The following is a 228306-nucleotide window of genomic DNA, read 5'->3' on the forward strand; positions in this document are numbered from 1 at the left end:
GAGCGCCAGCGGCCCCACCCCGTCCGGGCGGCCCCAGCGCTTGGTGAGCACGGTGCCGGTGGACATCGACGCGGCGGAGGCGAGGGCCGCGAGGACGCCGACCGGGTCGAGGGCTCCGGCCGCCTTCAGCACGACGAGACTGACGCCGAACGCGGCCACCACCCCGGTGAGCACACTGCGGGTCGTGGGCCGCTGCCCCAGCAGCACCGCCGACAGACCCACCACGAACAGCGGCCCGACCGACCCGACGACCGCCGCCATCCCGCCCGGCAGCCGGTACGCCGACAGGAACAGCAGCGGGAAGAAGGCACCGATGTTCAGCGCGCCGAGCACCGCGGCCTTCCCCCACCAGAGGCCGCGCGGCAGCACCCGGGCGAGGGCCAGCAGGACCAGACCGGCGGGCAGGGCCCGCATCAGGCCGGTGAACAGGGGGCGGTCGGCCGGGAGGAACTCGGTGGTGACGGCGTAGGTGGTGCCCCAGGAGACGGGCGCCAGGGCGGTGAGCAGGACGGTCGCGGTGCGGTTCACGACTCCCCCTAGTGGCGGTGACTTCGACGAATATAACTTGATGGAAAGTAGCTTAGCGCTAAGCAACTTTTAGTCAAGCCACTTTCTTGCGGGTGACCCTGTGCGCCGCCGATACTCGACCCATGAGTGCCCAGCGCAAGGACCCCGTCGACGCGATCGTCGACCAGTGGGCGGCCGTACGACCCGACCTCGACACCAAGGCGATGGAGGTCTTCGGGCGGATCTTCCGCCTCTCCCGCGCCATGGGCGACCGCATGGAGAAGGCGTACGCCCCCTACGGCATCGCGCGCGGCGAGTTCGACGTCCTGGCCACCCTGCGCCGCTCCGGCGAGCCCTACACCCTCTCCCCCCGACAGCTCTCGGGGACGCTGATGCTCACCACCGGCGGCATGACCGGCCGCCTCGACAAGCTGGAACGCGCGGGCCTGATCCGCCGCTCCCCCGATCCCCACGACCGCCGCGGCCTCCAAGTGACGCTGACCGACAAGGGGCTGACCGTCGTCGACGCGGCGGTCGGCGCCGGGCTGGACGCCGAGACCGAGGCACTGTCCGCCCTGAACGCCGAACAGGCCGGCCAACTGGCCGACCTGCTGCGGGAGTTGCTCGCCGGGACGCCCGAGTCCCGTTAGTTCAGCCGACGCCGGCGGCGAGCGCCGCCTCGATCTGCGCGGTGTCCGCCGCGTCCGCGGCCCAGGCCACGTATCCGTCGGGCCGCACCAGCACGGTCGTACGACGGTCGCTCGCCCAGCGTTCCACGGTCAGCCGGTCCTTGCGGGCGCCCTGGTCGTCGTAGGCCCCCGGGGTGATCAGTACGAACCGGCCGCCGCGCAGGGCCTCGTGGAGGCGACCGCCCGTCAGGGCCACGTCGGGGACGCGGGTGCCGGTGAGGCGGTGCGCGCCGCGGGGGGCGGGGTAGCGGTAGCCGATGCCGGTGAGCTGCCCGACCATGCGGCGGCGGGCCGGGGCGACATGGGCGAGGACCGTGGTGAGCGTCGCGCGCAGGGCCAGCTCCCAGGGGCGCTTGGCCATGGCGAGACGGACCAGGCCGCCGCTGCTGCGCAGGACCGCCTTGCCGACGGGGTGCCGTTCGGCCTGGTAGGTGTCGAGGAGTTCGGCGGTGGCGTGGCCGTGGATCACCTGGGCCAGCTTCCAGCTCAGGTTGGCGGCGTCCTGAAGGCCGGTGTTCATGCCCTGCCCGCCGGCCGGGGTGTGGACGTGGGCCGCGTCCCCGGCGAGGAAGACCCGGCCGACGCGGTAGGCGGGGGCCTGGCGTTCGTCGCTGTGGAAGCGGGACATCCAGCGGGCGTCGTACATCCCGAAGTCCCGGCCGAGCGCCGCCCGGGCGACCTCCTTGACCTCGGCCAGGTCGAGGGGTTCGCTGTCGGGGACGTTCCGGGCGCGGTTCCAGCCGATCACCCGGTAGTAGCCGTCGCCGAAGGGCGCGAGGAAGGCGAAGGCGTCACCGACGGTGTTGACGGTGAGCAGTGTCTCGGGCTCCTCGGCAAGCCGTACGTCGGCGAGGACGACGGAACGGATGACGGACTTACCGGGGAACGGCAGCCCGATCGCGTCCCGCACGGCACTGCGCATCCCGTCGGCGCCGACGACGTACGCGGCCCGGAGAGTCTCGGCGCCCTGGGGCCCACGCACCTCGACCGTCACGCCGTCGGCGTCCTGGGAGAGGCCGGTCACCTCGGTCTCGTGGCGGAACTCGACACCCGCCGCCACGGCCCGCCGCTCCAGAACCTTCTCGACCTCGTACTGCGGGAGGACGAGGAGGCGGCGGAAGCGGGAGGGGAGGGCGCCCAGGTCGACGGTGAGGTCACCGAAGAGGCGGAGGCGGTCGAGCGGCTGACCGACCGCCTCCAGGTCGTCGGCGAGTCCGCGGGCGTCGAGCTGCTCCAGGGTGCGGGCGTGCAGGACGAAGGCGCGGGAGAGGTTGCTGATCTTGTGCGGGCGCTTCTCGACGAGGGTGACGGGGACACCGGCGGTGGCGAGGTCACCGGCGAGGAGGAGGCCGGTGGGTCCGGAGCCGACGACGATCACGGGGTGGATGGTGCCGTTCATGGAGGGCCTCCTGTTGCCAACGCTTGTATGCCAACATCCGTTTGCCAACGCTCGTTGATGAGAGTAGAGCGCCGCCCGGCGTCGAGTCAACGGTTGTTGGCAAACGGATGTTGGCCTACGCTTGTAGGCATGAACGGCACTCCCCCCGCCCCCGGACCCACCACCCCCTCGCCCAGCGCCCGCGCGCGCCGCTCCGAGGCGACGCGCGACGCGATCCTCGTCGCGGCCCGGGAGCGGTTCGCCGCCGACGGGTACGAGCGGGCCACCATCCGCGCCATCGCCAAGGACGCGAACATCGACCCGTCGATGGTGATGCGCTACTACGGCAACAAGGAGGGCCTGTTCGCGGCGGCCGTCACCGTCGACCTGCGGCTGCCGGACGCCGGCGGGCTGTCGCCGCGGGACGTGGGCGCGGTCCTGGTGCGGCACTTCCTCGACATGTGGGAGGACGACGAGGTCCTCACCGCCCTGCTCCGGGTCGGCGCGACCAATCAGGCCGGGGCCGAGCGCATGCAGGGCATCTTCCGGGACCAGTTGCTTCCGGTGGCCCGGCGGGTGTGCCCCGATCCCGCGCAGATCCCGGCGCGGGCCGCGCTCACGGCGTCGCAACTGCTCGGCCTCGCGCTGACCCGTTATGTGCTGCGGATTCCGCCGGCGGTGGCGCTGCACCCCGAGGAGATCGTGGCGTGGCTGGGGCCGACGGTGCAGCGGTACCTCACGGCGCCGAGCCCCTGAACACACGTCGAGGGCGCCGGCCTCGCCCCCTTGGGGACGGGGCCGGCGCCCTCGTGAACGTGCGGTGACCGGTGGAGCCGTGTCTCAGCCCCTCGGTCGGTCAGGCGTCAGGCGCCGGCCTTGGCCTTCGCCTTGCTCTTGGGCACGCTGACCCGGTGGTCCGCGTGCGACTTGTCCAGGACCAGCACCAGGCCCGCGATGACCGCGAAGATCGCGAGCGGGGCCAGGACGTAGAGACCCAGCGTCTCGATGACGCTCAGGCCAGGGCCGGGGTCGTCACCGTCGTCGCGGGTGAGCGCGAGCGCGGGAGACGTCATGAGCAGCATCATCAGCGTCGTACCGGCTGCCAGAGCACCGGCGCGCAGGGCGTTCTTCTTGTCCACGGTGCCAAAGTATCCAACGCGGCTCCGGAGCGCGCGCCCGGGGGTGCGTAAGAGCCGCGCGGCCTCCGCCGGCAGGCGCGACGCCCCACCGCAACCCCCACGCACCCGCACCCGACCCACCGCAACCCCCACGCACCCGCACCCGACCCACCGCGCCTCACCCCGCCCCGCTCACCCCAGCCCCCGCAACACCTCCACCAGCGCGTACAACCGCGGCTCCGCCGCCAGTTCCTCCAGCGTCACCGCCCTCCCCTCCGCGTCCGCGATCGGGAGTCGCCAGTTCGGGTACTGGTCCCACGTGCCGGGCAGATTCTGGGGTCGCCGGTCGCCGACCGCGTCCGGCAGCCACACCCCCACCAGCCGTGCCGGTGTCCGCAGCAGGAACCGGTGGACGGCCTGGACCTCGGCCTCCTCCGTCGACGTGCCGTGCCCTCCACCCGTGCCGTGCAGCAGCCCCAGCCGGGCCAGCACCTCCAGCCACTCCCCGGTGTCGGCGGCGGCCTCGGCGCGTTCCTCGGCCAGGCCACGCGTCAACAGCCCGAGCCGGTGCCGGAGTTCGACATGGTCGCCGCTGAGCCGGGCGGCGGTCGACGGCAGGTCGTGGGTGGTGGCGGTGGCGAGACAGTCGGCGCGCCAGCGTTCGGGCGGCAGCGGGCGGCCGTCGCCTTCCCAGTCCCGTTCGAACCACAGCACCGAGGTACCGAGCACCCCGCGCTCGCGCAGCGTCTCGCGCACCCCGGGCTCGACGGTACCGAGGTCCTCGCCGATGACCATCGCCCCGGCCCGGGAGGCCTCCAGGACCAGGATCGCGAGCATGGCCTCGGCGTCGTAGCGGACGTACGTGCCCTCGGTGGGCGGCAGCCCTTGCGGCACCCACCACAGCCGGAACAGGCCCATGACATGGTCGATGCGCAGCGCGCCGGCATAGCGGAACAACGCCCGCAGGAGCCGCCGGTACGGCGCGTAGCCGGACTCGGCGAGCCGGTCGGGGCGCCAGGGCGGCAGCCCCCAGTCCTGGCCGCGCGCGTTGAAGGCGTCCGGCGGGGCGCCCACCGACATCCCGGCGGCGAAGTACTCCTGCTGCGCCCAGGCGTCGGCGCCCAGGGGGTGCACTCCGACCGCGAGGTCGTGGACGACACCGACGGACATCCCGGCGTCGCGGGCCGCTCGCTGGGTGGCGGCGAGCTGGGCGTCGGTGAGCCAGGCGAGCCGCGACCAGAAGTCGACGCGGTCCATCAACTCGGCGCGGGCGCGGGCGGTTTCGCCGGAGCGGGGGTCGCGCAGCGCGGCCGGCCAGCCGCTCCAGTCCGAGCCGTGCACCTCCGCCAGCGCACACCAGGTGGCGTGGTCCTCCAGCGCCTCGCCCTCCTCGGCGAGGAAGTCGGCGTAGGCAGCGCGCCTGCCGGGTCCGAGGGGCACCTCGTGGACGAGTTCCAGCGCCTCGCGCTTGAGTTCCCACACGGCGTCCCGGTCGATCAACGCCCCCTTCCCCAGCACCGCCTCGCGCAGCAGCGCGGCCCGTTCCGTCAGCGCGTGGAGACGGTCGCGGTCGGTGACGTACGGGTACTCGTCGACGTCCTCGACGCGCAGGTGCACGGGGTCGGGGAAGCGGCGGGAGGAGGGGCGGTAGGGCGAGGGGTCGGTGGGGGCGCCGGGTACGGCCGCGTGCAGCGGGTTGACCTGGACGAATCCGGCGCCGAGCGCGCGGCCCGCCCAGGCGGTGAGCTCACCGAGGTCACCGAGGTCGCCCATGCCCCAGGAGCGCCGGGAGAGGAGGGAGTAGAGCTGGACGAGCAGTCCGTACGAGCGTCCGGTGGGGGCGGGGAGCCGGGCGGGGGCGACGACGAGGTGGGCCTCGGCGACCCGGCCGTCCGGCGCCGTGGCGGTCAACCGGTGTACTCCGGGTGGGAGTTGCTCGACGGAGGAGCGTGCCTCGCCCTGCTCGGTCTCGATGCGCAGCCGAGTGCCGTCGGGCAGGGCGTCCAGCGCGGCGCACGCACCGCCGTCGGCCCAGCGCACGACCGTGGGCGGCAGCAGTCGCGCGGCCAACTCGCGTTCCCGTGCGGCGAGCGCCGCGGCGGGGTCGCCGGTGTCGACGCCGAGGGCGGTGAGGGCCCGGATGACGGCGGCGGCGGAGGCGGCGACGGTGCGGTCCGGGGCGGGGCTGTAGGAGGTGGCCACGCCGTGCAGCCCGGCAAGCCGGGAGAGCTCCTCGGACGGAGGCTCGGCAACGGACGAGAGCCCGGAACCGGACGGAGGCTCGGCAGCGGACGGGGGCTCGGCAGCGGTCATCTACAGCTCCGCATCGGCATCTGACTCGCTGGTCAGCGGGGCGGCGTCGGCAAGGGGAGGCTCGCTGGTCAGGGGCTCGGCGTCGGGCAGCGGCGGTTCGCTGGTCAGCGGGGTCTCGGCGCAGGCTCCCTCGGCGCTGAAGACGCAGTAGAGCGCCTCGTCGGGTTTGGACAGGGCGGCCGGGAACAGGGGGCTGGTCGGTGCGGCCACGGGGGCCTCCTCGGGGGTACGGCGGCGTGACGGGTCATCGCAGCCCTACCCAGCGGTCGCGGCGGCAGACGTGCGGAGGGGAAGAACGTGCTGTTCGTCATGTTCCGGCCCGCTTCCTCATCCGTCCACCGATCACGCCTCCGGTCACTCTCGATCCGACTTCCTCCGATCTTCCTCCGATCACTATTCACTCAGTACATGTATCGAGTGCATAATGATCGCCATGAGCACCCGCCACATCCTGCTGGGGCTGCTCGCCTCGGGGCCGAGCCATGGCTACGACCTCAAGCGACGCCACGACGAACGTTTCCCGCAGGCCCGCCCACTGGCCTACGGGCAGGTCTACACGACCCTTCAGCGCCTGGTCCGCGACGGACTCGCCGAGCTCGACGCCACCGAGTCGGACGGCGGACCGGAGCGCACGACGTACCGCTCGACGGCCGAGGGGGAGCGTGAACTCGGCCGCTGGGCCGAGGAGATCGCCCCGCCCGCACCCTTCGTGACGAACGAGATCTTCGCCAAGGTCGTCGTCTCGATCCTGGCCGGCGGCGACCCGGAGGCCTATCTGCGCGCCCAACGGGCCGCCCACATGGGCCGGATGCGGGAGCTGACGCACCTGAAGACCGCCAAGGGCGCCGATCTCGCGACCGTGCTCTCGGCGGACTACGCCCTCAACCACCTTGACGCCGACCTCCGTTGGATGACCACCACGGCGGGCCGGCTGACCACTCTGACCGCGGAGGTCGAGACAGCATGAGCACCACAGTGCCGCTCCTGGCGGCGCGCGATCTCGTGAAGACGCACGGCAGGACCGAGGCCCTGCGCGGCGCCTCCGTCGAACTGCGGGCGGGCGAGATCCTGGCCGTGACCGGTGCCAGCGGCAGCGGGAAGTCGACGCTGCTGCACTGCCTCGCGGGCATCGTCCGCCCGGACGAGGGCTCGGTGAGCTACGCCGGGGACCGTCTCGACACCCTCCCGGAGAAACGGCTGAGCGAACTGCGGCGCACGGAGTTCGGGGTGGTGTTCCAGTTCGGGCAGCTGATCCCGGAGCTGACCGCCCTCGACAACGTGGCCCTGCCCCTGATGCTGGCCGGCATCGCCCGCAAGGAGGCCCAGTCCCGTGCCGGGGAGTGGCTGGAGCGGTTCGGCGTACGGGGGCAGGAGGCGCTGCGCCCCGGTGAGATGAGCGGCGGCCAGGCCCAGCGGACCTCACTGGCCCGCGCCCTGGTCACCGGCCCGCGCATCGTCTTCGCGGACGAGCCGACGGGCGCGCTGGATTCCCTGGCGAGCGAGCAGGTCATGACGGCGCTGACCCACACGGCCCGCGAGCAGGGCACGGCGGTCCTGCTGATCACGCACGACGCCCAGGTGGCGGCGTACGCGGACCGCGAGGTCGGGCTGAGCGACGGGACCCTGGCCGCGCAGGAGGTGGCCGCGTGACGACCTCGTACGCAGCCGATCTCCGGCTCGCCTGGCTGCTCACCCGCGGTTCCGACCGCCGGGAATGGTGGCGGGCGCTGCTCACCGGTGCCGGGGCGGCGCTGGCGACGGGCCTCGGGCTGGCCGTCGCCGTGCTGCTGCCGATGCAGGGGCAGTACTCCGTCGGCAACGGTCTCGACGTGCTCGATCAGCCGGGCACCCGCGCCGGCGTGATCGCCGCGCTGATGCTGCTGCTCCTCCCGGTGCTCGGGTTCCTCGGGCAGTGCGCCCGGGTCGGCGCGGTGCACCGCGACCGGCGGCTGGCCGGCCTGCGGCTGGCCGGAGCGGCACCCGGGCAGGTGCGGCGGATCGCGGCGCTGGAGTCAGGACTGGCCTGTCTGGCCGGTTCCGCGGTGGCGACGCTGTTCTCCCTGCCGGTCCTGCTGCGGCTGTCGAGCCCCGCCCCGCTCGCCTGGGCGGGCATCGCCGTCGTGGCCGTCCTGGTGCCGGTCCTCGGCGCGGTCGTGAGCGCGTTCGCGCTGCGCCGGGTGGTGGCCTCGCCGCTGGGCTGGATACGGCGGGTGCGGCCGGCCCGGGGTCCGGGGCGGCTGTTCCAGCTGGCGACCACGCTGCTCGTCCTGCTGGCCCTGTACATCGCGACGATCCCGTTCTTCGGCAACCCGTTCGACTTCGCGCTCGGCCCGTTCACGATCTTCGCCATGTGCCTGCTCGCCGGTGCCGTGTCGGTGTGGCTGACCGGCGCCTCGGCCCGGCAGCTCGGCGAGGGCCTGGCGGCCCGCGCCAAGAGCCCCGCGGTGCTGATCGCGGCGGAGCGGCTGCGCGACGACCCGTGGGCGGCGGCCCGTACCCATGCCGCGCTGCTGCTGGTCACGGTGATCGGCTCGGGCTTCCTGGGGGTGCGGCAGGTGATGCTGTCGCTCCTGCGCGAGCGGGAGAACCACTACGCGGAGGACATCGGCTACTACGAGAACGGCCTGAACCTCACCGGCCTCGCGGTCCTCGTCGCCCTCGCGCTGGTGCTCACCGCGCTCGCCGTCGGCACCGCCGAGTCCGTCGCCACCCGGCGCCGGGGCCTGGCCACGCAGACCGCGAGCGGAGTGCCGTACTCGGTGCTGGCGAAGGCCACCGTGCTGGAGACGGCGATCCCGCTGGCCCCCGCGACCGTGGTGGCCGGGCTCGGCGGGATGACGATCGCGATCTGGTACACCTCGGCCGCCTCCGAGCACGGGTCGCCGGCGGTGCCGTACCTGGCGCTGCTGGTCCCGGTGGCGGTGTACGCGGCGAGCCTGCTGGCCGCGGCCACCTCGCTGCCGCTGCTGCGGCGCGGGCTGCGCCCGGCGGAGCTGCGGTACGCGTAGTCACTGAGCTGCCCCGGGGGCACGGGGGACCCCCGGGGCACCGCGCGGCACCGCGCGGCACCGGGCCACGACAACACAAAGGCCCGGATCGTGGTCAGGCAGAGATGCCGTCGATCCGGGCCATCGCGTCTTCCGCGCCGTACGGCTGCAAGTACGGCAGCCAGCGCGGGTCCCTGTGGCCGGTCCCGATGATGCGCCAGGCCAGGCCGGTGGGTGGAGCGGGTTTGTGGCGCAGCCGCCAGCCGATCTCGAACAGGTGTCGGTCGGCCTTCACGTGGTTGCAGCGGCGGCACGAGGCCACCACGTTGTCCCACACGTGCTTGCCCCCGCGGCTGCGCGGGATGACGTGGTCGACGCTGGTTGCGACGCCACCGCAGTACATGCACCGGCCCCCGTCGCGGGCGAAGAGCGCGCGCCGGGTAAGAGGAACGGGCCCCCGATAGGGAACCCGGACGAATCGCTTGAGCCGGACCACGCTTGGTGCGGGGACTGTGACGGTTGCGCTGTGCATGAAGGCGCCGGACTCCTCGAGGCAGACGGCCTTGTTTTCGAGCACGAGGACGAGCGCGCGGCGGAGCGGTACGACGCCCAGTGGCTCGTACGACGCGTTGAGGACCAGGACATGCGGCACGGATGCCTCCTTGGGCGTCGGCGGCGCGTGGCTCGCGCCGGGACGATCTGTAGTCAGTCTCCCCTCATGCCTGGTGGAAGCGCCACCATCTCCCGGTAACGGGCTGGGAGTGTTTTCGACCACACCTGCGACCACTGCTTTCAGCATCCCCAGGTGAGCACGGTCTCTCCCTCGAACATGGCGACGATCCACACACGATGCACCGTTAGTGTGGTGGGCCTGCCGCCCGGTGACCTTTCCGTGACCTTGCCCGTACGCCGGGCGGCGGACGCTGCACCTGGAGGTACCTGCCGTGTCCTTGCCCGCCGTCCTACTGGCCGCGACCGCGACCCCGTCGCCCTCTCCCTCGGAGAGCCAGACCGCGACCGTCCCCTCGCTCCAGGACGCCCAGGAGAGCGCGACGAACGCCGCGAGCTGGGTCGAGCAGAACTGGTCGACCTGGCTGGCGATCGGTCTGCGCGTGCTGCTGATCCTGGTGATAGCGGCGGTGCTGAGAGTCGCCGTACGGCGGGCGATCACCAAGCTGATAGATCGCATGAACCGCACGGTCCAGGCGGTCGACGGCACCGCGCTCGGCGGCCTGCTGGTCAATGTCGAGCGGCGGCGTCAGCGGTCCCAGGCGATCGGTTCGGTGCTGCGCTCGGTGGCCAGCTTCATCATCATGGGCACCGCGGCCCTGATGATCCTCGGCACCTTCGAGATCAACCTCGCCCCGCTCCTGGCGTCGGCCGGTGTGGCGGGCGTGGCGATCGGCTTCGGCGCCCGCAACCTGGTCACGGACTTCCTCTCCGGCGTCTTCATGATCCTGGAGGACCAGTACGGCGTGGGCGACACGATCGACGCGGGAGTGGCTTCGGGCGAAGTGATCGAGGTGGGCCTGCGGGTCACGAAGCTGCGCGGCGACAACGGCGAGATCTGGTACGTCCGCAACGGCGAGGTCAAGCGCATCGGCAACCTCTCCCAGGGCTGGGCCACGGCCGGCGTCGACGTGACGGTCCGCTCGGAGGAGGATCTGGACAAGGTGAAGGCGACGATCGACGAGGTCGCCGAGCGCATGAGCAAGGAAGAGCCCTGGAACGAGCTCCTGTGGGGCCCGATCGAGGTCCTGGGCCTCGACAGCGTCCTGCTGGACTCCATGATCGTGCGCGTCTCGGCGAAGACCATGCCGGGCAAGGCGCTCACCGTGGAGCGCGAACTCCGCTGGCGCGTCAAGCGGGCCTTCGACGCGGCTGACATCGACATCGTCGGCGGCCCGGTGGCGGCGCCCGACCCCGCACCCGACCCCACCGCCGCCATCGCGGCCCCCTCGGCCTACTCCAACACCGCCTCCCCCCAGGCCCAGGCAGCAACACCACTCACCCAGAAGTAGCCACCACGAGACAGGCGGCGCCCGGGGTCCCCCTGAGCGCCGCCTTCTGCCATTCCGCTACAGCACATCGGCCGCGGTCATCCCGCCTCGGCGCCGCCTTCTTCTTTCCTTCCCCTACGGCACGTCGGTTGCGGTCATTCCGCAAAAGCGCACCGGCCCCCGCCATCCCGCCACCGGCCGCCCACTGAGAAGCCGCGCCACGACGCCCAACACCAGCACCAGCACCAGCACCAGCACCAGCACCAGCGTCGGCATACCCCGAGCCGCCGAGCCACGCCGGCCCCAGCCAGCCAACCCCAGGGCACCGCCCACACCCCCAACCGGCCACCGACCAACCCCCTCCCGCGACAAGGTCGGCAGCTGAGACAAGCACCACGACACCCGCCATCGGCAGCAGAGCCGACGCCTGCGCCGGGCTGGGTCGGCGAGCCACGGCGGCCCCGTCAGCGCGGCAGCCCGGCCGGCCCGGGACGTCGCCCAGTCCCGTCAGCGGCGGCAGCCCGGCCGGCCCAGGGCGTCGCCCGCCGCCCCTTCGAGCGAGGTCGAGGCGCCGGCGTCGGGTGGCGCGGTCATCGGGGCGGCATCGTCGTGAAGGCCGCCAGGACGGCCAGCGCCCCGGCGTACGCCTCGCCGATCACCCGCCCGCCCCCGTCAGCCCCAGTTCCCCCGCGACCTGGCACACCGCGACGAACGCCGTGCCTCTGCGCAGGCCCGCCACTCCGAGGTGGCCCTCGTCGGCGCGGAGGTCGACGAGGACCGTGCCGGTGGCCGGGTCGAAGGCGAGGGAGCCGTGGGCCGAGGAGGCGGAACGGCCCGCGCGCCACCGGAACCGGACCTCCTCCGGCCGGCCCTTCTCGGCGATCAGGAACGCCCGCTCGGCGGAGTTCAACCGCTCCCGCATCCGCTCCGGCCAGCCGTCCGAGACGTCCGCCGCGCGCAGCAGATGCCGCTGCCGGTCGTCGAGGACCGCCGCGGAGAAGGTGAGCCCGGCCGTCCGCGACCGGCGCCTGAGCCACCACCACACCAGCGCCGCCCAGACGAGGCTGACGGTGCCCCAGACCAGGACCGCGGTCGCCGCCTCCTGGCCCAGGCCTGCCCAGGTGAACCCGTCGTCCACGAGCCCGGCGAGCAGTTGGACCGCCATCAGGGGCGACTGGACGGCCACGGCCGCCCGCCAGCACGCCATGAGCAGCTTCACGAGCCGTCTCCGCAGGCCAGGGTGTAGGCCTCGGCGACCCACTGCTCCTTGTCGCCCTCCTCGGCGGGGTCGAGGCCGCACCTCAGCGCGGCGCCGCTGTCGCCGTACCAGGTGCTGACGCTGCCGTACACCGTCGTACCGTCGCAGTCCGCCGTGAAGCTCGCTTCGACGGCCCGCACGCCCCAGGCGGACACGAAACGGCCCGAGGCGCCCAGGTAGTCGGCGACGTCGGTGTGTTCCACGGTCGCGGACGACCTACCCGGTCGGGCCACCGGGATCGCGCCCCCGAGGCGTTTGTCGAGGGAGGCCAGGACCCGCTCGGTGGACGGCCCGGCGCCGCTCGTCTCGACCCGCGGCTCCAACTCCCGCACACGGAGCGGCACCAGACGCACGTCCCCGGTCTCCTTGCCCACCGGAGACCGCGATGAGGGTCCGTTCCTGGCTTACCCGCCCCCACCGGATCTCTCCTGGACAGGCGGGCACCGAAGCCGCCCTGGCCACCCGCGCCGTCGCCGCCGAGTCGTCGCCCCCCACCCGGCACCCGCCCACGCCGAAACCCACAGCCGCGCACAACAGCACCGCGGGCACCGCACGTCGAGCCGAGTTGTTCACAGGGTTCCCCTCCCCTTCATGTTCCGTAGCCGGATGACAGAGCAGGAACCTGTGAAGCGAACACCCTCCACCTGCGAAAAGGCATGATCGTGATGAACTCGTGACGGCTCCGGAACCAGGCCCCGGACCCCGCGCCGTAATTAATGATGTTCACAGCCCACCCGCATTCCCTCCACACCCCCTCCCGGCTAGGTTCGATCCGTCAGCGGGCCCTTGTTCTGGAGCGCAACGCCCAGGGGCCCGCTTCGAATGTGGGGAAACACATGAGAATGCTCGCCATCGGCGCCGCCGTGACCGGCGCCCTGGCTCTGTCCGCGCTGGCCGTGCCCGCCGCACAGGCCGCCACGCCGGACCTCGTCTTCGCCGACGTGACCGTCAACAACGGCAAGGCGATCACCGTCGGCACCTCGAAGGAGGTGGAGGTCCCGGTGACGTACACCCTGACCCGCCCCTCCGATCTGACGATCGACTACAAGAACAACGCCGCCGGCGTCATGATCTACCGCGGCGGCCTCGCGACCTCCGACAACGTGATCGAGGGTTCGTCCTCGCCGACCTGCACCACCACGGCGACGACCGACACCACGGTCACGGAGTCCTGCTCCGACACCTTCAGCATCGACCCGGAGTACGACCTCTTCGAGGCCGCGGACGCCACCACCTGGACGGTCGGCGGCTTCTACGGCCAGATCAACGCGGACGACGACGACTCGGACGACCACATCAGCCTCGAGTACGGCTACGCGGCCTGGGGCAACAAGGGCAGCGTCCAGCTCAAGCGCGCCGCGAAGGTCACCGTCAACGCCTCGCCGGAGCCGGTGAAGAAGGGCAGGACCATCACGGTCACCGGCAAGCTGAGCCGCGCCAACTGGGAGACGGGCTCCTACTCCGCCTACACCTCACAGAAGGCCACGCTCCAGTTCCGCGCCAAGGGCTCGGACACCTACAGCACCGTCAAGACGGTGACGTCCTCGACCACCGGCGCTCTGAAGACGACCGTGACGGCGTCGAAGGACGGCTACTACCGGTACGTCTTCGCGGGCACGTCCACGACGGCCTCGGCGAAGGCGACCGGCGACTACATAGACGTCCAGTAGTCACAGCCCCCCTCCCACCGCCCCGGCAGGTAACGACTCCGTTTCCCGCCGGGGCGGTTTCTTCTGCCCCTCTTGACTCCCCCTCGGTCCAGACCTATGTTCCTCGCATCCGATAGGAAACCTTCCTAACAGTCACAATCCGTAGAGTCTGCTGCGGAACAGTCCCGGGAGAGGGGTACACATGGCCGGCACCCCGCGCACACTCCGCGCGATGAACGACCGCGCCGCCCTCGACCTCCTGCTGGAGCACGGGCAGCTGTCCCGCACCCGGATCGGCAAGCTCACCGGCCTGTCCAAGCCGACCGCGTCCCAGCTGCTGGCCCGGCTGGAGGCCGCCGGACTGGTCCTGGCCGGCGGCACCACCGAGGGCAGGCCCGGCCCCAACGCCCAGCTGTACGAGGTGAATCCGGCCGCCGCCCACGCGGCCGGCCTCGACGTCACCCCCGAACGCGTCCTCGCCGCCGTCGCCGACATCACCGGCCGCACGGTCGGCTCGTACGAACTGCCCACCCCTGGCAGGCGAACCGGTACCCCGGTCGTCCAGCAGGTCACCGACGCCCTCGACGGCGCCACCAAGGCGGCGGGTCTGACCCGCGCCGACGTGCACCGCCTCGTCATCGGCACCCCCGGCGCCTTCGACCCCAACACCGGCCGACTGCGCTACGCCTCCCACCTCCCCGGCTGGCACACCCCGGCCCTCCTCGACGAGATCGCCGCCGCGCTGCCGATGCCGGTGGAGTACGAGAACGACGTCAACCTCGTCGCCGTCGCCGAACAGCGGCTCGGCGCGGCCCGCGGCCATGAGGACTTCGTCCTCCTCTGGAACGAGGGCGGTCTCGGCGCCGCGCTCGTCCTCGGCGGCCGGCTGCACCGCGGCTGGACCGGCGGCGCGGGCGAGGTCGGCTTCCTGCCGGTGCCGGGCACCCCGCTGGTCCGGCAGGTCACCAAGGCCAACAGCGGCGGCTACCAGGAGCTGGCCGGTTCCCAGGCCATCCCCCGGCTCGCCCGCGAACTCGGCGTCGACGACATTCCGAGCGGCCCGTACGCCGAGGTCGCCGCCGCCCTCGTCGCCCGCGCCGCACACTCCGAAGACCCCGCCCACCAACAGCTGCTGGAGACGTACGCGACCCGCCTCGCCACCGGTCTGGCCTCGCTCGTCTCCGTCCTCGACCCCGAACTCGTCGTCCTGAGCGGCGCTTCCCTCACCGCCGGCGGCGAGCCGCTGCGCTCACTCGTCCAGTCCGAACTGGAGGAGCTGGCCGCGGCCCGCCCCCACCTCGTCGTCGGCGACGTATCCGAACAGCCCGTGCTGCGCGGCGCGCTGGAGAGCGCGCTGGCGGCCACCCGCGACGAGGTCTTCGACACCTCGCGCTGAGCCCCTCCTCCCATCCCCTTTCCCCGCCCCAGGGAGACTTCGCCATGCCCAACCGTGCCCGAACAGCTGCTTTTGCCCTGCTTTCTTCCCTCGCCCTCCTGACCACGGCGGCCTGTACCGGCCAGTCCACCTCCGGCGCAGACGACGACGCCAACGCCGAGACGACGATCAACTTCTGGCACGCGTGGAGCGCACCGAACGAGGTGAAGGCGGTCAAGTCCCTGATCGCCGGCTTCGAGAAGGCGCACCCCAACATCCACGTCAACGTCGTCGGCAACATGACGGACGACAAGATCAACCAGGCGCTGCGCGCGGGCGGTTCCAAGGCGCCCGACGTGATCTCGTCCTTCACCACCAACGCCGTCGGCAAGTTCTGCTCCTCCGGCGCCCTGGTCGACCTCAACCCGTTCTTCGAGAAGGCGGGCGTCGACCCCGCCAAGACCTTCCCGACGGCGATGAACGAGTACACCCAGTTCGAGGGCAACCGCTGCACGGCCCCCCTGCTCGGTGACGCGTACGGCCTCTACTACAACAAGACCGCGTTCCAGAAGGCCGGCATCGCCTCCCCGCCGAAGACCTGGTCGGAGTTCGAGTCCGACGCGAAGAAGTTGACGATCCCTCAGGGGGACAGCTTCAAGCAGCTCGGCTTCATGCCGAACTACCACGGCTGGGAGACCACGACCGAGCACTACATGGGTCAGTTCTCCCCCACGTACTTCGACAAGAGCGGCAAGTCGACGGTGGCGACGGACCCGGCGGTCGCCGCCGCCTTCACCACGCAGAAGAAGCTGGTCGACGAACTCGGCGGCTACACCAAGCTGGAGAAGTACCGCTCCAAGCTGGGCGACGAGTGGGGCCCCAAGCACCCCTTCCACACCGGCCAGGTGGCCATGCAGCTCGACGGCGAATGGCGCCTCGGCATGGCCCTGGAGGCCAAACCCGACTTCGAGATCGGCGTCGCCCCGCTGCCCGTCCCGGACGACCGGGCCGACCAGTACGGCAAGGGCTACATCACGGGCACGATCACCGGCATCGCCGCCACCAGCAAGAAGCAGAACGCGGCCTGGGAACTGGTCAAGTACATCACCACGGACACCGACGCGGTGGTGGACTTCTCCAACGCCATCCACAACGTGCCGTCGACCCTCGCCGCCCTGAAGTCCCCGAAGCTGAAGTACGACCCGCGCTTCAAGACGTTCCTGGACATCGCGGCGAACCCCGACTCCACGACCAGCCCCGCCTCCCTCAACGGCGGCGTGTACCTCACCACGATCCAGAACCTGGGCTACGACTACGAGAGCGGCAGGACCAAGAACCTCAAGGCGGGTCTGGCCGCCGCGGCCCAGCAGATCGACACGGACATCGCGCAGGCGAAGTAGCCATGAGCACCGTCACGTTGGCGTCAAAACGCCGCCGAGCGGCCCTGCGTACGGCCGCCTTCATGTCCCCCTGGCTGATCGGCTTCGCGGTCTTCTTCGCGTACCCGATGATCTCGACGCTCTACTTCTCCTTCATGCACTACGACGGCTTCAGGCCGCCGACATGGAGCGGGACGAAGAACTGGACCTACGTCTTCGAGCACTACCCCTACTTCTGGCCCGCACTGCGCAACACCCTGTGGCTGGTGGTGATCACGGTGACCCTGCGCGTCCTCTTCGGACTGGGCATAGGTCTCCTCATCACGAAGATCAGGACCGGCACGGGCGTCTTCCGCACCCTCTTCTACCTGCCCTACCTGGCCCCGCCGGTCGCGGCGACGATGGCCTTCGCCTTCCTCCTCAACCCCGGTACGGGCCCGGTCAACTCGATCCTGGAGAAGATCGGCATCCCGGCCCCGGGCTGGTTCAACGACCCGAACTGGTCCAAGCCGGCCCTCACCCTCCTGTTCCTGTGGGGCGTGGGCGACCTCATGGTCATCTTCATGGCCGCGCTGCTCGACGTACCGAAGGAGCAGTACGAGGCGGCGGAGCTGGACGGCGCCTCGTCCTGGCAGCGCTTCCGCTACGTCACGATCCCCAACATCTCCCCGATCATCATGTTCGCGGTCGTCACCGGCGTGATCGCGGCGATGCAGTGCTACACCCAACCCCTCGTCGCCGGGAAGGTCGCCTCGGGCGTGATCCAGGGCGCGGGCACCATGTTCGAGCCCGGCTACCCGGAGAAGTCGACCCTCACCCTCCCCCAACTCGTCTACAACCTGGGCTTCCAGCGCTTCGACTACGGCTCGGCCTGTGTGGTCGCGCTCGTCCTCTTCGCCCTCTCCATGGCCTTCACCGCGTTCCTGATGCGGCGCCGAGGCGGCCTGATCCAGGCAGGTGACTGACAGATGACCCAACTACTGGACAGGCCCGTGGAGTTGAAGGAGACGACCTCCCCGGCCGAACGCACGGCCCGCCGCAAGGCCCTCCTGGAATGGATAGCGATCCACTCCCTCGGCATCGCGGCCGCCCTCTTCTTCACGCTCCCCTTCGTGTTCGTCTTCCTGACCTCGCTCATGAGCGACGACCAGGCCCTGAGCCGCGACCTCGTCCCGCACACCTGGGAGTGGTCCAACTACCAGAAGGTCTTCGACACCCCGGGCTTTCTGACCTGGTGGAAGAACACGCTGCTCTACGCCGGCGCCGGCACCGTCCTCGTGGTCGTGTCGTCGATCCCCGTGGCGTACGCGCTGGCCAAGTTCCGCTTCCGGGGCCGCAACCTCTCCCTGATGCTGGTCATCTCGATGATGATGCTGCCGCCCCAGGTGGTGGTCATCCCGATGTACCTGTTCTGGGCGAAGCAGCTGGACCTCTCGGGCACCCTGTGGCCGCTGATCATCCCGCTCGCCTTCGGGGACGCGTTCTCGATCTTCCTCCTCCGCCAGTTCCTGATGACGATCCCGGGCGAGTATCTGGACGCGGCGAAGGTGGACGGCTGCGGCGATCTGCGCACCCTGCTGAAGGTCGTCCTCCCCATGGCGAGGCCGGGCATCGCCGCGGTGGCCCTCTTCCAGTTCTTCAACGCCTGGAACGACTACTTCGGCCCCCAGATCTACACCTCGGAGAACCCCGGTGCCTGGACCCTCAGCTACGGCCTGGAGTCCTTCAAGGGCGCCCACCACACCGACTGGAACCTGACCATGGCCGCGACCGTGCTGGTCATGGCCCCCGTGATCCTCGTGTTCTTCTTCGCGCAGAAGGCGTTCGTGGAGGGTGTCACGCTCACCGGAGTAAAGGGTTGAACACCGAATGAAACTCACCGTGGTCGGCGGAGGCTCGACCTACACCCCCGAACTCATCGACGGCTTCGCCCGTCTGCGGGACACCCTGCCCATCCAGGAACTGGTCCTGACGGACCCGTCCACCGACCGCCTGGACCTCATGGGCCCCCTGGCCCGCCGCATCTTCGCGCGCCAGGGCCACCCGGGCCGCATCACGACCACCGCCGACCTCGACGCCGCCGTGGAGGGCGCCGACGCGGTGCTTCTCCAGCTCCGCGTGGGCGGCCAGGCGGCCCGGCAGCAGGACGAGACCTGGCCCCTGGAGTGCGGCTGCGTGGGCCAGGAGACGACGGGAGCGGGCGGTCTGGCCAAGGCCCTCCGCACGGTCCCCGTGGTCCTGGACATAGCGGAACGGGTCCGCCGCACCAACCCCGACGCCTGGCTGATCGACTTCACCAACCCGGTGGGCATCGTCACCCGGGCCCTCCTCCAGGCAGGCCACAAGGCAGTCGGCCTGTGCAACGTGGCGATCGGCTTCCAACGCAGGTTCGCGGCCCTCCTGGACGTCGCCCCGTCCGAGATCCACCTGGACCACGTGGGCCTGAACCACCTCACCTGGGAGACCGGCGTACGGCTCGGCGGCCCCGACGGCAAGGACGTCCTGCCCGAACTCCTCGCGAAGCACAGCGAGTCGATCGCCACCGACCTCCACCTGCCCCCCACCCTGATCAACCGGCTGGGCGTGGTCCCGTCCTACTACCTGCGCTACTTCTACGCACACGACGAGGTCGTCCGCGAACTGCGCACCAAGCCGTCCAGGGCCGCCGAAGTAGCGGCGATGGAACAGGAACTGCTGCACCTGTACAGCGATCCCACCCTCGACGAGAAGCCGGCCCTGCTGGCCCGACGCGGCGGCGCCTACTACTCGGAGGCGGCCGTCGACCTGGCGGCGGCCCTGCTGAGCGGAGGGGGAAGCCCGTACCAGGTGGTGAACACACTCAACCGGGGCACCCTGCCCTTCCTGCCCGACGACGCCGTGATCGAGATCCAGGCGGCAGTCGACCGCAACGGGCCCCGCCCCCTCCCCGTGGCCCCCGTGGACCCGCTGTTCGCGGGGCTGACGGCACACGTCACCACCTACGAGGGCCTCGCCCTGGAGGCGGCCCTGCACGGCGGCCGGGACCGCGTCTTCAAGGCCCTCCTCGCCCACCCCCTGATCGCCCAGTACGAGTACGCCGAGACCCTCACCGACCGACTGATCGCACACAACCGGGAGCACCTCGCGTGGGCATGACGGCACGTGTCCTCGCGATAGACGCGGGCAACAGCAAGACGGACGTAGCCGTCCTGGCCCCCGACGGCACGGTCCTGTCGACCGCCAGAGGCGGCGGCTTCCGCCCCCACGCGGCAGGCACCGAGCAAGCCCTCGACACCGTGGCCAAAGCCGTGACCACGGCCTTCACCACCGCCGGAGTCAGCACAGCCGACCACCTCTCGGCGTGCCTGGCGAACGCGGACTTCCCCTTCGAGGAAGAACAGCTGACCACCGCTCTGCGCGCCCGCGGCTGGGCCACCACCGTCAAGGTCCGCAACGACACCTTCGCCATCCTCCGCGCCGGCACCACCGAGCCAAGAGGCGTGGCCGTGGTCTGCGGCGCCGGCATCAACTGCGTGGGCATGCGCCCCGACGGCCGCACCGCCCGCTTCCCCGCCCTCGGCCGGATCTCCGGTGACTGGGGCGGCGGTTGGGGCCTGGCGGAAGAGGCACTCTGGCACGCGGCGAGAGCGGAGGACGGCAGAGGCGAGCCCACCACCCTGACCCGCACCCTCCCCGCACACTTCCACCTCCCCTCCATGTACGCCCTGATAGAGGCCCTGCACCGAGAACACATTGAGCCCGCCCGCCGCCACGAACTGACCCCGGTCCTCTTCACCACGGCTGCGGCAGGCGATCCGACAGCCCGCGCCCTGATAGACCGCATGGCCGACGAGGTAGCGACGATGGCCACGGTGGCCCTGACCCGCCTGGACCTGCTGAACGAGGAGACGCCGGTGCTCCTGGGAGGCGGAGTCCTGGCCGCGGCCCACCCCCAACTGGACACCGGCATACGCACCTTGCTGTCAGCCCGCGCACCAAAAGCCGTACCCCAGGTGGTCACGGCGAGCCCGGTACTGGGCGCGGCACTCCTGGGCCTGGACGACGTAGAGGCCCCCACGGCGGCCCAGGCAAGAACAAGACAGCACTACGAACCCTGAACCCCCACCGCCCCGCACCCTCCCCACCGGGAACCGAACAGATTCCCGCCGCGTGTGAATGGGCAGGGGGTGTGCGGGGCGCTACGTTATGCCGGATTTCCGGCACCCACGCTGCGATCCGATCAAGATCCAGTGAAGGCCGGTGCGCATTGTCGGTCCCGGCAGCGATACTTGCGGCGACAGATGACCATGGGGGAGGTCAACAGTGACACACCCGCCGAAAAGCAGCGCGGCACCACCGAACACCGGCATGCCCACCATGCCGGCCGTACCACCGCAACAGACCCCGCAGGCGAACGGCACCCCCACCCCTGCCGCCGCCCCGTCCACCATGCCCACGCCCACCGCCGGGGAACCCCGCCGCACCGCGTTCGCGGAGGGCTTCGACCGCCTGCGCCACGCGGCCACCACCGAACCCGGCCGCCTGCGCATCATCGGCGCGTTCCTCGCCGCCCTCGTCATCGCGTTCGGCGCCGTCACGGCCTGGCAGACCGCGGAGCGTGCCGCCGCGGCCGACGACGTCCTGCACAAGAGCCAGCCGCTCAGCAGCGCCGCGGCCGACATCTACCGCAGCCTCGCCGACGCGAACACCGCCGCCTCCAGCGGCTTCCTCGCCGGTGGCCAGGAGACGCCGACCTCCCGCGAGGTCTACGAGGAGGACATCGACAAGGCGGCCTCCGGTCTCGTCAAGGCCGCGGCGAACTCCGACCCCGACTCCCCGGCCGCGGCGACGGTCGCGAAGCTCAACCGTCTGCTCCCGGAGTACAAGGGCCTGGTGGAACGCGCCCGCACCTACAACCGCCAGGGCTTCCCGGTCGGCGGCGCGTATCTGCGCTACGCCAACGACAAGATGCAGCACGACATGCTCCCGGCGGCGGAAGACCTCTACACCAGCGAGAACCAACGCCTGCGCGCCGACTACGACGACGCGACCCCGTACCCGTGGGCGGCGATAGCGCTGGGCGTCGTGGCGCTCGCCGCCCTCGCCTGGGCCCAGCACCGCAACTACCGCCGCACGAACCGGGTCATGAACCACGGCCTGGTGGCGGCGACAGCCACCGCGACCGTCGTACTCCTGTGGCTGGTTGTCGGCCACAGCATCGCCCGCGCGGGCCTCAACGACTCCTACGACCACGGCGTCCGTTCCCTCAACGTCCTGCACGACGCGCGCATCGCGTCGCTCAAGGCGAGGGGCAACGAGAACCTGACGCTGGTCGCGCGCGGCGCGGAGACCGTGACCGTCAAGAACGCGAAGGGCGAGGACGAGGTCAAGGACGCCTACGACAACACGTTCCAGCAGAACATGAAGACGCTGGGCGCGGGCCTCGCCGAGGCGGCGAAGCTGGCCGACGACAGCTCCGGCGAGAAGCCGGTCACCGCGGCGGAGAGCAACATGGTGGAGTGGCAGAAGCGCCACGCCACGGCCCGCGACGAGGACGACCGCGGCAACTACGAGGCGGCGCTGAACCGGGTCATCGGCCCCGAGAACGCGACGGGCGAGTGCTTCGACAGCGTCGACGACAATCTCGCCAAGGCGATCGCGCACGAGGAGTCCGAGTTCGAGCAGGCGGCCGGCGACGGCCTGGACGCGATGACGGGTCTGTCCGTGGGCGCGGCGGTGCTCGCCGTCCTGGGCGCGGCCAGCGCGGTCCTCGGCATCGGCCGCAGGCTGTCGGAGTACCGGTGAGAGGGGGCGTGACGATGAACGTACGACGTCTGCGGGCCGGCCTGCGGGGCTGGGGCGGTGTGGCCGCGATGGCGGTGGTCTGCGTCCTCGCGCTCGCGTTCGTGCTGCTGCTGCCGCTGACGCAGTCGAAGGGCGCCGACGGCACCGCGACCAAAGGCCCCGGCGTGGCCCACGGCAGCCAGGCGCGGGCCGAGGACGACCCGTGTCAGGACCCGCAGATCAAGAAGGCGCCGGAGAAGCAGACCCTGTCGCCGTCGGGCGCGGACGGCGACACCATCAAGAAGATCAAGGCCCGGGTGGGCGACGAGCGCAAGCTGATCGTCGGCGTGGACCAGAACAGCTACCGCTGGGGCTACCGCAACCCGAACGCGGGCACCAGCGGAACGCTGGAGGGCTTCGACATCGACCTGGTGCACCGGATCGCCGAAGAGATACTCGGTGACCCGAACGCGGTGCTGTTCAAGGCGATCCCCACCAACCAGCGCATCCCGGCGCTCCAGGAGGGCCGGGTCGACATGGTGGTGCGCACGATGACCATCAACTGCACACGGCTCGGCCAGGTCGCGTTCTCCGCCCCGTACTTCAAGACCGGCCAGCAGGTCCTCGCCCCCAAGTCCTCGACGATCACAGGGTATGACGACACCCTCGCCGGCAAGCGGATCTGCACGGCGGAGGGTTCGACGGCCAACACCACGCTGACGGACGACCAGAAGGCGGGCGGGCTCACCGCGAAGGCGGAGATCGTCAAGCCGGTGCCCAACCAGCTGGACTGCCTGGTGCGGCTTCAACTGGGCGAGGTGGACGCGGTGGTGACGGACGGCGCGCTCGCCGCGAGCCAGGCGGCCCAGGACCCGACGGTCCAGCTGAAGGGCGACCCGTTCACGACCGAGTACTACGGCGTGGCGATGAACCTGAAGGCGGACGATCTGGTACGCCGGGTCAACCAGATCCTGGCGGACTACCGCAAGGACACCGCGGACGGCTGGCAGGCGTCGTACGACAAGTGGCTCTCGGCGACACTGGACAAGGACTCCGCGAAGTCGAAGCCGCCGACACCGGCGGAGTACCTCCGCACGAGCTGATACGGACACAGGCAGGCACAGACAGGCACAGACAGGCACCGACAGGCACCTGAACGGCGAGCACGGCGAGCAACCACCCCCAACAACCAGACCAGCAGCGAGAGGTGATCGATGGGCGTCACGGGACCCCCCGCCGGGCCGGTGATGGACCGGGACGAGGTGGACCGTGCGCTGGCGCGGCTGGGCGCGGAGTACGAGGCGATCGAGACCTCGCTCCTCGCCCTGCAGGACCACTCCGGCCGCAGGCTGCTGGAGGGCGCCGCGCTCACGGGCGTCACCAGGGAGCGCTGGACGGCCGCGGAGGCGTCCATCACGCTGCTGTGGGCGTACTTCGACGCGTACACGGACGCGTTGCGTACGGCCCGCACCATCCGCTCCCGCCGCCGCTGGTCCAGCCGTGAGGACCTGGTGGAGCTGACGGAACTGCTGCGCGGCTCGTCGGTGACGGTGGCGGGCAGCGCGACGGCGACGGCCAACGCGCCCACGCTGCACGGAAATTCCGGCAAGCTCAGCGAGCAGTTCAGCCTCGCCGCGCTCGTCGACCGGATGAACGAGCTGTACGCGACCTCGCTCGACATGGTCGTCGCCGCCGACGCCGTCTGGTCGGCGCTGCCCGCGCGGATAGATTTACTGGCAGCGGAGCTCCAGCGCACCCGTAAGCTCGCGCACTCGGTGGGCGTCCGTCCGGGCGAGCACCCGGCGGGCGACGACCTGGAGCGCATCACGCGCACGCTGACGACCCTGCGCGAGCAGGTGGTCTCCGACCCGCTGGCCTACTGGAACCCCACCCCGGGCAGTTCGGCACCGGGCGGCGGGCGACCCGACACCACGGTGTACGACCGGGAGGCGCGTGCCCTGGAGGACGTACGCCGGGAGATCGACGCGGTGCTGACGGTCCGCCAGGACGCGGAGCAGCGGCTGGTCCGGCTGCGTGACGTGCTCTCCCGTGCGGACCGCACGCTCGCCGAGGCCCGCACCGCGCGCGGTGAGGTGCTGGCGAAGATCGCGGCCACGGAGGTGCCGGTGGTCAGCGGTCCGCCGACCGTGCTTCAGGAGCAGCTGGCGACCGCCGCCGAGTACCGCAGACACGCCCAGTGGCACCGTCTGTCCCCGCTCCTGGAGTCCCTGGAGCAGAAGGCGGAGGACGAACTGCTGCGGGCCCGCGAGTCGTTGACCGCGGTCACCCAGCCATTGGCGGTCCGCGCGGAGCTGCGTGGCCGCCTCGACGCGTACAAGGCGAAGGTCGCCCGGCACGGGCTCGCCGAGGATCCGTTCCTGATCGAGCGGTACGACGCGGCGCGCCGCATGCTGTGGAGCGCGCCCTGCGATCTGCGCGTCGCCGAACAGGCCGTGCTGCGCTACCAGCACGCGGCCGCCGAACTGCTCCGCGCCCCGCGGGTGCCGGAGCAGAGCGGTCCTGAGGACCGTAGGGGGGAGGCCCAGTCATGACTCAGGCAGCACAGCAGACCTGTCAGCGGCCAAGCTGCGGCGGGTCGTACGAGGATGTCGGCGGCGGTGAGCTGTACTGCGACACCTGCGGACTCGCGCCGGTGGTGTCGGCGACCGGCATGGTGGGTTCCCCGCCGACCGGGATCACGGGCGGCGGCAAGGGTTCGCGCGGTTCGGGCAGCGCCAGTTCACGCTCCGGCAGCAGCCGCAGCACGTCCCGCAGCACCTCGCAGTCGTCGAAGTCCCGGCGCTCCGTGTCGGGCCGCCTCTCGCGTGCCCTGTCGGGCCGGTCGACGAGCCGGTCGGTGTCGGTGCGCAGCTCGGGTTCCGGCACCGGGGCGAGTACCCGGGGCCGGCTGGGCGCCGGTCTGGTCGAGGTGCCGGGCGTCCCGCGTCCCGATCCGCGCGAGATGGTGCTGGAGAACCCCGAGGTCCCCGAGCGCAAGCGGTTCTGCTCCCGGTCGGACTGCGGGGCGCCGGTGGGCCGGGCACGCGGCGAGCGGCCGGGGCGCACGGAGGGCTTCTGCACCAAGTGCGGCAACCCGTACTCGTTCGTCCCGAAGCTGACGTCCGGCGACATCGTGCACGGCCAGTACGAGGTCGTGGGCTGTCTGGCGCACGGCGGCCTCGGCTGGGTCTACCTGGCCGTCGACCGCGCGGTCTCGGACCGCTGGGTGGTCCTCAAGGGCCTGCTCGACACCGGCGACCAGGACGCGATGGCGGCGGCGATCTCCGAGCGGCGCTTCCTCGCGGAGATCGAGCACGCCAACATCGTGCGGATCTACAACTTCGTGGAGCACCTCGACCAGCGGACGGGTTCGCTGGACGGGTACATCGTCATGGAGTACGTGGGCGGCAAGTCCCTCAAGGAGATCGCCAACGGCCGCCGTACCCCGGCCGGCAAGCGCGACCCGCTCCCGGTGGAACAGGCCTGCGCGTACGGCATCGAGGCCCTGGAGGCGCTCGGCCACCTCCACAGCCGCAACCTCCTCTACTGCGACTTCAAGGTCGACAACGCCATCCAGACCGAGGACCAGCTCAAGCTCATCGACATGGGCGCGGTCCGCAGGATGGACGACGACGAGTCGGCCATCTACGGCACGGTCGGCTACCAGGCGCCCGAGGTAGCCGAGGTCGGCCCGTCGGTGGCGTCCGACCTCTACACGGTCGCCCGCACGCTCGCCGTCCTCACCTTCGACTTCCAGGGCTACACGAACGTCTTCGTGGACTCCCTGCCCGACCCCGACAACATCGAGGTCTTCCGCCAGTACGAGTCCTTCTACCGTTTCCTGGTCCGCGCCACCGACCCCGACCCGGCCCGTCGCTTCGCCTCCGCCCAGGAGATGGCCGAGCAGCTGACCGGTGTGCTGCGCGAGGTCGTCTCGCTCCAGACGGGCCGGGCGCGGCCCGCGCTGTCGACGCTGTTCGGTCCCGAACTGCGGGTGACGGACACGGAGTTGTTCCCGAAGCTGGACGGGGAGGTGTCACGGCTGGGGGCGCGGGTGGTCGTTCCGCGGCGTCGGCCGTCCGGCACCGCCGCGCTCGCGTCCGCCGCCGTGGGCGGTGGCGCCGTCCCGACGCTCGGGAGCATGGTGGCGCTGGTCAAGCCGGTCGGGACGCCGGCCGCGGCGCTGGCGCTTCCCGTTCCGCGGGTCGACCCCGCCGATCCCAACGCCGGTTTCCTCGCCGGGCTCATGGCGACCGCCGCCGCGGAACTGCTGGGGGCGCTCGCCGCCGCGCCGGCCCCGTCGGTCGAGACGCGGTTGCGGCAGATCCGGGCGTGGCTGGAGAACGGCGACGCGCACACCGCGCTGGAGGCGCTGGCGCGGGTGGAGGACGAGCGGCCCGACGACTGGCGGGTGGTCTGGTACCGCGGGGTCGCCGCCCTGGTCACCGGGGACCACGAGGCGGCCGCACTCGCCTTCGACGCGATCTACGACGCCTTCCCCGGCGAGCCCGCGCCGAAGCTGGCGCTCGGCCTGTGCGCGGAGGTGCTGGGCCAGCTGGACAACGCCGCCGAGTACTACCGGCTGGTCTGGGCGACCGACCCCAGCTATGTGAGCGCCGCGTTCGGGCTCGCGCGGGTCCAGCTCGCGGCCGGGGACCGTCGTAGCGCCGTGGGGACACTGGAGTCGGTGCCGGAGAGCTCCATCCACTACACCGCCGCCCGCGTGGCCGCCGTACGGGCCCGGCTGCGTCAACGCACACCCGGCGCCGGTGACGTACCGTTCCTTGACGACCTCACCGCAGCCGCGGGGCAGGTCGAGGCGCTGGACGCGTACGGGCTGGATCCGGCGCGCCGGGAGCAGTTGTCCGCCGAAGTCCTCGGCTGCGCCCTGGACTGGGTACTCTCCGGTGGCCGGGGCGCCGACCCGGCGGCCCGTCGGGTGCTGCTCGGCAGCGAACTGGACGAGCGGGGACTCCGCTTCGGCCTGGAGCGTTCGTACCGCACGCTGGCCCGGCTCGCGCGGGGCGGCGAGGAGAGGATCGACCTGGTGGAACGTGCCAACCGTTACCGCCCCCGGACGTGGGTGTAGTTGATGTCGCAGATGCCCCAGCAGGCCGCCCTGACGAACTGCCCGAGCTGCGAGGAGCCGCTCGAGTCGGGTGACCGCTTCTGCGGTGCGTGCGGATACGACCTGTCCGCCGTACCGGCCCACCCGGACGACCACCCGACGCTCGCCGTGAACGGCTCGGCGCCGGTGGCCGCGCCGTCACCGGCAGCGGACGGGGGCGCCCCCTGGCCGGCCGCGCACGAGCCCGCCGGCGCCGACACCCCGCCGGCGACCCATCTGCCGACGGATCTGACGGGCATCGACTCCGGAGACTCCGGTGGCCACGGCCTGGCCGTGCCGCCCCCGAGCGGCTCCCCCGTCTCCCCGGCCTCCGGGGTGCGCTTCGACCGGCCGTCGGAGCCGGACGAGTACCCGCTTCAGGCGCCGGACCCGCGGGTGACCGCCGAGACACCTACCCCGGCGGAGGGCGTCAAGGTGTGCGTGGCCTGCCGTGCGGGCCGGGTCGACCACGACGGCTACTGCGAGAACTGCGGGCACGCCCAGCCCCGCGAGCGCGACCACATGGAGCAGGAGTGCGGCCCGATGGCGGCCGTCAGCGACCGCGGTCTGCGCCACCACCGCAACGAGGACGCGTTCGCCGTCGGCACCGCCGCCCTGCCCGACGGTTCGCCCGCCTCCGTGGCGATCGTCTGCGACGGCGTCTCCTCAGCGACCCGCCCCGACGACGCCTCCCTCGCCGCGTCCCGGGCGGCGAGCGAGTCCCTGCTGGCCGCCCTCGCGCGCGGCACCCACCCGCAGCAGGCGATGCACGACGCGATCGTCGCCGCCTCCCGCGCGGTCAACGCCCTGGCCGCCGAACCGCAGACGGCCCGTGAGCACGCCCCCCACCAGAACGCCCCGGCCTGCACGATCGTCGGCACCGTGGTGACGTCGGGACTGCTGGTCGTCGGCTGGGTCGGCGACAGCCGCGCCTACTGGGTGCCGGTGGACCGCACCTCGCTGCCGGCCCGGCTCACCGAGGACGACTCGTGGGCCGCGCAGATGGTCGCGGCGGGCCTGATGAACGAGGCGGAGGCGTACGCCGACGAGCGCGCCCACGCGATCACCGGCTGGCTCGGCGCGGACGCCTACGAACTGGAGCCGCACACCGCTTCCTTCAAGCCGGACCGGCCGGGTGTAGTGGTGGTGTGCACCGACGGACTGTGGAACTACGCGGAGGCCGCGCAGGACATGGCCGAGGCCGTACCGCTCGATGCCGCCGTGCGCCCCCTGCACGGCGCGCAGGTCCTGGTCGGTCACGCCCTGGACGGCGGGGGCCACGACAACGTAACAGTGGCCCTCGTGCCGTTCCCCGCCCCTTCGCAGGGGGCAGGATCGGCCTGAGGCCGATTCGTACGGGGAATGCCTCGACGGACCGGAGGGGACCGGTCCGCACACAGTCGTACGCCCTGCAACCGTGGGGTTCTCAAGGGGGATTCGATCAGGCATGGCCAATTTCTCGAAGTCCAACGTGCCGCAGTTCTCGGTCGACGTGTACCAGAACGAGTATTTGCCGGAGGGCGGCCGCGAGGTCAACGCGATCGTCACGGTGAGCGCGACCGGCGGCGGCACCATCGGCAGCGCGGTCGCCGCGCCCCATCTCTACACGCCGGGTCAGGGCCCGGACGCGGCCGTGGCGATCATGGTCGACTGCTCCGGGTCGATGGACTACCCGCCGACCAAGATGCGCAACGCCCGTGACGCCACGGCCGCGGCCGTCGACACCCTGCGCGACGGGGTGCACTTCGCGGTGATCGGCGGCACCCATGTCGCCAAGGAGGTGTATCCGGGCGGCGGGCGGCTCGCGGTCGCCGACGCCACCACCCGCGACCAGGCCAAGCAGGCCCTGCGCAAGCTCAGCGCGGGCGGCGGCACCGCCATCGGCACCTGGCTGCGGCTCGCCGACCGGCTGCTGTCCTCGGCGGACGTCACCATCCGGCACGGCATCCTGCTCACCGACGGCCGCAATGAACACGAGTCACCCGAGGACCTCAAGGCGTCCCTCGACTCCTGCGCCGGACGTTTCACCTGTGACGCCCGGGGCGTGGGCACCGACTGGGAAGTGAAAGAAGTCACAGGTATCGCCTCCGCGCTGCTCGGCACGGCGGACATCGTCGCCGACCCGGCCGGTCTCGCCGCCGACTTCACGCAGATGATGGAGACGGCGATGGGCAAGGAGGTCGCGGACGTCTCCCTGCGGGTGTGGACGCCGGTCGGCACGACGATCAGGTTCGTGAAGCAGGTCGCGCCCACCGTCGAGGAGTTGACCGACCGCCGCACCGAGGCGGGCCCGCGCGCCGGGGACTATCCCACCGGCTCCTGGGGAGACGAGTCCCGTGACTACCACGTCTGTGTGGAGGTGCCGGTCGCCCATCTCGGCCAGGAGATGCTGGCCGCCCGGGTCTCCCTCGTGATCCCCCAACCCGACGGCACCGCACAGAACTTGGGCGCCCAGGGACTGGTGCGGGCGGTGTGGACCGACGACATGGTCGCCTCGACGTCGATCAACCCCCAGGTCGCCCACTACACCGGCCAGGCCGAACTTGCACAAGTCATCCAACAAGGTCTGGATCTGCGCAAAGCGGGCGATATGGATGGAGCAACGTCCAAACTGGGCCGGGCCGTTCAGCTCGCAAGCGCTTCCGGCAACGCCGATACTGCGAAACTGCTTGCGAAGGTGGTGGACGTGGTCGATGCCGCGACAGGTACTGTGCGGTTGAAGGCGAAGGTCGCGGAGGCGGACGAGATGACTCTGGAGACCCGGTCCACAAAGACTGTTCGTGTAAAGAAGTGACGACCAGAAGCAGAAGTTCCCTTACGTGAGAGGGGGAAGCGCCGACATGCCGACCTGCCCGAACGGACACCAGTCGGGTTCCGACGACTGGTGCGAGGTCTGCGGTCACCGCATGGCCGGTGCCGTGCCTCCGCCCCCTCCCCCGCCGCCCCCCGGTGGCGGCTACGGCTTCCCGCCGCCCCCGCCGGGCGCCGGTGGCCAGCAGGGACGCAACCACCTGTCCGCCGTACCGGACCCCGAGCCGGAGCTCTGCCCGCAGTGCCGCACGCCCCGTGAGGGCGGTGCACCGTTCTGCGAGGAGTGCCGGTGGAACTTCCTGACGAACACGGCGACCTCGTACACCCCGGCCGCCCCGCGCCCGCCGGCCCCCGGCCCGGGCGTCCGCTTCCAGGGCCCGCCGCCGGGTCAGTCGTACGGCGGTGGCGGTGACTCGTACGAGTACCAGGGCTCCCGCCCGTCCCAGATGAACCGTCCCGCCGAGCCGATCCCGCCCTTCGGCGGCGACCCCTCGACCCCGCCCCCGCCGCCCGGCCAGGGTGGCCCCGGCGGCGGTCCCGGTGGGCCCGGCGGCTTCGGCGGTCCCGGCGGCCCAGGCCCGTTCGGTGGACCCGGCGGCCCCGGTGCTCCGGGCGGACCCAACGGTCCCGGTGGCTACGGCACCCAGGGCGGCCCCGGCGGACCCGGCGGCTTCGGTACGCAGGGCGGACCCGGTGGACCGAACGGCCCCGGCGCTTTCGGTACCCAGGGCGGCCCTGGTGGCCCCGCGGGTCCCGGTGGTCCCAATGGCCCGGGCGGCTTCGGCGGCCCGGGCGGTCCCGGCGCGCCCGGTGGCTTCGACGGCCAGCGCGGACCCGGTGGACCCGGTGGGCCCAACGGCCCCGGCGGCTTCGACAGCCAGCGCGGCCCTGGTGGACCCGGTGGCTTCGACGGCCAGCGCGGACCCGGTGGACCCAACGGCCCCGGCGGCCCCTCGCCCTTCGGTGGCGACCCCTCCCGTCCGGTGCCGCCCCCGCCCGGCCCCACGCCTCCCGCGGGTCCCGGCGGACCTGGTGGCCCCGGCGCCCCGTCGGCGTTCTCGCCGTCCGGCCCGGCCGCCCCGCCCGCCTTCCCGCAGGAGACGAACCGGCCGCAGCCCGGCGGTCCGTCCTTCGGCGGCGGCGAGGACGACTGGGTGATCTCCCCGCCGTCCTCCAGCGCCCCCGGCGGCCCCGGCGGCGGACCCGGCGGCTACGGCTACCCGCAGCCCGGCTCCACCCAGGCCCCGCCCGGCCCCGGCTACCAGCAGCAGCCCGCCGGACCGGCGACCTGGACCGCGACCATCGGCCCGGACCGCGAGTACTTCATGGCGATGATGCAGCGCTCCGGCCCCGAGGCCGCGGGCCTCAACCTGCCCGCGTACTCACCCGAGCAGCAGCGCACCCTCACCGGCAACCAGATCACCATCGGCCGCCGCCGGCACTCCACCGGCGACACCCCCGACATCGATCTGTCGGTGCCCCCGGAGGACCCGGGCGTCTCGCACCAGCACGCGGTGCTGGTGCAGCAGCCCGACGGCTCGTGGGCGGTCGTCGACCAGAACTCGACGAACGGTACGACGGTCAACGGCGCGGAGGAGCCCATCCAGCCCTTCGTCCCGGTGCCGCTCCAGGACGGCGACCGGGTCCACGTGGGCGCCTGGACGACGATCACGGTCCGGCGCGGATAGACGTCCGGCGCGGACAGACCCCGTCAGGGCGGTCGGAGGGGCCAGGTGTACGGCCCCTCCGGATCGTCCAGCCACGCCCACTCGTCCTCGCCGCTCACCGTGATGCCGTACCGCTGCCGCAGTGGCCTGCCCTCCCGCTCCCAGAGCTGATACGCCTCCCGCGGATCGAGGCTGCCCCGGCTGAGCAGCAGCAGGAACCGGTACAGCTCGTGCTCGCGCGCCGCGCGCGGCACCCCGCCCGGCGAGCCGGGCTCCGGTTCCGACCGCCCTTCGCCGCGCAGCGGCACGAAGTAGGCGGGGGTGTGCAGGAAGCGTCCGTCGGCGTGCCCGGTGTCCCGTACGGTCAGCGCGACCAGGCCGGTGGCCAGCGGGGTCAGGATGCGGGCGCCCGGGCGGCACTGGGCGATCCAGGCCGTCGGGATCGAGGTGAGCGCGCAGGTCGCGATGATCCGGTCGAAGGGGGCGCGCTCGGGCACCCCGCGGGCGCCGTCACCGGTGACGACGACCGGGTGGTGGCCGGCGGCGGCCAGATGCCGCCGGGCGGCCTCGGTGATGTCCGGCTCCAGATCGATGGTGGTGACGAGATCGTCGTCGCCGAGGCGGTGGGCGAGCAGCGCCGCGTTGTATCCCGTACCGGCGCCGATCTCCAGGACCCGGTCGCCGTCCGCCACCTCCAGCGCGGTCAGCATCATCGCCATGAGGGAGGGCTGGCTGCTGGAGGAGAGCAGTTCGCCGTCGCGCAGCCGGGTGGCCAGCGGGGCGTCGGCGTAGGCACCGCGCACCCAGCGTTCCCGCTCGTGCGCGTCGGGGCTCTCGCTCCACCTGCGCTCGTGGCCGCCCATGACGCCGACGTAGTAGTACGGCACGAACAGATGCCTCGGTACGGCCGTGAAGGCCTCCCGCCACACCGGGTCGTCCGCCCAGGCCCCGCTCGCGTCGATCCGGTCCACGAGCTCGGCCCGGGCCTCGGCGGCGAGTTCTTCCAGGTCCTTGTGGAGAGCGTGCGCACCCATACCTCCACTGTCCTGCGGAAGGGTCCTAAGCCCCAAGTCCTGGTTCCCTGCGTCTGAGACGATGGAGCGGTGAAAGAGATTCGGCGCGGCACGCTTCAGACGGAGACCTTCTACGAGCAGGTCGGTGGGGAGGAGACCTTCCGCCGCCTCGTCCACCGTTTCTACGAGGGTGTGGCCGAGGACCCGCTCCTGAAGCCCATGTATCCGGAGGAGGACCTGGGTCCGGCCGAGGAGCGGCTGACGCTGTTCCTCATCCAGTACTGGGGCGGTCCGACGACGTACAGCGACAACCGCGGTCACCCCCGGCTGCGGATGCGGCACGCCCCGTTCCAGGTGGACCGGGCGGCGCACGACGCCTGGCTGAAGCACATGCGGGTCGCCGTCGACGAGCTCGGCCTGTCCGAGGAGCACGAGCACACGCTGTGGAACTACCTGACGTACGCGGCGGCGTCGATGGTGAACACGGAGGGCTGATCCCCTCCGAGCGCCGCTGAGTCCCGAATTCCGGTCGTACGACGTCGATTTCCGATCACGATCCGGTCAAGTCCGGCGCACAAACGCTTACCCGCCCCCGCCCTCCTCTGAAAGCATCCCGGGAGGTCTGGACAACACGACGGGGGTCGGGTGACGGGGTACGGGGGGTTCGCGAAGGCCGGGGGGTTCGCGAGATTCGTCCTTCAGCGGGCGCGGGCACACCGCCCGCTCCTCGCCGCCGCCCTGCTGACGGTCGTGCTGACGACGGCGGTCCTGGCGGCGCTCACCGCGTACTCGGGCGCGATCGGCGACGCGGCCCTGCGCCACTCGCTCGCCGATCCGCGCAACGCCGCCGACACCGCGCTGATCGTCAAGGCCGACGTCCCGGCCGCGTCCCGAGAGGCCGCCGACAGCGCCGTACGCGCGGGCGCCCGGGAGACCTTCGCCGGGCTGCCGGTCACCGTGCGGACACTGCTGAAGTCGGGCCCGTACGCGCTGCCCCGCTCGCTCCAGCCACCCGCCGAGCGCTCCGGCGACCCGGATCTCACACACTTCGCGGCGCTGGACCCGTCCCAGGCCCGGATCACGGACGGCAGGGCCCCGGCCGCCGGCACCACCGAGGTGGCGGTGCCGCAGAGCGCGGCCCGGCTGCTGGAACTCGAGCCGGGCGCCCACCTCACCCTCGTCGACCGCCTCGGCGGCCCGAAGGTGCGGGTGGAGGTGGTGGGCCTCTACCGGCCCGCCCGCGCGGACGCCCCGTACTGGCAGCTCCTGGACGATCTGCACGGCCGCGGCGTCAACAAGCTCGACTTCACGACCTACGGCCCCCTCCTCGCCGCCCCCGACACCCTGACCGGCAACAAGGTCAGCGCCGGACCCTCGGCGTGGCTCGCGACGGCCGACTTCTCGTCGGTGACGACCGGCCGGATCGGCGCCCTGCGCGAAGCGGCCCGGGAGGGCGGCGCCGCGCTGCGCGGCGAGGCCGCGCTCAGCGGCACCACGGCCGCGCACACCGACCTGCCCGCCGTCCTCGACCGCGTCGACCGTTCCCTGCTCGTCTCCCGCTCCACCCTGCTGATCGTCGCGCTCCAGCTCGCGCTCCTCGCGGGCTGTGCGCTGCTGCTGGTGGCCCGGCTGCTGAGCGCCCAACGCACGGGCGAGACCCGGCTGCTCAGGGCCCGCGGCGCCTCCCGGCCGCGGGTCGCGGGGCTGGCCGCGGTGGAGGCGCTGCTGCTGGCGGTGCCCGCGCTGGTCTGCGCGCCGCTGCTGGCGGGACCGCTCACCCGGCTGCTGGCCGGACAGGGCGCGCTGTCCCGGATCGGGCTGCGCCTTGAGGTGCCGGCCGCCGGCTCGTTCGGAGTGTGGCTGGTCGCGGGGGGCGTGGCGCTGGGCTGCGCGCTGGCGGTGACGCTCCCCGCGCTGACCTCGTCCTTCGCGACCGGCCGGGCCCGTGCGCTGCCCGGTGCGGTGCGCTCGGGCGCGGACGTGGGGCTGCTGGTGGTGGCCGCGGTCGCGTACTGGCAGCTGGGCCGGCAGACGACGGGCGCGGTCACCGACGACATCCCCCACTCTCGGCTGCGCTCGAGCGGGGGGACCCCCATCGGCACGCTCGGCGTCGACCCGCTGCTGGTCGCCGCCCCCGCCCTGGCGCTCCTCGCCGGTACGGTCCTCACGCTGCGGCTGCTGCCACCGCTGGCCCGGCTCGCCGAACGCCGGGCCGCCGCCGGGCGGGGCATCGCCGTCGCGCTCGCGGGCTGGCAGATCGGGCGGCGTCCGATGCGGGGCGCGGGTCCGGTGCTGCTGCTGGTGCTCGCCGTGGCGCTGGGCATGCTGGCGATCGGGCACGGCGCCTCCTTCGACCGCTCGCAGGACGACCAGGCCGACTTCCGCGCGGGCGTCCCGGTGCGAGTGCTGGCCAACGGCGAGGACGACCTCGGCCGCACCGACGCGTACGCGGCCGTCCCCCATGTCGGCGAGGCCGCTCCCGCCGTCCGCGCGGAACTGCCCCTCGCCGACGACCGATCCGCGACCGTGCTGGCCCTGGACACCGCGCACACGGCGGACACCGTGCTGCTGCGCCGGGACCTGACGTCCGAGCCGGTACGGCCGCTGCTGGCCGGCCTCGGCCCGAAGGGGGCGTCGGCGGGCGCGGCGGTCCCGGCGGGCAGCTCCCTGGTGAAGCTGACAGCCACGCTGCGCGGTGCCGCGCAGGGCACGAGCGCCGACGTGACGGTCACCCTGGAGGACCGCTACGGCACCCCCTACCGGCTCCCGGCCGGTTCCCTCGCGGCCGACGGCCGCCCGCACACCCTGGAACTGGCGGTGCCGCCGGGGAAGTTGACGCTCACCGACGTACAGCTGGTGCTGCCGGTACCGCGCGGGCGTGCGCAGCAACAGCGTTTCTCGCTGGATGCGTTGACGGCCCTGACGGCCCAAGGTGCCGAGCGGCGGATCGAGTTGCCCGCCGCCTGGATGGCCCACACCGTCAGCGACAACACCTCGGAGTTCCCGGACCGCAGCAACGCCCCCGCCCCGCCCCGCGTGAGCGGGTCGGCCGTGGCGTACGACACCGGATACATCCCGCGCGAGGACACCTGGACGCTGGCCTCGCTGACGGTCCGCCTCCAGGCCAGGCAGCCCGCGGCAGCGCAGATCACCGCCGTCGCCACCGACCGCTTCCTCGACTCCGCGGGCGCCCGCACCGGGCAGCGCGTGGACGTGACCTTCGGCGGCCGGTCGCTGCCGGTGCGGATCGTCGCAGCGGTCCGGGCGCTGCCGACGACGGGGAGCGACAGCGGCGGTGCGCTGCTGGTCGATCTGCGGTCCGTGAACCGGGTGTTGGAGACGAAGTACGGCGAGAGCGTCACGCCGACGGAGTGGTGGCTGGAGACGGACCGGCCGTCCTCGGTCGCCACGGCGCTGCGGGCCCGCCCGGACCTGGACCCCGCGCAGGTCGTCGTACGGGACGAGATCGCCGAGGAACTGCGCGACGACCCGTTCGGGGCAGGCCCGGAAGCGGCGTTCACCGCGGCGGCCGGGGTGGCGGCGGCCCTGGCCGCGCTCGGCTTCGCGGTCAGCGCGACGGGCTCGCTGCGGGAACGGGACTCCGAGTTCGCGGTACTGCGCGCCCTGGGCGCCCCGCGCCGTCGGCTGGCCCGCACGATCGCCGTCGAACAGGGCGTCCTGGTGACGCTGGCGCTGCTCGTGGGGGCGGCGCTGGGGACGGTCCTGGCCCGGGCGGTGATCCCGCTGGTCCTGCTGACCGGCGACGCGACCCGCCCCGTACCGGAGGTGCTGGTGGAACTGCCGGTGGGACAGGTGGCCCTGCTGTTGGCGGCGGTCGCGGTGACCCCGCTGGCCGTCACCGCCGTACTCGCGCTGCGGCGGGCGAATCCGCTGGTGTCCCTGCGGCAACAGGGAGGGGAGTGACATGGCCCCCGCAACCGTCCGCCGGACGTCCGTGGTCGCCCCGTGGATCCGCACCCGGCTGCGCACCGCCCCCGGCGCGGCCCTCGCCCTCGCTCTGCTGGTGGCGCTGACCGCGTGCCTCGCCGCGGCCCTGCCCCGGGCCCTGGACCGGTACGCGGACGCGGGCCTGCACCGGGCCGTGGAGCAGGCCGGCGCCGACCGCACCTCGATCCAGCTGTACGCCCAGCCCGAGTACGGCATCATCTCCGAGCAGGACCTGCGCCCCGCCACCCTGGGCGCGCAGTACGAGAAGATCCTGGCCACGGTCGAGAAGCCGCTCGTCGCCGACCGCCGGCAGTCGACGTACGGTGTGCGCACCTCCACCAACATGGAGGTGCCCGACCCCTGGCTGCCCCGGCCGACCGGTACGCCCGCGCAGGTCGCCCTGGTCGCCCAGCAGGGCCTCGCCGACCACGTCCGCTCGGTCGAGGGCCGGCTGCCGCGCGGGCCCGCCGCACCGGCCGACGCGATGACACCCGAGGTGGAGGCCGCGGTCAGTGCCGCGACCGCCAAGTCCCTGCACATCAAGGTCGGTTCGGTCATCCACGTGCCCGGCGAGTCCCAGGCCCCGCTCGCCGTCCGCGTCACCGGCATCGTCACCCCGCGTGAGCCGTCCGGCGCCTTCTGGTCGGCCCAGCCGCTGCTCCACGAGCCCGCCCTGATCCGGATGCCGGGTCCGAGCTCGGACGCCGACAGGTACTGGGTCGGCGCCCTGCTGCTCGCCCCCGAGTCGGCGCCCGCGATGCTGGGCACCCCGGGAACCCCCTGGCGCTACTGGCAGTTGGCGCCCGCCATGAAACACCTTCACGCCTATGACGTGGACCGCCTGAAAACCGCCGTGGCCTCCCTGGAGTCCGGCCCGGCCCTCCAGCAGGCCCGCGCGATCACCGGTGGCCTCACGGACACGGACACCGACCTGAGCGAGGTCCTGACCGCGTACTCGCGGCTCCGCGAGGGCGTCTCCCCGCTCGTCGCGGTGGCCGCGGTCGGTGCCGGTACGGTCGCCGCGGTCGTCCTCCTGATGTCGGGCGGCCTCGCCGCCGACCGCCGTCGCACCGAACTCGCCCTGCTGCGCGCCCGGGGCGCCTCCCTGCGCGGCCTGGCCGGCCGACTCCTCGCCGAGACGGCCACGGTCGCCGTCCCGGCCGGCGCCCTCGGCCTCACGGCCGCCGTACTGGCGCTCCCCGAGGCCAGAACGACGTACGCCGTCGTCGCCGCCACCACCGTCACGGCCGCGGCCTGCGTCGCGCTCCCGCTGCGCGCGGCGGTGGCGCACCGGGCCGTCCGGCTGCACACCGGCCGCGAGGACGTGGCGACGCTACGACCCACTCGGCGCCGCACGGTGGCGGAGCTGACCCTCCTCGTGCTGGCCCTGGCGGCGGTGGAGACCCTGCGCAGAAGGGGCTCGTCCGGCGACGAACTGGCCTATGTGGCACCGGCGTTGACGGGAGTGATCGCGGCCCTGGTCCTGGTCCGCCTCTACCCGTTCCCGCTGCGCGGCCTGGCCCGCCCGGCCGGCCGGCTGCGCGGCGCGGTCGCCCATCTGTCCCTGGCCCGCGCGGGCCGTACGTCGGCCTCGGCGGTGCTGCCCCTGCTCGCCCTCCTCACCGCCCTGACGACGGCGGCCTTCGGTGGCTCGGTCCTGACGGGCGTCACCGAGGCCCGTGACGAAGCGGCCCTGCTCGCGGTGGGCGCGGACGCCCGCGTCGACGCCGACGGCCCCCTGCCCACGGGCCTGGCGGCTCGACTCCGCCACCGACCGGGGGTGGACGGCCTGACCGAGGTGAGCATCGCGTACCAGGCCAAGCCGACGGACGGCAGGGTGTCGGTGCCGCTGGTGGGCGTGGAGCCGGGCGGATACGCGCAGTTGACGGCGGGGACAGGCCTGGGCGCGTACGCCGGGCATGAGTTGGCGGACACTGGTGGCGTTCTCCCGGCCCTGGCCTCCCCCTCCGTCGCGAAGGCGTACGGCACCCGTCCCTTCCCCGTCCTCCTGGAGGACGGCACGACGACGATCACCGTCCGCATCACGCTCGTCCGGGACCGGACCCCGGCGGTGAACGGCACGGAGTTCCTGGTCGTCGACCGGGCGGGCCTGAGCGGCCCGACGGCCCGCCCGACCTCACTCCTGTTGACAGGCACGGGGATGTCCGGCGCGAACCTGCGCAAGGCGGTGGGCGACGCGGGCCACGTCCAGACGCGGTCCGAGGAACGGTCGCACTATGTGAACTCCCCGCTCCAGTCGGGCGCCGAGGACATCTACACGGCAGCGGTGGCGGCGGGCGCCGGCTACGCCGTCCTCGCCCTCCTCCTCTCCCTGCTCCGCGCCGCCCCCGAACGCATCGCCCTCCTGGCGCGCCTTCGCACCATGGGCCTCACCCGCGCACAGGGCCGCCGCCTCCTGGTCCTGGAGTCCCTGCCCCAGGCGACCCTGGCGGCAGCCGGCGGCATCCTCACGGGCTGGGCGACGGTCCACCTCCTCTCCCCCGGCATCGACCTGACCACCATCGCCCTGGCGACAGCCCCCTCCTCAGGCGGCACCGCGGAGCTCCGCACGTCCCCGCTGTCCTTGGTGATCCCGGCCCTGGCGGTGGTACTGGTGACGGTGGGGGTGGCGGGGGTACAGGCGTGGTGGTCGGGGAGACGGGGGTCGGTGGCGGAGTTGCGGGCGGGGGACACAAGATGACGGCAAACCACCTGCCCGGTCGTCGTAGCTGGGGGCAGTCGTGCCGCCGGGGCGGCACGGGTGGGCGCAGCGGCACCCCGCAAGCGCGGTCGAGCGACAGCAGCCCTCGCCCAGCCCCCACTCAGGCCAGCGACAAACGGAGGCCCCAGTGACCACCAACCCGACCCTCGCCGACCTCACCACCAAGGCCACCGCCGCCCGCAACACCCCCACCTACGGCCACGACGCCCTCATCACCTGCGACCGCCTGGTCCGCATCTTCACCACGGACGGCATCGAGGTCCAGGCCCTCCAGGGCCTCGACCTCCTCGTCCGCGAGGGCGAACTCATGGCCCTCGTCGGCGCGTCCGGCAGCGGCAAGTCCACGCTCATGAACATCCTCGCCGGCCTGGACACCCCGACCGCGGGAGCGGCCCGTGTCGCCGGTCACGACCTGCTCACCATGACCGCCAAGGACCGCCTCGCCTACCGCCGCAAAACCGTCGGCTTCGTCTGGCAGCAGACCTCCCGCAACCTGCTCCCCTACCTCACCGCGGCCCAGAACATCACGCTCCCGATGCAACTGTCCGCCACCCGCACCACCCGCAAGGCGAAAGCCGAACGCGCTCTGGAACTCCTGGAGTTGCTGGACATCGCGGACTGCCGGGACCGCCACCCCCACCAGATGTCAGGCGGCCAGCAACAACGCGTGGCCATAGCGGTCGCCCTCGCCAACGCCCCCGCGGTCCTCCTCGCCGACGAACCCACCGGCGAGCTCGACTCCCAGACCGCGGAACAGATCTTCGCCGCGTTCCGCACGGCGAACGAAAGGCTCGGCACCACGATCGTGATCGTCACCCACGACCAGGCGGTGGCCGGCGAGGTCCGCCGCACGGTCGCCATCCGGGACGGCCGCACCTCCACCGAGGTCCTGCGCCGCAGCGAGGTCGACGCCACGACCGGCCACGAGACGGTCGTGGCCCGCGAGTACGCCATGCTCGACCGCGCCGGCCGCCTCCAGCTCCCCGCCGAGTACACCGAGGCACTCGGCATGCGCGACCGCGTGGCCCTGGAACTGGAGCCCGATCACATCGGCGTGTGGCCGGACGACAGCGACCCCCACTGACCGGGCGCAGAGGCGCGCTCAGCGCACGCTGACGTCCAACGCCCCAAGTCCCGCCCGTCGTACGGCGATCGACCCGTACGGCGTACGCAACCGCAGCCAGGCACCGGACGAGAACAGCGCCAACTCCCCACCGGGGCGCAGAAATCCGAGCGACTGTGCCGCGTGAACGGCCCGCACCGGCAGCTGCGTGTCCCCGACCGTCCGGGACCAGATCTCCCGCCCGATCCGGTCGAGTTCCGCACGCGTACGACTCTCGGGCGCCAACTCCCCGGTACGGGACCGGAATTCGGCGACCCCGGCGCCCACCATGGCCCGCAGGGCGTCGGGCGCGGGCAACCCCGCGACCGGCTGCCAGCCCCCACGCGGCGGCAGCACCCCCGCCCAGGGCGGCCCGGTCACCGCGGCAGGCACCCCGGCCGTGGCGGCGTCCTCGACGACGGACTCCAGCAACTCCCCGGCGGACACCGTCACGTCGAGCGTGACGTCGAGCCCGTTCTCATAGGGCTTGGCGAGCCGGACCGCGCGGATCGCCAGCACCTCGAAGGACGGCGGCCGCCCGAACACGGCGAGCGCGGTCCCGGCGGCCTGGAGCCGCACGGCGGCCCCGCGGTCGTAGTGGAGCAGGCGGGAGAGGAAGGCCGCGAGATCCGCCGCCTCCCCCTCGTCGGCCAGGTGGAGCACCGTCATGCGGCGACGGCCTCCTCCTCGTCGTCGTCCCGGTACTCCTCCAGGAACTCGCGTTCCTCGGAGGTGATCCGGCGCGGCCGCTGGGCCTCGAAGTCGAACGGCACTATGACCGTCGAGGCCCGCACATACACAAGGTCCTCGTCCTTCACCTCGTACGCGATGGTGAAGGACGCCGCCCTGATCTCCGTGACCCACAGCTCGATGTCCACGGGCGTGTGCCGGTGGACGAGCTGCCGCTTGTAGTCGATCTCATGGCGCGCCACCACGGACCCCTGCTTGAAGTCCTTCTCCGGGCGGAACAGGAAATCGATACGGGCTTCCTCCAGATACCGGAGGAAGACCACGTTGTTGACGTGGCCGTACGCGTCCATGTCCGCCCAGCGCAGCGGGCAGTGGTAGATGTGCCGCAAGACCGATCAGCCCCGGGTCAGCTTCTTGTAGGTGGCGCGGTGCGGACGCGCGGCGTCCGGCCCGAGCCGCTCGATCTTGTTCTTTTCATAGGACTCGAAGTTGCCCTCGAACCAGAACCACTTGGACTCACCCTCGTAGGCGAGGATGTGCGTGGCCACCCGGTCCAGGAACCACCGGTCGTGGGAGACGACCACGGCCGCACCGGGGAACTCGAGGAGCGCGTTCTCCAGCGAGCCGAGGGTCTCGACGTCGAGGTCGTTGGTCGGCTCGTCGAGGAGCAGCAGGTTGCCGCCCTGCTTGAGGGTGAGGGCGAGGTTGAGGCGGTTGCGCTCACCACCGGAGAGGACACCGGCGGGCTTCTGCTGGTCGGGACCCTTGAAGCCGAAGGCGGACACATAGGCCCGGCTCGGCATTTCGACCTGACCGACATTGATGTAGTCGAGTTCGTCGGAGACGACCGCCCACAGGGTCTTCTTCGGGTCGATGTTCTCGCGGCTCTGGTCGACGTACGAGATCTTGACGGTCTCGCCGACCTTGATGGAGCCGGAGTCCGGGGTCTCCAGACCCTGGATCATCTTGAAGAGCGTGGTCTTGCCGGCGCCGTTGGGGCCGATGACGCCGACGATGCCGTTGCGCGGCAGCGTGAAGCTCAGGTCATCGATGAGGAGCTTGTCGCCGAAGCCCTTGCTGAGGTTGTTGACCTCGACGACGATGCTGCCCAGACGGGGGCCCGGCGGGATCTGGATCTCCTCGAAGTCCAGCTTCCGCATCTTGTCGGCCTCGGCGGCCATCTCCTCGTAGCGAGCGAGACGCGCCTTGGACTTGGCCTGACGCCCCTTGGCGTTGGACCGCACCCACTCGAGTTCTTCCTTGAGCCGCTTCGCCCGCTTGGCGTCCTTGGCCCCCTCGACCTTGAGACGCGTCTGCTTGGTCTCCAGGTACTTGGAGTAGTTGCCCTCGTAGCCGTGCAGGCGGCCGCGGTCGACCTCGCAGATCCAGCCGGCCACGTTGTCCAGGAAGTACCGGTCGTGGGTCACGGCGACGATGGTGCCGTCGTACTTGGCGAGGTGCTGCTCCAGCCAGTTCACCGACTCGGCGTCGAGGTGGTTGGTGGGCTCGTCGAGCAGCAGCAGGTCGGGGGCCTCCAGCAGCAGCTTGCAGAGCGCGACGCGGCGCCGCTCACCACCGGAGAGGTTGGTGACCGGCCAGTCGCCGGGCGGGCACCCGAGCGCGTCCATGGCCTGCTCCAGCTGAGCGTCGAGGTCCCACGCGTTGGCGTGGTCGAGCTCCTCCTGCAGCTTGCCCATCTCGTCGAGCAGCGCGTCGGAGTAGTCGGTCGCCATGAGCTCGGCGATCTCGTTGAACCGGTCGAGCTTGCCCTTGATCGCGCCGACGCCCTCCTGGACGTTCTCCAGGACGGTCTTGTCCTCGGTGAGCGGCGGCTCCTGCAACAGGATGCCGACGGTGTACCCCGGCGACAGGAACGCGTCACCGTTCGAGGGCTGCTCCAGCCCCGCCATGATCTTCAGAATGGTCGACTTACCGGCACCGTTCGGGCCGACCACACCGATCTTCGCGCCGGGCAGGAAGTTCAGCGATACGTCGTCAAGGATGACCTTGTCGCCGATTGCCTTGCGCGTCTTGCGCATGGTGTAGATGTACTCAGCCAAGAGAAACCGTCCGGCAGCTTGAAATCTGGCAGTGGGCAGATACACCCCATCTTGCCTGACGTCCACCCTCGGGTGGTAACCCGTTTGGTCGGGGGGCTGTGACCTGGGGTTTCCCGGACCTACGGTCGCCGGTATGCGGACGGGTCGACGCCCTCCACGGGCGTCCGGCTGAAACTCACGTAGACGGGGTGTCTCTCGTTGCGTATGCGCCGACGATACGAGCCGAGGTGCCGTACGACTCACGGCACCCTCCGACCCCGCTCAGCCCTGCGGCTTCCGGCGCTGTACCAGTACCAGCGCCGCCCCGCCGATCACCACCAGCGCCACCGCGACGCCCGTGATCACCGGAGTGACGCTCGACGCGCCGGTCTCGGCGAGGTTGGTGCCGGTGGCGGAGGTGCCGCCGACGGTCGCCGGGCTCGGTTCGCTGAGGGTCTGGGTGCTGTCGCCGCCGGTCTCGTTGCCCTGGGTCTGGCAGTCGAGGACGCCGGTGAAGCGCTTCTCCAGGCCGCCGGGACCGGTGATCGTGAAGTCGTACGCCTGGTCCTCCTGGAGCGGAACCGTCACCGTCTGCGACGCCCCCGCGGGGATGCTGTGCTCGACCCCCAGCAGCTCGAAGGTGAACGGCTCGTCGCCCTCGTTGGCCGCGGTGACGTCGATGCCGCCCTCGGCGCAGTTCTTCGCCGCGGAGAGGGCCGGTATCGCACCCTTGTCGGCCCAGGTCGCACTCGCCGCCGCCGACACCGTCGACTCGCTGGAGCCGGCCAGGATCTGCGTCTGGCTCCTGCTCTCGGAGGTGAAGGCGCGGCCCACCGGCACGGTCGTGGAGGCCTGCACGGTCAGCTCCGCCGTGCCCGCCGCCGCGTCCTCGGGGACCTCGAAGAAGATCTGGCTGCCGTTCTTCGCCGAGGTGAGGTCCATCCCGTTCTTGCCGACGATCCGCACCCCGCTGGTGGCGGCGTCCGCCGGTGGCGTCACCGTCACGCTGTCCGCGTCGGTGCGCACCGTCACCGGGCCGAGCAGCCCGCCGGAGCGTCCGGAGACCGCGGCCGGCGAGAGCGTCAGCGAGGCCTGGGGCTCCGCCAGCGACCGGGCGCTGTCGTGGAGATAGTCGGCGAGCTTCTCGGCCTGCGGGTCCGCGGCGTCGACATCGGCGCCGTCCGAGTAGCGCCAGATGGCGACCTGCGTGCCGGTCGCCGCGTCCTGCTCGGTGAGGCCGCCGGCGACGCCCGCCTTCTCGGCGAGCGCCGCGAGGTCGTTCACCTGGGGGTAGGAGTTCTGCAGGATCCAGCGGATCTTGCCGGCGTCCTTGTTGGCGCCCAGCGAGGTGCCGCTCCAGGGCGTCTCGTGGTACTTGGCTTCCCGCTGGGTCGGGTTGTAGAGGTCGACGCAGTAGGTCTGGAGCATGCCGCCACCCTCGACGGCCATCTCGAACAGACCGGCCGAGACCTCCAGGTCCCCGGAGTCGTCGTGTATGACGGCCGTGCCGTAGGTCTTCAGGCCGCCTATCGTGGCGGTCGCCCCGCCCTGGATCTGCGCCGTCCCGTCACCGGCCACGGCCGTGCCGGCACCGGCCAGCACCCCGGCCGCGACCAGCCCGGACACCAGCGTCCCGGCGACGAGCCGGGCCACCCCTCGGCCGCGAGCCGGCCGTCGCGTCCTGGGCGCAGTGAGCGAAGAAAACACAGAATTCCCCTTCAGGCAGGACCCGTTGACGTGGGGGGAACGGTCCCACCAGCAGAATCAGAAGCCCCGAGAGCCACGTTCGGCATCCTAAGGAAGCGCCGCACCACGGTTCCCGGTGATGCCGTCGCACGGCCGATCCGACTCGGAATCGTTATCGCCAAGATCACTCGCGAGCAGGGCTTATCGACAAATCCACCTAGGTCGTTCGGGGCACATTCGCCGATAAGCCGCAGTTCGGTACGGCGGCGCGCTCAGCCGCTGACGTCATGTCACCGCGACCGGCTCCGCCCCCTGTTGAACAGCACCATCACCGACAGGCGTCTCCCAGTCCGGCTCCGCCTGCCCGGCCCCGCCCGGCGCATCCGTCGCCCCCACCACCCCCGACTCCGGTTTCTGCGCCCGTCGGAACATCGCCGTCCCACGCGCCAGGTCGTGCCCGATCGCCACCGCGTCGATGTCGGCCGAGGTCCAGTTCTGCCCCTCGCGCACGTCCGACCGCACCTTCAGCCTGCCCTGGACCACCACCGGGTCGCCCACGTTCAGCGACGCCGCCGCGTTCGTGGCGAGCTGCCGATTGGCCCACACCGTGAAGAAGTTGGTGTGCCCGTCCGTCCAGGTGCTCTTCTCCCGGTCCCAGTAGCGCTGTGTCACCGCCAACCGGAACCGCGCCGACGGCCCGGCCGCCAGCTCCCGGTACACCGGCTGCGTCGCCACGTTCCCCACCACACACACGATCGTCTCGTTCATCGCGAATCCCTCCCTCGCCCGGCCATCCACGCCGGACGGACAGCGGACACGCGCACGGGCCCGTCCCGTACGGCTGCGTCCGTCCTTGCCGCGCCGACCGCGTACGCCGCGATCGCCGCGGAGCCAGACTGCCTCCGCCGAGCAGATCCCGCCGAGCCCTGTGGACCCCCACCCCACCTGTGGAAAACCCCACCACCGATACGAGCGACACACCCGCCCGGGAGCGGGGTCACCGGGCCCCTGCCGGATCCACCACACACCACACCCGCCAAGGCCACCGCACCCCCTGCCGAGCTCACCCCACTCCAGCCGGATCCACCACACACCACACCCCCGCCGGGACCGCCCCACTCCCGCTGGAGCACCCCAACCGCCGGGCCGGTGGGGCCAACCCCACCCGCACGGGGCCGCCGCGCCCCCCGCCGAGGCTCCCCACCCCTACCAGGGCCGCCTCAACCCCACCGATGCCACCACACCCACGCCGAGGCAACCGCACCCCACAGAGGCAACCCCACTCCAGCCAGGGCCACCCAACCCCCACTGAGCTCACCCCACACCTACCGAGGCCGCCCCACCCCCCGTGAGCTCACCCCACACCTACCGAGGCCGCCCCACCCCGACCAAGCTCACCCACCCTCGCCAGGGCCACCCCACCCCCGCCGAGGCCCCCACCCAACTCACCCCACCCCCGCCTCCACCCCCAACACCCTCCCGTACTGCTCCCGAACCTCCCGGTACCGCAGCAACTCCGCCGCCACCGGATCCAGCACCCGGGCCCGCCCGCACCCCGCCGCCGCCTCCCTGAGCCGCCGCTCCGCATCCATGCCGTACCGCCGCGCAGGCCCCCGCGCCGCCATCCGGCAGCTCCACTCCACCAACGGGCCGCCGATGATCCCGGCCACCATCAACAGCACCGGCACGCCGAGGTTCGGCGCCATGAAGCCGACGATCTGCCCGACCAGCCACAGCCCGCCGACGACCTGAAGCAGCGTCATGGACGCCTGCGCGAACACGGCCGCCGGCCACCACCCCGGCCGCGGTGGCCGCCCCGGCGGCAGTCCGGCCCGGGCCGCGAGCTCGTCCAGCGCCTCGGGCAACCCCTGCGAACCCCGTACGGCCGCTTCCCGCACCGCCTGCGCCCATGGCGCCGGCAGCCCCGCCGAGGCCCGGTCGGCGACCGTCCGCACCGCCTGCTCGACGCGCTGCCGGGCGGTGGCCTCCTCCTCGGCCTGGGCCCGCAACGGGAACCGCCCGGTGGTCGGTTCGAGCCGGTCCTGGTACCACCGCCACAGCCGCAGCCATGGGGTCCCGCACGCACGGTTGGCGTTGCGCAGCCACGCCCGTTCGGCCGCCTCGCCGGCCGCCGTGGCGCCGACCGCGTCGGCCAGCCGTACCGCGAACTCGTCCCGCGCCTCCTCGCTCAGCCCGGTCCGCCGCCCGGTCGCGTACACCGGTCGCAGCCCCCACGCGGCGGCGTCGACATCGGCCGAGATCCGCCGCGCCGGTGCCCCGCGTTCGGCCACGAACTGTCCGAGCGCCTCCCGCAGTTCTCCCATGCCGTCGCCGGTGAGCGCGGACAGCGCGAGCACGGTCGCCCCCGGCTCGCCGTACTCGCCCAGCGCGATCCCGTCCTCGTCGAGCAGCCGCCGCAGATCGTCGAGGACCTGCTCGGTGGCCTCGCCGGGCAGCCGGTCGATCTGGTTGAGGACGACGAACATGACCTCCGCGTGCCCTGCCATCGGCCGCAGATAGCGCTCGTGCAGCATCGCGTCCGCGTACTTCTCGGGGTCGACGACCCAGATGACGGCGTCGACGAGCGCGAGAACGCGGTCGACCTGCTCGCGGTGCGCTACGGCCGCGGAGTCGTGGTCGGGCAGGTCGACGAGCACCAGGCCGCGCAACTGTGCCTCCGCCTCGGCGCTCTGCAGGGGCCGCCGCCGCAGCCGGGGCGGGATGCCGAGCCGCTCGATGAGCGAGGCCGACCCGTCGCTCCAACTGCACGCGATGGGCGCGGCGGTGGTGGGCCGCCGTACGCCCGTCTCCGAGATCGTCACTCCGGCCAGCGCGTTGAACAGCTGCGACTTGCCGCTGCCGGTCGCGCCCGCGATGGCGACGACGGTGTGCTGCCCGGACAGCCGGCGCCGCGCGGCCGCCTCGTCGAGCACCCGCCCCGCCTCCGCGAGCGTCCGGCTGTCGAGCCGGGTCCGGGAGAGCCCCACGAGTTCACGCAGCGCGTCGAGACGCGACCGCAGCGACCCGTCGTAGGCCAAGGGAGCGGCAACCGGAGCCCCGGCCCCCCGCGCCTCCACGACGGCGACCGGCTCACCACCACCGGTGGTCTCGTTCACCCGCCGCGCGATCAGCCCGTCGTCCCAGGCACCGGCGGAGTCGGAGCGATCGGCGGAATCCGCACGACCGGCGGAGCCGGCAGCGTCCGTACGGGCCGCCCGATTCACCACCTCCTCAGGCTCCGCTGCTTCCACCACGTCCTCCACCTCTACGGCGTCCAGGGCGTCGCCCTCCACCGGCGCACCGCCCCCGACCTCGTCCTCGTCCCCGTCCCCGTCCACGTCCCCGGAAACGGTCTCCTCCGCGTGATCGCAGTGATCGCAGTGTTCGCCGTGATCGCCGTGATCGCCGTGATCGCTGTGGGCGCCGTGATCGCTGTGGTCAGCGTGATCGGTGTGATCCGTGTGGTCCTGGTCAGTGACGGCGGTCACCGGTCACCTCTCCTTCTGCAGTACGGACAGCGCGGCAATGAGTTCGGCCTGGGGCTCGGGATGGACGTCGAGGGCGTCGAGCGGCGCGAGCCGGCGCTCGCGCTCGGCGTGCACGACCCGGTCCAGGTGCTCGGCGAGCAGTCGCCCGCCCCGGTCACGCAGCCGCAGCGCGCCATGGGCGCCGAGGCGCTCGGCGAGGCCTTCCCCGGCGGACCGCGCGCGTCGGCCGCCGAGCAGGGCGGTGGCGACGAGGGCGGCGATCACCTCGGGGTCGGGCGCGACGCTGCGGTCGAGGTTGCGGACCTCGTCCTCGGCGTACTCCTCGAGCTCGCGCCGCCACCGTCGTACGGCGAGCCCGATCCGGTGCTCGGGGCTCTCCAACGCCGGATCGCGGCCGGTGAGTTCCGGGGCGCCCGCCGCTGGTTCGCGCCGCCAGGCCTCGTCGACGCGCTCGTCGGCGGCGGCGACGGAGCACAGCAGGAGCGCGGCGAGGCTCTCCACGAGTGCGTCGAGGAGTTCCCCGGCGGAGCAGTCCAGCGGGAAGGCGCGCCACCGCTTCAGCGCGTCCCCGGCGAGCACGGCGCCCGCCTGCAACCGGCCCCGCACGCGCGTGTGCTCGCTGTCGTACGCCCCGTCGACGGCGGCGGTGAGCCGCAGCGCTGCGGCGTACTGCGCGGCGGCGGCACCGGCCAGTTCGGGCATGCGGGCCTTGAGGGAGTCGAGGACACCGTGCGCGGTGCGGGCGAGGGCCTGTTGGCGGGCGGCGGGGTCCTGGGTCCGGTGCACGAGCCAGGTCCTGAGGGAGGCCACCGCGGTGGTCGGAAGCAGCCCACCGCCCCAGGCGGACTCGGGCAGTTCGGGCACGGTGAAGCGCGGTACGTCACCGAGGCCCGCCTTGGTGAGCAGGGCCGCGTACTGTCTCGACACCTCGGAGACGACCTGGTGGGGCACCCGGTCGAGGACGGTGACGAGGCTGGCGTCGTACTCCTTGGCGGTGCGCAGCAGATGCCAGGGGACTGCGTCGGCGTACCGTGCGGCGGTGGTCACCATGATCCAGATGTCGGCGGCGCAGATGAGTTCGGCGGCCAGGGTGCGGTTGTCGGCGACGAGGGAGTCCACGTCGGGGGCGTCGAGGAGGGCGAGGCCGGGCGGGAGGGTGTCGGCGGTCTCGACGCGCAGCACGCGCGCGGGGTTCTCGCCGGGCAGCAACAGGTCGTCGCCGCCGTCCTGCTGGGGCACCCACACGCGCGTGAGGTCGGGCAGCACCCGCATGCCGCTGAACCAGTGATGGTCCTCCGGATGGCAGACCAGCACCGGGGTGCGGGTGGTGGGTCGCAGTACGCCCGCCTCGCTGACCCGGCGTCCCACAAGGGAGTTGACGAGGGTCGACTTGCCGGCGCCGGTCGAACCCCCGACCACGGCCAGCAGGGGCGCTTCGGGTTGCCGCAGGCGGGGCACCAAGTAGTCGTCGAGCTGGGCGAGCAGTTCGTCGCGGTTGGCACGCGCGCGTGGAGCCCCTGGGAGGGGCAGCGGGAAGCGTGCGGCGGCGACACGGTCGCGCAGGGCGGAGAGTGCGTCGAGCAGCTGAGGCCGTACGTCCAAGGTCACCACATGCGAAGAATGCCCAATTTTAGGGGATTTCTGAAGCATATGAGCATGTCTGCGCGCCGACAGAACACAAGGGACGGAAGGGGCGACCGGGACAACGGCATAGTCCAGGCATAACGAGTACACAACACCCGTGGCGTGAGACGCCAAAAGCGATGCACGATTCGTACCTGCCTGCGATTATCAGGACCGCTTCACCGAACCTCCACATTGAGCCACGGAGGCGAAGCAACAGGGACAAGGACCCGGGAGCCCTATCCTTGTCCCCGGCAACGTCACGGATCAGCCCACACCCGGGCACCAGACACGAGGCCACCACACCCGGCCCCCGTAGCTCAGTGGATAGAGCAGGCGCCTTCTAAGCGCTTGGCCGCAGGTTCGAGTCCTGCCGGGGGCGCCATTTCCGTGTCACCGAATCGCGGACATTTCCGCAGGTCAAGCCGCGTATTGGGCCCTCCCCGTACTAGGAGGGACATCAGCCCTCCGCCGACGGCCCAGTCCGGCTGGCAACGGCCAAATCCGGGCTTCTACGGGGGTCCGTCCCACATACGTCCCACAAAAGCGGAGCCCCTGAGCCCTCCTCCAAGGCCCGGCTCGCCCGCATACGCGAAAGCGGCCTCGGCCCGCTGTTCGCGGGCCCAAGGCCGCTCGTCATGCCGCCGTTGGCTGGAGGTCTTCGTCCTCTTCGAGGAGCTTGAGGTAGTCGTTCAGTTGGCCGGCGATGCAGCGTGCGTAGATGGCAAGGAGTACCGGCACGCTGTTGCCAGCCCACTCGGCGACCTGGGCTGGTGGGATGCCCTTGTTGAGCCACGTCGTCAGGCAGGTGTGGCGCAGGTCGTACACGCGCTTGCCCATCGGCGTCTTGAATTCACGCTCCGAGAGGACTTCCTTGCGCGCTTTCGCCCATACGCGCCGGAACACAGACCCGGCGAGCATGCCGCCCTTCTCTCCCGGGAAGAGGAGGTCGTCCTCTCCTAGACCGTACTCCCTAATGATCTCGCGAAGGATCCTGACAAGGAGCGGGCGGATGGGCACCAGGCGCGTGTCGCCTTCGCCGCGCCCCTTGAGGTCTCGCTCTTCGTGGACTTCACCAGTGTCGGTCCACTGGCTTCCGACTTCAGGCTGGGCTTCGTGCACGAGGAACTCACCCCACCCAGTCTCTGGCAGCGTGGCGTCCCCCACACGCAGGGCTACTGCCTCCTCGGGGCGAAGTCCCGCATAGTAAAGAGTGGCGAAGAAGGCACGGTAGAGGCGTCCGCGTCGCGGACGCTGGCCTATCCAGTCCAACATCTGCGCGACCAGGTCGCGGTTCAGCAGGCACCGCTTGTCGATGGCCTGCGCCACCTTCGGGGCGGTGCGCTCTTTGCCCTTCGGAAGCGGGTTCTCCTTCAGGTAGCCGTGCCTGATGGCGTAGCCCATGACCAGGTTCATGATCCGGTCGTTGCGCGTGACGGAGCTGGCGGCTGCAGCTGTCCCGTCCAGGAGCGTGCTGAGCGCGGTGACGACCTTGTCCACGTTCTCGGTCTTTTCCCAGGCACTCATCGGAAGGGAGTTGCGCTTAACCCAGTCGAGGATCGTCTGCACCTCGGCTGGCACAGGCTTGTCAGGGTCATTGCGGCGGTTGACGTTGAAGGCATACTCCCGCAGCGCCCTGCGCACCTGCACCGGGTCGAAATGAGGCGGTGGCGGCGTGCGCAACATTGCAATGGTTGTGGGCGTCAGTGCCTTTGCCATGTTCTTACGCGTGTTGCCAGAAGCGCGAGGCCACTTCCAGTCGACGTACTCGACAGCAAAGTCGAACCACTTCACCTCGGCCGCCTTGGATGACCATGAGACCGGCAGGCCGATTGCGATGTCGAATGGCTCGCGCTTCCGGTGCGCGGCCATGAGCTTGGAGCGCTCGTCGTCCGCGACAGCGTACTTCTTGTAGGTCTTGCTGTGCTTCTTTGTCGCTACCTTCCAACGGACGGTGTAAGTGCTGCCCTTGGCCCGCTTATTCGTCTCAATCGGATAGAAACGAACGTCCAACGAGCTGGTGTCCATCAGGAAGGGTCCTCGCAATCAATGAGCCAGTTTTCGAGATCGCTGCGGCGTATTCGCAGAGAACCGTTGGGAAGCCGGATACATCGCGGCCCTCGCCCCTTCTGACGCCAGTCATAGAAGGTGCTGCGAGCTACGTTCAGCTCGTCGCACACCTCATCGACGGTCAGCTTTGCCCCAGGTCGCACCGCCACTGTCACTGCGTCACCCCGCCCTCGACGCGTGCAATGAGGGCGCCAGCGGTGACTGCGGGAGATGACATGGCGGAGCGAAAATGGGTAGGAGGTATCGCGGATCGACACATACGGAAGGGGTTCCTAGCGAAAGGACGCACGGGGCGACAGAGCGAAAACAGCAGCCGTGGTTCCCAGCCGTCTCGGCAGGGCATCGCTGTCTTTCAGCGAGCAGGTGCTGTGTGTCAGGGCAGCAGTAGCCGACAGCCGCGTGCTTCCTCCTCGTGTCTTTGCGGCGCGGTCAACTGCGTCCGCCACGGCTCCACCGCCAAGCGCAGCCGGGTACGAACACCATCAATGCTCTTCACGATCCCCGGTTTCGGTAACCGGGGATCGTGGCCTATATTGCGCGACGCGTTGGGGAGCTACGCCGCCCGTCAATAGGACCTGAGCAAGCGGTGGCCGTCGTCTGCGGCCATGAACCCGTCCTTGGGGAGTCGCCTGAAACTGCGAGCGCCGGCACGCTCGGGAAAGCCAACGGCTCGGGCGATGCCACGGGTCACAGCACCAGGGTGCGCAGCCACGAACGCGGGCCGTGATCTTGGCGCCACCCGCGCTGCAGCGGGTCCTCACCTAACAGACCAGCTCCACAGGGGCAGAGGCTGGGGGCCATGTGGAGCGGTAAGCACCAGGCGGATCGGTCCTGTGACGCGATCGATGTACGGACTTCGACAGATGGGCCTCCTTGGTAAGGACCACGCTTTGAGACTAGGGACAGGCATCCATCTCCCCTAACGTCTCTGACCTGGTGTTTTACGGGAGCTTGTACGTTGACATGGTTCCCGGGATGCTTCCAGTCCTCCGGGAGAGTCTCTCGTCTGCCGTCAGCTGAAGGCCGGTGCCAGCAGGTGCTAGCGAGTGCTGATGAAGTGCCCTTGCCTGAGTGCCCGGATGAGAATCGGGGCAGTGTCTGCCCATGGAGTCGGATCTCACGGCGTATGACGCGGTCGTCATGGACTGGGACGGCACGGTCGTGGACTCGCAGCCCATGAACTTCCGTTGCCTGGCGGAAGCGCTGAAGGCGTATGGGGTGCGGTTGCGGGAGGGTTGGTACCGCGAGCGACTAGGGACCTCGGTAGACGGGCTGTTGACTGAGCTCGGCGTCTCGGTACCTCTCACCGAAGTTCTCGACCGCTGTGGCGAACTGATCGTCCAGGAGTTGCCGTCGTTGAAGACGTTCCCGATCGTGGTCGAGTGGCTGCAGCGCGCTCGTGAGAGTGGGCTCGCCTGTGCGGTGGCGTCCGGCGGTGGGGGCGCCGTAGTCCGTGCCGGTATCGAAGCCACGGGGCTGGCGCACCTGTTCGATGTGGTGGTGACCCGCGAGGACGCAGTCCGGGGCAAGCCGGCGCCTGACCTGTTTCTGGAGGCTGCACGGCAGCTTCGAGTGCTGCCGCAACGATGCCTCGTGGTTGAGGACGCGGAAGAAGGGCTCGCGGCAGCTCTGGCAGCGGGGATGGACGTGGTTGACGTGCGGCCATTCGTGACATCCAGCTGGTGATCTGCTTCCACTCACACGGCGAGGATGACCTTGAGTTCCTCAGTGAACTCCGTGACGGCGGGGGCCTGGGGGTAACGGCGCTGCAGGGTGTGATCGAGTTGCTGGGCGCGGCCTCGGACGGAGTCGACGATGCGGCCGCTGGTGAGGGCTTGGCGGGCGGTGGCAGTGGCGGCGTCCGGCTCGCCGAGCGCTGAGTGCGCCTGGGCCAGGTCGAGTTGGGCGATCGCAAGCCGGGTGGGGGCTTGGAGAGGGCGGGGGAAGCTGCGGTATTGGCCGATAGCTTCTTCAGCAGCTGCGCGTGCTCGGTTGGCGTGGCCGAGCCAGCCGTACGAGGAGGCGTCGTAGGAAGTGATGCGCACGGCGTCAACGCCGAACAGCCCAGTGCCGTGGACCGGCAGCTGCGCCTGGTAGTCACGGGCGCGTACGGCGGCTCGTTCGAACTCGTGGTGGTTGCCGAGTCGTGCGTGGGCGCGGGCGACTTGAGCGGACAGGCGTACCGCGGCGTTGCCGTCCCGGGGAGCGACGGCCAGGCCGCGGGTTGCCGCGAGCAGCGCGTCCAAGGGACGACTGTCGTAGAGAGCGTGCGTGCTGCGGACGTCTTCGGCCCAGGCACCGACCTCGGGGAGGTCGGCCTGTTCCCCCTGCGCCCAGGCGTCGTCGCAATACGCCCGGACGAGATCTCCTTCGCCGAGGTCGTGTGCGACCCACGCAAGGATCACCGAGAGCATGCCAGCGTGGCGAGCGAGTTCCCGGGCCTCGCGCAGGGTGTGCCGGTGCTCGTGCTGGAACGTGAAGACGCGATGCCTCAGGCGTGCGGCCGTCGGCCATAGTTCGTGCGGCGGCTGGGAGGAGTATGTGGTTCCTAAGCCATCGACGGCCGTTTCTAGTTCCGCCATATCGGAAGGGTCGAGTTCCGTGAGCGTCGCGTGCTGGGCGTAGGCGCGCGCAGTGGCGGCGCTGTCGGCGCCAGGGGCCATGAGCGGGGCCAGGGCCGTGCCGCCGATCAGCGCGAGGGCGGTGCGTCGCTTCGTGGGATCACCTGCTTCGTCGGGCGCCGCGGCAGGCGACGCAGGATGGTCAGGGCCACGGCCGGATGCCGCGTTTGGGTCCATACCCAGATCAGCGGGTGTCAGAGCCTGGGAGGGCCCGCATAGGCGAGTGAGGGTGTAGGCGAGGACTACCGGTAAGGGATCCCGGGCAGACGATGCCCTATGCCATCGCAGTCGGCATCGGAATGGACACCGCCTTCACCTGCCTCAAGCCCCGCCAGCTCCTCACTTTCTCCGGCCTCACCATCGGCACCTACGTCGCCTTCGCCGCCTGACAACCGACCCGCCTGGGATCGAATCGGCAGGACGTCCCGGGACGTCCTGCCGATCCCCGCCCGCCCCCGCGCCTTACGTCATAGCCTGCCGAACATGGATCTCACCGTTTGGGCCCGTGACCTGGCCAGGTCCCTCCTTGCCGAGCCTCTTCCGCGGCGCTGGGCACACTCTCAGGGCGTCGCTGCAAAGGCGCAGTCGCTGGCGGGAATCCTGGGCGCCGATGCGGAACTGCTGTGGGCCGCGGCGATGCTGCATGACATCGGTTACGCCCCGTCGCTGGCCACGACGGGGTTCCATCCGCTGGACGGCGCCCGCTACCTGCGCGGCCGTTCGGCCGCGGACGAGCGCCTGGTCCGGCTGGTCGCCAACCACTCGCACGCGCTGTTGGAGGCGGAAGAGCGCGGGCTACGGGAAGAGCTGGAGTCCGAGTTCCCGATCCTCCTCGATGACGCCGAGCTGGTGGACGCCCTGGTGTACTGCGACATGACCACCACCCCAGACGGCACCCCGACCACCGTGGACGCCCGGCTGGCAGAGATCCTCACTCGGTACGACCGCGACAGCCTCGTCGGCCGGTTCATCCGCCGAGCCGATGAGGATCTCCGAGCTGCCGTATACAGGGTCGAAGCCCGCCTGATCCTGGCGGAGCAGTAGGAGCGTCTGAAGCTCAGTCGACGTGGGGGTACGCCCCGTCCAGGTAGTGGGAGATCTGCCGGCGCATGGAGGGATGGATGTCGTAGGACTCCAGGTCGCCCGGCAGGACCCAGCGAACGTCGTCTGCTTCGTTGTTGACGGTCGGTTCGCCGCCGACGGGGCGTCCGATGACGGTCACCTCGTATGCCTGCCGGATCTCGCCGTCGGTGTAGGCGACCACGTGCTCCGGGGGCGAGTAGACGCCGAGGAGACCGGTGGGGACGGCATCGATTCCGGTTTCCTCCTTGCATTCCCGGACCGCGCACTGCGCCGGGGATTCCCCGATGTCCATGGCTCCGCCGGGAAGTGCCCACTGGCCCGTGTCGCGGCGTCGCTGCAGGAGGATCGCTCCGTCCGTCTCCTGGACGACGAGCATGTTGCACGCCGGGATCAGCGTGTTCGGCTTGGGTGCGTTCTCGTCGTACCAGTACTCCGTACGTCCCATCGCGGGCCGCGCTCCTTACATGGATTCGGGTGACCAGGGTTTTGCAGTCTCCCAGACCGCCTCGAAGCTGCCGGCGTAGTGGTCGAACCAGCCGTCGTCCCCCAGGCGTCGCAGTTCGAACAGGGGGTTGGCGCTGGCGGGCTGCCCCCAGACGTGCGGGTTGACGAGGAGCGCGTCGTCGTAGCGGAAGAGGCTGTTGTAGAGGGTCGTGTCGTGGAGGCGTACCTCGCAGCCGGGGGTGCCGATCAGCTTGCGGTAGTAGGTGAGGGACGCCCTGATCTTGGCGGAGAGGGTGCCACCGATCCCTTCTTCCTCGTCTCGGACGGCGACCGCCTTGCCCGATGGATCGCCGAAACAGAGACGGACCCGGACCCCGGCGTCGGCGCGCTCGGCGAGCATCGCCGCCACGCGCGGGTTGGTCTGGGCGAAAAACGTTCCGCTGAACACCAGAACGTCGATGTGCTCCTGAGCGGACTGCAGGAGACGAACCCAGGACTTCTGCGGAAAGCTCGCACGGTTGGAAAACGCCGCGACCAGCTCTGCCTGCTCCGTCGGCTGCCCCTGGGCGTCGTCCTCCTCCGGCGGCCACAGATACGACTCGTCCACACCGAGGCGCTCTACAACAGCCCAGCGATGCTTGCGGAGTGGCTGCCGCCCCAAGCTGATCCATCGCTCGACCGTCTTGACGTCGACTTCGCACGAGGCCGCAAGGTCCTCCGGGGTCACCCTCCGCTGGATCATCACCGTACGCAACCGCTCGTTCACGTTCGCATCTTCGCAGGACGTCCTGGGACGCGGCAAGATCTTGCGGGACGCCAGGACGTCCCAAGAGGGCACTATTAACGGGCAGTTCACGATGTCTACTCTGGGCACGTGCAGCTCATTGTGCTCTGGGACGTGGACCACACCCTCGTAGACAACGCCGGCGTGAGCAAAGAGATCTACGCCAGCGCCTTCAAGGCCCTCGCAGGGAGAGATGCCGAGCTGCCCGCGCCGACGGAAGGGCGCACAGACCGAGCGATCATGCGCGCGATGTTCGTTCAGCACGGTCTGCCGGTTCCTAAATGGGAGTCGGCGCAGCGGGCACTGGAGGATGCCGGGCGTGGCCGTGAGGAGGATCTGCGTCGGCGGGGCCGGGTTCTGCCCGGGGTCCAGGAGGCGTTGAAGGTTCTCGCGGCGGACGTCGAGATCTGTTCCTCTGTCCTCACCGGCAATATCTCCGCGAATGCGCGCGTCAAGCTGGGAGCTTTCGGGCTCGACAGCCTGCTCGACATGTCGGTGGGCGGATATGGCGAGGACAGCGAGGACCGGGCCCGTCTCGTCGACGCTGCACGGGCCAGGATTGACTCTGCCTACGGCGTGGCAATGATGGCGCCGACCGTGCTGATCGGTGACACGCCTCGCGATGTACAGGCGGCGTATGACGCCGAGGCGCGCTGTATTGCTGTCGCCTCGGGCATCCACTCGGTGGAGGAACTCCGTGCCGTCGGCGCCGACTTCGTTGTCCCGGATCTGACGGATACGGAGGCCCTCTTGGCCCACCTGTGGACCGCAGCGACTTGAGTCGGGCCCCTGCCACCGTGGGGACCTGTCGAGATCAGGCATTGGATCGTGGCGGGTCAGGGGTGCAGGGCGTAGCAGCGGATCAGGCGGACTTCGCCGGAGTACTGCCGCTGCTGGGACAGGCGCGGCGGGATGTCCTTAGAGGTCGTTTTCATCTAGTTTGCGTCGCCTCATGTGTCACAGACGGTACTCGCGTCTCTCCCGTATCGGATTCCTGCGCGGAGCGGCGGGAGTAATCGGAGATATCAACTCACCTTGGAGTGAGACGTGCTTCACAGGATGAGATAGGCAATATGGGCTCCCCGCGCGCCTCGTTAACCGCACCAGCCCCTAAAGTCTCCCAAACGCCGCTCCATCACGGGTACTTGTTGGGATGAAACAGGCTCTGTAGATGAAAACGACCTCTTAGAGGTCGTTTTCATCTGCAGTGCGGCACTATCCACGGTTTTGTGCCTGCTGATGATCTGATGCTGGTGAGTCTGCAGTGCGGGACGTGGCTCGCGGGACGGATGGTGTGGCGTCTGGGGAGAGGGCCGACTTACGCCTGTCTCATTCCAGGACGCCCGGGTCTGTCCCGTGCTCCCGCGAGGTAGAACGCACGCCTGGGCGTACGCCCCCGAACGGCGGTATGCCCAGGTCATGACCGACCGTCGTGCGTATCCGAGTGATCTGTCCGATGCCCGCTGGGAGTTGATCGAGCCGGTGCTGTCCGCCTGGCGCTTCGAACGCCGGGGCCGGGCCCTGGACATCGGCCGGCCACCGCGGCACGACCTGCGCGAGATCATGAACGCGATCTTGTACGTGGACCGCACCGGCTGCCAGTGGGCCTACCTCTTAGGACGCGGCGGGCCGGTAGCGGGCAAACAGCGGGCCGTACGCAGTCAGTGCACGGTCGCGCTCCAAGAGCGGATAGTCCAGGAGCTTGTCGACGATGCGGTGTTCGGCGAGGAGGCGCTCGGCGTGCTGGAGCAGCACGGTGTCGCCGAGTTCGGTGAGGTGGACGCCGTCGCTCCACACCCCACCTGCCTGATCGTCGGCGGGCAGGTGACGGGCGACGGCGGTGAACGGGGTCCACACGTCCAGGAAGTGCGCGCCATACGCGGCTGCAGCCTTGCGGGCAGCCTCGTTGTATAGGCCAAGCTCGGTGTTCATGGCGGCGACGGTGCCAGGATCCACGATGGGCCCGAACGGCGTCTCGCTGATGACGACGACCTGCCGGGAGTAGCCGGTCAGCCGCTCCAGCATGGTGGTCATGTGCCGGGTGTACTCCTCGATGTCGACAGCCTCGGACAGCCGGTTCTGGAAGCGGCGCCAGACGTCGTTGATGCCACAGCCGAGGAACACCAGGTCGTAGTCGACGCCTTCGGTCGCCCGGTCGGCTTCCACGAGAGCGGCGACGTCCCGGCTTGTGGCACCGCCCTCGCCGTGGTTGCGGACGTCGAAGCCGACGTGGGCGTGGGCGGCGCGCAGAGACAGTGCGAGGCGGCGTACCCAGCCGCGCTGGTGCCAGCCCTCGACGGTGACCTTGGAGCCGACCTCGGGCAGGTTGGCCTGGGTGGTCATCTGTGTGTTGAACGCTTCGAGGTGCTCCATGATGCTCGTCCCGAAGAACCCGACGGTCAGGGTGCGCCGGTCCTGGCCCGCGACGGGGGCGCCGTCGAAGTGGCGGCGTACGCCTGCGGGGACGCCTGCGGCGATGGTGTCGGGGGCGATGCTGTGGGCGACGACGGCGTTCGCCCCGACCAGTGCGTTCGCACCGATGCGGACACCGCCGGTGACCGTGACCTTGTTCGAGAGGGTTGCGCCCGGCTCGATGATGACCGGCGCGGCCTCGAACCCGGACGCCCACGGCACGAGCTGCCCGGTGGGCACGTTGGTCGTGGTTCGCGCGCGGTGGTTGTGGTCGTGGAGGTCGACCATGTTCGACAGGGCCGCGCCGTCACCGAGGCGGATGCCGGCCATGGCGGAGATGAATGTGTGCTCCCCGATGGCGACGTCGTTGCCGATGATGACGGTGGCGCCGCGGTGGACCTGGATGGTGGACCCGCGCCGGATGGAGACCCGGTCACCGATCGTCAGGTGGGCGCCGGTGTCGAGCTCGATCACGAGGTCGTCGGGCAGGTCGCAGTCCTCGCCGAGGGTGAGTGCCGCGCCGTGCTGGGCGCGCAGCCGGTCGGCTGCTGGCACGTCGGAGGTGGCAGGGGCTGTGCTGGTCATCGCGAATGGTCCTGTTCGCTGGATGTGGATGAGGGCCACGGGGCCGGTTCTCAACCTACCGACCGTGAACGGATGGTGTCGGACAGTCAGTTAGGTCAGCCGCTCCACCTTCGGCTCCAGCCGTCCGAAGTCGTAGCGCAACGCCCCGCCGAAGAGAGCGACCTCAGATTCAGATACGGCCGGCTCCGTCTTCCACACCCGTTTCCACAGCCGCTTCATCGAGCCCCCGGCGCAGCATGACCAGCGGGAACGTGCGGTTCGCCGTCGACCAGAACAGCTGGCACGCTGGTGAGCAGTGCGGCATGGGCCGCTGTGATACGACGGGCGAGGCGGTGCGGCAGCCGCCCAAGCGCCTCGTCGATGGGCAGGAACTCGGCCGCGCCGATCTCCCCATCTACAAAGCGCAACGACGTGCACTGCTCTTCAGCGAGTGGACCCACGTGGAAGACCGTGACCACCATCGCCCGCCCGTACCTCGCGGCTGGCACCTGATCCACGACCAACAGTCGGCCCACCCCTACGCTGGTCAGGTAGAGTTCCTCGGCCAGCTCCCGCTCCAGGCCCTCGATCTGCGTCTCGCCGGCGAGCACCATGCCGCCGGGCAAGTCGAAGCCATCCTTGTAGGTCGGGTCGACTACGAGAATCCGGCCGTCGGCGTCTGTGATCAGCGCCGTGCAGGAGGCCATGGGCGCCTCGACCTGCGCCCAGTACGCGCGCTGCGCATCGGTCACCACGCGGTCCGGGCGGCCGACGGCCCGCTCTGTGGCGTCAGGGTTGCTGGTCATTCAAGTCCTCCTCGAAGGCCAAAGGCAGTGCCGGGTTTCGTGCCGACCGAGCGTCGGCCAGCCCGTGGTGGTGGTCGTGACCGGAACGTCAGAGCAGGCGGGCCGCTATGCCCGTCCGGGGGATCTCGATCGCGGCCTGCGGTTCACTCAGCGCAATGCCCCAGCGGGCTGCCGCCGTACGGGCCGCGTATGCGGCCTGCTCCCGGCCGGCGACTCCCAGACCGAGCAACTCGCTCGCCTGTACCGGGCTGACCAGCAGTCGCCCGTAGGTGATGCCAGTCGCAACATCCCGCGGTGCCGACCCCAGCGAGTCGATGCGGGCGATGAAGCGGGCCCGCGCGTTCTCCCCGACGCCCGGCCCATAGACCGCGCCGTCCGGATCGTGGAGGTAGCCGAGGTAGGCGGCATCCAGCAGGTGCAGGTCCGCTTCTTCGGCAGCTTCCCGAAGGAGCGCCGCCTGCGGCCCGTCGTCTGCCTCTTCCAACGTGCCGCCCGGCAGGACGACATGTCCGTCGCGCGGATCGACGAGGACGACGACCCTGCCAAGCGGGTCGAACGCCCACACCCACGCCTGCTTCACGGGCAGACCGGCGGTCGGCTCAATGCCCGGGTACCAGGTGACGTCCCCGTAGCCGGCCACGATCCGCGGAATGACATTCAAGCGCTCCAGCGCCGACCCGGCCCCGACCGGTTCCCCGTCCTCCAGCACCGCGGGACCCGCATGGTCGATCCGGGCGCGCAGTGCGGCAAGCATCCGCCGCCCCTCGATCGGGAACATCTGGACAGCGGCCTGCGCCGGGGGCAGGAAGCGAAAGGAGGAGATCTCATCCTTGGGGAGACGAATCCGTCCGATGTCGCGCTCCTCCAGCATGCCCCCGTCCCAGACGGAAACGGTCTCGCCGCAGAAGCCGTACACGGTCCCGAACTCCGGATTGCCCTTGCTGACCCAGTCGACCGCCAGGAGCCCGCGGACGCCGACAGACAGCCCTAGTTCCTCGGCCACCTCACGCACCGCCGCGGCCGAGGGCCGCTCGGACTGGTCGACTCCCCCACCGGGCAACAGCAGCTTCCCTGGCCGGTACGCCGGATCCAGAACCAGCACCTTGCCCTCAGCATCCGTGAACAGCACCGCGGCACCGCCCCAGAAAACCGCACGCGAGCGTGCGTAGTCCTCCGGCGCCATCAGCCCCACCGGCTCGCGCTCGCCGTCAGCAGGCATCGGGCCACCCCAGCGTGCTCGCGCTCTGGCCCCGCTCAATACACGTCAGGGCCTGGCGGGTGTAGCGCACCAGCTTCTCCGGCAGCGCCGTGAGCGGCCACCACCGCAGCTCCGCACACTTGTCCGGTTCCGCGACGTATGGCCTCCCGGCGTATTGCGTGGCGGTGAAGAAGAGCTGGAGTCGGCTCTCGCGGGTCTCGGCGTCGTGGTCGTGCGCGATGTGTGCGACCGCCAGGTCCTCCTCGGCGAGGGCGATGCCCAGTTCCTCCCGAGCCTCTCGCACCATGCCGGCGAGAATGGACTCTCCGTCCTCCAGATGACCCGCGGGGACGTGCCACCAGCCGTCGCACCAGGCAGTGCCCGCCCGGAGTCCGAGCAGCACCCGATCCTCCCGGAGCAGGACCAAATGAAGCCCGATCACGGAACGGTAGGCCAACGCCTTCTCCTTCTCGACGCGTCGGCGCGATCGGACCGCGGCCGAGAGCGCCGACAGTCGCGGGAGCCTCCCGGTGCGGGAGGAACAGTTCTGCGTTCGCGGTGGCTGGAGAGCTCGTGAATGCCAGCCTGGCAAGAAAGGCTGGATCAACTCGGGCGCGGTGAAGGTGTCGCCGCACAGTCGACGCCCAGCACGCAACTCCCACGGCATAACAGGGCCTCCCGAGGCACGAGGAAATCAACGCTCCTGCCGCCTGTGACCGCAGCGACCCGGGTGCCCGTTGCCGGACGCTGCCGAGTCTATCTACCTTGAGCCGTACGGTCGTTGGGTACCGGTGTCTTGTCGCCGCATCCAGTCGTTGTGGTGATGCCTGAAGTCCCTGAGCACACCGAACCTGCCACGAGAAGGAGCCCCTCCTCAGATGTTGCTGCCTCTCCCGGAACGCCTCCGCGCGATCGGTGGAACGCTACCGCTCGCCCCGGAGTCGACACGGTCGCCTGACACGTCGACGAGCGCCACCCCCTCTTGCTGCACTAGAACAGGCCGATCGTGACCGGCGTGCAGTGGATGGAGCTGGGCGCGGACTGCGACGCCGAACGCCCCGCCGCCGGCCCGTTCATCCTCTGGCACCATGACCCCGACCGGGATCCGAAGGCGTTGCCGAAGCTGTTCGAGGACTGGGAGTTGGAGACCATGCACAGCCATGGGTGGTCCCGCGTGCCACAGGAAGCGACGCCCTCCAGTCCGCTGATCCCGCCTGGCCTCCCGTCACGCGGGCGCGGCTGAGATCGGGGCGCTACGGCAGACGCCAAGCTGGGCGCCTCACGGGAAGCATGCCGCCCTTGCATCGGCACCAAGATCACTCACCATCAGTCTGTGGCTGGTACCTCTGGACGGAGACGTCCGCCCACAATGTGGCGATCACAAAGTCGGCGTCCCGAAACTCTTCGCGGGTGATCCGCCCGTAGCGCTTACCCATCCCGATATGGGCCTCGCTCTCGGCCCGGATGATGGAGGGCCGGTCGTCCACCGGGTCGGTGACGTGGGCGTCGATGAGGCCGTACTGGTGACTGTTCATGTCGCTGACGTGGTGACGGATGCGCGCCCAGGGTTCGTTGCTGCGGCCGATCTTGATGCGAGGAATGGGCCCGGCTTTCTCCAGAACATAAGGCCGCTACCCCTCGCCCGTGCTGACCAGAGCGTTGTAGACGCGGTCCAGGATCCGTTCCTGATGACGCCGGACGACCAAGCGCAGCGGCAGCTCAGCACCAGCCAGCAGGATCGCCCGGGCCTCCTCTTTGATCTCCTCGAATGAGGGCGAGGCAAGGACAGGCAAAGGCGTGAAGGGGAGGATGGGCAGCGGCGACAGCGATATGGTCACACGCGGATCTTCCCCCATTCACCAAGGGCTTGTGGCGTCGGACCGATTGGCGCTCGGGCAGTCGGGCACGACCCGGCAGCCAGCAGTCCTGCCGCGTCAGCGGTACGCGGACACGGCATGCGTACGCGAGGGCTGCTGTTCGCGTCCGAATTGCGGTGGGCGGGAGGGCTGGTTCTGCTATCGCGTGGCCAGTGGCGCCTTGATGGCGAGCAGGAGCCCGGCGACACTGCGGCCGGGGCGTGCCGCAGCCACGGCTTCCTGCACCGACCGCCACACCATCGTCAAGTCAGAAGCGATGCCGATCAGTTGCGTCGGAGTTCGCCGCGGAGGATGCCGCCGACGAATGCGTCGTATTCGGCATCAGTGAACAGGTGCGGGGCCTTGCCGGTGTTCTTGGAATCGCGCAGGGCCACGATTCCCTGGTCGAGGAAGGCGACCTGGACGCAGGTCTGGCCACCGCTGCTGCTGGTCTGCCACTGGGCGTCGCGCAGCTGGGACTCGACCCAGGACGGGTCGAGCTCGTTCTTGTTCATGCAAGATCCTTGGAGATGGCGGTGAGGAGTGGTACGGACGCCTTCTGGGAAAGGGCGTCGGATTTGAGCATGTCGCTGGTGGTGCGGTACACCTCCACCGTGTCTGGCTCGTTGAGGTGGAGCAGGGCCCGTATGGACTCGATGCACACGAGGTCCCGGCCCGTCGGGAAGGACATGAGCATGAAGTGCCCGTCCATCCCGGCGTGTGCGCCGGCCCGGTAGGGCAGGACCTGGATGGTGATGTTCGGGTCCGTGCGGGCAAGCCCGATCAGGTGCTCGATCTGGGCCCGCATGACGGCCTTGCCCCCGATCTCCTGACGCAGGAGCCCTTCGGGAAGGACCGCCCATATCTTCAGCGCAGGGTCGCGCTCCAGCATGTTCTTCTGGTGCTCCTGGCGCATGGCTACGAAGCGGTCGATTTCCTCTGGGGTCTTCCAGGCCCGGCTGCCTTCGGTGACGGCCCGGGCGTACTCGGGCGTCTGCAGCAGGCCGTGGATGGCGACGGGGTTGAAGACGAACAGGCTGCTGGCGCTCTCGACCAGGGAGAGGTAGTCGCCGAGCGGGTCGTCGACAACGCCCTCGTACCGCTGCCACCAGTCGGCCTCGCCGGCGCGGCGCACAAGGTTGCGCAATTCGTCGCGCAGGGCCGGGTCGTCGATCTGGTAGACCTCGAAGAAGTGCGGCAGTTGCTGGATCTTTAGTCCCTGCACCCCCTTCTCGATCTTGCTGACGGTGGAGAGGGACTGATACCCGAGGCGGCGAGCTGCCTCCTCCTGCGTCCAGCCCAGGGCTTCGCGGATGCGCCGGAGCTCCGCGCCCAGGCGTCGGCGTCGCGGGGTCGGCTCAACCGGCATCCCCACCTCCTCGTGTTGGGCGACAGGCTAGCGTCTGCGCCAGTTCGGGAATATGCCAAATCCCTGAAAGGAAAGACTTTCCTCAAGGGCCTTCTTGCCGCAAGGGTAGTTGGCGGTCCATTATCGAGTCTCGCCTGCTCGGACGGTGGCGTACCGGTTACACGGCGCGACCGCGTTCGAGTGCACGTCCGCGCCGCTTGGAGGGCCAGTGCCTGGGATGGTGATCAGCCCGGTCCGGCAGCACCACATGGTGCTGGCGAGGATCAGCCCCGATGCGATGGAGCCCGTGCGCGAGATCGTTCGGATCCTGCTGCGGATGTGGCGCAAGAGCGACCTGAGCTTTGTGGCCGAGCTCGGCGTCACCGAACTGCTGACGAACGTCTGGAAGCACACTCCGGGCGACTGCGAGCTCCTGATCCGTGAGATGCCCGACGGTGTCCTGGTCGGCGTCACCGACTTCGACGACGCGCTTCCCGCGGTGAAAGAGCCAGTGGACGATGCCGAGTGCGGCCGGGGCCTGTTCATGCTGGCCGCGCTCACCGAGGAGCTGCAGACCCAGCCCCTGCTCACCGGGAAGCAGGTGTGGTTTCGCCTCGGACGCCCCCTCAGCGGTGGCGAGGAAGCGGCGGAGCATGGCTGAGCGATTACGAAAGATCGGCGCGGCAACAACGGCCCCGTCCTGTCAGGAGTGCACGTATGCAGGCTGTTCTCGCCGTCCGGGCCGATCTTCCCGCATGGCTGCGCCTGGCGGGCGAGGTCGAGGATCTGTTCGGCCCCATGGTCGACGATCCGCAGTTCCGGGAGGCCGTGGAACGCAACATCAAGCGCGGGACCGCCCTGTGCGTACGCGATACGCCGGATGTGCCCAGCGGCGCGCTCGCCGGCGGGCTGCTGATGTCGGTCCATCCACCGCTCTACGAGATCAGCTGGCTGGCGGTCGGCTGCGCCTGGCGGGGCCGGGGCATCGGTGGACTGCTGGTTCGCTCCGCTCTGCGCGACCTCGCCGTCGCTTCGGGCACGGTCGAGGTGACGACGTTCGGGCCGGACCACCCTGGCCAGGACGCCCGCGGCTTTTACGAACACCTCGGCTTCGCACCTGTCTTGCCCCTGTCGGCGGACGGCACGCGCCAGACCTACCGGCTCCACCTGCCGGATGGGTGACGTCCGCTCCCGGGCCGTGGTCTGCGGGCTGCCGCCTGCATCAACTCCAAGAGGACAACAGGCCGAGAGGCAGGCACCGACTGAGTTCCGACCGCGCGAGGGGGAAAGTGTCGTGAGGAACACCAGAGCACGCGCCACCATCCCGGTGGTGATCTTGGGTGGGGGACCGTGCGGACTCGCGTGCGCTCACGAATTCCAGCGCCTCGGTCACCGCGACTGGGTACTACTGGAGGCCGCGCAGACGGTCGGGGGCTTAGGATCCTCGGTCGTCGACGAGGCCGGCTTCACCTGGGATCTCGGCGGTCACGTCGTATTCTCCACAGTGAAGAGCTTCGACGCGTTACTGGACGAGCTGTTCGCGCCGCATGACCTGCTGCGCCACGAGCGCTCCTCGTTCGTCCGGCACAGCGGACGGTGGGTCCCCTACCCCTTCCAGCAGCACCTGCACCACCTCCCCGTGGCCCAGGCCCAGAAGTGCCTGGACGATCTGGCCATGGCCCAGGCCCGCGGCCCGGCCTCTTCGGGAACGGACTTCGGCGTGTGGCTGGAGGCCACCTACGGCCCGGCCTTGGTGGAAGAGTTCTTCGCCCCGTACAACCACAAGATATGGGCCACGGCCCTGAGCGAGATGTCCTCCTCCTGGATAGCGGAGCGGGTCGCACCCGCCGACACCAGCGCACTGCGAAGGAGGGTGACGTCGGAATCGACTTCAACGAGCCGGTGGGGCCCCAACGCACAGTTCGCCTTCCCAGCGTCGGGCGGCACGGGCGCGATCTGGAAGCGGCTGGCCTCCCGCCTGAGCGGCGATGTCCGGACGGGGCAGACCGTCCTGCGCATCGATGAGGCGGCGAAAACCCTGCTGACCTCTGACGGCAGCATCCTCTCCTACGGGAGCCTGGTGGCCACCGGCGCGCTCAATCAGCTCGTCGCGATGACGGCCGGGGCACCCGCGTATGTACGCCAGGCCGCCACGGCTCTGAAACACACCACCGTGGCCATGGTGGGCCTCGGCTACAAGTCACCGACCACCGACCGGCGTTCGTGGCTGTACTTTCCCGGCCGTGAGGCGCCGTTCTACCGGGCGACGAACTTTTCCCGGTACGCACCGGCCAATGTCCCTCACTGCGACCCGAGCCGGTACTCGGCCTGGATGACCGAGACGTCGCTGCCCGCCGGGGCCCTCCTCGACGAGGCCGCCCTGGTCGAGGAGTGCGACACGGCTTTGCGGCGCTGCGGTCTGGTTCCCGACGGTGCCCAGCGCGTCAGCGGACACTTGGAACTGATTCCGTACGCCTACCCGGTTCCGACGACCGGCCGGGACACGGCCCTCGGGCGCATCCAGCCCTGGCTGGAGAGCCACGAGATCTACTCGCGGGGACGCTTCGGCACCTGGCGCTACGAGATCGGCAACATGGACCACGCCGTCACCATGGGCCAGGACATCGCCCGGCGGCTCGTCCACGGCACCGCCGAGAGGATCTACACGCCTCCCCGCCCGGCGGCCCGGGAGGCGGTTCATGGGCGCTGAACTCCGCCTCGACGCTCATCCAGTCACGAGCTGGCTCCTGCTTGGAGCCGCGCCCGACAGCACACGCGCCGTGGACGAGCTCCTCGACCGGGGCGTCACGCACGTCCTGGACTGCCGGACCCCGCGCCCGGCGCCACCGCCCGCGGCCATCTGCCCCGGCCTGGTGTGGTGTTCGGCGCCCACCGAGGACGACGGCGCCTCGCGCGGCACCGACTGGTACTCCGCCTGCCTGGCCTTCGCTGAACGGGCGGCACGTGAGGAGAACGCCCGGCTGTACGTCCACTGCGCGGCCGGAGTGAACCGCTCCCCGGCCGCCGCCTACACGATTCTGCGCTCGCGCGGATGGTCAGCCGCCGCCGCGCGGTCCCGCATCCTGGCCTGCCGTGCCCAAGCCCGCCCCCGCTACTTCGAGGACGCCGAACAGTGCCTGGCCGAACTGGGCCTCGTCGAACAGGAGAGAGCGTGATCCGCGCCAGCCGGCTGCTCGCCGCCGCCTACACCGCCAGGGCCCTCTACATGACGGCCTCCCTGGCCCTGTCCTACCGGGACCTACGCACCGAGGCCGACCGTGCCGAGGAGGACCTTCCCGAGGAGACGCCGGGCCTGACGGTGATCATTCCTGCTCTGCGGGAGCAGGCAGTGATGCCCCGCTCGTTGGAGCACTTCGCCGCGCTCGCCGCCCGGTGGCCTAAGTTGCGCGTCCTGGTCGTCACCGCGGCACGCGAGGCTGCCGAGACGCCCAGCGGCCGGCCCACCACCGACGACGTGTGCCGGATGCTGGCTGACCAGCACAACACCAGGCTCGGCCGGGAGGTCTTCGCCGTCGTGTCCTACCCGGGGCAGGGCCGCCGGGCCTCCCAGCTCAACTACGCCGTGGCGGAGTTGGACAAGCTGTCCCCGTCCGTCGGCGACTACGGCGACTACGTTGCGGTATTCGACGCCGACGCGGTCCCCGATGCCCGGCTTGCCTCCCAGTTCGCCCGCGCCGCGAAGGGGCGGCCCGCGATGATCCAGCAGCCGATGCTGCCCGCCTTCCCCGGCAGTAGCAGCGGGCGGCGCTCGGCGGTGATGTCCGGCCAGGATCTTGCCGCGTTCCGCCGCACCCTGGGCATCGAGTACCGCCGTATCAAAGTGGCCCGCTGGTGTGCTCCCGGCCAGCGCCCCCGGCTGCTGGCCGCGCTCGCGCGCCCGATGGTCTACGGGGTGGGTTCCGGGCTCATCGTGCGCCGCGACAAGATCGAGGACATCGGGTTCTTCCAGGAACCGCACGATGACCTCGCCGTCGGTCACCGCCTGAGCATGGCCGGCGAGCCGATGGCGGTGCTGCCCTCGGTCAACATCGTCGAGCCTTACCAGAGCGTGGGGGCGATGGCGCGGGCGTTCAGCAGTGTGGCCTTCGCGAACGCCGCGACCCGCCACGACTACCGCTTCGCCAAGGCGCACCCCACCCGTCTCTCGGCTGCCGGGCAGCGGCTCCTGGCGGCCCGCGCCCTGGCCGATGGTGCGGCCTGGGCGCTGGGACCGGCGGTGATGGGCGCCGCCGCCACCCACCTGGCGGTGAGGCGGCGGTACGGGCCGCTGTTGGCCGCCGCTGTGGCAGCGGGCCTGATCGAGCCGGTCGTGGCCTACCGGCTGCGCGGACGCGTCCTCGACGACTTCCGAGCGGCCGGTCCTGCCGGCGGGACCTGGCGGCAGCCGCCGCCCGCTGCGGCCGTCGCCACCTACATGCTGCAGCCCGCGGTGAGTGGGCTGGGTCCGTGGCTGCTGGGCGTGCGCGCGGGTGCCGCCCGACTGACCGGCCGGGAACTGAGGTTCACCAAGACCGAGCACCTGGGCGAGCTCGCCCCCGAAACCCGAGGAGACACCGTTCATGGGTGATCTGGACATCGGCTGGGCCGTGCCGACCGCGTTCCCCGAAACCGGCTGGAGCCGCGCGTTGATCGACGAGCACCTCGAACAGGCGCGGGGCGAGATACCGGCGTGGGACGACCCCGAGCAGACCCGGCTCGGCTTCGCGATGGCCGCCCCGCATCCGGAGGCGGTACGTGTCCTGTGTGACTGGTCCGCGCTCAACACCAACAACGTCGGCACCCACACCCGCTTCGGGGAGGGCAAGGCGGGCACCCGGCGGCTGGAGAAGGAAGCACTGGCCGTCCTCGCCGGCCTCTATCGCGGCGGCGCCCTCGACGGACACCTCACCGGCGGTGCCAGCGAAGCGACCCTTGCTGCCCTGCGGATCGCCCGCAACCTGCTGCGCGCCGACGGCCACCAGGTCCGCGTGATCACCTCCGACCTGTGCCACGCCTCGGTCGGCAAGGCCGCCGAGGTCCTCGACCTCGACCTGGTACGCCTGCCTGCCGGGCCCACCTGGACCCTGACCCGCGAGCAGGTCCGCCACGCCGCACAGGAGGCGATAGCGGCCGGGATCACCGGCGTCATCGTGGTGGCCACCGCCGGCTACTACAACAGCGGCTTCGCCGACCCCGTCGACGAGATCGCCGCTGACCTGCGCGACCTCGCCTTCCAGCACCCCGGACAGGCGGGATGCTTCCTGCACGTCGATGCCGCCCACGGCGGATTCGTCTTCCCCTTCACCGCCCCCGATCTGCCCTTCGACTTCCGCAGCCCCGGCGTGCACTCCATGGCCGTCGATCCCCATAAGGCCGGTCTCATGCCGTACGCGTGCGGGGCCCTGCTCGTGCGCAAGGGACTGCTCGAACACGTCACCCGCATCGACCCGCACACCCGGATCCCCGACGAGACCGTGCTGGGCTCCCGCCCCGGCGCCACCGCGGCAGCCCTGTGGGCCACGCTGCACACGCTGGGCCGTACCGGCTACACCGCCCTGACGAGCCGCTGCCTCGAACACCGAGATCAGCTCACCGCCGCCGTACGGGCCGCGGACCCCGACGCCCTGCTGGTGCCCGCCCCGCACGCGCCCGTTCTCTCCGCCGCCTTCAGCCACCCCGGCGGACGGCTGCCGCCGGAATTGTGCGACCACTACCGGCTCGTCCCCCTCAGCCTCCCGGACCCGCACGGCGGCGGGACGCGCCTCTTCTACCACTTCTACGCCTCCGCCTCCCTGACCGGCGCCCAGATCACCGCGTTCGCCGGGCACCTGGCCGATGCCACCGCCCAGGCCCGCGCGACGGCTTCCGACGACCGCGGCAGCCGGCGGAGCATCACCTCCGAGGTGGTCGCGGACACCCGCACCCACACCGACTGCTTCCGTCACTTCGTCGTCCACCCCGAAGGACGTCGTGACCCGCAGGTGCCGGGCTACTCCTTCCACACCTTCGCCCACCGGCGCGCCACCGGCGAGCAGATGCAGGACATCCGCTGGGGCGAGGCTCGGGCCGGAGGCGACCTGTGGATCTACGCTCCCGACCTGAAAAATCCCCTCGCCAATGAGCTGATGGGGGTGCGCACCGAGGGCTATTTCCTCGAAGTCCTCGACCTCCACCAGCAGCAGTTGTCCCTGGTCGGCGCGATCCACGCGACGATGCTGCTGCCGGGCTCCCTGCGTGTCCTGCTGAACTTCGAGGCGGACGGCACCTTCCGCTCCGCCGAGTACAAAGCCCTGGGCGAGCACGGAGCCGACGAGCTGCAGATCTTCCCCGACGCCATCACCGCCAAGATCGGCAAGGACGCGGCGGGATTCCTCCGCCCCCACAGCGACGACTACTCCTTCTCCATCGACACCTCGGCCGAGATCAGGGTGCGCCGCACCGACGGCGCCGCCGCCCCCGTCGTCCAGATGGCCCGTCACAACGCCGATGTGCTGCTGCCGCGCCGCCGGCACCTTCGGCGCGAGCAGTTCCGGCGCTTCCCGAACCGGTTCTTCGACACCGAGCTGGACATCGAGGCCGGCCGGACCTGGACCGGCACCGCCTACCTGGCGGAACTTCTCGCCCCCACCAGCATCGGCACCGTACTGGCGGCACGCTCCGCGACCGCGGGACTGTGCACCGTGGACGGCAGGGTCAGCGACAGCGGCCTGCACCTGGCACTCACCGCGCTGTCCGAACCCAGGACCGATGCCGTCGAACTCGCCGCGCCCTTCGACCTCGGCCGCCAGCTGCACGGCGCACTGCCCCGCCTGGACGTGCGCGACCCAGACCAGCTCGGCGTCGAGCAGGTCATCGACTTCGCCGAGAACGTCCACGAGGTGTTCATGCGCGACGGACTGCCCGCCAGCCTCGTCATCGCGGGAGCCAGCCGATGACCACAGCCACGCTCGACCGCACGGCCCTGCGCCGTCTCCTGCCCGGCGCCAAAACCCTCAGCGCCCGGCCCTTGCCTCAGGGCCGCTTCAACACCTGCTGGCACCTTGCCGACTCCGACCGCGCCTATCTCCTCAAGCTCAACGACCGTGAGGGCGAAGCCCATCTGCGTCAGATGGGCGCGGCCATGAGCGCCGCGAGGGCGGGCGGCGTCGCGGTCCCGCAGGTCCTGCGCGTGGGCGCCGACCCTGACCTTGGCCCCTTCCTGCTCCAGGAATGGCTGGATGGCCGCACCTTCGCCGAAGCCCGCCAGGACAACGCCATCACGGGGGACCTGTGGCCGCGGCTCGGACGCCAGATCTCCCTGCTGCACTCCATCCAGCCACCACGTCCCCTCGTGGCGACACCGGCCTCCCGTGCCCGCCAGCTCGCCGACCTCCTGGACGGCCTGCGCCGACACCGGCTGATTCCCACCGCACTCGCCGAGGCAGCCCGCCAGCGCGGTCTGAGTCTGGCCGAAACACTCGGCGACCACGAGTGCGTGAATACCCATCAGGACATCCACCCGGATAACATCCTCATCCGTCCCGGCGGCAAGATCGCCCTGCTCGACTTCGACCACGCCACCACAGCGGAATACGCCAGCGACTTCGTCAAACCCGACCGATGGTGCCTGCCCTCCGCCCACGACCGGCAACAGATGCTGGACGCCTACTGGCAGCAACGCGGGGAAGTGGCCGACCCGTTGTTCGAGCAGCGCCTCGCCTTCCACCGCCTGGTCATCACCCTGTCGTACTTCCTGTACTGGCACGGTCGTGACCCCACCCAGCTCCCCGGGTGCACCGCGGCCCTGCGAACCGAACTGGAGCGAACATGACCGCCAACGACACCGCCACCCCTGCCGTTCCGGCTCCCGCACCGGTCACCGGGCCCGGTGTCCAGGTCGTCGCCGCACTGCTGCGCCGCGACGACCACATCGTCCTCGTCCAGGAACAGCGTGACGGAAAGGAGATGTGGTCCGTCCCCGGCGGCGGCGTCGAGCGCGGCGAACTCCTCACCGAGGCCCTGGTCCGCGAGGTCAAGGAAGAGACCGGCCTGAACCTGAGGGCCGTGGGCCCGCTGGCCTACCTGGTCAACACCACGACCGAGAAGTACCCCTCCACCGTGGTGTTGACCTTTGACTGCACCGAGTGGGACGGCGAGATCGCGGTGCACGACCCGGACGGCAAAGTGACCGGCGCGGTCCTGCTGCCGCTGACCCAGGCCAAGGCCGTCCTGGCCTCCTCTACCGCGACCCGACCCGAGATCGAACCCCTGCTGGACTACCTCGACAGCCTCAGCGCCGGCCGCGTGTGGTCCTACCGGGACGACCTGCCCATCGAATGACCGCGCCCGGGACACCGGGAGCCGGGAGAGGACTTATGACGCTCACCCACGACCTCGACTCGATCACGGCCACGCTCGACCCGCTCGGCGCCGACGCGGTGATGAGGGCCTTGCCCCAGGCCAACATCGCGGCCGACACCAGGTGGCTGCACACCCGAGCCGAGCGCCTCTCCCGGCACGCTGCCTCGATCCGTGACGTCGCCCCCGCCCGGGCCGCGTTACGGGACCTGGGCATGATCACCGCCTCCCTCGCCCGCCACACCTCCCGCCCTATCCCGCCGCCCGCCGTCGAAGCGGCCATGCTCCACCTGGGCGCCACAGCCGACGAGGTCCCCCGGGAGACCGTGTACTCCTACGCGACCCGCAACCCCCGTGGCCCCCGAAGGCGCTCCTTCACCGACACCCCGGGCGAGCACGTCTTCATCGACGAGGTCACCGACGCCAGCCACGCCCTCGACGACGCGATCCGGCACTGCGCGGGCATCCCCGAGGCGGCCAACCAGGAAGCGGCCGACGAGCTCGCCGCGACCGTCCACGAGCGGCTGCGAGCCTTCGCCGCACATCTGCTGACGGTCAAACGCACGCTGGCACCGGAGTACTTCACCGGTCTCCTGCGTCCGTACTACCCGCCCCTGGACATCGACGGGACCACCTACTACGCGCCGGGCGGCGCCCAGATGCCACTGCTCGTCCTCGACGTGATGATCCTCAGCCAGGCCGCCACCGGCAACCTCGCCGCCTGGTACGAGCAGTACCTCACCGACAACGTCCTCTACCTGCCGCCGCACCACCGTGCCACGGTCGACGCAGCCCGCCGGACTCCGGGTCTTGCCCGCCTCGCCCGCCACCACCCGCACCTGCGGCCGGCCGTCGCCCTGCTCATCGACGACCTGCTGCGCTTTCGCCTGCCCCACCGCCAACTCGCACGGGACAACATGGCCGTCCGGGATGACGGAGCCCTCGGCAGCGGCGGCTACACCACCAGCGCCCTCGACCGCCTGCTCGACGTCACCGAAAGCGCCCGCGCCCTTCTCAGCCCCGGGAGTCCCATATGAGCGCCTCCATCGACAGCGACTTTCCGCCCTTCCCGCTCGGCGCCCCACGCTCACCGCTCGCACTCGACCCCAGGCCCAGCAACCCGCCACAGACCGTTGCCGATCACATACGCCTGGACTACCCCAGCCGCATCAACGCCATGGCCCTGGACTCCAGCAAGATCGTTCCCAGTCAGGGCGCCTACCTCGCGGGCGAACTCCTCTTCGCCTGCGACCTCATGCGCCGCGTCGAGGTCGAGATCGTCGGCGACGGACCCGCCGTCCAGACCACCCCCGACTGCGACCACCCGGCCCTCGCCCGGCACGCCGCGCTGCTGATGCGCACGGCACTCGGCACCCGAGAGCGGCTGCGAGTACGGGTGAGCGCCCCAGACCTGCCCGCGCACCTCGGACTCGGCTCGAGCAGCGGGCAGATCGCCGCCGTGGCCGCGGCCGTCAACGAGCTCTACGGACATCCCGTCCCCGCCCGCCGGCTCGTCAAGTTCCTGGCACTCAACCACGGTGAGGAGATCGACCACGACGACGCTCACCTTCTGCCGGTCCAGTGTCTGGGCGGATCCGCGACGGCCGGGCTCATACCCGGCGCGGTCCAGGTGATCGCCGGCGCGCACGTGCCGCTGCTGCAGGCCGCCCTGCCCGAGGACATGCGCATCGTGCTCGGCATGCCCCACGACCCGGTGATCTGGGACGCCCGCGACAGCCTCGCCGCCGAGGCCCGCCACTTCGACGCCTTCACCACCACCGGCCGCACGTACGGCCCCGAGATCGCCTACCGGCTCCTGCACGACGCCTGGCCCGCCCTGCTCGACGGGGACCTCGGTCCGCTCGGCAGCCTGCTGTTCGACTACCGCTTCCGAATGGGGAGCCTCGCCAACTGCGCCTTCTCCCATCCCGAGTTGCTGGCCACCGGCGAGAAGGTTGAGCACATCTTCACCGAGCACCTCGCCGAGGTCCTCACCTTGTCCTCCGTCGGTCCCACCTTCGCCGCCCTCACCCGAAGGCCCGAACGGTGCGAGCAAGCGTTCGCCGACGCGGGACTGCGGACCGTGCGCTGCCGGCCGTGGAATAGCGGCTACACCCTCCACGGCCAGGAGGAACAGTGACCCACCCCAGACCGGCGCCCACCGGCACCTACTGGAACGACCGCGCCACGGTCGCCGCTTTCGCCGAGCTGCCCACGCCGCCCTACCTCGCGGATCTGCTCACCGCCCCGGTGCCCGACACCGCCCTCGCGCTCGACGCGGGCTGCGGTGCCGGCCGGAACGTGCCCGCCCTAGCCGCCGCGGGCTACCAGGTCCTCGCGATCGACCTGCACCCCGGCATGCTGCACCAGGCCCGCCGCCACGCCGGACCCCGGACCGCCTTCGCCGAAGCCGACGTCACCCGCCTCCCTCTGGACGACCGGAGGGCGTCCCTCGTCGTGTGCCACGGCGTCCTGCACAACCTCCACCACCGTGACGCCCTCTCCACGGCGCTGCGCGAGCTGCACCGGGTCCTTCTCTCCGGCGGAACGCTGTCGCTGAACCTCTTCACCGCCCATCACGTCGACCCGTGCCTCACTCCCCTCGGCGACGACCGGTACGCCCTGCCGAACGGCCAGCACATGACGCTCCTTTCCCCCGAGGACCTGCTCTGCTTCATCCATGCCGCAGGACTCGTCCCGAGCGGGGAAGCCGTGCAGTACCTCAGCCCGGGAGACCCGGGGCAGCGCTCGGTATGGCGCGCGATCCTCACTCGGCCGTAGCCCATTCCGAAGGGACCACTCGTGCTTCTCGTCGCGGCCACCACCGATTCGCCGACCGACCCCGGCCTCGCCTACGCCCATCTCAGCAACCCGGTGTCCGGCCCCGCTCTCGTCCTTGACGGGCCGACTCTGCGCCGTCAACGGTGGCACGGGCCCAACGGCGGCCGGCCGAAGGAGGCCGTCCCCGGGGTGTTCCTCGTCCCCTTATGGGCCTGCCATGCCGACGAATCCACCGGTGAGGCCGTCTTCTTCGTCACCGTGGAATGGCGTCCGGACGCCATCGTCCTGGCAGCCTTCCACCGCACCACCGTGTCCGCCGACGCGTCCGCAGATCTCACGGCGTGGGCCTGCCGCATCGCCGATGAGCGTGCTGCGGCGAACTTCCCGCTGCCCCGCCCCGGGCACCGCTCCGGACAGGGCCCGGAAGCCGAGGAAAAGATCACCCTCACCGTCCCTGCCAACCCCGCCGCGGTCGCCCGTCTGCTGCGCGATCACCTGCCCCCCACCGGTGTGCCGGTCAGCGGCCCCACCATCCACCGGCGCATCCTGCGCTCGGACATCTATCTGCCGCCCGGTACCGGACGGCGCGAATACGCCGCCCTCACACCCCGTTCCGACGGAACCTGGTGGGCCAAGGCCAAAGTCCTCAAGGACGGCCAGCTCCACAAAACCATCCGCCCCGCCGCCACCCATGACGAGGCCCTGGCCCAGGTCGCGGAAGTCCTCGGCCACCCACGCCTCATTCATGCCGGCCTGCTCCAGCGCGCCACCTGGGACCTGCCCTCGCCCGCCGACACGGACGGCCACTGGTCCACCGTCACCGTCGACACCACCACCCTCGCTCCGCACCCCGGAACCCTGCAGCAGGTCGAGATCGAGTACGGGGCCTGCTTCACCGCCGCCCCCGTCACCGCGACCGCCTCCCAGATACGGCAGTCCGTGGCCCAGACCGCCGACACCGTCGCCGCCGTCCTGACGGCTCACCACATCCCGCACGCCCGCAACGGCCAGAGCAAGATCGAACACTTCCTCGCAGCCGGAGATGCCGATGCCCGCCGCTGATCAGGTCATACCCATGCTCGACGCCTTCCTCGACGGCAACACCCATGCGGCCTCCCTCGACACGTGGTGCACCGAGAAGATCACCGTCCAGCTCAGCGGTCTCACGATCTCGGTGCTCGCATCTACCAGCACCGCGACGACCTACGTACAGCGCCTATTCACGCCGCCCAGCAACCTGTGGAACGTCGTACGCCCCGACCCCGCAGCTGTCGGCGTCACCGCGACGATGCGCTGTCTCGCCCTGCCCCGTGCTCGCGTCGCGGCCCTTGCCGAGCGTGTCCGTTCACGGGGCACCGGAGCGCCACGCCGTGTATTGATGCACGTCGGTGCCCCGGCAACATGGCACAAGATGCCCGGCGGCCCGGTACTCCTGACCGATCCCGATGCCGGGATCGCGCCGCAGCTCATTGTCCGCCACCCCGACAGCTTCACCGTCATCACCTGCGACGACACCGACGCCACGATGAACGCCGCCCGGCATCTGCGGGAGATCGGCTACCGGCGGGCCGAGGACGACGGCTGGGTGTGCCTGCACGCCTCGGCCGCCACTATGAACGGCCGCGGCATCCTGGTCGTCGGCGACTCCGGCGCCGGCAAGTCCACGCTCGCGCTCGCGCTGGCCGCGACCGCGAAGGGCGCCTTCCTTTCCAACGACCGCACCATGATCACCGCTTTCCCAGGTGCTGCTCCACAGGCTGTCGCCATGCCCGGCCCGATCAGGCTCAACGGCGGCACCCTGCAAGCACTCGGATACGCGAGCGCCGAGCAGTGGGACCTCACGCGCCCCCAGTCCACGATGAACACCGACTGGCAGAACTTCCGCGGCTCCAACAAACTGCACATCCTCCCCTCCGAATGGCATGAGCGCACCGGCACCCCACTGGCCACGACCTCAACCGTGGATCTCGTCGTCTTTCCGCAGGTCATCCAGGGCTCCCACGAGCTACATCTGCAGGCGCTGTACCCCGAACCGGCCCGGGAGCTGTTGGGCGCTCAGTGCATGTCGCCGGGCGACAACATCTACGTCAGCGACTGGCTCAGCATCCGGACGAGCAACCCCGACGCCCTCGCGCGCAACGGCGCCCGTGTTGTCGACGCCCTCGCCGACCGGCCGGCTGTCAGCCTGCGCTTTGGCACCCTCACCCCGTACGCCGCCGTCACCGAGACCGTGCGCGCGGCCTTCAACAGCCCCGCTTCAAGCCGATGAGCGCCACAGTGATTCCCCCGAGCAACCGGCTCCTCCGCCTGCCCGGCGCCGTGGCCAAGGTCTACCGCGAGCCCTGGCGCGCGCACACCGAGAAGGCAGCTCTGCAGAGGCTTTCCGAGGCCGGCATACGAGCCCCGTCCGTACTCGCGGGCGGTTCCGTCCGGGGCCGCCGACTGCTGATCCTGCGACGTCTGCACGGCACGGCGCCGGGCAGTGGTGAGGAGGCGCTGCGGCGGGTCATCCCCTACCTGCATCGTGTCCACCAGATCACCGGCCCGGGCTTCGGTCGTCTCTTCGACCCGGGGGCCGCAAGCTGGGGAGACTACCTGCGCGAGCGGCTCGTCTCGTATCAGGCCGCGCTCGCCCGCCACGGATTCCACGAAGCCGCCGCCACGGCCGAGGCACTGGCGAGTGCGCTCCCGCCCGAGCCGGACGCGCCTCGTCTCCTGCACAACGATCCGGAGCCGGGGAACTTCCTGTTTCGGCCAGCCGGTACTGCGGGCCTCGACTGGGAGCTGGCGATCTACGGGGATCCGAGCCTCGACTACGCGCGGGCCGCTCATGCCTTCGCTGTCCATCCGGTCCATCTGAGCCGACTCCTCGCCGACCACGGTATCCCGTGCTCGGAGGAGACTTTGGCCGCCTACCGCTCCGTTCACCTGCTCGGACGGCTCATGTCGGCAGTCACCGCAACCCCGGCCGATCCCGCGGCTGCCCAGCGCCACGCACGAGACCTCATCACGAAAACCCTCTGACGACGCGACAGCGAGGCCACCATGCCGGCACGTCACCCCCAAATCGGCCCCCCGGCCGCCCAGCACTCGTCCACCTCACCAGCCGAACGCGACCCGCTCGGCGCCGCACCCGCCGACGGCTGCCCGGCACCCGGCACCTGCGATCACGGGAATCCTCCGGACCTGGACCGCTACGACGCGGTGCTCTTCGACTGGGACGGAACGCTCGTCAACAGCCACCCTCTCAACTTCCGCGGCCTCTCCCGAGCCTGCGCCGACTGGGGTCTCACCATGGACGAGTCGTTCTACACATCCAAGATCGGGACCTCCGGGGCAGAGCTGATCAGTGAACTGTCAGCCGCCACGGGGACCCACGTGCCGATCGACGAGGTTGTCGCCCAGTGTCTCGACCTGATCCTCGATGAGATCGCCGAACTGCAGACATACCGACCGGTGGTTCAGCTTGCCGAAACCCTGCACGGCCGCGTGCCCTTGGCCATCGCCTCGGGCGGTGCACGCCGAGCCGTCCACGCCGGCCTCGACGCCACCGGGCTACGCCCGCTATTCGCTGACGTCATCACCGGCGAAGACGTGCCTCGGGGTAAACCGGACCCCGGCCTGTTCCTCCTGGCCTCGGCCCGCCTCGCCGTCGCACCAGCCCGCTGCCTGGTCTACGAAGACTCGACCGAAGGCGTTCAAGCGGCCAAGACCGCCGGCATGGACGTCGTGGACGTTCGTTGTTTCCGTACATAACCGAGCGCGTCATGTCTGGACGTGAGCGACAATCGTTCCTCCGGGCATGGTGCCCGGCCGACACGATGCACGGGGCGGTTGATGGAGGACGTACGGGAGCTGCTGGCCGAGTACGGTCAGTGTCACAGTGACGAGGTGTCGGATGAGGACAGGCACCGGCTCCTGGTCAACGTAGTGGCGGCCCTGATCCGGCGAACTGACGCCGAGGCGATGGTGGACTACCGCTCGCCCGATGAGCCAGCCGTGTTCTTCGAACTCGCCGGACGCGACTACGTGATCACCGTGACGGCCGCGTCAGGCATCGATGTGGCCGACCGGTGAGGGACCTTTACCAGCACGGATTCGAGCTCGCCTGCAAGTGCCTGTGGCCGCTCGTCGCAGCTCAGAGCTCCGTGAAGCGCGGCACCCCTGACGACTTCGGCAACGTTCACCCCGGCCGTGTACCCGAGAAGCAGCGCCCCAGGAACCTCGATAGGTTCGACAAGCTACCCAATGCCTTCAAGATCGCATATGTGGCACAGGTTCCAGGCTGGGAGTCATTCGAGAGCTTGCTCAATAATCGCCGCCGGAACACGATTGGGCACGCGACAGCACATCGGCCTCCAGACAGGCCACATTGTCAGCGATGATGGCCCCTCCGGGATGACGTATCTCGAGTTTCTCAGCGAGGTCCTTGGCGTCTTCGAAGCGCTTTCGACCCTAGCCCAAGCGCTCAGGGCCAGTCGAGTCGCCTCCTCGCCAGAATTCGACTCTAGAATCACGACGCGAACCTGAGGACGCGAACGGTAAGCACATACACAGGAAGCTCATGCGGCACTCCACTGAGCTTGACTGTCCTCGTTCATGAGCGTTGCAATGCGATGATTCAATTGCCTTGCGGCAGCTTCGTCGCCGCGGTCAGCTCTGCGAATGAAGGATCCAAGCGTATGCAGGTCCCGAATTCCGCAAAGGACAGCGAGCCCTGACCAATTCCGAATGTCGTACCCATAACGAAGACTGAAGTCGTCCAGTTCCCTGACGCTCCGCCCGAAACGGGCACCCTGGAATGTGTTGGCCAAGTCGATTTCCCGCGGACCAATCGCGACCTCGTCCCAGTCTCCGAGCCTGACGTTTGGCGCGTCCCACAGCGTGTTTCCCGGGTACGCGTCGGCGTGTATATGGCCATAACCGAGCGGGAAGTCCAAACTCCGGTAAGCCTTCAAAAGTAGCGCCTGCCGAGCCGCCAACCAGTCTCGTTGCAGAACCGTAAGGTACGTGCTGGAACTGAGCGTCAACTTCAGTGAGGAAAGGGGTTGAAATTCCGGCAGCTCGAAGGGCGGGGTCGGCAGATCGTGGAGCGACCTCAGCAGACTTCCTAGGTGGTGGGCTGCTGGCGCGCCCGACCCTGTCTGCGGGTAGTGCCGCCAGAAGGTGACGGTGTAGGGAGCGCAGACCACTGGCTGGCGAACATCCGCAGGCTCCGTGGCTGGGAAGCCGTTCGCGACAAGCCACCGAGTAAGCAACACAGAGGTTTCAAGACGCCCTTGCTGCGCAGCGGGGCTGACGCGTACCACCACATCCCCAGCGTCCACTAGGAACACCGAGGTAGCGTGGTGATGAAGCGGTGTGAGGGACTTGTTTGGCAAGCCCGATGCTCGACAGGCGATACGGGCGGCGGACTCAGGAGAGACCGTCGTTGTCATGAGGCGATGACCTTCGCTCGGGTGTCGATGACCTGATAACCGCGGGCCGCGTCTGCCAGCTCGCGAGCCCGTCGGGTGCGGGCGAATCGTGGATCCTCCAGGAGCCTAGCCACTCCATGCATGGCATCACCAAGTTGGCGGATACGTCGATCTTCGGGCAGTTCGAGGATGGGTTGTAGCTGTTCGCCAGCGCCTTCGACTTCGCCTGCGGCGATTCGTGCTGTCACGATATCGAGGCGTGCCAGCGCCTCATCACCGTAGGACCGCAGCTCCTGCGGCCCGCTTTCATAGAGCCGGATCGCTGCGGTGGCATGTTCTTCTGCCAATCGGTGCTTGCCGAGGAGGGCGTAGGTGCCGCCTATGTAGTACGCCTGCTTGGCCACCGGAAAAGTGAGCAGCCCACCAAAACGAGTCAGACCATTGGGCTCTGTCCGAAGCTCCCGGGCTCGCTTGACCTCATCGAGCGCGGCGATTGCCCTGTCTGAGTCTTTGAGGCGAGCGGCGGTTCTGGCTTCGATCGCGGCGATCCTGGCCCGCGTCTCACCTTCAGACGCAAGCAGCATGGCCTGCTGTGCGTAGTCCAGGGCAGCCTGTTGCCGCGGTGACCACTCCGCGAATAGGGCAGCCGTGCCCTTGACCCACGCCCGCAGATCATCGTGATCGGCGTGCTCCGCCAGAGTCCAGGCCGTCTGGAGCTGGGCGACTGCGGCCCCTTCATCTCCCAGATTCTGGGATGCGTGCGCGATAAGAAGGCAACTCGTGCCAGCGAGGAGGAACAGCTCGCGCGCCTGTCGAGGCGGCTGTCGACCTTTGAGCAGGAAGAAGATGCTGTCCCGCGTCGACACGAGGTCTTCGAATAGGGAGTGCAACGGAGCATGCACGTACTCGGCCGCAAGACGGGTGATTTCTGCTTCCAGCTTCACGAGCTCAACGTCACTCACATTGCTATTCGTGATTTCCTCAACGAACTGCAACGACTGCGCTGCAGCCTGCGCTGCCAGATTACAGGAATCCGATGTCCGCCGACCGCTTCCAGAGTTCTCCTCAATTAAGGAAGGACGCTCTAACACAAGAAGTTTAGGTGCTGCCGGCTGGACGCCGCCGAGTGGCGCCGGGAGAAGCTCGTCAGGCGCACCGATGCCATTGAGGAACTGCGCGACCTTTTCAAGGCTTGTTAAGCGGCGGCTCCCGGCTTCGAGCATTGACACGTACCCCTGGCTCAGCCCAGTCATGAACGCAATATCATCCTGGCGCAGGCCGGCTGCTTTGCGAACGAGTCGGCTTACTCGGCCGAATTCCCAAGCCGCGATGGCGGTCCGGACTTCAGTCTCTCGCCAGACTACGTCCGGGACACGAGGGGCGGAGCAGACAACGAGGCGCTGGCTGCGTGCGCAGGTGGCGCATAGAGGCTCTTGGTTGTACTGGCTGAGACGGCAGCCACAGCCACCACACACACGGCTGTGCTTCTGCATCACGCCCCCCATTCCTCTTCTTGCACCTGACAGCGTATGTTCCACGCGACTGCGCCGATATCACTCCAGTGATATCGAAGTGAAGGCCAGACCAGTCACGCATCATCCGTGGTCAGCATCGCGATGGCGTCCAGAAGTCGAGCAGGGTCTTCAAGGCTGTCGAGGACAACATCAGCTCCGGCGGCTGCCAGTTCGTCAAAACTGGTCTTGCCTGACGCGATACCAATCACAGCCGCTCCGCCCTCAAGTCCCGTACGAACATCCTCAAGGGAGTCTCCGATGATGACCGTATTGGAGCGCGTGAACGACGTGCCGTATCTGCCTTGAGCACGGTGCTGAGCCACAGAGACGAGAGCGGGGCGGTGATCGTCATCAGAGGAGTACCCGCCGATCTCGGTGTCGAGGAACCCTTCGAGTTGGAAGGCTCTCAGCTTCAGAAGCGCGTTGGGCTTGAGGTTCCCCGTGACAACGGTCGGCACGAGGTTCGCCTGCCCATGCACTGCCTGGAGGGCAGATACTGCACCGGGCAGTACGAACCCGAGGCGCCGAAGATCTTGAGCGTGCGCGGCGAGTCGATGCGGTAGGAGGTCCACCATACGCGGCAGCAGCCGGGGAACCTCCGGCTCAGAGACGCCGTTGTCGAGGAGCAGCGATCGGATAGCGAGGGGCATGGTTACCCCTGTGCCCCTGGCGGGAAGCCGGTCCGCCGGCCGCCCGACGATCTCGGAAAAGGTCTCGCGGTAGACCTGCCGATCGATGTCTCCGACGTACAACAGCGTGCGGTCGATGTCCCACAGCACGAGGATGCGACGGGCCATGGTTAACTCCTGCTTCTTTTTCCCTGCATAGCGAGGGCTCGATCCAGGACGCCTTGAGCGTAGGGGCTTTGGCCGGCCGCGCTGAGTTGGTCGAGCATGCTTTGAACGTGCTCTTTGAAGCGGGCGGACTGAAGGTGCTCGGCGAGGTCGAGAGCCTCGTGTGCCACTGCACAGCTGGCTTCGAGATCGCCTTGTGCAGCGTGGGCTGTGGCAGCGCGCGACAGGAAGAGCCCCTTGGTTCGCTGGTCTCCAGGGTTGAGCGCCTTCAATGCTTCAGTGAAGCTCTCGGCAGCACGACGTGGATCACCTAGATCGAGGTAGCAACTGGCAGCCTGGCCGTGAATCTCGCCTTCGTTGATCCAGTACAGCCAGTGCGGATCACGATCTGAGCGCCCTTGAGCACAGAGTTCGGCCGCGCGTCCAATCGCAGCCAGTGCCGATTGACGTTCGCCGAGCTTCGCGTGTCCACGGGCCTGCCGCGTCAGCAGCATGGCTTCGAGCGCCGGAGCGCCGAGCTTCCCAACTGCCTCCCGAGCTCGCTGCGCCGCCGTAACGGCACGGGATGGCGCCCCTGTGGAGTATCCGTAGATGGCGATGTAGGAGAGGGCGCCGGCGCCGAGCCGCACGTCCCCCGACGCCTTGGCCGCGCGCAGAGCCGCATACAGATACCCCAGGGTTCCGTCGCGGTCACCGGAGTCGAAGGCGAACCATCCCGTCTGCGTAGCTGTGTCGGCAATGATGGCTGCGAGCTGCTGGCCTGTCGCCTCGTCGTACGTCGTGTCTTGCGCGAGGTGCTTGAGGAACGACAAATGCTTGTCGCCGAGGGTTTTGAGCGTGCCGCTGCCAGCGGTCGCGTCCATCGTGCGCAGATGGTCTGTGGTGTGCTGGAGACTGCCGAGCAGTACCTGGGAAAGGCGGCTTCCCTCTGCCGCACGACGGAGTGGCTCCGCTTCGGCTGCATCCCACTGATTCACGAAGGCCGTCAGTGCCACGCCTCCAGCGGCGAGGAATCCTCGACGGTGCATCGCGCTGCCCTCCATCGCTATCTCCAGTGCCGCCACCATACGGGCCGTGGTCCAAGGCAGGCTCGGGTCGGCATCGCTGGGGACCGGGACGGAGCCATGCACGGATGACGTAAGCGTGGACCGCGGCAGGGGAAGTGGGACAAGCTCGGCCGGGACGGAGAGACCCGAAAGGAATCGGACAATCCTGTCGATATTTGTGAGTCGGCGACTGCCTGCCTCCAACATGGACAGGAACGCCTGACTCAGGCCCGTGAGTTGGGCCAAGTCGTCCTGCCTGAGGGAACCGCGCAGCCGGATCAAACTGCTGACTCGCCCGAAGTCCCATGCGACGAGTGCACTTCGCACATCTGGATCAAACCAGACGTGCTCCGGGACTGCAGGCGGGTGCGATTCCATAGGCCGAGACCGGGTGCAAGTGAAGCACAGCGGACCGGTGTTGTAGTTGCTCAGTTGGTTGCCGCATCGGCTGCAACTTCGCTGTGACTGCTCCTGCATCTCGCGCCTCCCCCGCGTGAGCGCATCCTCAACTTCTCCAGGCGGAACCGGGATCACACAAGTGATATCACCCCCGGAATGTGCAGGCGGCACCTTTCGCCGTCAGTCTTGGCAGCCCCCCTGGGGGTGAGCCCTCAGTAGGGCGTGAGTGGAGCAACCGACCAAGGCCCACGACAAGGACTGGCGATGCACTTCACAGCGCAGCAGACCAACACCGCTTCCTCCATGCCGGGCAGCCAGTTACACGTGCTGACCGGCCCTGCGGCGAGGCTGGCAGCGGGCACTCGGAGTGCGCTCGGGCTTGACGTCGTGACCGACTGGCCGGCCCGAATCGAAGCTGAAGGATGCTCCCACCTGCCATCTCGAAGTCGTGACCACGAACTCGAAGGGCACAGGGGGGTCGGCATGAGAATCGGCACTGGGGAACAGATCTCCCCCACCGTTCAGGTGGAGTTCCCTGCGTCGGACCGGCATGCCGCTGACGTCCGGTCGCTGGTCAAGGACCACCTCACGGAGTTGGGCTTGATGGACGCGATCAACGACACGGTCCTGGCCGCCAGTGAAGTCTTCGCCAACGCCGTGAAGCACGGCAGCTCTCATGAGACCGACACCGTCTTGGTGGAGGTCGAGTGCGCGACGGACGTGCTTCGGGTCGCCATCACCGACTCGTCGTGCGCACTGCCGGTCGGCCGAACTGCTGCTGGCTGGGACGTCAGCGGACGCGGCCTGGCACTAGTCGAAGCGGTCAGCGACCGATGGGGCGCAGATCTCGCTCAGGACGGCAGCGGCAAACAGGTGTGGTTCACCCTGGCGCACTCTGCCCCCGCTTGATCCACGGCTGGCGCGCCCCCACTCAACTACACGATCGAGATCACAATGCCCCGTCCGATACCTGCTTCCCCGCCATCTTCCCAGACTGCAGATTTCTCTGGCGAGTTCGACTGGGCGAGCCAGCCTGAACAGCACTGTGCTGTTGAAACGTTCGGCTCTCATTCCGATCCGGCTAGCGGGACGTCCCAGGACGTCCTGGCCGGGTCCTACGGGGCGGTACCGGCGTCTCCGCGGTCCCTGAACGATTCCCGTGTATCCCGCGGCGCTGTGTCTCCCGTGAACGAACCGCCCTTGTCGGCGAGTGGCGGCTCGAAATGCCTCGGCGGCTCCTCTTGGGGGCCGTCGAGGCGACGACCCGATCGCCAACTTCGAACCCGTCCAATGGAGTTGCCCCTATGCCTCGCACCATGACCTCAGCCCCCACGGCCAGCGGTGGGCAAGTGGACGGCGCGTCCTGGCCGGAGGGCGGCTCATTCCAGGAACTGGACCGTGACCTGAGGGCCGTTCTGTCGACCCTGGCCCCCGGACCGTCGCCTCTCGCGGCGCAGGAGACCCTTCACCGCGAAGTGACCAGACTGGTCTTCGCCGAGACTGCCTCCGTCAGCGAAGACCCGGACGAGCGACACGTCCAACTGCTGCTCATGCGCGGCCACTTGATGAGACTGCTCGGAGCAGTCCTTCCCGTCGATGCCAACGAGCCTTCCCTGGAAATTGCTCGACTGGTCGTACGCGTGCGTGCCCTGCTCGACGAAGAGATTCCCGGTGACGCCGTGCGTGCGGCGTTCCTGCATCGGCGGATGTCCGAGGTCGGGCGGGAGCTGCTCGCCGTCCTTCCTACTGTCGCCGCCTCTGACGACGTTGTCGGTGGCTGGGGCAGGGCTGTGTGCGCCGGGTTCGATTCGACGCGTATCCGCGAAGCCATTCGTGCGGCGAAGTCCTGGGAGCAGGCGAGGGTGTACCCACACCCGCACACCCTCGCGGCGGTCACAAAAGCGCTCAGCGGCTACGTCACGACGCTCGTCCCCTATGTCTCGATCCACTTGGAATCGCTCTCCGCCGGGAGTCGAGGGTGGTCCGCATGCGGTGAGGCGATCGAACGCTCGCAGGAGGCCCGCGACGTCGCTCCGGGAGAGGGGCTCAAGGCGGCGAGGGAGCACGCATACCGTCTCGCGGTCCACACCGAGACCCTGCTGCGATACGCCGAACAGGGCTGCGAGCGGGACGGTGAGTGACATGACCGGGTCCTATCGCGCGGCGCATCCTCAGCGGATTCACCGTGCTCCGGCCTCACCACCGAATTCGGGCTCACCCCGCAAAGACGAGCCGCCCCCAGGGCGCGTTCCACGTGGCTGGCAACGGGCTCGCGAGCACCAGGGCGCCGTCCTCCTCGCTACCGCCATCAGCCTGCCCACCGTCTACGTCCTCGCCGAACTCGCCCTGCAGCTCTACGGCGGTTCGTAGCTCACGCCCCAACCAGCCGACCAGCAAAGTGGGCCGGCCCCGATAAGACGACGACTGTGCCAGAACACCGAAGGAGTACGACCATGCCGGCCCCGGACGAGACCATCTCGCCGCCCCTTTCCTCTCAGGAGCGGGAGGCTCTGCTGGGCATCTCTCAGGGAAGGACGACCGCAGAGACGGCCTGCGACATGGGAGTGTCCGACAGTACGGTCAAGACGTACATCCTCCGGATCGGCGGAAAGCTGGGAACTCCCGAGTGGGCGGGCATGGTGGACCTCGCCTACCGTCTCGGGCACTTGGACGTCCCCGGGCCTGTGGACTACGTCGTCGAGCTGCCCAAGGAGCAGCGCACCGTCCTGGCAGGGCTCGCCGGCGGAAAGACCGTCGAGGAGATCGCGGCCGACGAGAAGTGTCCGCTGGACGACGTGCGCAAGGACGCTCGACGCCTGTTGCGGGCGCTGGGCGCCTCCTCGGCCGCGCACGCGGTCGCGCGGGGGTGGCAGTTCCGTCTCCTGGGCCCCGCGACCGGCCATGAAAGCTCCCGAGCCGTCGTCGCCGTGGCAGGACAGTCATGAACGCCCGCGTCGAGGCTGACAGCCTGCGACTGGGCAGTGGCCACGTTCACCAGCACGCGGGGGACGTGTTCACCTGCGATCGGCGACAGGACTTCGTGCCCCACGTGATCCGCACGCACCGAGGTGGCCGCTGGCGCAGGGTGGACCGGAACAAGAACGCCGGCGAGTGGGCGAAGTTCGTCCATCGCTCCGAGATGCTCGTGTTCGACGTCGATGACGGTGGGGAGGGCGGCCCTGGCCTCGTCACGGGCGTGATCCCGTCCAAAGAAGACGTTGCGGCACGCCTAGCCGCGCTCGCTCCAGTGCCGGGAACGGCCGTTGCCGAGATCGGCACGGATTGCGGCTGGACTGCAGCCTTGCTGGACCACCGCCTCCAGGGCGGCCAAGTGGTGACGGTCGCGGACACCGAGCGTCTCGCCGAGATCGCCCGGCAGCGCCTGCACCCCTACCCGAGGGTACGAGTGGTCAGCGGGCCGGACGCCGGGATCTTGGGGCCGGCGGGCGCGTTCCACGGGCTTCTGTCCCATCGTGCGGTACGCCGTGTGCCGTGGGAGTGGGTCACCCGAGTTCGTCCGAGTGGCCGGCTGTGCTTGCCCGTCCGTACCGCTCTGGGCGGATCCAGCACGCGGCTCGTCCTGACCGTGGCGCGGGACGGGGCGTCGGCCAGTGGCCGTTTCCATGCCGGACCGGCTCCGCAGACCGTGTGGCTGCGCGGGCACCGCCCTGGTGAGGGCACCGCCGTCGAGTCGCAGGGCAGCCCGAGGTCGTCGGAAGCCTTGGACGCGAGGGGGGCCCACGTACGGCCGGCGGCCCGGTTGTTCGCCGGCCTCCTTCGCCCTGACCTCCGGATGCAGGTCGTGCGCGGCGTTGCTCAACTCGAAGGCGACGTTGCCGACCGCCTGCGTATCCATGACCACCAGTCGTCTCGGGCAGTGGTCTTCCTTCACTCCCCCCGGATCTACGAGTGGGGGCCGCGCGATCTCGGCTCCGATCTGTTCGACGCGCTCGGTCAGTGGCACGCAGCTGGAGAACCAGAGGTGGAGCAGCTGGGCGTGACGATCACGGAGACCGAACACACTCTGTGGCTCGGTGCACCGGACGGTCCGTCGTGGCGTCTGCCCGAACTCCACACGATCACCGGCGAGGTGGAGCGGCATGCGACCTGACCATCCGATGCTCCTCCACCCCTCCGCTGCGATCACCGAGTTGCAGGCACGGCCGTCGAGCGCCCGGATGCAGAACTACCTGCTCGGCGGGCGAGACCACTACATCGTCGACCGTGACGGGGCCCTTCAGGCGGCCGACCGCATGCCGTTCCTGGAGAGCGCCGTCCGCCACGAGCGCATGTACGTGCTCCTGATGGTGCAGGCCCTGGCCATCGCGGGCATCCGACAGCTGGTCGACTTCGGCTGCGGCCTTCCCCACGGCCCAACGCCGGTGGATGTCCTGACCCGCATTCATCCCGACGCCCGCGCCGTGTGCATCGACAACGACGTGCTGGTGCACACCCACGCCGACGCCATGACAACCGGCAAGCCACCCGCTGTCGTCGAGAGCTTGTGCGCTGACGTACGCGCCCCCGAGTCGATCCTCGCTTCCGGCAAAGTCCTGGCGACGATCAACTGGCGAGAACCAGTCATCCTTCTCCTCGGGAGCGTGCTCCACCACATTGAGGACACCGCGGCACAGCCCCTGACCCTCCTCGTCGACCAGTACAAACACGTCGCCGCCACCGGCAGCGCCCTCGTCATCACGCACGCCACCGCCGACCTCTCGGGCAAACCCGTACGCAGATTCGCCAAGACCATGACGGCGGCTGGCTGCCCCGTCCACCTGCGGACGAAGGAACAGATCACCCGGCTGTTCGACGGCTGGCAACTGACCTCCCCGGGCCTGACCGCACCACAGACCCTGGCCCTCGAATACCCGGTCCTGACCCAGGCAGCCTCGTACGTCGGCACAGCTCGGAAGGAGTCCGCGCATGGCCGCGCTGTGTGATCAGCAGACCGGCGTGATCAAGCCGGTGAGCAGCCAACTCCCCGCCGTGCCCCAGCTAGACTCCACGGCGTCCGGAAACGGGCACCCGGGCGTCGCGGTCACTGACGCTGGACGTCACGTCTGCACCCCGGAGATCCGCATGCCCAACACCCGTGGGTTCCCACGCGTTCCTGTAAACCCCTGCTGGGGACCGTGGACCAGCACCACGCCCTGCTACACGGACGCGAGCCAAGATCGGCCTCGCCCCCCGTCTGGCAGGTCTGCGGTGAACGGGCCGAGAGCCTCGCAGCGGCGCGGGGCCGATAAGCGACAGAGCGAGCTCGTATCCGCCGCACTGCTCGCAGGCTTCGGCGCGCGCCACCGCAGCCACGTCGGACTGCTATGGAGGCCGGACGTCGAACCGGTACCAGGCAGCCTGCGCACGTACGAGGGCGGCAGCGACTTCTGGCACGCCCTGGTCATGGCCGACTTCCATACCGGCGTCCCGGCGCCCACCCGCTGGTGCTCGTACCACGCCGCCCCCTTCCGGCCGAAACGACGGCTGCAGGAGGCCCACAACGTGCACTCGCTGTTCCAGGAGCCCGACGCGGTCGGCGGGGTCCCGGCCAACTGGAAATCGATCAGCGGCGACCGCCACCCAGACGGCTCGTATTGCGGCCCCGGCCCCTACCTGGACCGTGATCACCGCAAGCTGCGCCACCAAGGCATCTTCGACCCCAACGACGCCGATGTGCCGACGCTCACGGACTGGCAGGCCGGGGAGTTCCTGCGGTGCGGGCACTGGGGCGACGCCAAGGGCAAGCCCGATGATTTCGGCCGTCGGCGCATCGACACCCTCCGCGTCACGGAGAACGTCGCCGCCACCACTCGCGCACACACCACCCACTACGGTCCTGGCGCCGAGGCCCTGCATGGGCTGGAGGTGGCAGCAGCATGAGGGCGTTCATGAGTGCCGGCCGACGATGGCGTGCCGAAGGTGCTCCCGCCGAGGACAGCGTCCGCCCGCATGTGCTGTGGCTGCCACCGGCCGAGGTGATCGACTACTTCCGGCAGGTACGAGAAGTCCTCGGCCCGTACGAGGACATCGTGGCCCCGGTCGCCGACGGTGACCTGCACTGGACCATCCAGGGCGCCTTGTCGCACGACTACGCAGACGAGCGCGTCGGTCCCCGGCAACTCAAGGACACTGCCGAAGCTCTTCGCGTCGATCTGGCCGAACAGGAGCCGTTCATGATCGACATCGGCCCGGTCGCGCTCAGCCGCAGCGCCGTCCTCGCCCGCGTCTGGCCCCATGACGCCCCCTCGAACCCGCCGCTGCACCTGAATCTGCGAGTCCGAGCCGGCCTGGCAAACGCCGGCCTGGTCCTGCCCGAGGCCACCGAACCGTACTTCCCCCACATGTCGGCCGCCTACGGGAAGGTCGACACCCACTACCTCAGCCAGATGGACCGGGCAGACGCCCTCGCCTCAGCCCTGCTGCGCCACGCCCGCCATCACATGACCGTGCGCATCAAGTCTGTGTGGCTGGTGATGGAAACCCAGCATCCCGACCTCCACACCTACACCTTCGAACGGATTCAGGAGCTGCCCCTGGGGCGCTGAACAACAGCCGGCGTCCGACAGCCGGTATCCATCGCCGAACGACCCTGCAGTTGGCGTCGCCGCCGGAGGCGAAGGCGCACGAAGCCCCCCGTAAGGAACCCCCTATGACCGATGTGACCGAGACTCCCGACGAGGCCACCCTGCTCCGCAACAAGGTCGTCGACCAGCTCAAGGAGGACGGCACAATCGTGTCGCCCGCGGTCGAGGCCGCCATGCGCAAGGTGCCCCGGCACCTTGCCGTGCCTGAGGCCCCGCTCAGCGACGCGTACAGCACGTACAACGCCGTGATCACGCAGGAGGATGAGCACGGTAACCACACCAGCTCGGTATCGGCTCCGCAGATTCAGGCGATGCAGCTGGAGCAGGCCGGCATCAGCCCGGGCGACAACGTGCTGGAGATCGGCACCAACGGGCCGAACGCCGCCTACCTCGCGGAGCTGGTCGGGCCCACCGGTCAGGTCACCACGGTCGACATCGACCCCGCGCCCGCCGATCGCGCCCGGCGCTTCCTCACCGAGACCGGCTACACGAGCGTCAACGTCGTCGTCGCCGACGCCGAGAGCGGCGTCCCCGAGAACGCCCCCTTCGACGCGATCGTGGTGACGGTCGGCTCCTGGGACATCCCGCCTGCCTGGATCGACCAGCTCAAGGACGACGGCCGACTCGTCGTGCCGCTGCGCGTCAACGGCCTGACCCGCACGTACGAGTTCATCCGGCAGGCTGACCACCTCGTCGCCACCAGCGCCCACGTGTGCGGTTTCGTCGCTGTGCAAGGCGCCGGTAGCCACACGCAGCAGGTCATGCAGCTCCCCGGAGAAGAGGGCGTCACGCTGCGCTTCGACGAGGGCCTGCCCGCCAACCCCTCTCTACTGGACGGCGTCCTGAACAGCGCCCGCGCCGAGACGTGGACCGGGGTGACCGTCGCCAGTCAGGAGCCCATCGGCAGCCTCCAGATGTACCTGTCCACGCAGGTCCCCAAGTTCTCCTTCATGTCTACCAAGCCCGATCAGGCCAGCGGCAAGATCGGCCCCACGGGCAACAGCTGGTCCATGGTCGCCATCGACGGGCCGAACTTCGCCTACACCGTCGTGCGCCGCGACACCGAGAGGAAGACCGCAGAGTACGGCGTCCACGCCTTCGGGCCCGACGCGGCCGAATTCGCCGAGCGAATCGCCGACATCTTCCGCACCTGGAGCGAAAAGGTCCGCGGCGCCGACGGCCCTCACGTCGCCGTCTACCCGGCGGGCACACCCGATGACCGGATCACCGGCGACCGGATCATCGACAAACGGCACAGCCGGATTTCGATCTCCTGGCCGACCGTCTGAACTGCGGCACAGGCCAGGGCGTTCTGCACCATCCCACCGGACAAAGAGAGTGATCACATGACCACTGCCGTACTCGACCACCCCACCGCCCCGACCGAGCTTCCGGCCGACGGACTCGCCGACGACGACTTCGAGCTCGACATCAAGGTCGTCATCTCCGAGAGCCCCTTCACCGTCCTCATGTGCCCCACCAGCGACGGCTGCGGCAACACCTGCGTGAACGGGGCCAGCGCCTGCCAGTCCTCCATCGAGGACGCCGCCTGACAACCCCTTCTCCTCCGTCGGGGCGGCAGCCGATCACCGCTGCTGCCCCGGCACCCCGTCCGCGCACCCCCACCAGGAAAGGGGCACCGGTGGCCCACGCCTCACCCATCGCCTATCAGTGGCAGCCTGGCATGCTGCTGCGCGCCTCCACCGCCGCCCAACCGATTGCGGTGCCGGACCTCGACCTGTACGACAGCACCATCCTCACCCAGGGGCGACAGTGGCTGGCCGAGGTATGGCACGACCCACTGCCCGAGGCCCTGTCCGCAGCCAGCCCCATCCTGTGCCAGCGTGTCACCGACATCCTCAACGGCCGCCTCACCGACGCCCGCCGTATCCGGCGAGCGGTACGGTCTGTGGCGGCCTACCTCCTGCGCTGGAACCACCGGCCCACCCCGTTCGGGGTCTTCGCCGGCGTCGCCCCCGCGCAACCGGCCGCGTCCCCCGGCGTTCAGTGGGGAGACGGGTACCGGACGGTTCTTCGGCCCGATGCCGACTGGCTGACGGACGTCATCACCCGCTTGGAAGCCAGCCCCGAACTCCTGGCCCGGCTGACCGTCGTCGCCAACAACACCGGCCGCACACGCGGCAACCGACACGTAGTCGAGGGGATGCCCACCGACGCGCACACCCCTGGGTACGCACCCGTCGAGCTGTCGGTGCGCCGCACCCGGCCATTGGTCGCTGCGCTGGAGGCGGCCCGCACCCCGATCCCCTACGACCTGCTCGTGCAGCGGCTGGCCGAACAGTTCCCCGACGCGCGCCCCGACCAGCTCACCGGCCTGATCGGCAACCTGCTCGGCAAGCACATCCTGATCAGCAGTCTGTGGCCCCCGATGACGTCTCTCGACACCCTCGCCCACCTCTGCGACGAGTTGGAGAAGGCAGACGCCGCCCACATCCCCGGCCTCACCAAGCTGACCGGCCAACTCGCCACGATCCAGAGCACCTTGGCCCACCCGGACACCGCTACCCCCTGGATACCCGGGGGACGGCTGGCGCAGAGCATGCATCGCGTGAGCGCCACCGGCCGCGTCCCTCTGCTGGTCGACGCCGCCTTGGACTGCACCGTCCGCATCCCCGAAGCCCTGCTTGACGAAGCCGCCGAAGCCGCCGGAGTCATGCACCAGCTGTCACACCATCCGTACGGGTATCCGCAATGGCGCGACTATCACCAGCGCTTCCTCAACCGGTACGGCGCCGGGGCCGCCGTGCCCGTCCTGGACCTGGTCGCCGACAGCGGCCTCGGCCTGCCCGCCGGCTTCCTGGGCTCCGAGCGCGCCCGGCCGCAGTATCACGTCACCGACCGGGACGAGAAGATCCTGCGTCTGCTCCAGGAGACGATCCTCGCCGGGAAGAGTGAGCTGGTCCTCACCCGGGCGACGATCACCGACCTGACCGCCGGCCACACCGAACCGCTGCTGCCCCTGCCCCGGGCAGAGATCGCCGTGGAGATCCACGCCCCGTCCCTGGACGCCGTACGGGACGGCGACTACCGGCTGCTCGTCACCGGAGCTCCCCGCCCCGGCAGCAGCATGCTGGGCAGGTTCACGCACCTGCTCCCGCCCTCCGCTCAGACCGCGCTCACCGACTCGTACGCGATCGCGAGTCCCGGGGCACTCGCCGCCCAGCTGTCCTTCACTCCGCGGCGGCGGCGCAACGAGAACGTCTCCCGCACTCTGCAGGTCCTCCCGCAGATCATCCCCCTCGGCCAGCACCACGAGGCGGGGCCGGGCGTCATCACGCTCGACGATCTCGCCGTGACAGCCGATGACCGCCGCTTCTGCCTGGTCCGCCTATCGACCGGGCAGCATGTCGAGCCGCGCGTCCCGCACGCGCTGGAAGCCTCCGTCCACACCCCGCCGCTCGCCCGATTCCTTGCGGAAATCACCACCGCCCGCAGCGCTGCCTACCGGAAGTTCACCTTCGGCGTCGCCGCCACCCTGCCCTACCTGCCCCGGGTGCGCTACAAGCGGACGATCCTCACCCCGGCCCGCTGGCTGCTGTCCGACCAGGACCTGCCCGGCCGCTCCGCCCCGATGTCGGACTGGGACACGGCGCTTGACCGGTGGCGCGAACGGCTCCGTGTCCCCGCACGCCTCGCCCTGGTCGAGGACGGCCAGCAGCTGCCCCTCGACCTCGACCAGCACATTCACCGCGCCCTGCTGCGCGCCGGCGTGGACCGCAACCGCACCGTCGAACTCCGCGAAAGCACCACCCCGCAGGACTGGGCCTGGATCGGCCGCCCCCACGAGCTCCTGATCCCACTGGCGAACTCCACCCCCGACGCCCACACACCGCTCCTGACCCAAGTCCCCTCCGGCCCTCACGCAATGCCCCGTCAGTCCGCCGTCGTGTGCGCCCGGCTGTTCGCGCACCCCCAGCGCTACGACGAGATCCTGACCGGCCATCTGCCCACGCTGCTCGGCCGGTTCGCTACCCCGCCGCCGTGGTGGTTCAGGCGCCACCGCGACCACGGTCGCCCGGATGGAGACCAGTACCTGGAGCTGTACCTGTACGTCGGCGATCCAGCCGATTTCGGCCCCACCGCTCAGCAGGTCACCGCCTGGGCCGAAGACCTCTGCCGACAACACCTGTCCTCTCGCCTGGAGTTGACCACCCACGCACCGCAGACCGGCCTGTACGGGCACGGCCCCGCGCTGGAGGCGGCTCAGCGGGTGTTCGCTATGGACTCTGCCGCAGCCGTGGCGCAGATCCGCGCCGCTGCCGGGGACGCCGCTACTGGGCAGGCCCTGACCGCGGCAAGCATGTTCGACCTGACGGTGCACTTCACCGGCGACACGAATGAAGCGGCCGACTGGCTACCCCACGCCCTGCCTCAGGAACGCGGCCCGATATCCCGGGAGCGCGGCGCCCTGGCCCTGGCGCTGGCCGATCCCGGGCACAACGCCCTGAACGCTCTTCCAGGCGGGCCCGAAATCGTCGCCGCCTGGGAGCAGCGGGCCGCCGCTCTGACCGCCTACCGGCAGCAAATAGCCAATCGGCCCGCCGCCGACAGGGTTCTGCGGGTACTGCTCGACGAGCACTGCCGCCGGGCGCTGCCCGCCGACCCCGAGCACGAACGCGCCACCGGCCGACTCGCCCGGGCCTGCGCCCTGCGACACCGGGAGCGGCAGCCGTGACCACCACAACCAGTCCCGCCCTGCTGGCGGACGGCTTCGCCCGCCACCTGGCCACGCCCGCCCCGCCACCCGAAGACCAGCCCTGGGTGGCGCAGGACCTAGCCGCCGGCGCCGCAGGATCCGCGCTCCTGCACATCGAGCGCGCCCGTACCGGAGACGGCACCTGGCAGCAGGCACACCCGTGGATCAAGAACGCCGTCGCCACCACCGTCAGCGCCGGCGACACAAGCGGCCTCTACCTGGGGGCGCCCGCTGCCGGATTCATGCTCGACTGCGCCGTCACCGCCGAGGCACCCCGGTACAAGGACGCGCTGGCAACTCTGGACCACCACGTGGCTCAACTCGCCCACCGCAGATGCGACGCGGCGCGGACTCGCATGCAAGACGGGCGACCGGCCAACTTCCACGAGTACGACCTCTTCTACGGGTTGACCGGCATCGGCGCGTACCTGCTGCGCCGGTCCCCGTCCGGCACCGCGATGGCACGCGTCCTCGCCTACCTCGTACAGCTCACCCGCCCTATCCACCACGGTGCCCAGGGCGTGCTGCCCGGCTGGTGGGTCGCGCACCAGCCCGACCTCACCCCATCCACCGTCCCCGCCGGCCACGCCAACTTTGGCGCCGCCCACGGCATCACCGGCCCGCTGCTGCTCCTTTCCCGCGCGCTGCGCCACGACGTGAAGGTCGACGGACAAGAAGACGCCATCGACACCATCCTTGACTGGCTCGATACGTGGCGGCAGGACGGCCCCGCCGGATTCTGGTGGCCCGAGCACCTCCGCCTCGGTGAACTCCGCGCCGGCCGTCCCGACCAGCGCGGCCCGGCACGACCCAGCTGGTGCTACGGCACCCCCGGCATCGCCCGCGCCGGACAGCTCGCCGCCCTCACCCGCCGCGACCCGGCTCGCCAGCGCCTGTACGAGGACACCCTGGTCCGTTGTCTGACCGATCCCGACCAGCTGTCCAAGATCACCGACGCCGGCCTGTGCCACGGCTGGGCGGGCGTCTACCAGACCGCCTTCCGCGCCGCCCACGACGCCGCCGCCCCCGCTCTGCGCGCCGCCCTGCCCGACCTAGCCGCCGCACTGACCCGGCACGCCCGTCCGGGCGGCGACCCCAGCCTCCTGCAAGGCGACGCGGGCACCGCCCTCGCCCTGACCACTGCAGCCCACGACGCTGCACCGACCTCGGGATGGGACGCATGCCTACTGATCGACTAAACCGCCCCTCCAACCTGGAAGCGACCCTGCACGCCGTGCTGGACGTGCTGGCCGGCACCGACACGGACACCGCAGCAGCCCGCGCCGGACTCAAGCCCACCGACCTGGACGACGCCGTCGCCCTCTACCAGCAGGCCGGACAACAGGCCCTCGCCCAGCAGGCGGGACCCCAGGCATGGCATCAGCTGTACATCCAGTTCACCGACTGGGCCAGGGCCGAACAGACCGCCGCCGACCACCTCGCCCCCATCCTGAACCTGGCTCAACAGGACGGCCTGATCACCGGGTGGTGGTTCATCCGTAAGCACCCGTGCTGGCGGATGCGACTGCTCCCGGCCTACGGGACGCAGCTCCCCCTCGCCCTGCCGAACATGCTCGACGAACTCACGGCCGCCGGGCCAGTCCACCGCTGGTGGACCGGCATCTACGAGTCCGAGACCGCGGCGTTCGGCGGCGACACCAGCATGAACATCGCCCATGCCCTGTTCCACGCCGACAGCCACGCCATCCTCACCACACCGCATGGCGAGCTGGGCCGCCGGGAGTTGTCGCTGCTGTTGTGCGCCACCCTGATGCGCGGCGCCGGACTGGAGTGGTACGAGCAAGGAGACGTGTGGCACCGCGTCGGCCGGGAACGTCCTCTTCCCTCAGATGTACCGGCCGCCAAAGTCCACGCCATGGCCGACAGCCTCCGACAACTGCTCATCGCAGACACCAGCCCCTCTGGCCCCATGCTCCAGTCGGACCGCACCCTCAAGTCCGCCGCCGACTGGGTGAGCGCGTTTCGGCAGGCCGGAAGAGACCTCGGCGCAGCCGCCCGGGACGGAGCCCTCGACCGCGGCCTGCGCGAGGTCATCTCCTACCACGTGATCTTCCACTGGAACCGGCTCGGCCTGCCCACTCGCACCCAGAGCGTGCTCGCTCACGCGGCACATACCGCGATCCTGCATCCCTCCGACCTCGTGGAAAGGCCCATGTCGTGACCGCGCCGCCGCAGCACCCGCAGGCACGGCTCCGTCGGCTCTCCAGGCGATTCCCGCTGGTCAGCCGATCCCACCTCGTCTACCCCAGCTTCGCCGCCCGGCTCGACGAAGTCCGCTCCTGCGCAAAGAAGTCGGCGCAGGACGGACCGCTCCGCGACCGGATCAACCTCGCATGCGCCACCTGGAACCTGTCCGCACTGATCGCCTCCGACTGCGGGCTGACCGACCTGGCGACAGACCTCTGCCTGCGTCAGCTCCGTCTCTTCCAGGCCGCATGGCCCGTCACCGGGGACACGGCCATCGCCAGCCTCCAGCCCATCGTCAACCTCATACGGCTGACCGCCCGAACGGGCAACCCGCAGGCCGCCTTTCAGCAACTCATGAGCGTGCACCGCGCCGCCCGCGACGGCGGCAGCGTGACCGTCCACGAACAGGCCATCGACCTCACCGGCTTCACCACCGACGCCGCCCTGGACCACATCCAGCCCTGGCTCCACGACCTCCTGCTCGACGACGGCACCCGGCTCCTGGTCGCCGCCGGCCAATGGCATGAGGCGGCCGAACACGCGACCGCCTACGACGAGCATCCCGAGCGACTGTACGGAAGCAGGCAAGCCCGCATCGTGGCGAACCTGCACACGGACGCCCTGGACACGGCCACCTCCCTGATCGACAAGGCCACGATCACGGAGCCGTGGGAGGAAGCCGTCGCACAGGTCCTCCGCCACTACGCCGATCGCCTTGCCGGCCGCGCTACAGCAAAAGGGTTCGCCGCTACGGCACTCGCCGTGCAGGAGGTCCTGGAGTCGACCCCGCCCCACCTGCGTATGTTCCGGGTGCGGCTGGCCCTGGCGGCGATGGACCTGGCGCCGGAAGGCTGTGAAATCCTCGCGCGCCCCATGTGCGACGTGATCGTCAGCGACACCGCACTGGCGCGCGACGCGTACGCAGCACGCGAAATCCTCCGCCACCCCGTTGCACCGGCCAACGAGCGCTCACGCCACGAGCTGGAGGCAATCGTCCACGACGGCGGCCTCGGCCGGGGCGCCCTGCCGGAATCCGTGCTGTCCACGATGATGCGGGCTGTCAGCACGGCTGAGGCGAGCCTCACTCAGTGCCTCACCGAGGAGGGAGGGGTATCGCCACATGCAAGACAGCCAGGCGTCCCCTGAGGCGCAGAGAAGCGGAATTTCCCGATCTGGGCGCCAACGCCCGTGTGCACCATGCATTTTTCACAGAGTTCTGACCTGAGAACATGCATTACTTCCCTGGTCTACCTGTAAAATCAACGAAGGCCGGAAACGGTCACCCGCGGGCGTCACGGACATGACGCGAGACGACAAGTCTGCGCCCCCGGAGGACATCATGCCCGCCCTGTTTCCCGCCTTAGCCGGTATGACGGCCCGCCTCGGCCGCGCCCGCGCCAATGCGGTCGCCAGGCCGCCCTTCAGGCACGCTGACACTTCAAGTCCCGCTACCACTCAGGTCATTGCGGCCGACGCCATTGGCAACGCGAGTCGCCCCGGATGCATTCACCCTGCAGAAACCCAATTCCGTGAGCATTACTGTCTCTCTGGTTATTTTGCTGGCCGTCGTGGTGTGGCTGCTGATCCGCAAAGGCGGTCTCACGGCCGGCCACGCAGTAGCGGCCATACTCCTCGGGTTCTACCTCCACGACAGCTCGTTCGCCCCGTCCATCAGCCGCGCTGTACAGAATGCGGCCGAGATGATCAGCGAGATCCGCCTATAGACCGGCCGTCGGGGCACTCATGCGGGCCCGGACCATATGCCGCTTCCCCCGTCGGCTGTGGCCTGGTGCCCGCGTTCCGGCGGCCATTCCTGCCCAACTCCCCGCGTGCGATCGATGGTTCCCGCGCGCCGCGCCGTGCTGCTCACCCGATCTTTGCCAGCCGTTCCCTCTCTCCTGTCAGGACCAGGTCCCACGAGGTCACCAATGTCTGATCTGTCATGCTCGCGCCCAAATGGCCACCGTCGCAGTCAGCGACGGCGCGCGCGTGGCGTTGCGCCCCTCGCCACGGAGAAGGGGTTGAGGCTTCGTCTGCGGCTGATGGCGCTTGGGCCCCTTCTCTCAGCCGTGGTGGTGTGCTCGGCCTGGACGGCGCACGCTCACGGAGGCGTTCCGGCAGCCTGGTTGGTTCCGGCAGCCGTGCTGGGCTGCGGTGGAGCGATCGTCGTGATCGATCGCTGGGGCATGAGGATGGCGACTGAGCTGGAGCGGCAGCGCAGCACGTACCACGACAGAGTGCACAGTTGGCTTCAGCGGTACATGGCCCTCGCCGAGGAAGGCCACAAGAGCATCACCGTGTTGCTCGAGCAGCTCGATCGTGGCGAGCCGCCCTCCTCCCCCGATCTCGGGCCGGCCAAGGCCGCCCAGGTGCCGGACGATCCGTGGCACGAGCTGGAGGCTGCGCTGATCGGGGCACACGAAGCGGCCTGGGTGGCCTTGGTGGGCCGGAAGCAGGGCGAGCTGGCATCGACGCTTGTCTATCTTGCGGGCGGCTTGCAGAACCTGGTCGTGCGTGCCCTGAGCGTTGTCACGGAACGCACGGAGAAGGTGTCGGATCCCGACGAGCTGCACACCCTGTTCGATCTGGCCAATCTGCTCCGGCGCATCCGCCGGTCCGGGAGCCGTCTGGCGGTACTGGGCGGCGCGCAGTCGCGGACGGTCACCCGCGCGGTTCCGGTGCTCGATGTGTTGCGCGGGGCGGCCGGAGAGATCGAGAGATATGCGCGCGTGCGTATCCCGCTGCCGGGCGTGACGTGGCAGGTTCCTGGCGTCGCCGGTCCCGACGTGATCCACATTCTGTCCGAGCTCACCGAGAACGCGACGGCGTGCTCGGCGCCGGAGACGAAGGTGTTCATGCGGGTGCAGCCGGTGGCCGCGGGGCTGGCCGTGGAGATCGAGGACCGGGGCTGGGGTCTGACCGACGCGGTGTTGCACGAGTCCAACCGCTTGCTGGCCGACCCGCAGGCGTCGGACCTCGCCGAGCGGTTGCGGCAGCGTCGGGTCGGGCTGCTGGTGGTTGCCCGACTCGCCCGCCGGTACAACATCCGAGTCCAGCTCAGCAGGAACATCACCGGTGGTACGACCGCGCTCGTCGTCATACCGCACAACCTGCTGGAGCAGCCGGAAGACAAGAAGCTGCCCCACAGTGCGGGACCTGAGCGTAGGGCTGCCGGCGTCCCGGGGCCGTCCGCCCGCGCCGCTGTCCATCGCAGCCCCGTGCCGCAAGCCGTGAGCGGTCCGCGGCCGAGGGGCGGGGCGACGGGGAGCCCCACTCCGGCGGGGTCAGGGCGGGCCCCGATCCCGGCTGCCCGCAGGCCCGCAGCTGTTCTCGGCACTTCGCCTGACGCGCGGCCCGTTCTTCCGAGACGTCCCACGCAGCAGCCGTCACGTCACGGCGGCGGGGCCGACGAGACAGCCGCGGCACCGCCTGCCCCGCCTCAGGCGGACTTCGTTTCCAACATCACCGGCGCGACCCGACAGGCGGAGGAGGACTGGCAGATCGACGTGCCGTCTCCGCACGCTCCAGGAGCGCCGAACGGGCCGGCGGGCCAGTGACCCGCTGCCTCGATTCCTTACGCACCGCGCCCGGTATTCCGGGGGCACCGACCGTACCCAGTACGGAGATTCGGAGATTTCGATGGCTGATGGGACGCACACGGGTCGGCAAGGCCAGGCCCTGGGCTGGCTGTTCGAGCCCCTGATCACTCTGCCCCATGTGGTCGGGGTCGTCCTGGCATCGCAGGACGGCCTGATGATGGCCTACGCGGGCCTGGACGACGACCAGAAGACTGCAGAGACCAAGGCCGACCGGGTTGCCGCGGTGATCTCCGGGATGCACGGCGTGGCCCACGGTGTGGCCGAACTCGACGGCAGCACAGGGCGGGATCTGGAGCAGGTCCTGTTGAAGCACAGGACCTTCTCCTTGATCGTGATGCGTGCCGGGCGCGGCGTGCCGGCGGAGGTGTCGCTGAGCCCGGACAGCGACCCTTCCCGCGTCGAGGCTGTGCTGGGGGTCTGGATCACGTCGGAGGCGGACGAGGGCTCGGTCGCCTACGAAATGGTGCAGACCATCCGGCGGTTGGGGGAACGCCTGAGTACCCCGGCCCGTGGCAGCGGAGCCTTTGCCGGTGCCGGCCAGTGAGATGACGGATTTCAACGGTCCGGCGTGGACCAGTGAGGACGCTGAGGTTCCCGGTCTGTACGTCCTGACCGGCGGCCAGAGCGTCCCCACTCATCGGCTGGAGGTTCAGACGATGCTGGTGGCCGAGGACGTCGGGTCGGTCATCACGCTCGGGCCGGAGACCCAGCGCGCCATCGAGGTGTGTCGAGGGCAGCCGACCTCGGTGGCCGAGATCGCCGCCCTGATCGAGATCCCTCTTCAGATCACCAAAGTCATCCTGTCTCAGCTCATCGATGCCGGTGCGCTTACACGTGTGGTGTCGGGCTCCAGTGCCCCGGCCGCCACCTCAGTCATGGAGGCCGTCCTTGAGGGACTCCGTAATCTCCCCGTCGAGCCTGCCGCCGCACGCTAGCGCGGCTCCCGCTACGTTGAAGATCGTCGTGGCTGGAGGGTTCGGCGTCGGCAAGACAACGTTCATCGGAGCCATCTCGGAGATCGCACCGTTGCGCACCGAGGCGCTGATGACGACGGCGTCCGAGGGCGTCGACGACGTATCCCTCCTGTCCGGCAAGACGGGCACCACCGTGGCCATGGACTTCGGTCGCCGTACGTTCGTCTCGCCGGCCCACGTGGTCCTGATGCTGTTCGGCACTCCCGGTCAGGACCGCTTCTTCTTCATGTGGGACGAGCTGAGCCGGGGAGCCACCGCCGCGGTCGTTCTCGCCGACACTCGCAGGCTCCAGGACTGCTGGCCTGCGGTCGACTACTTCGAGACACGCGCCACGCCCTTCATGGTCGCGGTCAACGAATTCGACGGGGCCCACCGCTACGCCCCGGAAGAGGTCCGGGACGCCCTCGAACTCCCCGACGAGATTCCGGTGTTGCTCTGCGACGCCCGCCATACCCCTTCCGTGGTCAGCGTGCTGCGCCACGTCATCAAATACGCACTCGCCGGCACGCACGCTCACCGGAACCAACTCCAAGGAGCCCCGCTGTGAACAACGCACCCGGTCTCACGGCCGGTCAGCCCTCATCTCTGCTCGATCAGGGCCACGTTCAGGACTGGCAGGCACAGTTGCCGGACCGTTTCGACCCGGCCTCCCCACCCATGGGCGCCTTCGACGCCTTCGCCAGGATGCTGGCGGATGCGGCGGGTGCCCCGTACGGCATCGTCAACTGGTTCGGTCCACATGAGCAGGTGTTCGTGGGCGTGGCCAACCCGACCGGAAGCGACCTGCCCCTGCTGGGCCGCAGCATGCCCTACACCCACGGCTTCTGCCCGCACGTCGCCACGCTGAGGCAGCCCTTCGTCCTGCACGACACCCTCGCCTACGCCGACTTCGCCTCCAACCCGGTCATCGATGAGTTCGGTGTCCGTTGGTACGCCGGCGCCCCCCTCATCGACCAGCACACCAACCAGGTGCGGGGCACGATCTGCCTCATCGGCCCGGAACCTCATGATCGCTCCACCTCCCGGCAGCACTGGCAACTCATGGGCCAGTACGGGGGCCTCCTCATGGACGACCTCGCCCTGCGGACCTCACCGCACTAGCAGCACCCGCGCGCCCGGCCGCACCACCCGCGACCACCACCCCGAGGGGGAGACAACGATGCCCACGATGTCGTCCACGACTGCAGACCTCACACCCGACTACGACGCTCTGGTCCAGGACTTCGACGAGTTCGCCGCTGAGGAAGTCGCCCCCCGAGTCCAGCACATGGAGTCCTCCCCGCACACCGTTGAACACGAGCTGCCCCGGCTCATGGCGGAACGGGGCTGGTTCGGCGTCACGATCCCCCGCCAGTACGGCGGCATGCACGCCGGCCACCTTGCCAAGACCCTCATGATCCAGAGCACGGCGCGCGCTTCCGGCGCGGCCGGAGCTCTCTTGCAGGCCAGCCAGCTGCCCGTATCGATGATCATCCACTTCGGCAGCGACGAGCAGAAAGCCCTGCTGCTGCCCCAGATCGCCTCCGGAGACACGCTGTTGTCGATCGCGGTAACCGAGGACAAAGCAGGCAGCCATGTCCTCGGCATGGAGACCACCGCCCGCCGCGACGGCAGCGACTGGATCATCGACGGCAGCAAGGTCCACATCGGCAACAGCCACATCGCGGACGTCCACTGCGTCGTGGCCCGCACCGCCCCCGCCGACGAGGCCGGCTCCCGCTCCCTGACCGCCTTCCTCGTCGAAAAGGACCGCAAGGGCCTGACCGTCGAACGCCACCGACCCGCCCTCGGCCTGCACGGCTTCAGCTTCGGCCAGCTCACCTTCGACGGCGTGCGAATACCCGAGGCCAACGTGATCGGCGAAGTAGGCGACGGCAAGGACATCGCCTACAGCAGCAGCATCCTCTACGGCCGCCCCAACCTCGCCGCGGTGGCTCTCGGTATCCACGAAGCGACCCTGGCGTGCACGACGACCTTCCTCAGCGAGCGCGAGCGCTACGGCGGCACCCTGTCAGATCTTCCCGTCCTCCGTGTCCCGGTCGCCGATATGAAGTCCCGGCTGATGGCTGCGCGCGCCCTCGCCCACCAGGCCACCGTCATGCTGGACCAGGGTCAGTCGTGCGATGCCGAACTCATCAACTCCAAGCTCCTGAACGACGAATGGGCGGTCGCATCCGGTCAAGCTGCCATGCGTCTGCACGGCGCCCACGCCCTGCGCGGTGACTATCCGCTGCAGCGGTTGTGGCGGGATCTCCAGCATATGAACGCGCCCGCCGGGACCGGTGAGGTCCAGCGGCAGCGTCTGGCCGAAACCGAATTCGGCCCCCCGCCCGTGCAGTGGTCCGAGCGGCTCGCGGCGAAGACCTCGCTCTTCCGCCCGGCCCAGTAGCGCCGTTCCGTCCGCGCCTGCGCCGCGGGCGGGCCGGCTTCCCTCACCGCACGTGCCTTCTTTCCGTACCGAGAGTGCCCGACAGCGAACCTCATGACTCTAATCTGCGAAAACGTCAACACCCCGTCTGCTGATGCGACCGAAGCCACGACCGAAGCACCGCCCGTCGGCGCCGCGCCGGTTCTCCTGGAAGAGGCGGATCTGACGATCCTGCGTCTGATCGCGGCCGGGCGGCGCCGCGCCGACATCGCTGCGGACACCTTCAGCACTGTGCCGAAGACCGACGCGAGTACGCGACAGCTGCGTCGCGTACTCGATGCGAACAACAGGGTCCATCTCGCCGCCCTCGGCGCTGTGTACGGTCTGGTCACCCGCGACCACCTCCCCAGCCTGCCAGGCAGCCGTCCCCACGTGGACGAGGACGACCAGGACGTCCTCGATCTCGTAGCGGCCGGGGTGAGCGAGTCCCGTATCGCAGCCCGCTTCCACTGCGGCGTCCACTCTGTGCACAAGGCGATCGCGCGGCTCGCCTTCGCGTTCGGCGCCGACAATCGGTGCCAGCTCGCCGCTCACGCCGTGCTGGTGGAGGCAGTGACCTGCCACGCCGTCTCGCCGCGCTTTCCCCGCCAGCCGCTGTCCGAGCTTCCTCCGTTCCACGTCACTTGGACGGGCACAGACGCACTGCTCCATGGAGCACCTCCGCAGCCGTTGACGGACTCCGCGCTCCAGAGCCCCGGCATCGATGCCGAGACCGTCCCGGTATCCGCCCCGGTCGGGTCAGGCCACAGCAGGACACCACATGCCCGAGCACGAGGAGACATGGCCCCGATCCCTGCGGAGTTGGCCACCTGGGTCACCAACCATGTCGGACGTCATCCGACGTGGTCGCTGCCCAACGACGGTTCCGGAGCCCGTTCTTGGCGCATGTCCTCGCCAGAGGGGATCATCGAGCTACGAGTTCCCCGAACTCACGGCGACCTCCAGCGCGAGGTCTCCGCGCACCGGCATGCCGTCGGCCGACTGGGCGCCGGGCGAGCGCCACGCCTCGTCGGCTTCGATGCCAGACTGCGGGCGCTGCTGACACGGGAGCCACGTGGCGAGCGGGTGGACCACGCCCCGGACAGGGGTCTTCACCTGAGGGAATCCGTGCACGAGCAGGCCGGGCAGATGCTGCGCGTCCTGCACGAGAGCACGGTCGGGACCCGCGACCGGCAGACCCAGGCTGCCGAGACCACCCTGCGCTACGTCGACTACATCGACCGTGTACTGGACCGGATCCAGGTCCCCGAAATGGCCGGGCACCGTGAGGGCATCCGGCGCCGGCTGATGCCCCTGCGGGAGGCCCTGCCACAACTGCCCGGAGCCTTCTGCCACGGATCCTTCGGATTCGGCGTCTGGCGGTGGCAGCCTGCGACGCAGTCCCTGGCCCTGACCGGGTTCGCCCGCTCGCAGATGATGGCCGCTGTCGTCGACTTCGCCCGGCCGTCGGTGCTGTGGAGCGCCTGGCCCGCTCTGCAGGACGCCTTCGCCCGAGGATATGGCCGTCCCCTGGACGAGCTGGAGCGCGGGCTGCTGGGCGACTTCGCCATCCTTGCCGCCGTCGAGGACCTGTGGCACGCGACCTCGCGGGCTGAGCCAGCTACGGACGCGGATCTCGTGGATGTCCTACGTGCCCTTTCGGTTCTGCTGCCGGGGCCCAGGGCTGCTCCGGTCGACAGCACGCAGGCTCCGCCGGGATGAAGAACTTGCCCTGTGCCACCGTCCTCGCCGGGTCCTTCCAGTGCGGGAGCGCCGCTGGTGACGTCCACGTCCCGCCCGGAAGCGCGCGCGAGGGCTGCTCACTCTCGCCAGCTCGCTCCGTGCACCAGGCATCTGATCCGTTCCTCCACCTTGTAAAGGACATCGCATGCGCATCGCCCGCCCGTCCTCCCATGCCCCGTCGAAGTCGTCCTACGGCCAACGAATCGTGCGGCTGGTGTTGGCGAACGTGGAGCACGACGGTGGCCCTGACGAGAAGCCGGGAGTGCTTCCTCGCCGGTGGCACCTGAGCTACGAGCAGACACTGGCTCCGCTGGAGGCCGACTGGTTAGGGCTGTCAGAACTGACGTATTCCCAGGCCAGGCCCGATGCCGACGACGAGGTCAAAGAAGCCGCCGACCAGCGGTGGCAAGCCCTGCAGCGGACGCTCGGGATGCGCGGGTTCCGCGCTCACATGGGCCAGGGCCGCAACCCGACCGGGCTCCTGGTGAAGCGGTCCACCTTCCCCGGTGGGGTGCAGCACCATCACCCGAAGGTGTTCAGGACACCGCCCGCCAACGTGCAGCTGGCGCTTCCGGACGTACCGCACGTGCCGATCGTGACGGCCAGCTTCCACAGTTCGTTCTGCTCGCCTGCCGGCCGGGCGGCCGAGGGGTACGAGCTGACGGCGCTGGTGGACAAGGTCAAGGCCCACCACAGCACCGGCGTCGAGCGGCCTCGGGCGGCCTGCTGGCTGTTCGGCGACACGAACGAGTACCCGCTGCCTGTGGGCGAGTCGGTGCCGGAGATCGACTGGAGCACGGTCACCGACCTCGTGCACCGCCGCCACCGCGCGCTGAAACAGCCGGACGGAACGTGGCGGAGCTGCACAATGCTGGACGAGCTGATGCTCGACATCAACATGCACGACCCGGCCCGGTTCGCTGCGCGCCGCCTCGATCAGCATGACGCTCTGGCTTGGACGTCGGGGTTCGCCGCCGTCGGTCAGGGCGGTGTGTCCCGCATCCTCCGGGGCTCCATGGACCCATGGACCGTCCAGGCTGTGGTGGGGGTCACGGTGCTGGACATGACCGATCTGAGCGATCACCACACCGTGGTCGTCGACCTCTCCCACAGCAAACTCGTCGAAGCGCTGCAGCGGGCCTTCGCCCCGCTTGCTGCCTGGGACTTGGCTGCCTGACCCCGATGGCTACCTCACTCCCCATCCCGTGGGCACGACGCCCGACGCACACCGAGCACCCAGCAGGACAAGGAGCCCCGGCTGATCTCCGCTGTCATCCAACGGCTTATCGAACCACAGGGGCTCGCAGGACCGGTCACGGCGCGGTCCAGGCGCGCGAGCCGCGGTCCGGCAGACCGGTCCGCCGCACCACAGCGGCGCGCAGCTGCCCTCCGCAGACCGCCGGCCACCGCGCAGTGGCGGAGGCGCCGATCGCCGTGCTCACCTTCACCAGCAATCCCTCGATCAGGTGATGACGCACTACACCTGGGGTCGAACGCCGGATCACAGCCGCATCACCCAACGACTCCAAGGGCAGCGTCGCCGCGCTCGAACTTTCGTCCGACAAGTCGCCCCCATGCGCCCGTGACGGCTTCTTGATCAGGCACGTTCTTCAGGCACCGATGCCATCCGACCAACCGCAGGAGGTTGTCATGAATCCCGTCCCCGCCACCGCCGCCACCCCTCCTGTGCTCGAACAGCCTGCCCGGCACACGGCATCCCTCAGGGTGTTCGCGATGCACCGTGTTGACGCTGTCGCCACCGAGGCGGATCCGTCACGACGCGCACCGGGGTGGGGGGCATGACCGAGCCGACCACACTTCCGGCGCCCGTCCTGGACTGGGCACGCTCCTCACTGGGCTCCCTCACAGTTGACGACGCCTCCGACACTTGCTCACCCCGTGTTTGGGAGATGATCCGTCACGACGGCGGGGACCGCTTCTTCGTGAAACTCGCCGCCGGCCCCGCGTCGTTCACCCGGGCCACGTTCGCCTACCGCCATGCCGTGCCGCGTCTCGGTGCCGGCCGAGCGCCCCGGCTGGCGGCAACCTCGGCCCAGCACCTTGCGCTGATCGTGACCGCCGTGCCCGGCACCGCACTGTCCCGGCTCCAACTGAGCGACTCCGCGCTGGAGACGGCCTATCGCAAGGCCGGAGCCCTGCTCGCCCTGCTGCACCAGGCCGGAAAGCTGACCCGGTCGACGCACCAACAGGCGTCCACGTCACTGCGGCGGACCGCCGACCGCGCCGAGCAGTACGTCGAGGCCGCCGGGGAACATCTGTCTGCGGAGCAGCGAAAACTCGTGATGGTCCGCGCGGTCGAACTCCGGCTCCTGGACCGGCTCCCGCTCGGCTACATCCACGGCAACGCCCAGGCGGACCAGTGGATGTGGGCCGGCCCACGGCGCCCGATGGCGTTGACCGGCTTCGGGTACGCCCGCTTCGCCGCGGTCGTGGAGGACTTCGCGCTGATGGCCTGTGGAGCCTGGGCCGAGCAGCCGCGGCTAAAGTCGGCGTTCCTCGCCGGCTACGGCCGACGCCTTAGTGACGAGGAAAAGCACGCACTGGTCTGCCTGACGGCCCTGCACGCAACCACGTTCCTGGCCAGGGGCGCGGCACGCGGGCATGCCGCGGTGGCGGAGCATGGGCGCCGCCTCCTGGACCGGCTGGTGCAGGAGGCGCACGCGTGAGTGATCTCATTCAACGTAGCGGCCGCAGGTGCGGCGTCGTCCCGGACCGCAGGAGGTGCCCGTGAGCACCGACGCGACCGACCAGGCACCATCTCTCCGGCCGTCCCGGGTGCCGCCTCCGCCTCCGGCCGAGATCCGCTACGGCGGCAGGTTCGGGAAAAACCCGCTGGCCGATGCCACGTTCGGGGCGATGTGCCGGCGGCTGCCCGGGGTGCTGGCGCAGACCGCGCGGATGGCATGGGCAATCGACCGCCGGGCCGTGCTGCTGCTGGCTGGCTGCCAGCTGGCCATCGGCGCCGCCGCCGTCATCCTGCTCACCTCCACGGCGCGGGCGATGCGCGCGATCCTGGCCGACGGTTCGGTGGCCGACCGGCTGCACGAGGCACTGCCCGCACTGTGGGTCATCGCCGCCGCGGCAGCAGTGGGGCGGATCGCAAGCGCGCTGTCGTCATATGCGGACGGCCGGATCACACCCCGGCTGACGACCGCGGAGGACAGTCGGCTCGTGGCGGCGGTGTGCCGGGTTGAGGCCGCCGCGCGCGCCGAGGACGGCTTCGCCGACCGGCAAGAGGCAGCGGAGATGGGGGTGGTACGCGGCCATGTGATGGTGCAGGACGCCACCCGGTTCACCGCCGCCGTGGTCCGCATGGTCAGCGCGAGCGGAGTGCTGTCCGTGCTGCACTGGACGATGCTGCCGCTGCTCCTGCTCGCCGTCGTCCCGGCCGCCGTGGGCGCCATCCGGCACGCACGGCTGCAGTACGAGACGCACTACGCCAACGTGGCCGACCGCAACGTGCGTCAGAACATGCGGGGATGGCTCGTCAGCACGAAATACACCGACGAGATCCGCGCCAACAGCATGTCCGGCTACCTGGAGTACTGGCACCGGGCGATCTCGGACCGCATCGACCAGCGGATCGTGGACGTCACTCCCCGCATGCTGAGGGTCGCGCTGTCCAGTTCGGCCATCGGCGGCATCTTCCTCCTGGGCACCTGGGCAGCACTGGCGTGGCTGGCCGCCACCGGGCGCATCGCGCCGGCGATTGCCGCCACCGCGGTGGTCGCCGTGCAGACCACGCTCGCCGCCCTGAGCCAGCTGGTCATCTACGGGGCTGCGATGTTCCACACCGCGCTCTACCTCGCCGACCTGGAGGCGTTCCTCGCCTTCGCCGACGAACGAGCGCCCAGGCACGGCGAGTTGGCGCTCTCGGGGCCGGTGGAGGAGATCCGTCTGGACGAGGCCGTCTACTGCTACCCGGGCAAGGAGACTCCGGCGGTGGCCGGGGTGTCGCTGACCGTGCGACGCGGGGAGATCCTCGCCGTGGTCGGCGAGAACGGCTCGGGAAAGTCCACGCTGACCCGGCTGCTTGCCGGGATCTTCCTGGCGGACAAGGGCCAGGTCTCCTGGAACGGCCACAGCCTCGCCGGTCTTGACCCGGACCGGCTGTGGGAGCGGTCCGCGCTGGTGCCGCAGCACTTCGCGCAGTGGCCCCTGAGCGTCCGCGACAACGTCACCCTCGGACAGCCCCGAAGTCACGACGATGCGCTGGTCTGGCAGGCCCTGGAGGCGGTCGGCCTGCGCACGGTCGTCGAGGACCTACCCCACGGACTGGACACCTTGCTGGCCAGGGAGCTGTGGGGTGGCACCGAGCTGTCCGGCGGGCAATGGCAGCGCCTCGCGTGCGCGCGAGCCCTGTACCGCAGCCCCGACCTGCTGATCCTGGACGAACCGACCAGCCAGATGGACCCCCGCGGCGAACACGCTCTCCTTCAGCAGATCAAGACCATCGCCGGCGAACGCATCACCGTCGTGGTCACCCACACCCTGATCAACACCAAGATCGCGAACCGGATCATCGTGATGGAAGGAGGCCGCATCACCGAACAGGGCGGCTACGAGGAACTTGCCGCCGGAGGCGGCGAATTCGCCCGACTACTCGCCTGCTCCCAGGACCGGTAACCCAAGGGTGCCGCCCTGCCAAGGGCGGCACCCGCACTTCGGCATTCCGCTGTAACTCCGTTGCTTCATCCACCCCGAACAGCCAAGGACGACTCCATCCCATGTCAGCTAGAGACATCCCCCTGCGGCTGCGGCAAGAGCAGGTCCTCACCTTCATCAAGGACTCGACCGCACGCCGCGGATTCCCGCCCTCGTACCGCGAGATCGCCGACGCGATCGGGGTGAACAGCACCTCCACCGTCAAGTACCACCTGGAGCGCCTCGCGGCGCTGGGACATCTCACGCTTGATCCAAAGCGTCCCCGCACGTGTCAGATAGCGCTCAACACCGAACCGCCCGAGCCGGCGCACGACCTCCCAACGGCCGCGTGCCACTTCCTCACGCCCACGCCCACCGAGGACGCATCCGGGACGGCGTACGTCCTGCAGATCATGCTCGGACCCCGCCTCGGCCACGCCCTGCTCAACGGCGCCCAGCTGACCGTTGAGCACGACACCCAGCCCGACCCCGACCGGCCGGCGACGAAGCACGCCACCATCGTCGGCCGGGTCACCGCCGTCACGCACCCGCTGTAGCGGCGTCACGCCCGCTACCAGGATGCGCGCCTGCCCGCCCGCGACCCGACCCCGCCCTCGGTTTCCCCAGTGACTGGCCTGCACGAAGGCGTGACCCCTTGCTCGACATACGGATGGAGGATCTTCTGTGACCGCACCGGCTCTCGCCACCACCACGGCGGCACTGCTCGTCAACGATGACGGGTACTTTCTGCTCCACCTGCGGGACGCGAACAAGGCCATCGCCGCCGGCGGACAATGGTCGCTGCCCGGCGGCCATCCCGACCCTGGCGAAAGCCTGGATGAGACGATCGTCCGCGAACTTCACGAAGAGGCCGGCCTCGACATCCCCGGCCTGGTCCCGTTCGCCGTCGTCGAGCACACCGACGCCGATGACAAACCCGTCAGCCGCATCCAGGTGTACGTCGGCCGCTGGAACGGCGACCCCGCGCTGCTGCCGCTCACAGAGGGCATCATGCTGCGCTGGACCGATCCGGCGCAGATCCCGTGTCTGACCATGGACCCGGGGACCACGGCCGTCCTCGACCACCACCGCACCGCACCGCGTGCCCGGCCCCGCGCCGGCGAAGCGCTGCCGGTGCTCCGTGTCCGCAGTCGCGACACGAGGACCGTGCCGGTCGTGATCGGCGTCCACCTGTATCTGGAACGGGGCGGCGAGATCCTCCTCGGGCTGCGCCACCCCGACTCGGCCTATGCGCCGCTGCAGCACCACTTCCTGGCCGGGCACTGCGAGCAGGAGTCCGCCACCGCCTGTCTGGTCCGGGAGGCATGGGAGGAGGCCGGTCTGGTGATCAGCGCCGAGGATGTCGAGCTCGTGCACACCGTGCATCTCGTGGATGCGCCCGGCGGCCAGCCCCGTATCCAGCTGGTCTTCCGCGCCCACCGGTGGCAGGGCGAGCCGGAGGTGAAGGAGAAGGACAAGTGCGTCAGCTGGGGATGGTGGCCGATCAACGCACTGCCGGAGGCGACTGTCACCTACACCCGGGTCGCTGTCGACCGCATCCAACAGGGCGGCCGTTACAGCGAGCTCGGCTGGACCTGACCCCGCCCCCCTGTCCTTCTCACCGTCCTCAAAGGAGACGCTCGCCGTGCCTGAATCCGCCTCACCCGCAACCTCGGCCTCGCCCGCCGTGGACGACAGCGATGCGGCAGCAACAGCCCGCGCTGCCATGGTCGCCCGCCTCCACCAGGCCGGGAACCTGTCCCCGGGCCCGCTCACCGAGGCGCTTCTGGCGCTGCCCCGCCAGATCCTGATGCCGCAGGCGTACGTACGGCACAGCCTCCCGGATGAGACCGTGCCGCGCTGGGAGCTGCTGGACTGGGCGGTGACGGACGACCAGGAGGAGCTGCTGCGCGTGCTGCACAGCGGCGACAGCGTCGCCGTCCAGCACGACGGCGAGGCGCTGCTCGGGCGGGCGCGCGGCTGGCGTTCGGGCGGGGCGATGACCTCCATGTCCAGCGTGCTGGGCATGACCGCCGAACTGCTGCAGGAGCTGGATCTGCGCGGCGGGCAGCGGGTGCTGGATGTGGGGACCGGCGCGGGCGTGACCGCCGCCGTGGCCTGCCACCTGTGCGGCGACGGGGGCGTGACCACCATCGACCGCGATCCTCATCTGACCGCTGCCGCCGAAGTCCGCCTCGCCCGGCTGGGGTTCGAGCCTGCGGTCGTGGCGGGGGACGGCGAGGCGGGCTGGCCCCCGCGGGCGCCCTATGACCGGGTGTTCGTCTCCTTCGCCGTTCCCAGGGTGCCGCCGGCGCTGGTGCAGCAGCTCGCGCCCGGGGGCCGGCTGCTGGCCACCGTCGGCAGCAGCTCGCCGTCCTGGCCCGGGCTGGCCGTGGTCACCAAGAACGCGCAGGGGCATGCCCAGGGCATCTTGCGGGCGGTGGAGTTCGGGCACCGCGCCGGGTGGGGCTGGGAGCGCCCCTTTCTGGACGCGGCCTTCCGAAGCCGGATAACCACGCAGGCGGGCGTCACGGTGTCGGGGCTGAGGCCGCCGCCACCCAATGCGGCACGGGGGTTCTGGCTGGCGCTCGGTCATCTGCGGCCGGGCCTGGTGCGGCACTTCGGCGCCGAGGAAGTGGCCATCGGTGCTCCCCAGGACGACTCCTGGGTGCGCGTGGGGCGGAACGGCGCAACGTGCACGGTCACGGAGTTCGGGCCGCGCGGGATCTGGCAGGAGATCGAGGAGATCGCCGCCCGGTGGCGGGCGGCCGGCGAACCCGGCGAGTACCGGATCGAGTTCGATCCCGACGGCACGCAGTGGGCGGTCGCCGGCTCCGGCCGCACCCGGCTGTCCTGGCCCCTGAACGACGACCGCCCCTTCGAGTGCGAGAACGGAGAACCGCGGTGAACCACCCCGCCCCCTCCCATACCGCCCCGGATCCGGTGGACCCTCCGCCGCTGTCCGGGACGATGGCGCGGGCGTACGCCCGCTTCCGGCCTCGGGTACCGGATGAGGTGGCCTGGCTGCTGGCCGACGCCGTGGCGGGCATGCCGGCGGTGACGCTGCTGGATCTCGGCGCGGGCACCGGGCAGGTCGCCGCCGCGGTGCTGCCCGCGCTGCCCCGCATCCGGCGCGTGGATCTGGTCGACCCCAGCCGGGCGATGCTCCGCGAAGCGGTCCTGGCCCTGCACCCGCTGATGGGCGATCGGTCCCTGGCCTGCCACGAAACACCTGCCGAGCACTACGCCGCACGCGGCCCGGCATGCCGAGCCGATTTGATCACCTGCGCGAGGGCCTTCCACCGGATGGACCGCGCCGCCGTGCTGGCGATGGCGGACCGCATCGCCGCCCCGCACACCGTGCTCGCGCTCCTGGACGACGGCCCCGTGCTCGCCCACCGCTCCGACTGGGCAGGCCCGTTGCGGGAGTTGATCCACTCCTCTCTCGACCCCGACCACAGCCCCGCAAGGCCCTCGCCCCGCTCCGCGCAGCACCTGCACTACGAGAGCGACCTGGCCGGCTCCGCGTTCAGTGACGTCAGCCGGCACCTGTTCCGCTTTCCCCGCACCTGGACACCCCAGCAGGTGATCGGCTGCATGCGCACCACCTCCTGCGCCCGCCCCGAGCGGTTCGGCGGGCAGCACGCCGCGTTCGAGGCCAAGGCCGCACGGCTGCTGGAAACCTACGCATCCGATGGCCTGTTGACCGAGCAGGTGGACTTCACCGTGCTGCTCGCGCGCCGCCCTCGGGGCGCGAGGTGAGCGGGCACAGCGCCGCAGGGCGCTATCGAGTTCCGGCCGATGTGCACCTGATCTTGTTGCGCGAAGGCCCCCAGGGGCAGCAGGTGTTGCTGTCGCGGCGGGCCGGTGGGGTGTATGCGAGCGGGATGTGGCATCTGCCGTCGGGACACCTCGACGGCCCGCACGAGGACGTCATCGACGGCGGTTGGCGCGAACTCCTGGAAGAGACCGGCGTACGCACCGGGCGGGCGGACGTGCAGGCGGGGGTCACCGTCCATCACCGCGCCCCGGCCGGCGCCGCGCGGATCGGCATGTTCCTCGTCATCCGTGTCTGGGAGGGCGAGCCGGAGATCACGGAACCGGAACTGTGCGACGGGATGGACTGGTTCGGGTGGCAGGCACTGCCGGAGCCGATGGTGGCCTACTGCCGAGCCGGTCTGGATGCCTACCGTGCCGGCGCCCGCCTGGCCGTCCACTTTCAGAAGCCCGGTGATCCGATCGCCTACGATCCCGCCGTCGACCGGCTCTACATCGTCCCCGACGCACCGCTCCAAGACGATGCGGAGCGTCCGGAGGATGCGGTGTGCGTCTTCGCCGAGCAGGCGGTGGGCCGGATCACGCACTGGGCGGACAGCTCGTGGCCGCGTGAGGAGAGCCAGGTCTGGCGGGCCACCGGGGCGCGCGGCGGCGCCTGGTACGTCAAGCGGCACCAGAACGAGCGGTTCCACGCCCGGGAGGTGAAGGCGCTGCGGCACTGGGTTCCTGCTCTTGGAGCGCGGGCGCCGCGCCTGGTCGCCACCGACGGTCCGGGCCGCCTCGTGGTGATGACGGAACTGGCCGGACATCCCCTGCACGGCCAGACCCTGCCCGCCGCACTGGAGCAGGAGGTGCACCGGCAGGTCGGTGAACTGGTGGCCCGCTACCACCACGCGGCCCCCGCGAGCGTGGCCCCGCCGCCCGGGCCCGGCAAACTCCACCGGCACCTGGACAGCGCCCGCCCCCTGCTGGCCGCCGGGGACGAGGACCTCGCTCTCGCCCTCGCCGCGCGCCGCGACACCCTGCCGCCCGCGCCGCATGTGCCCACCCATGGTGACCTCCAGCCCCGCAACATCCTCCTGAAGACCGTCGGTGACGGAAACCTGCGGGCCGGGCTGATCGACTTCGAACGCAGTGAACTCGGCCCCGCGGTCCGCGACTTCGTGCGGCTGTCCGATACCTGGCTGGGCCGCCCGGACCTGATGGAGGCGTTCTTCACCGGCTACGGACGCCACCTGACGGGGGAGGAGCTGGAGCGGCTGCGCTGTGAAGCCGCCCTCGACGCCGTCAGCGGCATCGCGTACGGCCGCACCCACCACGACCCCGAACTCCTCGAACGCGGACTGCGCACCCTACGCGCCCTGCGCACCCACACCTTCCTCTGACATCCCTCCCCTTCTGCCCGGCAAGGAGACTTCCCGGTGGCCTACACCACGCCCGATGAGTGGAATACGCACTATGCCGACGGCGGTGCGTTCCGCAAGCTCGGTGACGCCGAGCGCCAGCTGCTCGCCCGGCACGCCCCCGCCCCGGACAACGGTGTTGCCCTGGACATCGGCTGCGGCACCGGGGAACTGGCCCGCCATCTCGCCGACAGCGGCTACACCGTTGACGCCCTCGACTACGCCCCCGCCGCGCTCGCCCGCGCCGAAGCCGACACCGGTCCCGATACGCCGGTCACCTACCTGCTGCTCGACATCGAGGACGACGGCCCCCAGGCCCTGCCTCACCCCGCGTACGACTTGATCGTCTGCCGTCTGGGCTGGGCGTTCATCCGTGACCGCACCCGCGTGATGAACCAGCTGCGCGAACGCCTGCGCCCCGGCGGCGCCCTGTGCGTCATCACGCCCGTCGCCTCCGCCGTGCCGGACGGCAAGCGGGACATCGCCCTGGACGAGGAGGAGATCACTCTGCTGTGCGCGGGCTGGAAGGTTGCCGACCGCCACGACGCCGACGGGCTCGCGGTGATCGTCCTGCGGGAGCCCGTGGCGGTTGCGGTCCGGTGCGCCGGGAAGGGACGGCCGTCCCCGCACGCCCTGACCGGGGCCGGGGTTGTCGTCACCGACCCGCGGGGGCGGATTCTGCTCGGCTGGTCGGCCCGCCGCGGGGTCTGGGAACTCGCGGGCGGGAAAAACGACGTCGACGAGGATTTCGTCACCGCGGCCGTGCGGGAGCTGGAGGAGGAGACCGGGCTGGCCGCTCGCGATGAGGATGCGCGGTTGCTGGCCGTGCTGATGGACTCCGTCCACGGCATCCCCCGGCTGACCGCCGCCGTCCGCGTCACCGCCTACGACGGTGAACCGGCCGTCCGTGAGCCGGACTTGATCAGCCGCTGGGAGTGGATGGAGCCCGCCGACCTGCCCCGCCTGGCCCAGCCGCTGTTCACGCCGAGCGCGCACGTCATCGACACCGTCTGGCCCGGACTGCTGCCCGGGCTGCCGCCCGTCCACCGCTATCGGATCACCCCCGCCGCGATCCCGGAACCCGCCGAACAGGCCGCCAAAGCCGCCGAGTTGCGGCACACGATGGCCGACCGGCTGATCCGCGACGGCTATCTGAAGGAGGGCAGCGCGATCGAGACCGCGTTCCGGCAAGTGCCCCGACACCGCTTCCTGCCCGGCATCGACCTGGACGACGCCTACGACCCGATGACGGCGCCCGTCACCCGACGCGCCCCCGGCGGGCAGGCCACCAGCAGCGTCTCAGCCCCCTGGCTGCAGGCCGTCATGCTCCGCGACGCCCGCCTGGGCCTCGGCGACACCGTGATCGAGATCGGCTCCGGCCCCAACGCGGCCCTCGCCCAGGAACTCGTCGGTCCGCACGGCACCGTGACGAGCATCGACATCGACCCCTTCGTCACCGACCGCACCCAACGCTTCCTCGACGACACCGGCTACCACGACGTCCGCGTCCACCTCGGCGACGGAGAACAGGCCCCCGCCACGCTCGCACCCCCCGGCAGCGTCGACGCCCTGATCGTCACCGTCGAGGCCCGTGACATCCCGCCCGCCTGGACCGACTGCCTCACCGAGGGCGGCCGGCTCGTCGTCCCGCTGCGCATCCACGGCTACACCTGGTCCATCCCCTTCACCAAACGCGACGGCATCCTGGTCGCGGACGAATACACGGTGTGCGGCTTCGTCCCCCTCCAAGGACCCGGCTACCGCCCGGATCACACCGTGCGGCTGCGCGGCGGCGAGGTCACCGTCCGCTTCGCCGACGGCACCCCCACCGACACCAGCCGCCTCGACGCCGCGCTCGCCATGGACCGCACTGAATGCTGGACCGGCGTCACCATCGGCGGAGACGTCCCCTTTGACATGCTGATGCTGTGGCTGGCCACCCACTTCGACGAAGGGTTCGCCCGCCTCACCGTCGATGCGGATCTCGACACCGGCCTCCTCCAGCGCCCGAGAGGCTGGGACGCCGCCACCCTCGTCCGCGACGACTCCCTCGGCTATGTCCTGACCCGCAAACTCCCCGATGACCCGGCCCGCGAACCGCTGTGGGAATTCGGCATCCACGCCTACGGGCCCCACGCCCAGCAGCTCGCCGACACCCTGGCCGGCCTCGTCACCGCCTGGGACCTCCACGCCCGCACCCTGAGCCCCCACCTCACTGTGCATTCCGCCGCTCGCGCCGACGCGGTGCTGCCCCCAGGCCACGTCCTGGACAAACCGCACACCCGGCTCGTCTTCGACTGGAACCACGACACGCCCTGACGCACACCGTCCTGCCGCGCCGGGTACTCCGCCGGCCCCGCACCCGTGTCCCGCGTACGTCCTGACGATTCGGAGGACCTCATGTCTGATCCGCCGCCCAGCTCCGCCACGCCGCCGAGCACCGGATTGACGCCCGCCGCGTATGGGGCCTCCCGGGCCACCGTGTGGACCGGCGCGTCCGTGCTCATCACCGACGCAGCCGACCGCATCCTGCTGGAGCGCGTCACCTACCGCACCACCCGGCTCCTGCCCGGCGGCGCCGTAGACGACAAGGAAGCCCCCACCCGGGCAGCTGCCCGCGAGGTCCTGGAGGAACTGGGCATCCACCTGCCGATCAGCCGGACCCTGGCTGTGGACTGGGTCCCGTCCACCACACCCGGATACGACCCCGCGCACTTCCCCGGCGAGATCATTTATGTCTTCGACGGCGGTACCTGGGACAGCGAACAGATCGCCGCGATCCGCCCGCGTCAAGGCGAGATCGAAGGCGTCGACTTCGTCGACCCCGCCGACCTCCCCGCCCTGATGGCGCCCGGCAACGCCCGCCGCGCCCTGGCCGCCTTCCACGCCCGCACCACCGATGGCGCGGTGGTACTGCAAGACGGCTACCCGATCACTCCGCCGTCCCCTGCTTCTTGACCCGCCTGCCCACGTCAACTCGCCTGCTGTGAAAGGACTTCGTGTTGCTGAAGATAGGCAACTACAACGCCTACAAACTCCGTCTCGACGCCCTGGGAACCGCCGCCTGGAAGGCACGCGTCGCAGCGGTCCGCGAACTCGACCCAGATCTTCTCGGTATCCAGGAAATCGTGGTCGATACGCCGAACACTCCGCGCGAGCAGTGGGATGCCGTAGCCGCCGATACGGTGGCAGCGTTCGCCGACGGCTGCGGACTGACCGCCGAGATCACGCCCACCGACGGGTATCCGCACGGCGTGGCGATGGCCGCCGACGGCCACCCCCACCGAGCCTGGTACACGGCCGTACTGTGGAACCCCCGTACGGTCGGCTACGTCCCGGGCAGCTACCGGCCCCTCGGTGTTCCTGACTTCTGGCACGGACTGACCACGGCGGCCTTCGACATCGGCTCCGCCGAGCCCCTCACGATGGTCGCCTACCACGGAGACCCGTTCCGGCCGAACTGGCGGGCGGAGGAAGCCCTGCGCATCAAGGGCCTCCTGCGCCGCACCGGAGGGGTGAGGCCCGCTCTCGTCGTCGGTGACTTCAACGCCCTGTCCGCCGCCCAAGTGCCGGGCCCGGACGGGGCACCGGTCTATTACGACAGCGAGGCATATGCCCAGCAGGACCACGACGATCTCGAATATCAGGTCCAGGCCGGCACCATCGGCGGAGCCCAGCTGGCCGACCGGCGCCAGAGCGAAATCCTGCTGCGCCGCGGCTACATGGTGGATGTAGCGGCCCATCTGGGCGTTCCGTGGCAGGCCACGGTGGGGCACTGGGAGGATGGGAAAGGCGACCCCGACCCCTGGGGCGAGCGCAGGATCGACCTGATCCTCGCCACCCGGCCCGTCGCTCCCGCCGTGACCGGGTACGGCGTCCTGGACAGCAAGACCGCGCTGGCCGGTTCGGACCACCGGATCATCTGGGCAACCCTCGATCCCTCTCTGATCGCGGTTGAAGAGGGTGGCCGGTGAGACGGTTCTTGACCCAGGAGCGGCTGTGGCGGAGTACGGACGGGCCGGACGAAGACCGGGTCAAGCCCCACGTGCTGTGGCTGCCCGACCAGCCGGAGGTGCTGGCCTACTTCGCCCGTCTCCGTGAAACCCTGGCTTCCTACCAGGACATCATCACGCCGGTCGCCGAGCCTGACCTCCACATGACGATCCAGAAGATCGAGTCCCTCGACCGCGACGGACGGCGCATCGACGCCGAGCGCCTGTTGCAGGCCGCGCCGACCGTCCAAGAGGCACTCGCCGCAGTGGCGCCGATCAGGATCGAGATCGGACCGCCCCGCGCGTCCGCGTCCGCAGCGCTCACCGACGTGTGGCCCGAAGACGAACTACACCAGCTCTACCTCGGCGTACGGGCCGGGCTCGACGCCGCCGGGCTATCCCTGCCCAAGCCCTCCGCCTGGTTCTGGGGCCACATGACCGGCGGATACGGCCTCCGCGACACCGATACCCCCGAACTCGCGGCGCGCTCGGACCAGCTCGCCTCCCACATCGGCCGCGCTCTTCGTCCCGGCGCCCGCGTGGCGGCCACCGTCTCCTCTCTTTGGCTGGTCCTGGAAAAGCAGGACCCCGTGGCGAACACCTACACCTTCAGCCGCGTCGAGGAGATTCACCTCGGCCGCACCGAACGAGGACAAGGATCATGAAAGCGTTCTCGCCGACGTTCCAAGGTCGCGAGTGGAAATCCGGGAGCGGCGCACTTCATCTTTACGTCCGGCCAGAGCCGACGGACAGGGAGTTCTACGACCTCGCCGCGGCGTGCCGGGCGGTCATGGGCGAGTACCCCATCTGGTGTGTGCCCGATGACCTCGTGCACATCACCATCGAAATGGACGCCGCCGCCCCCAGTTCCGGCATCAGCACCGACGAGCGCAGGAGTCTCATCGCCGCGCTCAAAGCCCGCCTCACGCGTATCAAGCCGTTCACCGTGCTGTGCGGCTCACCGCTCGCAGGCCGCACTGGGACGGTTCTCGACACCCATCCCGACCAGGGCCTCGTGGCCCTGCAAAACCTCGTGCGCAACGCGCTGTGGGAGGTCCACGACACTGCGGCGATCTCCAGCGGGGGTGGCCGTGCGCACGCGTCCCTCGGCTACGCCTACGACAGCGCCGACTCCGACCCGCTCCAGAGCGCCCTGCGCCGGATCACCCCCAGCCACGCCCCGCTGACCGTGTCCCGCCTGCACCTGCTCGACGTGCGCTGGACCGCCCACCCGCGACCCGAGGGCGGTGTCCGCTGGGAGATGGACTGGGACCCCGTCGCCGTCCTCCCGCTGGGCACCGCGTAACCGGCCCCCGCGGGCATCACCGCCCGCAGGGCACGGCATGAGCAGGCGCCGTTCCCACCGAAAGGAATCAACCATCATGAACACGTCCACACTGGACGACAACCTGCGCCAGCAGGCCGAACGCGCCCTTGATACCGGCGACTTCACCGCCGCTGCCCACCTGTACGAGCGGCTCCTGCCAGACATATCCCCGGCCCCGGGCGCCGAGGACGCCGATACCCTCGCCGTGCGCGTGCAGTACGCGCTCGCGTTGTACGGTCTCGCCCAATACCCGGCCGGCGAAGTCCAGCTGCGGCACGTCCTCCAAGGGCAGCAGCAGCTCCTGGGCCCGGACCACCCCGACACACTGACCACGCTCGCGCGGCTCGCCGACAACCTGGGCGAACAGGACCGCTGGCCGGAAGCAGACGAGCTGTCCCGCACCGCGGTCGAGCGCGCCACCGCGGTCCTGGGCGCGGAGCACCCGGCCACCCTGACCTGCCGCCTCACCCTGGCCTGGGTGCTGTACCACACGGTCCCGCGCGAGTCGCAGGACACCATCCGCGCCACGGTGCGGGACATCGTCGCCGTACACGGTGACGGCCACCGCGACGCCTGGGCCGCCCGCCACCTGCTGGTGGAGACCATGTGGTTCCTGGGCCAGAGCGACGAAGCCGAATCCGAGGCCCACGCCCTGATCGCCCTGCGGGAAGAGCACCAGGGCCCCGAGCACCCGCACACCCTGCGCGCCCGTGCCGACCTCGCCCTGGTCCTGCACACCGCCGGCCGCACCACTGAAGCCCGGACACTGATCGACAGCGTGGCGGAGACGATGCACCGCGTGCTGGGCGACGACCACCCGTACGCGACCGGAATCGAGGCCACCCGCAACACCATCGCCGGATGAACACCACCGTGCACCGGATCGTCGCCCAGCGGTGCCGGAGTGGTCTTGCCACCCCGGCGACCAGGCAGCACGATCAGGTGCCAGGACCCGAACGAGCCCTGGAGGATGCGTGACCGCTCTACTCGCCGTGCATGCTGCACTGATCGTCGTGGCCATCGCGCTCGCGGTCGTGGCCTTCTTCCAGTGGCGTGCTCGTAGGCGTGATGATCTGCGGATGCACGCGCTGGAGCTCCATGTGGAGCTTCTCCGTCAGGGAGCCGCGGACCCGGAACTGGCCAAGCTGTGGGTGACCGAGCGGCTGGCGGGGCTCACCGATGCCGAGATCCGGGCTCACCTCTATCTCAACGCACGGGTGACGGTGCTGGAACTCCAGTGGGAGACGGGCGGGTTGACGCCGGTTCATCTGCGGGAGGCGGCCGAGTCGCTCCTCGCGACCCCCGAGGGGCGCCGCTACTGGGAGCGAGGCCGAGAGGTCCGTGCAAAGGTCGCCGAAGGTGCGACGAAGCGCGCCTTCCACGAGGTGTTCGAGGCCGCATACCGCAGCCGTTACGGAGCGACTCCGGTCGCCACCTGAGCTGATCCTTCCGCGCCGCGGTCCGAGCCGTTCAGCTCGGACCACGGAGCGTATCCCCAGGTCGGCTACGGCGTGAGCCGGTTCGGTCCGCGGAAGAGGAAGGCCGCGTCGCGGATGGATTCCAGACCGAGCATCACCATCAGCACCCGTCCCAGGCCCAGGCCCAGGCCGCCGTGTGGCGGGCATCCGTAGCGGAACGCGTTCAGGTAGTCCGACAAGGGCTCGGGGTTCATGCCCTTCTCGGCGGCCTGCTTCAGCAGGACGTCGTGGCGGTGCTCGCGCTGCGCGCCGGTGGTGACCTCCAGCCCCTTCCACAGCAGGTCGAAGCTCACGGTCACGGTCGGGTTGTCGGCCGGTCGCATGTGGTAGAAGGGCCGGATGCTCGCCGGGTAGTGCGTGAGGAACACGAACTCGTGGCCGGTGGCCCGCTGGATATGGGCACTGATGCTCCGCTCGCCGGCCGGGTCCAGGTCCTCTCTGATCCCTTCTGGGTCCCAGCCGCCCTTGCGCAGAATCTCGTGTGCCTCGGCCATGGTGATGCGCGGGAAGGGCGTCGTGGGCACGATGAGGTCCACGCCGAACCGCTCCCGGATGGCGTCGCCGTGGGCGTCGGCGACCTTGGCGATCGCGTGGGCGAGCATCCGCTCCTCGAACGCCATGACGTCCTCGACGCCGTCGATCCAGGCCAGCTCGACATCGACACCGGTGAACTCGGTGGCGTGCCGGGAGGTGAACGACGGCTCGGCGCGGAAAACGGGGCCGATCTCGAAGACCTTCTCGATCCCGGCCGCGATCGCCATCTGTTTGAAGAACTGCGGCGACTGTGCCAGATAGGCGCGGCGGCCGAAGTAGCCCAGTTCGAAGACCTCCGCTCCCGACTCCGAGGCGGTGCCCATGAGCTTGGGGGTGTGCATCTCCGTGGCACCCTGCGCGTAGGCGTACTCGCGCATCCCCTGTTCCAGGGTGGTCTGCACCGCGAACAGCAGCTGGGCGGCCGGGCGGCGACGCACGTCCAGGAAGCGCCAGTCCAGCCGATGTTCCATCCCGGTGTGTTCGTCGATCGGCAGCGGCGCGGCGGCCGGGTTCAGGACCTCGATCGTCTCCGGGACAAGCTCCAGGCCGCCGAGCTTCACCTGAGCGGCATCCACGATGCGGCCGGTGATCTTGACGGCGGACTCGGGGGTGAGGGCTTCGAGTTGGGCCTCCAACGGCCCGTTGTCACGTTTGTGGGTCACCTGCACCATGCCGGTGTTGTCGCGCATGATGACGAACTGCATGGTGCGCTGCAGGCGGAGGGCGTTCACCCACCCGAAGACGGTGACAGTGCGGCCGACGTGTTCTCTCAGGTTAGAGATGTGTACGCGGCTTTGGATCATTGCGGTCCTCCGAAGGACATCGTCATGATCCCTTGGGAGTGCGGGCGAGAAGGGCAACTCGCGGTGCCACCGCACTTTCGCCGACACCAGGTGGCGGCCTCGTTCGGGCCCGGTCACGGGGGCTGGCCGGCGGGGCATTGGACCACCAGGGCGGCGGTCGTTCCTCCCCGCGCTCGGGAGGGTCTTCACCGCGGGGCGCGAGACCGCCTTCGCAGCTTCCAGCGGTTCTCTCAGCTCGCGCGATCCTCGGCTACTCGTCTCCGTCGACGCGTTGCCCGAGACGATACGGATGGCCTGGCCACAGCCGCAAACGAGAAACTCCGGCTACTGGTCGCCGAGGTCTTCGCCGTAGGTGACGTCCAGCTGCGTGGCGAGCGCCTCGGCCAGTTGCAGCGTCTGTGCCCGATCGATGATCACGTGCTTGAGCGAGGTGACGTCGGTCAGCTGGGACAGATCGTTGCCACGTAGGTCGAGACCGCGATAGGTGCCGCCGTCGAATCCGGCCTGGCGCAGATCACAGTCGTCGAGCAGACAGTCCGCGAGGTCGGTGGCGGTGAACGTCGCTTCCCGCAGGGAGCATGCGGAGAAGATCACGGGTCCTGCGGCGCGGACGCGGATGAAGGTGCTGTAGTCGAGCTTGCAGTTGTCGAACAGGACGTCGTCCAGGGTGACGTCCTCCAGCGTGGCGCCCAGTAGTTTGCAGTCGCGGAAGACAACGCGGGTGAGCTTGCTGGCCGACCAGTGCAGGGAAGACAGGTCGCAGCGGGTGAACTCCACGGAGTTCACCCGTACTTCTTCCATCTGGGCGCGCTGGGTGCGCAGGCCGGTGACGCGGCCGTCCAGCAGGTGGGTGTCGGCTAGGTCGAGGGCGCGCAGGTCGGCGTCGGCGTACTGGAACTCGCTGAGGCGGCCCCGGCCACCGTCGAGCGAAGTGATGTTGGAGAGGTACAGGCCGGCCTCGTCCAGGGTGGGGAGGGTGACGCTCGTACGGCGGATCGTGCGGGTGGCCATCTGGTCGTCTGCTTGGCTCAGGGGATGTGTGGTGGCGGTTATCGGTGGGCGCCTGTCCGTTCCGCATACTCCTTCAGGCCGGGAAGGCTGACGGAGGAGTAGGTCAGTTCAGCTGTGAGGGTCCGGACGGCGGGTCGTCGGGCCTCTTCGGGGGCGTTGTGCTCGATGCCGCGCAGTGCGGTGAAGGTGCGCCGTGGGTCGCCGAGCTGGTGCCACATGCGGGCGGTGTCGGTGTAGTACCGGGCCCGTCGTTCCGGCGTGGGCAGCCGGGACGGGTCGAGGGTGCGCGCGTAGGCGATTCCTTCGTCCGGGGTGCCGAGGGCGTTGTGAATGCCGATCCGGTACAGGGCGCACTGCTGGGGGCTGGCGTCCACGGTGAACAGGCCGGCGCCCGAGTCGGCCGACAGGCGGCGGGTGGACTGCTCGGCTTCGTCGGCCAGGGCGAGCGCGGTGGTGCGGTCGCCGGTCACGGCGGCGCTGTAGGCGGCGGTGAGCAGCAGGCTGGTCCGTACGGTCAGCGTGGGAGCGGTGGGGCGGCGGTGTTCGGCGTCGAGGGAGGTGGCAGTGCGGGTGAGGAGGTCGACGGCGGCCTTGCCGCGGCCGGAGCGGCGCATAGCGATCGCCAGGACCCGGGCGGCTTCGCCGATGGGGGCCGCCTGGCCGCTGTCGCGGGCCGCGCGCAGGGCACGGTCAGCGGTGACCCAGGCGGCTTCGGAGTGGGCCTTGACGGTGAGTTCGGAGGCCAGGACGTAGGCACGAGCGATGATCGCGTGTGCAGTGTCGCGGGCGGTGCCGGTGAGGGAATCACGGGTGGCTTCGGCAGCGGCGATCAGCTCGGGCAGTTCGCAGCCGAGGGTGGCGTACCGGGCGGCGCGGAAGTCGCGGCGGGCTGCGGCGAGCGCGCGGAGGCGGTCGAGCGGCATCGCGGGCGCGGCGGTGGGCTGGAAAAGGGCTTCTTCCAGGGCGCCGACCGGGTCCGCTGCGGCAAGGGCGGGAGTCGCGGTGGTCAGGGCGGTGCTGATGCCGACCGCTCCCGCGAGGAAGGTTCTGCGTCGCACCGGGTCGTCCTCCTGGTCCGCCAGGGCCTGTTCGGAAGCCACCTTAGTGGCCGAAAGGTTCGCCAGGGACGACCTTGTCGTTTGCTCGTGTGCGGGTCGCCCGGCTGCGGCAGGGGTGACGCCCAGTTCGGCAGGGGCGATGTCCACGTCAGGTCTCGTAGTCTCGCACCTGGTCCAACCGCGCCCCTCTGCCGATCAGTTGAGGGCGCACGACCTCCTGTCGGGCGAGGCCCGGCCCAGCCGGCGTCACCGCGGGGTGCCTAGGCCGGCGCCCGTGGCCGAGGATGGGTTATGCGAGCAGAGCGGCAGTGAAGCGGGACAGGTAGCGCGGATCGGACTGTTCGCCATGGGCCCTGCTGGTGACGAGGAAGTCGCCCTCGACTGCCACATCGGCTCCGACGGCCATGCCGGCGCGTGTGAGGGCGTTGCGTACGTGCCAGACCCCTAGCCGGTGGTCGGCCGTGGTGTGCTCCTGGGCGCACACGAAGGTGACCGCAGGGCCGTCCACTCGCAGCGCCCCGCCCTCACCGCTGGCGCATGCGTCGCACTTGACGGCCTGGATGGAGTCCGTGGTGACAACCTGGACGTAGCGGCCAACCGAGATCGTCCACGTTCCGGGGGACGGGAGTGGTACCGGCGTTGCCAGGATGTCGGCCCCGTCCAGGCTGCGGATCACTTCGTGCAGCCGGCCCACGGCCGCCCAGAAAGCAGGGGGATGTCCCTCCGCGTCGTCATCGCCCGATACCTCCAGCCAGCTGCTCAGATTCGTCCACAAAGTGTCCAGCGTGCCGGGAGCGTGGGCGTTGCCCAGGACGCCGGCGGTCGCTCCGGCCGCATCGATTCGGCGGCTCAGCGCCAGGGGTTCCTCGGCCTGGGTGCGCAGCTCTTCGGCCACGGCCTCCAGAGGGACGGACGCCGGGGGCTGCCGACGCTCGACCGACAGCGTGAGCAGGATGAAGGAGAGCGCCGTGAGGCTGGTGGGCCGCTCGTTCCAGCTGGGAGCGAGAAGGTGAGCAGCGCGGGTGACAGCATCCCGCCACACGTTCGGCGCCGTAGTGGGCAGCAAGTAGGCCATGTCGTCCGGCAGAGTCCGAGGGGGCAGGACAACCGTCATGCGGTGACTCCAAGCGGGTCGGATGAAATCTCGGCGCGGCACCGTGTTCTGCGGATTCTTCAGCCGGTTGAGGCTACAGCGTGGGTTCCCGCCCGCACTGCGGTCCGTGACCAGAACCGTGCCCAACGCGATGTCCTACGACACCACGTTCCTGACGTCCGGCCCCGCAGAGACACCTCGGCCGCGACGGGCAAGGCGCTTCGTTTCAGCCCGACCGGCCTACCTCGCCAGCGCCCGGGCGGGCAGTCAGCTGTCCCAGCCTCTCACGATGACGACTCAACCCGTGCGTCGGTGCTGCGCATGGTACGGCTTCCTCTCGTGAGAGCGGCGGATCGCCCAGGCATCCACGGCGAGTTCTGGCCGCTATCGGATTCCGCGCCAAGTCGTTTATGCCGAAGTGGGCGCCGTCACCGAGCAGTTGCCGGGGCAGGGGCGCAGCAGCTTCGCAGGCGGGTGAGGTCTACGGTGGCCGTGAGGTTGCGGGCCGATAGCGTTCGGCGAGCTGCCGCATCAACTTCGTTCAGTAGAAGGGGAATACGGGTGGAGATCCTTTTTATGCCGCTGCTGGGTCATCTGCGGGGCCATCGGTGACGATGTCCCCGGCTCAGTGGTCGGCGATGTTCGACTACCTCGAAGCCGTACTCCTGAAGGACGCGCCGAAAGCCGTGGCCAGTGCGGAGATCCTGGCCGTGCCCGGCCAGATCGCCTCCACGATCGCCGCAGCGGCCGACGAGCTGATCCCCGTGCTGTTGAGCCAGGCGTTCCAGATCAGCGAGACCATGAGTGAGGCCGAGCGCCATGCGGCCGAGGAGTCGATGGCCGACGATCGTGGCGCGCAGGCGTCGGTGCTGATCCAGATGGCTCTGCGTGCGTGGGCCGACGACAACCCGGCGGACGCCGAGGCCCAGGACCTGGGCCTGGTGCTGCTGGGCTGGCTGCAGCTGATGGCGGGAGCGCCTCCCGGCGACCAAGAGCAGACCCTGCTGATGCTCGGCTCGGCCCGGCACATCGTCCGGGGAGGAACGCAGTGAACCGCGACGAACTGCTGCTGGCCGCCGACTACCTGGAGGCCGTCGTCCGCCAGGACACAACGCAGTTGGCGCAGATCCGGGCAAGCGTGCCGCCGCCGGTCACCCTCGACTGGGTCGCGGCCGGCTTCGCCCTGCACTGGATCGCGTCTGTGGGCCGGATTCCCGACGCCACCGTATCCGTGCTCAGCGATCTGCGCCGTCCCGCCCCGATCGCGGATCCACTCGACGATCGGCTTATGGCGCTGTACGCGCAGACGCTGCTCCACTGGGCTCGTCACCGCGGCAACCGGGACGATGACGCCGTCGCGCGGCAGGTCCTCGGCCTGATCCGCGTCACCCAGAACACCGACGACACCGGAGTCCTTGCCCTGCTCGCGGCGATACGCAACGTCCCGCAGGGCACGACCTCCTGAGGCTCAACCGCAAACCCTGGCCGGGCGGGGGCGCAGCAACAGCACGGCGCCAGACACTGGCCGATGCAGCCGCCGCGCCGGGCGCGAACGTACCCGGTGGAGTCATCGGCGCCCGCAGATCCTGTGTGGTTGCCTTTCGGAGCGCAGGGGCAGAGTGAAATCTGCTACCTGCTGGAGTACGGACGCGGAGGGAACTGTGGTGAACCTTGCGGAGTGCACCGTGATGCCGGGCAGTGTGGACAGCCACGTCATCTCCGCGAATCCCGTGCTCCGGTTCCAGGTGAGGGTGAGCGTGCCACGGCCGTCGTTCGAGGAGGACGAGCAGCGGTACGTGCATCTACTGGCCCCGGCATCGGATCAGTTGTGGGCGTCGAGCGCCTCAGTCGTCGTCGCGGACGCCCGCGACCAGGAGATCCCTCAGGCACAGAGCACCCTCCACGATGCCGTGGCGCGTTACCGATACGGCGCATTGGTGATCGGCGCGGTCACGACCCCGTACAGCGCCCTCGCGTGGATCCGCGACAACACCGGACGGCACCAGGAGGAGCCCACGGGATACGCCGTAGAGATCCGTAGCCGCCGGCCTGGGCCCTCGGAGCTGTACCCGTCCGTGCTCTACACGTGGCTCCGGTGGTGGACTGCACAGACCCGCAGCAGCCTCCCTCCCGACAGTAACGCCGCTTCTCTCCAACCACCGCAGCCGCCCGCGGAGTTGACCGCACTCCTCCCCGGGGCACAGCGGCACCTCACCGTCCATGACGTCGGCATGGACACCCGAGGGGACTGGGGGCGCACAGTGCCGCAGAGTTACGTCGAGCCGTTCGATCCTTGGGACCCCTTGTTCCGCTGATCCAGGCTGGCAAGTCCGTCTCCCTCGCCTATCCGTGACGGCGAGCCCTCGAGCCTGTGTTCCGCATCGCCGAGTTCCCAGGCCGCGTGTGGCTTCTGCGTATGGGGGGCAAGAACGGTGTCCCGGCGCTCCGGGGGCCCGCTGCGCGCCGAAGTGGGCTGGACCGGACCGCACCAAGCCGCCTCGGCAAATTCGGTCGCGGACCCGAACCAGGACCTGCGGACGAGATTCTCCTGAAGCCCCCGACCGGTCCACCTGGTTCCACCTCAGGATCAGCGTGGCCAGCACACGCTGCACCGTACGCCTTCAGAGCGATGCTCCTGCATCACCGGTGCCACAGAGCGCATCCGTTGCCGGGCTGCGCCACAACGATGCGTTGGGTAAGACCCTTCAGGATCGGAACCCCTTCCCGCGGCATCTACCCTGTCCGGACAGGTGATCTGTTGCGAAGGGAACCATGTTGATCCAGTACCCCGCGTTTCGGACGTGGCAGACGATGCAAAAGCGGTCAAACAACAGCATCGTGGCACTGGCTATCGGCGCCGGCCTCGCGGAGCGAGAGATGGCCCGGTCCACCCATACAGCCGGTGTTGTACTCGCCGGGGTGGCGCACGCCGAGCGGCTGGACGTGACGTCTGCAGACGCGCAACGAATCTTCAGGACCGCGACAGAAGACATGACGTTCCTGGCCATACCGCAAGTCGTGGCCCTGCACATCGAGTTGTGCGTCGGCACAGTAAAGGAGTGCCAGCGTTTCCAGGGCCTCATCGCGCCACACAACAAGGGCCCTGAATGGTGGTCTGTGCCGGACTTGGCGAAGACGGTCAGATTCAGCGAGGCGGAGACGACAGCGGACCACCTCATGAAGTTCTGCGTCAAGCTGAGGAACACCATCATGCACGGCGCTGGCAAGGTCGACGACGCGCTGGTCAAGGTGTGGAGCCAGCTTCCGCAGCCAGCGAAGACACGCTGGGAGGATCTGACCGGACGGCCGTTCACGTATGCGAGGGTCGGCGCACTGCCGGACCTCGGTTGGCGTGAGGTCATGGCCATTCTTGCGGTGACGAAGGAGTCGGCCGGCGAGATCAACGCACGCATCGGGCGGCTGCTCACGCGGGAGCAGTGGGCTCAAGTCATCGCCTTTGACTACCGGGATGGTTCGCGGCATGGACGCAGGCGCTTCAACAGCTGGACGCCGGGCAGAACGGTGTTGGACCAGAACAACACACCCCGGCCGGGCCAGGAGCGCGCACTGCAGCGGTTGCTAGGGCACGCCACCACGTATTACCGACCGTTGGGGATGACTCCCGACGAACTGCGTGTAGGCCGCTCGGCCATTGGTTAGGAGCGGGCGCTCTGCCATTGAGCTACTGGTGGACCGAAAGGTCCACGGACCGGGCTCGAACCGGTATCTCCCGCACAGTGACGACTCCGGTGGTGAACCGGCCCATCCCGCAGATGATCGCCTCACGCACACTCTACCGAGGAACGCCACTGCCTCAAGTGCTCATCCGTCAAAACGATCGCTCAGTCAGCACCAGCCTCGTCCGAAGCGGCCTCGCGGGACTGTCAGTAAACAACGTCTCCGCTGATGGCGGCCAACGTGGTGGACCGCACAGCCCCGAGGTGGTTCCATACCGGTTCCATTGCCTCCCACAATGAGCGCCGATCCGGCTCGTTCTCCCAGCGAGCGGCGATCTCGTACCGCAGCCGGGCCGCGGCCTCGTCGGCCGACGAACCCGAGTACCGGACCTGCCGTGCGATGTCGTCGCTCGCCGGCTCAGGCAGGGACGCGCTTTCCCAGGCCGCCCGGACGGCCGCCGCGTGCCGCACCGCTGGCTGCGCCCCGCGGGCATAGAGGCCGATCAGTTCGGCCATGGGTGACACGCTGGGCAGACGGGAGCGCCACGCGGGCAGGAATTCCTTCTGCAGCAAGAACACTTGCTCCGCCAGGACGAGGACGTTCTCCGTGTGCAGACGCATCGTCCACCGTCCCGCTCCCGCCTCCCTCGGGAACTTGGGGCGCTTCGCCTCCTCCAGACCCCGAAGCAACTGGAAGAACGCTTCCCCGCACGCCGCTTCGGCCGTAACGGGCGCCCACTCGTGGCGATTGAGTGACCGGGCGATCTCGCTCACCCTGAGCTGGTCCGGGGTCGTGGTCATGACCCCTACCGTACGAGCCGTTCCGCGGCGCAGCCAACGCCTCCCTCCACATACCTTGGCCACCGGCAACGTCGGCCGCTCGTTGTCGGGCTCGCCAACAACCAGGCAGTACCCGGCGTTTGACCATCCTCGTTTGGTGGATGACCCAGGTCCGCAGGATGCAGAATGAGCGCATGACGCGATCAGCTCGCCTGCCTGCCGAGACCGACCCTGGGACGGTGTCAGCCACCGGCCCTCACTTCTCCCGGGTGGTGGACCCGGACAGCACCGTCAAGGTCACCTTCGACGGCACCCTCCTGATCGCCGGCCGGGAGGTGCTCTCCCCGCATCAGCTTCTGCGCCTCTGGGAAGACCAGGCACTCATGCAAGTGGAGATCGGTGACGCGACCCTGCGCGACACCGATATCACTCCTCCCGACCTGAAAGCGAAGATGGCGGTCTACGGCAGCGCAGTCGCGACCATCCGGCAGGGCCGCGTGAAGGGGCTTACCGATGCGCAGGTGCCGGAGTTCCTGGAGCTCATCAAACGCGGCGCGGCCGAGCAGGGGGCGCAACAGGCCAGGAACGCCAACCACTTCGAGACGATCGAGTACGGTCTAGACCTGTTCTCCGAGATGGCGGACGCCTGGCGGCTGGCACTGACCGTCGAGTGGCTCGACGACCCGGACGACGGTACCTCCGTGGAGCTGTAGCACCAGAAGGCCAGTGTCCTGCTTCAGACATCCGAGTCGCCTTCGCCTCTGCGTCATGTCAGGCAAGGACGCCGCTGCGTGCGGCGAGGCCGCGCAGTTCCATCGACGTGGGACCGGAGACGAGCAGACTGGAGATGAGTGACTTGGTCGCCGGGCGGGCGTGGGTCTCCTGGGGAGCGCACTGCTCGGCGGCCAGCAGGGTGCGGACACAGTCCGTGCGACGGCCGAGACGGTCGTAGGTGATGGCGATGTCACCCAGGGCACGAGAGCGGCGCTCGACGCTGGGCAGGGCCTTGAGAGAGATCGAGCGGGCGGCGGCGAGGGCGGTCAGGGGGTCCCCGGCGTGGTTCTCGGCGCTGATTCTGTGCAGTGTCACGGTGAGTGGGCTGAAGCCGCCGCCGTGGTCGCGCAGCAGGGTGATGCCGCCGAGTTCCTTGGCGATGGCTGCGGCCTCGTCGGTCAGCTCCCGCATTCCGTCCCGGTCGCCCCGGCGTGCGAGGGTGTAGCTGGCGCTCTGCACGAGAAGGCCGCGTACTGCGGCCCCGGCCTGTCCGGCGCGGCGCAGGTCCGGGTGGTCTGCGGCGGACAGCGCGATCGACAGTGCCTCCGAATGCCACCCTGCCTTCCTGGCCAGCACAGCCAGTTGGCGTGCCGATTCGGCGATGGCGAGGACGTCTTGTGCGGCCTCGGCGAGCTGCCGTGCGCGGTCGGCCGCCATCCAGCCGAGCTGCTGCTCGTCCATCTTCACGAGCATGCGGGTGGCCAGCAGGTAGCACTTGGCCAGGAGGGCGTACTGCGCGGTGTCGTCGCGTTGGCGGTCAGCGCGTGGCCGGTGCGGATCAGGCGTGGCAGGCGGACGGCGAGGGAGGCGTACCGGCAGGCGTCGAAGTCGGCGAGTGCGCGGGTGAAGTCGGCGGAGAGCTCGTTGGCCGGCGGGAGCGTGGGGGCCGGGCCCAGGCCGAGCATCGCGTCCCGGAGTCGGGCGACCAGCAGCTCGCCGAGCAGGGCCTCGTCGGCCTGTGCGGTGCCGCTCCCGAGGAGCGGGGCGCCGGCCGCTGAGGCGGCCGTGGCCGCCAGGCCCGCGAGCAACTTCCGTCGGCGCACCGGGTCTTCACCGTCCTCCCTGCCGGATCTACCCACCCTAGAGGCGGGCAGGCGGGGGAAGGCGCTGGTTGCGCCGATCGGCTGACCGTGTCGAACCTCTGGCCGGGGCGCGGGCGGTGCCAGACCGAATGCCCGGTGTGGCAGCTCCAGCGCGTCGGCGAAGCAGCGCAGTACGTCGACGTCCGTCATCGGCGAGATGCCCCGCTCGTACCGGGAGACCTGGGCCGCGGAGTAGCCGGTCTGCTTGCCGAGTGCGGCGAGGGTCAGGCCCTTGGCCTGCCGGGTCTGCCGTATCAGCTCCCCGGGTTTCACGTCGGCCCCGCGAGTCGCTCGTGCCGTGGTAATCGCATCTGTACCTCGTTCCCGCCGGTAGCCGAGGTTGCGCCGCCTCAACCGTAGTCCTGGGACTGCGCAGCCCATAGGCGGTTTGCATGAGACGCAAACGGTTTTGCGGGCCAGGACAGCGCCCCTCCCGCGGCAGGGCCCGCCGCGGCGACCTTCGAGGGCAGACGGCCCGCAGCCACGGGCCGCCCCGACTCCGGGAGGCCCCGATGCACTCCGCGAACGCCGCTCCGCCCACGATGCCTGCCGTAGACAGCCGTCTGATGCCCGCCTACTACTTCGGGACCGGGAGCCTCGGCCCGTATGTCACCGGCCTGTTGGAGCGGTGCCCCAGCGTCTTCGACCTCAAGGCAACGATGACTGCCGACCTCGACCACGAGAGCGCGCGCCTGCAGTCCGGGCACGGTGTCATCGAGGACGGTGCCCTGCTCCAGGGCGAGGTCATCGTCCAGGCCGGCGCCCGGATCGAGGCAGGCGCCCAGGTCATCGGACCGGTCCTGGTCTGCGCCGGCTCCGTCATTTCGGCCGGGGCACTCATACGCGACCACAGCGTGATCGGCCCCGGCTGCCGGATCGGGTTCGGCGCCGAGATCACCCGCAGCCTGCTGGCCGGGCACGTCTTCATGAAGCACCCCTGCTTCATCGGCGACTCGGCACTCGGACGAGGTGTCAACATCGGCTCCTTCTGCTCGACCACCGGACTGCGCTGCGACCGGGGCCCCGTTGCCGAACCGGCGATCGAGGACATCACCGTCAACCTCGACGGGCAGCGGATCACCACAGGGCAGACCAAGTTCGGCGCCGTCATCGGCGACGAGGTCGCCCTGCCCGCCGGCACCGTGCTCTCGCCGGGCACCCTGATCGGACCCCGCACCGTCGTCTACCCCCGCGACCACATCGGCGGCTTCCTGCCCGCCGGCTCACGGATCCGGTGACGACCATGACCACCACCCCCACCACGGACGCCGCCGTCGTCCACGTCACGGGCGGACGTCCGCTGTCCGGCCGCATCCCGGTGCAGGGCAGCAAGAACATCGCCCTGCACCTGTACGCGGCCATGCTCCTGGCCGAAGCCCCCGTCGTCCTCACCGCAGCCCCGGAGATTACCGACACCGGGGTCTGCGCGCGGATCCTGCGCCACACCGGAGCCCACGCCGATGTGGCCGGCGACCGGTTCACGAGCGCTCCGGCCCAGGCGGTGTACCCGGTCATCCACCCCGAACTCGGGCGCCAGGTGCGGACGACGGTGGTGCTGGCAGCCGCCGTGCTCGCCCGCACCGGCCAGGTCGCCTTCCCTTATCCCGGCGGCGACGCGTTCTGCCCCCGCCTCATTGACCGGCACCTGGCCGCCATGCAGGCGGCCGGAGCCGAAGTCGTCGCGAGCGGCACCGGGGTGCGCGCGATGTGCGGGCCGCGCGGTGTGAGGGCGTTCACCGTGGACGTGAACACGCCGTACGGGCCGAGCCTGGGCGCAACGGTGACGGCGATGCTGCTGGCCGCCCGTGCCCCCGGCACCAGCCTGATCACCCACGCTTCCATCGAGCCGGAAGTCACCGAGACCGCCCGCTTCCTCGCCGAGCGTGGCGTCCTGATCCACTTCGACGACCAGGGCCTGCACGTGGCCGGGAGTGACTGGATCGGTGGGGGCGAGTTCGCGGTGGCCGGAGACCGGATCGAGGCGGCCACCATGGTCATGGCCGCCGCGGCGACCGGCGGCAGCGTCCATCTCGACAACATCAGCGCCGCCGGCTTCCCCACGGGCCTGGTCGGTGCCCTCACCGCGGCCGGAATCTGTCTGAGTGACGCCACCGACGGCGGCGTGCGCGGTCAATCGACGGGAGGGTTGACAGCGATCGAGGCCGCTACGGGCCCACACCCGGGCCTTCCCACCGACACCGCACCGCAGCTCGCCGCCATACTCACCCAGGCGGACGGCACATCGCTGGTCGGCGAACGCGTCTACCCCCGCCGCGACACCCACGTCGAGGGCTTGCGCGCCTTCGGCGCCGACATCACCACCAGCGGTTCGGTGACCCGCATCCGCGGGCCCGTCCGCCTCCGCGGCGCAGATGTGCAAGCGTCAGACATCCGTGCGGTGACCGCCCTGTTGATCGCCGCCCTCTGCGCCGAGGGCCCCTCTACGATCCGGGGAATGTGCCACCTCCGGCGCGGCTACGGACACCTGCTGTCCAACCTCGCCACGCTGGGAGCCGACGTCACCACCTTCCCCGGAGGCCCCTGATGCTCGTCCCGTTCACCGCCGCTGATGTCGCCCGCCTCAAGGAAACCCTCGACTCCGCCATCGCCGACGGCGCCACCCCCGGCGGCGTGATCGTCTACGGCACTGCGGACGGCACTCCTGAGTACCTCAGTGCCGGAGTCGTCGCCCCGGAGTGCGGCGACGAAGCGCCCAACCGGCACACGGCGTACGACATCGCCTCGCTGACCAAGGTCGTCGCCACCTGGCCCCTGATCGGCCGCGCGATGAACGACGGCCTACTCGACCTGGACGAGCCCATCCGCGACTTCCTGCCCGCGATGAACGGCGAGATGCCGTCCGCCGAGGCGACCGTGCGCCAACTCCTCACCCACACCTCGGGACTTCGCGCCTCCACCCGCCTGGACCACTACCGAGGCACCGAACTGCCCCTGCATGAACTGATGTGCCGCGAGCCACTGGACGACGCCCCCGGAACCCACCGCTATATCAACCGCGGATACATCCTGCTGGGTCTGGCCCTCGCACACATCAACGACCAGCCCCTCGACGAACTCGCCGCGACCCTGTGGGAAGACCTCGGCATGCCCGAAGTGACGTACGGGCCCCTGGGCCGCTCCCGCCGGGTCGCCCCGACCGAGCAGCGCATCCCGGGCGCCCCGCGCATCTGGGGCGCGGCGCACGACGACAACGCTGCCCTGCTCGGCGGCGTCGCCGGTCATGCCGGCGTCTTCGCCACCCCGCGCAGCCTCGCCCAGTACGCCCAGCGGCTGCTGACCGCGTGCTCAGACGAGAGGGACGACGACCTGGGTGAGTGGATGCGCGCCAGTCTCGTTCCGCAGGCCGCCATCGAGCCCGGCCTGGACCGCGGTCTGTCCTGGATCCTCGCCGCCGGCGGACGCGTCGCCTACCACCACGGCTTCACCGGCACCAGCCTCTACCTCGCCCCCGACACCAGCCGCTACCTGGCGATCTGCACGAACGCCGTCTACCACGGCAACGCCCGCACCCGCATCGCGCCACTGCGGGCTCTCGCACTCAAGACGATCTCCGCCGCCTGACGAAGGAAGTGACCCCATGGGTGAGTTACTGGCCGATCACACCACGCTCCGCCTCGGGGGACCCGCCGACCGGTTCCTCACCCACCGGGATCCGGCCGCCTGGACCGACCTGACCAGGGTCATCCACCGCAGTCCAGCACCTCTCTACGTCCTCGGCGGCGGCAGCAACACCATCGCCGCCGACACCGGATTCCGCGGAACCGTGCTTCGCATGGCCACCCACGGCATCCGCGCGCGCATCCTCGACAGCGAACTCGTGGAACTCACCGTCCAGGCCGGGCACCCGCTGTGCGACCTCGTCGCCTTCGCCGTCGCCGAGGGACTGTCCGGGATCGAATACCTCGGCGGCATCCCCGGAACCTCGGGAGCGGCTCCGGTCCAGAACACCGGCGCCTACGGCCAGCAGATATCCGACGCCCTCACCCGCCTCACCGCCCACGACTGGCACCGCGGTCACTGCGTCGAACTACGCCCCGCTGACTGCGGCTTCGGCTATCGCACCAGCATCTTCAAGGACCGCCCCGGCCGGTGGCCGATCCTCACCATCACCGTGCTCCTCGCCCGCAGCAGCTCCGCCGCCCCCGTCTCCTACCCCCACCTCGCCGGCACCCTGGGCATCCCGATGGGGGTCCGGCCGCCGCTCGCCGAAGCTGCCCACGGCGTACTCGCCGACCGCAGCAACCGCGGTCTGTCCCTGCCCGCGATCGGACCAGACGCCCGCCAGGTGGGCTCGGTCTTCCTGAACCCTGCCATCACACACAACCAGGCCAGAGCCGTGCGGGCCGTCGGCGGCCCGGTCCACCGCTCTGAGAACAGCGGGCTGCGAGCCAGCGCGGGCTGGCTCCTGGAAAACGCCGGGTACAGCCCCGGCACCCAGGTCGCCCCCGGCGTGTACTGCTCCTCCCGTCGCACCCTGACACTCACCGCGCACCGCGGCGCCACCAGCACGTCCTTCGACGCTGCCCTGCGCACGCTGACGGCCTGTGTCTTCTCGGCACTAGCCATTCGACTCACGCCCGAACCTCGCCGACCGTCCAGCAACTCGACACTGCCCTCAGTCCGAACTGCAGGAGCCAACTTCCCAAACCAGCAGCGGATTTCGAGGCCGCCTGGGTACGTCGAGTCGTCATGAAGTAGTTCACTTGTGCGCTGAGCGGCGACCGCCCGTACTCGACCGGCATCCACACCACCCGCGACATCACCGGCGCGCGAACGCCCCAGCGCAGCACATCGTCGGCCGCAGGTGCCGGACACGTCAGGACCGGGGTCAGCCGGGGCTCTGTCCTCCGTCCGAATTCGACATGTGCTCACCGTGGCGGCGTGTTGATCGTCTACCGTCTGCGAATGCGGGTGTTGACGAACTGCTCCGCGATCCCCACAACGCGCCGACGCCACTACCTGGTTGGGGCGCTGCCCGTTGAAGTCGCAGAGGGAAAGCCGCAGATGATGACGTTGACCCGCGAAAGCGAGTTCACCGCGGTCCACAGCCAGCAGGTTCTGCCCTCCTGGCACGAATGCCACTATCGCCACGGACATGACTGGACGGTACGCACGGAGGTCGTGGCGAACGACAACCTCACCGACGACGAATCGGTAGCGGTGCATACCGCGCTGGCCGAGTGCGACACCTAGGTCGACGAGCAACTGGCCCACCGGTACCTGAATGAACTCGACGGCTCCCTGGCAGACAACTGCGGCCCCTGGCAGCTGGGCCAGTGGGTCTTCACTACCTGGACCGGTCGAGTGCCGCACCTCACAGCAGTGCACCGCCCGCCCAAGCGAATTGGCCGAGCGCGCGGCCCCGTCCCGAACAGGGAACGGTGCGAGGTCACTTACCGCCCGGAGGAAGACCCTCGCTACGGCCGCTACCCGCTGCGCAATGACGCTGTCCAGGTCACCGAGGTGAGCGAGTCCTGGGGAGAGCTGTGGATGGGGCCCGAGGAGGCCCGGACCGTGGAGACGGTCAAGAACGTCACGGTACGTGTCACCGACGGTCACCGACTGGGCCGCTCCCGACGAGCAGCTGTTGCGGGTGGAGTCGGTCACCTTCGAGTACCGGCACGCCACGTGGCCCTCGCCGGAGTGGTGGGCGATTTCCACCCGCGCAGAGACCGTGTACGCCGACGAGAGCGGCCAAGTCACCGAACCCCGTCGCGCGCAGTCGATGGCCACGCTTGGGCAGCGATGGCGTCCCCACCTGGGTGCGATCGCTGGAGCGGGACTACCGCCCTGCGCCGGACGAACTCCCGCCCCCGCCCTCCGGCTCGCGTTCGTGAGCGCGACTCAGTGTGCCGGGCGGCGCAGTGCCAGGGGCCTCGCGGACGCAAGCACGGCGCATGGCTTCGGCTCCCGCCGCCATGCTCTGGGTGATCACCCGCTGCCTGCACTGCCGGCCGATTGCCGGATGACAACGGGAATCGGGTTCCTCGTGTCCGGGGCGGGCCGGTAGGTGACGCCATAGTCGCGGGCAAAGCGGTTGGCTTCGGCCTCCGTGCTAGCCAAACGGTGCAGATGCAGCCCGTAGGCAACGGAGGTGATCTGCTCGTCTGTCAGGCACAGCCGCCACCGGTTGTCACCACGGGAGAACGACGCGGTGCGGAGCCGCTCGGCGAGTCCCTCGGCCGGTGGTGTGGCGAGTTGGCTGGCCAGGCCGACGAAGACCCGCGCGACCGCCATCTGAGCAGGCCGAAGCTCCACCAGCCGTTCCCTGGGGCCGGGTTCGGGTCCATCAGTTGCATCCTCAGGGCGGGCGTGGGCATAAGTGAGAACGTCACGGCCGTGGGAGGTCAGCCGCGCTGCCCAGCGCACGGGCCTCGACAGACGGGCCGACAGCTCCGCGCGGATCTGCATATCCGCCAACTCGACCAGTCCGTCTCGCACCAGTGCCTCCGCTCGCTGCTGGACCGCTACGGGCACCGCTTGATCCAGCGCCCACGCCTCACGCTCGGCCCGCTCTTGCTCCCACAGCACCTCCAGCGTGGTGATCCGCTTCTCGGAGGTCCTCATGCCGTCCCCCTGTTCGACCTCGATCGACACCGTGCAAGTCCATCGTCCATGACCAGGGCTCGTGTTGCGCTCTGTTCCCCTCGACGGCACTCCGGCGAGCGAGGAAAGCCCGGCTCGTAGGCCAAAGCACCTCCCTCTGCAGCGGTTCGGGCTGACCACGGATCTCCAACAACACGATCCCAGCCCCACAATTCGGTGACGGCCGGGCCGATCGTTCCCGAGCACCACCGACCGCCACTGATTACTCAGGACAGCGGCGGACCTGAGCCAGGAGGAGCGCGGTTACGCTGCCGGCCTCGGTGATGCGTCCGGACTGTACGGCGTCCACGGCGTCAGCCAGAGGGATCCACGCCACCGTCATCCCGATCTCGGTGGCGTCTCGGCGCAGCTGCCCAGGTCGCAGGTCGGTTGCGAGGAAGAGATACGTCCGGGCGCTCGTCGTGGCCGGCAGAGGATCGATCACTCCCAGCTGGTGCAGGGCGCCGGCGAAGACGCCAGTCTCCTCCTCCAGTTCCCGGCGGGCCGCTTGATGCGGCTCCTCGCCCGCAGTGCCGCCACCCGGCAGATGCGGGACCCTGCGGTGCTGAAGGTAGAAATCGTCTTCGACGATCGCGACTTGCCCGTGATCGTCGAGTGCGACCACACGGACCGCGTCGTCCACACTGACGTGCTCGTAAAAGCCAGTGCCGCCCTCGCCTGGCTGGACCACCTTGTCGCGGTAGAGCGTCAGGAACGGTCCCTCGTGGACTACCTCTCTCGAAAGCTGCACCCACCCGGCCATGACCACTCCTCGGTCGTCGCTCCGGTCCAAGTGGACCCGGGCGAAGGACGCTACCCGGCCGACAAGGTCACCCCGCCGAAGCCGGAGCGGGGGTGTGGAACTTCGCGGTGTTCCTGCTGCCCGCCGGGGCCTCGCATGATGCCCAGCCCTCGTTGGCTGGGCATCAATGCGCCCTGGTGGCAGGGATGTTGAGGCTGTCATGCTGGGGACGTCGGCCCCGGCTCGCCTGCATCCCCGTGACGATCCGGGGCCGCGTCAAGGCTTCCTGGTGTCCCGCAGGTACGTCTGGACAAGGGCCTCGGCCTGCTCGCACCGCTTCTTCAGTTCCGGGCAGAGCGGGCAGCTCTTGAGGTGCTCGACGTAAGCGGCGTAGCTGCCCTGCGCAGCGGGCTTGATCATGTCCAGCATCGGCGTCTCCCCGCGAAACGGCCATGGGCCGCACCTATTGACCCGGATTCAACAGCATATGCCGCGCGTACCCTGTTCGGGCCCGAACCGGCCAGGCGGAAGGAACGATTCCCCGGTGAGGACCCGTAGGCTCACCATGCCGGGCGAGCCAGGCCCCGCCGGTCGACAGCGGACAGCAGCCTGAACCACTCAAAGCGACTGCCGTTCGCCTGACTCGCCGACCTCTGCCAAAATCCGGCCATGATGTTGGGCGCTGACGGGATGCTGGACTTGCAGGCGCGGGCCGAGGGCCTGAGCGCCGATGCCCGCAGCAGGCGGTGGAAGCCGGGTCGATCCGACCGAAAGGCACTCGCGATCTTGAACCGAGCCAACGGCGCGGTGGTTCCCAGAGAAGCGATCACTGAGATGCTCGACGAAATGGGTGCTCGCGGCGTGAACCGGATGGATGCCCGGTTGATCACGCTGCTGGTCGACTCAGCAGCGGCGCAGGACCTACCGAGTGTCGCGGCGCTGCCCGAGACCCAGCAGGCTCTCAGCGCCGTCGCCGCCCTGGTACACGCAGTGGCCAGGCATCAGGATCCGGATACCCGCCGCGCCGCATGGGATCTGTATGTAGCACTGCACAACCTTGCCGAAAGCCAGACCTGGGGTGAAGTCGCCACATCCGATCAGGGCCAGATACTCGGCGACATTGACGACGCACTGGCCCAACTGAAGCGAACCGAAGCGGTGTTGACACGAAGCCACCCCGAGCTCGTCCAGCAAGTACGGCAGGCAGTCGCTTCCTGGCCGAGCGAACCGGCTACCCGACTCGTGGAATTCCTGTCGCTGCTGGACGCCCTTGGCGACATCGCAGGAGCATCCCTACCGCTACAGATGCCGCCCACTACATAGGCACGCCTCCGGCACGTCTCGAAGCTCCGCGGATCAACTTCACAGGGCAGCCTGAGGGCTCAGCGCCAGAAGGACATCCCTCCTCTTCCCCGCAACTGGCCGACCCTGAAGGGAGTTGACGCCCCCTTATAGAGGAAGCCGCCGAAGACGGGGCACTGATTACCCATCACCGCCACATCCCTTTAATGGTTTCTGTCGCGATCTGACGATTGGCCACCACCTTTACGGACAGGGAAACGAAACGCACCCCCGCCCCCTTAACCCGTGACCATGGATCCCCTCAAGCCGCCCGATCAGATTTCCGCCGGCATGATCGCCATCAGTCGGCATGACGGCAGCTCCAGGGGAGCGAAGGCAAGTAGGTGCATGGCGAATTCCGTGCCGCCCTGCCGGGGGAGGTAGAGGCGGCGCGGCCGGTGCGATGCCGGGTGCGTCATGCTGGGCAGGTTCGGGGAGTCCCACAGTCGGCGGGCAACCGCATCGCCCCGGATGGTGTCGATTACCTCCTGAAGGCGCTCGTCATGGCGGTACTGCTCGGCATGCACGCGGAGCTGGGCGATCATGGGTAGCGCCCATTCATCCTCCCAGTCGATGAGCTGGGTGCGGGCCTCAGGCCAGGTGAGAGCCCACTCCATGACGTTCAGGCCGTACATCATCCACGGGAAGTACTCCAGGGTCTTGGAGTTGTAGGCGAGCATGTCCCAGCGGAGGTCGCTCATATAAAGACCCCAGGTCGGGCTCTGCTCGACGAGGTTGCGGATTGCCGCAGGGAGCAGGTCAGCGAGGGGACTGACCGGGGCTTCGGCCGGGGCGCGCCCGTGGGTGACTCGGTAGACAACGTGCCATTCATCGGCAGTCAGGTCCAGGATCCGCCTGACCGCCTGCAGCAAGCCCTCGGAGTAGTTTGCCGACCGCCCGGACTCCAGGGCGTTGTACCAGCGGCGACTGACGCCGGCCAGTTGCGCCACCTCGGCCTGGGTGATCCCGGGGGTTGTCCTGTCCCCGAACACGGCCGTGAAGCCGGGTATGTCCGATGCATTACGACGCGCCCGAGCTTGGCGGAGTATGCGGGGGACGATCGAAGCCTGGCTCTCATCAGCATTCATAACGTTCACATAACGTCCGAGGGTGGGATTCAGATCACATTGACAGTCAACCTTCGACAGCCCACCCATTCTTTCGACTCTTTCAATCGTCACAGTTTTCAGGGGAGTTGACGAACGCCGACGCGTGCAGCGTTTCTATGCCGCACACCTGTCGCCGCGAAATGAGAACTGCCAGTTCTCATCAGCAGCATAAGCGAACGCTTTGAGTTCCTGTGACGCGCAGGTGGCCGTTCTAAGGTCACCGACAACATCACCGAAAGCGCATTCCTCACTGCAGCGGATTCGGTGCGCTTGCTCGTGTAAAGGATCTTCATGTCGCAGTCGCACTCTGCTTTGATCATCGGCGGAAACCGTGGAATCGGGCACGCCACCGTCCGGGCATTCGTCGAAAGGGGCGACACGGTCGCCTTCACCCACCACAGTCACGCGGCCGATCCCGAACTCGCCTACCTCGGCGCCCTGCCCGTGTTCTGCGACATCACCGACTCCGACCAGGTCGAGAGCGCCTTCGAAGAGGTCGAGGCCGACCAGGGCCCGGTCGAGGTGCTCGTGGCCAACGCCGGCATCACCCGGGACCAACTGCTACTGCGCATGTCGGAGGCGGACTTCACCACGGTCCTGGAGACCAAGCTCATCGCCTCCTACCGACTGGCCAAGCGGGCCGCCCAGAGCATGGTGAAGGCCAAGCAGGGTGGCCGCATCATCCTCGTCTCCTCCGCCGCCGCGCTCACGGGTGAAGCCGGGCAGACCGACTACGCGCCGTCCACGGCGGCCCTGATCGGCTTCGGCCGCTCGCTGGCCCAGGAGGTCGGCTCGCACGGGATCACCGTCAACATCGTGACCCCCGGCCTGACCGACACCGCCATCGCCGCAGCCCTGCCCGAGACCCATGCCAACGAGACCATCGGAGACGTTCCGCTGGGCCGCATCGGAAGCCCGGAGGAGATCGCCGCGACCATCGCCTTCCTGGCCAGCGAGGAAGCCGCCCACATCACCGGTGCCGTGGTACCGGTCGACGGCACCATCTCCATCGGGCACTGACATTCCCCGGCTACCGGTCAGCGACCTACGTCGCCGTGGACAGCACGACAGAGAGCAGGAAGACGTGATGCGGAGGTTGCTGTTCCGTGGCCGGGCCCGAAACCCGGCCACGGAAGACAGCTCGGGCAGCCGGGCGATCAGTCGGCGCGCGATCCGCCAGGAGTGCCGGCATCTGCTGGCTCAGATGCCGATTCCCCGGCCCTTCGCCCTTGAGGGGTTGATCGCCGGGATCGAGGCGGAACGGGGGCGGCGGATCAAACTGGTCGCGATCCCCGATCATCTGCTGGCCAATACGGATGTGTGCGGGTTGTGGCTGCGGCTGGACGACGTGGCGGTCGACCTGATCCTGCATGTGGCGGGCACGACATCCTTCCACCGTCAGCAGATCATCCTGCACGAGCTGGCGCACCTGTGGTGCGACGACGTGACCGAGGCCAATCCCGACGAACTGGTCCGGCTCCTGCCCGATTTCCCGCCCGAACTCCTGCATCGGCTGATGGCGAAGGGCCGGGTCATGGCCCGCCACCGCTATGACTCCCGGCCGGAGATACGCGCCGAAATGCTGGCCGACCTGCTGCATCACTCGGCCTACTCCACCGACTACATCGAGGACTCCACGCTCCGGCACCTCGACGAAGACCTGTCCCACCTGCGATTCGTTCCCCGCACCCGCACTCCCCGGAAGAGCCGTGTCCCTCTCTGATGCGTTCGTCTCCCTGATCATCGTCCTGCTGTTGCTCCAGGCGGCCGTCCGCCTGCCGACCGCCCTGCGAGGCCAGCGCCGCGAGCGCTCGCTGTGGGGCGCGTTCGCCGCCTTCGCCGTCGCCTGGTGGCTGCGTACTTACACCGGCCGCGCGGTGATCGACCCGCTGGGCATCACCGACCTGCCCACTCTCCTCAAGCACGTACTGGCGATCGCCGGGATCTGCGTCCTGCTGACCTACGTCACGGACATCTACCGCGACGAGGACGCAGGAGCCCGCCACATCAAGATCACTTCCTCCGTGCACCGTGTCGCCGTCCGCGCCTCGCTGGCCACCGTCCTGTGCCTGGTCGCCGTGTTCTTCCTCGCTCTGGACCGGTCGAAGACCGCGGCCGACAGCCCGTACTTCATGGGTCGGCACGTCGGCGAGCCCGGGCTTGCCGTCTACCTGGGGCTGTTCAACACCTACGTCGCCTCGTCCGCCGCGGTGTGCGCGTACCAGTGGGGCCGCGCCGCCCGGATCGCCCGACGCTGGAGCCTGCGCACCGGGCTGGCGATGATGGCCACCGGAATGGCCGTGATCGTCGCGTACGCCGTCGTGCGCACCGTCTACCTGGCCGCGACCACCCTCCACCCAGCCCCCGCTGCGGTTGGCAGCGCCCAGGAACGCGTCACCGACACCCTGCTGTACGTGGGATTCGCTCTCTGGCTGCTCGGCTCCCTCACGCCCGCCACCCGCGCCCTCGTCGCCCAGGCCCGCGCGATCAAGGCAGTGATCGGTCTGCACCGGCTGTGGCGCGACTTGGTCCTGACCATCGACGGGAGCGCCTTGCACGCGCCCAGCATGCTCCTGGGCGGCCACCGCATCGTCTCCCTGCTCAATACCGTGCGCGACGTCCTCTCCCACGACACGACCCCGCAGATCCGGCTCGGCCGGTACGTCACCGAAATCCGAGACGTCACCCACGAACTGCGCCGCAGGGCACCGGCCGATCTCTTCGAACGTGCCCGCCGACTCGCGGAAGCCGAAAGCCACATCGGCCTGGACGCCGACGCCGTTGCCGAGGCGTACTGGCTCAAGGCCGCCATGGCCCTCGCGGGCGCCCCGGGCCGGGCTCCCGTCGCCTACTCCACGGCTGGCGACGACTTCGCCTCGGAAGTGCCTTGGCTCCTGCGGGTCGCCCGCGCGTACCGCCAAGCCAGCCCGCACACCGGCGCGATCATGGACGCACTGACACCCGCTCCCGTCCCCCACCTCGCAAAGTGATGGCAATGACCGTTACCGCATCGGCCGCCGCCCTGTTCTTCAACGTCGAAGGCGAAGCTCTCATCGTCAACCCGACCTACAAGGACTACTGGAACCTGCCCGGCGGAGCCGTAGACACCGACCAGGACGAAACCCCGCACGACGCGGCCGTGCGGGAAGTCCAGGAGGAACTGGGCATCACCCCGCCGATCGGCGACCTGCTCGTGCACGCCTGGGTCACCGTTCCCGGCCGAGGCGCCCAAGTCCTGTACGTCTACGACGGCGGCATCCTCAGTCCCGAGGACCAGGACGCGATCACCGTGCAGGAGTCCGAGCTGAGTGAGTACCGCTTCATCCGGCCGGACAGCATGGAGGACGGCCTGATCCCTCCGCATCTGACCGAGGTCTGGCAGGCCGCCCTGACCGCGCGGGCCGAGCAGCGGCTGGCCGTACGCACGGTCCGCCTGTAGAACCGAACAGCCCGGTCCGAGGCAGTGGCCTCGGACCCGGCTCGTCAGATATGTGCCATCACGGCCGGGCCGTAGCCCCTCCCCCGCTCTGGGTTTCCGCTCGAACCTTGTCGACCTCGTCGAAGACGAACTGCAGGAGTTCCGCCGACAGTCCCTGCCGCTCACCGCCGCGGGCCGCCAGCGCGGCGATCTCATTCTTGAGCAGCAAGGTCTCAGCAATGACCCGCTGCACATCGGCGTCCTGCGACCAGATCAGCGGTGTCGTGTCCAGCGCCTGTGCCAGCGCATCCAGCGCGTCCGCTTCCGCGCTGCGCACCGCGCCGGTCCGCAGATCACGCACCAAGCCAGGGGTGAGCACCTCAGTGCCCGTACGTCCGTTGCCGAGATCGGCGAGTTCGGCGTCCGAGAGCGGGGCCGGCAACTGCTCCAGAAGGTATGTGATCTTCTCCGCCAGCGTCTCCGGCAGCCCTTCGCCATCCCGCGGCGAAGGCGGTTCCGTCTCGTCAGGCTCAGGCACGTCGATGCCGAAGGACCGCTCCTGCGCGCGCAGCAGCGCCTCGACACTCACCCCGTACTTTGCCGCGAGTGCCTCGACGTACCGCTCTTCCAGGCGATGCTTCGCGTTCTCCGCAGCGGCGACCGGTCCGGGGGTTTTCGTCCCGGTCAGCTCCTTGGTAGCCGCCTGGGTGTATCCGGCGTCAGCTCGCAGGTCGGCCAGGTCAGGACGCCCGTCGCGGGGAAACAGTTCGTCGAGATCGCGGTCGACTGCCTTAGCCAGGCCGGGCAGCTTCTCCGGGTCGGGAACGGAGTGCCCCTTCTCCCAGGCACTCACCCGGGCACCGCTGACGCCCACAAGCACCCCCACTTCGGCTTGCTTGCGACCACACTCCCTGCGGGCAAGCAGCAGCGCCTGGGGGTCGAACCGGCGAACCGGCATCCAGCACGTCCTTTCCTGGTCCAATACGGCGCTCGTCAGCAGGCCAGCCACTTGATCGATGAGCCAAACGAGTATATTTTCGTTTCATCGATCGGAGCAGCTAGTCAGCTTACCTCGATTGCAGCCGCCGTGCCCACGAGAGACGAAACACCTCTGTAGCACGCCCAAGCCTTGGAGCCACTGCGTGTCCTCCCTCAGCCATCCCTTGCGCCAGTCACAGCGGGCACTTGAGCCGTCCGCCACGTGCACCCAGCAGGCGCAGATGACGCTGCCCTCCGATGCGACTTGTAGAGAGTCCTTTAGCAAGGTCTGGATGTTGCCGCAGGTCCTGCATATGTTCGTCGTCCCTCGCCGGGTACCCCACCCGGCGGCAGACGACGCCAGGAGCCACATGCGGAACGCACGATCCAGCCGGGTGCGATAGCCCCGAACAGAGCGACGGCGCCCAGGGAGCGGTAACTCCCGGACGCCGAACGCCAGATGGCACTCCTGCCCCGGCAAGGGCGGAGATTCACCCACTTCACCGCACCGGCCCTTTCCACGGGGGCACACCGGTGCGGGTTTCACCACGAAGGAGAGTCGCACATGCCGCCTGCCCTGCGCAAAAGGCCGGTCCCCCCGGCCAGCGCGGCAGCCACGCGCACCCATCCGCCGCACCGCTCGTCGACCCAGCTGCTGGCAACCACCGTCGCGCCGCAGCCCTCGGCTGACACGCGCCGCCAGACGGCGGTGTCCCGATGAGCGGGCAGGCGCGGAAGTGGGTGTGGGAGCACAGCGCCAGCCGTGGCACGGCCCGCCTGGTCCTGCTGTCGATCGCCGACCGGATCCCCGACGCGCAGTGCGTCGCCTATGCGTCCGTAGCCGAGCTGATGGAGCGGACGAACGCCAGCCGCAACGCTGTGCGCAGCTCGTTGGCCTTGTTGGAGGACGCCGGCGAGCTGGAGATCCTCGACGGCTACGAGGGCCCGCAGCACAGCACAGTCTACCGCATGCCGCGCCCCGCCGCCTGGCTCGCGAAGGTCGCGGCAGCCCAGAAGGCCGACCCCGAGCTGCATGTCGAGGACATCGAGATCCTGACGGACTCCGACCCCGCCCCGGCCCTGGAGGACCTCGACGAGGAGCGGCTGCGCAAGCACCGCATCCGGCCCAAGGCAGGGTCAGAATCGGGCCCCCGTCGTCAGAATCTGACCGGGTCAAAATCTGCACCCCCTCGTCAGAATCTGACCCCTCCCCGGGTCAGAAACCGACCCCTCTCCGGGTCAGAAACTGACCCCCAGAACTGTAGTGAACCGAAGGTGAACCGTAGGTACAGCAGCAGTGCTGCCGGCGTCACCTCCGCCATGGACTGGCCGGTCGACGACGCGAGCCTGTCCTGGGCCCAGCAGCAGGGACACCTCGCCCGCCTCGGCGAGCAGGGCCTGCAAGCCGCCGACGCGAAGTGGCGCCACTACCGCGCCGCCTGGAGTCCTCGCCCCGCCGCGGACTGGGCTGCCGACTGGCAGTCCTGGATCGCCCGCGAGCACACCCCCACGCCTCAGCGCCCGAACCTCTACGCACTGCCCGGCGGCAACCCCACGCCGCAGGCCGGCATGACCAAAGCCGACCTGCACATGGCCGCCCTGCTGGCCGCCGTCGACGAACCGACTGGAACGGAGTAACTACCTTGGACCGCCGCGAAGTTGCTGCCGTGCTCACCTACGTCGGCCGCCTGGACCCGCGCACCATCCGCACCGACGCGGGCGAGGCCCGCGACCAGCTCGCCATGTGGCACGAGCTGCTCGACGACGTGCCCATGACCACAGGTCAGGGCTGGGACGTACGCGAGACCGTCCGCAAGCGCATCGTCAGCTCGCCGTATCCGATCCTGCCGGCCGACGTGGCCCGTGAATGGCACGCGCACCGCCGCGAGCGTCTGGCCCGGCACACCGACCCGACCCCGAGGGCCGACCCGGACAACCCGCAAGCCTGGCGGGCCGAGCTGCTCGCGGCGCGCGACGCCGTGGCGGCCGGGCACGCCGCGCCCTCGGCGCACCGCGGGATCACCGCCGGGCGCCACCGGCCGGGTCTGAAGGACCAACTCGCCGCAGTCGGCTCGTATATCCCGGCCGCTGTCCGTGCCGAGCTGGCCCCCTACCGCCCGGCCCGCGCCTCCCGCGAGGCCGCCGTCGCTGCCGGCGGCCCCGACGTCCTCGCTGTGCCGTGCGAGTGGTGTCACGCCGAGAAGGGTGAGCCCTGCCGCCGTCGGCGCATCAGCCTCGACGGCACCGCCCGGGGCAACGCCCCTCGGGCCACCGCTCACCCCGGCCGCATCGACCGCGCCCTGGCGGCGCAGGCCCAGGCGCCCGCCGCCTGACCGCGGCCCACTTCTCCACAGAAACGTTCCACCCTGCGTACGGTCCGCCGCCGTACCCCGAGCCCGCCTCGCAGCGCCCCGCCGCACCCCGGCCGCCACCGGTGCCGAGCGGCCCCTGCCGACCGAGGCGACTTCCGGAGACTGCCTTGCGCCACATCACCACCAACGACACCCCGGCACCGACCATCCGGGGCATCGCCGACCACAGCTGGCAGGCCCGCGCCCTGTGCCACAACATGCCGCCCGAGGACATCGACGAGCTGTTCTTCCCCGCGGCCCGCGACCGCGCGGCCATCGACGAGGCCAAGTCGATCTGCGGGCGGTGCCCGGTGAAGAAGGCGTGCTTCGACTACGCCCTCGACAACGAGATCCGCCACGGCATGTGGGGCGGGCTCACCGAGGACGAGCGCCGCCCCTGGCACGCCAAGGTCAACAAGCGCCTGGACTACAGCCGGGTGAAGGCGGCCTTCGAGGGGCGCGACGTCCACCTCAGCGACGCCGAGCGGGAGGCCGTCACCCGCCACGCCTACGTCCGCGGCTGGAGCCCCGAGCGCCTCGCGTACGCGCTGCGCCTCGACCTCGACTGGGCGCGCGACCTGATGCGCAACGCCGCCCACGCCGTCGCCGACCGCGACCGCTACTGGGACCAGGCCGACGAGACCGAGCCGACCGATGAGACCACGGAGGACGACGACGTCACCTCGCCGGTGCAGGTGCCTCGCCAGGTGCAGACCGACTCCCTGATCGCCGCCCTCCGAAAGGCCGCATGACAAACGCCATCGCCATATCCCTGCCCTACGGCATCGAGCCCGTCTACGTGGTCGCGGCCGTCGGGCTGCTCGCCCTCGCGCTTGCCGGCTGGTCGATCCGGCGTAACCAGAACCGGGCTGACGGCAAGCGCGTCGGCACCCCCGCGGTCTGGGTCTCGGCCCTCGCCGCCCTCAACTGCACCATCTACTCCGGCGACACCAGCTGGCGGTTCGCCGCCGACTACCTCGACATGGCCGGCACCGTCGAGCGGGCCATGATGTTCAGCGCGGGTGAGGCGGCGCTGTTCGCGACCGCGCTGATGGCCCGGCAGAACCTGAAGACTCAGGGAGCGCCCGGCCTGCCCGGCGCCCTGGTGTGGGTGATCACCGGGGTGCAGATCATCCCGGCGTACGCCGAGTCGGGCACGGTGGGCGGCACCGTGCGGGCCTTCGTCGGCCCGGTCATGGCAGCCGTGCTCTGGCACCTGGCCATGGGCATCGAGCTGCGGCTGCACAAGCCGGACGCCACCTCGCAGGGGCTCCTGGCCACGCTCGGACGCGAAGCACGAGAACGGCTCCTGTCCCGCCTGGGCATCGCCACCCGCAACCGCGACGCCGCACAGATCACCAAGGACCGCGCGACTCAGCGGGCAGTGGCCCTGGCCTCCCAACTGGCATCGATGTCGGCAGCGGATCGCGAGAAGGACACCAGGATCACCCGTCGGCTCCAGTCGGCCCTCAGCCGAGCCGGGGTCGGCAACGATCCTCAGCAGCGTCAGGCTCTCCTGGAGCAGCTGGCCGCCCGCCGGCACGCGGTAGCCCTCGCCACCGTCGAGCTGCCGTCGCCCTGGGTGCAGGACATACACGGCCAGGACGCCGATCGAGAGGAGCGGGCCCCTCTCGGCCCGTCCCCGGTGACCCTGCCGCGGGACGAGAAGCAGGTCGGTCGGCGGCTGAGCGCGGTCCCCAACGACGGTCCCCAAACCGCCGGGGACGGGGACCCGGAATCGGGGACGGGGACGGGGACGGAGAGCGAGGGGGACCGTCCCCACACCGTCCCCAACACCAACGGGGACCACGAACACCCCGACACCGAAACGGGGACGGAGACCGAAGGGGACCGTCCCCACACCGTCCCCAACGCCGACGGGGACCGCGTCCACAAGCTCGGCTCAAGCCTGCTGAGCAAGGGCACAGCGGCGCCGATCGGGGACCGAGACGACGTGCCCGCCCGGGCCGAAGCGGCTGATGCCGACGGGGACGGTAGTGCCGCGGACGCCCACGAAGGTGCTGCTCAGGGCGGTACAGGACCGTCCCCGGCAGCCGTCCCCAATGGCGACGAGGGCCGGGAGCACCCGGACACCGAGACGGGGACGGAGACCGAAGGGGACCGTCCCCACACCGTCCCCAACACCAACGAGGACCACGAACACCCCGACACCGAAACGGGGACGGAAGCCGAAGGGGACCGTCCCCACACCGTCCCCGGACGCCGGAAGACGAAGGCACAGCGGAGTCGGCCGGGTGGCGGGAAGTCCAAGCGCCCTCGGCGGAACCAGATGAGCGTCGAGGAGCGGGTCAAGATCGTCCGTCCTCACGTCCCCGAAAAGCTGGAGCGGGACGGCAACGCCTCCATCACCCGTCCCCAACTGCGCGAGATCTATCGCGACCTAGGGCTGCCGGGCGGCCGGAACGAGAGCCTGACGCCCGTCCTGGAGCGGCTGCGCGCCGAGGCAAGGAGTACGACTCGATGAAAACCTGCCGCAGGTTCGCCACCATCAAGGCCGATTTCGAGCGGGACGTCATCTTCCTGCGCGGCCACGCCGAGCGCCACCAGGGATCCGCGCCGGCGAAGACCAGCGCGAAGAACGCCGTCTCGGTGAAGCGCAACATGGCGCGGGCCCTCAACACGCACCTCGACCGCTGTCGCGAGTGCGGCTGACACCTGCAAAGCAGCAGGTCACGCCCCTGAATCCACATTATCCATGGTGGCCCGGCTCCGGTCGGGCCACCGCTCCTGCCACGAAGGGATCGCCATTCCTACCCGCCACCCGCGTACGCACATCCCGTCGACCGCCGAGGCCGGTGCCTGGGCGGACGTGCTCGTGCGTCACCAGCTGCTGCACGCCGCCGTACTGGCCCCCACCGGCCAGTGGCTCGTCCAGCACCACCGCGACGCGCCCGTCCGCGTCCTGGCCGACGCGACCGCCATGGTCGACCTGGCCGCCGAGATCCAGCACCGCATCCGCACCACGAGGAACCACGCCCGGTGACGAACCCGACAACAAACCCGGCTCCCACGCCCGATGAGCCGGAAGCCAACTCGACCTCAGCGCAAGCAAGATGGAGGTTCGGACACTCCCCCGCGGGGGGAGTGTCCGAACCAGTCCCCGCCCCAAGGGTGGCGGGGCCCGGCCAGCGCCAGGGGGCGCCGGACGGGAAAGCTGCGACCGAGGGCGGATCGCAGCCAAGGCCCACCCGTTCGGGGCGGGCCAAGGGGAAGTCGCGCCCGCGCGACAAGAAGCAGCGCCGCGCCCACAGCGTCCGCCTCAACGAAACCGAGCACGCTCTCATCCAAGGGGGTGCAGACGCCGTCGGCATGAGCACGGCGGGCTTCCTCGCGTACTCCGGCCTGGCCATGTCCCGCGATCAGTCGCGCACCGCCGTGGCCATCGCCACCGAACGCGATGTGCTCACTGAGCTGTTCGCCGCACGCCGGCAGCTCGGCTGGGCCGGCAGCAACCTCAACCAGGTCGCCAAGGCCCTCAACACCGGTGGCGAGGTTCCACACCTGGCGGCAGTCATCGCCGACATTCAGCGCGCGGCCAAGTCGGTCCAGGCTGCCGCGGACAGGGTGGCCAACCGCCAAGCAGGCGAGGCCGCTTGATCCCCCAGGTCCACAAGCAGGGCAGCGAGACCCTCTTTCTGCTCAACTACCTCTACGGCAAGGGCACTCGCGAGGAGCACATCGACCCCCACCTCGTCGCCTCGTTCGACGGCATGGCCCCCGACCCCGGCCGTGACCCGGGCGCGACGAAGCGGGACCTCCAGCAACTCCTCGACCAGCCCTTGCAGCTCCTCGACCCCGAGCAATGCCCCGAGAAGCACGTGTGGCATCTGTCCGTACGAAACGCCGCCGAGGACCGCATCCTGTCCGACGAGGAGTGGGGGCAGATCGCGCGCCGCATGGTGGCCGCAACCGGTATCGATCCGGGCGACGGTGCGGGCTGCCGCTGGGCGGCCGTTCGCCACGCCGATGACCACATCCACATCATCGCCACGCTCGTACGCGAGGACGGCCGCCGTCCCAACCACCACCGCTCCGGCAAACGCGCCCAGGCCGAGGCCCGTCTCCTTGAGGTCGAATACGGCCTGCAGCGAGTCAATCCTGGGGACGGCACCGCTGCGAAGAGGCCCACCAGTGCCGAGCGCCACAAGGCCGAACGCCAAGGCCGGGAGCGGACTGCTCGTGAGGAGCTGCGCGAGACGGTGCGCCGCGCCGTCGCCGGGGTGCGGAGCGAAGGGGAGTTCTTCGACCGCCTGACCGCTGCCGGCGTCCTGGTCGAGACGCGCGTCGCGCCCTCCGGTGACCTCCTCGGCTACAAGGTCGCGCTCACCGACGACCTCAACAAGGACGGCGAGCCCGTGTTCTATCCCGGCTCGAAACTCGCCCCCGACCTCTCCCTGCCCCGTATCCGTGAGCGGTGGTCCGGCGATGCCGCCGGCCGCGATCCCGACCCGGATCGTTCGGCTGACTCGCCGCGCGTCACTCCCTCGACCGCTCGCCGCCAGGCGACGTCGGCGTCCTGGCAGGCCGTACTCATCATCGACCAAGGCGACGACGGACAGATTTCCGCGGTGATCGCCGCGTACGGTGAGGTGCTCGACGCGCTCGCCAAGACCTCGGCCGCACACACCCGTCGTGAACTTCGAGAAGCGGCCTGGGCGTTCGAGCGGGCCTCCCGCTCCCACATCCGGGCCGAGCGCGGCCACGACCGGGCCCTGCGACAGGCTGCCCGAGACCTCGTCCACGGCGGGCCCGCGCTTGGCCGCGGGGAGGCCGGCGCCACCACCGCCATGTTGATCGACATGGCCATCTTCTTCGTCCTCGCCGCCGCCCACTGGCACGGGAAGAAGGAGCACGCCCAGCAGGCCGCTGCCGCCCGCCAGGCCGCCGAGCATCTGCGCGCCGCCTACCAGACCGCCGCACCGATGTACCTGGGGCCCATGCACCAGCGTGGCCGGAACCTGTCCCAGCCCCTGCGGCGCAAGCAGACCGCCTACCTTCGCCAGGCGGTGCCGGAGCTGGCCGAGCAGGTCCTCGCCGAGCCGGGCTGGTACGCCCTGGCCGCCACCCTCGCCGACGTCGAGCGCGCCGGGCACGACCCGGCCGCGCTCCTGGCCGAGGCCGCCGAGCGACGGGAGCTGGACACCGCGGAGTCGATCAGCGACGTCCTCGTGTGGCGGCTGCGGCGCATGGCCGACCTGCCCGCAGACCCGTCCGGCGCGCCCGAGCACACCACCACTGCGCCCACCGCCACCCGCGGTCCCGCGAAGCGTCCGGCGAACCGAAAGGAGCGCTCCGCCAAGTCCCGCTGAATTCAACATTCTTAGAGTTGCAGCAGGTCAGGGACGTGCGGCACTCTCCTCGTGCAGGCGAGACGACAGAGATGGAGACGGCATGTTCCGAGGTAACCGTGCGGACCGAGAATTCCGTGAAGCCCAGCGCGCCGGCCAAGCGCTGCTGGCCATGCACACCGAGTGGCCGGAGGCTCCCGTCCCGGTCTCTGCGCCGCCCCCTGCCGCGCCGACCGACACCACCGTGGTCCCCGACTTCCTGCCGCCGGAATTCCGGGCGCCGTGCCGCCAGGACGTGTCGGGCTTCATGATGCGCTGGGACCTGCCGCTCGTCATCGACGGCGAAGTCCACGCGTGCCACTGCGGTGCGTACCGGAACTGGATCGTCTTCAACATGCGCGACGACTCGGTGTGGCTGCGCTGCGAGGCCGGCCACGAGACGCAGGAGACCCGGCTGGACACCGCCTGGTACAACCGCAACTCCGGTCCGGTCGACCACTTCCACCCCACCCTCGAAGACGGCCTGCGCCACCTCGGCCACTGAAAACGCGAAACCCCTTCCCTCACCCCTGCGTTCGTCGGCACCCGGAGGGCCGACCCGGTCAGACCTTCCGTCTCGCATCACCAAAGGGGTTTCCGTATGCGCCGTTCCACCACGGCCCTCCTCGGCCTCAGTGCCGTCTGCACCGTTCTCGCCCTGACCGGCTGCGCCAGCCATGCCGAGTCCGCCGACTCCTCCGCCCCCGGGCACCGGGACAGCAGCACGCCCTCGGCGTCCGTGCCGCTGTCGTCGACACAGCTGAACCAGCGGCTGCTGAACGAGAGCGACCTGGGCGAGGGCTACACCCGCAAGCCCGAGACCCCTCGCCACAACGACGACATGACCGTGATCGGATGTTCTGTGGGGGTTCTGCGGGTCTCGGCCGTGAGGACGTCGTAGTTTTCGCAGTTCAGATGGCTCTTGCTAGCAAGGTAGAGAGTGCAACACCTGTGGTGCAAGCGATGTCACTCGGACGAGCTGGCGTTGAGTCGGGCCATGTATTCGCGGTTGACCGAGCGGGCCGCTTCGAGGTCCTCCTCGCTCTCTTGGAGTCGTCGGTGGAGTTCGACGGCTTCTTGTTCCAGCTTGGTGATGCGGCGGGTCAGGGCCTCGACGTCCGGGGGTGCCCCAAGTCCGGCTTCGCGCCAGATCTCTTCGCCTAGTGCGGCGGAGAGGCGGCCACGTAGCTGCTGGTTCTCCTTGGCCAGGCGGGTGTTGCGGTCCTGCGCGTTCGCGAGGTCGGCAAGCAGTGAGGGTCGGCTGACGGTCTCGCCTGTGGTGGGCGGTGGTTCCGCGGCCTGGATGTGGATCATGTTGAGGAGGTCGCGGTGCCGATAGAGGAAGGTCCGATCGACGCCGGCCCGGCGGGCGATGGCGGAGACGCTGATCTCTTCCCTGTCCTTGGTGGCCGCGTCCAGAGCCTTGAGGACCCTGTCCCGGCGGCGGCTGGTGTCGGCCCGGCGGGCCTGGATGATCCCGTGCGTCTGCGTGCTCATGGTCGCTCCAGTCGGAGATCGGAGGTGGGCGGGCGAACCTGTGGCATGCCCAGGGGGACGGCCCGGCGCCCGCGGCGAACGAGTGCGATCGCTTCCTCCAGTTCGCTCCGCTCGGCTTCCGAGAGGTGGTCGAGGTGATCCTCGGCCCGGCTGATGAGGTTCTTGATCCGCTCGATCTCCTGCTCGGAGGGGATGGCCTTCTCTCTGGCCCATTCGTCAAGGCCGGTGGCGGACAGCACGCGTTCCTTGGTGCGTCGGAGGTCGTCGAGGTATGCCTTCAGCTCGGGCAGGTAGGAGGGGTCGGTGCGGAAGTGGTCGCAGCCGCCGCACTGCCAGCGGAACGGGCAAGCTCCGCCGCCTGCCTGGACGTTGCTGGGCTCGGTGCAGCCGCCGAAGGGGACGGCGACCTTGCCGATCGCGTGGCGGGCGTAGCGGGCCCGTTGCCCGTCGATCAAGGTCTCGACTTCTCGCCAGACCGGGGCTCCGTGACGGTCCAGCTGGTGACGGGCCACCTGGTCGACGGCGGCTCTGCGCCGGGCTTCGCCGACTCGGTAGTAGGTCTGTGTGACTCGGAGAGAGTCGTGGTCCATGAGCTCGCTCAGGACGTCGATGGGGACGCCGGCGTCCGCGTGCCGTTGGGCATAGGTATGGCGGTGCGAGTAGGGGATGACGTCCTGCTTGGGGAATTCACGGCCGTTGGACATGATCAGCGGGGGCAGGATGTCGACCCAGTCGCGGTGCTTGGTCGTGAGGGTCTCGTTGCTGAGGCCGTGCAGGCCGAAGTGGTTGCGCAGCGTACGGGCCAGCAGCTTCAGCTGCTGGGCGGCGGTGTTCGGGAAGCGCTCGCGGGCGGCCTGCTGCTGTTCCTGGATGATTTTGGCGGTTGCCGCGGTGATGGGCAGCTCGCGACCCAGCCGCTGTTCCTTGATGTTGTCGTAGATCAGCACCCACCCGCCTTCCTTGTCCTGGCGGAGGCAGTCCCAGGCCAGCTGGCAGATCTCGTCGGGACGGCGGCCGGTGTCGATGAGGAGCTCAATGGCGACGCGGAAGTCGCGCGACGCCATCGAGCCCAGGAGCGGGAGGGCGTCGCAGAGAATGCGCACGACTTCCAGGGGCAGGGCTCGGCCGGGTTCGTCGCCGCGCTCGGCTTCGCGGGGGATGTCTTCTTCCCGCAGGGCGAAGTCGGGTGCCAGCCCTTCCAGGGGTTCTCCGGCTCGGGTCAGCCCGAGGACCCGCATGCGGGTGAGCATGCGCCGGACATGGCGGCAGGTCTCTCGCCGCAGGCGGGCGGTGAGGTCGTTGCGGGATTCCAGGTAGGCGAGCCGGTTGGTGAACTGCACGATGTCGTCACGGCCGAGGGTGACGATGTCCAGGCCCTGCGCGGCATTCTGCAGGCGCAGGCTCTCGGAGAGCTTGGCCATGTAGGCGATGTGGCACTGGACGGTGGCGCCGACGCTGCCGCGACGGCGGGGCAGATCGTCGACGGCCCAGCGCTTGGCGGCCTGCCGAAGCCATGGCTGGGTGATCTGTCCGAAGCGGAGCCATCCCGAGTGGCCGAACACGTGCAGGTCCCAGGTGTCCTTGAGGAACTCACTGGCCGGCGAGGACATCGCCCGGCGGTGGACTCGTTGGAAGGATTCGAGCAGGCAGCGGGCCCGTTGTCCCCGCTCGGTGTTGAGATCGTCAACGGAGGCCGACTGCTGTCTCCGGAGCTCGTTGACCAGAGGTCTCAGCTCGTTGAGAGGGGTCTTGAGGCCCTGACGACAGCGTTCATAGACGCCGTGGACGATCTGGGCGCTGGCCAGCGGAGACAGGCCCCGCAAGGTGATGTTGTTGAGCACGGGGACCGGGGACTGCAGACGGCACCAGGTCTCTTCATCCAGGCTGGAGTCGGCTCGCAGGTCCTGGCGCCATCGGGCGCGATGGGCCTTGCAGAACCCGTGCTGCCTGCCGGCCCGGAAACGGTCGCAGGCAAGGACCTTGCATTGTCCGAACCCGGGCAGCGGAGCGACCGTGGGCCTGGCGAGGAACTCCTCGACGGACACCTTGTGGATGAACCGCTGCTGGTGCAGGTGAGCTTCGCAGAGCGGAACACGGCTGGACTTCCAAGGGCGCGGGCATCCGGCCGCGCAACGATCGACGCCGAAGCGGCGGTTCCTCTTGTGGGCGGCGAGGAAGGCGTCCTGGTCCTGTCCGCTCGCGGCCAACGAATGCTCGCAGGACTGACACAGGCTGGTGCGGGCTCGGGTCGGCGAGCCGCAGTCGGCCGTCTTGCAAGGAGTCCAGCCCAGCAGCGGATGGTCCATCGGCATCGCCAGCACCTGACGCTGAGCGTCCCAGCCGATCTCGGCAAGGAATTCGCTCGGAACCAACCGCCAGAGGAACGCTGCCGGGTCGTCCGCCTCCGCGGGCGCCGAGTGCAACGCGGCCAGGGTCATCGCGTGGCCCCCGTCGTGAGCCGCGGGCTGCCGACCCGCTCGACGGCATCGCGCAGCCGCTGCCGGCTGGGGTGGAGATACGGCTTCGCCGAAAAGGGCGAGCGGTGACCGAGCAGAGCCTGGATCACATCCAACTCACCACCGGCATCAGCCACGTTGCTGCCAAAACAGTGCCGCAACATATGCGGTTTGATCACACGGCTCAGCCCGGCCCGCTTCGACAGAGCGGTGGTCAGATCGTTGATCGCGTCCGGCCGCATCGGGGAACCGACCGGTTCCCGGAAGAGATTCACGAAGACGAAGTCGCTCAGATCATCGCCGATCAGGGCTCTGCGCTCGAAGACGTACTGGTCGTGGGCCTGGACGACAAGACGGTCGACGGGAACGATGTGGGAGTCCCGGGACTTCGACCAGGCGCCATTGATGTTCCGGCGACGCACGACGTGCAGGTGCGGGCCGGGGAAGTCGCAGCCCAGAGCGCCGGAATCGACGAGGAAGTGAAGGTCCTCGCGGTGCAGACCCACGGTCTGGCTTCGCCGCAGACCGGCCCGGGCCATGACGATGATCAGGAACAGATCGCGGGCCGAGGCGCAGGCCCGCAGCATGCCGACCGCCTCTTCGTCGGACGCGCGGTCCACGTTGGACTGCGGTTCCTTGACCCGGTGGCGGGCGCGCAGCCGGTAGTGCAATCCGCTGTCGGAGCCGGCGGCCTCGGGCGGCAGATCACGGGTGTCGGCGATCTCGTAGATCTGCGAGACCACGGAGGACGGAACGTCGCCGGCGCCTGCGGCGAACACAAGCAGGCCACGGACCGCGATCAGGATGCGGTTGATGCGGCGCGGTCCACGGACCGGTTTGGCACCCGGACCAGGCGAAACCCAGCCCGCCGTCGCGGAGGCGGGAGCGTGGCGCAGCCACAGCATGAACGCCCCCAGATGTCCCGCGGCCGAGCGCCAGTCCAGGCCCAGCAGGGCACACCAGCGAAGGAACAGGACGATGGACCTCGCGTACGCCTCCGTCGTCGACTCGGCTCGATCCTGACTGAACCGTACGTACCGCAGGAACCCGTCGGCAGCGGGCATCACCTGCATCCGCCCATCCAGCACAGTCCAGTAGCAATCACCCGAAGGCATACGGACTTTGAACGCTTGCACGTGCTCTCTCCCCAGTCGCGCCTGCGTCCACAACGACATCCACAACGTGCACGACACGGCAGGAGTACCTGTTCAACTCAGCTCCGCAGCCCGCCCAGTGCAACAGTCCACCGCACTCGCGGGCCCCCCACAGAACGGCTGCCCGGCGCTGGAGAAGCTCGGCGGCGACACGGCCACCGGCTCCGGTCTCGACTTCGCCCACAAGGCGAAGGCGTCCTTCGCCTACACCGCCAGCACCAGCTCCGAGGTCAGCGAGGAGCTGTACAGCGACAACGCCGCAAAGCTGTCCAGGGGCATGTCGAAGGTCTTCGACGCGATGCTCTCCTGCCCCGCCTACCAGGTGACGTCGGGCAGCACTGTCATCGACATGGGCACCGAAAAGTCGACCGCGCCGGACCTCGGCGACGAGCAGTGGAGCCAGCTGCTCACCTTCTCCGCCGGCGGGCAGCGCAGCGTCGTCAAGCAGACGGCGATCCGCACCGGCAACATCCTGGTCATCGTCTCCGGCGCGCCGGGCCTCGTGGACACTCACCTGGACAAGGCACTCGCCAAGGCACTCACCGCACGCTGATCCGCTCCTCCATCTGCCCCGGTGTCCGGGCCTGTCCACCCGACAGGCCCAGACACCGGGGTTCTGTCGTAGGCGGACATCAGCCGTCGAGACGGAGTTCGCCTGGCTCGTAGCGGAGTTGGAAGGTCTGCGCGTGCTCCCCGTGCATCCAGTACAGGGTCATGGTCGACAGCATGCTGCGCTTGACGTACCGGGTTCGCGCGGGCATTCCTTCGTCCTGCGCGACGATCCACTTCTCCACCCGCTCGGGCAGGCCGAACCGCAACGCATAGGCGTCGGGGTGTTCCGCGGAGCGCAGTTCCCAAACAGGGTGTGACGCTGCCTGGTTGATGCGTCGCAGGCGCACCGCATGCGTGGGGTGCGCGCGAGCGTATTCCACGAAGCCGTAAAGGTCGTCCGAGGCCAGGCCCAGGACGAACGGCGCGGCAGGAAAGGCCAGAACAAGGCCCAACTGTGACCGGCTGTACAGGGCCTGCGCGAGGTAATCGAGGGGGCCGCGAATCGCATCGGGCAGTTCCACGTCCCCCGGGTCCATTTCCAGCAGCGGGCCACGAAGGTACGTCCGTATCTCGCGCACCTTCGGCCGCTCAGCCGCCGGAGTCGCTTCAAGCACGGCGTGGATCGTGTCGGCCGTGTGCTTGACGAGATTCCGCAGCACGTCGAAGTCCGGTGCGGAGAGATCGATCAGGGATATCTGGTGAGCCAGCGCGTAATCCTGCGCCTCCGGGCTGAAGCCGGACGTGGAGAAGATCGCGTAGCTGTAGCGGTATCGCGTCCGAGGCCGGCCCGTTCCCGGAGCAGAGAGTGTGGTGGTCTCGCCCTCGTTCACGTCGTGGATCACACCGTGGCCATTGCGGACGGTGGGCAAACCGACAGGGGCTGTGGTCAGGTACTTTGCCTCGACGAACAAGCGGACCGGCAGGGAGAACGGCGGGACGTACCGGAACTGTCCGAGCGCGTCGACCTGGTGCCAGGCACCGCGTCCGCGAACCAGCAGACCGTTCTTGTCCTCCTTCAGGACCTTCCACGGCTCCTTGTCCTGGTCGTCGGCGGCCGTGAGGACCTCGAAACCACTGGAACGCAACAGCCAGGCCAGCACCTCCTCCAGGAGGTAGCCGCGCAAGGGTCCTTTGCCGATCACTTTGACAGCCACGCAGGCGATCCTACGTACGGTCTTGATCTTGGTTCCAGGGTGCCGTCCCATGCTCGGATGCCTGTGCGCCGAAGGCCCGGTGGTTCCGCTCTAGTAAAGAGCGCGGAACCACCGGGCCTGGGAGAAGGGGCACCCTCCGTCGATCACCCGCCTCGGTCAGCGGCTACTGGCAGCCGTCAGCCACGACGGACGACGGTGAGACGGTCCTCCGCGCCCACGGGCAGCATGCGACGCGGCACCGGGCCGGGTGCGGCGAGCGAGGAAGCGAAGGCCGCGACCAGCTCGTGCGGTGCGCTCGCGCTGAAACTCGCACACCACAAGTACGGCGCCCCGATTACGGGCTCCGCCCACGCCTGCCACCCGAGGAGGTCATCGCGGGGGTCGGCGTCGTGGATGAGCGGCGGCAGCATCTCCAGCGAGACGTTCGTGGAGAAGCCCGGGTCGGTGGCGGTCGTATGCGGGCGGTCCATGTCCCGCAGCCAGCCCCGGGCGCCAAGCGCGGTCAGTACCGCCTCGGCGTTCTCGAGCCCGACGTCGGGGGTCTCGCTCGCGTCGAGCGCGAGCAGGAAATCGGTGAGCGCCTCGTGCGGTATGCCAGCCGTGAAGTACGCGTTCCACTCGGTCAGGGCCGAGGCGGGGTGCGGTCGGGCCGACATCTGCCAGGCGACCGGTAGGCCACCCAGCTCGAAGGGGTAGGTGGCGAGGATCCACTCGGCGCCGCGCAGGCCGTCGGGGCTCACGTACAGCAGGGCGTTGCGGGAGGTCGGCCACATGCGCCAGCCGAGGTCGGTCAGGGTGTCGCCGATCCGCTCGGCGAGGACGCCGTCATCGCCGGCCAGGTGGCGCGGGGTGACCCAATACGTCGGGTCCGGCGAGACGGTGTGGAAGGGATCGATGGGGTGGTGCGGGTGCAGGGGCGCCTCCGTCAGTTCGAGGGTGGGTCAGTGGCCGTCGTTCGGCCGGGTGACGCCGCGTCGGCGGCGCGGGGGTGCCTCGACCGGACCCTGCCAGGCCAGGGCGACGGCCACGGCGGGCGGCAGGGGGCCGAACTGCTCGGCCTCCGGCGACTCGGCGATGTAGACCGTCGGCCGACCGTGCTCGTCCACCGACTTCTCCACGCCGCCCAGGCGGTGGGCCATGGGGAAGAAGGGGTTGATGGCGAGGCGGGCGGGTGTGTCACGGTCGAAGGCGGACAGGGCGTCGATGATGTCGCCGACGGTCATCTCGGGCGAGTGCGGGGCCAAGGCGTTCTCCTAGAGGTAGCGGACGAATCCGCGCGAGCAGGGGCAGGGTACGCGGGGCGCATATATAAGGGGGCGGACGTGCCCGTCACAGGGGCCGGGAGGTGGACAGGATCCGGGCCGCGGCATCGGCGACGATCTCCGCCGGCGTGTCCGTAGAGAAGGCGATCCGGTAGCCGGGGACGTCCGCGGTGCCGGTGACCGCGATGACCCAGCCCTCGCCGGTCACCCAGTCCTCGTCGGCGCCGCCGGGCCGGCCGTTCGGGAAGTAGCCGAGGTAGAACCGGCCGTCGCGCGAGCTGATGTGCACGTCGGCACGGTCGTCGACGATGTGGGTGAAATCGGCCTGCGAGAACTGGTCGATCACGTCCATCGCCTGGCCGGCACCGAGCTTCCAGGAGCGGAGCCGCAAAGCGGAGACCGTGGTGGCGAATCCGGGTTGCGACGTATCCAATGCCACAGCATCACCTCTCTGACCTGGTATTTTCCGGAAGGTCGTTCAGGTTGACATGCCGTTGCGACGTCCACCAGTCCTTTGGGGATCTTCCTCGTCTGCCACCGGCGAACTGCTGTCCGTTGACAGTGTGGGATCTCAAGTTCCCTGGCCCAATCTCACGGCCGATGGCCACTCGGTGGCCACTCATGAGACACCGCAGGTCAGTGGCCTGCACCGGGCGGTCTCCTCAGCAGCACACGAAGAGAGGCCATGATCGTGAGACATGGCGACTGGCCATCGCCGGAGATACCGCAAGAAGCCGCAGGTAACGGCACCACGAGGTGACACGGGTCCTGAGTCCCTACAGACAGCCAACCCAGTCCAGTCGAAAGGCCCTGACCTGCGACGACTGGATTGACTGTCAAAGGCCCACAGTTCCGACCTACGGCGGGCTGACCCGTTGGCCTGCGGCGACTCGGTTGGATGGCAAGGACTGGGAGCGACTGTGTTCCCTGTCGAAGGACAACTGCCACCCTGCGCGCCCATCGGCCTCGGCGCGGGCTACTCGGCGAGACGGGCCCGCTACCCTCTGGCTGTTATGGAGATCCCGGAACCTGCCGGACCGCCGTACATCGATCCGGGCCGTGAGGACCCGAGCCGCCCCGTCTGCGGGATCTGCCCAGCCACCCGGTACCCGCGCGCGCAGTTCCTGGTCTACAACAGGCCGTCCTGGGAGTGCCCGTTCCATCCGGAGAACGGGCACCGCTACACCCACGACGAGACCGTGCCCGCCTGCGTCCACCCGGACAAGATCGGACTGGAGCCCGACAGGATCGCCCCGCCGCCGAAGGCGCCGCCGGACCCGGGCGCGGCACCGGCCGGCCGCCGGGGCTGGAGCTTTCCCTGGAACGCCTCGCGGCGGCGCCGTTCCTCATGATGCCCCGGCGCGCCAGGAGGCACCGAGGTCCGCGAGCCGATCTCGAAGCACCCCGCGCTGCTCCTCCAGCTCCGGCGAGGCCGGAGAGAGCAGATAGACGTTGTCCCGGTAGAGGCGGAACCCGAGGCTCTCCCACCCCTGGGCGATCTTGGCGTTGACGCGATCCCACTCGGCCTGGGCCGACAGTCGCCGGCTGCTGAGGTCGGTGACGCCGGGCGAGCAGGCAACTGCCCGGCAGCCGGGCATGAGCCGATGGATCACCTCGCTGCCTAGTACGGCGGCCAGGCCGTGCCCACGCCAGCCAGGGGCCAGCGTGACCCGGTCCATGACGAGCAGCGCGGAGCCGACGTACTCCAGCAGCTCGCTGACCTCTCTGGTGAATGAGCCCGTGTCGGGATCGAGGAGGACCTGAGCGGTCTCGTACAGCTCCTCCGACTGCTCCTCCATGGCCCAGTAGGCGTTCCGTCCGCGGTCGAGGTGGATCCGGTAGAACGTCATCGACCCCACAGCGGCGTCCTCGACCGTGCACGAAGGGCACTCCGCGGTGGTGCAGCTGCTCGTGGTCGCCGCCTCCTGGCCTGCGTCGTGCACACGCCGGCGGTGAAGGACGGCCACGTTCCATCGCTCCAGCGTGTCCGCCTGCGGGGTGTCCCAGAGCTCGTCGTCATAGGAGATGCGCAGATACAGGTCGGAGGGATCGCCTGGAAGCTGGGGCCGCGTGCTCACCCGGTCAACCTAGACGTTGAGGTCCTGCACGATGGCTTCCAGGACGGCAACCGAACCCTCGATCGACGCGGGCATCACGACGCCGACCACCGTTCGGTGCGCAGCACCGCCCGTCAGTAGCGACGGCTCGGTCTTCTTGGTCACAATCCGCAGGAACCGGTGTCCGGGAGACCCCTCGATCCGGTAGCCGGGCTGTAGCCGGGCGAGCCACTCGTGGTCCACGGCCACCGCGCCGCCGAGCAGCGCGCCGATCCGCAGACCGCGGGTCACCCAGGCCGACCATGTGATCTCGCTCCAGTCCGAGCCGTCGGCCGTCGCAGGGATGACGTCGGAGAGATCGGGGTGCTGTTCAGAGACCCAGCGTGAGGGCTGCGCCTTGCGGAGGACCCACTGCCCGTCCCGGGCAACCTCGCCGGGGTCGAGCCCCGGGGTGAGGCGCATGTCCAGGGCGACGTGGCCGTCGGTGATCCGGTCGCCGTGGACCCAGACTTTGTCCTTGTTGACGACCCAGTCGCAGAGCCGCTCCATTGACGCTGTCACTCGTTGTGCTCCCAGGAGAGATCGTTGCCCTTCCACAGTAAGCCGCTGTCCGGGGGCACCTGACCGGCATGCGCCACGCCCGGCGTCCGAGGACTTGGCTCCGAAATCGAACAGGATTTCTAATAGTGGGATGACTCGGCACCCCTTCCCCTCAGACCTCGTTGAAACGCAGACCGCCTGGTACGTCACGTACAGACGGTTGGCGAATGAAGACAACGGCGGGGCGGCCGAACAGCGTCGTCGCCTGCTGCAGCTTTCGCAGCGGATCGCTGGTCACGCCTTCTGGCGAAGTCCGGCGGGCACGCCCGCAGCCCGCGTCGCACTCAAGGAGCTTGCCCGCGCCGAGGCCGCAGGAGAGTAGCCGTGAGCCGTCACGCCTCGGCCGGCCCCCTATCCGGAAATCCATCGAGATCCGGCCATCTCCTTCGATCACCGAGGTGTAGCCGCATGGAGCCTGGATAGGCTCCGGCCAGATTCCTCGCAGGTTCACCCCCGTAGCCCGCGAGGATCGCCGGGCCCCCGTTCTGTCAGGTCAGGGCGGGGGTCGTGCCGGTGATCTCTAGGAGGCAAACGTGCCGGTGGACTTGGCTACCTGCGTGCGCGAGCACACGGAGCGGTACGCAGCCGCCCACGGCGGCGAGCACCCGCTGACCGAGTGCATGCCCTGGGCCGAGGCGATCGTGTCCTGGCTGGAGGCCCAGCCGGAGGCAGACCCGCACGATCCGCCTCCGATGTGGCACGGCCCGAACCGATTCGGCCCGCGGGTGGTCAGCGCCGACGAGCTCACCCTCGCCATCGCCGAGGCGCTGCGCCTGGCGACGGCCGTGTGGGGTGAGCCCCTTGGCGATCTCGGCCTTCACAGCGTCCAGAACGTGCTCCGCGACTGGCTCCGGTGGGACGTCGTCCCGGGCGCGGGGCAGTGGCCGGCGCCGGACGGCACCCCGTACATCGCGCAGTGGGAGGCGCTGTTCACGGCCGACGCCGAGCGGGCCAAGGAGGTGGCCTCTTGTGTGAACTGGGCGATCGAGGAGCTGGAGGGACCCTGGCGCGACATCCAGATGTCGACGGCCTGGTTCCACCGACTGCGCACCTACAAGATCGTCTACGCGCGGCTCGCGGACGTGGCGCCACTGCTCGGGCTCACCATGCCGATCCGGGTACGCGAACCCGCCGACTACATCAACGTGCCGGATCTGATTGTCGAACAGGCCGCCTAGTCGGCACCGCACGCGCGCGAAGGCCCCCGGAATCGGATGATTCCGGGGGCCTTCGCGGTGTTGTGGGTGGTTAGTTCCCGTCGGTGGCGTCGCCCGTACGGTGTCGGCGGGCTACGACCAGGGCGCCTCCGCCGGCGACGATCAGGAGGCCGGCGCCGCCGAGCAGCCAGGGAGTGGCGTCGGCGCCGGTGTGTGCGAGCGAGCCCTCGGGGGCGGGCGCCGCGGTGCTCGACGCGGTCTCGTCAGAGGTGGGGGTGGCCGATTCGGACGGGGCCGGGGTGTCCTGGTCCTTGCCGGGCTTGCCCGGGGTGGGCTCGTCGCTCGGCTTGTCCGTGGGCTTGTCGGTCGGCCTCTCCGTCGGCGGCGGGGTGGTCGCCGTCTTGGCGTTGGTCGTTGTGACCGTCACCGGATCGCCCGGCTTGGCCTTGAACTCCTTCGAGGGCTTGTAGAGGTCGTAGCCGGCGGGTGCCTTCACCTGCTTGACCCAGAAGTCTGTGCCGGTACGGGAGTTGATGGGGAGCTTGCCGGCGGCCGTGCCGTCGGAGCCGGTGGTCAGTGTGAGGAGGGTCTTGTCGCCGCTGCCGATGTTGACGGTGGATCCAGCCAGGAGTTTGCCGGTCTTGTCGTCCTTGGCCTTCAGCAGCACCGAGGCGTCCTTGAAGGGGTCGACGATCGTGAGCGGTGTGTCCGTGTCGGGGGTGACGATAACGTCCTGGTCGTCGACCGTGTCATGCAGGTTGCTGCCGCTGGAGACCTCCTTGAGGCGGTAGACCCCCGGTGCGAGGTCCCGGAAGGCGAGCTTGCCCTGGGCGTCGGTCTTGCCGCTGGCGGCTTCCTTGCCCGCGGAGTCGAAGAGGGCGAAGGACGCGCCGACGAGCACATCGCCGCCGGGGTCCTTCTTCAGGATGGCCACGCCGCCGGTCTCCGGCTCGGCCGCGTTGCGCGGAGTCGAGGACGTGGATGCGGACGGGGCGGGATCGGCGCTCTGGGCCGAGGCGGTCGGCGCCCAGGACAGGGAACCGGTCACCGTGGCGGCGACGGCAACAGCGACTGGGAGGGTGCGAGCGGAACGGATGCGCAAGAAAGGTCTCTCCAAGGGATACAGGCGGGAACAGGCAAGGCGGGCGCGCGGGTCGTTGTTCAGCGGGAGCGGCCCGGCACTGGGCGCGGGGATAGCCAGCGAAGCGGGGACATCCAAAACTCCGTGGCGAGGAGGGCGGTCAACGGCTGCGGAGCGAAGCCCCGGAGGTGGGCGTGGGCTGGGCGACAGGGCGGGCGGCCGGGCGGGACGCGGCAGGCGCCGGGATCCAGAAGTGGACGTACTGCTCGATCGCGGTACGCAGCCCCGTGCCGTCCGCGCCGTGCCACGGCGGCTGGCTGCTGTGGGGGTGCCAGTCGCGGATGACGGCGTAGCCGTCTCGGCCGGGCACGAGGTCGCGAGCCGTGTCGCGGCGAGCGAAGGTGCCGTGGTCTGCGAAGCGGAGGATCGCGGTGTCGAGGACGCCCTGCTCGGGGTGGACGACACGCAGGCGAAGTCCGTCGTACTCGCCGTGGCGGATGGTGGGGGCGAAGTCGATCCGTAGCCGCAGCGGCGAGTTCGGCTGCAAGGATGCGTACAGGACGTCGCCGACAATGGCGTACTGGTGGAAAGGCAGTTCGAGGACGTCGTCGAAGAACTGCTGGGCGTGCAGGGCCAAAGAGCCTCTCTCGGACGAAGGAGATCTGGTCGGTCAGCGGCGGGCACCGGAGCGCCGGGCGGGGAGGACTGCCGACGGAGTCGTCGTGGTGCTCCAGCGCGGGATGCTGCGCGTGGTCAGCGCGGGCGCCCGGCGCAGGGCGGTACGCCGGACGTCGAGGGGTGTGGGAACCGGAGGCGGCGGAGAAGTGATGGGAACGAGGTGGGCGCTCTCGCATAGGCTGTGCAGCATCTGGTCCTTCCAGCGCGGCAGGGGCGCGGGGTCGGACACGCTCTCGGTGATGGCCGTCACCAGTGGAATCGGGGTGTTCGTGGAGGCGGTGGCGTACCAGCGGGAGCTGGTCCTCGGGCCGCCCCACATGTACCAGCGGGCCTGCAGCGTGGTGAGTTCCTTCTCCGCATCGAGTCGGCACTGGGCGTATTCGAGCCCGGCCATGCCGTCCGGGGTCTGCAGCTCCAGGGCGCCCCACTGCGGGTGCTGGATCTTCCAGCCGCGGTTGATGAGCGGGACGACGGCGTGGAAGGCGTCGAGTTCGAGGTCGGCGGGGCCGGGCTGAGCGAGGTAGTGCTCGGGGCCGGCCTGATACGCCGCCGCCAGGGCCGTGGTGAACGCGGTGACGAACTCTGTGGGGCACTGGTCATTGAAGGAGACGCCCCAGGCGGGCGGGCCGAAACGATCGGAGTAGGCGTTGATGCGCCACAGTCCGTCGTCGTCTCCTTCGGGCAGGTAGCCGAGGCGGATCTTGCGGTCGGGCGCGGTGACGTAGGCGTTGCCGAGGTCGTCGTGGCGCAGGTAGAAGCCGAGCGCGAGCAGCGGCTCCAGCGCTGGGTCCCCCACGGCGGTGCTGCCGGCGAGGTAGCGGGGACAGACGTAGACGTCGCCGTCGATCTCTTCGGTGTCGGGCACGAAAGTCCAGAGGGTGTCGGGGCTGACGGGGTGAGCGGCGCGGTGCGGGATCAGGAGCCGGTGCGCTCCGCGAGGACGGGCAGCAACTGTGCGTCGAGTTGTGCGGGTTGGCCGGTGTAGTGCAGGGTGCGCAGGCCCCGCTCGGCGGCGGCCCGGCAGTTGTCCTCGCGGTCGTCGACGAACAGCACGCGCCCAGGGTCGTCGGTGCCGGTGGCGGTCAGGGCGTGTTCGTACGCGGCCGGATCGGGCTTGCACAGGCCCAGGCGTGCGGAGTACAGGGCGTCGTCCATCAGTTCGCGCCGCCAGTCGGTGGCGTCCAGGACGTTGCTGAGGTGGGCCGGGGCGTTGGAGAGCAAAACCATGGGCAGCCTCGCGGCCCGGGCGCGGTACAGCGTGTCGAGGACGCGTGGGTCGGTGCGGGTCCACATGGCGGTGTCGGCGTCGCGCAGGGTGCGCAGCCATCGCGGGCCGGGGTGGTGACCGAGCACCTTGGCCCAGTAGGCGAGATCGCTCAGTTGCCCTGCGTCGTAGGCGTTGCGGGGAGCCCAGCAGGCGTCCTGGAACGAGGGGAGATGCCGGTCGGGCCACTCGGCGAGGTCGGCGAGCTGGGTCCACATAGCGGTGGTGGGCTGCAAGCCAATGACCCCGTTGTAGTCGAGGAGCAGGGCTTCTATGCCGGGCCGGGAGTCGTGGGTGCGGGTCAAGGGGTCGTTCTCTCCAGGGCTTTGGGTGCGAGGGTGGCGACGATCAGGGCGAGGAGGGCGGGCAGCAGCAGCGCGTGCGGCAGGGCGGTGACGGTGGCGAGGGCACCGATGACGGCGGGGCCGGCGAGCAGGCCGACGTAGCCGGTGACCGCGACGGTGGCGACCGCGCGGGGGCCGCCAGTGCCAGCGGCGGTGATCAGGCTGGGGATGGTGACGGACAGGCCCAGGCCGAAGGCCGCCCAGCCGAACAGGGCGAAGGCGATGGTGGAGCCGGCCAGTCCGGTGGTGAGGCCGAGCGCGGCCAAAGCGGCGCCGGCGCGTACGACGGCTGACGCGCCGAAGCGCGCGGTGAGTCGGTCACCGGCGAGTCGGCCAGTGGCCATGGCGGCGCTGTAAGAGCCGTAGGCCGCGGCGCTGGTCGCGGCCGTCGCGCCAAGATCGTGCAGGTGGACGGCAGCCCAGTCGGCAGCAGCGCCTTCACCCAGCAAGGTTGCCGCGGCCAGGACGCCCAGCAGCCACATCCGGGGCCGCGACCGATCCCCGCGTTCGCCCGAGCCCTGTGCAGCAGGATGGTGCACGGGCTTGAGTCCAGAGCTGGCGAGAGTCCGAGTCAGAGCCGTCGTGGCTCCTGCCGCCGCCGCGGCGCAGACGGCGACCCCGGTGAACAGAACGGTGTGTGAGATGTGGGTGGTGGCAGCGGCCAGCGCGGCGCCGAGGAGGGCGCCGAGGCTGTAACTCGCGTGCAGCCCGGCCATGATGGGGCGGTCGTGGGCGTCCTGGCAGCGGACCGCCGACGCATTGGCCGCGACATCGAGGACTCCGTGTGCGACGCCGAAGACGAACGCCGCCGCGAACAGGCTCTCCAGACTGGAGCAGACCCCGAGGAGGGCGAGACAGGCGGCGAGAGCTATGCCGCCACTGGTCAGCAGCGCGGGCAGGCGGGCCGGGCGCGCGAGGCGCCCGCCCGCCTGGAGTCCGGCGACCATGCCGAGGGCGGCGGCGAGCAGGACCAGGGCGAGCCCTCCGGTGCTCAGCTCGGCGGCGGACTGGACGGCGGGCATGCGGGCGCCGAAGACGGCCATGACCACACCCAGGCCGGCGAAGTACCCGATCAGCAGGCGGCGGCTGCGCACCAGCTCGATCGCTGCGGTGTGCCTCATGCGACGTGCTCCCCGGTGGCCGGGGCCGTCTGCGGGGCGGCGGCCACCTGGACGTCGAGGTGGCGGTACGCCTCCTGGGCGCGGCCCTGGGCGGCCGTGGCGGTCGGCCCGGTGGTGATGATGAAGCCGATGCGGGCGGTGAACAGATTGCCGCCGTCCTGGGGGAGCACGAGCTGGTCTCCGGGCTGTCGCTGGAAGCGCACGCGCTCCACTCCCCCGGTGGGCGTCACGACACTGCGGGCGGTCAGGGTGCCGGAGTAGGCGGGGTAGATGAAGCGGATCGCCGCAGCCTGGCGGCGGGTGGGCGTCAGGTCGGGGGTACGTCCGCAGGCGATGTCGGCGGCGGCGCGGGCGAGATCGACGCCGGTGGCCAGGTGGACGAGGTGACCGATCACGTCGCCGGCGATGCGCGCGTTGACCTCGATCAGGCGTGGGCGGCCGTCGACGATGCGGATCTCGACGTGGCTGACGCCGTCGGTGATGCCGACGGCGTCGAGGGCGGCGACGGCGACCGGCGCCACGGTGGCGAGCAGCGGGTCGTTCGCGTCGACCACGTGCGCCAGCTCCTCGAAGAAGGGCGGCATCCCGACGGTCTTGCGGGTGACGGCGACCACGGTGGTCTGCCCTTGGTAGGTGACGCACTCGACGCTCACCTCCGGGCCGTCGAGGTACTCCTCGACCAGGACCTGAGTGCTCTCCACACCGTGGTCGGCGGTGCGCGCGGCGAAGGCGTACGCACCCGGAAAATCGTTGGCCGTGTCGACGCGGATGACGCCCATGCTCGCGGCGTGCGCGGCGGGCTTGAGGACGACGGGATAGCCGATCAGCGCGGCGGCATCGGCCGCCTCCCGCTCGGTGCGCACGCTCACGGATACGGCGGAGGGCACCCCGTGGCGGGCGAACAGGCTCCGGCTGGTGTGCTTGTTGCGGCAGCCCTGGAGGGCTTCCGGAGCCGTGGTGGGCAGGCCGAGCTGGCGGGCGAGCCGGGCGACGGGGACGAGGTACCACTCGGTCCAGGTCATCACGCCGGCCAGCTCGTAGCGTTCGGCGAGCGCGCGCCCGGCCGCGACGAGTGCCGCCTGGTCGGTGGGGTCGGCGACGGCGTAGTCGAGGAGGAAGTCCTTCTCCCAGGTCGGCTCGGCGCCGGAGATCAGGACGACGTCGTAGTGGGCGCGGACGTTCTCAAGGCAGTAGCCGCGATACGCGTGCGCCTCCATGTCGGCGGCTGCAACGACCAGGACGACGGGGCGAGAGGACAACAAGGCTCCAAACAGTGGCAGGACAAAGGAGGTTGACGGCAGACGGCCGGGGTCAGAGGGTGCGGCGACGTCGCAGTTCGAAGGCACTCGCCCAGTGGGGGTGGTCCTCGATCAGCTTTCGCGCATACAGGGCGGTGAAGTTGTTGTTCAGTCCGCGCACGCCCGCGGGCAGTTGCCAGCGCAGGTCCTCGAACAGCGCCTTCAGCCCGACCCGGGTGGCCCCGGTGGCGAGCCGGTCGGAGGTCAGGCGCTCCAGCGCGCGGTAGACGTACGGGTTCTCGGCGTCGAAGGCGAGGAACCGGTCGGTCAGCGTGGGCCGCGATCCTGCTCGAAACGAGGGGCGGGATATCGGCAGGACCGACTGCTGGGCCGGGGCGTGGGACGTGGGCATGGCTAGTCTCCGTGAGGTGGGCAGGCAGGCGACCGGATCGGTCAGGCGAAGGAGGTGCGCAGGGCGGGCGTGGCGCGCAGCCGGGCGAAGGCGGTGAACAGGCCCGCAGCCTGGAGCACGGCGCAGAGCGTGACGACGTGGCCGAGCTCGGCTGGCGGCACGACGGCGACGAGGACGCCGGCCAGCGGAAAGGGCAGCAACAGCAGCAAGATCGTCAGGGAGAGGGTGGCGCCGAACACGTCCGCGGGGATGAGGCGGGAGCGCAGGGTGCGCAGCACGACGGTCATGCCGCCCTCGCCGGCCATGAGGACGGCGATCAGGGCCAGATAGGCGTGGTAGGTGCCGGCGACGGAGACGGCCAGGCACGCGGTGGCGGCGATCGTTGCGGATACGACACCGACCGGCCACAGGCCGAAGCGGTCGATCGCCTTGCGGCACAGGAGGACCGCGCCGAGCGAGGCGACGGCGGCAACCGACCAGATGAATCCGACGTCGGCTGCGGAGTGGCCGAGCTGCTTGACGATGATCACCGGGGCGGCGGCCTGCAGCAGACCGACCGCCAGGTTGGACACGGTCAGTCCGGCCACCAGCCAGCCGAGTGCCGGCAGGGCGCGCAGGGTCGACCATCCGGTGCGCAGCCCCTTGCCGACGGCCTGCGCACCGGCGGGCTTCGGTCGGAGGTACTGGCGCGGGGCGAGGACGCTGGTGAGCAGCGAGAAGACGGCGATCACCATCAGCATGCCGCTGGCGCCGGTCCACTGGAGCAGGAGGCTGGCCAGCGCGGGGCCGGACAGGGTGGCGACCTGGTCGATGCCGAGCAGTACCGACTGCACTCGGTGCGCGCGGGCCCCGGCCTCTCGGCCGGCGACCCCGCCCGCGGTCTCGGCCGCAATGTACGAGCACTCGGTGAAGATCCCGGTGGACGCGGCGAGCACCATGACGGTGACCGTCGCCCCCAGCCCCGCCTCCTGCTGCGGCAGGAGGAACGCTGCGGCCAGGACGACCAGGGCGCGGGCAACGGAGGCGTAGCGGAGCACGGCGGTAGTGCCATGGCGGTCGACCAGGGCCCCGGCGAAGGCGAACGCGCCCAGCCGCGGGATCCATTCCAGCGCGAAGGCGAGGCCGGTCAGGGCTGCGGAGTTGGTGGTGGCCAATACCAGCAGCGGGATGCCGTAGGTGGCCATGGCGAACGCGGCGGCGTCCGTGCTGCGCGGCAGGTAGATGCCGCGCAGCACAGTGGGGACCAGGCGGCGCGCATGCCGCGGTCCGACACGGGATCTCACGCAGCGCGCCCCGCTTCCGCCGCTTGCTGCGCGGAGCGGGCGTCAGTGTGGTTGAGGACGCGGGGGTACGCCTGCAGAAACTCGGTCAGGACCTGATGCGGCGCCGACGGCTCCAGACTCGAGCCGAACGCGTGCGTGCTGCGGCTGTGCAGCTGGAGGGTGTGCTGGACGCGGGTGACGAAGTCGGTGCTGGTGTCGGGGAGCTGACGGGCGCGCGCCCAGCGGGCCGCGGTGTCGTACACCTCGGCGAGGGCCTCGCCGCTCGCGGTGAGCCGGTAGCGGTCGGGGGCCTGTTCGTCGGCGTGGATCAGGGCGAGGTCGCGGGCGACGTCGATGGCGTGGCGCAGTTGCCCGGGGGTGAGGTCGCCGAAGGCGCCCTGAAGGCTGCCGCGCCGGTGGCTGATGGGGCCGTTGTCGTCGATCTCAGTGACCAGGCGGATCAGGCCCGGCAGGGTCAGGGTCCGGATCGCGCGGCGTTCGTGCAGGAGGTTCTCGGGCAGGGAGCGGGTCATCGGCGCTGGCCTCCTGCCGGGGAGATCGGGCGGGCGGGTATCTGGTGGGAGAAGAGGTCGCCGGGCCGCCACGCCGGGCCGCCCGGGGGCGTCGTGGTCAGCGCGGGACGAACTGCTGGCGCTGCCGGAACCGCCGGTGCGGGAAGGCGGGTCGGAGTGGTCGCCCACGGGCCGGAACGGTTCTGCGACGGGGCGGCGCCCGGCATCCGAGTCCGACGGGCGTCGGACTCGGATGCCGGGGCGGTGGCCCAGGCGGAGATCGCCTGGAAGACGGGGGCGAGTGCCCGGCCGCTCGCGGTCAGCTGGTAGCCGCCGGTTCCGCTGGCCGTGACGAGGCCGTCGTCGACCAGGCGTTCCAGGGGCTTGTAGACAGCGGTCAGCCCGTAGCCGGGCATGGCTTCGGTCGCCAGCGTCTTGGCCGTCGCGATGCCCCGGGCCTGCAGGGAGAACAGGATCGGGGTGGCGTGCCGTGGCACGAGCAGCGCGACCGCGTCGTCAATGTTCTGGGCCGGCGCGATCCGCTCGGGCTCCAGCTCGCCGGTGTGCTGGTCGGCGACCAGCTCCTTCTCCAGATACGTGTCGCCCCAGGACGCGATCACCGAGAGGACGGGCAGCAGCGCGGCACCGTGGCCGGTGAGGCCGTAGGTGACGTGGCGCGGGGCGTACTCCGTGCGCTCGATGACGCCGGCGTTGGTGAGGTGACGCAGCCGGGGGTGGAGTTGCCCGTCCGCCAGCCACGGAAGCCTCGGCTTGAACTCGGCGTAGCGCAGCGGCTGGGAGGAGACGGTCATCAGCACCCACACGCTCCAGCGCGGGGCGAGCAGGTCCAGGGTCTTGGTGACGCCCAAGAGATCGTTTGGTGTGGCGGGCGGCGCGGTGGTGGCCAAGAAGGTGGCTCCTCAAGCGGGACGGGTGGGTCAGCGGGTGCGGGAGGTGGTCGCCGTCGGTGTGGCGGGGGCCGGTACAGCCGGCGGGTGGGTGTCCGGGGCGGACACGCGGCGCAGGCCGCCCAGGACCGCGCTGGTGCTCTTTGCGTAGGCGTCGCGGGTGGCGACGGACTCGGCGATGCGGCGGGCGCAGTCGAGGATGTGGCCGGCGGCGAAACGGCCGATCTCCCGGTCAGGGCCGGTGAGTTCGCGCAGTCGCTGCAGTTGGAAGGCGATGTTGCGTTCGGCGAGGGCCAGGTCCCCGTGGGTGCCGGTCAAAGCGGCGAGCAGCGTGGTCTCGGGGGTGGCGTCGGCGATGGCTTCGAGTTCGGCGAGCGGCTGTCCGTACAGCGCCTCGATGCGCTGGGCGACGAGCTGGGAAACGGAGTCGGACGGGGTGTCGGGCTGGGGCAATCGGTGGACTTTCAGGGACGTCGTATCCGCACCGCCCCGGCGCGGGGCGCTGCCGGGGCGGGCGGAGCGGTGGCGGCGATCTTGGGGCTCAACCCGGCGCGTGATGCTGCTACTTGGTTCGGCGCCGGCATGGTGCGCAGCACCTCGTCGAGTGCGGCGGTGTAGCCGTCGCGGCCGGCCAGAGCCGCCTCCAGCCACTGGGCGTCCCACCGCAGGTCCTCGGCGGACAGGTCGTCCATGTCCCCGTCGGGTTCCGTCGCGGAATGGACGCGGTCGCGGACGCGGGCCACCTGCTCCTCGGAAATGGCGAGGAAGCTGCGCAGTTCCAGCGCCCGCTGAAGTGCGGCATTGGCCTCGCCGCGGGCGGCCTGCGCGTACAGCTCGGCTACCTCGGCGCCGAACGCTTCCTGCAGAGCCGCATCACGGCTGCTGGGCTTGTCGATGACGCTCACCGCGTGGCCCCGCGCGCCGTGGTGTTCCGCGCGCTGGGCAGTGTAGGCGGAGAGGTAGGCAGGGCCGGAGCGCGACGAGCAGCTGAGGAAGCGCCGCGCCACACCCCGGGTCCGCGCTTGCCGGGAGCGCTGGGGTCGAGGAGGTACTTCACGACCATGGCGCGTCCGTCGCGGGACGCTACCGCGGCGTTGACCTGGTGGGCCAACTCCATGACGGGATCGTCGAGTACATCCGGCGGCTGGGTACCCAGAGCCTCGACGAGCGCGTCCTCGGCGGCGTCGAGGGCCTGCTGTGTTTCGGCGAGCAGGCCGTACCAGTGCACGACGGTGGTGGCCTCGGGATCGGCCTGCGGTGCCGCCTCAACAGCCCGGCGCAGGTCGGCGAGCGGCATCTGGAATCGGTCCTCGATTCGCTCGGTAATGACGCCCATCACGTCATCGCTGGCGTCGAGCACTAAGAGCTTCCCTTCGTTTCGGAAATTCCGGTGTGGGAATGGGAAATGGGGTGACGGTGGGCTAGTCCAAGCACATGCCGGCCGGGCGGTAGACATACTTGGCGGAGACCCAGCCCTTGACGCCGGTCGTCCTGTCGGTGATGTAGCGCCACTTTCCGCTGGTCTTGTGCACGGTGAACTTGTGGCCCCGATACAGAATCCCGAGTGCCTTGGAGTTGGCGGACGCCTTGGCGCGGATGGTGACGGCCTTGGTGCTGAGCGTCCACGGTCCGGGCTTGCTACAGGTCGGGTCGGTTATGGAGGTTGGCGCCTGCGCGGGTGCGGCGCTCGCGGTGGCGGTGGAGACCAGCGGCAGCGCGAGGGCACCGAGCAGGGCGGCGGGGACGGCTATGCGGGTTGAGCGCATGGCGGATTGGGCTCCATTTCGAGGAAAGGGCATACGGGAGAATCAGCTCCAGGCGGGTGCCGTGCGGGCTGAGAACAAGAGTCCGGAGAATCCCCGGTTTCGGTAACCGGGGATTGCGTGCTATGTTCCGCGCCGCCTCGCACACGGCTGATGGCAATTCGCCGGGACAGGAAGGCGAAATGCCGTCGGGTTAGCGGGAGTTCAGCGGCCCGGCCCGCGCGGCGGGGCGGGGCGTGCCGGCAGGGCAGGGACTGCGGTGACGGGCCGGGTTGCCGGCGAGGCCGTCGGCAGCGAGGGCTCGTCGCCGTTCCAGTGCGCTTCCCACCACTGAGTGGCGGCCTCGAAGGTCTGGAAGCCGCCCTCGCGCAGAGTGTGCGTCCACGCGGTGGTGTCGACCTCTTCGAGCAGGACGCGGAAGGGCAGTGCCGCCTTCTCGTCGACCGCACGCAGCATCACGGTCGTCTGGATCGGGTCGTCGTCGCGTGTGTAGCTGGTGAGCAGGGCGAAGTGGTCGCCGTCGCTGCGCAGACGCTGCTCCAGCACGCGGGTGGCGTCGTTCGCGGCCGTGGTGCCCATGCCGTGGGGCAGGAGGATCTTCTCCTCGGGGCAGCCGCGGGCGATCAGCCAGGACTGTGCCATGGAGGGCAGTGGCAGCTCTGCGTGGTCAAACTGGTAGGTGCACGCGGCCGGGTCGCGTTTGAGGTGCAGGGCGACCAGCTGCGGTTCTCCAGGGATGCCCCAAGTGACGGCGCGGTTGTGCATCACGTAGAAGCTGTGCTCGGCATCGTCGCTGTGGTGCTCGGCGAGGACAGTCATCGAGTCCTGCTCGATGCCGATGTGCCCCCAGAACTGATCGGCGACGTGGTCGTTGACGGCTTCGTATCCGTCGAGGCGGAAATCGGGTTCGTAGGTGGGCATCGGTGCTTTCGGTCGTGACCCCGGCGGCGCCGTGCGCGTAGCACGGAGCGCGGTTCAGCGGCGGGTACGGGAGACGGCAGGCAGGGCCGGCGGCAGGGGCGCGGGCGTGGTCCCGGGCGGGCCCGCGCGGCGGGGTGCGGTCAGTACGGCCCGGCCGGCATCGGTGAGATTGACGGGCTGCCCGGCGTGCACCGGGTGCGCGGTGTCGCGCGCCACCAGCCCCATCTCCTCCAGGTGCAGCAGCTGAGCGTAGGAGATGCGGGTGCGGGTGGGCGTCGCCACGGCGAGGCGATGGGTGACGAGGTGTTCATGCAGCTTGGCGCCCTGGGCGATGGCGAGCAGAGCCGCCGCATCCTTCGTCGCGATCTGCGGTGGCGCCTGCCGAGGAGCGGCGGCCTCGATCGGCGCCAGCGCTGCGTCTGCCACGGATCGCTTCGCATCGCGTACGGCGGCGGCCGTCGCCAGCTGATCGAGGGTGCGCTCGATTCGAGCGAACAGCGCCTGGTCCACGGGCAGTGCACTGGAGGCGAGGCGAGCGAGACGGACACGGTAGAAGGTGACGTCCCGCTCAGCCGCCGCCAGCTCGCTATGCGCGTCGGCCAGGGCGGCGTGCGGTGCGTCGAGGAGTCCGCTGTCGCGGTGCCGGCGCAGCACTTCGACGCCGTAGCCCACGGCGGCTTCGATCCGCAGATCGAGTGCGGTGGGCATCAGCCCGTCGGGCTGTGGTGCGGTCATGGCGGAGCGGTTCCTGGGTCCGGGGCGAGCGCGTCCAGGGCGAGTCGGACCTCGACGTACGGGCCGTCGCGGGTATACGACGTCGGGCCGAGCCGGTCGAGGAGCCGGAGCATGGGCGCATTCGCCACCTGCGTGAACGCGGACAGGGTGTGGGCTCCGCGCGCGCGGGCGAGGTAAGCGGATTGGCAGGCCAGGGCCGAGCCGATGCCCTGGCGCTGACGGTGGTCGACGACCTGCAGCCCGAGATCGAAGACCCCCGGCTCCCGGCTGACCGGCCCGACGCAGACAAGGGCCACAGGGCGCTCGTCGGCGCCGAGCCCGATCCAGCACTGCGCGTGGGCGAGCAGCCGGGACAGGTCGCGGGGCGTCAGTCGCGTACGGCCCCAGCGGCGCAGCAGGTTCTGCTCGGAGCACTGCGCGTGGAAGGCGGCGACCAGGTCCCAGTCCGCCTCCGTCACCCGCCGACTCCGCGCGAGGGCGGGGTGCCTCAGCAGGAGCAGGTCGGGCGGCCGGCCAGCAGGTCGGCGCGCCGGTAGGCCCGGTAGCGGCTGCCGTCGGCCGCGCGCGGCTTGCAGGGCTGTACTCCGTAGCCGCGCAGGAGCAGACCCAGCCGCAGCGGGGTGAGGTCGGTGTAGCTCCAGCGCCCCTCAGCCTGACCGGGCAGACCGCGCAGGCGCTCGACCAGCTCCGCGGTGCTCACGTAGTCCGGGGCGCCCTCGTCGTCGAAGACGGCGAGGCAGGCGTGCACGATCGTCTGCGGGCTGCTGGGGCAGGACAGGAACTCCTCGCACGCGTCCTCGTGGACGTCGTCGAAGTCGTCCAGGCCGTCCGGCTCTTCGAAGTCCTCGAACCCCTCGAAGTCGTCGAAGTCCGGGTCGAAGCCGGGCTCCTCGTCCTCCAGCGGTTCGTACTCGGACGGGGGCGCGGCTTCGTACGCGGCTGCGCAGCAGCAGGAAGTGGCCAGGAGCGCGCTCAGTTCCGCCCCGGCTGCCATCCGTTCGACCAGCAGGTCGGTCAGGGTGCTGAGCTGCTCGGCGGGGCTGACGCCGGGAAGCTCAGTGCCGGCGAACTCGGCGAGCTGCTGGTCGAGTTCCTGGATCTCGACGAACACGTCGAGGATGGCGCGGTGGTGCGGGTTCTCGGTGACCTGGGCCGGCCCGAGTACGGCGGTGGCGACCTGGTCGATCAGGGTGGGGAACTGCGTCAACGAACGGGGCCCTTCAGGGTCGGGGGCAGTGCGGGTCGGGGAAGGCCGGGCATCACATAGGTCGGTGGTCCCGGCTTGGGGACAGGCTGGCGGGTGCCCAGCTGCGGCGAGCGGGTGCGGGCCGCGTGGGTGCGCTCGCCCAGGGGGCGCCGGCGGATGCCGAGGCGGGCACGGGCGGTGTCGTACACGTCGTGCGCTTCGCGCGGGCGTACGGCCACGACGTGGATTTCGGTGGTGTGCGTGGAGTTCGCGGGCGCCGGCCGCTGGGCGTAGACGATGCGCCAGGCATTGCGGTGATCGACATAGACCTTGCGGCAGCCGGCGAGATCGCGGGTGAGTTTGGCGCCGAACAGACGGGCGTTGACGACGTCCTGAAGCTGGGCCAGTGCAAGGTCGCGGATGTCGCCGGGGGCCTGCAGGAGGTCGGTCAGGGCGCGAGGGTCGAAGGACAGGCCGAATGCCGGCCGGTCCTCGTGGCCGGTCATCCGCCGGCCTGGCCCAGCTCGCCGGACTCCTCATGGTCCTCGTCCTCCTCGGTGGCGGAGGTGTTCCGGTTCGAGGGGCGGGGGCCGGGCAGCAGGCGATGCGCGGGCCGGTCCGGATCGGTCATGCACGCGGACAGCGGACCGCCAGCGGCCCGGACGGTGGCCATGGCGTGGGTGAGGAAGTCCCGGTGCCACACGAACAGGCCACTCAATCCGGCCTCGGGATCCTTGTGCTGCTGGTAGGCCAGCCACAGAGCATGAAGCCAGGCGACGACATCGGGGTGCTCCTGCCACTGCTCGCACCACGGGGCAGCGGTGGTGACCTCCGCCCCGTAGACCCGGACGAGGAAGTCATCGACCCAGTCAGACAGGGCGTCGAGTTCGTCCTCGTACTCCTCGTCCTCCAACTCGAGGATCGGACGCGGCTCGGGCGGCGCGGGGACGGGCGGCAGGCCCGCGAACCCCGGCAGACCGTAGGCGGCGAACGGCGAGTCCGGTAGCGGCGGTGCCGCCGAGAGGTCATCGATCTGACGCTCGTGCCGCGCGGATCGATCCAGCAGCATGGCGACGTTCGCCTCGACCCTCGCAAGATCAGCCTCCGGCAGCCGAACCGGCTCCAGCTCTCCCGCCTTCGAGGGCAGAGGAGAGTCGGATATCTGGACCGGATCCTTCTCCGTGTCCTCCGAGGGGTTTATGGATTCAGGCACGAAAAGGGGCCTCCTTGGACCGCAGGCATAGGGCGTTGATTGCGGCTCCAACCATCCATAGAATCCCCGGTTTCGGTAACCGTGGATTCGCTGCTATAACGCTGCGCACGACGCGGCGGGACCACGCACGAAGGGCGCCGCTCGCCGCGCCGCGCGCGAGTTTCAGCCTCAGGCAGTCAGCGTCAAGTCATCCTGGGAAAGGGTCTGTTGCAGCGTTTCGGTGAGGCGGTCGGCAGCGATCTCGGCGTAGTGCTTCGTCTTCTCGACGCCGATGAAGTCGCGGCCCTCCAGCAGCGCGGCGACCCCGGTCGAGCCGGAGCCGCAGGTGAAGTCGAGCACGGTGCCGCCGGGCGGGGCGATCTGCACGAGCTCGCGCATGACGGAGACGGGCTTCTGCGTGATGTGCTGGCGCGCCTTGCCGCTGGGCTGCGAGGCGCTGTAGAGGCCGGGCAGGTAGACCGGGTTGCGGGCCGCATCGATCGGGCCGTTGGACGCCCAGACGATGAATTCACAGTTCTGCGTGAACCTGCCCTTTTGCGGCCTGGCCTGCGGCTTATGCCAGGCGAGCACGCCCCGCCACAGCCAGCCGGCGGCCTGGATGGCGTCCGTGGTGATCGGCAGCTGGCGCCAGTCGGTGAACAGCAGAGCGGTGCCGCCGGCCTTGGTGAGCCGGTGCGCCTCGGTCATGATCTGGGTGAGCCAGAAGCCGTAACTGCGCTGGTCCATGTTCTCGCCGGTGAAGTCCGGCAGCTCGTGGCCGGCGTCGGCGGAGGTGTACTTCTGCTTCGCGGACCGGCTCGTGCGCTCCTTCGCCGTACGACCGCCGCTGTTGTACGGCGGGTCGGTGATGACGGAGTCGACGCAGTTGTCCGGCAGTCCGGCGAGGACGCTGAGCGCGTCGCCCTGGTGCAGGGAAAAAGGCAAAGAGATACCCCAATTCGGGTCGTGCGAGATGAGGGAGAGATGCTCCAGCTCGCCTGGATGACCCCACAGGACCGGATGCGGGCGGACGGCTCCGCGGTCTGCGACGTGAGGGGGCGAGGGGAGGAGCCAAAACTGTAGGGCACGATCCCCGGTTGAGCGCTATCGCCGCCGAAAACCCCGAAATGGAGCCTTGATCAGACACGATTTCGGCAACCGGGGATCCGCCCTTACTGTTTTGGAACTGCCCGGCGGACACCGCCGATGGCACATCCCCGCCCCTGCCTTCGTGGAGGTATTCCCATGTCCTGGCACACCTGACCCGACGCCCTGTGCCGGTGCGAGCGGCAACTCGCAACAGCACCCGTGCGACCCGAATTACCCACCACCCGGACGTCGCGCCCTTTCCTCAACGACGCACGCGCCGCCGGGACTTCACCAAGGACCTCGCTGTGACATCGCCCTACCCTCCCCTGCCCGCGATCCGTCCACCGGCCCGTGACCGCTGTCCGGGAGGCGGACCGGATTGAAGGGCATAGCCGCCGGCATCGGCGTCGTCGTGCTCTCCCCGCTCCTGCTCGCCGGCACCGCCATGATGATGGCGTCCTCCAGCGAAGCCTCGACCACCTCCTCCTTCAGCGGATGCCTGACCGGCATCGACACCGCCGAGGTGACCAAGGAAGTCACCAAGCTCCTCGACGGCGCGTCCGCCAAGGACGTTCACATCCAGGGCCTGGACCTTCCGGCCGAGCAGATCCCCAACGCCCAGACCATCGTGGCCACCGGCATCAGCCTCGACGTGCCCAAGAAGGGGCAGATCATCGCGATTGCCACCGCGATGCAGGAATCGCGGCTGCGCAACCTCAACTCCGGTGACCGGGACAGCCTCGGCTTGTTCCAGCAACGGCCCAGCCAGGGGTGGGGAACCGCGCAGCAGATCCGTGACCCGGTCTACGCCTCCGAGCGCTTCTACAAGGCGCTGCTCAAGGTCGACGGCTGGCAGCAGATGAAGGTCACCCAAGCCGCCCAGGCCGTCCAGAAGTCCGGCTATCCGGACGCGTACGCGCACTGGGAGGACCTGGCCACCGCGCTGCAGAAGGCCATCGCCGCCACGTTCCCAAACGCCGACAAGGACGAAGCCGCCAAGGACAAGAGCGAGGACGCCGAGTCCAGCTCCGGCAGCTGCAGGCCGGACAAAGACGGCACCTCCTTCGGACAGATCCCCGAGGGCAGCGTCCCCAAGGGATACAAGATCCCCAAGGACGCCGACCCCAGGGCCCGCGCGGCCATCGAGTGGGCCATGCACCAGCTCGGCACGCTCTACCAGTGGGGCGGCTCGTGCACCGACGCCCACGGCCCCGACCCGATGGGCCGCTGCGACTGCAGCTCGCTGATGCAGCAGGCATACGCACACGCCGACGTCCACCTCACCCGCACCACGTACACGCAGGTGGGCGAGGGAAAGGCCGTCTCGGCGAACAACCTCAAGCCCGGTGACCTGATCTTCAGCCGCGGCACCGCAGCCCGGCCCGAACACGTCGGCATGTACATCGGTGAGGGGCTCGTCATCGAGGCGCCGCGCACCTCGAAACCGGTCCGGATCACCCCGATCAAGAACTGGACGATCCTCGCCGCCCGCCGCGTCATCTGATCCCGGCCCGACTGCAGGCCCGGCGAGCCGCCTTCACCGGTACCTCGCCGGCAGCCCACCAATACGTGAGCCGGTGAACTCCCCGTTCCCCCGCATCACCTGGCCCAACAGGCCAGCCCTCAATCCCTCAACTCCCCGGAGCATCCCCGTGACAATCCACCATCGTGTACGACGCGCCCTCGCGGTCGGCTCGATCGGCCTCGCAGTTGCAGCCGGCGGCCTCGCCAGCGCCTCCACAGCCCAGGCGTACGACACCGGCCACACAACGATCTCGTGCAAGGCGGTCAAGGTCCGCAAGGATCCTTCGAAGAAGTCCACCGTCGTGGGCATCGCCTACCGGCACGACAAGGTCGCCTACGACCAGTTCGCGTACAAGCGCGCCGAGAAGACCTGGTACACCCGCGGCACAGTGACCCGGAAGTCCGACGGCAAGAAGATCCGCGGCTACATGATCTACGACTGCGCCAACCCGTACATGTCGAACCCCGCGCCGAAGCCATCGATCCCGAAGTAGGACGCCCCGGCGCCTTCCCGGGCCCTGAACCGACACGCGGCTTCGACGCCGCGCGCGGCCCGAGGGGCACTCCCCGCCTCCGCACGACGCTGCCGTCCACCCTCGTGCCGGGCACTCACACCCCCGAGGCCGCAAACCTCTCCCCTTCTCCCTTCTGTCGGCCCCTGCCAGGCCAGCGCATGCAAGGAGCCCCGCCCACACTCATGTCCCTACCTCTCGCAGACCGCGCCGCCGTCCTCCTCGCCTACGACCCAGGCATCTCCCCCAAGGGCGGCGGCCTGCCCGGCCTGTCCGTGCTGAAGAACGTCGTCAACAGCATCAACATGTTCGGGATCATCGCCGTCGTCGGCGCCCTGGCCGTCTCCCTCGGCGTGTGGGCCTGGGGCCACCACACCGGTGGCCACCAGGCCGAGGCCAACGGCAAGAAAGGCGCCGTCGTCGCGGCCGGCGCAGCGCTCGGCCTCGGCGCCGCGAACGGAATCGTGGCGTTCTTCTCCGGCCTGGGGGCTCAGGTCCACTGATGCCGAATCGACTCCCCTCCCTGTCCGGATACGGCGTGACCTGGTCGGCCCACAAGCGCGTCGCCATCGTCGCCCTGGTCATCACCGCGCTGCTTGCCCTCGCCGCGACCGCCGCCTGGTTCACCGGCCGCGGCGAGCACCACCAGAGCGCCAACACGCCTTCGCAGAACAGCAGTTCCTCGCCCTCCGAGGCCGCCCCGAAGCCCGCGGCCGGGTCGGGGTCGGTGCCCAAGCCTCCGCAGATCGCCGAACCGGTCGCCTTCGCCAAGGCCGCGGCGGCGATGCTCTGGTCGTACGACACCCGCGACACCAGCCGTGACCAGCAGCTCGCCGGCATGCGCGCGTGGATGACCAAGGAGACCAAGTACAACGACTGGGCCTCCGTGTCCGGTCAGGTCCCCGACCCGCTGCTGTGGTCGCGCATGGCCGACCAGGACCAGCACGCCAGTGCCACGGTCACCGAAGGCCACTACCCCGGCGCGTTCAAGCAGGCCCTCGCCGAGGACCCGACCGCGATCACCGAGGCGTACATCTACGTCGTCACCGTCAACGGCAAACAGCAGATCGAGTGGAAGAAGGGCGGCGGCGGAGCCGAAGACCGCGCCGTGACCCTCGCCGTGCAGTGCCGGCCCGGCCACGACTGCACCCTCGCCGCCATCGCCCCCAGCGTCACGCAGTGACCCACCTCACCGACAGATAAGGAGACCACCTTCCCTTGGGTTTCTGCGACTTCCCCGTAGCGGACAAACTCTGCGCCGTCGGCGAGGCCGTCGACTTCGCCTCCGATCCCGGCAAGGCGATCGGCGACTGGATGGCAAAGAGCGCCGGCGAACTCGCCGCCGCCGCAGCCGACCTGGCCGCCAAGGCGGTCGACGCCACCACCAAGGTCGACCTCAACGCCGGCTGGTTCCGCGACAACTACGAGATGCTGCTGCCGATCGGCCTGGTCATCCTGGTCGGGACGTTCTGCGCACAGCTCGTCCGGGCCGCCGTCAAACGCGACGGGCAAGCCCTCACCCAGGCATTCACCGGCACCGCCAGCGGCGTGATCTTCGCGTTCGCCGCCGTCTCCCTGACCACCGTCGCGATCGAAGTAGTCGACGCTCTGTCCGCCGGCCTATTCACGGCCGCGCACACGGACATCGCCTCGGCCGTCCGCCGCATGGTCAAGGTCAACCAGATTCCCGGACTCGCCGGACTCGGCTGGCTCGTCGCCGTCGTCGCCGCCCTCGGAGCCGCCGTCGGCGCGTTCCTCTACTGGTGCGTGATGCTGGCTCGCAAGGTCGGCATCCTCGTCATGGTGACCTTGGCAATCTTCGCCGGGGCCGGCGGAGGCTGGGAAGTCGCCCGCCGCTGGCGGCGCGGCTGGATCGAAGCCACCGCCACCCTCGTCGCGTCCAAGCTCCTGATGACCGTGATCTTCGTTCTCGGCATCGCCGCCATGGGCAAGACCGAGGCCAAGGACGGCCTCGGCGCGCTTGCGGACGTCCTATCAGGCATCGTGATCATGGTGCTGGTGCTGCTCTGCCCGTACGCCACCTTCAAATTCGTCCACTGGGCGGCCGAAGGGTCGGACGGAGAATCGATTCACCGAGCCGGTGGCGCCGGCGCCCAACTGGCCCGTCAGCACGCCGAGAAGGCGACCCGCAAGGCAGTCGCCCTGGCCGCCACCGCCGGAACGGGCGGCGCGGCAGCCGGAGCAGGCATCGCCGCGCAGGGCCCCGACGCTACAAGAGGCGGTGGATTCCCCGGCGACATCGCCGCCAACCCCACCGGAGGCAGCGGCCAGGAGAGCCAAAGCTCCCCGGGTTCCGGCGGCGACGGGATCAAGTCCGGTCTGGAGAAGGCCGTCCAGCCGCCCCCGACCAGACCCAGCGACGACACCAGCGGCCAGGTAGGCGGCGCGCCCGGAGGCGGCGGCGGTTCCGCATCCGCACCCAGCGGCGGCAGCGGCTTCATGTCGCAGCCCGGCGCCGGCGCCTCCACACCCCCGCCGCAGGGCGCCCCGCCGGCACCGAACTCGGCTGACACCAGTGGGACCGGTGCACCGCCGCCCCCGCCCACCGGCCTGTAGCTCCTGCCCGACTCCGGGGCGGCACGCGCCGCGCACACCTTCGCCGCGTGCCGCCCCGGCCACCGCCCCGCGCACACCCGGAACGGCCCTTGTCTGATCTCACCGTCCAACCGCTCACCGTCAAATTCCCCCACCGCTCCCGGCGCGGCATCCTGCTCGGCCTGTCTCTGCCGCAACTCGTCTTGGTGTCCTGCGCGTTGGCACTCCTGCTGGGCACGGTGGTGTCCACCGGGCTGCTCGGCGCCATCGCCCTAACGCCGCTGTGGGCCGTGGTCGCCGCCCTGGTCGCCATCCGCCGGCACGGCCGCTCGCTGATCGACTGGGCGCCGATCGTCCTGCGCTTCGCGCGACGGCGCCGCACCGGACAGACCCTGTGGCTCGCCCGGCCCGTCACCCGCCCCCGCCGGGACGGCGTCCTGCACCTGCCCGGCACCGCCGCCTCGCTGCGGGTGGTCACCCCCGGCGACTCCGCTAACGGCGCCGCCGCCGTCCACGACCCGCACCAGCAGACCCTGACCGCCGTTGCCCGCGTGTCCAGCCGAGCCTTCGCCCTGCTGGATCCCGCGACCCAGAACCACAACGTCGCCGGGTGGGGCCGGGCCCTGGCCGGCATCGCCCGGACCGGACACGTCGCCACCGTGCAGGTCCTGGAGCGCACCGTCCCTGACAGCGGCGACACCCTCGCCCGGCACTGGAGCCAGCAGGGCCACCCCGAGACGCCGGTAGCCGGGCAGGTCTACAGCGAACTGGTCGCCTCCGCCGGACCGGCCGCCGCCCCGCACGAGGCATACCTGGCCATCAGCCTCGACCTGAAGGCCGCCAAGCGCCTGATCAGCCAGGCCGGTGGCGGGCTGCCTGGAGCCTTCACCGTCATGGAGCAGACCACGTCCTCCATCGCGCAGGCCGCGCGCAGCGCCGGACTGATGGTGACCGGCTGGCTCTCGGCGCGCGAGATCGCCGCCGTCATCCGCACCGCCTACGATCCCAAGGCCCTCTCCGCACTCCAGCAGTGGTCGGAGTCCGGGCGCGCCGAGGCCGACCCAGCCGCCGCCGGCCCGGTGGTCCAAGTCGAGGAGTACGACCGGCTCGCCACCGACTCCGCACGGCACGCCACCTACTGGGTCGAGGACTGGCCCCGCACCGAAACAAGCGCCGGCTTCCTGCACGGGCTCATGTTCACCGCCGGGGTCCGCCGCACCCTCTCCCTTATATACGTGCCCCAGGGGCTCGAGTCCGCGCTGCGCGACGTGCAGCGCAAGAAGGCCGCGATCATCGCCGACGCCAACGAGCGCTCGCGGCGCGGGCAGGTCGACTCCGAGGCCGACAGCGTCGAGTACGCGGACGTCAAGACCCGCGAGCGGCAGCTGATCGCCGGGCACGCCGACGTCGCCCTGACCGGACTGCTCACCGTGTCCGCCGAGACGGACGCCCTCCTCGACGCCGCCTGCGCGCAGATCGAGACCGCCGCCGTCACCGCCCAGGTCGACCTGCGGCGCCTGAACTTCCAGCAGCCCGACGCATTCACGCTCGGCGCCCTCCCGCTCGCCCGCACCGCCCTGTAACCCCCCGCACCCGGCCGACCGACAACGTCCTGTCGCCGCGGCAGGATTAGGAACCCTTCCCCTTTGACTTCTGCCATCCCCGTCGGTGACGCGTACCCGTACCTGCGAGCCGCCAGCGCCGGCATCCGCCACCACGCGCGCACCCTCGCCCCCCGCGCCGAGAGGCCCGCCGCTCCCGCGGACCGTGCACATCTCGACGTACTGCACGCCCACCTCACCGCCCTGCACCAGTTGCTCGACCAGCTCGCCGACACCACCCGGCCCGCGCATCCCGCCGCCGGCCGACAGCTCGCCACCGCTCACACCCGGCTGTGGCAGGCCACCGCCGCCGTCCACGACGCCTTCCACCTTCTCCCCGTTGCCGACGAGTCCGGCTCCGAATGCCACCCCGAGCGCCTCCCCGAGGGGCCGCCCGTCCTGACCATCTGCCAGCGCCATCTCGCCGCCGGCCACGTCGTACGGCGCAAGACCACCCCGGCCGACCTCAATACCCCGGCGCCCAGTCGCATCACTACCTGCGCCCAGTGACCCCCACCGCCGAAAGGCCCTGCATGCGCAAGCTCAAGCGCTCCACCTCCACCGCCGTCATCGTCGCCACGCTCGCCGGCACCGCCGCCCTGGCCACCGCCGCGCCGGCTTCCGCCGCCAGCTATCACTGCACGACGAGCAGCTACACCGTTGACGATCCGTCGTACAACGGCCCCGACTCCGACAACTGGGACTTCGACGTCACGCTGTGCGCCATGCGATCCGGCGGTGCCATCTACACCACCGCCACCGTCTACTGGGACGGCCCGTACACGGCCAAGAACCGCAGCACCCTGACCTTCAACAAGGCCAAGTTCCAGCTCCAGACCAAGAAGAGCGTCAGCGGCACCGACCCGGTCGTGAAGTCCGCCGCCTACACCGGACTGGAGCACGCGCTCGAACACAGCAGCAGCAACGGCAACGGCTCCTACTCGACCGGAACCCTCAAGCACACGGCTGGCTCTGGCCACTACCTCGCCGACGGCTACATCCAGCTGGACTGGTCCGGCGACGGCACGAGCTACCGGGCTCCGATTTTGTTCACCGCCTCACCGGTCGTCTGAACCCGCACCGCGTCCAGACCGCCACCCCGTGAAAGCCGCCCCGTCATGAGTCACCGGCCCGCGCGCCGCGCCCGCAGAGCCAGCGCCAGCCCCCTGTTCACCCCACACGGCACCGACCGCGCCTCGCGCAAGGCCGCCCGCCGACAGCTCGCCGAGGCCGCCGCGAAGGCCCGCACCGAAGCAGCCGCCCACACCAGCAGCTCCGGCGCAGCCGAGCACGAGATGCCGACGCCGCTCTTCCCACCGGCCGGACGCCCCGGTCCCGCGTCCTCGCGCAACAACAAGATCAAGCTGCCTGCCCACCGTATGACCACCGCCACCGCCAGTGGGGCGTACCCGTTTCTCGCCGAGGGCGGATTGGGCGCCGAGGGCATCTACATCGGCCGCGACGTCCACGCTGAGGCGTCCTTCTGCTTCGACCCGTTCGCGCTGTACGGCCGCATCGAAGGCTTCACCAACCCCAACGTCCTGCTGGCCGGGGTCATCGGGCAGGGCAAGTCGGCGCTCGCCAAGAGCTTCGCGCTGCGGTCCATCGCCTTCGGCTACCGGGTCTACGTCCCGTGTGACCCGAAAGGCGAATGGACCCCCGTGGCACAGGCGTTGAGCGGCACCTCCATCGCCCTCGGACCGGGCCTGCCCGGCAAACTCAACCCGCTGGACGCAGCGCCGCGCCCCAACAGCGTCTCCGAGACCGACTGGGCAGGCGAGATCCGCAAGCGCCGTCTGCTACTGCTCGGCTCCCTGGCCCGCACCGTCCTCGGGCGGGACCTGCTGCCGATGGAACACACCGGACTCGACGTCGCCCTGGACGCCGTCGTCACCCGCGCCGCCGCGAACGGACGCACCCCGCTCCTCGGCGACATCGCCGCCACCCTCAACAACCCCGACGAACTCGACCGGGTCGGCGGCGTCATGTCCGGCCGCCTCGGCGACGCTTCCCGCGACCTGGCCCACGCCATGCGCCGCCTGGTCCACGGCGACCTCGCCGGCATGTTCGACGCCCCCAGCACCGTGGCCTTCGACCCCAACTCGCCCATGCTGACCATCGACCTGTCCCGCCTGGGCGGATCCGGCGACGACACCGCCCTCGTTCTCGCCATGACCTGCGCCTCCGCGTGGATGGAATCCGCGCTGTCCGACCCGAACGGCGGCCGGCGCTGGATCGTCTACGACGAGGCATGGCGCCTGATGCGCCACCCCGGCCTGCTCGCGAGAATGCAGTCCCAGTGGAAGCTCAGCCGCGGCCTGGGCATCGCCAACCTCATGGTCATCCACCGGCTCAGCGATCTGCTCACCGCCGGCGACGCCGGATCCCGCGGACGCGCCTTGGCCGAGGGCCTGCTCGCCGACTGCTCCACCCGCATCATCTACCGGCAGGAAACCGACCAACTCCACGCCGCAGCAGCATTGCTGGGACTCACGTCCGTGGAAACGGACGCCATCTCCCACCTCAACCGCGGACGGGGCCTGTGGAAGGTCGCCGGAAGATCATTCATCGTTCAACATCTTCTGCATGCACACGAATTGGCACTGTTCGACACGGATGCCCGTATGCATTGATCCGGTCGAGACGTGCCGACCGCCCCCGAACCCGTGGACATCCCCATCGAGAATCCAGCCAGCCTTCCACCTTCCGCCGGTCCCGGCACCCGGATGGTGCACGAAACCCTCGGCGCCTCGCCTCAAGACCTCGGCCGCCTTCACCATGACGGTCCCGAACTGGTCCTCGCCGACCTGGTCCACACGGCCGCGCGCCATCTGGACCACGTGCACGAGCAGTTCGCCGGCGCCGCTCAGAGCGCGGCTTCCACTCTGACACGCGCCGCCTCCGGGAATACGTCGATCAATTCCCTCGGCGTCCTGCAGAACAGCGGCACACAGATCGACATTCTCGCCGCACGCCGGGCCGATGCCGTCGACCACCTCAGAGAAGTCATCCGCGCGTACCGGGAAGTGGCAGCCTCCCTGGCCCCTTCCCTGCGGGCACCCCTGACACGAGCCGTGCCCGCTCCGGCGCCCACGAGCGCGCCGCCCGCCCGCGTGGCGCGCGGCCGATAGGACCACCTCACCACTCCGTAGAAAGCCCATGCCCTCAGCACGCACCGACCTGGACACCTTCGCCACCGCCCTGGCCGACCGCCTGCCCGGCGTCTGGACCAGCGAATACCACCATCACCTCGCCTACTCCGACCAGTTCACCGTGTCCGAACAGCACTGGGACGGCGGCCACGTCGGCTACGTCGCCACCGAATTCGTACTCGGGCACGAGGCCGTCCTGCACGGTCCGGATCAGCAGCACCTCTACCTCTCCGACCGGCCGCGCTCCTCGCACCAGTTCGTCGTCGCCCCGCTCGAGCCAGACGACGACGCCGTCCAGGCGCATCACTTCGACGGCGTCGACGAGCCGCACGGCATCGTCATCCCCGATGATCCCGCGCGTGCCGCAGCCCTCATCGTCCGCAGGGTCCTACCTCGCTACGAGCAGGCTCTCCAGGCGGTACGCCGCAACGCCGCCGAGCAGCCGGAGCCCCCACACCGGCAGGCTCCGCCGCAGGTCGCACAGGTGGTCACGCTGACCTGGTATGACGACGGGGTGCTGGGGGCGCCGTACGCGAGCGTGCCGGAAGAGGCGCGGATGGCGCTGTACGCCCACGGCTTCCAGTACCACCCGCACCAGGCAGCCTTCCTGCTGCCCACCGCATACGGCGAGGACGGCCGTGCCCTGCGGGTCCAGGCGGTGGCCCGCCATCTCGCACAGCGGGGAATCGGCGTGAACCTGCGCCACGCCGCACCGGCCACGCCCGCCGTGCTGCCGCCCGAGCTACCCACGGCAGTCCGCAGTCATCACCGCTGACCGCGCCGTCGCCCGGACGGTCTGCGGCGGCGCCGGGGAGGTGCACCGTGCGCTACCTCGGCACTCCCTCGGGGCCTGACATACGGGCGGCCATGAGCGCGGGACGCATCGGCTGTATGACCACCCCGGCGCAAGGCAGCCGCATCCCCGAGGGCGCCCTGTACGCCTGCGACAATTCCAAGTTCGGCAGTGACGGCAAAGGCCGCTACTGGCCCGGCGCCGAGGCGTGGTTCGCCTGGCTGTCCCGGACCGTCGAGAGGTACGGGCCGGATCGCTGCCTGTGGGCTCTCGCCCCGGACCAGCCGTTCGACGCCGCCGGCACCCTCACCGAGTCGCTGCCGTGGCTGGCCCGCATTCGTGAGCTGGGCGTCCCCGCGGCCTTCGCGGCGCAAGACGGCTGTGATCAACCCGGGCTGCTGCCCTGGGACAGCTTCGACGTCCTGTTCCTGGCCGGATCGACCGAATGGAAACTCGGCCCGGTCGCCGAACGGCTGGCCCGCGAGGCGAAGGTCCGCGGCAAGGGCGTGCACATGGGCCGCGTCAACTCCCGCTCCCGTCTGAAGATCGCCGAGTGGTTCGGCTGCGACAGCGCCGACGGCACCTACCTCGCCTACGGGCCCGACAAGAACCTGCCCAAGCTCCTCAAGTGGCTCGACGAACTCGACGGCACCCCCTCCCTCCTCGGCGGCACGCACACTATCGGCGCTCCCAACGCAGCGCCGAGAACCCCACCCCCGCGCGAAGCCCCCAACCGCCGCGCACCACCGCGTGGGGCGTCTACCGCGAGAGCACAGATGTCTCCGCCCGCAGGGACACCTGCTCCTGCCGTACCGATACCCGGACGTCCAGGCACCCGAACCCGCTGACCGCGCCGTCACCCGCCGCACACTCCCAGGAGCCCACCTGCCCTTCCCCTACGACCAGGTCAGTCAGCTGCACTCGCTGGCCGAGCGCATCCACAACGCGGCCGACGAACTGCCGCTCACCGACTCGGTGCACTCCGGCGTCGACAACCTCGATGAACTCGACGACCGCGTCCGCGACATGACCGGGCTGATCACCCACGTCACCACCGCAGCAGCCTTCGCCGCGCGCACCGTACGACGCGGACGCGCCCCCGAAACCGACATCACTCGCCGCACGGTCGCCCAACTCACGCTCGCAGTCGGCGCCCTGGGGCACGCCATAGCCGACCTCGGCGACGCCGTCGCCCACGCCGGCGCCCTCCACCAGCTCGCCGCCGCGCCCCGCTCGACGCAGCGCACTACGGAGATCGAGTCCACCCGGGCCCTGCTGCACGCGCGGATCGACAGCACCCGCGATCAGCTGAACAAAGCCGGCGGCCGACTCCATCAGCAGGCCGACCGGCTCGCCGCTGCGCCGACACCGAACCGCAGCCCCAGCACGACCAGCGCCATCCCTGCCACCCCGGCCAGCCCCGCTACCTCCCGCAGCCGCTGATCCCTACCCCAACCAACACCCTGGAGCACACCCATCCGCACCGCCCGCCGCACCCTTCCCCTGCTCGTCTCTGCCGCGCTGCTCACCGTCGCCGCCACCGCCTGCAGCAGCGACGACGCCCCGTCCACGAAGAAGAACGCCACCACACCCGCCGCGCCGAAGCCGGCGCCCGCGCTCAGTGACGCGCAGGCCCGCGCCGTCATCACCAACTACTCGACGATCAACAACGAGGCCAACGCACACCGCGACCGGACCCTGCTCGACACCGTCGAGGACGGCCCGCTCTACGCGATGTCCGTCTCCGACTACACCGAGACCGAGGGCCTGCCCAAGGCCGACCGCAAGCCGTACAAGCCCTGGTTGTACGACACCTCCACCGCCAAGCTGTACATCCCGCGCTTCGCCGCCGGCCAGGACCGCTGGTTCGCCGCCGCCCTCTCGGGCGAGAAGGGCAAGCAGCCGAGCCGCATCGCCGTCTTCGCCGAGCAGCCGAAGGACAAGCGGTGGGAGCTGGTCTCCGTCGTCGACCTCGACAGCACGACGCTGCCAGACTTCGCCCTCGACAAGGACGGCTACGCCACCGCGGTCGCCGCCACCGGCAACAAGCAGCTCGCGGCCGACGCCGACGTGCTGCGCACCGCGGTGATCGACAACTTCGCAACCGGCGGGACGAACACCGGCACCAGGGTCTTCGCCCCGACCAAGGCCAGCCAGCAGCAGATCAAGGTCCACGACGAAACGACCCGCAAGTTCGGGAAGCTGGGCACCACCGTCTTCGCCGGGGGCACCAACCGGTTCAAGGACGCCTACGCGCTGAAGACCAGCGACGGCGGTGCACTGGTGCTGTTCGCCCACACCCACACGCAGACCGACGCCGTCGCGCACTCCGGGCTGCAGATCAACCCGGGCAAGGACGACAACGCCTGGCTCCACGGCATCCCGCGCACGTCGGTGACGTACACGTTCGTCTGCGCCGATGCCGCCATCGTGCCCGCGAAGGCCGCCCCGTCCCGCCTGATCGGCTACACGTGCGCCCGCACCGACGCCTCCGGCCCGCCCGTCGGCTCCGCCTCGACGGACCGCGCGTAGCCGGGCGGAGGAGTCCCTTGTCCCTGCCACACCCCGACTTCGAGCTGTACGACAACGTCGGCCGCACCACCCAGCAGATCACCGCCCATCGGGACGACCGCCCTACCGCCGACGACCTGCATCGCTGGGCCGCCCACGACGCACGGGAGTTCAGCACCTCGCTCCCAGACGAAGAGGCTGGTCAGAGCATCATCGACTGGACCCATCAGCTCTACCGGGTACGCACAGCAGCCGAGTTGAACACCGTTGCGCAGGCCGTCCTCGGCGACGGACGCAGTGGCCTCGGCGAGCTGCACACGTTCCTGGAGACCGCGGCCGAATGGTGCGAGCACAACCAGGAACCAGGCATCGCCGCGCGCTACCGCCAGCACGCCGAGGAGCTGTCAGCACTCGGTGACCGGCTCGCCTACTTGAGCGAGGACCACCTGGCCAGCGTCTATCGGCGCACGAACCGGTCGGCATCCGCGCAGCCCCCGCGGGCCGTACCGGCGGCTCCTGTCGCACCGACTGCGCCCGCGCGCCGATCCGCCCGCTGACCCCGTCCACGACAGGAAGATCCTCTGTCCACCCGCTCTGTCATCGCCCGCCCCACCGCCGACGGCTACGCCGGCATGTACGTCCACTTCGACGGTTACCCCGACAACAAGCTCCCGCTGCTCCTGGCCGCCTACAGCCACCGGTTCGCCGGCGACCTGGAGGCCATGGCCCGCCACTTGATCGACGACGTGGAACACGGCTGGGACGAGCTGGGCACCGACCTCCTCGACGGCGCTCCCGCCGCCCTGCGCCGCTCCCTGACCGGCCGCGACGAGTACCCGAGCCGTCAGATCACCGACGTGATCAATGCGGACGGCAGTCCGGCCGAGCGTGAGCTGATCACGCAGGACGGCACCGACGAACTGGAGTGGGCGTACGTCCTGCACCCGCACGGCATCGAGGTGATCGCCCTGCAGGCGTACGACCGCGGTCCCGTCGTCGCGTGGGACACCGACCCGCGCAGCCGAGTCACGACGAATCCGAGCGCGTGGCACCCGGACACGCCGGCTCCGATCGTTGCGCCGCGCACCGCCCTGCGCCTGTCCACGACCGCGTCCGCGCCGGCGCCGACGCCCCGAAAGACCGCCCGCCGCTAGCACGGCCTCCCGCACCGTCCCCGACCGCCACCCCGCCCGGAGAACCCGCTGTCCCCGCACTCCCGCCCAAAGATCACCGTGGTCATCGCCACCCAGCTCCGCACCGATCGCCTGGCATTCCTTGCGGCCATGCACGCCAGCCTGTGCCGCCAGAGCGTGCCGTGGGAGGCCGTCGTCGCCCTCGACGGCGCCGACCCTGCCCGGCTGCCTGCCGCTCTCGCCGCCGACCCGCGCGTGCGCATCCTTGCCCTGCCGCGCCCGGTCGGCGCGGCCTGCGCCCGCAACTTCGCACTCTCCGAAGTCCGGACCGAGTACCTCAACTGGGCCGACGATGATGATGAGTTCACCGACTGGGCCATGGCGCTGCGGCTGCGCACCATGGAGGCGACCGGGGTGGGCTGGTGCGCCGGATACAGCCAGGACCTCCACCCCGACGGGACCACGACCCTGTGGCGGCCCCCGACGCCGCCGGGCCGGCACGAGGCCGGGGACGTGTGGCGGTACTGGAAGGACCCGGCCGACACCATCCCGCTCGGCCCGACCACCCTCCTGGCCCGCACCGAACTGGTGCGCGCGGCCCCCATGGGCGGGCTCGTCCAGGGCGAGGACTACTGCACCCTCGCGGTCACCTGCCTCGCCCCGGGCATCGTGCTGCCCGTCCCGGTCTACCGGTACCGCAAGCACGCCGGGCAGATGACTGCGCAGGACTCCTACGACCAACTGGAGGCGAGGGCGCGGGCCTTCGCCCACCGGTTTGGTGTCAGCCTGCGCGCCGCGTCCTCGCCGCTACGCGAAGCTGCCTCCGCCGCCGCGTAGTTGAGACGGCCCTCGTCCCGCCCCACTCCTACCCACCAAAGGCACCTATGCCCGACACCCCCGCTCAGGACCACGCCCCGCAGAAGGTCCTCATCTCTCCCCGCTACCTGGCCGCCAGCCTGCCCACCACACACCACGAGTTCCTGGACGTCTTCGCCGAGGAGGCAGGGTGGAGTGCGCAGACGGACAACTCGGCCCTGACCGTGACCAGTCCCTGTCGGCGCGTCACCATCCGCCACGACCAGACGGCCGTGGGCCGAGGCCCCCACCTGGTGGTCTCGGCCCGTAGCGAGGAGGACGCGTCCGAGCGATGGCGCACGAGCGTCAGCGGCGCCGTGCCGGTCGAGTTCGTCTCCACGCTCCTCGGCACTCTGGCCGCCGAACTGGAAGCCGACCCGGATCACGTCGTCTACGGCATCGGCGCCGAGCCCGGCCGGTTCGAGCTGATGGTCGACATCGACGCCTGGAACCACTTCGAGGCTTCCGGACTCTCCGGGTTCATCTCCCGCGACGGGCAGGCAGCCGTGATCGGCCGGCCGCCGGACTCATCGGCGCCGCCGATCCACGGCGACGCCTCCATCGCCTGGCATGTGGCCGCCTCCCCGGATGACCTCGGTCATCTGTGGGACATCTCGTTCACGCAGCAGGCGCCCGACTTCCTCATGCATGCCGTCGTCGCCAAGACCCTCGATCCCCGGCCCATCCTGCGCTCCACGGCGTTCCCGTTCCCCAAGGCCGTCGTGCCCCTGGTGACCATCACGCACGTCACGTCGCCTCGGCCTCCCGCGGCGCGGCCATCACCCGCCGGCCTGGCGCGCAGCCCCGAGCCCAAGCGCGCCCCGAAGACCCGCTGAGCCCCGTCCGCCTGGACGACGTCGCCTGCGGTCTCGACCCATCAGGACCTTGATGCCCACCCCCTCCACCGAGATCACCCTCAGTACCAGCCGGACGCTCGGCCTCGTCGCCATCGCCTCCGGCGAGAACTACGAGCGGGCCAACCAGACCCTCGAAGCTGCCGGATTCAGCCGCCTGTCCAACGGCGCGTACGCCGCCTCCCTCGCCGACGCGCAGGCCGCCCGGCACACCGCCAGCGCCCTGGTGCACCGCGCCCACGAACACGGCGCCACCCTCGTCACCAGCTCTCGGCCCTACCTCGGCGACGTCGGCATCGAGATCGCCGCCCGGCTGCCCGGCACCTGGAATGCCGAGGTGGAGATCTACGCCCACCCGCTGTGGCAGGACGATCTCTGGTACGGGCTCTGGGAAGCCGGCGAGATCCACTAGGCCCTCGAAGACCACCGCATCCCGTTCGCGTCCGTACTGAAGAACGGCACCGGTACCGAACTGCTCCTGGTCGAGCGGCCCGGCCACCGCAGCGGCTACCTCCTCGGCGCGCTCACCGACCACGAGAAGGAAGACGTCCGTGACGATCCGGCCACGCCGCGCACCATGGTGCTGCCCGCCGACCCGGGCCTCGCCGCGCACGCCGTGACCCATACGTTCCTGCCCGCCTACCGTCGCGCCCTGCACCACCGGGACCTGAACACCGTCCTGTCGGCGCTGGAACGTATCCGGGGGGAGCACCAGACCCTGAAGGCAATCAAGGACTCCGGGCGGTACAGCGACGCAGTGCCGCTCGGCGACTCCCGCCTGATCACCGGAATGGAACGGGACTTCGCCGACCACGCCTGGCTGGAGTTCCGTCACGTGCTCGAACACGCGCCGCTTCTCCTCTCGCGCTGCCGTCCCGTCGCCACCGCCTGGCCCGACGATGCTGCAGCGCTGCCCCGGCTGCGCGAGGCACTCGCCCACAGTCAGGACGCGTGGGACGAGTGGAACGGCCTGCGGCACGAGTTGTACTCGGTACCCCGGACGCTGCCGGCCCATGAGTGGAGCCAGGTCCGCGGGCGGATGGGCCTCGCCGTCCTGCCGGCCATCGAGACCTGGCTCGCCGAGAGCGAGGCGTTCGAGCGCCAGGTCCGCGCGGCCGTACCGGGCGGGCCGGCGACTCTGTCCGCGCCCAGCCCACGGCTGCTCACCGCCCGCACCGTTCCGCCGCCTGCGCCCCGCGCCGCGGCAGCGCACCGCTGACCGCTCCAGAAAGGAATCCTCTCTGTCCGACCACTTCCGGTTCGGCGCCCACCCCGACTACGGATTCGTGGCCGCCGCTACAGCCAACATCCCCGCACACCTCGCCAACTGGTTCCTCGTGCGCGAGCAGTTCGAGCCCGTACCCGACGCCCCGGGCCTGTACCGGCTCACCAACCCCGAGCAGGACGGGATCCGCCGCACCCGCCAGGCCGTTCACGACCTTCGACGCCACGGCTACGAAGTCCACGCCGACTACAGCCTCGACCCCGGCCGCAGCGCCTCCCCGCCTCGGCCGACCGTGCGCAACGGGCTGATGGAGCGCCGCAACCGCATCGCGCAGGCAGCCGCCACCCGCTCCCCGCAGCAACGCGGCGCCCCGACCACCGCGCTCCCCGAGTTTCTGCCCCAGCCCGGCGCCGTACCGGTGGGCGGGCGTGCCCAAGCAGCCGGGAAGGGACGGAGCCGATGAGCGACGAGCCGATCCGCATCACCCGCGGCCAGGGCGGCGAAGTCGACGTCGAGGGCCCGGTCGACGGCTTCGCCGCGAGCGTCCTCAAGCGCGCCGGATTCGACACCCACCCCACCTTGCGCGGCGTCTGGATCCGGCTGCCGTTCGACCTGGGCCGCACCTGGGAGAACGAACACGCCACCTGGGCCGCGGAGATGCTCGCCGCCGCCCGCTACAGCGTCGACCTCGATCCCGATCTGCGCGCCGTCCCGCCCGCCGCGTCCGCGCCATCGGCGCCACGCCGCACGAAGACCGCCATGACCGCACAGTCCGCACCCGCCGGCACCCCGCGGCGGCAACGGCGCTGACCGCCGATTCGACACGAAGGCCCTCCGCCCTGACTTCCTCCGCCGCCATCGATAGGAGACCCGCCTTGCCCGAAACACCAGCAGAGCCGTTCATGCCGATCCGGCACACCATCACCGGCGAGATCACCACCACCGGCTACAACGCCGCCGCCCGGCGGATCCTGCTCCAGGCCGGCTTCGAAGAGACGCCAGGCTGCGCCTGCCGAGCGACGGAACCCGGTACGGAGCGGACGCACGGGCCTGCCCGGCAGCCAGCGAGCTGCTCGTCGCCGGCCATCGGGTGCACCTGGGCCGAGCCCTCGGCCGGCCGGTGAGCGCCGACGGTACGCCCCGGTCGGCCCGGTCGCCGATGCCGGCACAGTCCGTGATCCGCTCCGCGAGCGGCCAGCCCCTCCAGCGCATCGCCAACCCCGCCCGCACCCGCACCTGTTGAAGGACCCTCGTTTGACCACACCCGCAACGCCTACCAGTCCAGCGCGCACCAAGGGCGGCGAGCTACGGGCCAAGGTGGCCCGACTGCTGGCCGACCGGCCGGCGGACACGCTCACCATCGGGGACATGGCCAGGCAGCTGGGCCACTCCCACGGCGCCGTCCGCAACGCCGCCCTCACCCTGGTGCGACGCGGCGAGGCCGACCAAGGCGGAATGGGACAACCGGAGTTCCGCGCGAACGCGAAAACCGCCGCAGCCGCGCAGAGGGCTGTGATCAGCCCACCGGGCACCCACTCTCCCCGCGCCCAGGCGGCCACGGCCCGCACGACCATTCCCGCAGCAGCCACGCCCAGGCAGACCGGCCCGATCCGCCGCGCGGGGGGCCAGCTCTACCACCCCCGGGAGCTGGCCGATCTGCCCGACGTCGAGGCGTTGAATCGCCTGCGCGACGCCGACGTGCCGGTGCTGCTCTACGGCCCTCCGGGCACCGGCAAGACGAGTCTGGTCGAGGCGGCGTTCCCGGACCTGCTCACCGTCGCCGGTGACGGCGACACCACGGTCGGCGACTTGATCGGCGAGTACACACAGGACGACGCGGGAGCCTACGTCTTCCAGTACGGTCCGCTGGTCACCGCGATGGCCGAGGGCCGCGCCCTGCTGATCGACGATGCCACCTTGATCTCACCGAAGGTCCTGGCGGCGCTGTATCCCGCGATGGACGGGCGCAGGCAGATCCAGGTCAAGGCCCACAAGGGCGAGACCATCAAGGCCGAGACCGGCTTCTACGTGGTGGCGGGCCACAATCCCGGTGTCCACGGGGCGGTGTTGACGGAGGCGCTCTCAAGCCGGTTCAGCGTGCAGATCCAGATCGGCACGGACTATGACCTCGCCCTGGCCTTGAGGATCGATGCCCGGGTGGTCCGGGTCGCCCGACACCTCGCCCGCCAAGTCGAACTCGGCGAGCTGGGCTGGGCCCCCCAACTGCGGGAGCTGCTCAGCTACCAGAAGACCGAGGCCGTCCTCGGCACCAAAGCCGCGCTCGCGAACCTCGTCGGCATCGCTCCTGTGGAGGATCGCGACGCCGTCGCCGCCGCCGTCATCAAGGCTGTCGGCGTCAAGGAGGTCGCTCCCCTCACCCTCGGCAAGCAGCTTTCCGCCTCGGCCCTCCGGCAGCCCCCGGGCAGCACCGGCTCCGCGCACCGGGGCCGCTCGCGATGAGCGCCCACCACCACGTCCAGTCCCCCGCCACCACGCCGGACGACGACGCCGACCTCGCGCGATGGGACGACGACGGCGCCCCGCCCGCGCAACCCCGTTCCTCCCCGGCCGCGTGGCTGCGCGTGGGAGCCGAACTCGGCGACCGGCTGGTCGCGCTCTCCGGCCGCCAGGACCTCCTCGTCACCTGCCGCCCCGGCACGCGCAGCGGCGCACCGGCCGCGTTCTTCCCCACGCTGGGCGAGGTCGAGTTCGACGCCGGCCTGTTCGCCCCGCTGAAGCCCCACGAGATCCATCCGCGGATCGTGGGCGACGAGGAGCGGTATCCCGCCGCCTGGGGCGTGTTCGTCCACGAGGCCGCGCACGCGGCCCACTCCCTCTGGACGGCGCCAGCCGGAGCGAACCCCCGTGTCGTCGAGGCCGCGCTCCTGCTGGAGGAGAGCCGTGTCGAAGGCGCACACCTGATCACGCGGCCCACGGACCGCACGTACCTGCGCACCAGTGCGCGAACCCTGGTCATGCCCGACATCGCCCACCCCACCCTCCAGGGCATCGAGCAGGCCGCCAGCGTGGCGGCCCTGATCCTGGGCCGCCGTGACGTCGGCATCCTGGACGCCGGCGAGACCCGGGCCGTCGCCGATCTGTGCGAAAAGGTGCTGGGCGCAGACCTGCTGGCCGCCCTCACCCGCATCTGGACCGCAGCCCACCGGTGCACCGACCACGACGCCACGACCATGCTCGCGCACGGTCAAGAATGGTGCGACGCTCTGGACGCCGCGGCTCCCGCCCTGCCCGTGCCGGCCAACCTCACCGATCTGCTGTCCGGCGCCGTGGGGGTCGTCATGGACAGCACGGCAGCCACCGACGCCGCCGACCTCGCGGCACAGGCCGCAGCGACCAACGCCATGGCCGCGCAGTCCAAGGCGCAGGCTCAGGACCGCGCCCAGCGGGCCGGCCAGCGACGCAAAGCCGCCGCCACCGCCAAGTCGGTCTTCAACGCCAGTGGCACCACCGTCACCCCCGACGGCTCACCGGCGCCCTACGGCAACCCGGTCACCGGCACCCGCAGGCCCACCGCCGCCGAGCAGAGTGCCGCCGCGCGCCTGAGCCGCGCACTGCGTGCCGCCGCCTACCGCGAGCGGACCGAGGAGCGGACCACCAGCCCCACCCCGCCCGGCCGCCTCAACATGCGCGCAGCCCTGGCCCGCGACGCTCAGCGCGCGGCCGGGTCGGTCCCCACCGCGGAACCGTTCACCCACACCCGCCGCCGGAACACCCCCACCCCACCGCTGCGTGTGGGTATCGCCGTCGATGTCTCCGGCTCCATGCGTGCCGCCTGCGCGCCCGTCGCCTCCGCTGCCTGGATCGTGGCACGCGCAGCAGCCCTGACCGACCCCGACTCCCGTACCGCCACCATCGCCTATGACCAGCACCTGACCGCACTGACCCGACCCACCCACCGAGCACCAGAGCGCGTGACGACGTTCGCTGCCAACGGCGGCCACCACAACCTCGGCGACGCCATCGACGCACTCAACCACGGCCTCGAACTCAGCCGCCCCGGCGCCGGCCGCCTCCTCGTGATCGTCACCGACGCCCACTACGGCAGCGACGAAACCGCTCAAGCCGTCACCCGCATCAAACAGCTCACGACCGCCGGCTGCGCCGTACTCCAACTCACCCTCACCCCGAAGTCCCACCACTTGCCGGGGACCACCCTGCTGCACGTGCCCCAGCCCTCCAGCGCTCCCGCCGCCATCGCCACGGCGGCCACAGACGCCATCCGCAGGACACGCTGAGACGACGCAGAAGACAGAAAGCAGAAACAACCACGTGGCAATACGTACGACCTGGAAAATCGTCCACAGCTGTGGACACGAAGTGACGCACAACCTGTCCAACCGACCGGCCGACCGGCGCGCCGGATACGCCCGCTGGCTCGAAGGCCGCGACTGCACCGACTGCTGGAAGGCCGCCCGCGACTCCGACACGGAATCCAAGGAAGCCTGGCTCGCCGCCAAACGCGCCGAGGAGCAGCAGGCCGCCCGCCAGTGGGCCGAGCAGTTCGACATGCCACCGCTCGAAGGCCCCGAGAAGGCCCTCGCCTGGGGCGAGCGCTCCCGCCACCAGCTCGTCACCGCCGCCTACAGCGCCCTGGTGAGCGAAGGCACCTGGGACGAGGCCGACTGGGCCGTCCTGGAAGACAAGATACGCACCATCGCCCGCGCTGGCTGGTGGATCGACCAGCGTGACGCTGAGGGCTCTGACCTGCCCGAACTCCTCGACGCCGCCGCCTCGGACGACATCGGGACGGAGAACCCGTTCCGATAGGACGCGGGGCCGTATACCCGACGATCCCCGGTTACCGAAACCGGGGATCGTCCGGATCCTTGTTCCTCCCACCGCCTCCCCGCGTACCTCGTGGAAGGAACCCCGCTGTGCCCGCATCCCGCCATCCGCATGCCCCCGGTGACATCGTCACCCCCGACCGGGACATCACCCACGCCCACTTCCGGCCCGGTGACCAGGTCGTCATCCTCAAGGGCACCTCCGGCAGGCAACTGTGGGGCGACGCCTACAAAGTCGTCACCCCCTCGTGGCACACCCCGACCGACGAGGACGGCTGGCGCCTGTACGACCCAGCCGGCGGCGAGCGCACGTACATCACCGCGCACCCGCGTTACCTGGTCCACCTCTCCAGCCGCTGCCCGGACTGCCTCATCTACCAGCAGGCGCTGCGCACTTACCTCATCCCGCGCCTGGCCGACGCCGACGAGGACGTCGACTGCGGCTGGTACTCGGTCAACCGCCTCAACCAGGTGGTGCACGTCGCCGACGCCAGGGGCGGCCAGTGATCCAGGCACTCGGCTCGCAGCGCGCCGCAGCCCTGACGGGTGCGGCTTCAGCAGCCATCGAGGCGATCACCGGGAGCGAGTGGCCGACACTGCTCGCCGAGTCCCTGCGCGAGATAGACGCGACCTGGCAGGAGTCGGCCGAAGTGTGCGCCGACGTCGCCTGGCAGGCCCGCGCCGCCGACAACAGCGCGCTGATCGTGCTCACCCCCGAGCACGTCACCGACGCCAGCCCGGACCCGGTGATCTGGCGGACGTACCGGCACCTCTACCTCAGCACCCTGCGCTACGACTTCCGCTGCCGCGACATCGAGTCACTCATGAACAAGGTGCCGGTGAGCGTGCTGAACGAGGACCCGTACAGCGAAGCCCTGTACGGCTTCGCACGGTTGGGGCAGTCCCGCTCCGACGGCCTCGCCGTCCTGCACCGGGTCCTCGTGGCCGCACCCGGCCACCCCAAGACCCTGCACGTCCTGCTGCACGGCGTGTGGCTGGGCACCTTCCTCCCCGGCCGAGCACCCATGCTGCTCGCCCTGGTGGGGCTGCTCCCCGAGGGCGGGCTGAACGATCCGATCGCGTTGTTCCGCATGGCCTCGGCCCGGCGGAGTCTGGGCCAGTACCCCGAGGCCCTCACCGCCATCGACCACGCCCTGGAGCTACTGCCGCCCGGTGAACTGGCAGTCCACGCCGACCTGGTACGTGAACGCGCCCTGATCACCACGGCGCACGACCTGGCCCTCCTCATCCCCAACCGCCCGGATCCCACCCCATGATCATCCGTATTGGACCGTGCGACCTCAGCGCCGACGAGGCGCTCGCCGAAGCCCTCGGCCGCCCGGTCAGCGACCGCGAGGGCCTGACCCACCACACGGTGGTCGCCCACTGGAACAACCTCGACGTACACACCCCCCTCGACGAAGGGCAGAGCTGGACGACCGCCGAGTTCGCCGAGCACTTGGACGACCCCAACTGGCGCCACCCCGTCCCAGTCAGTCGGCACGGCGACCGCCGAGCCATCTGGCACGCGGACGTGCGCCTGCACCCGGACGACCGGGATCTGACCCGCCCCGAGTGGACTGAGATCGCCCACCGGATCGCCCGCGCCGCCGACATCCAACACCCTGGCGACGACCACGGCTGCCGCTGGATCGCCGTGCAGGCGCAGCCCGGCCGCCTCGATCTGATCGCCAACCTCATCCGGGCCGACGGCACGTGGACCGCACAGCCGCACCGGTTGTTCGCGCTCCTGGCGGCGGAGAGCCGACGCATCGAGGCAGAGCTGGGCCTCATCTCGCCCCGTACCGGACCGGATTCGCAGCAGCCCGTCCAGCAAGTCCGGTTCACGGGGCGCCGACTGGAAGCCGGCACCGCCGATGCCGCTTCCCAATTCGGTGTACTGCTGCGGCAGCTCGCCGCCGAACGCACCGGGCCGCTGTCCACGGTTCGTGGCCTCATCGAGCACGCGGCCCACCGCCTCGATGACCTGCCGGATGCGTACGGCCCCGACATCGCACACCAACTGGAGATCGTGGCCCGCCGCCTGTACGGCATCCAAGAGAGTCTCGAGTCTCTGGCGGCAGCCCTGCCAGCCCCCGCTCAAGCGCCCCTTGCCGGGCCAACACCCCGTGCATCCACTCAGTTCGTCGCACCTGGCCCGTCCGGCGCCCGGCTCTCCCGCTGACCCGACTGAAAGAACCCTTCTTGGCCCTTGCCGATCGCTTCCTGACCTTGAGGCGCGATGTGCACTCCGGGGAAGTCCTCACCCGCGGCGGGGATCCCGAAGCCCACAGCATCCTTGAGCGCAGCGGCTTCGTCCCCGTCGTCCGCCTCCACGAGACCTATCACCGCCTGCCCGTCGGCCTCGACGAAACTGAGGAGAAACGTCTCGCCACCCGCGCCGTCGCTCGTCTGCGTGCCGTGAAGTACGGCGTCGACACCGAAGACGCCTTCGACACCGACAGGCGCGAGCCGCACTACCTTCCGCTCGGCTCCTCCGTCGCGCACCTGGCCGAGCGGATCCGCGACGCCACCAGCAGCGACGAGGTCGCCGACGTCCTGACCGAACTGACGGCCTCCCACGACGGTGTGCTCATCGCCCTCGGCGAGGTGCTCGCGGCCACCTCCGCCTTCTATCAAGACCTCGGCCAACCGGCAGATCCGCACACCGCGAACCGGCTGCAATACCTAGCCGAGCACCGGCTCGGCGTCCTGTGGTCGGACCTCGCGCACATGCGCAACGACCTCGCCGACCGGCACCAGGACCATACCCAGCGCCGCGCGTGCACCGCCGAGGTCGGACCGGAGGAACGCGAAGCCTCCGCCGTCTGCGCCTGCCCGACGCCTCCGCCGCGCCTGACCACCAGCCCCGTCGCCGTGCCCGCCACACCCGCACCGGACACCCGCGGCGCTGACCCGCACCCCTTCCCTTTTCGAGGAGCCCATGCACGACCCCACCCCCGACACCAGCCTCGGCTCGTTCGCCGCCGTCCTCGCCTGCGAGCTGCCGGGCACCTGGACCAGCGCGTACCACCCAGACCGTGGCGGCCTCAACGTCCACCACGTCCTCACCGACGCGGTCTGGGACATGAACGAGGTCGCCGAAGCACTGGCCAAGCACCCAGTGGACCACTGCGCCGTGCTGCAACGGCACGACGGAACGCGCCTGTTCGTCACAGAACAGCCCGGCCACGCCGAGGGATACCTCATCGCCGCACTGGCCCCCGACGACGTACCGGCCGAGGCATTCCGTGGCGTACGCGAGCCCGACGGAATCGCGGTCGACGCCGACCCGTTCAGCGCGGCCGAGAACATCACCTTCGACCTCCTTCCCCGCTACTACGTCGCGGCCCACCAGGTCTTCAAGAACGCCGAACACCTCACGCGGGAATCTTCCGCTGACGAACGCCTAGTCATGACCTGGTCGAACGATGCACTCGTGGTCGACCAACCCGACCGCGCCGACATCACCCAGGTACTCACCGACCACGGCTTCGTTCTCGACACAGCGCGAGCCGTCCTAGTCCTGTCGGGCGACGACACCGCCCGCCAGGCTGCCTCCGTACGAGCCGCCGGAGAACGGCTGTCCGCGCTGGGCATCGACACCGTGCTGCGCCATCCGCCGGCCCGGCCCGTCCTGGACACCACCCCCGTCGCGCCGCCCGCGACCTCGTCCGTGCCGTACGCGCGACGGCGATAGCCCCGAACCGCACAGGAGTAACCGCACGTGGGATCCCGTGCCGATGACGAAGGCACCGACGTCACGATCTACCGCAAGCCCCTCACCGACACCGTGCACGCCGATACCCCGACCGGCGCGCCCGAGCAGCTGCTCGCCCTCCTCGACGACCTCGGCTTCGAGCGCCGGACCCTGCCCACCCCCGGGCCCGTCTACATCTGGCACGAAGCACCCGCCCACCTCGACGAGGACGCGAAGAAGCAGCTCGCCACCCATGCGGTGCCCTGGCTGCACCAGGCCGGATATGTGGTCCGCATCGACGATGACGTGTGGGACGCCGCTGCCTACACCGACGCCGCAGCGGCCATGCGCAACCACAGCGCCCCGGCCCCGCCACACGCCGTGGCCGCCGCGCCCGCGACGGGGCGTCCGGCGAGGGCACACCGACGGTGAGCCTCGCCGACAAATACGACGTCGACGTCACCTTCTACCACCGCGACGGAACGATCTACGTCGACACCCGCGCCGACGCCCCCGAACATCTCCTGGTCCTGCTCGACGACCTCGGCCTCGACCGGCACCAGGTCGAGGGCGACGTCTGGCATCAGATCCCGGACGAGATGGACGAGATCACCATGAAGACCCTGGCCGACCGGGCCGCGCCGCTGCTGGCCCGTGCCGGATACCGGATCGACATTGACACGGGTCTCTTCGGCGGCACCGCCTATCGCGCCGCACTCGCCGAACAGGCAGCACACCCGGCGCCACCGCCACCCGCCGGGCAAGCACGCCGTACGCGCTGACCACCCGACCCTCGCCGGCCCCGGCCCATCGGGGCCGGCCCCACCCTCCCTAGGAGCCCGCCGTCACTCACAACCCCGACCGCACACCCCCGCCCATCACCGCCGTCCGCAAACCTCGCCTGGTCACCGCCCTGTTCCGCCGCTACCTGCGCGCCGTGACCGTCTGCAGCCGGGAGCGCACCAACCCGCTGGCCGGCGGACGCCCCGAGGCGGCCCTCGACGAAGCCCGCCGCCGCGACGCCGCCCTCCTCGTGGAGAGCTACCGCATCCGTCACCACAACTAGCAGCCCCGAACGGCCTGTTCAGGAGGCCCATGCCCGACTCGAATCTCCCCTCCATACAGCTGGCCAACGCCATCACCGCCCAGATCGGCCAGCTCCGCCGTCACCTCGCCCTGGCGCCGCCAGGCGAGGCAGCCCAGATCCTCGCCAACGTCCTGGACTACGACACCGGTCTCCTCGGTGAGGTCACCGAACTCGTCTCCACCGGCTCGCGTTTCGCGAAGGTCAACTCCGAGCGCGGCATCCTGCCGCCCGAGGTCTGGCTAGCGCTGGGCCGCGCCGCCAACGAACTCAACAGCGTGGGCGTCGACCTCACTGAGCACACCGGCGCCATCAAGAAGGTCGCCGCGCCCGCCCTCAGCTCCAGCGGGCCCACCGCCGCGCCGGTCGCATCGGCGATGGTCGTCAGGCGGCACCGGTGAAGAAGAACAAGCAGTGGTCCGGCTGGGGCCCCACCGGTCAGCAGGCCCAGCAGCACTACCTCGTCGAACCGCGCCACCTCGCCGGCGGCGGCGACCTGCGCTTCGTCACCGAGTACCTGCGCGCCTCGGGCTGGAAGGACAAGTCCAAGCCCGGCGGGCCCGTCGTGTTCGACAGCCCCGACAAGTCCGTGCGCATCGGGTACGACCCATTCACCCAGCCCGGCGGCTGGACGATCAGCGGGAAGCAGACCAGGACGGAGGGGGCGTGGCACGCCACACTCGGCCGGCAAGTCCCCGTCGAGATCGTGGCCGGCATGACCGACGCACTGACCCGGCCGCGCTCCGCACACGCCCCCAACGTGTGGGCGCCGCTTGAGGCACAGGGCTGGGAAACCGAGCGCGGACAGCACTTCACCGCCCGCAGTCCGGACGGCGACGCCGTCGTCCGCTTCCACCAGTCCGCCCCCGGACAAGCGCACTGGTGGGCCGGCGCCCGCAACGAGCACGGGACGGTCTGGGAGGCGACGTTCACGCCGACCACGCCGATGCACTTGGTGCAGGCGTTCAGCACCGCGCTCGCCGACCCGCAGCCGGTGATGCGGCCCATCGGCCACGTCCCGCCCTCGCAGAGAATCCGCACGACCTCGGTGTCCGTGCTGCCCTCGCAACTCAGCGCATGGCAGCAGGCCCGGATCACCGCGGCCCGCGCCGCCACCTGGGCCAGCAACACCTTCGCCAGCAACAGGGCACGCCCTCAAGGCCCCGGGGCCCGCCCGTACGCCAAGGCCGGGCGGATGCGGTGAGCCACGAACGCTTCTTCTCCAAGGTCAACGGACCCACTCTGCATGGTTTCAACGTCATCCGCTGGCTGGACGAGGTGGCGCCGCGCCACCTGGCCGGCGGGGGCGACCCTCGGCACGTGACCGAGTATCTGCTCGCATCGGGGTGGACCAACCACTCGGTGCCCGGCTATCCGCACGTCCTGCTGGAGAGCCCCGATCGCCTGCTGCACCTCACATTGGAAGCCGAGCAAGACGAGCTCATGGCCTCCTGGCGTATCCACCCGGCCCAGGGCCACGCGTGGTCGTCCCAGTTCGGCATCCACACGCCGGTAGAGATCATCGCGGCCTTTGTCGACGGTCTGTCGAGCGCAGGGCCACGTCCCAAGGAGGCGGAGTTGTGGGGCCTCGCGGCCAGCCGAGGCTGGACCGTGCGGTTGACCGGCAGAGAGCGCATCGCTCTGTCCCCGGACGAGACCGGCTTCTTGTCTCGTGAGACCTCTCTCGCCGAAACCCCCATATCACGTTGGGTAGTTCTGGTCTCCGTGCCGCTCTCCGAGAGGCGGCATCGGTGGATCTGGAGGGCCTCCATCGACGAGGCCGCTCCACCAGCCGCACTCGCCGGGTTCATCGAGGCGCTCACAGATCCCGCCCCGCTCCTGCGTTCGGAGGGGCAGACGCCAGATCACGCCTTCGGCTTCCTCGACTCCCGGCGCAGCCCCGTCACACCGGAACAACACCGCCTGCAGCATCTGCGGCGCCTCGAAGCAGCGCAGCGCACCGGCACGGACGCGCCCTCGCCCGCCCCGCCACCCCCCCGGACCGGCTCGCCACAAGCGGCACCGCTGACCCGGCTCCGGTACGCCCTCACTCCTTCCCCTCGCCCAAGGACACTGATGCCCAACCTCTCCATCCCCAGCGCCGACGACGTCGCGCAGGCGACCGCCACCCTGGCCCAGGTCCAGAACTACCTGCACACCGATCCGTCCGCAGCCGACGTGCTGCCCGTGCTCGCCGCACTCCTCGACGAGGACACCGGCGTCCCCATCCTGCTCGGCGACATCCTTCGTAACGCCGCACGCCTCGTCGCCCAGGAGTCGAAGGCCGAGAGCGACGAGATCCATCTGATCGTTGCCGGGCTCCGGGTGGCCGCCCAGGAGGCTACCGACCTGCACGTCCTGCACTGGGACGTACAGCGCCTGACCGCTCACTTCTCCTCGGCCACCGAGGCGTCGGCCACCCGATGACCCAGCCCCAGGAGCCCCACCTGTCCTCGCCCGCTACCCCCCGCCCGGTGCCGCCCAGCGCCGACGACATCGACCACGCCCTGGACGTTCTCGACCGGCTCGCCTGGTATCTGCGCGACCCGATACTCGTCGCCGACGCCCAGCCGTTGCTGGCGAAGGTGCTGAACGAGGAGTGGGGCGTCCCCATGATCCTCGGCGCCCTTCTGCGCAACACCGCCCATCTCATCGAGATGCACGCACTGGGCCCGTGGCCCGTCGAGATCCGGCACATCATCGCCAGACTCCGCGCAGCCGCCCCCGAAGTGACTGACTGCCACGACCTTCACTGGGACATCCACCGCCTGGGCGGGCTGCCGTTCGACTCGATACTCCCCTCCGAGTTCCGCGCTTCGGCGGGCGAGCCGTGACCCGCCCGTATATACCCAGCCAGGCCCACGCCCCCTGGTCTCGCATGTGGTGCGACACCGCACCCCGCCACCTCGCCGGACCCGGCGACCCGCGCCATATCACCCAGGCTCTGCGGGCCGCCGGGTGGAAGAACTTCGACGACCCCGATTTCCCCCATGTCGTCCTGGTCAGCCCTGACTACCAGCACTCGTTCGTCCTGGAACCCACACCGAACACCTTCGGCCCCTGGTGGCGTATCGCGTCGACACCGTGGGGTGGATGGCACGCGTCCTTCGGCGGCAACACACCCGTCGAGATCATCGCCGGGTTCACTGACGCGCTCGTGCGCACGCCGCCCGAGGCCGAACCGGACATCTGGTCAACGCTGCGAAAAGCCCACTGGACCTACGAGCGCGACGAACGAGGCAACGAGCAAGCACGCCATCCGGACGGCATCACCACCCTGGAGCGGCGCGCCAACCTGACCAGCGATCACTTCGCCTGGACTGCCGAAGTCGCGCTGCCCACCGGGCTCGGCGGCCACGAACGGCTGTGGCAGGCGCACTTCGACGACCGCACCCCTCGCCACCTGCTCGCCGGTTTCGCCGCCGCCCTGGTCGATCCGGCTCCCGTTTCCCGGGGCCGCTACGACGTCCCCCGCCCCCATCTGGTCACGCAGGTGGAACGCGGCGCCCAAGGCGAGCAGCTCGCCGCCGCCCACGAAGCGCGGCTGAAGACCAGCCGGGCCGCCGCCCGCAAGGCCCGCCGCAGTGCCGCACCCACGGCCCAGCCGTCGACTGGCCCCGCCATCGAGGCGGCCACGTCCGCCTCGCGCAGCCGCTGACCGTGAGGAGCGGCTCCGGCCGCTCCGGCCGCTCCTCACCCCGCCGACCCTCACAACTGCGCACCCAAAGGCCCTTCTTGACCATCTCACTCGAACCAGCCAGCCCTGCCCACCGGCTCTATCTGAGTCAGCTCGCCCTCTATCTACGGCACAGCCGGCAGATCCTCGCCGCCTGGGACCACTACTCCGACCAACACTCCGACCCCGAGACGTTCCAGCCCCACGATGAGGATGCCTATGCTCGGCGTCAGCAGAAACGCGACGCCGACACCCTGTCCGCGTTCGGCCGGGTGTACTACCACGCCGACGAACTCGTGGACGTCGCCGAGCGGCAGCTCGCCCTGCTGTCGCCTTCCGACCGGACCCGCCGCTACGCATGGCAGGTCCGAGAACTTCGGGATGCCACGCAACGCCTCTATGCGGTTCACGACGACTGGCGTGCGGTACGCGCCGCACTGCCCGCGAGCGCGCGGCCCGGTACGAAGGCGTACGAGGAACCGCTCGCCGAGAGCTGCGCGGAAGCCTGGTCCTACCTCGACCAGTGGGCCATCCACGGCCAGGCACTCTTCGCCGTCAACGCGCTGGCGCAGAGGCACTCGCCGGCATCCGCGCGGACCCTGTCGACGGCGGCGCCCGTACACACGGCCACCGCCACACCGTCCATGGGCCGGCGGTGACGGGCGCGAGCGAGGCCGTCGAGCAGGCGTTCATCTCCCCGCGCTACCTCGCGGGCATCGGCGATCCCAGCTGGATCACCCAGCCCCTGCACCGGGTCTCCGGTTGGAGCTACGGACATGACCCGCTCATCCCTCGCGTCCTGCTCACCAGCCCGGACCAGCTCACGCAACTGCGTCTGGCCCCCGGCGATCCGGATGATCAGGACTGGTGGACCATCCGGCAGGCGCGAACCGCGGATCATCCCGCCTGGGCGGCCACCTTCCAGGCCCGCACCCCCGTCGAGATCATCGCCGCCTTCACCGACGCGCTCACCGACCCATCCGGTGCGCCCACCGCTTCGCCCGACCCCTTCACGACGTTGCAGGACGCGGGATGGGAACCGCCCCGGCACTTCGGCGGGCTCGCAGCCCCCGACGGCATCACGCGCATCGAGCGGCTCGGCAACCCCGGCAGCGACCTGTGGCACATCGAGACGGCCGCCATCCGAGACCCGACGATCTGGCGAGCCGTGTTCACTGGCACCACGCCCCTGCACCTGATCGCCGCCGTGACACGGGCGCTCGCCGACCCTGCGCCCCTCATGCGTGACCCTCGCCGCATCCCGGGCTGGGCCCGCGACCGCATGACCGTGCACACCCGCCACGTCCCCGCGACCGACGTCGCATTCGCCCTGGAGCGACGCATCAGCGCCCTCACCGAGCGACACCACCACGTGGCCAACGTTGCCCCCACGCCGCCCGGACCGGCACGAGGCCGCACGCGCTGACCAGTCCGTTGCGGCCGGCCTCCTCCTTCCCCGTACTTGGAACAGCCCTTGCCCCAGCCCAACTCCACGCCCACCGACGGCTACGACATAGCGTTCAAGGTCCTCCTCGGCGCCATCGGCGTCGCTGTGCCCCTGTCCAACCTCGCCTGGCTCGGCGGCAATCTCACCGCCTGGACCACCACCTCCAACACCGCCCCCTACCAGCCGGTTCAGGCCCTGCTGCACCCCGACCAGCTGTGGCCCAACCTGAGCGAAACGTCCCTCCTGTTCGGCACACGCATCCTGCCCGGTGCCGCACTCGTCGCGCTCGTCATCACCGCCGCAGTGCTCTACAAGCGGTACCGAGGCGGCGGCAGCGGGCGCAAGAAGCGCGTCGCCGGCATGGCCAAGCAGAAGGACATCGAGCCGCTGATGGCCAAGGCCATCACCGACAAAGCGCGTTCACTGCGCCCGAGTTTGAAAGACGCCAAGCACATCGCCGCGGCCGACACCGGCATCCTCCTCGGCAATCTCCAGGGCACCAAGCATGAGGTGCGCATGGGGTACGAGGATGTCGCCGTCGCGATCATGGCACCCCGATCCGGCAAGACCACCTCGTTGGCGATCCCCTCCATCCTCAACGCGCCCGGCCCGGTCCTGCTCACGTCCAACAAGGCGGCGGGCGACGCCTACACCGCGACCCTCGACGCGCGGGCGGCCGTCGGCCGGACCTGGTCGATGGACCCGCAGCAGATCGCCCACGCCGAACGGGCCATGTGGTGGAACCCGCTGGCCGACGCCAAGACCCTCGACGGGGCAGGCAGGCTCGCCGGTCACTTCCTTGCCGCGAGCGTAGACGCGTCCCAACAGGGGGACTTCTGGTCCAAGGCCGGCAGCAACATCCTGTCCCAGCTCTTCCTGGCCGCCGCGCTCGACGATCGGCCGATCACCGACGTGATGGCCTGGCTCGCCTTCCCCGCCGACCGCACCCCGCTCGACATCCTGCGCGACCACAAGTTCACCGCGGTTGCCGCCCAGCTCAAGGGCACCGTCGAGGGCCCGCCCGAAACCCGCGACGGCATCTACGAGACGGCCCGCCAGTACGCCGCCGCCCTGCTCAACAGCGAGATCGCTGCCTGGGTGACCCCGCAGAAGGACGTGCCGGAGTTCACGCCGAGGCCGTTCGTCACCTCGAAGGACACGCTCTATCTGCTGTCAAAGGACGGCGGAGGAGGAGCCTCGGCCCTCATCGCTGCGTGTGCTGACTCCGTGATGCGGGCCGCGACCGCCCAGGCCGAGCGCGCCGGCGGGCGCCTCGACCCACCGATGCTCGCGGTCCTCGACGAGGCCGCGAACGTCTGCAAAATCAGCGACCTTCCCGACCTGTACTCCCACTTGGGCTCGCGCGGCATCATCCCGATCACCATCCTGCAGTCCTACCGGCAGGGCCAGAAAGTGTGGGGAGACGCGGGCATGGACGCCATGTGGTCCGCCTCCACCATCAAGGTCATCGGCTCGGGTATCGACGACCCGGACTTCGCCGACAAGCTGTCCCGGCTGATCGGCGACCACGACGTCGAGACGACCTCCACCTCGACCTCGGAATCCGGCAAGTCCACCTCCGTGTCCATGCGACAGGAACGCATCCTGGCCGCCGACGCCATCCGCGCGCTGCCCAAGGGCACCGCGCTCGCGTTCGCCACCGGCATGCGCGCGGCCATGCTCGACCTGCGCCCCTGGTATCTCGAGCCCGGCGCCGCCGAACTGTCCGCCGCCTCCGCCCGCGCCTCCAAGGGCATCACCGCCCGCGCCATCGCCAAGGCCACCCCGAAGCAGAGCGACTTCGGCCCTGCCGCCTAAGCACCCCCAAGGTCCGCGGCCTTACCCCACCTGACGGGAGCAAGTCCCATCCACCCCTGCCCGACCGTGCGGCGTCGCTCATGACCGAGCCGCCCACCGAATCCCTGCTCTTCGACGTGCCGCCACCGCCCACGCCCGTCGAACGGCTCCTCCACCTGGCCGACCAGTACACCCAGCACAACGACGCGCTCGACCTCCTCCTCGTCGCCACCGACCCTCCCGCACCGGATGCCCACGCCTCCTCCGCGCAGCGTCTGGCCACCGACACCCAGTCCGCCATCAAGGCGATCCACGGCGAACGGCTCTATGAGAGCGTCGAGTTGACCGAAACGGTCATGCGACTGAGACAGCTCGCCTTCCTTGCCGACGCCTCAGTGGACCTCAATGTCGCAACCGCTCGCGAGCTGACCGCGCTGGCGCCGGAAGCCGCTGTGGGCTGCGCCGTGACGCTGGCCGGCGAGACCCGGCGGCGGCGCTGGGCCACCGCACCGGCCCCCGACGACCGGCTGAACGCCATGCACCGCACGGCCCTGGCCGAGATCGCTTGCGGACACGTCGTGGCCAGCAGCTCTCTGGGCCGCGAATTCACCCGCTCCCGCGAGCCCAAGGTGCTGATGAGCACCCTGCGCACCCTGGAGACGAAGGGCCTGGCCGAGAGAACCGCCCGGTCGGCGCCCGCCGCCTACGTCGGCGGCCCGTCCCTGGACCGCGTACGCCTCACCTCGGCCGGCATCACCGCCCTCGCCTCGGTCATCGACGCGCCTCCGGCCGGGCCGCGCACCGCGCCCGGAGCCACGCCCCGCCCCCTGCCCTCCGCCGGGCAGGCAGCCGCCACCAGAAACCGTTGAAACAGCACAGGAGCCATCCCATGCCCACGCCCCCACTCGACCTGAACGAACAAGTCCGACAACTAAGGCAGTTGGCATACGACTTCGAAGCCCTCAAGGCGCGCGTGCGCGACATCTCCTACACGCCCGGCACGGACGCGCTGCGCCACATCAGCCCCCTGCTCCTCCAGGCGCAGGACCTCACGGCAACCGCCCTGGTGCGCCTGACCGCACTCGACAACAGCACGTACACGAACATCGGCGGCAGCCGGGCCGGCCTGGAATTGCTGGCCTCGGTCGTGTCCTCGTCATCGCTCGCCGGCACCGATCTGGCCCACGTCGTGCTCGCCAACCCGTACGAGGGCGCGCAGTTCGCCGGCTACCCGGCCGACGACGAGGCAGTGCGCACGGTCCGTCACGCCGAGGCCATCCCGAAGATGAACGGCCACCTCGACGATGCCGTCCACCAGCTCGACCTGTGCGCGATTGGCTGCCACTACCTCGCCCACGGCATCACCGAGGACCTGACCACCGCGCGCGAGCGGGTGCCGGCGGCCGTACAGCAGACGACGGGCCCCGCGCTGACTCCGGCCCAGTACGACGCCCTCACCGCCCTGAACGGCGGGGGCCGTCTGTATGAGAGCACCACCCGCGGGCTGGGTGTGACCCGGGTCGCCACCGACGACGGCACGCGTGTCTCCATCGCCACCTTCCGGGCCCTGGCCAAACGCAGACTCATCACCGCCGACACCAGCACCTCGCTGTACCACGGCCAGAAGATCACCGTCACCGAGGACGGGCACCGAGCCCTGACGCAGCCGCGTCACCGAGCCGCGCTGCCGACCGCAGCGGCCACTGCGCTCAAGGCCGCCGTCGCACAGGGAGCACGCCGGTGACGTCTTACGGCGCCCCTGAACGCCTGCTGGCCCTCGGCACCGCATACACCCGCCACCACGACGCACTCTCCGGCCTGCTGCACGGCGGCAACCGGGCCCTCGCGGTCGAGGAGATGGAGTACGGCGTGGTCGACAGCAGTTCTCCCTGGGCCTGCCGGGGTGAAGTCGAGCCGGTGCGGGACGACTTCGGGTTGACTTCTTGAGGCGGATCATCCTCGACCTGTTCGCCGGGCCCGGCGGCTGGAGCCACGCGCTCACCGTCCTCGGCGCGCGGGACATCGGACTTGAGTGGGACGAGTGGGCCTGCAAAACCCGTGCCCGAGCCGGGCAGTTGACGATCCGGACCGATGTCGCCCGCTATCCGGCGTGGATCTTCTCCGGCCGGATCCTCGGGCTGATCGCCTCCCCTCCCTGTCAGGCATGGAGCATGGCGGGCAAGCGCCTTGGTCTGGTCGACCAGCCGCTCGTCCACCAGGCCGTCGCCGACCTCGCCGCCGGACGCGACACCCGCGAGCAGCTCCTCGGCTCGTGTGCGGACGAAAGGTCTCTCCTCGCGGCCGAACCCATGCGCTATCTGCACGCCCTGAACCTGGTGAGCGAGCCCGAGTGGGTGGTCATGGAGGAAGTCCCCGACGTCCTGCCGCTGTGGCGGCAGTACGCGGCCATCCTGCGGGCCTGGGGATTCTCCGTCTGGACTGGCATCCTCAATGCCGCCGACTACGGCGTCCCGCAGACCCGGAAGCGAGCGATCTTGCTCGCTTCCCGCGTTCGCACCGCCCAGCCCCCGCCGCCCACCCACGCGAAGGCCGCCGAGCCGGAGTCGCTGTTCGGACCCGGCCGTGACCGGTGGGTGTCCATGGCCGAGGCCCTGGGCTGGGGCGCCACTGACCGGCCCGTGCCCACCGTGTGTGCCGGCGGCGGACCGGGAGGCGGACCCGAGCCCTTTCCCTCCGGCTCGCGTAAGACCCTGACCGACGCCCGCGCCCGCGGCGCCTGGACACCGCATCCCGACTCCGAGATCGTCCTGGCCTCCCGCCGGGAGGGCTCCGGCTGGGCTGCACGGCACGGTGCCCGCGAGAACCGCCCAGCAGATGCTCCGGCCCCCACGTTCACCTCCGAGGCGCACCGCTGGTCATGGTCACTGCGCAGCAACAACCAGTCCAACGCGACCGTGCGCCGTGCCGACGAGCCTGCGGGCACGCTGTTCTTCGGCCATCGGGCCAACGAGTGCACCTGGGTCGCCGACACCGCCACCAGCATGCCGGACGGCGAGCACCGACCAGTGCCAGCCCCGATCAAGATCACCGCACAGGAAGCGGGCGTGCTCCAGAGCTTCCCCGCCGACTATCCGTGGCAGGGCAACAAAGGCCAAACGTTCTCGCAGATCGGCAACGCTGTCCCCCCGCGCCTGGCAGCGCACTTGCTCGCCCCGAACCTCAACAAGCCCTTTAACCCCGACGACTTCACTCTCGCCGCCTGATGACCCACGCCCCCGAACCCGACGAGGACAACGACCTCGACCTCGCGCCAGCGCCGAGGCCGGTCCACTATGCCGAGCAGGCCCTGCTTGGCGCCCTCCTCCTCGAACCTGCACGTCTGGCTGACACCGAGCCGCTGATCGCCCAACACTTCGACAGCCACACCCATGCCGCGCTGTTCACCGCGATCCGCGTGCTGCCGCCACCCGACCCCGCCGACCACGCAAAGGACACCGCCTGGCTCAACGCCGTACTGGACCACGCTCGTCCGCACGCTCCCGGCCTGAGCGCCTCCTGCCTCCACAGCCTCATCCAGTTCTGCCCGCAGCCGAAGCACTCTGCGGCCTACGCCAGGATGATCCGCGCAGACAACGCCCGTCGGGTCCTGCGCGGGCACGCCGAGCGCCTCGCGTCCACCGCCACCGACCCGGGCCTGCCCAACCCGGCCGCCTCGACGCTCGGCCTGGCCGACGATATCGGCCGCGTCCTGGACGGCCTCAGCGAACAGTTCGCCCCACACCCCGGCTCCCTCCCCCGCACGGCACTCCCCGCGGATGTCCCACGGCAGGCCGACGAGGAGGGCCTCGACGAAGAACGCCTCCTCCTGGCGACCGCCACCGCCTATCCGGCAGAGGTCCAGCAGATGCGGTGGCTGACCGAGGCGGAGTTCCTCCTGCCGCTGCACGCCGCGCTCTGGCAGTCCATCACGGCGCTGGTCCACCGCAGTGACATGGTCGACCCGGTCACCGTCCTCGGCGAGGCCCAACACCGCGGACTGCTCACCGCCTCCCTCACCCCCAAAGACCTGATGGCCCTGGTCTCCACGCCCGCTGGTTCCCCCGAGTACTGGGGCGAGAAAATCGTCAAACGCGCTCTCCTCGCCCGCGCCCAGACAGTCGCCGCGCGGATCATCGCCTACACCGACGACCCCGCCAACACTCCCCATCAGCTCATCACCGGCAGCCGTCGCGCCCTCGCCGACCTCAACGCCCTGCGCGCCCGCTGGAATCGAGCCACCGCACCCACGCCCCCGCCCGCCGAAAGGCCGCCAGCACGCACGACGTCCTTGCCCCGCAGGACGGGCCCGCCACCCCGAGCCGCACCACTCAGCCCGCGCGCCCACCGATGACCCGGCTATCGGGCCCGGCGATGCGGATACCCTTATGCCTGACGGAAGAGAGTCGGGCAGTTCACCGGCGTCTACTTGCGGATGGGAGGATCTGTCCTGGCAGAGGCGACCGAATCTATTTATTCGTCTTGAACCTCGGCAGGCAAGACCCCCGGCTCTGGTGGCGCGAAGATACTTGCAATCATGGGCCGCAGCAGTAGCACCTGCACTTCAACACCGCTGAGTGCGTCATAGATGACATGCGTGACGTGAGGAAACACACGACCGGGATTATTGCCCACCGTACTGTTCTCAAGCGAAAGGATTTGATACTGGTCGGGAAGGGCAGACTCCCCCAATTCATATGCGATGATCAGATCAAGGCGACGCGGATCCTTCTCCTCGCGATTGAAGTCCCTAGCGATACTCCCCGCGCGCAACTTGAATTCGACCACACGAAGGGCTCCCTCATGTGGTGCGTCTGTAAGGACTGACTCCGAATCCGAGGAGCGTCGAATAACAGCCCGAGCATCGTACGTGTCTTTCGACGACAAGCCGTACCAGCGATAGTCCTGGAAGTGCCCGCGCCCCGCCAGTTCAAACGTAAGGGCGATTACATCGTTCTCGTCACGCGGGATCTTTTTCTGCGTTAGACCGCTCACGAGGTCAGGGCGGGTCAAGAAAGCATCTTCGGTTGGCTCACTTACCGAGCGCAGCTTTCCGACAAAGTTAGCGGCCGCATATTGAATTGTGGTGGCGTACGCGTCATTGAGAAATCTTCGCAGCAGCCCCACGAGGTGCATGTCCGTGAACTGTGTTTTTCCGTAGTTGAGCTCAGCCTCCACATCAACATTGATGTCGAAGCATCGAACGTACTGCTGGTTCTGGCCGCGGTTGAACTCAACGTCATGTTTGGTGACAACACCATTGGCGCTGAAGGTATGGGCGGCACCGCCGGGCAGGTAGCTTTCAAACTCCTTGATCCGGCCGATGGTCAGATTGATGCCCTTGACCCGATGCCAGAGCCGCGCCCTGTACACCTGCACATCCCCAGAAATTTCACCACGCGCATTGGTGAGCAGGAGCTCATACTCATCCGGCGATGAGTATGTTGTTCGATTGAACCCCAGGTCGGTGCGAACAAGCCCGCGGCCTCCATTAGCAAGCTCTCTATCAGTAAGGACCGGGCGACGCCGATTCCGCGGGCCCCAACTCACAGCTTCGTCCACGTTGAAGTAATGAGGGGTCAGCTGGAAGGTGCATTCCTTCTGCCCGTCTGCAAGCTGAGCAAGTTCACCGACATTTTCTTCCGAGTCGAACCCCTTCATCGTGATGGAAACCGTCGTATCGGCGAGTTCCTCAGGGACGACCGTAAGACCAAGGTAGGTGTACCGGAGCAGATGCACGGCGATCAGCGCTGCGAACCTGTTAGGGAACGTTCCCTGATCGCAGGCATTACGAAGCGTTTCACCGAATGCGTGTTCTAGACTTTCTCGCTTAAGGCAGTCAGCGCGCACATCCCTCAAGTATTGAACCTGTACACTCTTTCCGTTCTCTAGCTTCGGAAATCGGTAGAAAAGTTCAGTGCCACCCGAGATCGGATCCGGGTCCGCTTTGAAGAGGCGTGACTCGTCAAGGTCCAAATCGATAGCCGCGGATTCAGCCGAGAATAGAAAGGCATCCTGGACGGCGAATTTCAGCGAACCGGAATCATTCTTCGCGCGAAGTTGAAAGTGCTCGGTACTGAACAGCAGCACCTTGAGCCCGACGCCGACGAGACCAGCAAGGCCGCGTCCCACTTTCCTGCCGCCCCCGAGGAACAGCAGACGCGGATCGTTAGGGAAGCCGGGCCCGTCGTCTCGAATCCGTACCTCTTGAGATGCGAAGTCAAGGTCAATCGAGATTTCGTGGTGACCGCCGCCTGCCTCCCTCACAGCGTCCAAGGCATTCTGCAGAGCCTCGCCGACAAATTTGTGCGTCGGAAGGTATGCATTTATGGTCTGTTGGAGTTGGTGAACGTAGTTCTCGCGAAGGTCAAGGCTGGCAGGCGTCAGCAGATCCATGACGCCATAGCGTACTGGCACAGGCGTCGCCTTCCGCGCACTGCCGCTCCCTGAAGGCGACGCCTGTGCATTACAACACAACGTTTGCCCCGATATGGGCAATTCTGCGCATGAGTCCCAGCGTCAGCTACTGGGCTGGGCAGTGCGATTACGCGGCTACGGCCCGACCAACACGAGGTGTTGGTCGGGCCGTAGCCGTAGGGGAAGGTGTTAGAGGTGGCAGACGGAGCAGCCGGCCTCGTCATCGTCGGAGTCAAGTGCGTCGGACAGGACTTCCAGGAGGGGCCTGTTCGGCTTAACGCGCTTGGCCGCGCGGTCCAGGGCCGCCTGATGCTTAGCCTCGATCTCGTCCTTGCGCTCTATGAGCTCCGGGAGCGACTCGCCCTGTGACCAGGTGTAGTTGCGGCCCTTCATGGCCGTGTGGCGAAACCGGACCTTGTCCTCGTACTCCACAGCCTTGTCGTACAGGTCGGGGTGGCGCTCCTTGAGACCGACCCACTCGTGCTTGCGCTGGAAGAAGCAGAAGTAGCAGCCCGAACGCGTGCGCCACTCGTAGTAACCGGGGAGCCCAATGCCGGCCTCGTCGAGGATGCGCATCACGCCGTCCTTGTCGATACCGTCCTCGCGGAAGGGGAAGACGGCATCGATGTTCGGCTTGGTGCTGACGTAGCCGAGGCGGTTCTCGTCGGCCCGGATCGCGACGTATGAGATGACCTTGTCGTCTCCGACCCACTCCTCCAGCGGCTTGATCTTCAGGTTCTTGGTGCACCAGCGCATCTGCGGGCTGGGCAGGGTGCCCTGGTAGACCTCCATCCAGTGATCGAAGTCCCGGTCGGCGTTGAGTCGCTCGATGGGCTTACCGAGGGCCGCTTCCAGCCGGTTGAGGTACTCGTACGTCTCTGGCAGTTCGGCACCGGTGTCGCAGAAGAAGTACTCCATCTCCGGCACGCGATCGCGCATGTAGATGGCAAGCGCCGACGAGTCCTTGCCGCCTGAGATCCCCAGGACGTGGCGAACCTTCTCCTCGGTGACTGGATCCGTCATGCCCCCTCCTTCGTGTCAGTTGCTGTGACAGCCGGCCCGTCAGCAACGCGTTGCGCAAGAGCGGCGAGCAGGATCCGTGCACCGTCGGGTCCGAGGGCCTGCTCAGCCTGCTGCAGTACGTCGGCCGCCAGCTGGTCGGCCTGGCCGCGGGACTGTTCCGGCACGTAGATCAGCGTCCGTCGTTCCGCCCCTGTCTTGTCCGTCAAGGTCAACAGCCGCGTCTCCAGATTTACTTCCTGCTCGCGGGGCTCGCTGCTGTCCTGGTAGAGGTGGGCGACGCGGTCGAGGGATGCGGACATCTCGCGTGCAAGGCGAGGGAAGATGCCTGCGTCCCGGTCATCCCAGTCTCCGAGTGCCTTGTTGGTGAGACGGACAACGATCGGGTCGAGCCAGTCCTCGTCAGCGAGGCTCTCGCTGAGCACGAAGTCGACGAAGCCCCGCAGCTCCGGGTTCAGTGACACCGTTGCGAAGCCGCTCAGCCGCGCCGCGAGTGTCGACCGCAGCTCGGGAAGCGTCGTGGGCAGACGGAACTCTTCGGCGAGAACCGCGACCACTTCTTCCCGCAGCGTGCGTTCGATTCCGGTGATCTCGTCTGCCGCTGCCGTCAGCCGGTCGGCATACTCCGTGGCGGCTGCCGCGTTGGCGCGGGTGCCTGCTTCGACGGGGGCGAGGCCCAGCGCCTTGGGCAGAGCCCTGAAGAGCAGGTCGTCTGGATCCTGGGAGTCTGTCAGGGCGTTGCGCACGGCGAGTGCATCCGGAGAGATGCGCTTGGTCTTGCGAGCGTAGCTGTTCAAAACCATGACGCGTTCGAGCAACGCCCTGGCTACGGACAGCAGATCAGGGTTACGCAATGCCTGTGAGCGTGGCGGTTCGACCTTCAAAGACACCAGGAGCTTCTTGATTACGCTGGCGCGCTGCCCCTGTCCGACCGGCGTGTATTTCACGTCGAAGCGGGCTGGGGCGGCGAGGATGCGGTCGACGACGTCCGGCGTCAGCCGGGGCAGGTAGGAGCCTTCTTCGAAGAGGGCGACATCGTGTCGGCGGATCACCAGGGCGGTGACGACCAGCAGCGGCCAGACACCGGCCTTCACCCCGTAGGGCGGGCTCATCAGGACCCGGATGATCTGGTCGAGGCTGGTACGCCGGGTTGCTGCGTCCAGCGCCTTCTGCAGCGCCTCCCAGACGGGCTGGGCGTGCTCGTGGCCCTCGCCTGGAGCGGAGAAGCCGTACGGCAGCAGGCTGTTGGGGGAATTCTCTGCCTGGATGGTGCCGTTGGCGCGGTGCAGGCCGAGGTAGGCCAGCGCGCCGCTGTAGATGGCTCGCTCTGGGCCGTATCTTCCGGCCGTCGCGTCGAAGCCCAGGTATTGCTCGCCGGAGCGGGTGAGCATCGCGTCCAGCACATCGCTTCGGGCACGGGCGGCGTTGCTGGTGAGTGAGTGCCGTCCGAGCATCTCGTTGCGAATGTGCGGGGTGTGCGGGAAGACTTTTTCGCAGGCGAGAGAGACGAGGCCGCTGAGGCTGCGGGCTGGCAGGCTCGAGCTGTCGGGGGACGCCTCGGGGGTCAAGCCAGCGTTCCACAGGTCCCAGGTGGCGTCCTGGGTCGGCGGGTAGAAGGCCGTCTGGATGACCTCCCGCAGCTCGGCCTCCGCCTGGACGGCGCGGTCGGTGACCTCGCGCCGGGCGACGTGATCGAGTTCCTTGTCTTCGAGCAGCTCTTTCAGGGCGATGAGGTGCGTGGCGGAGTTGAGTACCACGTCGGGGTGGGTGGTTGTTCCGAGGATCACCGGCAGTGTCGAGTTGACGGTAGGCAGCTGATCCCGGGGGCCGAGGTGGAAGACGAGGAGGCCGTCGGCCGGGTCCTTCAGCTCGTCCGGCGCCTGGATTTCGCGGGTCTCTGGGCCGCTGACGGCGGTGAGGAACACCCGCATCATCCCGGTGACCTGGCTGTGGCGGCCGGCGACCACGGCGCTGGGGAGGTGTGCGCCCAGGCGCTGGACGATGGAGGCATCGTCTAGGTGACTGATGATCTCCTTCAAGCGGGCGTCGATGTCGAAGTCTGTGCCCTGCCAGACGCGGTACTCACCGCTGAATTCCCGGTGGACGAGGAAGCCGCGGCGGACGAGGTCGGCGAGCTGCTCCTCAAGGCCGGCGAAGGCGCTGGCGTCGGTCAGGTCGGTGGGGTCGTGGAGCGCGAGGTGGATCATCTCGCTGGTGGCGCTGAGTGCGCCGTCGGCGTCGATGAGGTTCAGAACGCCGATGGTCTTCAGCAGTGCCTGGTCGGCGTCGGGCAGTCCGTTGGCTTCCTTGATGCGTGCGTCGACTTCGATCCAGCGGCCGGCGTTGGAGGCCGCGAGCAGAGAGGTCCGGCCGGAGTTGAGGAAGTAGTCGTATAGCTGTGGCAGCTGCACGGTGCTGGCGCGTTCGGCATCCGGCTGAGAGTGTGCGGCCAGCGAGTCGCGGACGGTGTTGGGCTCTCCGCTGTTGAGGAAGCCCGACAGGCTGCGGTCGTGCTGGCCGATTTGCGCCGCCAGGATCGGCGCAGCGATGGCCGTCAGAGGGTGCAGCGGGTACAGGTTGGCAAAGTCGTCGCTGGCAAGCTCGGTAAGGACGTTCAGGCCGTGGTTCTTCCACGCGAGGGCTGATGCCTGGGCCGAGGCGCGGATGAGGTCCTGGCCCGCTGCGTC

At 69.9% G+C, this 228306-nt stretch carries 235 protein-coding genes, 1 tRNA gene and 2 pseudogenes (2 of these 238 running past the window's edge); 156 read left to right on the forward strand and 82 right to left on the reverse strand.

The features are described 5' to 3' along the window. Positions 1–528, reverse strand: the 5' portion of a protein-coding gene (locus tag ACIHIX_RS17815) for an EamA family transporter (protein ID WP_399956479.1). Its footprint begins 414 nt before the window's first position; the window shows 528 of its 942 coding nt (coding positions 1–528); its start codon is at positions 526–528; its stop codon lies beyond the left edge, outside the window. Positions 529–650: 122 nt separating this feature from the next. Between ACIHIX_RS17815 and ACIHIX_RS17820 the strand changes: the two genes are divergently transcribed. Beyond that, positions 651–1157, forward strand: a complete 507-nt coding sequence (locus tag ACIHIX_RS17820) for a MarR family transcriptional regulator (protein WP_329339147.1) — start codon at positions 651–653, stop codon at positions 1155–1157. A 1-nt stretch (position 1158) separates the two neighbouring features. Here the strand turns inward: ACIHIX_RS17820 and ACIHIX_RS17825 are convergent, their stop codons facing one another. Then, positions 1159–2595, reverse strand: coding sequence for an FAD-dependent monooxygenase (locus ACIHIX_RS17825; protein WP_399956481.1), 1437 nt, complete (start codon positions 2593–2595; stop codon positions 1159–1161). 129 nt (positions 2596–2724) lie between these two features. Between ACIHIX_RS17825 and ACIHIX_RS17830 the strand changes: the two genes are divergently transcribed. Beyond that, complete coding sequence (locus tag ACIHIX_RS17830) at positions 2725–3330, forward strand: TetR family transcriptional regulator (protein ID WP_399956483.1); 606 nt, start codon at positions 2725–2727, stop codon at positions 3328–3330. Between the two features lie 107 nt (positions 3331–3437). Here the strand turns inward: ACIHIX_RS17830 and ACIHIX_RS17835 are convergent, their stop codons facing one another. The 3 genes from ACIHIX_RS17835 to ACIHIX_RS17845 all read right to left on the reverse strand — a co-directional run bounded on the left by ACIHIX_RS17835 (position 3438) and on the right by ACIHIX_RS17845 (position 6194). Beyond that, positions 3438–3713, reverse strand: a complete 276-nt coding sequence (locus ACIHIX_RS17835; RefSeq protein WP_399956487.1) for a hypothetical protein — start codon at positions 3711–3713, stop codon at positions 3438–3440. A gap of 171 nt (positions 3714–3884) precedes the next feature. Beyond that, the gene (malQ, locus tag ACIHIX_RS17840) at positions 3885–6005 is read right to left on the reverse strand and encodes a 4-alpha-glucanotransferase (protein ID WP_399956490.1); all 2121 of its coding nucleotides are present in this window, start codon (positions 6003–6005) and stop codon (positions 3885–3887) included. Then, positions 6006–6194, reverse strand: coding sequence for a hypothetical protein (locus ACIHIX_RS17845; RefSeq protein ID WP_399957318.1), 189 nt, complete (start codon positions 6192–6194; stop codon positions 6006–6008). It abuts the gene before it with no gap. A gap of 244 nt (positions 6195–6438) precedes the next feature. Here ACIHIX_RS17845 and ACIHIX_RS17850 point away from each other — a divergent pair, with 244 nt between their 5' ends. Genes ACIHIX_RS17850 through ACIHIX_RS17860 form a run of 3 tightly spaced genes read left to right on the forward strand, consistent with a single transcriptional unit; the run spans position 6439 to position 9013 of the window. Further along, the gene (locus tag ACIHIX_RS17850; protein WP_399956493.1) at positions 6439–6972 is read left to right on the forward strand and encodes a PadR family transcriptional regulator; all 534 of its coding nucleotides are present in this window, start codon (positions 6439–6441) and stop codon (positions 6970–6972) included. Beyond that, a complete protein-coding gene (locus ACIHIX_RS17855) occupies positions 6969–7655 on the forward strand; it encodes an ABC transporter ATP-binding protein (RefSeq protein ID WP_399956496.1) in 687 nt (228 codons plus the stop codon). The genes ACIHIX_RS17850 and ACIHIX_RS17855 overlap by 4 nt, the downstream gene beginning before the upstream one ends. After that, positions 7652–9013, forward strand: a complete 1362-nt coding sequence (locus ACIHIX_RS17860) for an ABC transporter permease (RefSeq protein ID WP_399956499.1) — start codon at positions 7652–7654, stop codon at positions 9011–9013. The genes ACIHIX_RS17855 and ACIHIX_RS17860 overlap by 4 nt, the downstream gene beginning before the upstream one ends. A 94-nt stretch (positions 9014–9107) precedes the next feature. Here the strand turns inward: ACIHIX_RS17860 and ACIHIX_RS17865 are convergent, their stop codons facing one another. Beyond that, on the reverse strand, positions 9108–9644 hold the full coding sequence (locus ACIHIX_RS17865) for an HNH endonuclease (RefSeq protein WP_031476758.1): 537 nt from the start codon (positions 9642–9644) through the stop codon (positions 9108–9110). Positions 9645–9936: 292 nt separating this feature from the next. On the opposite strand from ACIHIX_RS17865, the gene ACIHIX_RS17870 reads away from it, so the two are divergent. After that, positions 9937–11013: a mechanosensitive ion channel family protein gene (locus tag ACIHIX_RS17870; RefSeq protein WP_399956502.1), complete on the forward strand. Its 1077-nt coding sequence runs from the start codon at positions 9937–9939 to the stop codon at positions 11011–11013. Between the two features lie 114 nt (positions 11014–11127). Here ACIHIX_RS17870 and ACIHIX_RS17875 read toward each other — a convergent pair whose 3' ends face one another. The 3 genes from ACIHIX_RS17875 to ACIHIX_RS17885 form a co-directional block, all read right to left on the reverse strand. Beyond that, positions 11128–11268 (reverse strand): hypothetical protein, encoded by a 141-nt coding sequence (locus ACIHIX_RS17875; protein WP_399956505.1) that lies wholly within the window; start codon positions 11266–11268, stop codon positions 11128–11130. A 379-nt stretch (positions 11269–11647) separates the two neighbouring features. Next, the gene (locus ACIHIX_RS17880; protein ID WP_399956508.1) at positions 11648–12211 is read right to left on the reverse strand and encodes a hypothetical protein; all 564 of its coding nucleotides are present in this window, start codon (positions 12209–12211) and stop codon (positions 11648–11650) included. Continuing rightward, complete coding sequence (locus ACIHIX_RS17885; RefSeq protein WP_399956510.1) at positions 12208–12603, reverse strand: hypothetical protein; 396 nt, start codon at positions 12601–12603, stop codon at positions 12208–12210. The genes ACIHIX_RS17880 and ACIHIX_RS17885 overlap by 4 nt, the downstream gene beginning before the upstream one ends. Positions 12604–13086: 483 nt before the next feature. Between ACIHIX_RS17885 and ACIHIX_RS17890 the strand changes: the two genes are divergently transcribed. From ACIHIX_RS17890 to ACIHIX_RS17955, 14 genes are all read left to right on the forward strand, one after another. Beyond that, positions 13087–13920 (forward strand): hypothetical protein, encoded by an 834-nt coding sequence (locus ACIHIX_RS17890; protein WP_399956513.1) that lies wholly within the window; start codon positions 13087–13089, stop codon positions 13918–13920. A 181-nt stretch (positions 13921–14101) separates the two neighbouring features. Then, positions 14102–15295, forward strand: coding sequence for an ROK family protein (locus tag ACIHIX_RS17895; protein WP_399956516.1), 1194 nt, complete (start codon positions 14102–14104; stop codon positions 15293–15295). A 44-nt stretch (positions 15296–15339) separates the two neighbouring features. Beyond that, complete coding sequence (locus ACIHIX_RS17900) at positions 15340–16674, forward strand: ABC transporter substrate-binding protein (RefSeq protein ID WP_399956519.1); 1335 nt, start codon at positions 15340–15342, stop codon at positions 16672–16674. 2 nt (positions 16675–16676) lie between these two features. Continuing rightward, entirely contained in the window at positions 16677–17618 is a 942-nt protein-coding gene (locus ACIHIX_RS17905; protein ID WP_399956521.1) for a carbohydrate ABC transporter permease, read from the forward strand. Between the two features lie 3 nt (positions 17619–17621). Beyond that, on the forward strand, positions 17622–18515 hold the full coding sequence (locus tag ACIHIX_RS17910) for a carbohydrate ABC transporter permease (protein WP_399956524.1): 894 nt from the start codon (positions 17622–17624) through the stop codon (positions 18513–18515). 7 nt (positions 18516–18522) lie between these two features. Further along, complete coding sequence (locus tag ACIHIX_RS17915) at positions 18523–19788, forward strand: 6-phospho-beta-glucosidase (protein ID WP_399956528.1); 1266 nt, start codon at positions 18523–18525, stop codon at positions 19786–19788. Further along, complete coding sequence (locus ACIHIX_RS17920; protein WP_399956531.1) at positions 19779–20750, forward strand: N-acetylglucosamine kinase; 972 nt, start codon at positions 19779–19781, stop codon at positions 20748–20750. Before ACIHIX_RS17915 ends, ACIHIX_RS17920 begins: the two co-directional genes overlap by 10 nt. A 259-nt stretch (positions 20751–21009) precedes the next feature. Continuing rightward, on the forward strand, positions 21010–22437 hold the full coding sequence (locus tag ACIHIX_RS17925) for a hypothetical protein (RefSeq protein WP_399957321.1): 1428 nt from the start codon (positions 21010–21012) through the stop codon (positions 22435–22437). Positions 22438–22451: 14 nt separating this feature from the next. Then, the gene (locus ACIHIX_RS17930; protein ID WP_399956533.1) at positions 22452–23519 is read left to right on the forward strand and encodes a glutamate ABC transporter substrate-binding protein; all 1068 of its coding nucleotides are present in this window, start codon (positions 22452–22454) and stop codon (positions 23517–23519) included. A 111-nt stretch (positions 23520–23630) separates the two neighbouring features. Next, complete coding sequence (locus ACIHIX_RS17935) at positions 23631–24968, forward strand: hypothetical protein (RefSeq protein WP_399956536.1); 1338 nt, start codon at positions 23631–23633, stop codon at positions 24966–24968. Continuing rightward, on the forward strand, positions 24965–27505 hold the full coding sequence (locus tag ACIHIX_RS17940) for a tetratricopeptide repeat protein (RefSeq protein ID WP_399956539.1): 2541 nt from the start codon (positions 24965–24967) through the stop codon (positions 27503–27505). Before ACIHIX_RS17935 ends, ACIHIX_RS17940 begins: the two co-directional genes overlap by 4 nt. After that, positions 27506–28867 carry a PP2C family serine/threonine-protein phosphatase gene (locus ACIHIX_RS17945; RefSeq protein ID WP_399956542.1) on the forward strand — a complete coding sequence of 454 codons (1362 nt, stop codon included), beginning with the start codon at positions 27506–27508 and terminating at the stop codon, positions 28865–28867. A 103-nt stretch (positions 28868–28970) separates the two neighbouring features. Beyond that, complete coding sequence (locus ACIHIX_RS17950) at positions 28971–30317, forward strand: VWA domain-containing protein (protein WP_399956545.1); 1347 nt, start codon at positions 28971–28973, stop codon at positions 30315–30317. Between the two features lie 46 nt (positions 30318–30363). After that, positions 30364–32022, forward strand: a complete 1659-nt coding sequence (locus ACIHIX_RS17955; protein ID WP_399956548.1) for an FHA domain-containing protein — start codon at positions 30364–30366, stop codon at positions 32020–32022. Between the two features lie 23 nt (positions 32023–32045). Here the strand turns inward: ACIHIX_RS17955 and ACIHIX_RS17960 are convergent, their stop codons facing one another. Further along, positions 32046–33035 carry a methyltransferase domain-containing protein gene (locus tag ACIHIX_RS17960; protein ID WP_399956551.1) on the reverse strand — a complete coding sequence of 330 codons (990 nt, stop codon included), beginning with the start codon at positions 33033–33035 and terminating at the stop codon, positions 32046–32048. A gap of 69 nt (positions 33036–33104) precedes the next feature. On the opposite strand from ACIHIX_RS17960, the gene ACIHIX_RS17965 reads away from it, so the two are divergent. From ACIHIX_RS17965 to ACIHIX_RS17980, 4 genes are all read left to right on the forward strand, one after another. After that, positions 33105–33509, forward strand: a complete 405-nt coding sequence (locus tag ACIHIX_RS17965; protein ID WP_399956554.1) for a globin — start codon at positions 33105–33107, stop codon at positions 33507–33509. A 150-nt stretch (positions 33510–33659) separates the two neighbouring features. Beyond that, entirely contained in the window at positions 33660–36938 is a 3279-nt protein-coding gene (locus tag ACIHIX_RS17970; protein WP_399956557.1) for an FtsX-like permease family protein, read from the forward strand. Between the two features lies 1 nt (position 36939). Further along, positions 36940–39663 carry an ABC transporter permease gene (locus ACIHIX_RS17975; protein ID WP_399956560.1) on the forward strand — a complete coding sequence of 908 codons (2724 nt, stop codon included), beginning with the start codon at positions 36940–36942 and terminating at the stop codon, positions 39661–39663. Between the two features lie 148 nt (positions 39664–39811). Then, complete coding sequence (locus ACIHIX_RS17980) at positions 39812–40768, forward strand: ABC transporter ATP-binding protein (protein ID WP_399956563.1); 957 nt, start codon at positions 39812–39814, stop codon at positions 40766–40768. An 18-nt stretch (positions 40769–40786) separates the two neighbouring features. Here ACIHIX_RS17980 and ACIHIX_RS17985 read toward each other — a convergent pair whose 3' ends face one another. The 7 genes from ACIHIX_RS17985 to ACIHIX_RS18015 form a co-directional block, all read right to left on the reverse strand. Next, entirely contained in the window at positions 40787–41455 is a 669-nt protein-coding gene (locus ACIHIX_RS17985) for a hypothetical protein (RefSeq protein WP_399956566.1), read from the reverse strand. Then, positions 41452–41865 (reverse strand): acyl-CoA thioesterase, encoded by a 414-nt coding sequence (locus tag ACIHIX_RS17990; RefSeq protein ID WP_399956569.1) that lies wholly within the window; start codon positions 41863–41865, stop codon positions 41452–41454. Before ACIHIX_RS17990 ends, ACIHIX_RS17985 begins: the two co-directional genes overlap by 4 nt. A 6-nt stretch (positions 41866–41871) precedes the next feature. Then, positions 41872–43536 (reverse strand): energy-dependent translational throttle protein EttA, encoded by a 1665-nt coding sequence (gene ettA, locus ACIHIX_RS17995; protein ID WP_399956572.1) that lies wholly within the window; start codon positions 43534–43536, stop codon positions 41872–41874. A 261-nt stretch (positions 43537–43797) separates the two neighbouring features. Continuing rightward, on the reverse strand, positions 43798–45222 hold the full coding sequence (locus ACIHIX_RS18000) for a Cys-Gln thioester bond-forming surface protein (protein ID WP_399956574.1): 1425 nt from the start codon (positions 45220–45222) through the stop codon (positions 43798–43800). 264 nt (positions 45223–45486) lie between these two features. Then, positions 45487–45969 (reverse strand): single-stranded DNA-binding protein, encoded by a 483-nt coding sequence (locus ACIHIX_RS18005; RefSeq protein WP_399956577.1) that lies wholly within the window; start codon positions 45967–45969, stop codon positions 45487–45489. Between the two features lie 677 nt (positions 45970–46646). Then, positions 46647–48689: a GTP-binding protein gene (locus ACIHIX_RS18010; protein ID WP_399956580.1), complete on the reverse strand. Its 2043-nt coding sequence runs from the start codon at positions 48687–48689 to the stop codon at positions 46647–46649. Between the two features lie 3 nt (positions 48690–48692). Further along, a complete protein-coding gene (locus ACIHIX_RS18015) occupies positions 48693–50300 on the reverse strand; it encodes a dynamin family protein (RefSeq protein WP_399956583.1) in 1608 nt (535 codons plus the stop codon). Between the two features lie 321 nt (positions 50301–50621). On the opposite strand from ACIHIX_RS18015, the gene ACIHIX_RS18020 reads away from it, so the two are divergent. Continuing rightward, positions 50622–50697: transfer RNA gene (locus ACIHIX_RS18020), tRNA-Arg, on the forward strand. 251 nt (positions 50698–50948) lie between these two features. Here ACIHIX_RS18020 and ACIHIX_RS18025 read toward each other — a convergent pair. Both ACIHIX_RS18025 and ACIHIX_RS18030 read right to left on the reverse strand, forming a co-directional pair. Further along, positions 50949–52340, reverse strand: a complete 1392-nt coding sequence (locus ACIHIX_RS18025; RefSeq protein WP_399956586.1) for a tyrosine-type recombinase/integrase — start codon at positions 52338–52340, stop codon at positions 50949–50951. Continuing rightward, complete coding sequence (locus ACIHIX_RS18030) at positions 52340–52639, reverse strand: helix-turn-helix transcriptional regulator (protein WP_399956589.1); 300 nt, start codon at positions 52637–52639, stop codon at positions 52340–52342. Before ACIHIX_RS18030 ends, ACIHIX_RS18025 begins: the two co-directional genes overlap by 1 nt. Positions 52640–53486: 847 nt before the next feature. Between ACIHIX_RS18030 and ACIHIX_RS18035 the strand changes: the two genes are divergently transcribed. Further along, positions 53487–54068, forward strand: a complete 582-nt coding sequence (locus ACIHIX_RS18035) for an HAD family hydrolase (protein WP_399956592.1) — start codon at positions 53487–53489, stop codon at positions 54066–54068. A gap of 11 nt (positions 54069–54079) precedes the next feature. On the opposite strand, the gene ACIHIX_RS18040 is transcribed toward ACIHIX_RS18035, so the two are convergent. Then, entirely contained in the window at positions 54080–54964 is an 885-nt protein-coding gene (locus tag ACIHIX_RS18040; protein ID WP_399956595.1) for an XRE family transcriptional regulator, read from the reverse strand. Between the two features lie 522 nt (positions 54965–55486). On the opposite strand from ACIHIX_RS18040, the gene ACIHIX_RS18045 reads away from it, so the two are divergent. Continuing rightward, positions 55487–56047, forward strand: coding sequence for an HD domain-containing protein (locus ACIHIX_RS18045; protein ID WP_399956598.1), 561 nt, complete (start codon positions 55487–55489; stop codon positions 56045–56047). A 13-nt stretch (positions 56048–56060) separates the two neighbouring features. On the opposite strand, the gene ACIHIX_RS18050 is transcribed toward ACIHIX_RS18045, so the two are convergent. Then, the gene (locus ACIHIX_RS18050; RefSeq protein WP_399956600.1) at positions 56061–56531 is read right to left on the reverse strand and encodes an NUDIX hydrolase; all 471 of its coding nucleotides are present in this window, start codon (positions 56529–56531) and stop codon (positions 56061–56063) included. Between the two features lie 15 nt (positions 56532–56546). Next, a complete protein-coding gene (locus ACIHIX_RS18055) occupies positions 56547–57296 on the reverse strand; it encodes an XRE family transcriptional regulator (RefSeq protein WP_399956603.1) in 750 nt (249 codons plus the stop codon). Between the two features lie 108 nt (positions 57297–57404). Here ACIHIX_RS18055 and ACIHIX_RS18060 point away from each other — a divergent pair, with 108 nt between their 5' ends. Further along, entirely contained in the window at positions 57405–58094 is a 690-nt protein-coding gene (locus tag ACIHIX_RS18060; protein WP_399956606.1) for an HAD family hydrolase, read from the forward strand. A 639-nt stretch (positions 58095–58733) separates the two neighbouring features. Continuing rightward, positions 58734–58928, forward strand: a pseudogene (locus tag ACIHIX_RS18065) (transposase); the annotation flags it as partial. Here ACIHIX_RS18065 and ACIHIX_RS18070 read toward each other — a convergent pair. The 4 genes from ACIHIX_RS18070 to ACIHIX_RS18085 form a co-directional block, all read right to left on the reverse strand. Further along, positions 58929–60311, reverse strand: coding sequence for a GDSL-type esterase/lipase family protein (locus tag ACIHIX_RS18070; protein WP_399956609.1), 1383 nt, complete (start codon positions 60309–60311; stop codon positions 58929–58931). 215 nt (positions 60312–60526) lie between these two features. Further along, entirely contained in the window at positions 60527–61096 is a 570-nt protein-coding gene (locus tag ACIHIX_RS18075) for an NUDIX domain-containing protein (RefSeq protein ID WP_399956612.1), read from the reverse strand. A gap of 88 nt (positions 61097–61184) precedes the next feature. Further along, the gene (locus ACIHIX_RS18080; protein WP_399956615.1) at positions 61185–62315 is read right to left on the reverse strand and encodes an NUDIX hydrolase; all 1131 of its coding nucleotides are present in this window, start codon (positions 62313–62315) and stop codon (positions 61185–61187) included. Then, positions 62305–62751 (reverse strand): NUDIX domain-containing protein, encoded by a 447-nt coding sequence (locus tag ACIHIX_RS18085; RefSeq protein WP_399956618.1) that lies wholly within the window; start codon positions 62749–62751, stop codon positions 62305–62307. Before ACIHIX_RS18085 ends, ACIHIX_RS18080 begins: the two co-directional genes overlap by 11 nt. 549 nt (positions 62752–63300) lie before the next feature. Here ACIHIX_RS18085 and ACIHIX_RS18090 point away from each other — a divergent pair. Beyond that, on the forward strand, positions 63301–63537 hold the full coding sequence (locus ACIHIX_RS18090) for a DUF6300 family protein (protein ID WP_399956621.1): 237 nt from the start codon (positions 63301–63303) through the stop codon (positions 63535–63537). A gap of 73 nt (positions 63538–63610) precedes the next feature. Here the strand turns inward: ACIHIX_RS18090 and ACIHIX_RS18095 are convergent, their stop codons facing one another. The 4 genes from ACIHIX_RS18095 to ACIHIX_RS18110 form a co-directional block, all read right to left on the reverse strand. Beyond that, entirely contained in the window at positions 63611–63829 is a 219-nt protein-coding gene (locus ACIHIX_RS18095; RefSeq protein WP_399956624.1) for a hypothetical protein, read from the reverse strand. A 96-nt stretch (positions 63830–63925) separates the two neighbouring features. After that, complete coding sequence (locus ACIHIX_RS18100; protein WP_399956627.1) at positions 63926–64132, reverse strand: hypothetical protein; 207 nt, start codon at positions 64130–64132, stop codon at positions 63926–63928. 302 nt (positions 64133–64434) lie between these two features. After that, positions 64435–64665: a DUF397 domain-containing protein gene (locus ACIHIX_RS18105; protein ID WP_399956630.1), complete on the reverse strand. Its 231-nt coding sequence runs from the start codon at positions 64663–64665 to the stop codon at positions 64435–64437. Beyond that, positions 64662–65519 carry a helix-turn-helix domain-containing protein gene (locus ACIHIX_RS18110; RefSeq protein WP_399956633.1) on the reverse strand — a complete coding sequence of 286 codons (858 nt, stop codon included), beginning with the start codon at positions 65517–65519 and terminating at the stop codon, positions 64662–64664. The genes ACIHIX_RS18105 and ACIHIX_RS18110 overlap by 4 nt, the downstream gene beginning before the upstream one ends. Before the next feature lie 247 nt (positions 65520–65766). On the opposite strand from ACIHIX_RS18110, the gene ACIHIX_RS18115 reads away from it, so the two are divergent. From ACIHIX_RS18115 to ACIHIX_RS18190, 16 genes are all read left to right on the forward strand, one after another. Further along, positions 65767–66159 carry an ATP-binding protein gene (locus ACIHIX_RS18115; RefSeq protein WP_399956636.1) on the forward strand — a complete coding sequence of 131 codons (393 nt, stop codon included), beginning with the start codon at positions 65767–65769 and terminating at the stop codon, positions 66157–66159. Positions 66160–66215: 56 nt separating this feature from the next. Then, positions 66216–66680, forward strand: coding sequence for a GNAT family N-acetyltransferase (locus ACIHIX_RS18120; RefSeq protein ID WP_399956638.1), 465 nt, complete (start codon positions 66216–66218; stop codon positions 66678–66680). A gap of 112 nt (positions 66681–66792) precedes the next feature. Then, positions 66793–68208, forward strand: a complete 1416-nt coding sequence (locus ACIHIX_RS18125; RefSeq protein WP_399956641.1) for a protoporphyrinogen/coproporphyrinogen oxidase — start codon at positions 66793–66795, stop codon at positions 68206–68208. After that, entirely contained in the window at positions 68198–68674 is a 477-nt protein-coding gene (locus ACIHIX_RS18130; protein ID WP_399956644.1) for a hypothetical protein, read from the forward strand. Before ACIHIX_RS18125 ends, ACIHIX_RS18130 begins: the two co-directional genes overlap by 11 nt. Beyond that, on the forward strand, positions 68671–70086 hold the full coding sequence (locus tag ACIHIX_RS18135) for a glycosyltransferase (protein ID WP_399956647.1): 1416 nt from the start codon (positions 68671–68673) through the stop codon (positions 70084–70086). The genes ACIHIX_RS18130 and ACIHIX_RS18135 overlap by 4 nt, the downstream gene beginning before the upstream one ends. Continuing rightward, a complete protein-coding gene (locus ACIHIX_RS18140) occupies positions 70079–72433 on the forward strand; it encodes a pyridoxal phosphate-dependent decarboxylase family protein (RefSeq protein ID WP_399956650.1) in 2355 nt (784 codons plus the stop codon). Before ACIHIX_RS18135 ends, ACIHIX_RS18140 begins: the two co-directional genes overlap by 8 nt. Beyond that, entirely contained in the window at positions 72430–73308 is an 879-nt protein-coding gene (locus tag ACIHIX_RS18145) for a phosphotransferase family protein (protein WP_399956653.1), read from the forward strand. Before ACIHIX_RS18140 ends, ACIHIX_RS18145 begins: the two co-directional genes overlap by 4 nt. Further along, a complete protein-coding gene (locus ACIHIX_RS18150; RefSeq protein WP_399956656.1) occupies positions 73305–73817 on the forward strand; it encodes an NUDIX domain-containing protein in 513 nt (170 codons plus the stop codon). The genes ACIHIX_RS18145 and ACIHIX_RS18150 overlap by 4 nt, the downstream gene beginning before the upstream one ends. 35 nt (positions 73818–73852) lie before the next feature. Continuing rightward, positions 73853–74872: a monodechloroaminopyrrolnitrin synthase PrnB family protein gene (locus ACIHIX_RS18155; protein WP_399956658.1), complete on the forward strand. Its 1020-nt coding sequence runs from the start codon at positions 73853–73855 to the stop codon at positions 74870–74872. Continuing rightward, entirely contained in the window at positions 74869–75975 is a 1107-nt protein-coding gene (locus ACIHIX_RS18160) for a hypothetical protein (RefSeq protein ID WP_399956661.1), read from the forward strand. The genes ACIHIX_RS18155 and ACIHIX_RS18160 overlap by 4 nt, the downstream gene beginning before the upstream one ends. Continuing rightward, a complete protein-coding gene (locus ACIHIX_RS18165; RefSeq protein ID WP_399956664.1) occupies positions 75972–76616 on the forward strand; it encodes a class I SAM-dependent methyltransferase in 645 nt (214 codons plus the stop codon). The genes ACIHIX_RS18160 and ACIHIX_RS18165 overlap by 4 nt, the downstream gene beginning before the upstream one ends. A 21-nt stretch (positions 76617–76637) precedes the next feature. Continuing rightward, the gene (locus ACIHIX_RS18170) at positions 76638–77678 is read left to right on the forward strand and encodes a hypothetical protein (RefSeq protein WP_399956667.1); all 1041 of its coding nucleotides are present in this window, start codon (positions 76638–76640) and stop codon (positions 77676–77678) included. Then, positions 77665–78885: a hypothetical protein gene (locus tag ACIHIX_RS18175; protein WP_399956669.1), complete on the forward strand. Its 1221-nt coding sequence runs from the start codon at positions 77665–77667 to the stop codon at positions 78883–78885. The genes ACIHIX_RS18170 and ACIHIX_RS18175 overlap by 14 nt, the downstream gene beginning before the upstream one ends. Next, on the forward strand, positions 78882–79640 hold the full coding sequence (locus tag ACIHIX_RS18180; RefSeq protein ID WP_399956672.1) for an aminoglycoside phosphotransferase family protein: 759 nt from the start codon (positions 78882–78884) through the stop codon (positions 79638–79640). Before ACIHIX_RS18175 ends, ACIHIX_RS18180 begins: the two co-directional genes overlap by 4 nt. Before the next feature lie 21 nt (positions 79641–79661). After that, positions 79662–80372, forward strand: a complete 711-nt coding sequence (locus tag ACIHIX_RS18185) for an HAD family hydrolase (RefSeq protein WP_399956675.1) — start codon at positions 79662–79664, stop codon at positions 80370–80372. Between the two features lie 81 nt (positions 80373–80453). Then, positions 80454–80693, forward strand: coding sequence for a hypothetical protein (locus ACIHIX_RS18190; protein ID WP_399956678.1), 240 nt, complete (start codon positions 80454–80456; stop codon positions 80691–80693). Between the two features lie 485 nt (positions 80694–81178). Here ACIHIX_RS18190 and ACIHIX_RS18195 read toward each other — a convergent pair whose 3' ends face one another. The 4 genes from ACIHIX_RS18195 to ACIHIX_RS18210 all read right to left on the reverse strand — a co-directional run bounded on the left by ACIHIX_RS18195 (position 81179) and on the right by ACIHIX_RS18210 (position 85408). Then, a complete protein-coding gene (locus ACIHIX_RS18195) occupies positions 81179–82054 on the reverse strand; it encodes a phosphotransferase (protein ID WP_399956681.1) in 876 nt (291 codons plus the stop codon). After that, on the reverse strand, positions 82051–83538 hold the full coding sequence (locus ACIHIX_RS18200) for a helix-turn-helix domain-containing protein (RefSeq protein WP_399956684.1): 1488 nt from the start codon (positions 83536–83538) through the stop codon (positions 82051–82053). The genes ACIHIX_RS18195 and ACIHIX_RS18200 overlap by 4 nt, the downstream gene beginning before the upstream one ends. An 83-nt stretch (positions 83539–83621) precedes the next feature. Continuing rightward, a complete protein-coding gene (locus tag ACIHIX_RS18205) occupies positions 83622–84344 on the reverse strand; it encodes an HAD family hydrolase (RefSeq protein ID WP_399956687.1) in 723 nt (240 codons plus the stop codon). 2 nt (positions 84345–84346) lie between these two features. After that, positions 84347–85408, reverse strand: a complete 1062-nt coding sequence (locus ACIHIX_RS18210) for an XRE family transcriptional regulator (protein ID WP_399956690.1) — start codon at positions 85406–85408, stop codon at positions 84347–84349. 642 nt (positions 85409–86050) lie between these two features. Here ACIHIX_RS18210 and ACIHIX_RS18215 point away from each other — a divergent pair. The 20 genes from ACIHIX_RS18215 to ACIHIX_RS18310 all read left to right on the forward strand — a co-directional run bounded on the left by ACIHIX_RS18215 (position 86051) and on the right by ACIHIX_RS18310 (position 106257). Next, entirely contained in the window at positions 86051–86695 is a 645-nt protein-coding gene (locus tag ACIHIX_RS18215) for an ATP-binding protein (RefSeq protein WP_399956693.1), read from the forward strand. A gap of 407 nt (positions 86696–87102) precedes the next feature. Beyond that, on the forward strand, positions 87103–87927 hold the full coding sequence (locus tag ACIHIX_RS18220; protein ID WP_399956696.1) for a DUF6415 family natural product biosynthesis protein: 825 nt from the start codon (positions 87103–87105) through the stop codon (positions 87925–87927). A 312-nt stretch (positions 87928–88239) separates the two neighbouring features. After that, on the forward strand, positions 88240–88731 hold the full coding sequence (locus ACIHIX_RS18225; protein ID WP_399956698.1) for a LuxR C-terminal-related transcriptional regulator: 492 nt from the start codon (positions 88240–88242) through the stop codon (positions 88729–88731). Then, on the forward strand, positions 88728–89897 hold the full coding sequence (locus ACIHIX_RS18230) for a methyltransferase (RefSeq protein ID WP_399956701.1): 1170 nt from the start codon (positions 88728–88730) through the stop codon (positions 89895–89897). The genes ACIHIX_RS18225 and ACIHIX_RS18230 overlap by 4 nt, the downstream gene beginning before the upstream one ends. Further along, a complete protein-coding gene (locus ACIHIX_RS18235; RefSeq protein WP_399956704.1) occupies positions 89887–90729 on the forward strand; it encodes an SAM-dependent methyltransferase in 843 nt (280 codons plus the stop codon). Before ACIHIX_RS18230 ends, ACIHIX_RS18235 begins: the two co-directional genes overlap by 11 nt. 460 nt (positions 90730–91189) lie before the next feature. Next, positions 91190–91666, forward strand: coding sequence for a hypothetical protein (locus tag ACIHIX_RS18240; RefSeq protein ID WP_399956706.1), 477 nt, complete (start codon positions 91190–91192; stop codon positions 91664–91666). Between the two features lie 8 nt (positions 91667–91674). Beyond that, positions 91675–92331 carry a 2'-5' RNA ligase family protein gene (locus tag ACIHIX_RS18245; protein WP_399956708.1) on the forward strand — a complete coding sequence of 219 codons (657 nt, stop codon included), beginning with the start codon at positions 91675–91677 and terminating at the stop codon, positions 92329–92331. Between the two features lie 104 nt (positions 92332–92435). After that, positions 92436–93659 carry a methyltransferase, FxLD system gene (fxlM, locus tag ACIHIX_RS18250; RefSeq protein ID WP_399956710.1) on the forward strand — a complete coding sequence of 408 codons (1224 nt, stop codon included), beginning with the start codon at positions 92436–92438 and terminating at the stop codon, positions 93657–93659. Between the two features lie 57 nt (positions 93660–93716). Then, positions 93717–93923 carry an FxLD family lanthipeptide gene (locus ACIHIX_RS18255; protein WP_399956712.1) on the forward strand — a complete coding sequence of 69 codons (207 nt, stop codon included), beginning with the start codon at positions 93717–93719 and terminating at the stop codon, positions 93921–93923. An 89-nt stretch (positions 93924–94012) separates the two neighbouring features. Further along, complete coding sequence (locus ACIHIX_RS18260; protein WP_399956714.1) at positions 94013–97066, forward strand: lantibiotic dehydratase; 3054 nt, start codon at positions 94013–94015, stop codon at positions 97064–97066. Beyond that, on the forward strand, positions 97063–98286 hold the full coding sequence (locus ACIHIX_RS18265) for a lanthionine synthetase C family protein (protein ID WP_399956716.1): 1224 nt from the start codon (positions 97063–97065) through the stop codon (positions 98284–98286). The genes ACIHIX_RS18260 and ACIHIX_RS18265 overlap by 4 nt, the downstream gene beginning before the upstream one ends. Continuing rightward, positions 98268–99269, forward strand: coding sequence for a thiopeptide-type bacteriocin biosynthesis protein (locus ACIHIX_RS18270; protein ID WP_399956718.1), 1002 nt, complete (start codon positions 98268–98270; stop codon positions 99267–99269). Before ACIHIX_RS18265 ends, ACIHIX_RS18270 begins: the two co-directional genes overlap by 19 nt. Next, positions 99266–100441: a hypothetical protein gene (locus tag ACIHIX_RS18275; protein ID WP_399956720.1), complete on the forward strand. Its 1176-nt coding sequence runs from the start codon at positions 99266–99268 to the stop codon at positions 100439–100441. Before ACIHIX_RS18270 ends, ACIHIX_RS18275 begins: the two co-directional genes overlap by 4 nt. Positions 100442–100824: 383 nt before the next feature. Then, positions 100825–101019, forward strand: a complete 195-nt coding sequence (locus ACIHIX_RS18280) for a hypothetical protein (protein ID WP_399956722.1) — start codon at positions 100825–100827, stop codon at positions 101017–101019. Positions 101020–101463: 444 nt separating this feature from the next. Beyond that, positions 101464–102852: an ATP-binding protein gene (locus ACIHIX_RS18285; RefSeq protein WP_399956724.1), complete on the forward strand. Its 1389-nt coding sequence runs from the start codon at positions 101464–101466 to the stop codon at positions 102850–102852. A gap of 82 nt (positions 102853–102934) precedes the next feature. Then, the gene (locus tag ACIHIX_RS18290) at positions 102935–103438 is read left to right on the forward strand and encodes a roadblock/LC7 domain-containing protein (protein ID WP_399956727.1); all 504 of its coding nucleotides are present in this window, start codon (positions 102935–102937) and stop codon (positions 103436–103438) included. Next, complete coding sequence (locus tag ACIHIX_RS18295; protein WP_399956729.1) at positions 103425–103829, forward strand: DUF742 domain-containing protein; 405 nt, start codon at positions 103425–103427, stop codon at positions 103827–103829. Before ACIHIX_RS18290 ends, ACIHIX_RS18295 begins: the two co-directional genes overlap by 14 nt. Continuing rightward, positions 103711–104415 carry a GTP-binding protein gene (locus ACIHIX_RS18300; protein ID WP_399956732.1) on the forward strand — a complete coding sequence of 235 codons (705 nt, stop codon included), beginning with the start codon at positions 103711–103713 and terminating at the stop codon, positions 104413–104415. Before ACIHIX_RS18295 ends, ACIHIX_RS18300 begins: the two co-directional genes overlap by 119 nt. Continuing rightward, positions 104412–104969, forward strand: coding sequence for a GAF domain-containing protein (locus ACIHIX_RS18305; RefSeq protein WP_399956735.1), 558 nt, complete (start codon positions 104412–104414; stop codon positions 104967–104969). The genes ACIHIX_RS18300 and ACIHIX_RS18305 overlap by 4 nt, the downstream gene beginning before the upstream one ends. A 67-nt stretch (positions 104970–105036) precedes the next feature. Continuing rightward, positions 105037–106257 (forward strand): acyl-CoA dehydrogenase family protein, encoded by a 1221-nt coding sequence (locus ACIHIX_RS18310; protein ID WP_399956738.1) that lies wholly within the window; start codon positions 105037–105039, stop codon positions 106255–106257. A 99-nt stretch (positions 106258–106356) separates the two neighbouring features. Here ACIHIX_RS18310 and ACIHIX_RS18315 read toward each other — a convergent pair whose 3' ends face one another. After that, positions 106357–106830: a hypothetical protein gene (locus ACIHIX_RS18315; protein ID WP_399956741.1), complete on the reverse strand. Its 474-nt coding sequence runs from the start codon at positions 106828–106830 to the stop codon at positions 106357–106359. Positions 106831–107076: 246 nt separating this feature from the next. On the opposite strand from ACIHIX_RS18315, the gene ACIHIX_RS18320 reads away from it, so the two are divergent. Continuing rightward, positions 107077–107997 carry a hypothetical protein gene (locus tag ACIHIX_RS18320; protein ID WP_399956744.1) on the forward strand — a complete coding sequence of 307 codons (921 nt, stop codon included), beginning with the start codon at positions 107077–107079 and terminating at the stop codon, positions 107995–107997. A 166-nt stretch (positions 107998–108163) separates the two neighbouring features. Then, complete coding sequence (locus ACIHIX_RS18325) at positions 108164–109195, forward strand: endonuclease/exonuclease/phosphatase family protein (protein ID WP_399956747.1); 1032 nt, start codon at positions 108164–108166, stop codon at positions 109193–109195. Positions 109196–109331: 136 nt separating this feature from the next. On the opposite strand, the gene ACIHIX_RS18330 is transcribed toward ACIHIX_RS18325, so the two are convergent. Continuing rightward, positions 109332–109466, reverse strand: coding sequence for a hypothetical protein (locus ACIHIX_RS18330; protein ID WP_399956750.1), 135 nt, complete (start codon positions 109464–109466; stop codon positions 109332–109334). A 462-nt stretch (positions 109467–109928) separates the two neighbouring features. On the opposite strand from ACIHIX_RS18330, the gene ACIHIX_RS18335 reads away from it, so the two are divergent. The 14 genes from ACIHIX_RS18335 (at position 109929) to ACIHIX_RS18400 (ending at position 124621) form a co-directional block, all read left to right on the forward strand. Further along, positions 109929–110705, forward strand: a complete 777-nt coding sequence (locus ACIHIX_RS18335; protein ID WP_399956753.1) for a phosphotransferase — start codon at positions 109929–109931, stop codon at positions 110703–110705. A 61-nt stretch (positions 110706–110766) separates the two neighbouring features. Further along, positions 110767–112665 (forward strand): ATP-binding cassette domain-containing protein, encoded by a 1899-nt coding sequence (locus tag ACIHIX_RS18340; RefSeq protein WP_399956756.1) that lies wholly within the window; start codon positions 110767–110769, stop codon positions 112663–112665. Positions 112666–112766: 101 nt separating this feature from the next. Then, positions 112767–113240 carry a LexA family protein gene (locus ACIHIX_RS18345; RefSeq protein ID WP_399956759.1) on the forward strand — a complete coding sequence of 158 codons (474 nt, stop codon included), beginning with the start codon at positions 112767–112769 and terminating at the stop codon, positions 113238–113240. Between the two features lie 127 nt (positions 113241–113367). Further along, positions 113368–114282 (forward strand): NUDIX domain-containing protein, encoded by a 915-nt coding sequence (locus ACIHIX_RS18350; protein WP_399956762.1) that lies wholly within the window; start codon positions 113368–113370, stop codon positions 114280–114282. Positions 114283–114328: 46 nt separating this feature from the next. Beyond that, positions 114329–115591, forward strand: a complete 1263-nt coding sequence (locus ACIHIX_RS18355; protein ID WP_399956765.1) for a methyltransferase domain-containing protein — start codon at positions 114329–114331, stop codon at positions 115589–115591. Beyond that, complete coding sequence (locus ACIHIX_RS18360; protein WP_399956768.1) at positions 115588–116445, forward strand: class I SAM-dependent methyltransferase; 858 nt, start codon at positions 115588–115590, stop codon at positions 116443–116445. The genes ACIHIX_RS18355 and ACIHIX_RS18360 overlap by 4 nt, the downstream gene beginning before the upstream one ends. After that, complete coding sequence (locus ACIHIX_RS18365) at positions 116442–117845, forward strand: phosphotransferase (protein WP_399956771.1); 1404 nt, start codon at positions 116442–116444, stop codon at positions 117843–117845. The genes ACIHIX_RS18360 and ACIHIX_RS18365 overlap by 4 nt, the downstream gene beginning before the upstream one ends. Positions 117846–117881: 36 nt before the next feature. Next, positions 117882–120182 carry a methyltransferase, FxLD system gene (gene fxlM, locus ACIHIX_RS18370; protein ID WP_399956773.1) on the forward strand — a complete coding sequence of 767 codons (2301 nt, stop codon included), beginning with the start codon at positions 117882–117884 and terminating at the stop codon, positions 120180–120182. An 81-nt stretch (positions 120183–120263) separates the two neighbouring features. Continuing rightward, positions 120264–120821 carry an NUDIX domain-containing protein gene (locus ACIHIX_RS18375; protein WP_399956776.1) on the forward strand — a complete coding sequence of 186 codons (558 nt, stop codon included), beginning with the start codon at positions 120264–120266 and terminating at the stop codon, positions 120819–120821. Between the two features lie 41 nt (positions 120822–120862). Continuing rightward, complete coding sequence (locus ACIHIX_RS18380) at positions 120863–121837, forward strand: endonuclease/exonuclease/phosphatase family protein (RefSeq protein WP_399956779.1); 975 nt, start codon at positions 120863–120865, stop codon at positions 121835–121837. Continuing rightward, complete coding sequence (locus ACIHIX_RS18385; RefSeq protein ID WP_399956782.1) at positions 121834–122520, forward strand: hypothetical protein; 687 nt, start codon at positions 121834–121836, stop codon at positions 122518–122520. Before ACIHIX_RS18380 ends, ACIHIX_RS18385 begins: the two co-directional genes overlap by 4 nt. Further along, positions 122517–123161, forward strand: coding sequence for a hypothetical protein (locus ACIHIX_RS18390; RefSeq protein WP_399956784.1), 645 nt, complete (start codon positions 122517–122519; stop codon positions 123159–123161). Before ACIHIX_RS18385 ends, ACIHIX_RS18390 begins: the two co-directional genes overlap by 4 nt. A gap of 76 nt (positions 123162–123237) precedes the next feature. Beyond that, positions 123238–124047, forward strand: a complete 810-nt coding sequence (locus ACIHIX_RS18395; RefSeq protein ID WP_399956787.1) for a tetratricopeptide repeat protein — start codon at positions 123238–123240, stop codon at positions 124045–124047. Positions 124048–124156: 109 nt separating this feature from the next. Further along, a complete protein-coding gene (locus ACIHIX_RS18400) occupies positions 124157–124621 on the forward strand; it encodes a DUF6082 family protein (RefSeq protein WP_399956790.1) in 465 nt (154 codons plus the stop codon). Positions 124622–124686: 65 nt separating this feature from the next. Here ACIHIX_RS18400 and aspS read toward each other — a convergent pair whose 3' ends face one another. The 4 genes from aspS to ACIHIX_RS18420 all read right to left on the reverse strand — a co-directional run bounded on the left by aspS (position 124687) and on the right by ACIHIX_RS18420 (position 129180). Beyond that, positions 124687–125997, reverse strand: a complete 1311-nt coding sequence (gene aspS / locus ACIHIX_RS18405) for an aspartate--tRNA(Asn) ligase (RefSeq protein WP_399956793.1) — start codon at positions 125995–125997, stop codon at positions 124687–124689. A gap of 324 nt (positions 125998–126321) precedes the next feature. After that, on the reverse strand, positions 126322–127008 hold the full coding sequence (locus ACIHIX_RS18410) for a pentapeptide repeat-containing protein (RefSeq protein ID WP_399956796.1): 687 nt from the start codon (positions 127006–127008) through the stop codon (positions 126322–126324). Positions 127009–127046: 38 nt separating this feature from the next. Beyond that, positions 127047–128108 (reverse strand): transcriptional regulator, encoded by a 1062-nt coding sequence (locus tag ACIHIX_RS18415; RefSeq protein WP_399956799.1) that lies wholly within the window; start codon positions 128106–128108, stop codon positions 127047–127049. 247 nt (positions 128109–128355) lie between these two features. After that, positions 128356–129180, reverse strand: coding sequence for a hypothetical protein (locus ACIHIX_RS18420; protein ID WP_399956802.1), 825 nt, complete (start codon positions 129178–129180; stop codon positions 128356–128358). 587 nt (positions 129181–129767) lie between these two features. Here ACIHIX_RS18420 and ACIHIX_RS18425 point away from each other — a divergent pair. From ACIHIX_RS18425 to ACIHIX_RS18440, 4 genes are all read left to right on the forward strand, one after another. Further along, a complete protein-coding gene (locus tag ACIHIX_RS18425; protein ID WP_399956805.1) occupies positions 129768–130211 on the forward strand; it encodes a hypothetical protein in 444 nt (147 codons plus the stop codon). After that, on the forward strand, positions 130208–130624 hold the full coding sequence (locus tag ACIHIX_RS18430) for a hypothetical protein (RefSeq protein WP_399956808.1): 417 nt from the start codon (positions 130208–130210) through the stop codon (positions 130622–130624). The genes ACIHIX_RS18425 and ACIHIX_RS18430 overlap by 4 nt, the downstream gene beginning before the upstream one ends. 292 nt (positions 130625–130916) lie before the next feature. Next, the gene (locus tag ACIHIX_RS18435; RefSeq protein WP_399956809.1) at positions 130917–131474 is read left to right on the forward strand and encodes a hypothetical protein; all 558 of its coding nucleotides are present in this window, start codon (positions 130917–130919) and stop codon (positions 131472–131474) included. 457 nt (positions 131475–131931) lie between these two features. Continuing rightward, a complete protein-coding gene (locus ACIHIX_RS18440) occupies positions 131932–132819 on the forward strand; it encodes a hypothetical protein (RefSeq protein WP_399956812.1) in 888 nt (295 codons plus the stop codon). A 224-nt stretch (positions 132820–133043) separates the two neighbouring features. Here the strand turns inward: ACIHIX_RS18440 and ACIHIX_RS18445 are convergent, their stop codons facing one another. Next, positions 133044–133637, reverse strand: coding sequence for a hypothetical protein (locus tag ACIHIX_RS18445; RefSeq protein WP_399956815.1), 594 nt, complete (start codon positions 133635–133637; stop codon positions 133044–133046). 140 nt (positions 133638–133777) lie between these two features. On the opposite strand from ACIHIX_RS18445, the gene ACIHIX_RS18450 reads away from it, so the two are divergent. Further along, a complete protein-coding gene (locus ACIHIX_RS18450; RefSeq protein ID WP_399956818.1) occupies positions 133778–134329 on the forward strand; it encodes a hypothetical protein in 552 nt (183 codons plus the stop codon). A 58-nt stretch (positions 134330–134387) separates the two neighbouring features. On the opposite strand, the gene ACIHIX_RS18455 is transcribed toward ACIHIX_RS18450, so the two are convergent. Further along, entirely contained in the window at positions 134388–135071 is a 684-nt protein-coding gene (locus tag ACIHIX_RS18455) for a hypothetical protein (protein WP_399956821.1), read from the reverse strand. 2 nt (positions 135072–135073) lie between these two features. Further along, complete coding sequence (locus ACIHIX_RS18460; protein WP_399956824.1) at positions 135074–135745, reverse strand: helix-turn-helix domain-containing protein; 672 nt, start codon at positions 135743–135745, stop codon at positions 135074–135076. Between the two features lie 239 nt (positions 135746–135984). Here ACIHIX_RS18460 and ACIHIX_RS18465 point away from each other — a divergent pair, with 239 nt between their 5' ends. The 5 genes from ACIHIX_RS18465 to ACIHIX_RS18485 all read left to right on the forward strand — a co-directional run bounded on the left by ACIHIX_RS18465 (position 135985) and on the right by ACIHIX_RS18485 (position 140686). Next, entirely contained in the window at positions 135985–136710 is a 726-nt protein-coding gene (locus ACIHIX_RS18465) for a hypothetical protein (RefSeq protein WP_399956827.1), read from the forward strand. 5 nt (positions 136711–136715) lie between these two features. Continuing rightward, a complete protein-coding gene (locus ACIHIX_RS18470; protein WP_399956830.1) occupies positions 136716–138017 on the forward strand; it encodes a UDP-N-acetylglucosamine 1-carboxyvinyltransferase in 1302 nt (433 codons plus the stop codon). Continuing rightward, a complete protein-coding gene (locus tag ACIHIX_RS18475; protein ID WP_399956833.1) occupies positions 138017–139054 on the forward strand; it encodes a serine hydrolase domain-containing protein in 1038 nt (345 codons plus the stop codon). The genes ACIHIX_RS18470 and ACIHIX_RS18475 overlap by 1 nt, the downstream gene beginning before the upstream one ends. A gap of 16 nt (positions 139055–139070) precedes the next feature. Then, positions 139071–140186, forward strand: a complete 1116-nt coding sequence (locus tag ACIHIX_RS18480) for a UDP-N-acetylmuramate dehydrogenase (RefSeq protein ID WP_399956836.1) — start codon at positions 139071–139073, stop codon at positions 140184–140186. A 188-nt stretch (positions 140187–140374) separates the two neighbouring features. Beyond that, positions 140375–140686, forward strand: coding sequence for a hypothetical protein (locus tag ACIHIX_RS18485; RefSeq protein ID WP_399956839.1), 312 nt, complete (start codon positions 140375–140377; stop codon positions 140684–140686). A 738-nt stretch (positions 140687–141424) separates the two neighbouring features. Here ACIHIX_RS18485 and ACIHIX_RS18490 read toward each other — a convergent pair. From ACIHIX_RS18490 to ACIHIX_RS18500, 3 genes are all read right to left on the reverse strand, one after another. Next, entirely contained in the window at positions 141425–142090 is a 666-nt protein-coding gene (locus ACIHIX_RS18490; RefSeq protein ID WP_399956842.1) for a DUF6417 family protein, read from the reverse strand. 211 nt (positions 142091–142301) lie between these two features. Next, complete coding sequence (locus tag ACIHIX_RS18495) at positions 142302–142841, reverse strand: NUDIX domain-containing protein (RefSeq protein ID WP_399956845.1); 540 nt, start codon at positions 142839–142841, stop codon at positions 142302–142304. Positions 142842–143096: 255 nt separating this feature from the next. Beyond that, a complete protein-coding gene (locus tag ACIHIX_RS18500) occupies positions 143097–143249 on the reverse strand; it encodes a hypothetical protein (RefSeq protein ID WP_399956847.1) in 153 nt (50 codons plus the stop codon). 240 nt (positions 143250–143489) lie between these two features. Here ACIHIX_RS18500 and ACIHIX_RS18505 point away from each other — a divergent pair, with 240 nt between their 5' ends. Next, the gene (locus ACIHIX_RS18505; protein ID WP_399956850.1) at positions 143490–144143 is read left to right on the forward strand and encodes a hypothetical protein; all 654 of its coding nucleotides are present in this window, start codon (positions 143490–143492) and stop codon (positions 144141–144143) included. 293 nt (positions 144144–144436) lie between these two features. Here the strand turns inward: ACIHIX_RS18505 and ACIHIX_RS18510 are convergent, their stop codons facing one another. After that, entirely contained in the window at positions 144437–145249 is an 813-nt protein-coding gene (locus ACIHIX_RS18510) for a helix-turn-helix domain-containing protein (protein WP_399957323.1), read from the reverse strand. A gap of 312 nt (positions 145250–145561) precedes the next feature. Between ACIHIX_RS18510 and ACIHIX_RS18515 the strand changes: the two genes are divergently transcribed. The 4 genes from ACIHIX_RS18515 (at position 145562) to ACIHIX_RS18530 (ending at position 148709) form a co-directional block, all read left to right on the forward strand. Beyond that, complete coding sequence (locus ACIHIX_RS18515; protein ID WP_399956853.1) at positions 145562–146290, forward strand: SDR family oxidoreductase; 729 nt, start codon at positions 145562–145564, stop codon at positions 146288–146290. A 67-nt stretch (positions 146291–146357) separates the two neighbouring features. Beyond that, on the forward strand, positions 146358–146993 hold the full coding sequence (locus ACIHIX_RS18520; RefSeq protein WP_399956856.1) for a hypothetical protein: 636 nt from the start codon (positions 146358–146360) through the stop codon (positions 146991–146993). Continuing rightward, entirely contained in the window at positions 146980–148260 is a 1281-nt protein-coding gene (locus tag ACIHIX_RS18525; RefSeq protein ID WP_399956859.1) for an MAB_1171c family putative transporter, read from the forward strand. The genes ACIHIX_RS18520 and ACIHIX_RS18525 overlap by 14 nt, the downstream gene beginning before the upstream one ends. 5 nt (positions 148261–148265) lie before the next feature. Beyond that, positions 148266–148709 carry an NUDIX domain-containing protein gene (locus ACIHIX_RS18530; RefSeq protein WP_399956862.1) on the forward strand — a complete coding sequence of 148 codons (444 nt, stop codon included), beginning with the start codon at positions 148266–148268 and terminating at the stop codon, positions 148707–148709. Positions 148710–148767: 58 nt separating this feature from the next. On the opposite strand, the gene ACIHIX_RS18535 is transcribed toward ACIHIX_RS18530, so the two are convergent. After that, a complete protein-coding gene (locus ACIHIX_RS18535; RefSeq protein WP_399956865.1) occupies positions 148768–149646 on the reverse strand; it encodes a helix-turn-helix transcriptional regulator in 879 nt (292 codons plus the stop codon). 737 nt (positions 149647–150383) lie between these two features. On the opposite strand from ACIHIX_RS18535, the gene ACIHIX_RS18540 reads away from it, so the two are divergent. The 10 genes from ACIHIX_RS18540 to ACIHIX_RS18585 all read left to right on the forward strand — a co-directional run bounded on the left by ACIHIX_RS18540 (position 150384) and on the right by ACIHIX_RS18585 (position 158266). After that, the gene (locus ACIHIX_RS18540) at positions 150384–151304 is read left to right on the forward strand and encodes a helix-turn-helix domain-containing protein (protein ID WP_399956869.1); all 921 of its coding nucleotides are present in this window, start codon (positions 150384–150386) and stop codon (positions 151302–151304) included. Between the two features lie 5 nt (positions 151305–151309). Continuing rightward, positions 151310–151999 carry a hypothetical protein gene (locus ACIHIX_RS18545; protein WP_399956872.1) on the forward strand — a complete coding sequence of 230 codons (690 nt, stop codon included), beginning with the start codon at positions 151310–151312 and terminating at the stop codon, positions 151997–151999. A 146-nt stretch (positions 152000–152145) separates the two neighbouring features. Beyond that, complete coding sequence (locus ACIHIX_RS18550; protein ID WP_399956875.1) at positions 152146–152769, forward strand: WhiB family transcriptional regulator; 624 nt, start codon at positions 152146–152148, stop codon at positions 152767–152769. Then, a complete protein-coding gene (locus tag ACIHIX_RS18555) occupies positions 152766–154502 on the forward strand; it encodes a hypothetical protein (RefSeq protein WP_399956878.1) in 1737 nt (578 codons plus the stop codon). The genes ACIHIX_RS18550 and ACIHIX_RS18555 overlap by 4 nt, the downstream gene beginning before the upstream one ends. Further along, positions 154499–154690: a hypothetical protein gene (locus ACIHIX_RS18560; RefSeq protein ID WP_399956881.1), complete on the forward strand. Its 192-nt coding sequence runs from the start codon at positions 154499–154501 to the stop codon at positions 154688–154690. The genes ACIHIX_RS18555 and ACIHIX_RS18560 overlap by 4 nt, the downstream gene beginning before the upstream one ends. Before the next feature lie 43 nt (positions 154691–154733). Next, positions 154734–155021, forward strand: coding sequence for a hypothetical protein (locus ACIHIX_RS18565; protein ID WP_399956883.1), 288 nt, complete (start codon positions 154734–154736; stop codon positions 155019–155021). A 326-nt stretch (positions 155022–155347) separates the two neighbouring features. Next, entirely contained in the window at positions 155348–155635 is a 288-nt protein-coding gene (locus tag ACIHIX_RS18570; RefSeq protein WP_126272042.1) for a plasmid mobilization relaxosome protein MobC, read from the forward strand. Next, complete coding sequence (locus ACIHIX_RS18575) at positions 155632–157347, forward strand: relaxase/mobilization nuclease domain-containing protein (RefSeq protein WP_399956886.1); 1716 nt, start codon at positions 155632–155634, stop codon at positions 157345–157347. Before ACIHIX_RS18570 ends, ACIHIX_RS18575 begins: the two co-directional genes overlap by 4 nt. Positions 157348–157429: 82 nt before the next feature. Next, a complete protein-coding gene (locus ACIHIX_RS18580; protein WP_399956889.1) occupies positions 157430–157870 on the forward strand; it encodes a hypothetical protein in 441 nt (146 codons plus the stop codon). Positions 157871–157966: 96 nt separating this feature from the next. Next, a complete protein-coding gene (locus ACIHIX_RS18585) occupies positions 157967–158266 on the forward strand; it encodes a hypothetical protein (RefSeq protein WP_399956892.1) in 300 nt (99 codons plus the stop codon). 65 nt (positions 158267–158331) lie between these two features. On the opposite strand, the gene ACIHIX_RS18590 is transcribed toward ACIHIX_RS18585, so the two are convergent. The 3 genes from ACIHIX_RS18590 to ACIHIX_RS18600 are packed head-to-tail and all read right to left on the reverse strand — an operon-like array spanning position 158332 to position 162382. Continuing rightward, positions 158332–158862 (reverse strand): DUF6262 family protein, encoded by a 531-nt coding sequence (locus ACIHIX_RS18590; RefSeq protein ID WP_399956895.1) that lies wholly within the window; start codon positions 158860–158862, stop codon positions 158332–158334. Then, complete coding sequence (locus ACIHIX_RS18595; protein WP_399956898.1) at positions 158859–161300, reverse strand: tyrosine-type recombinase/integrase; 2442 nt, start codon at positions 161298–161300, stop codon at positions 158859–158861. The genes ACIHIX_RS18590 and ACIHIX_RS18595 overlap by 4 nt, the downstream gene beginning before the upstream one ends. Beyond that, positions 161297–162382: a tyrosine-type recombinase/integrase gene (locus ACIHIX_RS18600; protein ID WP_399956901.1), complete on the reverse strand. Its 1086-nt coding sequence runs from the start codon at positions 162380–162382 to the stop codon at positions 161297–161299. Before ACIHIX_RS18600 ends, ACIHIX_RS18595 begins: the two co-directional genes overlap by 4 nt. A gap of 208 nt (positions 162383–162590) precedes the next feature. Between ACIHIX_RS18600 and ACIHIX_RS18605 the strand changes: the two are divergent. After that, a pseudogene (locus ACIHIX_RS18605) lies at positions 162591–163025 on the forward strand (hypothetical protein); the annotation flags it as partial. A 79-nt stretch (positions 163026–163104) separates the two neighbouring features. On the opposite strand, the gene ACIHIX_RS18610 reads toward ACIHIX_RS18605, so the two are convergent. The 4 genes from ACIHIX_RS18610 to ACIHIX_RS18625 all read right to left on the reverse strand — a co-directional run bounded on the left by ACIHIX_RS18610 (position 163105) and on the right by ACIHIX_RS18625 (position 165879). Next, positions 163105–164178, reverse strand: a complete 1074-nt coding sequence (locus ACIHIX_RS18610) for a hypothetical protein (protein ID WP_399956904.1) — start codon at positions 164176–164178, stop codon at positions 163105–163107. A 176-nt stretch (positions 164179–164354) separates the two neighbouring features. After that, the gene (locus ACIHIX_RS18615) at positions 164355–165074 is read right to left on the reverse strand and encodes a DUF317 domain-containing protein (protein WP_399957326.1); all 720 of its coding nucleotides are present in this window, start codon (positions 165072–165074) and stop codon (positions 164355–164357) included. Between the two features lie 45 nt (positions 165075–165119). After that, positions 165120–165401 carry a hypothetical protein gene (locus ACIHIX_RS18620; protein WP_399957329.1) on the reverse strand — a complete coding sequence of 94 codons (282 nt, stop codon included), beginning with the start codon at positions 165399–165401 and terminating at the stop codon, positions 165120–165122. Positions 165402–165507: 106 nt separating this feature from the next. Then, positions 165508–165879, reverse strand: coding sequence for a DUF317 domain-containing protein (locus tag ACIHIX_RS18625; protein WP_399956906.1), 372 nt, complete (start codon positions 165877–165879; stop codon positions 165508–165510). Between the two features lie 574 nt (positions 165880–166453). On the opposite strand from ACIHIX_RS18625, the gene ACIHIX_RS18630 reads away from it, so the two are divergent. After that, positions 166454–166792 (forward strand): hypothetical protein, encoded by a 339-nt coding sequence (locus ACIHIX_RS18630; protein ID WP_399956909.1) that lies wholly within the window; start codon positions 166454–166456, stop codon positions 166790–166792. On the opposite strand, the gene ACIHIX_RS18635 is transcribed toward ACIHIX_RS18630, so the two are convergent. Further along, positions 166787–167518 carry a hypothetical protein gene (locus tag ACIHIX_RS18635; protein ID WP_399956912.1) on the reverse strand — a complete coding sequence of 244 codons (732 nt, stop codon included), beginning with the start codon at positions 167516–167518 and terminating at the stop codon, positions 166787–166789. The two genes, ACIHIX_RS18630 and ACIHIX_RS18635, sit on opposite strands and share 6 nt — an antisense overlap. A gap of 9 nt (positions 167519–167527) precedes the next feature. Then, entirely contained in the window at positions 167528–168058 is a 531-nt protein-coding gene (locus ACIHIX_RS18640) for a hypothetical protein (protein ID WP_399956915.1), read from the reverse strand. Between the two features lie 596 nt (positions 168059–168654). On the opposite strand from ACIHIX_RS18640, the gene ACIHIX_RS18645 reads away from it, so the two are divergent. Next, complete coding sequence (locus ACIHIX_RS18645) at positions 168655–169275, forward strand: hypothetical protein (protein ID WP_399956918.1); 621 nt, start codon at positions 168655–168657, stop codon at positions 169273–169275. Between the two features lie 70 nt (positions 169276–169345). Here the strand turns inward: ACIHIX_RS18645 and ACIHIX_RS18650 are convergent, their stop codons facing one another. The 21 genes from ACIHIX_RS18650 to ACIHIX_RS18750 all read right to left on the reverse strand — a co-directional run bounded on the left by ACIHIX_RS18650 (position 169346) and on the right by ACIHIX_RS18750 (position 184816). Beyond that, positions 169346–170356 carry a SpaA isopeptide-forming pilin-related protein gene (locus ACIHIX_RS18650; RefSeq protein WP_399956920.1) on the reverse strand — a complete coding sequence of 337 codons (1011 nt, stop codon included), beginning with the start codon at positions 170354–170356 and terminating at the stop codon, positions 169346–169348. Between the two features lie 139 nt (positions 170357–170495). Continuing rightward, positions 170496–170972, reverse strand: coding sequence for a hypothetical protein (locus ACIHIX_RS18655; protein WP_399956923.1), 477 nt, complete (start codon positions 170970–170972; stop codon positions 170496–170498). Positions 170973–171005: 33 nt separating this feature from the next. Further along, on the reverse strand, positions 171006–171878 hold the full coding sequence (locus ACIHIX_RS18660) for a DUF317 domain-containing protein (protein ID WP_399956926.1): 873 nt from the start codon (positions 171876–171878) through the stop codon (positions 171006–171008). 50 nt (positions 171879–171928) lie between these two features. Continuing rightward, a complete protein-coding gene (locus tag ACIHIX_RS18665) occupies positions 171929–172582 on the reverse strand; it encodes an HAD family hydrolase (RefSeq protein WP_399956929.1) in 654 nt (217 codons plus the stop codon). After that, positions 172579–173742: an MFS transporter gene (locus tag ACIHIX_RS18670; protein WP_399956932.1), complete on the reverse strand. Its 1164-nt coding sequence runs from the start codon at positions 173740–173742 to the stop codon at positions 172579–172581. Before ACIHIX_RS18670 ends, ACIHIX_RS18665 begins: the two co-directional genes overlap by 4 nt. Next, entirely contained in the window at positions 173739–174959 is a 1221-nt protein-coding gene (locus ACIHIX_RS18675) for an ATP-grasp domain-containing protein (RefSeq protein ID WP_399957331.1), read from the reverse strand. The genes ACIHIX_RS18670 and ACIHIX_RS18675 overlap by 4 nt, the downstream gene beginning before the upstream one ends. Positions 174960–175053: 94 nt before the next feature. Further along, complete coding sequence (locus tag ACIHIX_RS18680; RefSeq protein ID WP_399956934.1) at positions 175054–175392, reverse strand: hypothetical protein; 339 nt, start codon at positions 175390–175392, stop codon at positions 175054–175056. Positions 175393–175433: 41 nt separating this feature from the next. Then, entirely contained in the window at positions 175434–176675 is a 1242-nt protein-coding gene (locus tag ACIHIX_RS18685) for an MFS transporter (protein ID WP_399956937.1), read from the reverse strand. Continuing rightward, positions 176672–177187: a hypothetical protein gene (locus tag ACIHIX_RS18690; RefSeq protein ID WP_399956940.1), complete on the reverse strand. Its 516-nt coding sequence runs from the start codon at positions 177185–177187 to the stop codon at positions 176672–176674. Before ACIHIX_RS18690 ends, ACIHIX_RS18685 begins: the two co-directional genes overlap by 4 nt. Continuing rightward, the gene (locus tag ACIHIX_RS18695) at positions 177184–178074 is read right to left on the reverse strand and encodes a winged helix-turn-helix transcriptional regulator (RefSeq protein ID WP_399956943.1); all 891 of its coding nucleotides are present in this window, start codon (positions 178072–178074) and stop codon (positions 177184–177186) included. The genes ACIHIX_RS18690 and ACIHIX_RS18695 overlap by 4 nt, the downstream gene beginning before the upstream one ends. Before the next feature lie 30 nt (positions 178075–178104). Further along, positions 178105–178527, reverse strand: a complete 423-nt coding sequence (locus ACIHIX_RS18700; RefSeq protein ID WP_399956946.1) for a hypothetical protein — start codon at positions 178525–178527, stop codon at positions 178105–178107. Between the two features lie 11 nt (positions 178528–178538). Continuing rightward, the gene (locus tag ACIHIX_RS18705) at positions 178539–178979 is read right to left on the reverse strand and encodes a hypothetical protein (protein WP_399956948.1); all 441 of its coding nucleotides are present in this window, start codon (positions 178977–178979) and stop codon (positions 178539–178541) included. Next, entirely contained in the window at positions 178976–179434 is a 459-nt protein-coding gene (locus tag ACIHIX_RS18710; protein ID WP_399956951.1) for a hypothetical protein, read from the reverse strand. The genes ACIHIX_RS18705 and ACIHIX_RS18710 overlap by 4 nt, the downstream gene beginning before the upstream one ends. 61 nt (positions 179435–179495) lie before the next feature. Continuing rightward, positions 179496–179840: an SH3 domain-containing protein gene (locus ACIHIX_RS18715; protein WP_399956954.1), complete on the reverse strand. Its 345-nt coding sequence runs from the start codon at positions 179838–179840 to the stop codon at positions 179496–179498. 201 nt (positions 179841–180041) lie between these two features. Further along, the gene (locus tag ACIHIX_RS18720) at positions 180042–180758 is read right to left on the reverse strand and encodes a hypothetical protein (RefSeq protein ID WP_399956955.1); all 717 of its coding nucleotides are present in this window, start codon (positions 180756–180758) and stop codon (positions 180042–180044) included. Between the two features lie 54 nt (positions 180759–180812). Then, the gene (locus ACIHIX_RS18725) at positions 180813–181493 is read right to left on the reverse strand and encodes a hypothetical protein (RefSeq protein WP_399956958.1); all 681 of its coding nucleotides are present in this window, start codon (positions 181491–181493) and stop codon (positions 180813–180815) included. Next, complete coding sequence (locus ACIHIX_RS18730; protein ID WP_399956961.1) at positions 181490–181951, reverse strand: GNAT family N-acetyltransferase; 462 nt, start codon at positions 181949–181951, stop codon at positions 181490–181492. The genes ACIHIX_RS18725 and ACIHIX_RS18730 overlap by 4 nt, the downstream gene beginning before the upstream one ends. A 29-nt stretch (positions 181952–181980) precedes the next feature. After that, positions 181981–182700 carry a DUF3631 domain-containing protein gene (locus ACIHIX_RS18735; RefSeq protein ID WP_399956964.1) on the reverse strand — a complete coding sequence of 240 codons (720 nt, stop codon included), beginning with the start codon at positions 182698–182700 and terminating at the stop codon, positions 181981–181983. Continuing rightward, the gene (locus tag ACIHIX_RS18740; protein WP_399956966.1) at positions 182697–183185 is read right to left on the reverse strand and encodes a hypothetical protein; all 489 of its coding nucleotides are present in this window, start codon (positions 183183–183185) and stop codon (positions 182697–182699) included. Before ACIHIX_RS18740 ends, ACIHIX_RS18735 begins: the two co-directional genes overlap by 4 nt. After that, entirely contained in the window at positions 183182–183892 is a 711-nt protein-coding gene (locus ACIHIX_RS18745) for a DUF4913 domain-containing protein (protein ID WP_399956968.1), read from the reverse strand. The genes ACIHIX_RS18740 and ACIHIX_RS18745 overlap by 4 nt, the downstream gene beginning before the upstream one ends. 168 nt (positions 183893–184060) lie before the next feature. Continuing rightward, positions 184061–184816: a DNA-methyltransferase gene (locus ACIHIX_RS18750; protein WP_399956970.1), complete on the reverse strand. Its 756-nt coding sequence runs from the start codon at positions 184814–184816 to the stop codon at positions 184061–184063. Between the two features lie 523 nt (positions 184817–185339). Here ACIHIX_RS18750 and ACIHIX_RS18755 point away from each other — a divergent pair. From ACIHIX_RS18755 to ACIHIX_RS18895, 29 genes are all read left to right on the forward strand, one after another. Next, a complete protein-coding gene (locus ACIHIX_RS18755) occupies positions 185340–186464 on the forward strand; it encodes a C40 family peptidase (RefSeq protein WP_399956972.1) in 1125 nt (374 codons plus the stop codon). Between the two features lie 148 nt (positions 186465–186612). Then, positions 186613–186978: a hypothetical protein gene (locus ACIHIX_RS18760; RefSeq protein ID WP_399956974.1), complete on the forward strand. Its 366-nt coding sequence runs from the start codon at positions 186613–186615 to the stop codon at positions 186976–186978. Between the two features lie 203 nt (positions 186979–187181). After that, positions 187182–187499: a DUF6112 family protein gene (locus ACIHIX_RS18765; protein ID WP_399956976.1), complete on the forward strand. Its 318-nt coding sequence runs from the start codon at positions 187182–187184 to the stop codon at positions 187497–187499. Continuing rightward, positions 187499–188179, forward strand: a complete 681-nt coding sequence (locus tag ACIHIX_RS18770) for a hypothetical protein (protein WP_399956978.1) — start codon at positions 187499–187501, stop codon at positions 188177–188179. The genes ACIHIX_RS18765 and ACIHIX_RS18770 overlap by 1 nt, the downstream gene beginning before the upstream one ends. Before the next feature lie 35 nt (positions 188180–188214). Then, positions 188215–189573 (forward strand): ATP-binding protein, encoded by a 1359-nt coding sequence (locus ACIHIX_RS18775; RefSeq protein ID WP_399956981.1) that lies wholly within the window; start codon positions 188215–188217, stop codon positions 189571–189573. 89 nt (positions 189574–189662) lie between these two features. Continuing rightward, positions 189663–191135: an SCO6880 family protein gene (locus tag ACIHIX_RS18780; RefSeq protein ID WP_399956984.1), complete on the forward strand. Its 1473-nt coding sequence runs from the start codon at positions 189663–189665 to the stop codon at positions 191133–191135. A 63-nt stretch (positions 191136–191198) separates the two neighbouring features. Continuing rightward, positions 191199–191663: a DUF6238 family protein gene (locus ACIHIX_RS18785; protein ID WP_399956987.1), complete on the forward strand. Its 465-nt coding sequence runs from the start codon at positions 191199–191201 to the stop codon at positions 191661–191663. 23 nt (positions 191664–191686) lie between these two features. Continuing rightward, a complete protein-coding gene (locus ACIHIX_RS18790; RefSeq protein WP_399956989.1) occupies positions 191687–192226 on the forward strand; it encodes a hypothetical protein in 540 nt (179 codons plus the stop codon). Between the two features lie 45 nt (positions 192227–192271). Further along, positions 192272–193786, forward strand: coding sequence for an ATP-binding protein (locus tag ACIHIX_RS18795; RefSeq protein WP_399956991.1), 1515 nt, complete (start codon positions 192272–192274; stop codon positions 193784–193786). A gap of 93 nt (positions 193787–193879) precedes the next feature. Next, positions 193880–194284 (forward strand): hypothetical protein, encoded by a 405-nt coding sequence (locus ACIHIX_RS18800; protein WP_399956993.1) that lies wholly within the window; start codon positions 193880–193882, stop codon positions 194282–194284. Between the two features lie 28 nt (positions 194285–194312). After that, positions 194313–195080: a hypothetical protein gene (locus ACIHIX_RS18805; RefSeq protein ID WP_399956995.1), complete on the forward strand. Its 768-nt coding sequence runs from the start codon at positions 194313–194315 to the stop codon at positions 195078–195080. 92 nt (positions 195081–195172) lie between these two features. Beyond that, complete coding sequence (locus ACIHIX_RS18810; RefSeq protein ID WP_399956996.1) at positions 195173–195946, forward strand: hypothetical protein; 774 nt, start codon at positions 195173–195175, stop codon at positions 195944–195946. A 127-nt stretch (positions 195947–196073) separates the two neighbouring features. Next, positions 196074–196541 carry a hypothetical protein gene (locus tag ACIHIX_RS18815; protein WP_399956999.1) on the forward strand — a complete coding sequence of 156 codons (468 nt, stop codon included), beginning with the start codon at positions 196074–196076 and terminating at the stop codon, positions 196539–196541. A gap of 291 nt (positions 196542–196832) precedes the next feature. Continuing rightward, complete coding sequence (locus tag ACIHIX_RS18820) at positions 196833–197630, forward strand: hypothetical protein (protein ID WP_399957002.1); 798 nt, start codon at positions 196833–196835, stop codon at positions 197628–197630. A 17-nt stretch (positions 197631–197647) separates the two neighbouring features. Next, positions 197648–198166, forward strand: coding sequence for a hypothetical protein (locus ACIHIX_RS18825; protein WP_399957005.1), 519 nt, complete (start codon positions 197648–197650; stop codon positions 198164–198166). A gap of 75 nt (positions 198167–198241) precedes the next feature. Beyond that, on the forward strand, positions 198242–198763 hold the full coding sequence (locus ACIHIX_RS18830; protein WP_399957008.1) for a hypothetical protein: 522 nt from the start codon (positions 198242–198244) through the stop codon (positions 198761–198763). 78 nt (positions 198764–198841) lie between these two features. Then, a complete protein-coding gene (locus ACIHIX_RS18835) occupies positions 198842–199579 on the forward strand; it encodes a glycosyltransferase (protein WP_399957009.1) in 738 nt (245 codons plus the stop codon). Positions 199580–199626: 47 nt separating this feature from the next. Continuing rightward, positions 199627–200433 (forward strand): DUF317 domain-containing protein, encoded by an 807-nt coding sequence (locus tag ACIHIX_RS18840; RefSeq protein ID WP_399957012.1) that lies wholly within the window; start codon positions 199627–199629, stop codon positions 200431–200433. Positions 200434–200485: 52 nt separating this feature from the next. Further along, complete coding sequence (locus ACIHIX_RS18845; RefSeq protein WP_399957015.1) at positions 200486–200863, forward strand: hypothetical protein; 378 nt, start codon at positions 200486–200488, stop codon at positions 200861–200863. A gap of 165 nt (positions 200864–201028) precedes the next feature. Next, a complete protein-coding gene (locus ACIHIX_RS18850) occupies positions 201029–201670 on the forward strand; it encodes a hypothetical protein (protein WP_399957018.1) in 642 nt (213 codons plus the stop codon). A 67-nt stretch (positions 201671–201737) separates the two neighbouring features. After that, on the forward strand, positions 201738–202139 hold the full coding sequence (locus ACIHIX_RS18855; protein ID WP_399957021.1) for a hypothetical protein: 402 nt from the start codon (positions 201738–201740) through the stop codon (positions 202137–202139). Further along, entirely contained in the window at positions 202136–202486 is a 351-nt protein-coding gene (locus tag ACIHIX_RS18860; RefSeq protein WP_399957022.1) for a hypothetical protein, read from the forward strand. Before ACIHIX_RS18855 ends, ACIHIX_RS18860 begins: the two co-directional genes overlap by 4 nt. Before the next feature lie 92 nt (positions 202487–202578). Continuing rightward, positions 202579–202800, forward strand: coding sequence for a hypothetical protein (locus tag ACIHIX_RS18865; protein WP_399957334.1), 222 nt, complete (start codon positions 202579–202581; stop codon positions 202798–202800). 193 nt (positions 202801–202993) lie between these two features. Continuing rightward, the gene (locus tag ACIHIX_RS18870) at positions 202994–204136 is read left to right on the forward strand and encodes an AAA family ATPase (RefSeq protein ID WP_399957337.1); all 1143 of its coding nucleotides are present in this window, start codon (positions 202994–202996) and stop codon (positions 204134–204136) included. Continuing rightward, positions 204133–205932 carry a hypothetical protein gene (locus ACIHIX_RS18875; RefSeq protein WP_399957025.1) on the forward strand — a complete coding sequence of 600 codons (1800 nt, stop codon included), beginning with the start codon at positions 204133–204135 and terminating at the stop codon, positions 205930–205932. The genes ACIHIX_RS18870 and ACIHIX_RS18875 overlap by 4 nt, the downstream gene beginning before the upstream one ends. A gap of 82 nt (positions 205933–206014) precedes the next feature. After that, a complete protein-coding gene (locus ACIHIX_RS18880) occupies positions 206015–206464 on the forward strand; it encodes a hypothetical protein (protein WP_399957027.1) in 450 nt (149 codons plus the stop codon). Between the two features lie 107 nt (positions 206465–206571). After that, the gene (locus ACIHIX_RS18885; RefSeq protein WP_399957029.1) at positions 206572–206988 is read left to right on the forward strand and encodes a hypothetical protein; all 417 of its coding nucleotides are present in this window, start codon (positions 206572–206574) and stop codon (positions 206986–206988) included. Next, a complete protein-coding gene (locus tag ACIHIX_RS18890) occupies positions 206985–207758 on the forward strand; it encodes a hypothetical protein (protein ID WP_399957032.1) in 774 nt (257 codons plus the stop codon). The genes ACIHIX_RS18885 and ACIHIX_RS18890 overlap by 4 nt, the downstream gene beginning before the upstream one ends. After that, positions 207755–208666, forward strand: a complete 912-nt coding sequence (locus ACIHIX_RS18895) for a hypothetical protein (RefSeq protein WP_399957035.1) — start codon at positions 207755–207757, stop codon at positions 208664–208666. Before ACIHIX_RS18890 ends, ACIHIX_RS18895 begins: the two co-directional genes overlap by 4 nt. On the opposite strand, the gene ACIHIX_RS18900 is transcribed toward ACIHIX_RS18895, so the two are convergent. Then, complete coding sequence (locus ACIHIX_RS18900) at positions 208621–209133, reverse strand: hypothetical protein (RefSeq protein ID WP_399957038.1); 513 nt, start codon at positions 209131–209133, stop codon at positions 208621–208623. The genes ACIHIX_RS18895 and ACIHIX_RS18900 overlap by 46 nt on opposite strands. A gap of 292 nt (positions 209134–209425) precedes the next feature. Between ACIHIX_RS18900 and ACIHIX_RS18905 the strand changes: the two genes are divergently transcribed. From ACIHIX_RS18905 to ACIHIX_RS18985, 17 genes are all read left to right on the forward strand, one after another. Continuing rightward, a complete protein-coding gene (locus tag ACIHIX_RS18905; protein ID WP_399957040.1) occupies positions 209426–210181 on the forward strand; it encodes a hypothetical protein in 756 nt (251 codons plus the stop codon). Between the two features lie 27 nt (positions 210182–210208). Continuing rightward, positions 210209–210613, forward strand: a complete 405-nt coding sequence (locus ACIHIX_RS18910; protein WP_399957043.1) for a hypothetical protein — start codon at positions 210209–210211, stop codon at positions 210611–210613. Continuing rightward, a complete protein-coding gene (locus ACIHIX_RS18915) occupies positions 210610–210963 on the forward strand; it encodes a hypothetical protein (protein WP_399957046.1) in 354 nt (117 codons plus the stop codon). Before ACIHIX_RS18910 ends, ACIHIX_RS18915 begins: the two co-directional genes overlap by 4 nt. Positions 210964–211118: 155 nt before the next feature. Beyond that, positions 211119–211247 carry a hypothetical protein gene (locus ACIHIX_RS18920; RefSeq protein ID WP_399957049.1) on the forward strand — a complete coding sequence of 43 codons (129 nt, stop codon included), beginning with the start codon at positions 211119–211121 and terminating at the stop codon, positions 211245–211247. Positions 211248–211276: 29 nt separating this feature from the next. Then, positions 211277–211666: a hypothetical protein gene (locus ACIHIX_RS18925; RefSeq protein WP_399957052.1), complete on the forward strand. Its 390-nt coding sequence runs from the start codon at positions 211277–211279 to the stop codon at positions 211664–211666. Then, positions 211663–212469 (forward strand): DUF317 domain-containing protein, encoded by an 807-nt coding sequence (locus ACIHIX_RS18930; RefSeq protein ID WP_399957055.1) that lies wholly within the window; start codon positions 211663–211665, stop codon positions 212467–212469. The genes ACIHIX_RS18925 and ACIHIX_RS18930 overlap by 4 nt, the downstream gene beginning before the upstream one ends. Further along, positions 212466–213692, forward strand: coding sequence for a DUF317 domain-containing protein (locus tag ACIHIX_RS18935; protein WP_399957057.1), 1227 nt, complete (start codon positions 212466–212468; stop codon positions 213690–213692). The genes ACIHIX_RS18930 and ACIHIX_RS18935 overlap by 4 nt, the downstream gene beginning before the upstream one ends. Beyond that, positions 213689–214099 carry a hypothetical protein gene (locus tag ACIHIX_RS18940; protein WP_399957060.1) on the forward strand — a complete coding sequence of 137 codons (411 nt, stop codon included), beginning with the start codon at positions 213689–213691 and terminating at the stop codon, positions 214097–214099. Before ACIHIX_RS18935 ends, ACIHIX_RS18940 begins: the two co-directional genes overlap by 4 nt. A gap of 44 nt (positions 214100–214143) precedes the next feature. Continuing rightward, entirely contained in the window at positions 214144–214923 is a 780-nt protein-coding gene (locus ACIHIX_RS18945; RefSeq protein WP_399957063.1) for a DUF317 domain-containing protein, read from the forward strand. A 77-nt stretch (positions 214924–215000) separates the two neighbouring features. Next, positions 215001–215600, forward strand: a complete 600-nt coding sequence (locus tag ACIHIX_RS18950; protein WP_399957065.1) for a hypothetical protein — start codon at positions 215001–215003, stop codon at positions 215598–215600. Beyond that, positions 215597–216367, forward strand: coding sequence for a DUF317 domain-containing protein (locus ACIHIX_RS18955; RefSeq protein ID WP_399957068.1), 771 nt, complete (start codon positions 215597–215599; stop codon positions 216365–216367). The genes ACIHIX_RS18950 and ACIHIX_RS18955 overlap by 4 nt, the downstream gene beginning before the upstream one ends. Before the next feature lie 48 nt (positions 216368–216415). Continuing rightward, positions 216416–218206, forward strand: a complete 1791-nt coding sequence (locus tag ACIHIX_RS18960; protein ID WP_399957071.1) for a type IV secretory system conjugative DNA transfer family protein — start codon at positions 216416–216418, stop codon at positions 218204–218206. A gap of 80 nt (positions 218207–218286) precedes the next feature. Continuing rightward, a complete protein-coding gene (locus tag ACIHIX_RS18965) occupies positions 218287–219054 on the forward strand; it encodes a hypothetical protein (protein ID WP_399957073.1) in 768 nt (255 codons plus the stop codon). Positions 219055–219074: 20 nt separating this feature from the next. After that, the gene (locus ACIHIX_RS18970) at positions 219075–219929 is read left to right on the forward strand and encodes a hypothetical protein (protein WP_399957076.1); all 855 of its coding nucleotides are present in this window, start codon (positions 219075–219077) and stop codon (positions 219927–219929) included. After that, positions 219926–220132: a hypothetical protein gene (locus ACIHIX_RS18975; RefSeq protein WP_399957079.1), complete on the forward strand. Its 207-nt coding sequence runs from the start codon at positions 219926–219928 to the stop codon at positions 220130–220132. The genes ACIHIX_RS18970 and ACIHIX_RS18975 overlap by 4 nt, the downstream gene beginning before the upstream one ends. Positions 220133–220137: 5 nt before the next feature. Continuing rightward, positions 220138–221409 (forward strand): DNA cytosine methyltransferase, encoded by a 1272-nt coding sequence (locus tag ACIHIX_RS18980; protein ID WP_399957340.1) that lies wholly within the window; start codon positions 220138–220140, stop codon positions 221407–221409. Continuing rightward, positions 221409–222536 carry a DnaB-like helicase N-terminal domain-containing protein gene (locus ACIHIX_RS18985; RefSeq protein ID WP_399957082.1) on the forward strand — a complete coding sequence of 376 codons (1128 nt, stop codon included), beginning with the start codon at positions 221409–221411 and terminating at the stop codon, positions 222534–222536. Before ACIHIX_RS18980 ends, ACIHIX_RS18985 begins: the two co-directional genes overlap by 1 nt. A 119-nt stretch (positions 222537–222655) precedes the next feature. Here ACIHIX_RS18985 and ACIHIX_RS18990 read toward each other — a convergent pair whose 3' ends face one another. The 3 genes from ACIHIX_RS18990 to ACIHIX_RS19000 form a co-directional block, all read right to left on the reverse strand. Further along, positions 222656–224578: an ATP-binding protein gene (locus tag ACIHIX_RS18990; protein ID WP_399957085.1), complete on the reverse strand. Its 1923-nt coding sequence runs from the start codon at positions 224576–224578 to the stop codon at positions 222656–222658. Positions 224579–224788: 210 nt separating this feature from the next. After that, a complete protein-coding gene (locus ACIHIX_RS18995; RefSeq protein WP_399957088.1) occupies positions 224789–225622 on the reverse strand; it encodes a phosphoadenosine phosphosulfate reductase family protein in 834 nt (277 codons plus the stop codon). Then, positions 225619–228306: the 3' portion of an ATP-binding protein gene (locus ACIHIX_RS19000; protein WP_399957091.1), read on the reverse strand. The gene runs 912 nt beyond the window's last position; the window shows 2688 of its 3600 coding nt (coding positions 913–3600); the start codon falls outside the window, past its right edge; it ends in the stop codon at positions 225619–225621. The genes ACIHIX_RS18995 and ACIHIX_RS19000 overlap by 4 nt, the downstream gene beginning before the upstream one ends.

It is taken from the genome of Streptomyces sp. NPDC051913 (assembly GCF_044593635.1).
In the GTDB taxonomy this organism is placed as follows: Bacteria; Actinomycetota; Actinomycetes; order Streptomycetales; family Streptomycetaceae; genus Streptomyces.

Coding starts and splice junctions, on each gene's coding strand:
- ACIHIX_RS18215 (WP_399956693.1), top strand. CDS start 86,051: ATGCACTTCACAGCGCAGCAGACCAACACCGCTTCCTCCATGCCGGGC.
- ACIHIX_RS18500 (WP_399956847.1), bottom strand. CDS start 143,249: ATGCTGGACATGATCAAGCCCGCTGCGCAGGGCAGCTACGCCGCTTAC.
- ACIHIX_RS18230 (WP_399956701.1), top strand. CDS start 88,728: ATGAACGCCCGCGTCGAGGCTGACAGCCTGCGACTGGGCAGTGGCCAC.
- ACIHIX_RS18195 (WP_399956681.1), bottom strand. CDS start 82,054: ATGACAACGACGGTCTCTCCTGAGTCCGCCGCCCGTATCGCCTGTCGA.
- ACIHIX_RS18205 (WP_399956687.1), bottom strand. CDS start 84,344: ATGGCCCGTCGCATCCTCGTGCTGTGGGACATCGACCGCACGCTGTTG.
- ACIHIX_RS18565 (WP_399956883.1), top strand. CDS start 154,734: ATGGTGGCCCGGCTCCGGTCGGGCCACCGCTCCTGCCACGAAGGGATC.
- ACIHIX_RS18335 (WP_399956753.1), top strand. CDS start 109,929: ATGATCCGTCACGACGGCGGGGACCGCTTCTTCGTGAAACTCGCCGCC.
- ACIHIX_RS18220 (WP_399956696.1), top strand. CDS start 87,103: ATGACCTCAGCCCCCACGGCCAGCGGTGGGCAAGTGGACGGCGCGTCC.
- ACIHIX_RS18560 (WP_399956881.1), top strand. CDS start 154,499: ATGAAAACCTGCCGCAGGTTCGCCACCATCAAGGCCGATTTCGAGCGG.
- ACIHIX_RS18535 (WP_399956865.1), bottom strand. CDS start 149,646: ATGCCGGTTCGCCGGTTCGACCCCCAGGCGCTGCTGCTTGCCCGCAGG.
- ACIHIX_RS17960 (WP_399956551.1), bottom strand. CDS start 33,035: ATGGGTGCGCACGCTCTCCACAAGGACCTGGAAGAACTCGCCGCCGAG.
- ACIHIX_RS18175 (WP_399956669.1), top strand. CDS start 77,665: ATGCCCGCCGCTGATCAGGTCATACCCATGCTCGACGCCTTCCTCGAC.
- ACIHIX_RS18850 (WP_399957018.1), top strand. CDS start 201,029: ATGGTGCTGCCCGCCGACCCGGGCCTCGCCGCGCACGCCGTGACCCAT.
- ACIHIX_RS17950 (WP_399956545.1), top strand. CDS start 28,971: ATGGCCAATTTCTCGAAGTCCAACGTGCCGCAGTTCTCGGTCGACGTG.
- ACIHIX_RS17820 (WP_329339147.1), top strand. CDS start 651: ATGAGTGCCCAGCGCAAGGACCCCGTCGACGCGATCGTCGACCAGTGG.
- ACIHIX_RS18130 (WP_399956644.1), top strand. CDS start 68,198: ATGGGCGCTGAACTCCGCCTCGACGCTCATCCAGTCACGAGCTGGCTC.
- ACIHIX_RS18155 (WP_399956658.1), top strand. CDS start 73,853: ATGACGCTCACCCACGACCTCGACTCGATCACGGCCACGCTCGACCCG.
- ACIHIX_RS18345 (WP_399956759.1), top strand. CDS start 112,767: ATGTCAGCTAGAGACATCCCCCTGCGGCTGCGGCAAGAGCAGGTCCTC.
- ACIHIX_RS18765 (WP_399956976.1), top strand. CDS start 187,182: ATGTCCCTACCTCTCGCAGACCGCGCCGCCGTCCTCCTCGCCTACGAC.
- aspS (WP_399956793.1), bottom strand. CDS start 125,997: ATGATCCAAAGCCGCGTACACATCTCTAACCTGAGAGAACACGTCGGC.
- ACIHIX_RS18050 (WP_399956600.1), bottom strand. CDS start 56,531: ATGGGACGTACGGAGTACTGGTACGACGAGAACGCACCCAAGCCGAAC.
- ACIHIX_RS17955 (WP_399956548.1), top strand. CDS start 30,364: ATGCCGACCTGCCCGAACGGACACCAGTCGGGTTCCGACGACTGGTGC.
- ACIHIX_RS18270 (WP_399956718.1), top strand. CDS start 98,268: ATGCCTACTGATCGACTAAACCGCCCCTCCAACCTGGAAGCGACCCTG.
- ACIHIX_RS18800 (WP_399956993.1), top strand. CDS start 193,880: ATGGTGCACGAAACCCTCGGCGCCTCGCCTCAAGACCTCGGCCGCCTT.
- ACIHIX_RS18600 (WP_399956901.1), bottom strand. CDS start 162,382: ATGCCCGCTGCCGACGGGTTCCTGCGGTACGTACGGTTCAGTCAGGAT.
- ACIHIX_RS18410 (WP_399956796.1), bottom strand. CDS start 127,008: ATGGCCACCCGCACGATCCGCCGTACGAGCGTCACCCTCCCCACCCTG.
- ACIHIX_RS17850 (WP_399956493.1), top strand. CDS start 6,439: ATGAGCACCCGCCACATCCTGCTGGGGCTGCTCGCCTCGGGGCCGAGC.
- ACIHIX_RS18180 (WP_399956672.1), top strand. CDS start 78,882: ATGAGCGCCACAGTGATTCCCCCGAGCAACCGGCTCCTCCGCCTGCCC.
- ACIHIX_RS18510 (WP_399957323.1), bottom strand. CDS start 145,249: ATGAATGCTGATGAGAGCCAGGCTTCGATCGTCCCCCGCATACTCCGC.
- ACIHIX_RS18120 (WP_399956638.1), top strand. CDS start 66,216: ATGCAGGCTGTTCTCGCCGTCCGGGCCGATCTTCCCGCATGGCTGCGC.
- ACIHIX_RS18965 (WP_399957073.1), top strand. CDS start 218,287: ATGACCGAGCCGCCCACCGAATCCCTGCTCTTCGACGTGCCGCCACCG.
- ACIHIX_RS18505 (WP_399956850.1), top strand. CDS start 143,490: ATGATGTTGGGCGCTGACGGGATGCTGGACTTGCAGGCGCGGGCCGAG.
- malQ (WP_399956490.1), bottom strand. CDS start 6,005: ATGACCGCTGCCGAGCCCCCGTCCGCTGCCGAGCCTCCGTCCGGTTCC.
- ACIHIX_RS18515 (WP_399956853.1), top strand. CDS start 145,562: ATGTCGCAGTCGCACTCTGCTTTGATCATCGGCGGAAACCGTGGAATC.
- ACIHIX_RS18300 (WP_399956732.1), top strand. CDS start 103,711: ATGCCGGTGCGCTTACACGTGTGGTGTCGGGCTCCAGTGCCCCGGCCG.
- ACIHIX_RS18895 (WP_399957035.1), top strand. CDS start 207,755: ATGATCATCCGTATTGGACCGTGCGACCTCAGCGCCGACGAGGCGCTC.
- ACIHIX_RS17985 (WP_399956566.1), bottom strand. CDS start 41,455: ATGACGGTGCTCCACCTGGCCGACGAGGGGGAGGCGGCGGATCTCGCG.
- ACIHIX_RS18715 (WP_399956954.1), bottom strand. CDS start 179,840: ATGCGCTCAACCCGCATAGCCGTCCCCGCCGCCCTGCTCGGTGCCCTC.
- ACIHIX_RS18875 (WP_399957025.1), top strand. CDS start 204,133: ATGAGCGCCCACCACCACGTCCAGTCCCCCGCCACCACGCCGGACGAC.
- ACIHIX_RS18140 (WP_399956650.1), top strand. CDS start 70,079: ATGGGTGATCTGGACATCGGCTGGGCCGTGCCGACCGCGTTCCCCGAA.
- ACIHIX_RS18095 (WP_399956624.1), bottom strand. CDS start 63,829: ATGAACAGTCACCAGTACGGCCTCATCGACGCCCACGTCACCGACCCG.
- ACIHIX_RS18115 (WP_399956636.1), top strand. CDS start 65,767: ATGGTGCTGGCGAGGATCAGCCCCGATGCGATGGAGCCCGTGCGCGAG.
- ACIHIX_RS18830 (WP_399957008.1), top strand. CDS start 198,242: ATGTACGTCCACTTCGACGGTTACCCCGACAACAAGCTCCCGCTGCTC.
- ACIHIX_RS18025 (WP_399956586.1), bottom strand. CDS start 52,340: ATGGACACCAGCTCGTTGGACGTTCGTTTCTATCCGATTGAGACGAAT.
- ACIHIX_RS18790 (WP_399956989.1), top strand. CDS start 191,687: ATGCGCAAGCTCAAGCGCTCCACCTCCACCGCCGTCATCGTCGCCACG.
- ACIHIX_RS18005 (WP_399956577.1), bottom strand. CDS start 45,969: ATGAACGAGACGATCGTGTGTGTGGTGGGGAACGTGGCGACGCAGCCG.
- ACIHIX_RS18495 (WP_399956845.1), bottom strand. CDS start 142,841: ATGGCCGGGTGGGTGCAGCTTTCGAGAGAGGTAGTCCACGAGGGACCG.
- ACIHIX_RS18105 (WP_399956630.1), bottom strand. CDS start 64,665: ATGAACAAGAACGAGCTCGACCCGTCCTGGGTCGAGTCCCAGCTGCGC.
- ACIHIX_RS18690 (WP_399956940.1), bottom strand. CDS start 177,187: ATGACCCGCTCCCTGCCCGAGAACCTCCTGCACGAACGCCGCGCGATC.
- ACIHIX_RS18420 (WP_399956802.1), bottom strand. CDS start 129,180: ATGACGGTTGTCCTGCCCCCTCGGACTCTGCCGGACGACATGGCCTAC.
- ACIHIX_RS17905 (WP_399956521.1), top strand. CDS start 16,677: ATGAGCACCGTCACGTTGGCGTCAAAACGCCGCCGAGCGGCCCTGCGT.
- ACIHIX_RS17925 (WP_399957321.1), top strand. CDS start 21,010: ATGCCGGCCGTACCACCGCAACAGACCCCGCAGGCGAACGGCACCCCC.
- ACIHIX_RS18390 (WP_399956784.1), top strand. CDS start 122,517: ATGAAAGCGTTCTCGCCGACGTTCCAAGGTCGCGAGTGGAAATCCGGG.
- ACIHIX_RS18310 (WP_399956738.1), top strand. CDS start 105,037: ATGTCGTCCACGACTGCAGACCTCACACCCGACTACGACGCTCTGGTC.
- ACIHIX_RS18630 (WP_399956909.1), top strand. CDS start 166,454: ATGGAGATCCCGGAACCTGCCGGACCGCCGTACATCGATCCGGGCCGT.
- ACIHIX_RS18040 (WP_399956595.1), bottom strand. CDS start 54,964: ATGGCGGAACTAGAAACGGCCGTCGATGGCTTAGGAACCACATACTCC.
- ACIHIX_RS17890 (WP_399956513.1), top strand. CDS start 13,087: ATGAGAATGCTCGCCATCGGCGCCGCCGTGACCGGCGCCCTGGCTCTG.
- ACIHIX_RS18740 (WP_399956966.1), bottom strand. CDS start 183,185: ATGACCGGCCACGAGGACCGGCCGGCATTCGGCCTGTCCTTCGACCCT.
- ACIHIX_RS18255 (WP_399956712.1), top strand. CDS start 93,717: ATGACCACTGCCGTACTCGACCACCCCACCGCCCCGACCGAGCTTCCG.
- ACIHIX_RS18325 (WP_399956747.1), top strand. CDS start 108,164: ATGCGCATCGCCCGCCCGTCCTCCCATGCCCCGTCGAAGTCGTCCTAC.
- ACIHIX_RS18470 (WP_399956830.1), top strand. CDS start 136,716: ATGACCACCACCCCCACCACGGACGCCGCCGTCGTCCACGTCACGGGC.
- ACIHIX_RS18150 (WP_399956656.1), top strand. CDS start 73,305: ATGACCGCCAACGACACCGCCACCCCTGCCGTTCCGGCTCCCGCACCG.
- ACIHIX_RS18820 (WP_399957002.1), top strand. CDS start 196,833: ATGTCCGTCTCCGACTACACCGAGACCGAGGGCCTGCCCAAGGCCGAC.
- ACIHIX_RS18670 (WP_399956932.1), bottom strand. CDS start 173,742: ATGAGGCACACCGCAGCGATCGAGCTGGTGCGCAGCCGCCGCCTGCTG.
- ACIHIX_RS18995 (WP_399957088.1), bottom strand. CDS start 225,622: ATGACGGATCCAGTCACCGAGGAGAAGGTTCGCCACGTCCTGGGGATC.
- ACIHIX_RS17900 (WP_399956519.1), top strand. CDS start 15,340: ATGCCCAACCGTGCCCGAACAGCTGCTTTTGCCCTGCTTTCTTCCCTC.
- ACIHIX_RS18245 (WP_399956708.1), top strand. CDS start 91,675: ATGAGTGCCGGCCGACGATGGCGTGCCGAAGGTGCTCCCGCCGAGGAC.
- ACIHIX_RS18985 (WP_399957082.1), top strand. CDS start 221,409: ATGACCCACGCCCCCGAACCCGACGAGGACAACGACCTCGACCTCGCG.
- ACIHIX_RS17875 (WP_399956505.1), bottom strand. CDS start 11,268: ATGCCGACGCTGGTGCTGGTGCTGGTGCTGGTGCTGGTGCTGGTGTTG.
- ACIHIX_RS18675 (WP_399957331.1), bottom strand. CDS start 174,959: ATGGAGGCGCACGCGTATCGCGGCTACTGCCTTGAGAACGTCCGCGCC.
- ACIHIX_RS18945 (WP_399957063.1), top strand. CDS start 214,144: ATGTGGTGCGACACCGCACCCCGCCACCTCGCCGGACCCGGCGACCCG.
- ACIHIX_RS18970 (WP_399957076.1), top strand. CDS start 219,075: ATGCCCACGCCCCCACTCGACCTGAACGAACAAGTCCGACAACTAAGG.
- ACIHIX_RS18455 (WP_399956821.1), bottom strand. CDS start 135,071: ATGGACGAGCAGCAGCTCGGCTGGATGGCGGCCGACCGCGCACGGCAG.
- ACIHIX_RS17895 (WP_399956516.1), top strand. CDS start 14,102: ATGGCCGGCACCCCGCGCACACTCCGCGCGATGAACGACCGCGCCGCC.
- ACIHIX_RS18845 (WP_399957015.1), top strand. CDS start 200,486: ATGCCCACCCCCTCCACCGAGATCACCCTCAGTACCAGCCGGACGCTC.
- ACIHIX_RS18440 (WP_399956812.1), top strand. CDS start 131,932: ATGTTGATCCAGTACCCCGCGTTTCGGACGTGGCAGACGATGCAAAAG.
- ACIHIX_RS17855 (WP_399956496.1), top strand. CDS start 6,969: ATGAGCACCACAGTGCCGCTCCTGGCGGCGCGCGATCTCGTGAAGACG.
- ACIHIX_RS18210 (WP_399956690.1), bottom strand. CDS start 85,408: ATGGTGGCGGCACTGGAGATAGCGATGGAGGGCAGCGCGATGCACCGT.
- ACIHIX_RS17830 (WP_399956483.1), top strand. CDS start 2,725: ATGAACGGCACTCCCCCCGCCCCCGGACCCACCACCCCCTCGCCCAGC.
- ACIHIX_RS18185 (WP_399956675.1), top strand. CDS start 79,662: ATGCCGGCACGTCACCCCCAAATCGGCCCCCCGGCCGCCCAGCACTCG.
- ACIHIX_RS18620 (WP_399957329.1), bottom strand. CDS start 165,401: ATGACCGTCGGCGACATCATCGACGCCCTGTCCGCCTTCGACCGTGAC.
- ACIHIX_RS18905 (WP_399957040.1), top strand. CDS start 209,426: ATGCACGACCCCACCCCCGACACCAGCCTCGGCTCGTTCGCCGCCGTC.
- ACIHIX_RS18520 (WP_399956856.1), top strand. CDS start 146,358: ATGCGGAGGTTGCTGTTCCGTGGCCGGGCCCGAAACCCGGCCACGGAA.
- ACIHIX_RS17825 (WP_399956481.1), bottom strand. CDS start 2,595: ATGAACGGCACCATCCACCCCGTGATCGTCGTCGGCTCCGGACCCACC.
- ACIHIX_RS18530 (WP_399956862.1), top strand. CDS start 148,266: ATGACCGTTACCGCATCGGCCGCCGCCCTGTTCTTCAACGTCGAAGGC.
- ACIHIX_RS18465 (WP_399956827.1), top strand. CDS start 135,985: ATGCACTCCGCGAACGCCGCTCCGCCCACGATGCCTGCCGTAGACAGC.
- ACIHIX_RS18585 (WP_399956892.1), top strand. CDS start 157,967: ATGCGCCGTTCCACCACGGCCCTCCTCGGCCTCAGTGCCGTCTGCACC.
- ACIHIX_RS18590 (WP_399956895.1), bottom strand. CDS start 158,862: ATGAGCACGCAGACGCACGGGATCATCCAGGCCCGCCGGGCCGACACC.
- ACIHIX_RS18375 (WP_399956776.1), top strand. CDS start 120,264: ATGTCTGATCCGCCGCCCAGCTCCGCCACGCCGCCGAGCACCGGATTG.
- ACIHIX_RS18795 (WP_399956991.1), top strand. CDS start 192,272: ATGAGTCACCGGCCCGCGCGCCGCGCCCGCAGAGCCAGCGCCAGCCCC.
- ACIHIX_RS18070 (WP_399956609.1), bottom strand. CDS start 60,311: ATGACCAGCACAGCCCCTGCCACCTCCGACGTGCCAGCAGCCGACCGG.
- ACIHIX_RS18145 (WP_399956653.1), top strand. CDS start 72,430: ATGACCACAGCCACGCTCGACCGCACGGCCCTGCGCCGTCTCCTGCCC.
- ACIHIX_RS18860 (WP_399957022.1), top strand. CDS start 202,136: ATGAGCGACGAGCCGATCCGCATCACCCGCGGCCAGGGCGGCGAAGTC.
- ACIHIX_RS18035 (WP_399956592.1), top strand. CDS start 53,487: ATGGAGTCGGATCTCACGGCGTATGACGCGGTCGTCATGGACTGGGAC.
- ACIHIX_RS18395 (WP_399956787.1), top strand. CDS start 123,238: ATGAACACGTCCACACTGGACGACAACCTGCGCCAGCAGGCCGAACGC.
- ACIHIX_RS18725 (WP_399956958.1), bottom strand. CDS start 181,493: ATGACCGCACCACAGCCCGACGGGCTGATGCCCACCGCACTCGATCTG.
- ACIHIX_RS17915 (WP_399956528.1), top strand. CDS start 18,523: ATGAAACTCACCGTGGTCGGCGGAGGCTCGACCTACACCCCCGAACTC.
- ACIHIX_RS18990 (WP_399957085.1), bottom strand. CDS start 224,578: ATGGATCTGCTGACGCCTGCCAGCCTTGACCTTCGCGAGAACTACGTT.
- ACIHIX_RS18080 (WP_399956615.1), bottom strand. CDS start 62,315: ATGCCTGCTGACGGCGAGCGCGAGCCGGTGGGGCTGATGGCGCCGGAG.
- ACIHIX_RS18240 (WP_399956706.1), top strand. CDS start 91,190: ATGGCCGACTTCCATACCGGCGTCCCGGCGCCCACCCGCTGGTGCTCG.
- ACIHIX_RS18805 (WP_399956995.1), top strand. CDS start 194,313: ATGCCCTCAGCACGCACCGACCTGGACACCTTCGCCACCGCCCTGGCC.
- ACIHIX_RS18225 (WP_399956698.1), top strand. CDS start 88,240: ATGCCGGCCCCGGACGAGACCATCTCGCCGCCCCTTTCCTCTCAGGAG.
- ACIHIX_RS18840 (WP_399957012.1), top strand. CDS start 199,627: ATGCCCGACACCCCCGCTCAGGACCACGCCCCGCAGAAGGTCCTCATC.
- ACIHIX_RS18580 (WP_399956889.1), top strand. CDS start 157,430: ATGTTCCGAGGTAACCGTGCGGACCGAGAATTCCGTGAAGCCCAGCGC.
- ACIHIX_RS18720 (WP_399956955.1), bottom strand. CDS start 180,758: ATGCCCACCTACGAACCCGATTTCCGCCTCGACGGATACGAAGCCGTC.
- ACIHIX_RS18680 (WP_399956934.1), bottom strand. CDS start 175,392: ATGCCCACGTCCCACGCCCCGGCCCAGCAGTCGGTCCTGCCGATATCC.
- ACIHIX_RS18200 (WP_399956684.1), bottom strand. CDS start 83,538: ATGGGGGGCGTGATGCAGAAGCACAGCCGTGTGTGTGGTGGCTGTGGC.
- ACIHIX_RS18480 (WP_399956836.1), top strand. CDS start 139,071: ATGGGTGAGTTACTGGCCGATCACACCACGCTCCGCCTCGGGGGACCC.
- ACIHIX_RS17975 (WP_399956560.1), top strand. CDS start 36,940: ATGGCCCCCGCAACCGTCCGCCGGACGTCCGTGGTCGCCCCGTGGATC.
- ACIHIX_RS18320 (WP_399956744.1), top strand. CDS start 107,077: ATGGCCCCGATCCCTGCGGAGTTGGCCACCTGGGTCACCAACCATGTC.
- ACIHIX_RS18075 (WP_399956612.1), bottom strand. CDS start 61,096: ATGACCAGCAACCCTGACGCCACAGAGCGGGCCGTCGGCCGCCCGGAC.
- ACIHIX_RS18770 (WP_399956978.1), top strand. CDS start 187,499: ATGCCGAATCGACTCCCCTCCCTGTCCGGATACGGCGTGACCTGGTCG.
- ACIHIX_RS18445 (WP_399956815.1), bottom strand. CDS start 133,637: ATGACCACGACCCCGGACCAGCTCAGGGTGAGCGAGATCGCCCGGTCA.
- ACIHIX_RS18450 (WP_399956818.1), top strand. CDS start 133,778: ATGACCCAGGTCCGCAGGATGCAGAATGAGCGCATGACGCGATCAGCT.
- ACIHIX_RS18190 (WP_399956678.1), top strand. CDS start 80,454: ATGGAGGACGTACGGGAGCTGCTGGCCGAGTACGGTCAGTGTCACAGT.
- fxlM (WP_399956710.1), top strand. CDS start 92,436: ATGACCGATGTGACCGAGACTCCCGACGAGGCCACCCTGCTCCGCAAC.
- ACIHIX_RS18555 (WP_399956878.1), top strand. CDS start 152,766: ATGACAAACGCCATCGCCATATCCCTGCCCTACGGCATCGAGCCCGTC.
- ACIHIX_RS17935 (WP_399956536.1), top strand. CDS start 23,631: ATGGGCGTCACGGGACCCCCCGCCGGGCCGGTGATGGACCGGGACGAG.
- ACIHIX_RS18865 (WP_399957334.1), top strand. CDS start 202,579: ATGCCGATCCGGCACACCATCACCGGCGAGATCACCACCACCGGCTAC.
- ACIHIX_RS17930 (WP_399956533.1), top strand. CDS start 22,452: ATGAACGTACGACGTCTGCGGGCCGGCCTGCGGGGCTGGGGCGGTGTG.
- ACIHIX_RS18475 (WP_399956833.1), top strand. CDS start 138,017: ATGCTCGTCCCGTTCACCGCCGCTGATGTCGCCCGCCTCAAGGAAACC.
- ACIHIX_RS18160 (WP_399956661.1), top strand. CDS start 74,869: ATGAGCGCCTCCATCGACAGCGACTTTCCGCCCTTCCCGCTCGGCGCC.
- ACIHIX_RS18595 (WP_399956898.1), bottom strand. CDS start 161,300: ATGACCCTGGCCGCGTTGCACTCGGCGCCCGCGGAGGCGGACGACCCG.
- ACIHIX_RS18810 (WP_399956996.1), top strand. CDS start 195,173: ATGAGCGCGGGACGCATCGGCTGTATGACCACCCCGGCGCAAGGCAGC.
- ACIHIX_RS18540 (WP_399956869.1), top strand. CDS start 150,384: ATGAGCGGGCAGGCGCGGAAGTGGGTGTGGGAGCACAGCGCCAGCCGT.
- ACIHIX_RS18235 (WP_399956704.1), top strand. CDS start 89,887: ATGCGACCTGACCATCCGATGCTCCTCCACCCCTCCGCTGCGATCACC.
- ACIHIX_RS18045 (WP_399956598.1), top strand. CDS start 55,487: ATGGATCTCACCGTTTGGGCCCGTGACCTGGCCAGGTCCCTCCTTGCC.
- ACIHIX_RS18940 (WP_399957060.1), top strand. CDS start 213,689: ATGACCCAGCCCCAGGAGCCCCACCTGTCCTCGCCCGCTACCCCCCGC.
- ACIHIX_RS18290 (WP_399956727.1), top strand. CDS start 102,935: ATGGCTGATGGGACGCACACGGGTCGGCAAGGCCAGGCCCTGGGCTGG.
- ACIHIX_RS18110 (WP_399956633.1), bottom strand. CDS start 65,519: ATGCCGGTTGAGCCGACCCCGCGACGCCGACGCCTGGGCGCGGAGCTC.
- ACIHIX_RS18925 (WP_399957052.1), top strand. CDS start 211,277: ATGCCCGACTCGAATCTCCCCTCCATACAGCTGGCCAACGCCATCACC.
- ACIHIX_RS18570 (WP_126272042.1), top strand. CDS start 155,348: ATGAGCACGGCGGGCTTCCTCGCGTACTCCGGCCTGGCCATGTCCCGC.
- ACIHIX_RS17910 (WP_399956524.1), top strand. CDS start 17,622: ATGACCCAACTACTGGACAGGCCCGTGGAGTTGAAGGAGACGACCTCC.
- ACIHIX_RS17940 (WP_399956539.1), top strand. CDS start 24,965: ATGACTCAGGCAGCACAGCAGACCTGTCAGCGGCCAAGCTGCGGCGGG.